We start from the raw sequence: 230,686 nt of genomic DNA, 5'->3' as shown, positions 1-230,686 counted from the left end.
GGGCGGTGCCCGTACGGGGCCGTGGTGGGGCAGGAGGGTCCTTCACCAGTCCGGTGGTTCGGCCGGGTGCAGCGCGGGGTCGTCGGCGGCCAGCGTGCGCACCGGCCCGGGCGGGGTCCGCGGCCCCTCGAAGCGCACGGTGACCCGGCCGAGGCCCCGGCCCCACACCCAGCCGGGGCCGTACTCGTCGTGCCGCACGTCCTGACCGGGCCACCAGCGCGCCTCCGCGGTGAGCGGCTCGGACGCCTCCTCGACCTCGGCGCCGGGCGCCTCCACGGCGTCGTCCACCGGCTCGTCATCGGGGGCGAACAGGTCGCCCTGCACGTAGAGCGACAGCCCGGAGACGCCGACCCCGAGCAGCCGCAGGCCGCCCTGGGTGCCGGCCTCGGCCAGCAGCCGCGCGGCGATCGAGGCGATCACCCGCGGGTCGTCGGTCGGGTGGGGCAGCGTCTGCGAGCGGGTGAGCGTGGTGAAGTCGTAGCGGCGCAGCTTGAGCGTGACCGTCCGGCCCGAGTACGCGGACGCGCGCAACCGGCTGCCGACCCGCGCGGCCATGCTGTCGACGTACCGGCCGAGCACCCGCAGGTCGGTGAGGTCGCGGGCGAAGGTCTCCTCCTGCGAGATCGACTTGGCCTCCCGCTCGGCGACCACCGGCCGGTCGTCCTCGGCACGGGCCAGCGCGTACAGCCCCGTGCCGTGCGCCCGGCCGGCCAGCGCGACGAGGTCGGGCAGCGACTTGGCGGCCAGGTCGCCGACGGTCTTCACGCCCACCTGGTGCAGCCGCTCGGCGGTCGCCGGCCCCACGCCACCGAGCCGCGTCACCGGCAGCGGGTGCAGCACCTCGAGCTCGCGCCCCGGCGGGACGACCACCAACCCGTCGGGCTTGTCGAGGTCCGAGGCGATCTTGGCCATCAGCTTGGAGCTGCCGATGCCGACCGACCCGGTCACCCCGCCGGTGGCCGCGGCGATCCGCTCCTTGAGGCCACGGGCCAGCTCGGTCACGCCGTCCGCCGACAGGTCGAGGCCGTCGCCTGGGTGGGCGGGTGAGCCGGCAGCGAGGTCGACGTAGGCCTCGTCGATCGAGACCGGCTCGACCAGCGGGGAGAGCTCGCGCAGCAGCGCCATCACGACGTCGGAAGTGCGGCGGTAGGCGGCGAAGCGGCCGCCGAGGAACGCCGTCCCGGGCGGGCAGCGACGGCGCGCCTCGGCGGTGGACATCGCCGAGCGGGCGCCGTAGGCCCGGGCCTCGTAGGACGCCGTCGCCACGACCCCGCGCCCGCCCACGCCGCCGACCACCACCGGCCGGCCCCGCAGCGAGGGCTTGTCGCGCTGCTCGACCGCGGCGAAGAAGGCGTCGAGGTCCAGGTGCAGGATGCTCGCCTGCCCCCGCACGCCCCACCTCCCCACCCTCGGCCCGGACTCCCCGTCGATGATCCGCGACCGGTCGCCGCGGCGACGCCCGGACGCACCGGACACCACCTGCGGGACGACGCGCCGGGACGGCGGCCGGCCGGGGCGGACTCGGTTGACGCCGCCCCGACGGGCTCCGGACCATCGTCGGCCCTGCTCCCGCGGCTCAGGAGAAAGACCATGTCCGACACCGTTCTCGTCGCCGGGGCCAGCGGTCTGGTCGGCACCGCGTGCGTCGACCGCTTCCTCGACGACGGCTGGGACGTCGTCGCCGTGTCCCGGCGCCGACCCGAGGTGTTCAGCAGCAGTCCGTTCCGGCACCTGACGGTCGATCTCCGGGACGAGGCGTCGACCCGGACGGCGGTCGCGGGGCTGACCGGCACCACGCACCTGGTCTACGCGGCCGTCTTCGAGAAGCCCGGGCTGATCGCGGGCTGGACCGAGCAGGACCAGATGGACACCAACCTGGCCATGCTCCGCAACCTCGTCCGGCCGCTGGTCGAGGCCGGCTCCCTCCGCCACGTGACCCTGCTGCAGGGGACCAAGGCCTACGGCATCCACCTGCACCCCATGCGCGTGCCGGCGCGCGAGCGCCATCCGCGTGACCGGCACGCCAACTTCTACTGGCTGCAGGAGGACTACCTGACCGCCGAGGCGGCGACCGCGGGCTTCACCTGGACGATCATGCGACCGCAGCTGATCGTGGGACCGAACACCGGCGTCGTGATGAACCTGCCGCCGGTGATCGGGGCGTACGCCGCCATCTGCAAGGCCGAGGGTCGACCCTTCGGCTTCCCCGGCGGGGTGCCCTACGTGTGGGAGGCCGTCGACACCCGGCTGGTCGCGAACGCCATCCGGTGGGCCGCGGAGGCGCCGGCGGCCGCCGGCCAGCACTTCAACCTGACCAACGGCGAGGTCTTCGAGTGGCGGGACCTGTGGCCGGCCCTCGCCGACGCGCTGGGCGTGCCGGCCGGACCGGACCAGCCGCTGTCGCTGGCCGAGTACCTCCCGGCGAAGGCCGACACGTGGGAGAAGGTCGTGGCCGAGCACGGGCTGCGACCGATCACCATGACCGACCTGCTCGGGGAGTCGCACCACTACGCGGACTTCTGCTTCGCCCACGGGGCGACCCAGCCTCCGCCGCCCGCCTTCGTGAGCACGGTCAAGATCAAGCAGGCCGGCTTCACCGAGGTGTGGGACACCGAGGAGAGCTTCGTGCACTGGATCCGGGTGCTGCAGGACCGCCGCGTGCTGCCGCCCGCCGGCTGACCGCGGCGCCCGCAGTCGCCATCGAGCCGCTGCCCCGTCCCCATCACGACGGTCGACGGCGAGGAACCGGCTCGGCGGAGCCGGACCGGGCGTGAGGGGCCGGAGGCCTCCCCGAGGAGCGACGGGTGGGGCTCAGCTCAGGGAGGGGACGGCACGTGGCAGCGGTGTCGTCCGGTGGGACGACGGTGTCACCGCTCCCAGATGCCGGCGAAGTGGTGCACCGGGCCGTGGCCGGAGCCGACGCCCAGGCTCTCCCCGGCCTCCAGCGCCCGGTGCAGGTAGTCCCGGGCGGGGTCGACCAGCCGGGACCAGTCATCGGTGCGGCCCCGCGCGGCCAGCGCGGCGAGCGCCGACGACAGCGTGCAGCCGGTGCCGTGCGTCGAGGTGGAGTCGACCCGCGGCCGCCGGGTGACGGTGACGCCGTCCGCGGTGGCCAGGACGTCGACGCTCTCGTCCCCACCCAGGTGGCCGCCCTTGAGCAGCACCGCGCGGGGGCCGAGCGCGAGCAGCGCCGTGGCCTGGCCGGGTAGCTGGTCGACGTCGGTGGCCGGGGGCGCGTCGAGCAGGACGGCGGCCTCCGGCACGTTCGGCGTGGCGAGGTCGGCCAGGGGCAGCAGGTCGCTGCGGACGGCGTCGATGGCGGCGTCGTCGATGAGCCGGTCGCCGCTGGTCGCGACCATGACCGGGTCGCACACGACCGGGCCGCCCGGGTGGTCGGCCAGCGCGGCGGCGACGGCGCGCACCACGTCGGCGGTGCCGAGCATGCCCAGCTTGGTGGCGTGCACCTCGACGTCGGCGAAGAGGGTCGCCAGCTGCTCGGCCACGAACTCCGGGGGGACGCCGTGCACGCCGGTGACGCCGCGGGTGTTCTGGGCGGTGAGTGCGGTGAGCACCGCCGTGCCGTAGACGCCGAGCGCGCTGAAGGTCTTCAGGTCGGCCTGGATGCCGGCGCCGCCGCTGGGGTCGCTGCCCGCGACGGTCAGCGCGACCGACACCGGGCTCGGACGTCCGGGTTCGCTCCCGCGGGCCGCTCCGCTCCTCGCTCGTTCCTCGCTGCGATGCCCACGCCCCTGTCCGCTCACCGGACCACCTGCGCGAGCCGGCCCCGGTCGATGGCCGAGCGGAGCGCGCGGGCGGCGTCGGCGGGGTCGGGTGCGGCGCACACCGCCGAGACGACGCACACGCCGTCCACCCCGGTCGCGGCCACCTCGGCGGCCCGGTCGGCGTCGATGCCGCCGATCGCGACGGTGGTGAACCCGGCGGCGCGGGCCGCCTCGGCCAGCCCGCGGACGCCGTCCGGGCCCAGGGCGCTGCCGGCGTCGGGCTTGGTCGGCGTCGTCCACACCGGGCCGATGCCGACCAGGTCGACGGTCCCCGCCGGCAGCGCGCGGGCCACGTCCAGCTCGGCGACGGAGGAGACGCTGAACCCGAGCAGCCGGTCCGGCCCGAGCAGGGCGCGCACCTCGGCCGGGGGCAGGTCGTCCTGGCCGAGGTGCACGCCGTCCACGCCGGCGAGCAGCGCGACGTCGACGGCGTCGTTGACCCAGAGCGCGACGTCCGGCCGGTCGGCCAGCGCCGCCTGCACCGCGCGGGTGAGCTCGAGCAGCTCCCGACGGGAGGCGGTCTTGTCCCGGACCTGGACGGCGGTGACGCCGCCGGCGACCGCCGCGCGGACGACGTCGGTCACCGGCCGCGGGGCGGACAGCGCGGTGTCGGTGACCAGGTAGAGGGTCGGGTCGAACGAGCGCCTCATCGGACGTCCGCCGCGGCCAGGGCCTCGCCGTCGACGGCGTCCAGCGCGTCGAGCCAGGCGGGCGCGAAGGTGCCCGGGCCGTGCGCGACCTGCGCGGCCCGCTCGGCGGCGACGGCGACGTGCGCGTGCGCGGCCACGGTCCCGGTCAGCGCGTCGCCGGTGGCCGCGACGTAGGCGGCGACGAGGGCACCCAGCGCACAGCCGGCGCCGGTGGTGCGGGTCAGCAGCGCCGATCCCCCGCCGACGCGGACGGTCCGCCGTCCGTCGGTGACCAGGTCGACCTCGCCGCTGACCGCGACGACCCCACCGGTGCGCGCCGCGAGCTCGGCAGCGGCCTTGGCGGCGTCGTCGGTGCTGTCGGTGCTGTCCACGCCGCGACCGCCGGTGCCCGCGCCGGCCAGCGCCATGACCTCCGAGGCGTTGCCGCGGACGACGGTGGGCCGCAGTCCGACCAGTTCGGTGGCCAGCTCGGTGCGGTAGACCAGGCCGCCGACGGCGACGGGGTCCAGGACCCACGGCGTCCCGGCGGCGCCGGCCGATCGGGCGGCCAGCCGCATGGCCTCGGCGGTGCGGGCGTGCACGGTGCCCACGTTGACCAGCACCGCGGAGGCGACGGCGGCGAAGTCGCCGGCCTCCTCCGGGGCGTCGACCATCGCCGGGGCGGCGCCTGCGGCCAGCAGCGCGTTGGCGGTGATCGTCTGGACGACGGTATTGGTCAGGCAGTGCACCAGAGGGGTGCGTGCGCGCACCGCCGCGTGGGCGGCGCGCAGGTCGACGGCCGGCATGCCGGTGACATCCCTTCGCCAGTACGAACTGGAGCAGGTTCGACGGGTGTGCTCTCAGTCCCCGGTCGGGGACACCCCGTGCCACGTGCGCCTCCGAACGTAACACCGGTGCGCCGGAGTGCTCCCGGCGCGGCGCCGCGACGTCCGGGCTGCCGCCGTCCGGGGTGGGCCGGGGCGTGCGACAGGATGGCCGGCGTGCTGCTCGCGTACCTGGCCGTCCTGGCGGGCGCGACCGTGCAGGCCGCCGCCGGGTTCGGTATGGCGCTCATCGCCGGACCCGCTCTGGTGGCCGTGCTCGCTCCCGTCGAGGCGGTGACCACGATGCTGGTGCTCGCCACGACGACGACCCTGCTCCTGCTGCTGGTGCGCCCCGGATCACGGCCGGCCGTCCGGTGGGCCGACGTCCGCGTGGTGGTCCCGGCCGCCGTCCCCGGGGTCCTGGCCGGCGTGCTGGTGCTCGCCGTGGTCAGCAAGGCGGCGCTGCAGCTCGCCGTGGGGGTGGGCGTGCTCGTCGCCGTGGCGATCCAGGTGCTGCGGCGCCCGGTCCCCGGCCGGGCGAGGCCGTCCCGGTGGGCCACGCTCGGCGTGGGCCTCCTCGCCGGCGTGCTCACCACCACGACGAACACCAACGGGCCGCCGCTGGTGCTCTGGCTCGAGCGGCGGCGGGTGCCCCCGGCGGAGATGCGCGACACCCTCGCGGCGATGTTCCTCGCCCTCAACCTGCTCGGCGCCGCGGTGCTCATCGCCTCGGGGCGGGCCGCACAGGCCCTCCGGCCGGAGGTGGTGCTGGTGTTGCTGGCCGCGGCGGTCGTCGGCCACGTGGCGGGCCGCCGGCTGTTCCACCTGCTCGACGTCCGCCGGTTCCGGGTGGCCGGGCTGACGCTGTCGGCGCTGGCCGGGGTGTCCAGCATCGTCGCGGGGCTGGGTTGAGGTTCCTCCGGACGCCTCCCGGAGCGATCGCCCCTGGAGTCGATCACGGGGTTGCTGCAGGCGGACGCGCGGTCGACGGCGCACCTTCGAGCACCAACCCATGATCGACTGGAGGGGGAAGGGCAGCGACGCGTGGCGCGGGGAGCGGCTCACTCGGTGAGCGCGACCGGCGGCAGCCAGTCCGCGTCGAGCAGCTCGGCGATCTCCTGCAGCGCGGAGGTGTCGGCTCCGGCGGTGGAGCCGCTGACCGCCAGCCGCTCGACCATCACCCGGGCCACCTGCTCCTCGACCGTGTCCTCGGCGAAGGCCACCCGCCACGGGGAGACCTGGCCGTCGCGGTGCGTGCGGCCGGTGACCTGGCGGGCCTGGATGCCGGAGAAGCGCGGCTGGTGGAACAGCCCGACCCGCGGCGTGGGAGAGGCGGTGGCGCCGCCGGGCAGCAGCTCGCCGGCGTGCAGGCTGATCGAGGCGGTCACGGTGAACACGCACACCGGCGCCGCACCGGTCTGGAAGCGCAGCCGCTCGGCCTCGACGTCGAACCGGTCACGACCGTAGATCGCGGCCACGCCGATCCCCGAGTCCAGCAGCGCCTCGCGGATCGGGTCGGCCGCCGTCTCGACGAACTCCACCGACACCGCGACCTGCCGCTCGGCCTCCACCTGTGCCCGCACCCAGTCCACGGTGGCCTGGGCGCGGATCAGCCCGGCCTTCTGCCGGAAGCGCAGCAGCGCGGCCCGTCCGCGTGCGGTCTGGCGGGCCTTGCGGGCCAGCCGCATCTCGGCGCGGAACTCCTGCCACTCGGACTCGTACGCGTCCTGTTCGGCCGGCGTGAGGGCGACCGGCGTCCCGGTGACCGACACCGGGCCCCAGGGGGCCGGCCGGTGCAGCGTCGCCGGCGGCTCACCGTCGGCCAGCCAGCCCTGCAGCCGGGCGAGGTCGGCGCGGCGGGCGTCGGCGTCCTCGGTCCACGCCCACCCGTAGCGCCCACGTTCCACGTGGAACCCGTGCTCGGCGAGCTTGGCCGGCAGGTCGGCCCAGGCGCGCAGCGGCTCCCCGTGGCACTGGGCGAACTGCGGGGCCAGGTAGGGCAGCTCCAGCGGCGTGTGCGCCGGGGTGGCGGTGGCGGCGATGACGAACGGCACGTCCCTCGCGCGTCCGGCGCCGGAGACGGCCTTCCAGTGCCTCCACCGCTGGGTCGTCGTGTGCCGGACCATGTGCGCCTCGTCGGCGATGACGACGTCGAACCGCAGCTTCGACACCTTCGCCAGCCGGTCCCAGGTCATGACGCACCAGCGCAGCCCGCCGTCGCCGAAGCCGGCGATCGAGCGGGTCCAGTGCGGGATGGTGATGGCCGCCGGGCGGTCGGCCACGACGAGCACGCGGTCCCCGCCGCGCAGCTCGCAGACCTCCCGGGCGGCCAGGACGGCGGTCCCGGTCTTGCCCACACCCGGGTCGTCGCCGAGCAGGAAGACCCGGTGCCCGGCCGCCGCGGAGGCGACGACGGCCTCCGCGCCGGTGGCCTGCTCCTCGCGCGGGACCAGCGGGCGGCCCGGCGGCACCGGCCGCGGGCTGTCGTTGAGCTCGTCCTCGAGGAAGCGCTCGAAGGTGTACGGGGGCGGGTCGTAGGCGGCCAGCTCCGGCGGCAGCTCCCGGCCGACCCACACGTGTGCCTGCAGGTCCGGCCGCCACAGCGCGCCCGGCGCCGGCGCGCGGAACGGGACGGCGAGCACCCACACCCGCTCCCCCGGCCCGGCGACCGGCCGTTCGGCGGGGGGCTTCGGGGAGCGGCGGGTCGGTGCCTTCCGGCGCGTGGTCGTCGTGGTGCGGGTGGTGCTGGTCGAGCGGCTCTGGCTCGTCGACCGGGCTGTCCGGCGGCGCCGTCCGGGCACGGGTGTCCTCCTCTGGGTCGGCGGACGACGGTAGGGCGGCGGGACGGCGGGATCTGGTGGAATCGCCGGGTGACGACGAATCCCGAGGAGCGGCTGCACGCCCGCACGCTGGGCTCCGCCGGACCGCGGGTGGTGTTCGTGCACGGCCTCTTCGGGCAGGGCAAGAACTGGACGACGATCGCCAAGGGCCTCGCCGCGGACCACCGGGTCACCCTGCTGGACCTGCCCAACCACGGGCACTCGCCGTGGACCGACCGGGTCGACTACGTCGACATGGCCGAGCTGGTCGCCGCGGAGCTGCGCTCGTTCGGCGAGCCGGTCACGCTGGTCGGTCACTCGATGGGCGGCAAGGTGTCGATGCAGCTGGCGCTGCGGCACCCGGAGCTGCTGCGCGCGCTGGTCGCCGTCGACATCGCCCCGGTCGAGTACCCGGTCTCCGGCGGTCGCACCGACGACCCCGACGAGGAGGCCTCGCCGTTCGCCGACTACATCGCGGCGATGCGCGCGCTCGACCTCGACGCCCTGAAGACCCGGCAGGACGCCGACGCCGCCCTGCGATCCGCCGTCCCGAGCAGGATGGTGCGCTCGTTCCTGCTGCAGAGCCTGGTCCGCGAGGGTGTGGGGGCCGACGGCGGATGGCGCTGGCGGCTCAACCTCGACCTGCTCGGTCGCGACCTGAGCGAGCTGCGCGGCTTCCCCGAGCCACCGCCGGGCGCCCGCTACGACGGCCCGGTGCTGTGGATCGCGGGTGCCAACAGCCACTACGTGCTGCCCGAGGACCGAGCCCGCATGGAGGCGCTGTTCCCCAACACCCGGTTGGTGCGGGTGAAGAACGCCGGCCACTGGGTGCACTCCGAGCAGCCGGAGGTCTTCCTCGAGACGGTCCGGCTCTTCCTCGACGCCGTCGAGTGACGGCACGGCCTCGAGCGCGGGGAGCGTTGACGGCGGAGACCCCGGTCGCACTGGACGGTGTGACGGCAGGTCGGACGCCGCGCCGTGCCCAGTCGCACCGCGAGCCCCGGACGCACCCCGACCGTTGCCAGCCTGCCGCGTCTCCGCCGACTCCCGGGGTCCCCATGCGCCTGCGCCGCTCGCTGCCCGCCGTCCTCGCCGCAGCCACCGCATCGCTGACCGTCGCCGTCGTCGGCGCCTCGCCGGCCGCCGGCATCGCGCAGGGCGTCGCGGCGGAGGAGGGCCAGTTCCCGTTCGCCGTGCAGCTGGGGTTCGAGGACATCACCCGGTCCGACGGCACGGTCTACGACAGCGCGTGCTCCGGGGCCCTCATCTCGCCGACCTGGGTCATGACCGCCGGGCACTGTCTCCACGACGGTGACGGCAACCGCATCAGCGGAGCTCCGGCCTACACCGCCGTCGCCCGCCTCGGGACGGCGAGCACGTCGGATCCGACTGCCGGCGTGACCCGCTCGGTGGTGTGGGTGGAGCAGTCCGGCAGCAACGACATCGCCGTTGCCCGCCTCGATGCGCCGGTCGACGGGCTCCCCCCGCTGCCGCTCGGCACCGAGGAGCCCGCCGAGGGGCAGCTGCTGTCCTTCGCCGGCTGGGGTGCCACCACGAGCAACGGCCCCTGGAGCGACCAGTTGTACTGGGGCCAGGTGGAGGTCAGCACGGTGCGGTCGACGACCGTGCTGGTGGAGGGCCACTGGCCCGCTCCGGACACCAGCGCGTGCGCGTACGACTCGGGGGCGCCGTACACCACCGGCGGGGAGAGCCCGGTGCTCGTCGCCGTGGAGAGCGAAGGGCCGACGTGCCCGCACCGGTCGCAGGAGACCACCGCCCGCGTCGACGTCGTCGCCGGCTGGGTCGACGGCGTCGTCGACGACCTGCCTTGAGCAAGCTGGGCCGGGAGCCGCTGCTCGACCTGCGGATGCGCGCCGGTGAGGGCGTCGACGCCGCTCTGGCCAGTAGCCCGTTGCTCGCCGGGCTGGCGCTGCGCCGGGAGACCGCACGCGTCGACCACTGACCGGCCGCAGATCCCGATCGACCTGAGCGCGGTGGCGTTCCTGCGGACACCGGGATCTCGAGGAGATCGCCGCGCAGCAGACCCTGACCTACATGAGCCCGTGGGGGGACCGGCTTCCAGAGGCCGGATGAAGGTCAACGGCGGCACGCCGCCGGTGCGTCAGGGGCCGGCCCTGCTGAGGACCTCGGTGCCATCCGGGCGGTACGTGCGCCAGCGGCTGGTGCCGGGACCCCGGCTGACGGCGAAACCACCCTCGTGGCAGGCGGTGTGGTGTCGCTCGCAGAGCAAGGCGCCGTTGTCGCAGGACGTCGGTCCGCCGAAGGCCCAGTGCACGACGTGGTGGACGTCGCACCACTCCGGGAGGGCGTCGCAGCCCGCGAAGACGCAGTGCTTGTCGCGGACCTCCACGGCCCGGCGGATCGCCGCGGTGACTGTGCGCTGGGCGCGGCCGACGTCCAGCGGCAGCCCGTCCGGCCCGGTGATCACGCGGACGACGGCGGCGTCGCAGGCCAGGCGCCGCACCGTCTCCGGGGTGATGGGGCCGGCCCAGCCCAGCTCGCCGCCGGCCACACTGGGGGCGCCGCGCTCGGCGCAGAGGGCCTGCCAGTCGATCGTGACCCGCACGTGCGGGCGCTCCCCGCGGACGTCGGGCAGGGACGCGCCGTCCAAGGCTCCGCGGGCGAGGGCGACCAGCGCGTCGGCCTGCCGCTCGGCGTGGCCGCGGGGATCACCCGCCGGGCGGTCGCCGTTCATCACCGCGGTCAGCGCCGCGTGCAGGTATTCGCCGCCGACGGCGTCCAAGTCACCGCGCAGGTGCACCCGGCCGTCGAGGCCGGCGGCCATGGTGAACCGGCGGCGGACGTCGGCCGCGTCGTCCAGCGCCCCGTCGGGATCGACCCCGGCCACCCAGGGGGCTACACCCCGGGCCGTCTCGTCGGGCGCCGTCTGCCGGGCCGGATCGGCCAGGATGCGGTCGGTCTCCGCCAGCTCGATCCCCGCATCCGCGGCCTTCGCGACCCGCCCAGGGGTCATGGCCGGGTGATCACCCGCGCGTGCGTGGCGGTGATGTCACCGCTGGTGAAGGCGGCGGCGGTGGCCGGCAGTCGCTCCAGCCGGCGCCCGGTCGAGACGATCGCCGTCGCCTCCGCCGGTGCCAGCCGGCAGCTGCCGTGCAGCCAGCCCTTCATCGACACCGCGCTGTCGCGCCGGTAGGCCTCCCGGTGGTCGGCGGCCCGTACCGCGGACGTCAGCGTGGCGGCCACCCGGTTCGCGGCCGTGGACAGCTCGGCCACCAGGTCGAGCAGCGCGTCGTCGGAGAGCGCGGCGAGGTCGATCTCGGCCAGCCCGTCGAGGGCGGAGCGCAGTTCGGACACCTCGCCCTCCTCCCACGGCAGCGCCGACCGACAGGTCGAGCGTAGGCCAGGCGTGCGACAGAATTCGCAGGTCATCGCCGGTCTACCCGGTCAGCGGACCTCGTGGGACGCGGTACCGAACGGCTACGGCACGTCGAGGCCGGACCTCACCTGCCGCGGGCGGACAGCAGCCGGGACCACTCCTCGGGCCGCGCCCGGTGGTGTTGCCGATGGGGTCCGAGGACGCCTGGCTCAAGGACGTCGACGACCTCCGCGCGCCCGACCTCCTCCGCGCAAGGTCTCCCTCGTCGGGGTGGCCGGGCCGCGCGCCGGACCCCGGTACAGGTCGACGACCGGCACCATGTGCCGGACGCCGGACGATCGACGTCCTCGGCGGGCACGCCGTTCCCAGGAGCCAGCAGATGACACACCCCGGTCCGTACCAGCCCGGTGCCGGCGACCCGTACGGCACGCCGGGTCCGGCTGCCTGGGGTCAGCAGGTGCCGTACGGCGGCCACCCGTCGGCCGGCGGCTACCAGGGGCCGCCGCCTCCGCCCGGGATCGGGCCCGGCCCGTACGGCCGGCCCCACGGGGGCTACCCGTACGCGCCGCTGCGGACCACCAACGGGTTCGCCATCGCCTCGATGGTGCTGGGCATCCTCTGGCTGTACTGGTTCGGCAGCATCCTGGCTCTGGTCTTCGGCTACGTGGCGCAGAGCCAGATCCGTGAGCGAGGTGAGGCCGGCGGCGGCATGGCGACCGCCGGCATCGTGCTCGGCTGGATCGGGGTGGGGTTCCTCGCTCTGATCACCGCATTCGGTCTCGCCGCCTCCGTCTGACCGCTGACCGCTCGACCGGATCACGCCGGCCGGGGTCGCGGGCGCGGCGGGTGCAGGGCCAGGATCGGCGCATGACCGAGCCCCGTGCCGGACAGCCGGCTGCCCCCAGCGACCTGATCGACGTCGCCTCGCTGGTCACCGCGTACTACACACTCGAGCCGGACCCGGCCGATCCGGGCCAGCAGGTCGCGTTCGGCACCTCCGGGCACCGCGGGTCGGCGTTCGACCGGGCGTTCAACGAGGCCCACATCGTCGCCACCACCCAGGCGATCTGCGAGTACCGCGCGGCGCAGGGCTACGACGGGCCGCTGTTCGTCGGCCGCGACACCCACGCGCTCTCCGAGCCGGCCTGGGCCTCGGCGCTGGAGGTGCTGGTCGCCAACGACGTGACCGTGCTGGTCGACGCCGCGGATCGGTACACGCCCACCCCGGCGGTCAGCCACGCCATCCTGCGGGCCAACCGCGACCGGACCTCCGGCCTCGCCGACGGCATCGTCGTCACCCCGTCGCACAACCCGCCTCGCGACGGCGGCTTCAAGTACAACCCGCCCTCCGGCGGCCCGGCCGACACCGACGCCACCAAGGCGATCGCCGACCGCGCCAACGAACTGCTCCGCGACGGGCTCAAGGGGGTGCAGCGCGTCCCCTTCGCCCGCGCCCGGGCGGCGGCGCAGGCACACGACTTCCTCGGCGACTACGTCGACGACCTGCCCTCGGTGCTCGATCTCGACGCGGTCCGGGACGCCGGCGTGCGCATCGGCGCGGACCCGCTCGGCGGCGCCAGCGTCGACTACTGGGCGGCGATCGCCGAGCGGCACCGCCTCGACCTCACCGTCGTCAACCCGCTGGTCGACCCGACCTGGCGGTTCATGACGCTCGACTGGGACGGCAAGATCCGCATGGACTGCTCCTCCCCGTCGGCCATGGCCTCGCTCATCGGGAAGCGCGAGCAGTTCCAGATCGCCACCGGCAACGACGCCGACGCCGACCGGCACGGCATCGTGACCCCCGACGGCGGGCTGATGAACCCCAACCACTTCCTCGCCGTCGCGATCTCCTACCTGTTCGCGCACCGGCCGCAGTGGGGCGCCGAGGTCGCCGTCGGCAAGACGCTGGTGTCGTCGTCCCTCATCGACCGGGTCGTCGACGGCCTCGGCCGGCGGCTGGTGGAGGTTCCCGTCGGGTTCAAGTGGTTCGTCCCCGGCCTGCTCGACGGGTCGATCGGCTTCGGCGGCGAGGAGTCCGCCGGCGCCTCGTTCCTGCGGCGGGACGGCAGCGTGTGGACGACGGACAAGGACGGCATCCTGCTGGCGCTGCTGGCCAGTGAGATCCAGGCGGTGACCGGCAGCTCGCCGTCCCAGTTGCACGCCGAGCTGACCGCCCGGTACGGGGAGTCGGCCTACGCCCGCGTGGACGCACCGGCCACCCGCGAGCAGAAGGCGGCGCTCGGGAAGCTCTCCCCGGAGGACGTGACGGCGACCGAGCTGGCCGGCGAGCCGATCACCGCCAAGCTGACCCGCGCGCCGGGCAACGACGCGGCGATCGGCGGGCTCAAGGTGACCACGGAGAACGCCTGGTTCGCCGCCCGCCCGTCGGGCACCGAGGACGTCTACAAGGTCTACGCGGAGTCGTTCAAGGGCCCCGGCCACCTGGCGCAGGTCCAGGAGGAGGCCAAGGTCGTCGTCACCGCCGCGCTGGGGGGTTGACCGCGGGCCCCGGCGCGAGGGTGGTCCTCACGCCGGGGCCCGAACGGTCCGACCGCGACACGGACAGCGACTCGGCTCAGGTCGGGGCCGGCACCTGGCCGCGGTGCCGTCCGGAGGACGGCAGTCTCATCGCGTCACCGCACGTCCTCGTCGACCCAGTCGAGGCTCTTGGTGACCGCCTTCTGCCAGTTGCGGTAGTTGCGCTCCCGCTCCTCGGCCGGCATCTGCGGCTCCCAGCGCTTGTCCTCGGCCCACTTGGCGGTCAGCTCGTCGAGGTCGGACCAGAAGCCGACCGCCAACCCGGCGGCGTAGGCCGCGCCCAGCGCCGTGGTCTCGGCGATCTTCGGCCGGATCACCGGGACGTCGAGCAGGTCGGCCTGGAACTGCATGAGCAGCTCGTTGCCGACCATGCCGCCGTCCACCCGCAGCTCGGTGAGGTCGACCCCGGAGTCGGCGTTCATCGCGTCGAGCACCTCGCGGGTCTGGTACGCCGTCGCCTCGAGCACGGCACGGGCCAGGTGTCCCTTGTTGACGTACCGGGTGAGCCCGACGATGGCGCCGCGGGCGTCGGAGCGCCAGTGCGGCGCGAACAGCCCGGAGAAGGCGGGAACGAAGTACGCGCCGCCGTTGTCCTCGACCGTCCGGGCGACGTCCTCGATCTCCGGGGCGCTCGCGATCATCCCGAGGTTGTCCCGGACCCACTGCACCAGCGACCCGGTGACCGCGATCGAGCCCTCCAGGGCGTACACCGGCTTGCCGTCGCCGAGCTGGTAGCACAGCGTCGTGAGCAGGCCGTTCTGCGACGGCACGGCCTCCTCGCCGGTGTTGAGCAGCATGAAGTTGCCGGTGCCGTAGGTGTTCTTGGCCATGCCCTTGGTGAAGCAGACCTGGCCGAAGGTCGCCGCCTGCTGGTCGCCGAGCGAGCCGGCGATCGGCACCCCGGCGAGGAAACCGGCCTTGCGGCCCCGGCCGTACTCCTCGGAGTTGGACCGGATCTCCGGGAGCATGGACGTCGGGACGCCCATCTCCTCGGCGATGTCGGCGTCCCAGGACAGCGTCCGGTAGTCCATGAGCATCGTGCGGGAGGCGTTGGAGACGTCGGTGAGGTGCAGGCCGCCGTCGGCCCCGCCGGTCATGTTCCAGATCAGCCAGGAGTCGATGGTGCCCATGAGCAGGTCACCGCGCTCGGCCCGCTCGCGGGCGCCGTCGACGTTGTCGAGGATCCAGCGCACCTTGGGCCCGGAGAAGTAGGTGGCCAGCGGCAGGCCGACCTTGTCCTTGTACCGGTCGGCGCCGCCGCCGAGGGCACCGAGCTGCTCGACGATCCCGGTGGTGCGGGTGTCCTGCCAGACGATCGCGTTGTAGACCGGCTGGCCGGTGTTCCGGTCCCAGACGACGGCGGTCTCGCGCTGGTTGGTGATGCCGACGGCGACCACGTCCGAGTGCCCGACGTTGCCCCGGGCGAGCGCCTGGCCCACCACCTCGCGGGTGTTGGTCCAGATCTCGTTCGCGTCGTGCTCGACCCACCCGGCGCGCGGGAAGATCTGCTGGTGCTCCTTCTGCCCGACCGAGACCACGGCGCCGTCGTGGTCGAAGATCATGCAGCGGGTGCTCGTGGTCCCCTGGTCGATGGCTGCCACGTACTGGCTCACGGGTGGTTCCTCTCGCGTCGTTGCGGTGGGGTTTGGGGGAGCTGCGGTCAGATGGGGACGCGGGACAGCAGGCCGCCCAGGACGGCCCCGATGAGCGGGCCGACGACCGGCACCCAGGCGTAGCCCCAGTTGCTGTCCCCCTTGCTGCGGATCGGCAGCACGGCGTGGGCGATGCGCGGGCTCAGGTCGCGGGCGGGGTTGATGGCGTAGCCGGTCGGCCCGCCGAGGGAGGCGCCGATGCCGACGACGAGCAGCGCCACCGCCAGCGGGCCGAGCTCGCTGGGCGTGTCGCCGAAGCGCAGGATGAGGTAGACGAGGACGAACGTGCCGACGGCCTCGGTGACCACGTTCCACGCGGGGCTGGCGATCGTCGGGCCCGTGGAGAAGGTGCCGAGCACCGGCTCGGTGGCAGCGTCGTACTGCTTGCGGTAGGCCAGCCAGGCGACGACGGCGCCGAGGAAGGCGCCGACGAACTCACCGAGGAGGTAGACCAGCGTCGACGCCAGGGTGATCGGCACGCCGGGCGCGTACTCGTTCGCGCCGCTCACCGCCAGGCCGACGGTGACCGCCGGGTTGAGGTGCGCTCCGGAGCTGGCGCCGGCGTAGACGCCGGCGAAGACGCCGATGCCCCAGCCGAAGTTGATGAGCAGCCAGCCTCCCCCGTTGCCCAGGGTCTGGGGCAGGACGACGTTGGCCACGACGCCGACGCCCAGGAGTATGAGGACGCCGGTCCCGACGACCTCGCTGCCGAACACGGTCCACAGGCTCATGCGCTGCTCCTCATCGCCGGTGATGCGGGGGTGCCACGGGCTCGGCGCCGGACCGTGTACGGCCGGTCGACGAGTGGCCCGGTGACGCTATTCACACAGGTCGAGGGCGGACAACGGGTGCTGTACGACCATGTCGGACAGCGCGACCCGGCGTCAGGGGCGTTCGCCCCAGGCGATGCTCAGCCGCACCGCGTGCTCCCACTCCGGGTAGGCGGCGTCGAGCGCGGCCACCCGCCCGGGGTCGGGCACCCACTGCGCCGAGCGGTGCCAGTTGCGCCGCAGCGCCTCCGTGTCCGACCAGACCCCGACGGCGAGCCCGGCGGCGTAGGCCGCGCCGAGGGACACCGTCTCCCCCACCATCGGGCGCACCACCGGGCTGTCGAGCACGTCGGCCAGGAACTGCATGAGCAGGTTGTTGGTGGTCATCCCGCCGTCCACCCGCAGCGCGGTGAGCGGCAGGCCCGAGTCGGCGTCCATGGCCCGGACGACGTCGCGCGTCTGCCAGCCGGTCGCCTCCAGCACCGCCCGGGCCAGGTGCCCCTTGGTGACGTAGGAGGTCAGGCCGGCGACCAGCCCGCGCGCCCGGCCCTCCCAGTGCGGGGCGAGCAGCCCGGAGAACGCCGGCACGACGTAGCACCCGCCGTTGTCCGAGACGCTGCGGGCCAGGGTCTCCACCTCGGCCGCCGAGCCGATCAGCCCGAGGCTGTCCCGCAGCCACTGCACCAGGGCGCCGGTGACCGCGATGGAGCCCTCCAGCGCGTAGTGCACCGGCTCCCCGGCCAGCTGGTAGGCCACCGTGCTGATCAGTCCGTGCGTGGAGCGGACCAGTTCGGTGCCGGTGTTCTGCAGCAGGAAGCTGCCGGTGCCGTAGGTGCACTTGGCCTCGCCGGGGGCGAAGCAGGTCTGCCCGAACAGCGCCGCCTGCTGGTCGCCGAGCGTGCCACCGATGGGCAGCGGCACCGGCAGGGCGGTCGCGGTGCCCAGCACGCCGACCGACGGGCGGATCTCCGGGAGCATCGCCGCGGGGACGCCGAAGAAGTCGAGCAGGTCGGGGTCCCAGCGGCAGCGGCGCACGTCCATGAGCAGGGTCCGGCTGGCGTTGGTCACGTCGGTGACGTGCACCCCGCCGTCCGGCCCCCCGGTGAGGTTCCAGACCAGCCAGCTCTCCATCGTGCCGAACAGCAGCTCGCCCCGTTCGGCGCGGGCCCGCGCGCCCCGGACGTTGTCGAGCACCCAGCGCAGCCGCGGCCCGGCGAAGTAGCCGGCCAGCTCCAGCCCGGTGCGCTCGCGCACCAGCGCGGCCTCGGGCCGGGCGGCCAGCTGCTCCACCAGCGGTCCGGTGCGGGTGTCCTGCCAGACCAGCGCGCGCACCAGCGTCCGGCCGGTGGCGCGCTCCCAGACCACCGTCGTCTCGCGCTGGTTGGCGATGCCGAGCGCCACCACCTGCCCGGGTGAGCCGGCGACGTCGCGCAGTGCCTGCGCGGCCGTGAGCTGGGTGTTGGCCCAGATCTCCTCGGGGTCGTGCTCCACCCACCCCGGGCGGGGGAAGTGCTGTCGGTGCTCCCGCTGCCGGACGGCGACCAGCCGGCCGGCGCGGTCGAACACGATGGACCGGGTCGAGGTGGTGCCCTGGTCCACCGCGAGCACGTACCGCTCCGTCACCGACCCTCCTCGCTGGCGCTCGTCGGGTCCGTGCCGGGCCGTGCTGTGTACCTGCGTGACCTCGCGAGCTCGGTCACGTGGCCAGCTCCCGGGACACCGCGGCCGCGGCCTCGACCACCATGGCGCGCAGCGCCGGCCGCGCGGCGTCGGCGAAGAGCTCGTCGACCGGGCCGCTGACGCCCAGCGCGCCGACGACCAGCCCACCCGGCCCGTGCACCGGCGCGGCGATCCCGCCCACGCCCAGCCGGTACTCCCCCTGCTGCTCGGCCCAGCCGCGCGCGCGGACGGTCGGCAGCTCGGCCAGCAGCGCCGCCGGGTCGACGAGGGTCCGCGGGGTCAGCGCCTCCAGCGGGGTGTCGGCCAGCGCCCGGGCCATCGCCGGGCGGGACGCCAGCAGGACCTTCCCCACCGCGGTGGCGTGCGCCGGCAGCACGGACCCGACCTCCAGCTCCTGCGGCGAGTCGTCGGGCCGGAACACGTGGTGGACGACGACGACCTGCAGTCCCGCCGGCGTCCCGAGCCGGACGGCGAACCCGCTCCGCGCGGCCAGCGAGTCGGCCCAGTTCGACGCCCGGGACCGCAGCTCGTTGGCGTCCAGGTAGTGCGAGCCCAGCCCCAGCAGGCCGGCGCCGAGGGTGTAGCGGCCGGTGCGCTGGTCCTGCTCGACGAACCCGACCGCCAGCAGCGTGCGCAGCAGCCCGTGGGTCGTCGTCTTCGGCAACCCGACCGCGGCCGCCAGCTCGGTCACGCCCATCTGACCGCCCGACTCGACGATCGCGTGCAGCAGCGTGGCGGCACGCTCGATGGACTGCACGGTGCCGGGCACGGCCGGTCACCCTAGGCCCTCCGCGTACGACCATGTCGAACAGCGAGCGTCGACTGGCCCTGAGCACCGTCCTACCGTTGACGGTGAGCAGTCACCGCCTGAGGAGTTGGCATGCCCGTAGTCCCCGCTCTCGGCCCCGAGCAGCGCGCCCGAGCCTGGGCCGAGTTGGCCGAGCAGCCCTTCGAGGTCCTCGTCGTCGGAGGGGGGGTGACCGGTGCCGGTGTCGCGCTCGACGCGGCGACCCGCGGCCTGCGGACGGCGCTGGTCGAGGCCCGCGACTTCGCCAGCGGGACGTCCTCGCGCTCGTCCAAGCTGTTCCACGGCGGCCTGCGCTACCTGGAGTCCTTCGACTTCGGCCTGGTCCGCGAGGCCCTCCACGAGCGCGACCTGAGCGTCACCCGGCTCGCCCCCCACCTGGTCAAGCCGGTGCCCTTCCTCTACCCGCTCACCCGCCACTGGGAGCGGCCGTACGTGACCGCGGGGCTCACCCTCTACGACGGGCTGGCCCGTGTCGGCGCGCTGTCGACGCCGCTGCCCCCGCACAAGCAGCTCACCCGCACCGGCGCCCGCAAGCTGTTCCCCGCGCTCAAGCCGGACGCGCTGGTCGGGGCCATCCGCTACTACGACGCACAGGCGGACGACGCCCGGCACACCCTGACCATCGCCCGCACCGCCGCCGCGTACGGGGCCACCGTGCTCAACTCGGCCGAGGTCGTCGCCTTCCACCACGCCGGCGGCCGGGTCACCGGGGTCCGGGTGCGCGACGTGGAGACCGGGGCCGAGGTCGACGTGAAGGCCGAGGTGGTCGTCAACGCCACCGGGGTGTGGACCGACGACATCCAGACCCTGGTCGGCGGGCGCGGCCGGTTCCACGTGCGGGCCAGCAAAGGGGTGCACATCGTCGTCCCGCGCGACCGGATCAACGGCGAGAGCGGGCTGATCCTGCGCACCGAGAAGTCGGTGCTGTTCGTCATCCCCTGGGGCAGCCACTGGATCGTCGGGACGACGGACACCGACTGGACGCTGGACAAGGCCCACCCGGCGGCCTCGCGGGCCGACATCGACTACATCCTCGAGCACGTCAACAAGGTGCTCACCGTGGAGCTCACCCACGACGACATCACCGGGGTCTACGCGGGACTCCGCCCGCTGCTGGCCGGGGAGTCGGAGCTGACCAGCCAGCTCTCCCGCGAGCACGCGGTGGCCCGGCCGATGCCCGGCGTCATCGCGGTGGCCGGCGGCAAGTACACGACCTACCGACCCATGGCCGCCGACGCGGTGGACGCCGTCGCCGTCGACGTCACCCGGCCGGTGCCGCCCAGCGTCACCGACAACATCCCGCTGGTCGGCGCCGAGGGCTACGCGGCGATGCGCAACTCCCTCGACGGACTCGCCCACCGGTGGGGCATCCCGCACTTCCGCGCCGAGCACCTGCTCAACCGGTACGGGTCGCTCACGCCGGAGGTCCTCTCGCTCGCCGCCGACGACCCGGCGCTGCTGCAGCCGGTCCCCGGCGCCGAGGAGTACCTCATGGTCGAGCTGGTCTACGGTGCGGCCCACGAGGGCGCCCAGCACCTCGACGACCTGCTCGCCCGCCGCACCCGGATCTCCATCGAGACGTCGCACCGAGGGGTGGAGTCGGCCGAGCCGGTGGCCCGCGCGGTGGCCCGCGTCCTCGGCTGGGACGAGGCGCGGATCGCCAACGAGGTGGAGAGCTACCGCGCCCGGGTCGACGCCGAGCGTCGCTCCCAGGAGGCGGCTGACGACCAGGCCGCCGACGCCGTGCGCGTGGCCGCGCCGGACACCCGCGCCGTCGCGGTGGGCCGCGCGCTCGTCTGAAGGAGGACCTCCCTGCCCCCCGCCGCTCGCGAGCTCGCGGCGGGACCCAGCAACGGGGCCGTCAGGGCTCGGGGCGGGACCCGGGACGGGCCACGAGGCGGTCGGGAGGCCTCCGGGTCCCGTGACCGGTTCACCGGGGGCAGGATCGGACCATGACGTCCCCCGCTCTGGACCTGGTGGCGCTCGTGCGGGAGCTGGTGGGCCGTCCCACCGTCTCCGGCGACGCCGTGGCCCAGCGTGACCTGCTCGGCGCGCTGATCGACGTGCTGGGTGAGCGCGCCCCGCACCTGCAGCTGACCGAGGGTCGCGACCGCGACCACCCGTGGACCCTGCTGCAGACCCCGGCCGACCCCGGCCGCCGGCAGCTGCTGCTGGCCTGCCACGTCGACACCGTCCCGGTGCCCGACCCGACCGCCTGGCAACGCGACCCGTTCGGCGCGGACCTGGAGGGGGGCCGGGTGTGGGGCCGCGGGGGCAGTGACATGAAGGCCGGCGTGGTCGCCGCGGTGGCCGCGGTGGCCGCCGCCGACCCGGAGACCCCCGTGGCGCTGTTGCTCACCAGCGACGAGGAGATCGGCTCGCAGGGCGCCGCTGCCGCGGCTGCCGCGGTCGCCGAGCTGCCAGTGGGCGCGGTGGTCGTGCCGGAGGCCACCGGGAACCAGGTGGTCCTCGGCCACCGGGGAGCGTTGTGGCTCGCCGTCCGGACCGCCGGCCGGGCCGCCCACGGCAGCACGCCGGAGCGCGGTCACAACGCGGTGTTGGACCTGGCCGCGCTGCTGGCCCGCGCCGGCGGCACGCTGCCGTTCCGCAGCGACCCGTTCCTCGGCACCGAGACGTGGAACCCCGGGGTCGTGGCGGGCGGCACGGTCCCCAACGTCGTCCCCGACCGCGCCGAGGTGGTCGTCGACATGCGCACCGTGGCCGAGGGCGGCGACCTGCTCGCCTGGTGGCGGGCGCAGCCGGAGGTGGCCGACGTCGAGGTTCGGGTGGACCTGCCGCCGGTCAGCACCTCCGCCGACGACCCGTGGGTGGCCTCGCTGTCCGCGCCGGTGCGGCCCACGCCCGCCACCTACTTCACCGACGCCTCGGTGCTCGTCCAGGTCGTCCGGGGCGCTCCGATCGTGGTCTGGGGGCCCGGCACCCCGGCGGTCATGCACGCCGTCGACGAGTACGTCGAGCTGGCCGAGCTCGAGCAGGCCGCGGCCGTCTTCACCGACGTCGTCACCCGCTGGGGCGGTTAGTACTGCGGCGGCACGTGTGCAGGCCCGGGCCCCCCGGGTCGGTCGTCGGGGTGGTGCCGCGTCCCCCTCCATGATCACTCTGGTTGTGCGCACGGGGAGGACCGTGAATCCTCAGCGGGCCAGTGCTGGTGTTGTCGAAGGCGGGACGCTGTGGAAGCCATGAGAACGAGGCCGGGAGCGGGCGACGTGGAGGCGCAGTTCTTCACCTCCCTGGACTACGCAGATCACCCGGGATGGCACCGGCGTGCTCAGCTGCCGGGCCCGGAGATCCAGCGGCACCCCTCCGTGGCGGACGAGGTCCGCCACTTCGTGCAGATGCTCCGCGGGAGCCTGCGATCGAGGGTCGTGCTCCTGCAGGCACACACCGGCCGCTTCCAACCGGACCTGCTGGTCGCGGCGGTGTTGGGACTGCTGCCCGCACGCCGACGGCCGACCGTCGTGCTGATGGGGGCGATGTGGCAGCGGGACCCGGGCTGGCGCGGCATCGTCCAGCAGATCCTGGTCCGCCGCGCCGACCGCGCGGTGACCCTCTACGCGGTGCAGTCGTCGGAGGAACTCGAGTCCTTCCCCGCCACGTGGAAGATCCCGCCGGGCAAGACGCGCCTGTGCCTCTACTTCGCCACCACCCGGCAGGACGAACCGGGCCCCCCGGCACAGGACTGCCGTCACGTCTTCTCCGGCGGCGACTCGCACCGGGACTACGACACACTGCTCGAGGTCGCGACCCACTTCCCGGACCGGCCCTTCGTCCTGGCGACGAGGTTGCTCGACGGCCGCCGGGACCTCCCCGCCAACGTCACGGCGGGCCGGGTCACGCCGGCCGAGTACGACGAGCTCATGCGGACCTCTGCGGCCGTCGTCATCCCGATGACCGGCGGACTCACGCGGGCGGCCGGCCAGCAGAGCTACCTGAACGCCATGCTGTTCGAGAGACCCACGATCGTCAGCGATTCCCTCGGGGTCCGTGACCACATCCGCGACGGGATCACGGGACACGTGGTGGACGGGTCCGTCGATGACTACGTCCGTGCCCTGCGCGCGGTCCTCGACGACCGGCGGGCCGAGGAGGTCCAGCGGATGTGTCGGGCTGCCGCCGACGACGTCCGCGGGCGCTTCTCGTTCACCGCACACACCGATCGTCTGCTGGAGATCATCGACGAGGCGGCGGCCACCGCCACCGCCTGACCCTGGACGGCTGTCCGGCAGGGAGGCCCCGCCACGGCGGAGTCGTCCTGGCCTCGATCCTCGGGTGACCCCGGGATCAGGAGCCGCACCTGGCACCCCTGCCCTGACGGGCCGGGGCGGCCGCGGCGGGGGTCAGTCCTGCCAGCGGGCCTTGTCGACGTACATCGCGTCGTCGGCCTCCCGCACCAGCGCCCCGAACGCCCGCTCGGGGTCGACGTCGCCCTCGACCGTGCCGATCCCGATGCTGACAGTCAGGGGCAGGGTCAGCCCGCCGGCCAGGTGCAGCGGCTCGCGCACGCTGTCCCGCAGCCGGGTGGCGAGTGCCTCGGCGTCGGCCCGACCGCTGTTCTCGCAGACGATGCTGAACTCGTCACCGCCGACGCGGGCCGCGGTGTCGCTGGCGCGCAGCACCGAGGTCAGCCGCCCGGCGACGGCGACGAGCACCTCGTCGCCCACCGGGTGGCCGTACTGGTCGTTGATCTGCTTGAAGCCGTCGAGGTCGATGCCGAGCAGGCTGGTGGGCGTCCGCTCCCGGCGTCCGCGCTCCAGGGCGTGGTGCAGCCGGTCGTTGAACAGGATCCGGTTGGGCAACCCGGTCAGCGGGTCGTGCAGCGACCGGTGGACCAGCGCGGCCTCCAGGGCCTTGCGGTCGGTGATGTCCTCGACGATCACGACGACGTGCGGTGGGTCGCCGTCGGGCGTCCCGTCCACCCAGGACGACGTCACCTGTACGGGCACCAGGCTGCCGTCCCGGCGGACCAACCGGGTCTCGTGCCGCATCGTCTGACGCCGCTCGACCAGCTCGGCGAAGGCCTCGACAGCGGCCGGCGCGGCGTCGGGGTGGACCAGCTCCAGCACCGAGGTGCCGTAGAGCTCCTCGGCGCTCCGGCCGATCATCCGGGTGAAGGCCGGGTTGACGTCGACCAGCAGGCCGGTGGGCGTGGCCAGGAGGACACCCATGGGCGCGTTGGAGAACGCGCTCCGGCGATCCGCCGGGGGCAGCTCGCCCGGTGCGACCACTCCGCTCCTCCCGCCGTCCTACGCCGGTCTGCTCCGGCCGGCCCCGTTGGTGCGCGTTCCACGTGGAACCCCACGTCAGGGCAGGATTGCACGGGATCGACAGAGGAGGGTCCGTGAACGAGTTCGACCTGGTGCTGCCCGCGACGGTGGACGTCCGCGAGGTCGGCATGCGCGACGGTCTGCAGCTGGAGGCACCGGTGCCCCTCGAGGGGAAGCTGGCGATGCTCGAGGCGCTCGTGGCCACCGGCGTGCGACGGATCGAGGTGACCTCCTTCGTCTCGCCGAAGGCCGTGCCGGCGCTCGCCGACGCCGACCGGCTGGCCGCCGAGCTGCACGCCTTCGACGGCGTGCTCTTCTCCGCCCTGGTCGCCAACGCCCGCGGCGCCGTCCGGGCCGTCGACGCCGGTGTGGCCGACCTCGAGTACGTGGTGAGCGCCTCGGACGGGCACAGCCGGGCCAACGCCGGCCGTTCCACCGCCGAGGCGGTCGGCGCGGTCGGTGAGATCGTCGGGCTGGCGCACGGCGCCGGCGGGTCGCTGGAGGTGATCATCGCGACGGCCTGGGACTGCCCGTTCGACGGCCGGACGCCCATCGCCCGCACCGTCGACGTCGCCCGCGCCGCCGTCACCGCCGGTGCCGACCGGCTCTGTCTGGGGGACACGATCGGCACGACCACCCCGATGCGGGTCGTGCAGCTGCTCGACGCCGTCCGCCGGGCCTGCCCGGGCGTGGACGTGGGGGTGCACTTCCACGACACCCGCGGCACCGGGCAGGCCAACGCGCTGGCCGCCGTGCAGGCGGGGGTGACCCAGCTGGACTCCTCGGTCGGCGGCCTGGGCGGCTGCCCGTTCGCGCCCGGCGCCAGCGGCAACATCGCCACCGAGGAGCTCGTGTACATGCTCGAGGAGTCCGGCGTGCGCACCGGGCTGGACCTCGACGCGGTCCTCGCCGCCGCCCGGGTCACCGAGCAGGCCGTCGGGCACGAGCTGCCCAGCTCGCTGTACCGCGCGGGCGGGCGCTCGGTGCCTCGGCCAGCGAGCGTCGGGTGACGCACGCCGCCGTGGTTGGCTGGAGGTCATGAGCCAGCCGCTGTCGGGGGGCGGGACGGTCGACCCCCGGACCATGCGTGACGTCCTCGGGCACTTCGCCTCCGGCGTCACCGTGGTGACCGCCCAGGGGGACGCCGGGCCGATCGGCTTCACCTGCCAGTCGTTCAGCTCGCTGTCGCTGGAGCCGCCGCTGGTGGTCATCGCGCCAGCGCGCACCTCCCGCACCTGGCCGCGGCTGCGCGAGCTCGGCCGGTTCTGCGTCAACGTGCTCGCCGAGGACCAGATCGCGCTGTCGGCCCGGTTCGCCCGCTCGAGCGCCGACAAGTTCACCGGGGTGTCGTGGCGGCCGAGTCCACAGGGCCAGCCGGTCCTCCACGACGTCGTCGCATGGATCGACTGCGAGCTGTGGGCCGAGTACGACGGCGGCGACCACACCCTGGTCGCCGCTCGGGTGCTGGACCTCGGTGCGGACCCCGGACGGCGGCCGCTGCTGTTCCACCGCGGCGCCTACGGCCTGCTGGAGACCCGCGCGCTCGAGGGTTAGGGCGGGTCTGACGGACCTCGGCGTCGGCAGGGGGCCGTCGGACCCGCCTAGCGGAACCGGACGGCGATCAGTGCGACGTCGTCCCGCCCGTCGAGGGAGCCGGCGACCGCGGCGTCACACAGCGCGCGCGGGTCCGCCTCGGCCGGAGTGGCGACCAGCCGGGCGACCAGCTCGGCGATGCCGTCGTCGAGGTCGGCGCCGGGCCGCTCGATGAGCCCGTCGGTGTAGGCCAGCAGCGTGGCCTCGCGCGGCAGGTCGATGGTCGTCGTCCGCCGGGGCAGGCTGCCGTCGACGCCGATGAGCAGGCCGGTCACGCCGTCCAGCAGCTGCACGTCGCCGTCCGCGGTGCGCAGCAGCGGCGGTGGGTGGCCGGCGCTGGCCAGCTGCAGCCGCCACGGCGCGCCGTCCCCCGCCGGCGGCACCACCCGGGCGTAGACCATCGTCGCCATCGAGGCCACGCCGAGGCCCTGCACCAGCCGGTCCACCCGGGCCAGGACGACGCCGGGGTCGGGGTCGGGTGCCTCCCAGGCGCAGGCCCGGATCAGCCCGCGCAGGTGCCCCATGGCCGCGGCGGCCGCGACGTCGTGGCCGACGACGTCACCGATGACCACGCCGATCGACCCGTCGGGCAGGTGCAGCAGGTCGTAGAAGTCACCGCCCACGTCCGCCGCCGTGGAGGCGCTGACGTAGTGGGCGGCCGACTCCACGCCGGGGATGGTCGGCAGCTCGGGCAGCAGCGAGCGCTGCAGCGTGTCGGCGACGGTGTGCTCCTGCTGGTAGAGGCGCACGTTGTCCATGGCCAGCGCGGCGCGGCGGGCGAGGTCCTCGGCGAGGTCGACGTCCTCCTGGTCGAAGGGCCGCTCGGTGTCGGCGCGGGCCAGCAGGATGGCACCGCGGGTCTGCCGGCGGGCGACCATGGGGACGGCGATCAGCGACCCGGTGCCGAGCCGCTCGGCGGCCTGGCGGGCGGCCTCCGCGGTGAACAGCCCGTCGAGGTCGCCGTCGGACCGCTGGACGAGCACCGGCCGGGAGGTGGCGATGCTGCGCCGGGTCGGTGAGTTCTCCGGCAGGTGCGGAGCGTGCTGGGTGGCCAGCACCCGCAGCTCCTCCTCGAGGCCGTCGCGGTGCCGGGAGGCGGTCTCGCGGACGGTCCCGCTGTCGTCGACGAGGGAGACGAACACCCAGTCGGCGAGCAGTGGCACGCACAGCCGGGCCAACCGGTCGAGGACGTCGGCGAGGTCGAGGGTGGCGATCAGGGTGCTCGTCGCCTCGGCCATCAGCGCCAGTCGGCCCTGCATGCGCTCGGCGTCCGCGCGGGCCCGCTCGGCGTCGGCCTGCGCCCGCTCGGCGGCCGCCCGGGCCAGCTCGGCCTCGTGGCGGGCGGCCTGCTCCGCGGCGAAGGCGGCCTCCCGCTCGTGCTCCACCCGCACCCGCTCGGTGACGTCGGTCTGCACGCCGACGAAGCTGACCAGCCCGCCCTCGCCGTCGAAGACCGGGCTGATCGACAGCTGGTTCCAGAAGGCGGTGCCGTCCTTGCGGTGGTTGAGCAGCGTCGTGGTGACCGCCCGCTGCTCCTCGATCGCGGTGCGGATCCCGGCGACGGCCGCGGGGTCGGTGGCCGGCCCCTGCAGGAAGCGGCAGTTGCGGCCGACGGCCTCGTCGTAGCCGTAGCCGGTGATCCGGGTGAAGGAGGGGTTGACCCAGACCAGCGGGTTGTCCGGCTCGCGGGGGTCGGTGATGGTGAAGGCGATGTCGGTGGCGACGACCGCCCGCTCCCGCAGCGCCTGCAGCTGGTCGCCGGCGGCACCGGTCCCCGCGGGCTCGACCTCGAGGAAGACCACCAGCGACAGGTGCTCGTCGCCGTCGGGTCGCGACAGCGGGAAGCCGGTGACCCACAGGAGTCGGTCGGTGCGGTCTGCGGGGTCCTGGGCGGACAGACCGTCGTCGGCCTGGGCCGGCACCATCCGCACCGCCTCGCCGGTGACCGGCAGGCCCTGGGCGACCAGCGAGAGCGGGCCGGAGGTGCTGGCCAGGGGCTGCCCGCCCAGGTCGGTGAGGCCGACGGAGGCACCCCAGGTGTCGATGTCGACGGGGAGGCGGACGTTGCCGGCCAGCTCGACCGCCGCGCTGTTGGCGTAGGTGACCGCACCGGCGCCGCGGTCGATCAGCAGCACCGCGACCGGGACGTCGGCCAGCACGCCGGGCAGCGCGGAGGACACGCTGCCGGTGCCCGGGTGCTCGACGACGGCGACGGCGGCACTGACGACGCCGGCCTCCTCGCGGCCCACCACGCCGTCGGGACGCTGGACGGGGGACGTGTCCCGCGGTCGGTCCCGCTCGGCCGGCACGGCAAGGACCCTAGCCGCGGACCTCGTGCCCGGGCCAGCACGGTCCGAGGCGTTGACCAGCGCATCCAGCCGCTCAGGTGTGGGGCGCAGCCCGGCGGGAACCCCTCCGCCGGGGTACGCCGTTCCCCGACCGGAGGGAGACGATCGCCATGGGACTGCTCGACCGGCTCTTCGGCCGCCGCCGGCCCGACCACGACCAGTACCACGGGTCGGGGTACCAGCAGGCCGCGCCGCAATACGGCGGGTACCAGGCGCCGCCCCCGCCGCCGCAGGGTGGGGTGCCCACCGACCAGCAGGCCATCGAGCGCTACCGGTACCTGCTGCGCACCGCGCCGCCGGACAAGATCGAGGAGGCACACGCGGAGGCCTTCGCCCAACTGACGCCGCAGCAGCGGCAGGAGGTGCTGGTCCAGCTGGCCGCCGCGGTGCCGTCGTCCGAGCGGCCGCGCTCGGACGACCCGCGGTCCCTCGCCCGCGCTGCCACGCGCGCGGAGGTGCGCCAGCCCGGCACGCTCGAGCGGGCCTTCGGCGGTGGTTTCGGAGGCGGCGGCTACGGCCCGGGGTACGGTCCCGGGTACGGCGGTGGGTACGGCGGTGGCTACGGCCGCGGCTACGGCGGGCCCAGCTTCGGCAGCACCCTGGGCGCCAGCCTGCTCGGCACCGTCGGCGGCCTGGTGGTCGGCACGGCGGTCGCCGACGCGCTGTTCGACACCGGCCTCGGTGACGGGGGCCTGTTCGGTGGCGGTGACGAGGAGGCCTACGCCCAGGGCTACGAGGACGCCCAGGGTGACTACGGCGACTACGGCGGTGACCCGGGTGGGGACCTCGCCGGTGGCGCGGACCCGGGCGGGGACTTCGGCGGCGGCGACTTCGGCGGGGACTTCGGCGGCGGGGACTTCTAGGAGGACCTCGCTGCCCCCCACCCCTCGCAGGCTCGCGGCGGGACGGGGTCCTTCTTCAGCGGGACGGCACCCGGCCGGTGCGGCGCAGGTAGAACAGTCCGACGACCGGGAGCACCAGCGGGATGAACAGGTAGCCGCGGCCGTACGCCGACCACACGGTCTCGTCGGGGAAGGCGGCGCGGTCCGCCAGCGACAGCGTGCCCACCACGAGGACGCCGACCAGCTCGACGGTGATGGCCACCAGGGCGACCCGTCGTCCTCCCCGGGCCAGGGCCACGGTCGCGACGACGTAGACGACGGCGGCCAGCGCGGAGAGCAGGTAGGCCACCGGCGCCTCGGCGAAGCGCGTCGACAGCTGGACGGCGGCCCGCGCGCCGGCGGCGAGGGCGAAGACGCCGTACACCGCGACCAGCACCCGGCCCGGCCCCTGGGCGGTCCCCGGCCGGTCCTCCGTCGCCTCAGCCACCCGTCGCCTCCCACAGCTCCTGCAGCCGCCAGATCATCACGCCCACCGCTCCGGCCGCCACGGCGAGCACGGTGCCCGCCCAGCGGCTCGGCTCCGTCCGCGCCCACAGCGCCCCGGCGACCGGCAGCAGCACGATGCCGGCCAGGTAGCCGAGGAAGGTCGGGGTGTCTGCCGGCCGCTCCCCGCGCAGCAGCAGGACGACGGCGAGGGCCGCCTGCACCAGCAGCAGGACCTCCAGCAGTACCGCGCCCCACAGGTGCAGCAGGCCGATCCGCCGGCGGGCGAGGGTCGAGGCGATCCCCGCCAGGGCGAGCAGCCCGGCGACCACGGTCACCGCGACCACCAGCGGGAGGGTCACCGGGCGGACCCCGTGACGCAGGTGTCGGGCACGGTGCCATCCTCGCGCGGCGGCGGAACGTCCCGGTCACCCCCTGGTGCCGGGGCGCCCGGCACGGCGGGCACGTCGGGACCGCGGCGCCCCGCCGCACCGGCCGGCTCCCGGCACCGCCCGGGAGCACCCGCGCCGTCCGGAGCAGGGGTCTCCTTCAGCGGTGGACGCTCGACATGTCCGGGTAGCGGTCCCCCGCCGTGGCGCCCACGGGCGCGGCCTCGTCGAGCCGGCGCAGGTCCTCGTCGGTCAGCCGGACCTCGCCGGCCGCGGCGTTCTCCTCCAGGTAGGCCACCCGCTTGGTGCCGGGGATCGGCACGATCGTCGGACCGCCGGCGCGGTCGCTCTGCGCCATCACCCAGGCCAGCGCCAACTGGGTGGCGGTCACGCCCTTCTCGTCGGCGATCTCGCGGACCCGGTCGACCAGCTGCAGGTTCCTCGCGAAGTTCTCCCCCTGGAACCGCGGGTTGTTCCGGCGGAAGTCGTCGGGGGCGAGGTCGTCGATGCTGCGGATCTGGCCGGAGAGGAAGCCGCGGCCGATCGGTGAGTAGGCGACGAAGCCGATGCCGAGCTCGGCGCAGGTGGCCAGCACGCCGTCGTCCTCGGGGTCGCGGGTCCACAGCGAGTACTCGGTCTGGACCGCGGCCACCGGCTGCACCGCGTGCGCCCGGCGGATGGTCTCGGGCGCGGCCTCGGAGATGCCGACGTGGCGCACCTTGCCCGCCTCGACCAGCTCCGCCAGGGCGCCCCAGGTGTCCTCGACCGGGACGGTCGTGTCGACCCGGTGCTGGTAGTAGAGGTCGATGACGTCGACGCCGAGCCGCTGCAGCGAGGCGTCGCAGGCGCGGCGCACGTAGTCGGGCTTGCCGTTGATGCCGAGGTACGAGCCGTCCTCACGGCGCTCGTTGCCGAACTTGGTGGCGAGCACGACCTCGTCGCGCCGGCCGGCGATCGCCTTCCCGACCAGCCGTTCGTTGGTGAACGGCCCGTACATGTCCGCGGTGTCGAGGAAGGTGACGCCGAGGTCCAGCGCCCGCTGGATGGTGCGCTCGGCCTCCGCCTGGTCACCGGTGCCGTAGAACTCGCTCATCCCCATGCAGCCCAGTCCCTGGGCCGAGACGGTCAGCCGTCCCAGTGTGCGTGTCTCCATGGTCGGTCCCCTGCCCCCCTGGACCCGGTTGACACCTGCAACGGCAGGTGTGGCAGGTTAGGCATGCCTCACTTAGCCAAGCCTCACCTCTGTACGACAGGAGCACGATGCGCACGCAGGCCCGGCCGCTGGCCGCCTTCTCCCTCACCGTGGCGACCGCCCTCGCCGTCAGCGCCTGCGGCGGCAGTGAGGACACCACCGCCGAGGCCGCTGCGGAGTCGGGCGGGGTCACCGTCACCCACGCGCAGGGCGAGACCACCGTCCCGGCCGACCCGCAGAAGGTCGTCGTCTTCGACGTCGGTGTGCTGTCGACGCTGGACAGCCTCGGCGTCGAGGTGGCCGGCGTGCCGGAGGCGACCTACCCGGAGTCGCTGGCGCGGTACTCCGGGAGCGAGTACGCCAAGGTGGGCTCGCTGTTCGAGCCCGACTACGAGGCGGTCAACGCCCTCGAGCCGGACCTGATCATCGTCGGCGGGCGCTCGGCCGCGGTGTACCCGGAGCTGGCCGAGATCGCCCCCACCATCGACCTGACCGTCGACAACCAGGACTTCCTGGCCTCCTTCGAGGAGCGGGTGACCACCCTGGCGGAGGTCTTCGGCGAGGAGGACGTCGTCGCCGACCGGCTGGCCGCTCTCGACCAGCGGGTCGCCGAGGTGGAGGCGACCGCGCAGGGCGCCGGTGACGCGCTCTTCGTGATGACCAACGCCGGCGAGGTCAGCGCCTACGGCCCCGACACCCGGTTCGGCCTGGTGTACGACGAGCTGGGGCTCACCCCGACCGACGAGGGGCTCACCGCCGCCGACCACGGCGACGCCATCTCCTTCGAGTACATCGCCGAGAAGGACCCCGACATCCTGCTGGTGCTCGACCGTGACGCCGCCATCGGCGAGTCCGGTCAGGCCGCGCAGCAGGTGCTCGACAACGAGCTGGTCCGTGGGACGACGGCCTGGCAGGACGACGACGTCCACTACCTCGACTCGTCCGTCTGGTACATCGCGCCGAACGGCCTCCCGTCGGTCGAGCAGATGGTCGAGGAAGTCGCTGCGGCCGTCGAGTGAGTCGATGAGGAGCACGACCGATCGGCGCAGCGGCGCCGCACCCGCCCCCTCCGGGCAGGTGCGGCGCCGCCGCGGTGTGCAGCGGTGGCACGTCGTCGCCGCGCTGGTCGGCCTCGTGGGAGCCGGCTTCGCGTCCCTGTTCATCGGGGTCGGCGACCTGACGCCGGCCGACCTGCTCGACCCCGGCGAGGCGCAGGCGCGGGTGCTGTGGACCAGCCGCGTGCCGCGGCTGCTCGCGATCCTGCTGGCCGGCTCGGCGATGGCCGTGGCCGGGTTGGTGATGATGCACCTGACCCGCAACCGGTTCGTCTCCCCGCAGACCGCCGGGACGACGGAGTGGGTGGGGCTGGGCATCGTCGTCGCGACGCTGTGGTTCGGCAGCAGCTCGGTGCTCGGCAAGATGTCGATCGGCGTGGTGTCCGCGCTGGTCGGCACCGCGTTGTTCGTCTGGCTGCTGCAGCGGATGGTGCTCACCGACGTCGTGGTGGTCCCGCTGGTCGGCATCCTGCTCGGCGGCGTGGTCACCGCGGCGACGACGTTCCTGGCCTACCGCTTCGACCTGCTGCAGTCGATGGACGTGTGGATGAACGGCGACTTCTCCGGCGTCCTGGCCGGCCGCTACGAGCTGCTCTGGCTGGTGCTGGCCGCCACCGTGCTCGCCTACCTGTGGGCCGACCGGTTCTCCGTCGCGGGCATGGGCGAGAGCTTCGCGATCAACCTCGGCGTCGCCTACACCCGCGTGGTCATGGTCGGCCTGGCCATCGCCTCGGTCGTCACCGCGGTCGTCGTGGTGAGCGTCGGCTCGATCCCCTTCCTCGGCCTCGTCGTCCCCAACCTGGTGACCCTGGCGATGGGCGACAACCTGCGCCGGGTGCTGCCGGTGACCGCGCTGACGGGGGCGGCGTTCGTGCTCGTCTGCGACGTCCTGGCCCGCACCATCCGGTACCCGTACGAGGTGCCCGTCGGCATGATCGGCGGGGTCGTCGGCGGCGTGCTGTTCATCTGGCTGCTGCTGCGGGCTCGGAAGCGGGCGGTCAGATGACGGCCGTCCTCACCGCTCCGCAGCGGGCCACCCGCCGCCGGCGCACGCTCGTCGTCCTCGGCGTCCTGACCGCTGTCGCCGTCGCCGCGTTCCTCACCGTCGACGTCACCGGTTCCTGGGACTACGCGCTGCAGCAGCGCGGACGCCGGCTGGCCGCGATGGCCGTCGTCGCCGTGGCGGTCGCGGTCTCCACCGTGCTGTTCCAGACGGTCACGAACAACCGGATCCTGACCCCGGAGATCATGGGGTTCGACCGGCTGTTCGTGCTGATCCAGACGGTCGGGGTGTTCTTCCTCGGCGCCTCCACCGTCACCACGACCGACCCGCGGCTGCGCTTCGCGCTCGAGGTCGTCGTGCTGATCGGCTTCGGTGCCCTCCTGTACCGGTCGCTGTTCGGCCGCACCGAGCGCGACGTCTACGTCCTCGTGCTCCTCGGGGTGGTGCTCGGCTCCACCTTCACCAGCCTCACGCTGCTGGTCTCCCGGCTGATCGACCCGAACGAGTTCCTCACCCTGCAGGACCTGCTGTTCGCCAGCTTCAACTCCGTCGACCGGCAGCTGCTGGCGCTGTCGGCGGTCCTCGTCGTCCTGGTCACCGCGGGTGTGTGGCGACTGCTCCCCCAGCTGGACGTCGTCGCGCTGGGCCGGGACACCGCCGTCGGCCTGGGCGTCGACCACCGCCGGGTGGTCAACCGGGCGCTGCTCGCCGTCGCCGTCCTCGTGGCCGTCGCCACCGCGCTGGTCGGACCGATCACCTTCCTCGGCCTGCTGGTGGCCAACCTGGCCCGCCAACTGCTGGGCAGCCACCGGCACGCCTGGGTGCTGCCCGGGGCGGCTCTGCTGGGCCTGCTCGCCCTGGTCGGCGGCCAGCTGGTCCTCGAGCAGGCGTTCGGCTTCAACTCCAGCCTCAGCGTCGTCGTCAACTTCGTGGGCGGGATCGTCTTCATCGCCCTCCTGATCAGGGAGCCTCGTCAGTGAGGGAGCAGCACCAGTGATCGAGATGGAGTCCGTCTCCAAGTCCTACGGCGACGTCCGCGTGCTGGACGACGTCTCGCTGACCATCCCGACCGGCGGCATCACCTCGCTGATCGGCGCGAACGGCGCGGGCAAGTCCACGCTGCTGTCGGTCGCCGCGCGGCTGCTGTCGGCCGACAGCGGCCGGGTGCGCGTCGACGGGATGGACGTCGCGACGACCCCGAGCCAGGTGCTGGCCACGCGACTGGCGGTGCTCCGCCAGGAGAACGCGATGTCGGTGCGGCTGACCGTGCGCGAGCTGGTCGCCTTCGGCCGCTTCCCACACTCCCGGGGACGGCTCACCGCGGAGGACCACCGCCTGGTCGACGAGGCCATGGCGTGGTTCGAGCTCGGCCCGCTGGCCGACCGGCACCTCGACCAGCTCTCCGGCGGGCAGCGGCAGCGCGCCTACGTGGCGATGGTGATGTGCCAGGGCACCGACCACGTGCTTCTCGACGAGCCGCTGAACAACCTCGACATGCGGCACGCCGTCCAGATGATGCGGATGCTGCGCGGGATGGCCGACGAGCTCGGCCGCACCGTCGTCCTCGTCGTGCACGACGTCAACGTGGCCTCCTGCTACTCCGACCGGATCGTCGCGATGCGGGAGGGGCAGCTGGTCGCCGAGGGCCCGACGTCGGAGCTGATGACGCCGGAGCTGCTGCGCAAGGTCTTCGACGTCGAGGTGGAGGTCCACGAGCTGGCCGGACGACGGATCGGCGTCCCCTGGTCCTGACCCGACCCGCGGGGCCGGGCACCGGCACCGCGAGCGCCCGGCCGGCGACCTACCCCAGTGGCACGCCCGTCCGGACGGCGCTGGTGAGGGCGGATGTCGGGACCGGGTCGAACGCCCCGCGGTCCGCGGCGCACACCGTCCCCGCCGGCGGGGTGGCCCCCGTCAGCAGGTACTGCGACATCAGCGAGCTCGCGCAGGTGCTCACGCCGAGCGAACCGTGTCCGACGCCGTCGACGGTCAGCAGGGTGCTGTTGGGCAGCAGGTCGTGCACCGCCACCGCGTTGCGGTAGGGGGTGGCGGGGTCGTACCGGTTGCCGATGAGGAGCACCGGGTTGCGGGTCCAGCTGTCCCAGGGGCCGGTGTGGCGCTCGGTCGAGCGACCGGTCCACGGCGCGCAGGGGAGCCCGAGGTAGGCCCACCGTGAGCCGACGTAGGGCGCGGTCGTGGCGTCCAGTTCGCGTGCGACCTCGCCGTAGCGGTAGGGGTCGCGCGGGTTGTCGGTGTCGCCGCAGGTGATGGCGGCGCGCGCGTCCGGGACGTTCAGGTAGCCCTGCGGCATCGGCGGCTGCGGCACGCTCTCCAGGACCGCGGCGACCGCGGCGCCGTCGCCGCTGTGCACTGCCTGCAGCAGCTGGCCGAGGACCGGCCACGCGTCCGCGTCGTAGAGCAGGCCCACGGTCACCGTGACCACCGTCGAGTAGGTCAGCGGCTGCGCCGGCTGGCCGGGCACGGGGACCAGCAGCGGGGCTGTCCGCAGCCGGGCGGCGAGCTCGGCGTACTTCTGCTCCGGACTCCCGTCGGCGGCGAACACGCACCGGGGCGGTCCGGCCTCCGCGCACAGCTCGAAGAACCGGCCCAGGGTCTCGGCGCTGCCCGCCGCACCGCCCTCCCGGATCCAGCTGACGGTGTCGAGGGGGCCGCTGGCCCAGGCCGGGTCCACCACGGCGTCGAGCACCAGGGCGCCGGTGCGCGTGGGGAAGGTGTTGGCGACCACCTGGCCCAGGAAGGTGCCGTAGGACAGGCCGTACAGGTTGATCCGCGGATCACCCATCGCCTCGCGCAGCACGTCGAGGTCGCGGGCGAACTGCAGGGTACCGACGTGGTCGAGCAGGTCTCCGTTGCGAGCCCGGCACTCCTCCGCGAACGCGCGCACCTGCGCGATGGCCTGCTCCTCCTGGACCCGGTCGGTGGGGAACTCGGCCACCGTGGCGTAGGGCAGGGCGGCCTGCTCGGCGGTGCTGCCCGTGCACTGCACCGGCTCGCTCTCGCCGGTCCCGCGCGGGTCGACGCCGACCAGGTCGTAGCGTGCGAGCACCTCCGGCGGGAGCAGGTCCCGGCCCACCTCGCGCACGGTCGCCGCCGCAGGTCCGCCCGGGCCGCCGAAGTTGACGAACAGGGCGCCGATCCGGTTCGCCGGGTCGGCTGCAGGCAGGCGCACCGCGTGCAGGCTGAACGTGCGGCCCTGCGGGTCGGTGTAGTCGTACGGGACGTTGATGTCGGCCTGCTGGAACCCGTCGCCTGCGTCGGCCCACGTGATCGACGGGACCGGCACGCCCGGGACCCCACCCGGTGGGGGCTCGGTGGCGGCGGGCGCTGCCGGAGCGGCGACCGCCACCGAGCCGAACGGGACGGCGAGCAGGGCGGCGGACGTCGCCACCGCGCAGGCGGCAGCCGCGATCCGGCGCCGGAGGCGGGGGGCTGAGGCGATCGGCATGGATGGTCTCCGGGGTCGGGTCGCGTACCTGGCCGGCTCGGACGCGTCCGGCTCCGTCCGGCGAGCACTGTGCCGGTGTCCCCACCGGCCGCGATAGTGCCGACCGCGCGGCGACGGCACGGGTGCGGCACCACCTGCGGACCGCGGGCGCGGCTCCGACGGTTCGTGGTGGAGCACCCCGGAAACCGTCAGTACCCGAACGTGTTCCGACGCAGGTCGCCCACGGTCGGACGGCCCGGGATCGGCGCCCCGGGCCGTCCGTGGTCACGAGGCCGGCGACAGGACGTCGGTGGCGCGGTGCGGCTCGGTTACCCCCTCCAGCAGGACCGCCCAGCCGGTGCTGGACCCGGTCCGCAGGCCCACGATCTCCTGGTAGGCCGCCGACGAGTACCAGGCGCGGGCACCGGCGGGGTCCGGGAACCCGATGACCACCAGGTCGCCCTGCCACGGCCCCTCGACGACCTCGGCGCGGGCGCCGTGCACCAGGAAGCGCCCTCCGAACGGCTCGAGGGTGGCGTCGATCCGGGCCAGGTACTCGGCGATCTCCGGGCCCATCGTCACCGTCTCGAGGTGGGCGACCGCGAAGGAGCCGTACCCGCTCACTGCTGCGGGACCCGGTCGAGGAAGCCGTGGACCCGGTCGAAGCGGCCGTCCCCGTCGGTGACGGCCACGTCGGAGCCGACCACCGGTGGCTCCTCCCCCTCCGGGCCCAGGCTCCAGGTGAACCGCACCTGGTCGTGGTGGGCGTCGACCGGCCCGGCGAGCCGGAAGACCCAGCCCGGGAACTGCTGGTGCACCGCGGCGATCGCCGCCTCGATCCCGTCGTGCCCCCGGACGTCGACCAGCGGGTCGACGTACCGGGCGTCCTCGGTGAACAGCGCCGCGACCGCCCGGCGGCGGGCCTGCGGCTCGGTCTCGTTCCAGGCGGCGATGTACCGCTGGACCTGGGTGGCGGTGTCCTCGGACACGTCGGTCCTCCTCGCTGTCGGGCCGGCGCCGGGGTGGCTCCGGCCTGGACCCGAGGCTGCGCGAGGACGGAGGGGCCCGTCGATGACCTCACAGGTCATGGGCGCCTACCTCCGAGGTAGGTGCCGGGCGGCCGGGCCGCCCGTAGCGTCCGGGCCGTGACGGCGACCCCGACCCGCTCGACCTTCGGGCCGTTGCTGCGCCAGTGGCGCACCCGGCGCCGGCTCAGCCAGCTCGACCTGGCCGTCGAGAGCGACGTCTCCGCGCGGCACATCAGCTTCCTGGAGACCGGCCGGTCCCAGCCCAGCCGCGAGATGGTGCTGCGGCTGGCCACCCAGCTCGACGTGCCGCTGCGCGAGCGCAACCAGCTGCTGCTCGGGGCGGGCTACGCGCCCGAGTACCGCGCCCGCTCCCTCGACGACCCGGAGATGGCCCCGGTCCGCGCCGCGGTCGACGCCGTCCTGCGCGCGCACGCACCGCACCCGGCCCTCGCCGTCGACCGGTACTGGGACCTGGTGAGCGCCAACGCCGGCGTCGACCTGCTCACCCGCGGGGTGGCGGCGCACCTGCTCGAGCCACCGGTCAACGTGCTGCGGCTGAGCCTGCACCCCGACGGGCTGGCTGGTCGGATCCGCAACCTGGCCGAGTGGCGTGGCCACGTGCTCGGCCGACTGGCCCGGGAGCTCGCCGTGACCGGCGACCCCCGGACGCGGGCGCTGCTGCACGAGCTGGCGGCGCTCCCCGGCGGCCGCAGCCACGGCGCGACGAACGCCGTGGCCGTCCCCCTGCGGCTGGAGGCCGGCGGCCGGGAGCTGGCGTTCCTCAGCACCGTCACGACGTTCGGCACCGCCGTCGACGTGACCCTCGCGGAGCTGAGCATCGAGGCCTTCCTGCCCGCCGACGCCGCGACGGCGGAGGTCATGGCGGCGCTGGCCGCCGACGGACGCTGACGCGGCGCGCGGGGCGGCCCGGACGGTGGGTCCGCCCGCCGTTCCACGTGGAACAGCGGCGTGTTGCATCGGTGTGACGTCTGCCGTGGACGGTCGCGCCGGCCCCGCGGGTGGGGTTGGATCGGTGCATGTGCGGCCTCTCCGGTGAGATCCGGTTCGACGGCTCCCTGGCCGACACCACCGCCGTGGCGCGGATGGTCGAGTGCCTGGTCCCCCGCGGGCCGGACGGCCAGGGTGCCTGGAGCAACGGGCGGGTGGCCTTCGGGCACCGCCGGTTGTCGGTCATCGACCTGTCACCGGCCGGCAGCCAGCCCATGGTGGACAACGAGCTCGGTCTGACCGCGGTCTTCAACGGCTGCATCTACGACTACAAGGAGCTGCGCGCCGAGCTCGAGGGCCACGGTTACCGCTTCTTCTCCACCTCCGACACCGAGGTGATCCTCAAGGGCTACCACCACTGGGGCACCGACGTCGTCTCGCACCTGCACGGCATGTTCGCGTTCGTCATCACCGAGCGCGACACCGGCCGCGTGGTGCTCGCCCGCGACCGGCTGGGCATCAAGCCGCTCTACCTGGCCGAGACGCCCGGCCGGCTGCGCTTCGCCTCGTCGCTGCCGGCGCTGGTGCAGGCCGGGGACGTCGACACCTCCATCGACCCGGTCGCGCTGCACCACTACCTCACCTGGCACGCCGTCGTCCCCGCGCCGCGGACCATCCTCAACGGGGTCCGCAAGCTGCCCCCGGCCACCGTCCGGGTGGTCGAGGCCGACGGCACCTCCCGCGAGCACCGCTACTGGGAGGCCCGCTACGAGCGCCGTCCCGAGCACGCGAGCTGGTCCCCCCGCGACTGGGAGGACGCGATCGAGGAGGCGCTGCGGGTCGCCGTCCGGCGGCGGCTGGTGGCCGACATCCCGGTCGGCGTGCTGCTCTCCGGCGGCCTGGACTCCAGCCTGATCGTCGGCCTGCTGGCCCAGGAGGGGCAGACCGGCCTGGCCACCTACTCGATCGGCTTCGAGGCCGTCGGTGGCCGTGAGGGCGACGAGTTCCAGTACTCCGACGTCATCGCCGAGCGGTTCGCCACGGACCACCACCGCATCCGGGTCGCCTCCGACGAACTCGCCGCCGCCCTCGGCCACGCCATCGGCGCGATGGCCGAGCCGATGGTCAGCCACGACGTCGTCGCCTTCGACCTGCTCTCGGAGCGGGTCAGCCAGTCGATCCGGGTGGTGCAGTCCGGCCAGGGCGCCGACGAGGTCTTCGCCGGCTACCACTGGTACCCGCCGCTGCAGGGCGTGGACCGCGAGCGGGCGGTGGAGACCTACGCGAGGGCCTTCTTCGACCGGGACGCCGCCGACATGGCCCTGCTGGTCAGCGACCGGTACGCGGTGGACGGCGACCCGAGCCTGGAGTTCGTCCGTCGGCACATGTCCGCGCCGCACGCCGACACCGCCGTGGACGCCGCGCTGCGCCTCGACAGCGAGGTCATGCTCGTCGACGACCCGGTCAAGCGGGTGGACAACATGTCCATGGCCTGGGGCCTGGAGGCCCGGGTGCCCTTCCTCGACCACGACCTGGTCGAGCTGGCCGCGATGTGCCCGCCGGAGCTCAAGCTGGCCGACGGCGGCAAGGGCGTGCTCAAGGCGATCGGCCGGCGGATCATCCCGCCGGAGGTCATCGACCGGCCCAAGGGCTATTTCCCGGTCCCGGCGATCACCCACCTCGAGGGCAAGGTGCTCGACCTGGTGCGCGACGCGCTCACCGGGGACGCCGCCCGCGAGCGCGGGCTCTTCCGGCCGGAGTACGTCGACCGGTTGCTGGCGGACCCGAACGGTGGGCTCACCCCGCTGCGCGGCAACAAGCTGTGGCAGCTGGGTCTGCTGGAGCTCTGGCTGCAGAGCCACGGAGTGTGAGCGTGCCCCGCGTCGCGGGGCACCGGCGTCGCACCCCGGTGTCCGACACCCCCTCCCCCACCAGCCGGCCCTGGCAGCAGATCTCCGAGCACCAGCGGCAGGGGATGGACGCCGACGTCGTGCTGGACCTGGCCTGGGGCCGGCTGGTCTTCGGCCAGACCTTCTCCAGCCTCGAGGGCATCGTGAAGGCGCTGCGCTCGGAGGAGAGCGGCCAGCGGGACATCTGCATCTACCCCCGCGACCCGCACGTCATGGTGGGGCTGGCACCGGACGAGCTGTTCATCGACCCGAGTTACGTCTACCGGCTGGACCTGCACCGCTACCGGCCACGGGCCGAGCTCATCCGCGGTGTCTTCGTGCGCACCGTGACCGCGCTGGACGAGATGCGGCAGGTCAACGGCATCTACGCCCGCAACGGCATGGTCACCGGGGACGCCGAGACCATGTGGGCCAACCACCGCACCCGGTGCTTCACCTACCTGGTGGCCGAGGACCGGCGGACCGGCCGGATCGTCGGCACGGTCACCGGCGTCGACCACGTGCTCGCCTTCGGGGACCCCGAGGGCGGCGCCAGCCTGTGGTGCCTCGCCGTCGACGCGCAGGACGCCCCGCCCGGCACCGGTGAGGCACTGGTGCGGGTGCTGGCCGAGCGCTACGTCGGCCGGGGCCGCGCCTACCTCGACCTCTCGGTCATGCACGACAACACCGGCGCGATCGCGCTGTACCGCAAGCTCGGCTTCCAGCGGGTGCCGGCGCTGTGCGTGAAGCGCAAGAACCCGATCAACACCCCGCTGTTCGCCGCCCGCCCGCCGGGGCTGGAGGACCTCAACCCCTACGCGCGGATCATCGCCGAGGAGGCGCTCGAGCGTGGGGTCCGCGTCGAGGTGAACGACGCCGAGTGGGGCGAGATGCGGCTGTCGCTCGGCGGGCGGACGGTGCTCACCCGGGAGTCGCTGTCGGAGTTCACCAGCGCGGTCGCGATGAGCCGCTGCGACGACAAGCGGGTGACCCGCCGGATCATGGAGCGGGCCGGCGTCCGCGTCCCCCGCGGGGTGTCGATCGCCGAGGACGACCTGGAACCGGCCCGCGCGCTGCTCGCCGAGCACGGCGAGGTCGTGGTCAAGCCGGCCCGGGGGGAGCAGGGGCGCGGCATCACCGTCGGCGTGCGCGAGGTGGCGGCACTGGACCGCGCGGTGCGCCTGGCCCTGCAGTACTGCCCCGACGTGCTGGTCGAGGAGCTCGTCGAGGGCCAGGACCTGCGGGTCGTCGTCATCGACCACGAGGTGGTGGCCGCCGCGGTGCGCCGTCCCGCCGAGGTGGTCGGCGACGGCCGCTCCCCCGTCACCGAGCTGGTGCGCAGCACCAGCCGCCGGCGCGAGCGGGCCACCGACGGGGAGTCGAGCATCCCGCTCGACGACACGACCACCGAGGTGGTCGCCGAGTCGGGGTACGCCATGGACGACGTCCCGCCGGTGGGGAAGCGCATCCAGGTCCGCCGGACGGCGAACCTGCACACCGGCGGCACCATCGAGGACGTCACCGACCGGCTGCACCCGGCGATCGCGCAAGCCGCCGTCCGGGCCAGCCGGGCGATCGGCATCCCGGTGACGGGGCTCGACTTCCTGGTGCCCGACGTCGAGGGCCCCGACCACGTGTTCATCGAGGCCAACGAGCGGCCGGGGCTGGCCAACCACGAGCCGCAGCCGACCGTGGAGCGCTTCGTCGACCTCCTCTTCCCGGAGACCCGCCGGCGCTGAAGGAGGACCCCTCCTCCCTGCCCCGCGTCGGAGGACTCCGTCCTCCCCACCCCTCGCGAGCTCGGGGCGGGACCCGGGACGGAGCCGGCGGGGCCCCGGACGGGGCCGAGCCCGTCACCGGGTGCAGAGGGCGAGCAGGTCGTCGACTCTTCGGCGTGCTCGGCGTGCTCGGCGTGCTCGGCGCGCTGGTGCTCCGGGGCATCTCCATCGCCGGCGGCGCGGCGCTCGTCGAGAGCTTCGGGTGGGGCTCCACCTGTCCGCCGCGTTCCTGCTCTGGACCGGGTTCCTGCTCGCCGGCCTGGTCCACCGCTCCGCCCACCTGGAGGTGGGGCCGGCGCTAGTGCTCATGCGGGTCGGCGTCACGATGGTGCTCGAGACCGACGTCTACTCCGTCCCGACGAGGGTCAGCCTGGCCGTCATCGCCGCGATCCTCGGTGTGGCGGTCGCGGCGAGCCTGCGGGCCACCCGCGGCCAGGGCGGCAGGCCCTGCAGTCGCCGACCACTCCCCCGTTCGGTGTGGCGACCGAGGACGAGCTGGCGACGATCGAGCCGGTGTGGCACCGTCGCCGGCCGGCACGGGAGCGGACGGTCTCCTCCCGCGACCGCGGTGGCGACGGCCCGGCGCGGACGGCGTGTCGCCACCGCGGGGGCGATGATCGTCGGGGACGACGGGAGGACGGGACCGTGGCGTACCTGCTCGCGGCTCTGGGCGGCGCCCTGGGGGCACTGGCCCGCTGGGGCGTGGCGACGGCGCTGCCGCACTCCCCCGGCGGCTGGCCGTGGGCCACGCTGCTGGTCAACCTCACCGGTTGCCTGCTGTTCGGCACGCTGATCGCCGTCCTCACCGCTCGCTCCCCCGAGCCGCCGTGGGTGCGGCCGTTCCTCGCCGTCGGTGTGCTCGGCGGCTACACGACCTGCTCGGCGTTCGCGGTCGAGACGGTGGGGTTGGCCGAGGCCGGGGAGCCGTTCCTGGCCGCGGGCTATGTGCTCGTCTCCGTGGTCGGCGGCGTGCTCGCCGTGGCCGGTGGTGCCCTGGCGGTGCGGGCCGCTCGCGCCCGGTGACGCCGCTGCTCGTGGTGGCCGGTGCGCTGGTCGGCGCCCCGCTGCGGCTGCTGGCCACCCGTCTGGCGGCCCGCGGCGGGGGTGATCCGGCTCGTGGCACGCTGGCCGTCAACGTCGTCGGCAGCGCGCTGCTGGGCCTGCTGCTGGGGGCCGCCGCGACTCCCCCGGCGGTGGTCGCCCTGGTGGGCACCGGCTTCTGCGGCACGCTCACCACCTTCTCGACGTTCGGCGGCGACGTGGTGCGGATGGTCGAGCAGCGCCGGCTCGCCCGTGGCCTGACCTACGTGCTCGCCACCGTCGTCCTGGGGGTGGGGGCCGCCGCACTGGGGTACTCCGTGGCAGCGGGGTGAGCTTGGCGCTGCCGGTTGCGGTTGCGCTGAGTAGGGTCGGGGGCGGTATGGCTGGGACAGCGGCAGGAGACGAGAAGGCGGACAGCCCCGTCGTCGTGGTGGCCAACCGGCTACCGGTAGACCAGGTCACCTACCCCGACGGCAGCACCCGCTGGCAGCGCAGCCCCGGCGGCCTGGTGACAGCCCTGGAGCCCTTCGTGGCCGGCCGTGGCGGCGCCTGGGTCGGCTGGTCCGGGTCGCCCGGTGAGGCCCCCGAGCCCTTCGAGTCCGGCGGGATGTCGCTGATCCCCGTGCCGCTCTCCGAGGAGGAGGTCGACCAGTACTACGAGGGCATGTCGAACGCCTCGTTGTGGCCGCTGTACCACGACGTGGTCGAGAAGCCCGAGTACCACCGGACGTGGTGGGACACCTACGTCCAGGTCAACAAGCGCTTCGCCGAGCGAGCCGCCGAGGTGGCCGCCGAGGGCGCGATCGTGTGGGTGCACGACTACCAGCTCCAGCTGGTGCCGGCGATGCTGCGCCAGCGGCGCCCGGACCTCACCATCGGCTTCTTCCTGCACATCCCCTTCCCGCCCTACGAGCTGTTCACCCAGCTGCCGTGGCGGTCGGCCATCGTCGAGGGTCTGCTCGGCGCCGACCTGGTCGGGTTCCAGCGGCCCGCCGCGGCGGCCAACTTCGTGCAGCTGGCCCGCCGGCTGCACGACCTGCCCGCCCGCGGCGCGACGATCGAGTACGACGGCCGCACGGTCACCGCGCGCGCCTTCCCCATCTCCATCGACGTCAAGTCGTTCGAGGAGCTGGCGAGCCGGCCGGACGTCGTCAAGCGGGCGGGGGAGATCCGCGCCGAGCTCGGCAACCCACGCAAGATCATCCTGGGCGTGGACCGGCTGGACTACACCAAGGGCATCGCCGTCCGGCTCAACGCCTTCCAGGAGCTGCTGGAGGACGGCGTCGTCGAGGTCCCCGACACGGTCATGGTGCAGGTCGCCACGCCCAGCCGGGAGCGCGTCGAGCACTACGTGCACATGCGCGAGACGATCGAGCAGCAGGTCGGCCACATCAACGGCGTCTTCGGCACCCTGGGCGGGCCCGCCGTCCACTACATCAACCAGTCGGTGCCCCGCGAGGAGCTGGCCGCGCTCTACCGGGCCGCCGACGTCATGCTCGTGACGCCCTACCGCGACGGCATGAACCTCGTGGCCAAGGAGTACGTCGCGGCCCGCAGCGACCTCGGCGGCACCCTGGTGCTCTCCGAGTTCGCCGGCGCCGCCGCGGAGCTCAGGCAGGCGTTCCTGGTCAACCCGCACGACATCGCCGGGGTCAAGAACCAGTTGCTCCGGGCCCTGCGCATCGAGCCGCCCGAGGCGGCCAGGCGGATGCGCGCGATGCGCCGCCACCTGGCCCGCAACGACCTGGAGCACTGGGCCAACTCGTTCTTCGACGCGCTGCAGGCGAAGGCGTGAGCGGGCCGGTGGCGCCTCCCGGCGCGCTGCCGGCCGACCTCGCCGAGGCGCTGGCGGACGTGGCCGGACGTCGGCCGCTGCTGGTGGCCAGCGACTACGACGGTGTCCTCGCACCCCTGGTGGGCGACCCGTCGGCCGCCGTCCCCCTGCCGGGGGTCGCCGGAGCGCTGGCGCGGCTGGCCGCCGCCGACGGCGTCACGGTGGCGCTGGTGAGTGGCCGCGGCGTGGCCGACCTGCGCGCGGTCAGCGGGTTCGAGGGTCCCTACCGCTGGATCGGCAGTCACGGGGCGGAGTACGAGGGGCCGTTGACCGGGGAGCTCGCGGCCCGCCGCGACGCGCTCGCCGAGCGGCTGGCCCCGCTCGTCGCCGCGGTGCCCGGCGCACGGCTGGAGGTCAAGCCGGCCAGCGTGGCGGTGCACGTGCGGCAGGTGACCGACCGCGTCGCGGCGGCCGCGCTGCTGGAGCAGGCCCACGCTGCGGCTGATCCGTCACTGACGTTGAAGCCGGGCAAGGAGGTGCTCGAGCTCGCGGTCACCGACGCCGACAAGGGCACCGCGCTGCTGCGGCTCCGGGACGACCTCGGTGCCGTCGCGACGGTCTACCTCGGGGACGACCGCACCGACGAGGACGCCTTCCGCGCCCTCTCCCCCAGCGACCTCACCGTCAAGGTCGGGGAGGGCGAGACCACGGCCCGCTACCGGATCGCCGACCCGGGGACCGTCGTCGTCCTGTTCGAGGCGCTCGCCGACGCCCTGGACTGACGTCGTCCCGGTTTCCCGAAATGGCATCGGGAAGTCGACAAACCGGTCGGTGAAATGCGGTCGCCGACATTTCTCGGACGGCGTTCCACGACACGCTGTGGAATGCAGCGGACAGGACGATGGAACGGCCCACCATTGCGCCGCAATACGCAGTGGCGTCGCCCTCAGCTCTGGAGCTCCCCATGTCCGTCCGCACTCCTCTCCCCTCCGAGCGCTCCGGAGGCTGGTTCGCCGACCGCCCGGTCGGCGTGAAGATCGGCGCCGCCCTCGCGGTCCTCGCGGTGGTGGCGGTCGCCATGACCGTCCTCGCCGTCTCCCGGATCGGCGCACTGAACGCGGCCGCCGACCGCATCAACGAGAACGTCGGCACCCTCGCGGACCTGGCGAACATCCAGCGCTCCTGGCAGGGCGACCGGTCCCGCTTCAACACCTACCCGCTGGCCGACCCGCAGACGCGGGCCGCCCTGCTGGCCGACCTGGCCGAGCGGCGGGAGACCATCGAGGGCCAGCTCGACGCCTACGCCGAGGTGACCGTCAACAAGGAGGCGTTCGAGGTCTTCCGCGGCCACGTGGAGGAGTACTACGCCGTCGCGGACGGCCAGCTGGTCCCGGCCGCCAACGCCGGTGACCTGGCGACCGCGACCAGGCTCATCACCGGTCCTCTGCAGGCCTCCTCGGACAGCCTCATGGACGAGTACAACGCGATGCAGGAGCGGCGGGTGGCCGCGGGACAGGCCGACACCGACGACGCGAAGGCGATCGGCGACTCGGCCGTGCTGACGCTCTGGGTGTCGCTGGCCGTGGGGATCGCCGTCGCCGGAGGGCTGACCGTCCTCGTCGTCCGCCGGCTCATCGGCACCGTCCGCTCGGTGCAGGCCTCGGTCGAGGCGCTGGCCGCCGGTGACCTGACGGTCGTGCCGGAGGTGCGCAGCCGGGACGAGCTCGGCCTCATGGCCGGTGCCCTGGTCACGGCGCAGGAGAACCTGCGGGGCGTCCTGGCGTCGGTCGCTGCGTCGGCGGACGCGGTGGCGGCGTCGTCGGAGGAGCTGTCGGCGTCCTCGGCGCAGATCTCGGCCTCGGCGGAGGAGACCTCGGCGCAGTCCGGGGTCGTGGCCTCGGCCGCCGAGGAGGTCAGCCGCAACGTGCAGACCGTGGCGGCCGGTGCCGAGCAGATGGGTGCCAGCATCCGGGAGATCGCGACGAATGCCGCGGAGGCCTCGGACGTGGCGGCGCGGGCGGTGACCGCGGCGGAGACGACGACGGCCACGGTGGCGAAGCTGGGGGAGTCCTCCGCGGAGATCGGCAACGTGGTCAAGGTGATCACGAGCATCGCCGAGCAGACCAACCTGCTGGCGCTCAACGCCACCATCGAGGCCGCGCGGGCCGGGGAGGCCGGCAAGGGCTTCGCGGTGGTGGCCAACGAGGTCAAGGAGCTGGCCCAGGAGACGGCCAAGGCGACCGAGGACATCGCCCGCCGGGTGCAGGCCATCCAGAAGGACACCGGTGCCGCGGTCGGCGCGATCGGGGAGATCTCGCAGATCGTCGCGCAGATCTCCGACCGGCAGACCACCATCGCCAGCGCAGTGGAGGAGCAGACCGCCACCACCACCGAGATGAGCCGGTCGGTGAGGGAGGCGGCCGGCGGCTCCGGGCAGATCGCGGAGAACATCACCGGCGTCTCGGCGGCGGCGGACTCGACCACCCAGGCGCTCAGCCAGACGCGTGCCGCGGTCGACGAGCTGTCCCGCATGGCCGCCGACCTGCGCACCTCGGTGGCCCGCTTCACCTACTGACGCACCGCACGTCCGTTCTCGGGGCGGCGGTCGGGGATCTTCCCCGGCCGCCGCCCGTCGCCATCCCGGCGCCGTGCCGAGAATGGTGACGCGTTCATGTGGAGTCGCCGAGTCGACACCCCCGGGAACGGTCACCGATCGATTTCCGTGTCGCGTCCGGACACGCTCGGAACTGCACGGGACGAATTCGTTCCGCCCCTTACCGTTCTGTCGCGACGCCGGCGCCCCGGGACGGGGGCGGTCCCGGCAGCGCGCTCCCCGCACCGTCTGCTCCCGCCCAGGAGGGCTCCATGACGACCCCTGCCCGCCCGCTCCGCTCCCGGGCGAGCTGGTTCGCCGACCTGCCGATCGCGGCCAAGGTCCTCTCGATCGTCTCCTTCAGCGCCTTCATCGGCGTGCTGCTCTGCGTGGTCGCCGTCGGCCGCATCGGCGACCTCGACGAGAGCCAGCGGGACATGTACGAGGGGAGCGTCGTCGCCTTCTCCGACCTGGACGCCATCCAGGCCACCTACGAGGAGGTGCGGCAGGGCTACACCGCCTACTTCCTGGCCGACCCGGTGACCCGGACCAGCCTGAAGACGCAGCTCGCCGCGGGCCAGGCCGCCCTGGGCGAGCAGCTCGACGCCTACGCGCAGATCACCGAGCACCCGGACCGTTTCACGACGCTGCGCGGCGACATGGAGAGCTACCTCGAGACCAGCGACGACCGGTTCGTCGCCGCGCTCGACGCCGGGGACGCGGCCACCGCCGGTGCCGTCGCGGCCGGGCAGCTGGTCCAGGCGCAGGACGCCGTCACCGCCGACCTCGCCGACCTGCGGACGGTGCTGCGGGACGAGGCCGACGTGCAGGCCCGGGAGGGGGCCGACGAGGCGACCTCGGCCACGGTGACGCTGTGGACGATCCTCGGCGTCAGCGTCGGCATCGGGCTGGTCCTGGCCCTGCTCGTGGTGCGCCGGATCGTCGCCTCGGTGCGGTCGGTCCAGCGGTCGGTGGACGCGCTCGCCACCGGCGACCTCACCGTCCCGGCGGAGGTGTCGGGCCGGGACGAACTGGGTCGCATGGCCGCTGCGCTCGCCACCGCCCAGCAGAGCCTGCGCCAGGTCATGGCATCGGTCGTCGCGTCGGCGGACGCGGTGGCGGCGTCGTCGGAGGAGCTCTCCGCCTCGGCCGCGCAGATCTCGGCGTCGGCGGAGGAGACCTCGGCACAGTCGGGCGTGGTGGCCGGCGCGGCCGAGGAGGTGTCGCGCAACGTGCAGACGGTGGCGGCCGGTGCCGAGCAGATGGGTGCCAGCATCCGGGAGATCGCGACGAATGCCGCGGAGGCCTCGGACGTGGCGGCGCGGGCGGTGACCGCGGCGGAGACGACGACGGCCACGGTGGCGAAGCTGGGGGAGTCCTCCGCGGAGATCGGCAACGTGGTCAAGGTGATCACGAGCATCGCCGAGCAGACCAACCTGCTGGCGCTCAACGCCACCATCGAGGCCGCGCGGGCCGGGGAGGCCGGCAAGGGCTTCGCGGTGGTGGCCAACGAGGTCAAGGAGCTGGCCCAGGAGACGGCCAAGGCGACCGAGGACATCGCCCGCCGGGTGGAGGCCATCCAGAAGGACACCGGTGCCGCGGTCGGCGCGATCGCCGAGATCAGCGCGATCGTGGCCCAGATCTCCGACCGGCAGACCACCATCGCCTCGGCGGTGGAGGAGCAGACCGCCACGACCACGGAGATGTCGAGGTCGGTCGGCGAGGCGGCGTCCGGCGCCGGTCAGATCGCGTTGAACATCAGTGGGGTCTCCGGGGCCGCTGACTCGACCACCCAGGCGCTGACCCAGACCCGCAGCGCCGTCGACGAGCTGTCCCGCATGGCCGCCGACCTGCGCACCACGGTGGTCGGTTTCACCTACTGAGCAGCAGGGCCGTCCCCCGGGACGGCGACCGAGGAGCGCACGACCCAGCCCGGGTCGTGCGCTCCTCGGGCATTTCTCCGACCGCATTCCACGGGTCTCCGGATTGTCGACAAGGGGACGACCGAATGGCGCTGACCGACATTTCTCGTGTGCTGCGGACAACACGCCACGCCATTCCGCACGGACCGGCTCCGCTCGCTCCATATTCGTGCTCGGCCGGATTGACGGCGGTCACCCGGCCCCCGCATCGCCACGTCCCGCCTCGAGCCTGGAGCACCCATGTCTGTCCCCGCACGTCCCACCCGGTCCGGGCGACCGGGCGGGTGGTTCGCCGATCGGCCGATCGGCGTCAAGATCGGAGCGGTCGTCGGACTGCTCGTGCTGGTCCTCGTGGGCACCAACGCCCTCGCCGTCTCCCGCATGACCGAGATGGCCGAGGACCAGCAGCGCATCTACGACGAGAACCTGCACCCGCTGAACGCGCTCTCGGCCGTCCAGCGCGCCACCGCCGCCCACCGGGCCCGCGTCCTCGAGTACGCCGTCTCCGACCCGGCCCGCCGGACGGAGCTCCTCGGCGAGATGGACGAGAAGCAGGCCGACGTGCAGACCGCGCTCGCCGAGTACGAGCCGTTCGTCATCGACCAGGTGGCGATGGACAAGTACCTGGGGGCCCGCCAGCAGTTCCTGGCGTCGAACGCGACGCAGCTCTTCCCGGCGGCGGACGCCGGTGACCTGGCGCGCTACGCCGCCCTGTACCGCGAGGTGTCCAGCCCCCTGCTCACCGACATCGCCGACGGCCTGGAGGAGGAGGGCCTGGCCCAGTCGAGCGAGGCGGCGGCGCGGAACGCCGAGGCAGCGGACGACGCCGCCTCCGCCACCCGGACGCTCGTCGTCGCCGCGGTCGTCTCGACCCTCCTCGCGATCGCACTCACCGTCCTGGTGGTCCGCCGGATGGTCCGGTCGGTCCGGTCCGTGCAGCACGCCGTCGACGCCATGGCCGACGGCGACCTGACCGTCGAGCCGGCCGTCGAGTCCGACGACGAGCTCGGCCGCATGGCCGCGTCGCTGCAGACGGCGCAGGAGAGCCTGCGCGGTGTCCTGTCCTCGGTGGTCGCGTCGGCGGACGCGGTGGCGGCGTCGTCGGAGGAGCTGTCGGCGTCCTCGGCGCAGATCTCGGCCTCGGCGGAGGAGACCTCGGCGCAGTCCGGGGTCGTGGCCTCGGCCGCCGAGGAGGTCAGCCGCAACGTGCAGACGGTGGCGGCCGGTGCCGAGCAGATGGGTGCCAGCATCCGGGAGATCGCCACCAACGCCGCGGAGGCCTCGGACGTGGCGGCGCGGGCGGTGACCGCGGCGGAGACGACGACGGCCACGGTGGCGAAGCTGGGGGAGTCCTCCGCGGAGATCGGCAACGTGGTCAAGGTGATCACGAGCATCGCCGAGCAGACCAACCTGCTGGCGCTCAACGCCACCATCGAGGCCGCGCGGGCCGGGGAGGCCGGCAAGGGCTTCGCGGTGGTGGCCAACGAGGTCAAGGAGCTGGCCCAGGAGACGGCCAAGGCGACCGAGGACATCGCCCGCCGGGTGCAGGCGATCCAGGGCGACACCACCGCGGCGGTCGGCGCGATCGGGGAGATCTCGCAGATCGTCGCGCAGATCTCCGACCGGCAGACCACCATCGCCAGCGCAGTGGAGGAGCAGACCGCCACCACCACCGAGATGAGCCGGTCGGTGAGGGAGGCGGCCGGCGGCTCCGGGCAGATCGCGGAGAACATCACCGGCGTCTCGGCGGCGGCGGACTCGACCACCCAGGCGCTCAGCCAGACGCGTGCCGCGGTCGACGAGCTGTCCCGCATGGCCGCCGACCTGCGCACCTCGGTGGCCCGCTTCACCTACTGAGTGGTCGTCCGGGCCCGGCCGCCGCGCCGGGCCCGGACGCCGCCGCGGCCGGTCTCCGGCGGCTCGATTGGCCTTCACATCCGACCGCGGACCGCCGATGACCATCCCGAAGCGCGCTCGCTGCGCCGGAGACGAGAGAGAAGAGCAACGTGGACGGTCTGGACGACATCGTCGAGGAGTTCCTCGTCGAGAGTCACGAGAACCTCGACCAGCTGGACTCCGACCTGGTCGCTCTGGAGCAGGAGCCCGGCTCGCGGGACCGCCTGTCGAGCATCTTCCGCACGATCCACACCATCAAGGGGACCAGCGGCTTCCTGGCGTTCCAGCGCCTGGAGGAGGTCACCCACGTCGGCGAGAACATGCTCTCCCGGCTGCGCGACGGCGCCCTGGAGCTGACCCCGCAGCGGACCAGCGTGCTCCTGCAGATGGTCGACACCGTCCGCTCGCTGCTCGCCTCCATCGAGGCCACCGGCGGCGAGGGCTCCGTCGACGTCTCCGCGGTCGTCGCGGAGATCAGCGGCGCCATGGAGGACACCCCCGCCGCCGCTGCCGCGTCGGCGCCGGCCGCCGAGCCGGTCCCCGCGGTTGCCGAGCCGACCGAGGTCGTCGCCGAGGCGCCCGCGGAGATCTCCCGGATCGCCGCCCCCGTCGCGGAGGTCGCGGCCCCTGCCGCGGAGGCCCCGGCTCCGGTCGCCGAGGCCCCGGCGCTCCCCGTCCCGCGGCCCGCGCCGGCCGCCGAGGGCGCCCCCGAGCCCGAGGCGGTGGCCGAGGGCGGGAGCGGCCAGGCGCGTCGCGGGGTCGCCGACAGCACCATCCGGGTGGACGTCGACCTGCTCGACGAGCTCATGCTGCTGGTGGGCGAGCTGGTGCTCACCCGCAACCAGATCGTCCAGTACGTCGGGCGCTCCAACGACACCGACCTGGTGCGCGCCTCGCAGCGGCTCAACCTCATCGCCAGCGAGCTGCAGGAGGGCGTCATGAAGACGCGCATGCAGCCGATCGACCACATCTGGTCCAAGCTGCCGCGCGTCGTCCGGGACCTGGGCCTGCAGCTGCGGAAGTCCATCCGGCTGGAGATGGAGGGCCGCGACACCGAGCTGGACAAGACGCTGCTCGAGGCGGTCAAGGACCCGCTGACCCACCTGGTCCGCAACTCCGTCGACCACGGTGTCGAGGACGCCGAGACCCGGGTCCGGGTCGGCAAGCCGGCCGAGGGCGTGCTGACCCTGCGCGCCAAGCACGAGAGCGGCCAGGTCGTGGTCGAGGTCGCCGACGACGGCGCCGGCATCGACCCGGCCCGGGTGGGCGCCAAGGCCGTCGAGCGCGGGCTGATCAGCGCCGACGCCCTCGGCCGGATGAACCCGCAGGACGTCCTGCAGCTCATCTTCCTGCCCGGCTTCTCCACGGCCGCGAAGGTCACCAACGTCTCCGGCCGCGGGGTCGGCATGGACGTCGTCAAGACCAACATCGAGTCCATCGGCGGCACCATCGAGGTGGAGTCGGTCCCCGGCAAGGGCACCTGCACCCGGCTGCGCATCCCGCTGACCCTGGCGATCGTCCCGGCGCTGACCGTCGAGTGCGCCGGCGACCGCTACGCCATCCCGCAGATCAGCCTGCAGGAGCTCGTCTCGCTGGACGCCGAGAAGGCCGCCAACGCGGTCGAGGAGGTCGGCGGCGCCCCGGTGTACCGGCTGCGCGGCGAGCTGCTGCCGCTGGTCCGCCTCACCGACGTCCTCGGGCTGACCTCCGACCGGCACGACGGGCACGTGGTGATCGCCGTCCTGCGCTCGGAGGGCCGCCGCTTCGGTCTGGTCGTCGACCGGGTCATCAACACCGAGGAGATCGTCGTCAAGGCCGTCGGCGGCCAGCTCAAGGCGATCGGCCTCTACTCCGGCGCGACCGTCCTGGGCGACGGCACCGTGGCGCTCATCCTCGACGTGCAGGCCCTCGCCCGCCGGGCGCTGCGCACCGAGACCAGCGAGCGCGGCCAGGAGGCGGCGCGTGAGGCCGCCGCGGCCGCCGCGGCCGGCGACACGGAGCGGCAGCGGATGCTGCTGGCCGCCATCGGCGGGGGCCGCCGGGTCGCCATCCCGCTGGACACGGTCACCCGCCTCGAGCAGGTGCGCACCGAGTCGGTGGAGAAGGTCGGCAACCGCGAGGTCGTGCAGTACCGGGGCGCGATCCTGCCGATCGTCCGGCTCGACCGGCACCTGGGCGCCTACGGCGAGAGCGACCGCGAGGTCCTCGAGGTCATCGTCTACAGCGACCACGGCCGCAGCGTGGCCATCGTGGTCGAGGAGATCCTCGACATCGTCGACGGCGAGGCCGCGGTCCGCAGCGACATCGACGACCTGGGTCTGCTCGGCTCCGCCGTCCTCGGCGACAAGGTCACCGAGCTGCTCGACGTGCGCGCCGCGATCCTCGCCGCCGACCCGGCGTTCTACTCGACCCACTCCTCCACCCTCACCCACCCCTCCGCCGTCGCCGGCGGAACGCCGGACGGCGTCCCCACGTCCCTCCTGGAGGCCTCCCTGTGACCACTGCCCAGGCCCCCGCCATCGGCGGCCAGCTGGCCACCTTCTGGCTCGACGGCGACCTCTACGGCGTCGAGGTGGCGCACGTCCAGGAGGTGCTGAAGAGCCAGGGGCTGACCCGCGTGCCGCTCGCCCCCGCCGCCGTGGCCGGGCTGATCAACCTGCGTGGCCAGGTGGTGACCGCGATCGAGCTGCGCGAGCGGCTCGGCCGGCCGCCGCGGCCCGAGGGCACCGACGCCGTCGTCATCGTCGTCCGGCTGCACGGTGAGGCGGTCAGCCTGCTGGTCGACGCCATCGCCGACGTCGTGGACGTCGACCCCGCCGACTTCGAGGCGCCGCCGGACACCCTCGACGGCGCCGGCCGCGAGCTGATCCGCGGGGCGTTCAAGCTGGACGGCCACCTGCTGCTGGCCCTGGACGTGCACAAGGCCGTCAGCGCCTGACGAAGGACCACCCGACCTCCCACGCCTCGGAGAAGGACCCCGTCCTCCTCACGCCTCGCAGGCTCGGCGCGAGCCTCGGGACGGCGCCATCAGGACTCGGGCGTGGCCGGTCTTCCCCGGCGGCCACGCCCCTCCCTCCGACCCCCGGTCGGGCGACCCCTCTCTCCGGAGGGCCGCCCGACCGGGGGTCGCGGCGTTCACGGGTCCTGCCGCCTACGCAGAGTCACCAGCTGGGGACGGTGCAGCACGGCGCACGACACCCCACCCGCCCGGGGTCGGGCGAACGAGTGACGCTCACGTGGCGCGGCGTCGCGGTCACGGTCAGTCTGGTTCGACCTCACCTGGGGGACGTCGACTGGGAGGCCTGCCGTGCCCTACTCACTGGTCAGTGCCGCCACGCTCGGCTTCGACCTGGTCCGCCTGCCGGCCGGCCGCGCCGTCGCGGACGCCCTGCTCGCCGGGCTCGCCGCCGACGTCCCGGCGCTGGAGCGGCTGGCCGCGGTGCACCCGGCCGCGGGCCGCGACCGCGCGCAGCGGGCCGCCCTCGCCGTGCGGGCGCGCAAGGCAAGGGAGCTCGCCGCCGCCGTCCCGCAGCTGCGTACCGCCGCCGACGCCCTCCCCGGCGCCGACCGGGCTGCGGCGCTGGTCGCCCAACTCGAGGGCAGCACCATCGGGGACGCCGCCGCCGTCGAGCGCGTGCTCCGCGAGGACGTCCTCGGCCCCGAGCACTCCGCCACCGCGCTCGCCGACGAGCACGTCCGGGACGCCGCCGCGGACGTCCTCGCCGACGCGGCCCTGGGCGCCTGGGCCGCCGCCGTGCTGCCGCCGCTGGTCCGCCGGCAGCTCACCGGCCCGTTCCTGCTCGCCACCTCGACCGGCGTGCCGACCACCCCCGAGCTCGACCTCGGCCCCGCCACCGGCGAGCTGTGGGGGCTGCTGGCCGGCCTGCGCTCGCTGGACGCCGCCGGCCGCGCCCGCTGGATGGCCGCCGTCGACGCCTCGCGCGCCGAGCACCGGCCGTGGGCGGCCGCGATGCACGAGGCGTCCTGGGCGGCACACGTCTCCGGCCGCACCCGCACGCTCGCCGCCGCCCAGCTGCTCGCCGTCCGGGCGTTCCTCGACGGCGGCTTCGACGCGCCGGCCGCCGCCGCGGGCGCCTGGAACGCCGTCGCCGGCTGCGTGCAGGGCATCGTCACGGCCGACCTGCTCGGCAGCGACGCCCTCGGGGTGCTCTTCTCCCCGCGTCAGGCATAGGAGGCTATGCACACGTCCTGAGGGGCCAGGACGTGTGCATAGCCTCCTATGCCTGGGGGTGGTCCCGTCCGGGGTGCTCTCTCAGTCCTTCTCGGGATCCGGGAAGCGGGCGCCGGCGGGGAGCTCGCTGCCGGCCTCCACCTCGGCCCGGCGGCCGACCAGGGTGACCTCGCCGTCCCCACCGACCGTGGCGCGCTCGCCGACCACGACGCCGTCGTCGAGCACCGTGCGGGTCACCGTGGCGCCGGCCCGCACGCGCGCACCCGGCAGCAGCACCGAGTCGGCGACGGTCGCCCCGGCCTCGACGACGACGCCGGGGGAGAGCACCGACCCGGTCACCCGCCCGGCCACGCGGGTGCCGCCGGAGATCAGGCTGTCCTCGACCTCCGCGCCCCGCAGCACCCGGGCGGCGCTGTGGCGGCCGCCGCGGGTGTGCACCGCCCAGCCCTCGTCGTCGAGGTCCAGGGGCGGCTCGGGGGAGCGGAAGTCGCGGTGGGCCGCCCAGTAGGACTCCACCGTGCCGACGTCGCGCCAGTAGCCGTCGAACGGGTGCGCGCGGGCCAGGCCGTCGCGGGTCTGCGCGGGCAGCAGGTGGGTGCCGAGGTCCTCCAGGCCCTCCTCGCCGTGCTCCGCGGCCAGTGCCTCCAGCCGGTCCAGCGTCGGGCCGGGGGAGAAGACGAAGACCTCGTTGGTCGCGGTGGTGGTCCGTGGCTCGTCGGGCTTGTAGGCGTAGTCGGCGACCTTCCCACCGCTGCCGACCTCGACGATGCCGTAGCGCGGCGCGTCGTCCCCGGCGACCTCGGTGGTGACCATGGTGACCTCCGCGCCGGAGCCCAGGTGCCCCTCGACGACCTCCCGGTAGTCCAGCTTGTAGACGGCGTCGGCGCTGACCACGACCAGCGCGTCCGGGTCGAAGTCGCGGACCAGCGGGGCGTAGCGCCACAGCGAGTTCGCCGTCCCGGAGACCCAGCCGGCGCGCTCGGTGCCCTGGTACGGCGGCAGCACCAGCAGCCCGCCGTCGGTGCGGTCGAGGTCCCACGGCCGGCCGTTGGCCAGGTGCAGTGACAGCGACGTGGGGTGGAACTGCACGGACACCCAGACGTCAGCCAGGTGCGAGTGCTGGCAGTTGCTCAGCGGGAAGTCGATCAGCCGGTAGACGCCGGCGAAGGGGACGGCGGGCTTGGCGCGCTGCTCGGTCAGCAGTTCGAGGCGGCCGCCGGCGCCGCCGGCCAGGACGAGGACGAGGACCCGGGGGAGTGCCATGGCCCCCGGCTACCCGGGGGGACCACGTTCACCCGCGCCACCGCCGTCCTCGCCGTCCGGCCGACGTGGCGTGACGCGTCGAGGGCTGCCTGCGACGCCGCGCCGGACTCCCCGTCCGTGCGCACGGGAGTGTGACCGGCCTCACGCGTGTCGCGTCGGGCGGGCCGTGGCCGACCCCGATGCTCGGCGGCCCATCGAGGAGACGGACGCGGAGGTCCCTCATGCCCGACTGCACCACCTGCCCGACGACGGCCCGCTCGTGGGTGCGCCTCCCCGTGACGACGAGGTGGCTGGCACCCGGTGACGACCTGGCCACGGAGCTCGACCGGGCCACGGCCGCGCTGCGGCGTCCGGGGGACACGGTCGGTGTCAGCGAGAAGGTCGCCGTCCTGCTGACCGGTGGGGCCATCCCGCGCGAACGGGTCGTCCCCGGGCGGCTCGCCCGGTTCCTGTCCCGGCACGTCCGGACGGTGGGCAGCAGCTGCGGCCTCTCGATCCCGGAGAAGATGCAACTGGTCCTGGAACGGCAGGGCCGGCTGCGCGTGGTCCTCGCCGCGGCCTCCTGCACGCTGCTGCGGCCCCTGGGCCGGCACGGCTCCTTCTACCGGGTGGCGGGGCCCTTCGCCCGCGACATCGACGGCATGCGGCCGCCCTACTTCGACCTCCTCCTGCCGCCGATGGACCCGATGACCGCCCGGTTGCTGGCCGAGCGGCTGGAGGGCCGGCTGGGCGTCGGGGTCGCGATCGTCGACGTCAACGACCGCGGGGGCTCGGTCCGGGCGGTCTCCGGCGCCGCGATGTCCGCCGACGAGCTCCTGGCCGCCCTGTGGGACAACCCGATGGGGCAGGGGGACGAGGGCCGGCCCTTCGTCGTCGTCCGCCGGTCACCGGCGGGCGACCAGCCCGCGGACGGCGCGGGCCAGCTCCCCCAGCTCCCGGCAGCGCAGGGCCCACAGCACCAGCGCGTAGACCGCCAGGCAGCTCGCCGCGCCCGCCGCCGCACCTCCTATGCCGTCCCAGTGCCGCGCCAGGAGGGCCGTCGGCACCGTGGCGCACGCCGCCGCGACGGCGACCTGGGCGCCGCAGCGGCCCAGGCCGGCCAGTGACAGCCCGCCCCCGGCGGTGCGCAGCCGCCACAGCGACAACCCGGCCACGAGGAACAGGGACATCGACGTCGAGGCGGCCAGCCCGACCACGCCGAACCGCAGCCCCAGGGTGAGGTCGCCGACGACGTTGACCACCATGCCGAGCACGCCCAGCACGACCGGGGTCCGCGAGTCCCCCAGGGAGAGGAAGGCCCGGGTGACCGGGTCGCGGAGGGCCAGGGCCACCAGCGCGGCGGCGTAACCGGTGACGGCCAGGGCGGTGACCTGCACGGCCTCGCGGTCGAAGGCACCGCGCTGGAACAGCAGGGCCACGACCGGCTCCGCGGCCACGGACAGCACGACCACGCACGGCGTCACCAGCACCAGCAGGACGCCGCAGGTGCGTCGCAGCAGGTCCTCGAGGTCGCGGGTCCGGCCCGGCCGGGCGGCTGCGGCCAGGGCGGGGTAGAGGGTGGTGGTCACCGTGGCCACGACGAGGGTGTCGGCCAGCCCGACCAGCCGCCAGCCGTAGTTGAGCGCGGTGATCGCCCCCTCCCCCACCGCCGACCCGACCGCACGGTCGACGAGCGTGTTGACCTGGGAGACGGCGCTACCCACCAGCAGGGGAGGGACGAGCGCCAGCATCTCGCGGAAGCCGCGGTCGCGGACGTCGAGTGACGGTCGCAGCGACTGGCCCACGGCCAGCAGCGGCCGCAGCTGCACGAGCAGGCGCAGCGCGCTGCCGACGACGAACGCGACCGCCAGCGCGGTCACCCCGTACACCCGGCCGAACACGACCGCGCCGACGATCAGCGCGAGGTTGAACGGGATCCCCTCGGCCGCGGCCCAGCCGAAGCGTCGGTGCCCCTGTGCCGCGCCGGCCAGCACGTTGGTCGCCGCGATCAGCGCGGTGGCCGCGACCACCACGCGAGTGAGCCGGACCGCCTCCTCGGTCGTCTCCGCGTCGAAGCCCGGGGCGAGCACCGCCACGAGCGGCCGGGCCAGCACCGCCATGACCACGGAGGCCACCAGCATCGCGAGCACGGTCACGGTCAGGGCGACCCGCACGCTGTGCTGGCCGCGGGCCGGCTCCCCGTCGGCCACCGCGCGGGCCACGGTCGGGACGACGGACTTCGCGACGGCTCCCGCCATGAGCGCGAGCACCAGGTTCATCAGGCCCTGGGCCACCAGGTAGGCGTCGAGCGCCGACCCGACTCCGAACACCGCGGCGAGGACGACGTCCCGCAGGAACCCCAGGAGCTGACTGCCCAGCGTCAACCCGGCCACCAGGGCGGTCGACCGGGCCAGGCTCCCTCGATTCACCCGGGCATCCTCCCGGCACCCGCCCCACCCGGCAGGTCAGGCTCCTCTACGCCTCTCCAGCACTGAGGCGAGAAGGTGCTCGATGCCGCTCGACGGCCGTCCTGGCCCACCGTGCCGCTTCCCGGCTCAGCGTCGGAGGGGAGCGCGGGACGCGCACGACCAGGTGACCTGACCACGGGACCGAGCGGGCCGGTGCGGTCGCCCGGCGCATCTGCGGGAACCTGTCGACAAATGACGGGAAATGGTCGGTGACCGCATTCCCGGCCGCTCCGAAAAAGTGGTGCCGAGATCCCGGGATCGGCTCAAGGCCGGGGGAGCAGCGGCCGACAACACCCCTGACAGGCACCGCCGGGACCCCCCGGGCGGACGCCGGCTGCACCCCGTCCCCGACTGCCGGGCCGGTGCCGCACCACAGCGCCAGCTGAGCTCTGGCAGGCCCCCGCACGGGGAGACGGAGGACGCATGGACCCGATCCGGGTGTTGGTCGTCGACGACTCGGTGGTCGTCCGCAAGATCGTCACCGACGTCCTCTCGGAGGACCCGGCCATCGAGGTCGTCGGCACCGCGGTCAACGGCCGCATCGCCGTCACCAAGCTCGAGCAGCTGAAGGCCGACCTGGTCACGATGGACATCGAGATGCCGGAGATGAACGGCATCGAGGCGGTCCGCGCCATCCGCGCCCTGCGCAGCCGCGTGCCGATCATCATGTTCAGCACGCTCACCGAGCGGGGCGCGTCGGCCACCCTCGACGCCCTCTCCGCCGGCGCCAACGACTACGTCACCAAGCCGGCCAACGTCGGCAGCGTCGCCGCGTCCATGGAGAGCGTCCGTCAGCAGCTCATCCCCAAGATCAAGGCGCTCACCGGGCGCCCGGTCACCGCCGGTCCCACCCGCGCCGCCGCACCCGCCGCGGCCCCGGTGCGCCCACCGGCCCCCCGCGTCGGTGCCGTCAAGCAGCCCGCCGTCCTGGTCGTCGGCTCGTCCACCGGAGGCCCGGAGGCCCTGGCGAAGGTGCTGCCGGCCCTGCCGGCGTCCCTGCCGGTCCCGGTGCTGGTCGTGCAGCACATGCCCCCGGTCTTCACCCGCCAGTTCGCCCAGCGGCTCGACCGCCTCTGCCCGCTCACCGTGGTCGAGGCCGTCGACGGCACCCCGCTCGCGCCGGGCACCGTGCACCTGGCCCCGGGCGACCACCACCTGACCATCCGCCGGACCGGCCGCGGTCTGTCCACCGCGCTGGACCAGTCGCCGCCGGAGAACTTCTGCCGGCCCGCCGTCGACCCGCTGTTCCGCTCCGCGGTCGAGGCCTTCGACGGCGCCGTCCTGGGTGTCGTGCTCACCGGCATGGGGTCGGACGGGCGCAGCGGCGCCGGCCGCATCCGCGAGACGGGGGGCGCGGTCGTCGTCCAGGACCAGGCGACCTCCGTCGTCTGGGGCATGCCCGGAGCCGTCGCCACGGCGGGCTTCGCCGACGAGGTGCTGCCGCTCGACCTGGTCGCCCAGGCGATCACCCGCCGGATCCCCGGGCCGCGGGTCCCCGCTGCCGGCCCGGCCACCGCGCCCGCGTTCGTGGGAGGACGGCGATGACCCTCACCGCGACCAGCTTCGACTGGGTCCGCCAGCTGGTGCACCGGGAGAGCGCGATCGTGCTCGCCCCCGGAAAGGAGTACCTGGTCGAGGCGCGCCTGCTGCCCATCGCCCGCTCCATGGGCCTGCCCGACGTCGGCCATCTGGTCGACTCCGTCCGCACCCGGCCCAGTTCCGAGTCCACCCGCAGGATCGTCGAGGCGCTGACCACGAACGAGACGTCGTGGTTCCGGGACGGCGACCCGTTCACCGCCCTCACCTCGACCGTCCTGCCCTCCCTGCTGCCGGCCCGCGGACCGGCCGAGCGGCTGCAGATCTGGTCGGCGGCCTGCTCCAGCGGGCAGGAGCCGTACACGATCGCGATGCTCCTCGAGGACGCGCTGCCCAACGCCGCGACCCGGGTCTCCATCACGGCGACCGACCTCTCCCGCGAGATGGTCGAGCGCACCCGCGCGGGGAGGTTCAGCCAGCTCGAGGTCAACCGGGGCCTGCCGGCGGCGATGCTCGTCCGGCACTTCACGCGGGCGGGCACCGAGTGGGAGGTCTCCCCGTCGCTGCGGCGCATGGTCACGGCGAGCGAGTGCAACCTGGCCGCTCCGCTGCCGCGGATGGGCCCGTTCGACGTGGTCTACCTGCGCAACGTCCTCATCTACTTCGACCTGCCCACCAAGCAGGCGATCCTCCGCCGGGTCCGCGCGCTCATGCGGCCCGACGGATGGCTCTTCCTCGGCGCCGCGGAGACCACCCTCGGCGTCGACGACTCCTGGGAGCGGGTCGTCGTCGGCCGCAGCTCCGCCTACCGCCCGCTGAAGGGGAACTGACGTGCGTGCACTGGTGATCGACGACTCCCGCGCCATGCGGCGCATCGTGAGCGCGGCCCTGGAGGGGTTCGGCTACGAGACCCGCCAGGCCGGCCACGGCCAGGAGGCGCTCGACGTGCTGCAGGAGGGCTACGCGCCCGAGCTGTGCACGATCGACTGGAACATGCCGGTGATGGACGGGCTGCAGTTCGTCTCCGCCGTCCGGGCCAACCCGGCCTGGCGCGCCGTCACGCTGATGATGGTGACCTCCGAGAGCGAGCAGGGCCAGATCGTGCGCGCGCTCGCCGCCGGCGCGCACGAGTACGTGATCAAGCCGTTCACCGCCGACGCGCTCCGCGACAAGCTCGCGCTGCTCGGCATGCTCCCCCAGGAGGCCGTCCTGTGACGCTCGCACCCGATGCGGTCGCACACCCCACCCAGCCCCGCCTGACCATCCCCGAGCTGATCGACGAGGCCACCGTCGAGGCGATCGCCGGTGAGGCCTGGATCGCCCTCGTCGGGGAGGACGAGGTGCTCGTCCCGCTGCCCGCCGACCTGCCCGCCGAGACGCTCTCCGCGTGGGTGGACGTCGTCGGCCCGTGGACCGGCAGCGTCGTCCTCACCACCGGCCGGCAGACCGCCGCCGACCTGACCCGGGCGCTGCTCGCCGAGTCCGCGCCCGAGCTGCTCGACCACGAGGACGTCGCCGACGCGTTCGGCGAGATCGCCAACGTGGTCGGCGGCAACGTCAAGGCCGCCCTCCCCGGTCCCTCCACCCTGGGCCTGCCCCAGGTCGGCGAGGCCCCGGCCGTCCGCAACCCCGAGGACGTCTGCCGGCTGGAGGTCGTGTGGCGAGGCCAGCCCCTCGTCGTGTCCGTGCAGGGCGCGCTGCCGGCCCTGCCCGCCCCGAACCCCCCGCACCAGAACGGAGCATCACTGTGAAGATCCTCGTCGCCGACGACAGTCGCGTGATGCGGCAGATCGTCATCCGCACCCTGCGCCAGGCCGGGTACGACGACCACGACATCGTCGAGGCCGAGGACGGCCGCGACGCCTACGACAAGGTGCAGGCCGAGAACCCGGACCTGGTGCTGTCGGACTGGAACATGCCGAACATGACCGGGCTGGAGTGCCTGCAGGCGCTGCGCTCGGCCGGCTCCGGCGTCCCGTTCGGCTTCGTCACCTCCGAGGGCTCGCAGGAGATGCGGGACAAGGCCAGCGCCGCCGGTGCGCTGTTCCTCATCGCCAAGCCGTTCAACGAGGAGACCTTCAAGGACGCCCTGGACGGAGTGATCGCGTGAGCTCGCCGCGGACCGTCGTCCTGCCGGACGCCAAGGCCGTCAAGGACATGTTCACCGGCCTGGTGGGCAAGCCCGTCGGCGTGGCACCGGGCGCCCCGATCACCCCCACGCCGCGGTCGCCGGTGTCGGTGGCCGTGTACGTGGACCCGTCGATGGACGTGAACGCGCTCTGCGTCATGGACCTCGCCGCGTCCGCCTACACCGGCGCCGCCCTCGCGCTGCTGCCTCCCGGCGGCGCGCAGGACGCCGTCGAGGAGGACGGCGAGCTGACCACGATGCTCACCGAGGCGCTGCACGAGGTCGTCAACGTGCTCTCGGCGCTGCTCAACGTGCCGGGCGCGCCGCACTCAAGGCTCTACAAGCTCTATGCCCCGGGTGACGACCTGCCCGGCGACATCGCCTGTTCGCTGGCCGCCTTCAACCGGCTCGACCTCGCCATCGACGTCCCCGGTTACGGCAAGGGTGGGCTCTCCCTGGTCATCCCCTGACGGGAGGCTGTTCCAGCAACTCACCAGACGCCCCGGGACGGCGCCGGAGACCGTTCTCCCGCCGTCCCGGGCGCTCCACGTCGACGGCCCCGAGGCACTGCGCCTCGGGGCCGTCGACGTGTGTGGCAGGCCCTGCAGGAAGTGAGGGCCCCGTCCTCCCCGGCCCCTCCCAAGCTCGGGGCGGTGCCCTGGACGGGGCCGGCGGCGGGACCCTGCAAGGGGGCGCCAGAACTCGCGGCGAGCCTCGGGACAGGGGCGGCGAGTGGCAGGGGGTCCTCTGTCAGGACAACGCCGGCTCGCGGTCGTCGGTGCTCGTGGGCAGGCAGGCCCAGACGTGCTTGCACCCGTCGTCGACGTACCAGCCGTGGGCCACCGACAGCCGGGCCACCAGGTAGAGCCCCAGGCCGCCCTGGGCGGGGTCGCGGTCGACCGCCGGGCTGGGCATGGTGTCGGGGGCGCGGTCACTGACGTCGAGCAGCCAGCCGCCGCTGCCGGCGATCACCGTGGCGACGACGGGGGACAACCCGTGCCGCAGCGCGTTGGACGCCAGCTCGTCGAAGGCGAGGATCAGCCGCTCGGCCGCGGTGTCGTCGTCGCCCCCCGGATAACCGACGCCGTCCAGCCGTGCCCGCAGCACCGCACGTGCCGCCGGCAGCTCGGCGATGGCCTGCAGATCCCACCGCCACACCTCGCCCCGACCGTCCGGAAGCGGGCGCAACGGCCACGCGAGTCGACCCACTGCCCTCTCCCCGTCCGTCGCTGTCTCCGACACGCACGGGGTTCCCAGGCGGCCGGAGGCTCAACCGTGTCATGGGTGTGTCCGACCCCTCGGAGTGACGCGCCTGACGTCCGCGCCGGTCAGCGCGGTGGGTGCACGCAGATCGCCACCAGCGCGACGTCGTCCTCCGGCGTGGCGGGCAGCATCCACGCCAGCAGCTCGTCGGCCAACTGCTCCAGGGGCCGGTCCGCCAGCGTGGCCAGGTGCCGACGCAGCCGGTCCACCCCGGTCTCGACGTCGCAGTCCCGGCGCTCCACCAGGCCGTCGGTGTAGAGCAGCACGACCGCGCCCGGACGCAGCGGCACGGTGCACTCCCGCCGCACCGCCGTCGGGTCCACCCCGAGCAGCAGGTCGCCCAGCCCGTCGCCGAGCACGGTCACCGTGCCGTCGGGGTCGGCGACCAGCGGCGGCGGGTGCCCGGCACTGGCCCAGCGCAGCCGCGTCCCGCCGTCCTCGAGCCGGGCGATGGCGGCGGTGGCCAGCGTGCCGGTGTGCATGGCGGCCATCGCGGCGTCCAGGCCGCGCAGCACCTCCGCAGGCCCGGCGCCGCTGTAGTGGGCGATGCCCCGCAGCAGCCCGCGCAGCTGACCCATCTCGGCCGCCGCGGCGGTGTCGTGCCCCGCGACGTCCCCGATGACCACGACCGGGTCGCCGTCGGTGTGCAGGAAGGCGTCGTACCAGTCCCCGCCGACGCGGGCGGCCTCCGCCGCGGGCACGTAGCGGGCCGCCACCTGCGCACCGGCGATGGTGGGCAGCTCGGTGAGCAGGCTGCGCTGCAGGGCCTCGGCGAGCTTGGCCTGCTGGCTCTGCCGGTGCACCCGGTCGACCGCGCGCCCCGCCTGTGCTGCGACCTCGCGTGCGGTGGCCAGGTCGTCGTCGTCGAACGTGCGCCCGGGGTCGAGGTACAGGGTGAGGACGCCGACCGCGCGGCCGTCGGCGGTCAGGGGCAGGACGACGGCCGTGTCCGGACCCAGCGCCAGGAGCAGGTCGTGGGCCGGGCCCGGTGGCATGAGCTCGAGGACGGCGGCGACCGGCTCCCGCGCCTCGCTGCCCGACCGCAGTGCGCGGGCGACGGGGGAGGCCGGCGGCAGGGTGTCCAGACGCACCTCGGCGTAGCGGTCGAGCAGCGGACGGCGGGCCGGGTCGGCGTGCCAGGAGCCGACGTCGCGGGCGCGGCCCTCCCGGTCGACGACGGTGACCACGCAGCCGTCGCTGAGCGCGGGGACGACCAGCCGGGCCAGGCTGCCCAGGGCCGACTCGCTGTCCAGCGCGCCGGCGAGCTCCCCGGTCACCGCGGCCAGCAGCGCCGTGCGTGCGCCGGCCCGTTCCGCGGCGTGACGGGCCTCCTCGGCGGCGCGGCGGGCCGCCTCGGCCTCCTCCTGCGCCTGCCGGCGCGCGGTGACGTCGACGAAGGCGAACGCCGCGCCGTCCGACACCGGCCACGCGTGCAGCGCCCACCAGCCGGGGCCGCCCCGCGGGTCGGGGACCTCGCGGGAGACCGGCGCACCCGAGGCCACGGCCTGGTGGCAGGCCCGGGTGACGGCGGCCGCCGTGCCGGCGCACAGGACCTCGGTGACCGGCCGTCCGACGACGGCGGCGGCAGGGCGGCCGAGCAGCCGCTCACCCTCGGCGTTGAGCAGCGCGAGCCGTCCGGCGGGGTCCAGGCAGCCCAGCGCAGCGGGCATGGTGGCCAGCACGCCGGTAGCCAGGGCGGCGCTCCGGTCGAGCGGCTCCGGCCACCCCCACGGGCGCGGCTGCGGTCCTGGGGTCACCACGAGGACCACCTCTCTCGGCGGGCCGGCCCCTGCCCCGACCTCGGAGCGCGCCTCCCCGCCGTCCCGCGGGCCGAGAGGGTGCCCGGATCGTGGCAGCGAGCGGGCGCGCTGCCAAGGCGCACCGGCGTGGCGCCCCCGCCGTCCGCTCGGTGTCCTCGGCCGGCCACGGGCCCAGGGTCGGACCCGGACCGCCCGGTCGGCAGAGCCCGACTGCCCGGGGTCCTCAGTCCCGCCCGGCGGCCTCGCGCACGGCGGCGGCGATCGCCTCGACGCCCTGCGAGGCCCACACGATCGAGTAGTGGTTGGTGTCGGGCACCTCGCGGGCGGTGATGCCGCTGGCGTCCAGGCCGAGCTGGGCCAGCCGCACCTCGTCGTAGAGGCCCGGCGTCTGGTCGAACAGCCCGCGGGTGGCCCACAGCAGGGTGGCGCGCACCGGCAGATCGGTCGTCGCCTCGAGCACCCGCTCGTTGAGCAGCACGTCCCCGCCGTCCACCCGCACCGCCTCCGGGACGCACGCGCTGCGCAGCGCCGGCGGCTCGCCGACCAGGTCCCGCGCCAGGTACGCCGCCACCGAGGGGACGTCGACCCACGGGCCGACCGCGGGGTGCTGCGCCCAGAAGGCCCGCACCGCGGCCAGATCGGGGAAGGTCATCGCCAGGCGGTCCAGGGACGGGCCGAGGAGCGCGGCCAGCATCGCGTCGAGGTCGGCACCGGGGGGCGTCGGGAACGACAGGCCGCCCTCGACCATCACCAGGCCGTGCACCCGGTCACGGGCCACGCCGGCGGCCGCCAGCGCCGCGACGTACGCGCCCATCGAGTGCCCGACGAGCACGGCGGCCTCGGCCCCCGTGTCGTCGTCCGCCCCGAGGGTGTCGAGGACGGCGGCGACGTCGGCGGCGTGCCGCTCCAGCCCGTACGGCCCGGGCAGCCCGGCGGACGCGGCCCGCCCGCGCAGGTCCGGCGCGACCACCTCGAACTCGCCGGCCAGCGCGCCCGCCACCCGCGCCCAGGCCATGGCGTTGGCCGTGATGCCGTGCACCAGGACGGCGATGGGAGCACCGGGGGCGTCGGCGGGCCAGTGCAGCGCGGCGAGCTCACCGCCCTCCACCGAGACGCGGATCAGCTCGGGGTCTCGGGCGGGGTCGCTCACGGTCCCCAGCCTGCCCGGGCGGCGCCGCGGTCGCAGCCGGACGCCGCCCCTCCCCGTCGGGATCGCCGCTCCCAGGAGTCCTCGGGCTCAGGCGCGCTCGATGGCGAAGGCGACGAGGAAGCCCAGGGTGGTGATGACGCCGGTCCAGGTGCGGGTGCGCTCGAAGGCCTCGGGGATCATGGTGTCGGCGATCATGGTGAGGATCGCGCCGGCCGCCACCGCGGTGATGACCGCGACCGCCTCGGGCGGCGCGTCGCCGAGCGCGGCGTAGCCGCCGAGCGCGGCCAGGCCACTGGCGAGCGCGATGCCGCCCCACACACCGAAGACGTAGCGGGCCGAGCGGCCGTTGCTCTTCATCCCGGCCGCCGACGAGAGCCCCTCGGGGACGTTGGAGATGAAGACCGCCGCCAGCACCGAGGCGCTCACGCTGCCCCCGCCGAGCAGGCCCAGGCCCAGCACCACCGACTCGGGGACGCCGTCGAGCAGCGCCCCGATCGCGATCGCCGCGCCGCTGCCGGACTGCTCCTGCTCCGAGGGCTGGCCCTCGTCGGGGTCGTGGCCCGAGCGCTTGCGGTGCCGGGCGCCGTGGCGGGCCAGTGCGGCGTTGGCGGCCAGGTAGGCCAGCGCGCCGCCGACGAAGCCGACCGCGGTCGCGGTCAGCCCACCGGTGTCGGCGGCCTCGGCCATCAGGTCGAAGGCCACCGCGGAGATCAGCACGCCGGAGCCGAAGGCCATCACCGAGGCGATCACCGTCTGCGGCACCCGCACGAACCAGGCGACCAGCGCACCGAGCACCAGCGCGCCGCCGCCGAGGAGGCCCCACAGGCCCGCTTCCAGCCAGGTCGGCACGCGTCGCCCCCGTCCTCCGTCGGCTCGGCGTCCCGCGGTTGCGGGCGCCGGCGCCGTCAGTGCCCCGAGGTCGGCGTCGCCAATCGAGACACCGGAGGGCAGGACGACTCTGTCCCCGCTCGGCCGCCGGCTCCACCGTGGCCGTGCGCGGGGGACGGTCCCGAGGAGACCCCGTGTCCGAGACGACGCAGATCCTCCGTCACCGCACCGTGACCCTCCCCGGCGGAGTGCGGCTGCACACCGTCGAGCAGGGTGACCCCCTTGGGCCGCCCGTCGTCCTGGTGCACGGCTGGCCGGACTCCTGGTTCTCCTGGAGTTCCGTCCTCCGGCACCTGGACCCGCGGCTGCGCGCCGTCGCCTACAGCCAGCGCGGGTTCGGCGACTCCGAGCACCCCGGGGACGGCTACGCCCTCGACCGGTTCGCCGACGACCTGGTGGCCCTCTGCGACGCGCTCGGCCTGGAGCGGACGCACCTGGTGGGCCACTCCTTCGGCAGCTTCGTGGTCCGCCGGGTGGCCGAGCAGCACCCCGAGCGGGTCGACCGGATGGTGCTGATCGGGTCGGCCGACCGGATGGGCGACCCGCTGGTCGAGGAGGTCCGGGCGGCGATCGCCGACCTGCCCGACCAGGTGCCCGACGACTTCGCGCGGGAGTTCGCCGCCGGCACCGTGCACCGGCCGGTGGTGCCCGAGTTCTTCGACGCGCTCGTCGCCGAGAGCCGCAAGGCACCGGGGTGGGTCTACCGGGACTCCTGGGAGGGCCTGGTCAACTCCGACGACCGCGACCGGCTCCGCGACGTCACGGCACCCACGCTGCTGCTGTGGGGCGACTCCGACGCCCTGTTCGACCGCGGCCAGCAGGACCGGCTCCTGGCCGCGCTCCCCGACGCCCGGCTGGAGGTCTACGACGACACCGGGCACTGCCCCAACTGGGAACGCCCGGAGGACGTCGCCGCGGACCTGGGCGACTTCCTCCTGCCCCGCTGACCGTCGGACCCCGGGGCCGTGGTCACCGGGGGGAGCCGGCCGCCGCGCCGGTCACCCGGTCCGGGTAGGTGGCGGTGAACCGCACCATCGCGCAGATGACCACGACCGGCACCACCCAGTCGAGCAGGAGCTCGAGGAGGTGGGTGCCCGAGGTGTCCGTCGCGTCGACACCGAGGGCGGTGGTCAGCAGCGACGCCGCTCCCATGGCCGTGATGGCGAGCGCCCAGGCCGTGCTGAGCACCCGGTTGATCTTCGTGAACGTCGGGGAGCCCCAGTACTCGCGGGGCGTCGTCTGGCGGGCGTACTCCGCGGTGAACGGCAGCACCGGCACGGTCAGCAGGAGATACAGGCCCAGGACCACGCCGACCAGCGGCCTGCCCCACTCGAACAGCCACCGGTCGACGCCGGGACCACCGACGAACCCGGTGACGGCGATGACGGCGAAGAGGACCAGCGAACCCAGGTCGAGGATCTGCGGGCCGTGCCGGCGGCGGTCCCGGAGCACCGCGACCGCCGCCATCACCGCCGCGACGAGCGCGCCCCACGCGACCTCGTCGGCGGCGAGCCGCTGGGCGACGACGGAGAACACGATCCACGGCAGGAAGCCGGTGACCAGGGCCAGCGGGGTCAACCCGGGCGACCTCGACCGGCCGGGACGTGCAGGTGCCGGGGCTGGTGTCGCGGTCATGTGAGGTGGCCTCCGATCTGCCGGAAGGCGGTCCGGGACGGCGGACGCAGCGTCCCGCTGTCCATGCTCGATCGGCCCCCCCGGGCGGACCAGGGCCCTTGGGGCCGGTCAGACGGCCCTCCAGGGTCCCGCCGCGAGCCTGCGAGTGGCTGGGCAGGAGGGTCCTCCCGCCCAGCCTGCGAGGGGTGAGCAGGACGGGGTCCTCACTCGGCGGGGTGGCTGAGCAGGTAGCGGCCGAAGTGCGGCACGGTGAAGGCGATCTGACCGCGCTCGGCGGAGAAGACCAGCCCCTTCTTGATGAGCGAGTCCCGCGCGGGGGAGAGGGACGCCGGCTTGCGGCCCAGCGACACCGCGACCTCCGAGGTGGACACGGCCGCCCCGGCCGGTCCGCCCAGCTCGGCCATCGCGTGCATGTACTCCCGTTCGGCGGGGGTGGCGCGGTCGTACCGGGAGCCGAAGAAGCCCACCGCGAGCTCGGCCTCGGCGACGGGTGCGGCCATGGCGACGTCCGCGGCGGTGATGGGGGAGGCGGCGGCGACGTCCCAGGTGACCTTGCCGTAGGCCTGCACGAAGTACGGGTAGCCGTCGGCGGCCGCGTACAGCGCGTCGAGCGCCTCCGGCTCGAAGGTGACCTCCTCCCGCTCGGCCGGCGCGAGCAGCGCCCGGTCGGCGGCGGGACGGTCCAGCCGGTCGATGCGCAGGTAGCGGAAGAGCCGCTCCGAGTAGCTCTTGGACGCCGAGAGCACCGCCGGCAGGTGCGGCAGCCCCGCGCCGACGACGATCAGCGGCGCGCCCTGCTGCGAGAGCTCGTGACAGGCCGCGCAGATCGCCGAGACGTCGTCGCTCTGCACGTCCTGCATCTCGTCGATGAAGAGCGCCACGCCCTTGCCGACGTCGGCGGCCAGCCCCGCGGCGTCGCTGAGCAGCTCGACCAGGTCGATCTCCATGTCGCCGGAGTCGGCCCGCCCGCTGGACGCCGGGACGTCGATGCCCGGCTGCCATCGGTCGCGGAGCCGGGGTGGGTGGGGCGATGACTCCGCCGTCTGCCGCAGCGCGAAGGCCTTGAGCACGCCGAGGACGGCGTCCATGGACTCCTGGTCGGGGTGGCGCAGCTCGCGCAGGGCCATGTGCAGCGCGGAGGAGACCGGCCGACGCAGCGACTGGTCCGGTCGCGCCTCGATCTTCCCGGTGCCCCAGCCGCGGCCGATCGCCGCCGAGCGCAGCTGGTTGAGCAGCACCGTCTTCCCGACCCCGCGCAGCCCCGTCAACACCAGCGAGCGCTCCGGGCGGCCGTGCGCGATCCGCTCCAGGACGACGTCGAAGGCCGCCAGCTCGTCGTCCCGCCCGGCCAGCTCGGGTGGACGTTGGCCGGCGCCGGGGGCGTACGGGTTCCGCACGGGGTCCATGTCGGGCACCGTATGCGCGCCTCTAGCCCCGCCCGTAGAAGCGCCTAGAGAGCGCGATCGTGTCGCGGTGCGGTCCGTGTGCCGTCACACGGGGTGTGCGGCCGGGTCACAGCTGCGGGTCCTCGGCCGCCAGCTGCTGGATCCGCTGCGCGCGCTGCTCGGCCCGGTCGGCCGCGCGCAGGTGCTCCTCGCGGCTGCCGGGGTCCTGGGCGTCCACCTCGGCCAGCCGTCGGTGCACCGTGGCGACCTCCATCAGCTTGGAGGCGGCGTTGTAGATGGCACCCTCGACCGCCTGGTGCTGCGCGTCCAGCAGCGTCCGGGCCGACCACGCGTGCCCCACGTGGCAGGTGTAGCTGACCGTGTTGTCCGGGGCGGCCTCGTACATGCCGCCCTGGCACTCCGGGCAGCCGAGCGCGGCAGGGCTGCCCCGGTCGGTGACCGCGGTCGGTCCGCCGTTCATCGTGGGGCTCCTCTCCGGGGGGTCGGGCTGGAGCGGCGCGTCGGGGACGTCGGCGGACGGCCGGACCAGCTGGGTGACCACGGCCGCGAGGTCGGCGGTGGCCACCTTCCGCGCCCGCCGGACGGCGGCCAGCGTGGCCCGCGGCATCGCCGAGACCCGCGCCTCCGCGGGGTCCTGCACCACCACGACGCCGTCCTGCGCCGCGACGACCGCCGCACCCACCGCGCCGTCGTCCAGGGCTCCGGAGAGGACGACGGCGACGACGCCGGGACCGAACGCGGCCGCGGCGCTGCGGAACAGCGGGTCGACGGCCGGCCGCTGGCGGTTCTCCCGCGGGCCGCGGGTCAACCGCACCCGCTCACTGCGGACGGTCAGGTGGTGGTCGGGCGGGCCGACGAGGATCGTGCCCGGCGACAGCCGCTGCCTGTCGGACGCGGGGGAGGCCGGCAGCGGGCCGCAGCGGGACAGCAGGGCCGGCAGGTGGCTGTCGGCCGTCGACGGCAGGTGCACGACGACCAGCACGGCCGCCGGGAGGTCGGCGGGCAGGCCGGCGACCAGCGTCTGCAGCGGCGCGATGCCGCCCGCGGACGCCCCCACCACCACCAGCCGATCGACCACCGGCCCGCCTCCGCCCGGTCGCGCTCCGGCCCGGTGTTACCCGCGAGGGCGAGGACCGACGCGTCAGGAGGCGGAGCGGCCCCCGTCGTCCGGACGGGGCGGGAGGGCGCAGGCCGCCGTCCCGCCGGGCAGCCGCATGCGGTTGGCCGCCACCACCCGGTAGACCCGGGCGGCCAGCGTCCGTACCAGGGGCAGCTGCAGCAGCCGGCCCAGCACCGCCCAGCCGGGCCCGGCCGCGCGCAGGGCCGCGGCGACCGCGCGCGCCCCGCCGACGACGTCCCCCGTGCGCGGCACCCACAGCACCTCCTGCTGCGCGCGCTCCGCGGTGGTGCCGACGGAGGGGAGGTCGGCGCGCTGCCACGGCACGACGGCGCAGTCGGCGGGCAGCACCCGCCGGGCGACGGCCGCCGCGCGGGTGCAGAAGCCGCAGTCGCCGTCGAAGACCAGGGCCGGTCGCTGCACGGCGTCCCCTCTCGCGTCGGTGTCCCGATCGTCCGCCGCCCTCTGGAGTCGATCACGGGGTTGTGCCGGGCGACACGCGAGGACACGCCGAGGGAGGTCACGACGACCCCGTGGTCACGACGACCCCGTGGTCACGGCGGACGGGAGCGCGTCGAGCCGCGTCTGGCCGTCTCTAGTCCTGGGCCTAGAGGGGCGTAGAGGTGCCGACACGCAGGGTCCTCGCAGGTGCCGCCACTAGCGTGGGCCGGGTGCTGAGGTTCCTGGTCAAGGTCGTCCTCATGGCCGCCGTCTTCTACGGCGTCGCCTACCTGGTGAACGGCATCGAGGTGATCCCGAACCCGAACGGGCCGCTCGGCGAGCCCGGCACCTACCTGTGGATCGCGCTGATCTTCGCGGTGGTCAACGCGGTCGTCGGGCCGGTCCTGCGGCTGCTGTCGTTCCCGTTCGTCCTGGTCACGCTCGGGTTGTTCCTGCTCGTGGTGAACGCGGCGCTGCTCGGCCTCACCGCCGCCCTCACCGACCGACTGCAGGTCGACGGCTTCGGCAGCGCGGTCCTCGGTGGCCTGCTGCTGGCCATCGGCGGCTGGATCGCCGACCAGCTCACCGAGCGCCGCTGAGCTTCGGCCCTGCAGGGGGCCTCCACCGGCCGCGTCCAGAGGCTCGCCGCGAGCCTGCGAGGGGTAGGGGAGGACGGGCGGCCCCCTGCAGGGCCCCGCCACGAGCGTGGTGACGTGCTGGAACGGCCACCCTTCAGGGGCCCACGCCGAGCGTGCGAGGTGTGGGGGAAGGGTGGTCCTTGAACTAGCGTCGGTGTCATGACCCGCACCACCGGCGCGGTCCCGGCGATCCCGGTACCGGCTCCAGCGGACGACGGCACGCCCGCCGCCGTGACCGACCTCGCCGCCCTCGAGGCGGAACGGAGCGAGAAGCGTCGCCTGCTGGAGCGGGCGGCCCGGGCGGCCCTGGAGGGAGCCCCGGGCCTGCCCGCCGGCTGCGGCGCGGACGACGTCCCGGCCCTGCTGCGCCGCTACTACTGGAGCGAACCGGCCGCGGAGGTGCTCGACCAGGACCCGGCCGACCTCGCCGCCCTCGCGTTGCGGCACCTGCGGCTGGCCGAGGTGCGTCCCCAGGGGTCGGCCACGGTCGACGTCCAGGAGCTGCCCGCCCGCGACGGCGCCGGGCCACGCGCGCTGGTGCTGGTCGTCACCGACGACATGCCCTTCCTCGTCGACTCGGTGACCGCCGAGGTGGTGCGGCAGGGCTTCGGCCTCGAGCACGTCGTCCACCCGGTGCTGGTGGTCCGCCGCGACGTGACCGGCCGGATCCGCGCGTTCTGCGACAGCGCCGACCCCCAGGAGTGCGGCGCCGACGCGCTCGCCGAGTCCTGGATGGCCGTCGTCCTCGACGGGCCGCTGGACGACGAGGCGACCGGCGACCTGGTCAGCGGCCTGCGCACCGTGCTGGACGACGTCCGGGCCGTGCACGAGGACGCCGCCCGGATGCGGACCCGCGCCCTCGAGCTCGCCGACCGGCTGGAGCGGACGACCGTCTCCCAGGAGACCCCCGCCGACCCGGCCGACGACCCCGCCGAGGCAGCCGCGCTGCTGCGCTGGCTCACCGACGGCAACTTCGTCTTCCTGGGCGCGCGGGACGTCGACCTGGTCCGGAACGAGGGCCGGACGACGGCCCGCCCGGTCGCCGGCAGCGGGCTGGGCGTGCTGCGCGGGGACGCCGACATCGCCACCGCCCCCGAGGCCGCCCCGGGCACCACGCTGCTCGCCGTCACCAAGGCCGACGCCCGCTCCACCGTGCACCGCCGCACCTGGCTCGACCTGGTCACGGTCACCCTCCCCGGCCCGGACGGGAGCCCGGCCCGGCAGCACCGGCTGGTCGGGCTGTTCCCGACGGCGGCCGCCGCGCACACCGTCCGCGAGGTGCCGCTGGTGCGCCGGCGGGCGGCCGAGGTGGTGGAGCGCTCCGGCGTCCCGGCCGACAGCCACACCGGCAAGGCGCTGCTCGACGTCCTGGAGACCTACCCCCGCGACGAGCTGTTCCAGGTCGGCACCGACGAGCTGCTGCCGGTGGCGCTCGCCGTCCTGCACCTGCAGGAGCGCCGGCAGACCCGGTTGTTCCTCCGCCGGGACCCGGGGGACCGGTTCTGGTCGGCGATCGTCTACCTGCCCCGCGACCGGTACACGACCGAGGTCCGGCTGGCGGTCCAGCAGCTGCTGCTCGAGCGGCTGGGCGGCTCGTCGATCGAGTACTCCGCGCGGGTCACCGAGTCGGTGCTGGCCCGGCTGCACTTCGTCGTCCGCCCGCCGGTGGCGCGGGGCGGGCGGGCCACGCTGCCCGAGGTCGACGTGCCGGCGTTGCAGGACGCGCTGGCCGCCGTCGTCCGCAGCTGGACCGACGAGCTCGCCGACGCGCTGGCCGCCCGCTACGGCGCGGACGCCGAGCGCCGCTTCGCCCGGGTCGCCGACGCCTTCCCCGCCGCCTACCAGGAGGACTTCCCGGCGACGACCGCCGTCGAGGACCTCGAGCGGCTCGACGGGCTGGCCGAGGGCGAGCTCGGGCTGGTGCTGCGGCGTCCGGCGGGGGCGTCGGAGGCCGAGCCGCGGCTGGCGGTCTACCGGGTGGGCCGGCGGCTGCTGCTCTCCGACGTGCTGCCGATGCTGCAGCACCTGGGCGTCGACGTCGTCGACGAGCGGCCCTACGAGATCGACCGGATCGGCGCCCCGCTGGCCTGGATCTACGACTTCGGGCTGACCGCGCCGGCCGGCGACCTGCCCTTCCCCGGCTCGCTCCCCGAGCGCTTCACCGAGGCGCTGTCGGCGGTGTGGCGGGGCGACGCCGAGGACGACGGCCTCGGCGCGCTGGTGCTGCTGGCCGGGCTGAACTGGCGGCAGGTGACCGTCGTCCGCGCGTACGTGCAGTGGCTCCGGCAGGCCGGTCTGCCCTTCGGCCAGCGGTACGTGGAGACGACGCTGGCCGCGCACCCCGACGTCGTCGCCCGGCTGGTCGCGCTGTTCGAGACCCGCTTCTCTCCGGGCCGGGACGTCGGGCGGGCGGCGCGCCAGGAGGAGCTGGTCCGGTCGCTGCGCGAGGCGATCGGCCGCGTGGAGTCGCTGGACGCCGACCGGGTGCTCACCGCCCTGCTCGCCGCCGTCCTGGCCACCCAGCGGACGACCTACTACGCGGGCGGTCCTCTGGCGCTGAAGCTGCACCCGGCCGAGGTCCCCGACGTGCCCGAGCCGCGGCCGGCGCGCGAGGTGTGGGTGAGCTCGCCGCGGGTGATGGGTGTGCACCTGCGCTTCGGCGCCGTCGCGCGCGGCGGGCTGCGCTGGTCCGACCGGCACGAGGACCTCCGCACGGAGGTGCTCGGCCTGGTCAAGGCGCAGATGGTGAAGAACACCGTCATCGTGCCGACCGGTGCCAAGGGCGGCTTCGTCGTCCGCAGGCCGCCGGCGGAGAGCGAGGGCCGGGACGCGTGGCTCGCCGAGGGGCAGGCCTGCTACCGGCTCTTCATCGGCGCGCTGCTGTCCCTCACCGACAACTGGGTCCAATCGGACGGGGTGGCCCCCGGCAAGGTGGCCCCACCGGAGCGGGTGGTCCGCCACGACGGCGACGACACCTACCTCGTCGTCGCCGCCGACAAGGGGACGGCGACCTTCTCCGACCTGGCCAACGCGGTGGCGCTGGAGCGCGGCTTCTGGCTGGGTGACGCCTTCGCCTCCGGCGGCTCGGTCGGCTACGACCACAAGGCCATGGGCATCACCGCCCGCGGCGCCTGGGAGTCGGTGACCCGGCACTTCCGCGAGCTGGACCTGGACGTGCAGAGCCAGGACTTCACCGTGGTCGGCGTCGGGGACATGTCCGGCGACGTCTTCGGCAACGGGATGCTGCTGTCCGAGCACATCCGGCTGGTGGCCGCCTTCGACCACCGGCACGTCCTCGTCGACCCCACGCCGGACGCCGCCACGTCGTTCGTGGAACGGAAGCGGCTGTTCGAGCTGCCGCGCTCCTCGTGGGCCGACTACGACCCCGCGCTGATCAGCCCGGGCGGCGGCGTGTGGCCCCGGACGGCGAAGGCGGTGCCGGTCAGCGAGCCGATGCGCACCGCGCTCGGCCTGGCCGACGACGTCGACACGCTGTCCCCGGTGGAGCTCATCCGCGCCGTCCTGCTGGCGCCGGTCGACCTGCTGTTCAACGGCGGCATCGGCACCTACGTCAAGGCCTCGACCGAGAGCGCGCTGGACGTGGGGGACAAGGCCAACGACGCCGTCCGGGTCGACGGTCGCGACCTGCGGGTGCGCGTGGTGGGGGAGGGCGGGAACCTCGGCCTGACCCAGCGCGGGCGGGTGGAGTACGCGCTGCACGGCGGCCGGGTGAACACCGACGCCATCGACAACTCCGCCGGCGTGGACACCTCCGACCACGAGGTCAACATCAAGATCGCGCTGGACCGGGTGGTGGAGGCCGGCGAGCTGGACGCCGAGGGGCGCGCGGCGCTGCTCGGCGAGATGACCGACGAGGTCGCCGCCGCCGTCCTGACCGACAACCACGCGCAGAACGCGACCCTCGCCGTCGAGGTGACCTCCGCGCGCAGCCTGCTCGACGCGCACGCCCGGTTCCTGCGGGCGCTGGAGCGCTCCGGCCGGCTGGTGCGCAGCGTCGAGTTCCTCCCCGACGACCGGCAGCTGGCCGAGCGGCGGCGGGACGGGCGGGCGCTGACCAGCCCGGAGCTCTCGGTGCTGCTGGCCTACGCCAAGCTCGAGACCGGGGACGCCGTGGTGGCCTCGGACCTGCCCGACGACCCGGCGCTGGAGGAGCTGCTCGTCGGCTACTTCCCGGCCGAGCTGCGCCGCCGCTTCCCCGCGGCGGTCTCCGGGCACCCGCTGCGCCGGGAGATCATCGCGACCGCGCTGATCAACCGCGCGGTCAACGTGGCCGGGGTGACCGGGCTGTTCCGGCTGTCCGAGGAGACCGGGGTCCCGCTGGCCGGGGTGGTGCGGGCGCACGCGGTCGCCCGAGCGGTGTTCGAGGTGGACCGGTTGTGGGACGCCGTCCGCCCGCTGGACAACCGGGTGCAGGCGACCACCCAGGTGGAGCTGCGCACCGAGGCGACCCGGCTGGCCGAGCGGGCGGCGCGCTGGCTGCTGCGGCTGCCGGAGCTGACCGCGGCCGAGGCCGCCCCGCTGGGCGACCTGACCGGCCGCTTCGCCGCCCCGGTGGCCGCGGTCCGTGCCGGGCTGCCGTCGTGGCTGCTGGGTGCCGAGGCGGCCGCGTTCACCGAGCGGACCGACCGGCTGCGGCGGGCCGGGGTGCCCGAGCCGCTGGCCGCGGAGGTGGCCGCCGCACCCCTGCTGCCCGCAGCGCTGGACCTCGCGGTCGTCGCCGAGCGCACCGGCGCCCCGATCGAGCTGGCCGGGCAGGTCCACCAGGAGGTGGCCGAGCGGCTGGCACTGGTGCCCCTGCGCGAGCTGGTCGTCGCGCTGCCCCGCGACCGCCGCTGGCCGGCGATGGCCCGCGCCTCGCTGCGCGACGACCTGACCACCGAGCAGGCCGCGCTCACCGCCGAGGTGCTCGCGGGGCGGGGGCCCGGCACCGAGGACGCCAGCGCGCTCGTGGCGCGCTGGGTCGCGGGCTGGGACGGCACGCAGCAGCGGGCGGCCGCCCAGCTCGTCGACATCACCGCGGGGGACCGGCAGGAGCTGGCCGAGCTGCTGGTCGCCGTCCGGACCCTGCGCGGCCTGCGCCGCCGGGGCTGAGCGAGGACGCCGTCCTCCTCACCGTGGAAGGACCCCGTCCTCCCCACCCCTCGCAGGCTCGGGGCGGGGGTCCGGGACGGGGCCGGCAGCGAGCCTCTGGACGGGGCCGACCCGGGACGGGGCCACGGCGGGACTCACCGGGACCGATGAGTACGCGGGCCGACCGGGGTCGGACCAACGTGACGGACGGATGGCGGGCGGTCGCGGACGAGCGGGCGGCCCTGGTGGCGGACCTGGAGTGGCTCGGCGTCGGCGCCTGGCGGAGACCGTCGCTGTGTGCGGGGCTCAACGTCGCGGAGGTCGTCGCCCACCTGACCGCGGGGGCGAGCTCGGGTCCCGTCCGGTGGCTGGCCGGGCTCGCCCGGTGCCGCTTCGACGTCGACCGGATGGTCGACATGCGCCTGCGTGAGCAGCTCGGCAGCGCTCCGGACGAGACGCTGCGGCGGTTCCGCGATGTCGTCGACAGCCGGACGGCGCCGAGCCGGCACGTCGACGCCTGGCTGGGGGAGGTCGTCGTGCACGGCGAGGACGTCCGCCGTCCCCTCGGGATCCACCACGCCTACGCCCCCGACGCCCTCGAGCGGGTGGCGCGGTTCTACGCGGCGCGCGACTTCACGGTCCCGTCGAGGCGGCGCTCGGCGGGCCTGCGGCTGGAAGCGGCGGACGGCTCCTTCGCGGCGGGGGAGGGGCCGGTGGTCCGCGGCCGCACCGTCGACCTGGTGCTCGCCATGGCCGGTCGCCCCGTGGCCCTGGAGCACCTCGACGGCCCGGGTCTGCCCACCTTCGCGACCCGGGTGGCGTCGTCGTCCGGTCGAGCGCCGTCTACGGCTGTCTAGCGTCGGCCCGAGACAACCGCAGACTCCGGTCGAACGGGGCGGAGCGGCCGTGCCGGCGACGGTCGAGGTGCATCTCGGTTCGTCTACCTCCACCGCTAGAGAGACGTAGACGGCGTCAGAGGGGCGGACGGCGCTCCCCGAAGCGGGTCGCCTGCTCGAAGGCGTGCCCGACCTCCAGGACCCGCCGGTCGGCCCGCGGTGCGGCGATCACCTGCAGGCCCACGGGCAGGCCGTCCGGGGTGAACCCGCCGGGTACCGACAGCGCCGGGCAGCCGGTCGGCGTGATGAGCGTGCAGGAGCGCATCCAGGCCAGGTAGTCCTCCAGCGGCTGCCCGTCGATCTCGGTCGGGTACTCCTGCTCCACCGGGAAGGGCAGCACCTGCGTCGTCGGCGCCAGCAGGACGTCGTAGCGGTCGAAGAAGCCGACCACGCGCTCGTAGAGGGCCGTGTGGGTGATCTCGGCGCGGGCGACGTCGGCACCGGTCAGCTTCGCGCCCAGGGCGGCGTTCCAGCGGATCGACTCCTTGAGCTGGTCCGGGTGCTGCCGGGCCAGGTCGCTGAAGGTCGCGTCGAACACCCAGGCCCGCAGCGTGCCGAAGACGTCGTCGGCGCCCGAGAGGTCGGGGCAGTCGGCCTCCACGGTGGCGCCGAGCTCCTCGAACACCGCCACGCTCCGCGACAGCACCGCGGTGATCTCCGGGTCCACGCGCACCCGCCCGCCCAGGTCCGGGGCCCAGGCCACCCGCAGCCCGTCGAGGCGCTCGGGCAGCGGTGCGGCGAACGGTGCGCCCGGGGCGTCGAGGGAGATCGGCACGCGGCGGTCGGGTCCGGCCATCGCCGAGAGCACCAGCGCGACGTCGGCCACGGTCCGGCCCATGGGCCCCTGCACCGACAGCTGCGACCAGCCCATCGCCGCCGGCCAGGTCGGCACCCGGCCCGGCGTGGGCCGCAGCCCGACGACGTTGCAGAACGCCGCCGGGTTGCGCAGTGACCCGCCGAAGTCACTGCCGTCGGCGACCGGTGCGAACCCCGCGGCCAGCGCCGCGGCCGCGCCCCCGCTCGAGCCGCCGGCCGACAGCCCGTGCCGGTACGGGTTGTGGGTGACGCCGAACAGCGGGTTGAACGTGTGCGAGCCCGCCGCGAACTCCGGCACGTTGGTCTTGCCGATGCGCACCGTCCCGGCCGCGCGCAGCCGGGCGACCACCAGCTCGTCGTCCGCCGGCACGGTGTCGGCGAGCGGGGAGCCCCAGGTGGTGCGCATGCCGCCGGTGGCGTGGGTGTCCTTGTGCGCCACCGGCAGCCCGTGCAGCGGGCCGACGTCCTCGCCGGAGGCCAGCGCGGCGTCGGCGGCGTCGGCGGCGGCACGGGCCCCCTCGGCGTCCAGCGTGACGACCGCGTTGACCCGGCCGTCGAACTCGTCGATGCGCGCCAGGCAGGCGTCGGTCAGCTCACGCGCGGACAGCCGGCGGGAGCGGATCAGTGCCGCCAGCTCGGTCGCCGGACGCAGGCACAACTCGTCGGTGCTCACGGCAGAACTCTGACATGCACTGCGGGTCTTTCTCGTGCTGTGCGGGTCCTGCAGGACGCGCACAGCACGAGAAACCCGCACGGGCCCCTACTGGGTCTGACTCGCAGGATCCGGCGGGACGACGTCCGGGACGTCGTTGGGGCCGGCCTCCACCGGGCGCGGGCGGTCCTGGCGGTGCAGGCGGACGGCGACCAGCGCGACGTCGTCCTCGGGACGGCCGTCGACGAGCCGCTCGACCACCTCGTCGAGCAGCTGCTGCAGCGGCAGGTGGGCGATGTCGACGAGCGCCTCGCGCAACCGCACCATCCCGGCGTCGAGGTCGGCGTCGCGCCGCTCGACGAGGCCGTCGGTGAACAGGAGCACCGTGGACCCGCGGTCGAGGGTCACCACCGATTCCTGGCGCTCGCTCTCGGGGTCCACACCCAGCAGCAGGTCGCCCTTCCAGGCGGCCAGCTCCGCCACGCTGCCGTCGGGGTTGATGACCAGGGGCGGCAGGTGCCCGGCGTTCGCCCAGCGCATGCGGGTGATGCCGCGCCGGCGCTCGTCGTCGGTTTGCTCGAAGCGCGCCACCGCAGCCGTCGCCAGCACGTGGGTCTGCAGCACCGCCATCGAGGCGTCGAGCCCGCGCAGCACCTCGACCGGCGGCGCGTCGCTGTAGGTGGCGATGCCGCGCAGCAGCCCGCGCAGCTGCCCCATGGCCGCGGCCGCGGCGGTGTCGTGGCCGACGACGTCGCCGATCACCAGCATCGTCGCCCCACTGGGCTGCAGGAAGGCGTCGTACCAGTCGCCGCCCACCCGGGCCGCCTCGACGGCCGGCAGGTAGCGGACGGCGATCTCCGCGTGGTCGGGCTCCGGTGGCTCGGTGAGCAGACTGCGCTGCAGGCCCTCGGCCAGCTGCTGCTGCTGCGCGTAGAGCCGGGCGTTGTCCAGGGCCAGGCCGGCGCGGTCGGCGACGTCCTGGGCGGTGGCCGTGTCGTCCCGCGTCAGGGACTCGCCGGGGCCGGCGTACAGGGTCAGCACACCCAGGACCCGCCCGCGGCCGCGCAGCGGCAGGCAGACCGCCGACCCGGGCGCCAGGGCGGCGAGCAGGTCCCGCGCCTCGCCCGTGGGCAGCAGCTCCCGCACCTCCGCGGCTCCGGCCCGCACGGCTTCGCCCGCGAGCAGCGCGCGGGCGACCGGGGAGGTGGCCGGCATGGCGTCCAGCCGGACGGCGGCGTAGCGCTCGACGAGGGCGCGCCGGGCGGGGTCGGCGTGCCACCAGCCGACGTCGCGGGCCCGGCCGTCGGCGTCGACCACGGTGACGATGCACCACTCGGCCAGCGTCGGGACGACCAGCCGGGGGAGGTGGCTGGTGGCGCTGCGTGCGTCCAGGGCCCCGGCCAGCTCGGCGCTGACCTGAGCGAGCAGTGCCAGCCGCTGCGCGGAACGCTCGGCGCGCTTCCGCTCGGTGACCTCGATGAAGTAGACCGACAGGCCCTCGGGGGTCGGCCAGGCGCGCAGCTCGTACCAGCCGTCCAGCGGCGCGGGGTAGTACGCGTCGAAGTGCACCGGCTGCCCGGTCCGGACGGCGCTGCGGTAGCTCTCCTCGAAGATGCTGTTCACCGTCGCGGGGAACGACGTCCAGATGACCTCACCGAGCAGCTCCTCGCGGCTGCGGTCCAGCAACCGCTCGGCCTCGGCGTTGACGGCCGCGAAGCGCCACTCGTGGTCCAGCGAGTAGAAGCCGGCCGGCATGGCCTCCAGCACCCGGGTGACGCGGACGTCGCCGGTGCGGTCCTCGGTGGTGTCGAACGCGGCGCCGAGCAGCCGGACGGCGCTGCCGTCCGGGCCGGCCAGCGCGCGGCCGCGGGCCTGCACCCAGCGGGTCTCGCCGTCCGGGCGCACGACCCGGTACTCCGCCTCGAAGTCGCCGCAGCCGTCGATGCAGGCGCGCAGCGCCTCACTGACGCGGGGCAGGTCGTCGGGGTGCAGCCGCCGGTTGAAGGCGGTGATCGTGCCGTCGAAGTCCGCGAGGGTGTAGCCGAACACCGCCATCAGCGGGTCGTCCCACACCAGCTCGCCGGTGCGCAGGTCCCAGTCGAAGGTGCCCACGCGGCCGGCGTCCATCGCCAGCCGCCAGCGCAGGTGCTGACGCTCGTACTCGCCGGTCAGCGCCGCGTACTCCAGCTCGGTCACCACCGAGGCGGCGAGCTGGCGCAGCGTGGCGACGTCGGTCCCGGTCCACTCCCGCGGCACCGGGTCGAACACGCACAGCGTCCCGACGACGTGGCCCTCGCCGTCGGTCAGCGGGGCGCCGAGGTAGGAGACGACCAGCCCGCCGGTCACCTGCGGCAGGTGGGCGACCCGCTCGTCGGCCCGGGTATCCGGGATCGCCAGGACGTCGGCGTCGGTCGCGGCCAGCGTGCACGGGGTGTCGGCGAGGCCGGTCTCCCGGGTGGCGCTGCCCGGCGGCAGCCCGGCGACGCCGGCCACCGACTGGACGTCGTGGAGCAGCGAGATCTGACCGGCCTGCGCGTCGAGCAGGCGCGCGGCGAGCTCGACCAGCCGGTCGACGGCGGGCGAGCCGGCCTGCGCGATGCGGAGGCGACGGGCGGCACGGACGCGTGCGAGGTCGCCGCGGAGCGCTTCCGCCGCCGAGTCGAGGTCGGACGCGCGCACGGCACCGCGCTGCCGCGGGGATCCCTCCACCGGTTCCTCTCGTCAGTCGACGCCCGGCCGGGGACTCCCCAGGCCGTCGGCAGCCACGCTCTTCGGGCTCACGCGTCCCCAGAGTTATGTCATGGCCCCTCGGTGGGGTGCAACGATCCGGACGCAGATCACGCTCCCGACGACCGTCCGTGCTCCGGTCAGCGGGTCGCCTGCTCCGCCGGGACGACGAGGGTCAGCGCCGTCCCCCCGGCGTGTTCCACGTGGAACCCGGCGCGCCGCAGCAGCGCCCGCAGCCGGACGACGTCCGTCGGCTCGCCGGTCGTGGTGGCGAGCAGCCGGGCGACGCGGCCCTTGTGCGCCTTGTTGAAGTGGCTGACCACCGCCCGCGTGCCGTCCGGGCGCTCGCTGAGCACCTCGAGGGTCACCGCGCCGGGCACCGGGGCCAGCGCGGCGTAGGCGCCGCTGCGCAGGTCGACCACCAGCTCGTCGACGGCGGCGAGCACCGGTCCCAGCGCCGGTCGCCAGAGCGTGCGCAGTGTCGGCAGGCCGGGCAGCGCCGAGCCGGCCGAGAGCCGGTAGGCGGGGACGTGGTCGGCGCCGCGGACCGCCCCGAACAACGCCGACCCCACCGCCAGGCGCTGGTCGGCCCGAGCGCGCTGGGCGCGGGTCAGCGAGCGCACGTCGAGGGCGTCGAAGAGGACGCCCGTGTAGCGCTCCAGGGCCGGCATCGTCGGGGCGCCGAGCAGCTCGGCGTTGCGGGCCACCTCGTCGTCCTGCCTCTCCGACAGGCCCAGCGCCGCCCGCGCGGCCGGCCGGTCGGCGGCGAGCTCGACCAGCGCCTTCACCAGTCCGGCGCGGACGTCGGTCAGCTCGGGCCAGGACAGCGCGGCGAGGTCGAGCGGGGCGCCGTCCCCACCGGGGGCCTTGGTCTCCGACGGCGGCAGCAGGACGAGCACGACGGACCACGCTACGTGTCCACAGGCCGCGTGTCGGATCCTGGTCCCGCGCTCCGCCGGACCGCACCCGGGGTGGCGGGGACCACACTCGGGTCCCTGCCGCCTCCGAGCCCCGGAGGACCGTCACGGACAGAGGGGACCGGCCACCGGGGCGCCCGGGCGGCGGGTACCCGGCCGGCACAGAGGCGTGCCGGCGCCGAGGAGGAGGAGCGTCCGTGGCAGGCAACAAGGCAGTCATGTACATGGGGCCGGGCAAGGTCGAGGTCCACGATCTGGACTACCCGAAGCTGGAGTTGCAGTCCGGCCCGGGCGTGCACCCGTCGAACGTCGGTCGCAAGACCCCGCACGGGGTCATCCTGCGGACCGTCGCCACCAACATCTGCGGCTCCGACCAGCACATGGTCCGCGGGCGGACGACGGCGCCCGAGGGGCTGGTCCTCGGCCACGAGATCACCGGCGAGATCGTCGAGAAGGGCCCCGACGTCGAGTTCCTCAACGAGGGCGACATCGTCAGCGTGCCGTTCAACATCGCCTGCGGCCGCTGTCGCAACTGCAAGGAGGGCAAGACCGGCATCTGCCTGACGGTCAACCCCGACCGCCCGGGCTCGGCCTACGGCTACGTCGACATGGGCGGGTGGACCGGCGGCCAGGCGGAGTACGTGATGGTCCCGTACGCGGACTTCAACTGTCTGAAGTTCCCGGACCGCGACCAGGCGCTGGAGAAGATCCGCGACCTGACGATGCTGTCGGACATCTTCCCGACCGGTTACCACGGCTGCGTGACCGCCGGGGTGGGCACCGGGTCGACGGTCTACATCGCCGGCGCAGGCCCGGTGGGGCTCGCGGCGGCCGCCTCGGCGCAGTTGCTCGGCGCCGCCGTGGTGATCGTCGGCGACCTCAACGCCGACCGGCTGGCCCAGGCCCGCAGCTTCGGCTGCGAGACCGTGGACGTCTCGAAGGGCGACCCCAAGGACCAGATCGAGCAGATCCTCGGGGAGCCCGAGGTGGACTGCGGCGTCGACGCCGTCGGCTTCGAGGCCCGCGGCCACGGCAAGGACGCGCAGACCGAGGCCCCGGCGACCGTGCTCAACTCGCTGATGGACATCACCCGCGCCGGCGGCGCGCTCGGCATCCCGGGCCTCTACGTGACCGGTGACCCGGGTGCGGCCGACGAGGCGGCGAAGACCGGGTCGCTGTCCATCCGGCTCGGGTTGGGCTGGGCGAAGTCGCACGCGTTCACCACGGGCCAGTGCCCGGTCATGCGCTACAACCGCCAGCTGATGATGGCGATCCTGTACGACCGGGTGCAGATCGCGAAGGCGGTGAACGCCGAGGTGATCTCGCTGGAGGACGCGCCGCGGGGCTACCAGGAGTTCGACCAGGGGGCGGCGAAGAAGTACGTGCTCAACCCGAACGGCCTGATCCCCGCCGCGTGAGGGAGCCCGTCTCGTCATAGGCATAGGAGGCTTTGCACACGTCCGCAGCGCGAAGACGTATGCAAAGCCTCCTATGCCCCGATGGACTCACGTCCAGTACAGGAGCCGGGCCCGGGGCAGCCGCTCGGCGAGGGCGGCCTCGAACCAGCTGCGCAGCTCGGCCATCGTCTCCTTCGGGTAGACGTGCTTGACCGCGCCGTACTTCCCGCGCTTGGTCGTGCGGCGGGACTCGTCCATGTCGAGCTTCGTGCGCGGGTACCAGTCCAGCAGCGTCTCCTTGCTGCCGGGCGTGAAACGGTGGGTGATGCACTCGACGGTGAGGTCCGCCCCGGCCGGGAGCGCGGCGGCGACGGCATCGAGCAGGTCGCCGTACTCCTCGCGCCAGCCCTCGACCGGCATGATCGGCGCGATGGTCAGGCCCACCGGGTAGCCGGCGGCGGCCACCGCGGCCAGTGCCGCGAGCCGGCCCGACACCGGCGACGTCGCACCCTCGAAGCGCCGCGCGACCGACGCCGCGTTGACCGAGAACCGCAGGCGCGTGCGCCCGCCGTGCGGCAGGTCGAGCAGGCCGGCGACGTCGTCGAACTTGGTGGTCGCCCGCAGCTGCACCGGCCCGGGCCAGTCGTGCGTGCCGAAGTGTTCGACCATCCGCGCCAGGCCACCGGTCAGGTGCTCGATCGCCAGCGGGTCGGTGTAGCAGGAGGCCTCGAACGTCGTCCCCTCGCCGCCGCGCTCGAGCGTGCCCGAGGTGACCGTCCCCCGCCCGACGTGGTCGTCCAGGCCGTCGAGCACCTCGTCGAGGTCGGCGAAGACCCGGGTGACCGGCGGGCCGGACAGCGAGCCGGCGAGGTAGCAGTACTGGCAGTGCGCGGGGCAGCCCTCGGCCAGGTCGACGCGCCAGTCCGCCGACGGCGGGATCGGCTGCAGCCTGCGCTTGGACGGCGCGGGGACGACGAGCGCGAGGGTGTCCTTGGCGCGCATGAACGCGGCGCGGTCGCCGGCCCCGCGGAGGTTGGGCAGCCGGTCGCCGGGCAGCAGCTCGACGTCGGGCACCCCGGCGGCCTCGAGTCGCGCGAGGACGCGCTGCCCGTGCGGCCGCTCGGCGGCCGAGCGGGTGACCAGGACGCGCGACGGCGTCCAGAGGCGGGTCGGTACGGGGGCGGCGGGGGAGGGGGTGAGGGCGGCGGTCATCACCCGGTACAACACCGGGCGGGACCGGCCTCGTCCCGGTTCGGCCCCGTCCAGAGGCTCACCGTGAGCCTGCGAGTGGTGAGGAGGACGGGGTCCTTCGACGAGGGTGGGGAGGACGAGGTCCTCGTCCAGGTCAGGGGGTGAGTTCGACCACCACGGGGGCGTGGTCGCTGGCCCCCTTGCCCTTGCGTTCCTGCCGGTCTATCAGGGCATTCGTCACCCTGGCAGCCAGTGCGGGGGAGCCGAGGACGAAGTCGATCCGCATGCCCTCGCGGCGGGCGAAGCGCAGCTGGGTGTAGTCCCAGTACGTATCCGCAGGCCTGACTGACGAGGGCGGTAAGCGGAACCTGCCTCTTGACCTGCAGGGATACACCACGCTCAATCAGTGCCACGCAGTGCCAATCACGGGCTCCTGTGCCCCAAATGTGCCCCGGGGAGAGCGACGGGGACGTGGCGACACAGCGTCCCCTGAGCCTCTGGCGGGCCGTCCGCGCCGCCATCGACGCCGCCCCGCAGCCGGCCGAGGATGCCGGCTGCAGCGGGTCGCCGGAAGGGCGCTAACGCGTCCCTGCGGGATGGGCCTGCGGCCCACCCTTCCCCCGACCGGTGCAGTCGGAGGGGAGCTGGTTGAGGGGAAGCGACGTGGACCATCGGTTGACGGTCCGCGTCCTGGGCCTGTCGTGTCCGTGTGCCGCTGGCAGGCAGATGGGGTGCACGGGCAAGGGCAGCGACCGGACGGGGGACATGACTAACTCAGCGTCGTGCATGGCCAGGTCACAACGGAACGGTGACCTTTGATGGGGACTTCGTGACGATCGAGCGAACGGGGTTCCTGGCGCGAACGAGTGTCGGCAAGGGAACTAAGCGCATTCCGGTCTCCTCCATCACCGCGGTGCAGTGGAAACCGGCGGGCGGCATGGTCAACGGTTTCATCTCGTTCACCGTCGGTGGCGGCAACGAGGCCCGCTCACGCTTCGGCTCTCAGACCCTCGACGCCAGCCGTGACGAGAACAGCGTGGTCATCACCAAGAAGCAGATGCCGGACTTCGAGCAGCTGCGTACGGCAGTAGAGCAGGCCCTCGCCCAGCGCCACCGGCCTGCCCCCGCCGCGCCTGCTGCTCCCGACGTCCTCGGTCAGATCGAGCAGCTGGGTAGGCTGCGCGACGCGCGGGTGCTGACCGACGACGAGTTCGAGGCCAAGAAGGCGGAGCTGCTCGGGTGACTCTGACGGTGGCCTCGCCGCTACATATCCATACAGCCAGTGTCTCTGATCGGCTCTCCTGTGGGCGATGAAGAGGCTCCGGACCCGCGGATGGAATCCGGTGCGTCCGCGCGACTGCGTGGATCAGTTTCCGGCTGCTCGATACGCCTCCAGCACACTGGCCTTGATGCGTCCGCGTAGTGAGACCTCCACGCGGTTGCTCTTTGCCCAGGCACGCACCGCGGCGGGGTCGACCGCGGTGAACTCCGCCTTCACCGGAGCGGCGGTGCTGCGGCGCCGCTCGCTTGAGACCTTTCGCGCAGCGGTGGTGTAGCGGTGGAACAGTTGCCGGAGCTCGTGGGCGTTCTCGTCAGTCAGGTCCAACTCGTATTCACGAGAGTCCAGACCGAAACGGATGGTCGTGTCGGCGGGGTCGCCGCTCAGATCATCGACGAGGACGACCGTCGTCTTCTTTGCCATGAGTCCAGGATTCGACCTGACGTCGTCCGCGGTCAAGTGAGCCCGGCAGCGGAATGACCAGATCGGGCTACGTGATGGACCCACATCACAGTGGTTGTCCGGAGGTATCCAGCCGAACGACGACTACCTGAGAAATCCTGGTCCGTATCGAGACTGAGCGATCTGGCGTCGGACTGCACGATCGCCGCGCCGCGCCACTTTGACCTCTCCAGTCTCGGAACTGCCGTGCGCCGAGGGTGGCAGCGGGTAGCGTCCGCCGCAGCGGTTACTCACGGGGGAACGTCATGGCATCACGCCTCTCCACGTCGCGCATCGTCCTGGGCGTCGTCGCGGGTCTGGTTCTGCTCTTCGTCCTGGCGGGGGCCGGCGCGTCCGGGCTGCCGGGGGCGCTGATCATGGCCGGGCTGGCACTGGCGCTGCTGGGCATCGGCGCCGCCGTCGTCGGCCGGGCCCGCTGGGCCTTCATCACCAGCCGCAAGGTGGCCGGCGGGGTCGCCGCCGCCGGCGTGGCGGCCCTCATCGTGGGCGGCGCGACCGCGCCGGCCCCAGAGCCGACCGCTGCCACGTCGACACCCGCGCCGGCGTCGACCGCACCGGCCCCGCTCACCGATGACGAGGCGGCCATCCGGGCCGCCGAAGCCGCGCTCGCCGACGCCGAGACCAGCGAGTCCGCGGCACCCGCCCAGCCGGCGCTCGACCCGGCCACCGGGCTGCTCGCAGACGCCGACGCTGCCGATGCCATCTCCGGTGCCGCGCCCACCTCCGCGCTCGCCGCACTCGCCGCAGTGGAGGTCAAGGGGCGCGCCTCGCGCACCGGCTACGACCGGGACCTGTTCGGCAACGGCTGGGTCGACACCGACCGCAACGGCTGCGACACCCGCAACGACATGCTCACCCGCGACCTGACCGGCGAGACGTTCAAGCCCGGCACCCGCACCTGCGTCGTGCTCACCGGCACCCTCACCGACCCCTACTCGGCGCGCACCATCGCCTTCACCCGCGGCCAGACCACCAGCGACGACGTGCAGATCGACCACGTCGTCGCGCTGTCCGACGCCTGGCAGAAGGGCGCCCAGGGCCTCGACACCGCCCGCCGCACCGCCTTCGCCAACGATCCGCTGAACCTGCTCGCCGTCGACGGCCCACTGAACATGAGCAAGGGCGACGCCGACGCCGCCTCCTGGCTGCCGCCCAACCGGGGCTACCGGTGCGCCTACGTGGCCCGGCAGGTGGCGGTGAAGGTGTCCTACGGGCTGTGGATGACGCAGGCGGAGAAGAACGCCATCGCCACCGTGCTGGCCGCCTGCCCGAACGAGCCCCTGCCCGGCGGGGTCATCGCGAGCATCCCCGAGCCCACCCCCAGCCGTGCGCCGGCGTCTGTCGCCCCGCCCACTCCTGCGCCGAGGCCTGTCCCCGTGCCCGCACCGGCGCCCGCGCCCTGGACGGCGCCCGCTCCCGCCCCCGCGCCGGCTCCCGCTCCCGCCCCGGCGCCCGCGCCCAGGCCAGCGCCGGCTCCCGCCCCGGCACCAGCTCCCGCCCCGGCACCAGCTCCAGATGCGGGCGTCTACTACCAGAACTGTGACGCGGTCCGGGCCGCCGGCGCCGCGCCGATCTACCCCGGTGATCCCGGATGGCAGCCGAAGTTCGACCGCAACAACGACGGCGTGGGCTGCGAATAGCGACTGACGGCCCGGCGTCCTGCCCGTCACGCTCGGATGCCGCCACGCCGCGGCGCTGCGCGGCCAACACAGTGCTGCGGTCTGAGGCCGTGTGCCGTTGACCCGGCCCTCAGCCGGCTCCGAGTGCGGCACAGCCGCCGGCTGGGTGCAGCGTCGACGTCGACAGCCCGCCGCCGAGGTGGGACCTCTTCGACCCCTGACAGCCTGTGGTGGCGCTCGGGGACTGGCGGCGCCTCGAGAATCGCCCCGGAAGGCGATCCCCTAACAGATATGCCATATCAGACAACGCTGTCCCATCAGCACAACGGCGGCCGCTGCGGCCACGTCACGTCTTGCAGACGTCAAGGTATGGAAGACCGGGGACGTAGCGGACCCACTCGGTGCGGTCGAGGCCGCCGCCGGTGATGGCGCAGGCGCGCTCCATCGGGTGCGCGCGGAGCCGCTCCAGGCCGGTGAGGTCCCACAGCACCACGGTGCCGTCTTCGCCGGCGGTGGCCAGGGTGTGCCCGTCGGGAGCGAAGGCCACCGCGGTGACCCTGCCGGTGTGGCCGGTGAGCGGGGAGCCAATCCGGTGAGGTGCGGCAGGGTCGGTGGTGTTCCACAAGGCGGTGCCGTCGCCGCCGGCGGTGGCCAGGATGGTCCCGTCAGGGGCAAAGGCCAGCGCGGAGACCGAGCGGGTGCCATCGGCGAGCAGAGAGCCAACCTGGTCGGGTGCGGCGGGGTCGGTGATGTCCCACAGGCTCATGGTGCCGTCGACGCCGGCGGTGGCCAGGATGTGCCCGTCGGGAGCGAAGGCCACCAAGCGCACCAAGCCGGTGTGGCCGGTGAGCCGAGAGCCAAGTGGGTGAGCTGCAGCGGGGTCGGTGATGTCCCACAGGCTCACGGTGCCCTTGGAGTCGGTGGTAGCCAGGGTGCGCCCGTCGGGAGCAAAGGCCACCGCGGACACAAAGCCGGTGTGGCCGGTGAGCCGAGACCCAAGTGGGTGAGCTGCGGCGAGGTTGGTGGTGTCCCACAGGCTCACGGTGCCCTTGGAGTCGGCGGTGGCCAGGGTGCGCCCGTCGGGAGCAAAGGCCACAACGAGCATCGAGCCGGTGTGGCCGGTGAGTCGAGAGCCAAGTGGGTGAGCTGCAGCGGGGTCGGTGATGTCCCACAGGCTCACGGTGCCCTTGGAGTCGGTGGTAGCCAGGGTGCGCCCGTCGGGAGCAAAGGCCACCGCGAGCACCGAGCCGGTGTGGCCGGTGAGCGGAGAGCCCACCTGACGGGGTGCGGCGGGGTCGGTGATGTCCCACAGGATCACGCCGCTCTCATAGGCAGCGGTGGCCAGGGTGTGCCCGTCGGGGGCGAACGCCACCGCGAACACCTGGCCGGTGTGGCCGGTGAGTGGAGAGCCCACCTGACGGGGTGCGGCGGGGTCGGTGATGTCCCACAGGATCACGCCGCTCTCATAGGCAGCGGTGGCCAGGGTGTGCCCGTCGGGGGCGAACGCCACCGCGAACACCTGGCCGGTGTGGCCGGTGAGTGGAGAGCCCACCTGACGGGGTGCGGCGGGGTCGGTGATGTCCCACAGGATCACGGTGCCGTCGTCACCGGCGGTGGCCAGGGTGTGCCCGTCGGGAGCGAACGCCACCGCGAACACCTGGCCGGTGTGGCCGGTGAGCGGAGAGCCCACCTGACGGGGTGCGGCGGGATCGCCCACATCCCAGAGGATCACGGTGCCGTCGTCACCGGCGGTGGCCAGGGCGCGCCCATCCGAGGCGAACGCCACCGCGAACACCTGGCCGGTGTGGCCGGTGAGCGGAGAGCCCACCTGACGGGGTGCGGCGGGATCGCCCACATCCCAGAGGATCACGGTGCCGTCGTCACCGGCGGTGGCCAGGGCGCGCCCATCCGAGGCGAACGCCACCGCGAACACCTGGCCGGTGTGGCCGGTGAGGGATCCCGTGTACGGAGTGTTGAGCAAGTTGTTGATCAGCGCCGAACGAGTCGTCCCGTCTGGATGGATGCGTTGGGCGGCTTCACTGAGTCGTAGCGCCGTCCGCGGGTCGGTGGCAAGCGCCGCCTCCGCTTGAGTCAGGAGGAGGCCGGCCGTGGCGAGCCGCTGTCCTGCCTCCGCGGCACGCTGCTGATCCACAGCGGCGCGTTGCCGGTCGAACGCGAGGGTTGCCAGGCCCACAGCAACGACGAGGAGTACCGACAGGACGGTGACCGTTCGGCCGCGTCGGCGCCGGTCGCGGTGGATGCTCGCCGTCAGGAAGTCGCGGGCGCGGGCGCTCAGCTCGACACGGTCGGCGATCAGGACCCGGCGTCGGCGTGGCCGCCGGCGCACCGCTCGCCGGACCGCGCCGGGCGCCGTGTGCGCGGGCTCGGTGTCGTGCGCCGTGCGGGCTGTCTGCAGGTGTGCGCCGATGTCGGCGCGGGCGGCGGCTAGTCGGTCGCCTCCCCACAGTCGTTTCGGTGCGTGCCGGTGCTCGGCCCATCGTTCGGCGGCCTGTTCGATCTCGCGGCGGGCGCGCAGGGCCGCCGCGGAGGCGTTGATCGCCTCGCGCAGCGGGGGCCAGGCGGACAGGAAGGCCTCGTGGGCGACGCCGAGGACGACGTACTCCTGCCCTGTGTCGTGGTCGTGTTCGGTGTCGGTGGTGAGCAGGTGGCCGTCGATGAACGGCTGCAGCTCGGTGCGCACCTGGTCGGGCAGCTCGTCGCGGCGGATGCGCCAGCGGGTGGGGCGGTTCTGCTCATCGACGGTGACCAGCCGGATTAGTTCCCGGATCACCTGATGGCGGTCGCGGCCGCCGGCGGTGACCGCCGCGGCCAGCGCGGCGTCGGCCTGCCGGGCCAGCGCCCCTTGGACACCGCCCAGCTCCTCGTAGCGGCTGGTGGAGAGCCGGCCGCCGCGGGTGACGCCGGCGGCCAGCCTCTCCAGGGTGTAGGCCAGCAGCGGCAGGGCCTCGCCGCCGCCGGTGTCGGTGACCAGCCGAGCCACCAGGTCGGCGTCGACGCCGATGCCGGCCCGGTCGGCCGGGCCCTCGATCACCGCGCGCAGCGCCTCGGGCCGCAGCGGTCGCACCGTCTGGGTCCGCGTCGGCAGGGCGGCCAGCTCGGGGCTGGCCAGCAGCGGCTCGAGGAACTCCGGGCGCAGCGTGGCCAGCACCTGCACGGGACCGGCGAGCGCGTCGGACAGAAGCGCGGCGAAGCGGGCCCGCTCCTCCGGAGCGGTCTGGGCCAGCAGCTCCTCGAACTGGTCCACCACGAGCAGCAGATGACGGCGGTGCCCGGGCGCGGCGAGCAGCAGGTCGTGCACCAGCACGGTGAGGTCGCCGTGGTGGAGCCGGTGGTCGACCTCGGTCACCGTCCAGGCCAGGCCCAACCGGTGGGCGGCGTGGGCCAGCGCGCTGGCCAGCGCGGCTACGGGTTGCCGGCCGGGCAGGATCACCGGCAGCGTCCACCAGTCCTCATCGGCCGCCATCACCGGCAACAGACCGGCCCGCACCAGCGACGACTTGCCACAGCCCGACGGGCCGACGACCAGCAGCACCGCCGGATCGGTCCGCTCCGCCGGCGAGCGCAACAGCGTCGCGAGGTGATGGATCTCCTGGCTGCGGCCGAAGAACACCGAGTGCTCGGCGCTGTCCAGCGGCCGCAGCCCCGGGAACGGAGAGCGGTCATCCGACCAGCCGCGCCCGCCGGCGGCGTCCACCCGCAGCAGCGCCTCGGCCAGCTTCGCCCGGGCCGCGGCCGCATCGACGGTCATGTCCACGTACTGAACGGAGTTCAGCAGCGGATGCCGCACCCCGGACTGAGCTTGCACCGGCAGCAGCCGGCTGCCCCGCGACTGGGCGATCGTCAGCTCGGCGGTGCACCACACTGATTCGAGGTAGGCCGAGGTCAGCACGCAGACCACGGCGTCGGCCCAGCGCAGCCGCTCGCGCAGTTGCCGCTCCCACTCCTCGCCAACCACAAGGCCGTCGGACAGGTCCTGATCGAGGAACACCTCGTGACCGCCGTCGACCAGCCACCGGTGCACCTCGGCGGCCAAGGCGGCGTCCCTGCTGGCATGGCTGACGAAGACCCTGGCCATCGCCCCTCCCGGCGAGCACGCCGCATCGAGCCCAGGATCGCGAAGCAGCCACAAGGGATCAACGCCAAAAGCTCTGATGGCTGAGCCCTGATCCCCGTCCACGTGCCAGACGCCCGGGTCCGAACACGGCCCCTACTTCCGAGAGCGCCAGGGTGCCCGGTGATACAGCCTCTAGTCAGGCTGCGGGACGGACGCTAGGCCTACTCCCGTCCCGGCTGCACTCGACATGTTCTCGGCAGGCCAGGCCCTCGAGGCGCTCGGCCCACCGCGCCCGGTCCGCGGTGGCGAACGGCCCGGCGCAGGACAGGAACAGGTACTTCCCATACTTGAGCGCCTCGTCCGTCGAGGGGTGCCGCACCCCTCGAGCTGCTGGCCGGCGTCTCTAACGACCCATAAGGGCGGGTGTTACAGGAACGGTCCAAACTCGAGCCCTGTACTGGCGAGGAAGCCGGTCAGCAGCCCGGAGCGGTACTGCATCCGTCTCAGCCGGGTCTTCACCAGCGCAGTCAGCTCGACGATGGTGTGCTTGGTCAGGTTCCCCAACGACCGCTTCAGGTGCGCCCACACCGGCTCGACCGGGTTGAGCTCGTGGGCGTAGGGCGGCAACCGGTAGATGGTCAGCCACGGCCGAGCCGCGATCAGCTCGGCCATCGCCGTGCTGGTGTGGGTGCTCAGGTTGTCCCAGACCAGCACGACCGGCCCGCCCAGCTGCTGGTGGGCGGCATCGAGCAGCCGGGCGTAGTCGGCCTCGGTGAACCCCTTGCGCCCGCCGCCGCGCCGGCCGCGGTGGGTACGGTAGAGCAGCCGCGGCCGATGCCCGGGCTGGACAGCGACCAAGGCGGCCACCGACACCCGCGGGCTGATCGCCGCGGTCACCCGCACCACCGGCGTGCGTCCCCGGCGGCCCCAGGTGCGCCCCTTGGGCGGCCTCAGCCCCTGGCCGGACTCGTCCTCGAAGACCAGCCAGGCGCCCAGGTCCGCCGCGGCCCTTTTATCTCCGGCCAGCGCTCCTCCCGCCACGCGGTGATCCGCTCCTCATCCCGCTCGGCCGCGCGCCGGGCGGGCACCTGCACGCTCCAACCCAGCCGGTGCAGCAGCAGGTCCACCCCGGGCAGGGTGTAGTCCACGCCGAACCGCTCGCGCACCACCGCGGCGATGCGCGCCAGCGTCCAGCACTGATCCGTCCAGCCCCAGGCTCCCGGGCCGGCCTCCAGCAGCACCTGCAGCTCCTCGAGCTGGGCCCGGGTGAGCCGGCAGCGGGCCCCACCCGGGCCTTTCGAGGCCAGCGCCGGCCGTCCGCCGGCGGCCAGCGCTCTGCGCCACCGGTTGGCCGACATCCGGGTCACCCGGAACCGGGCTGCCACCTCGGCGTCGGTGGCGCCCTCCTCGATCCATTCCGCGGCCGCCAGCCGCACCTGCTCCCGCCGGGCGCACTCCTCGGCGGTCAGCCCACCACCCTGGGCGTACCTCATGGGTATGGCATAGCGCGCGCCGCGGCGACTGTCAGCAGACCACGGAACACCCGCCATTAATGATCGTTAAATGCAGTCAACGAATCCCATAAACGCCCAATAGACCGACCTCTGCGCGGCTTTACTGCTCACAATATCCAATCATCACTATTGAAGCCAACGCCCTTACAACTTTGCGGCAGCGCCGCGGCACGCATGCTACCAATAGCGGTAGTCCGGGCTCCGCTTCGCGGGGCCCATCGCCGTTTCTAGGGGTGACCTGTTGGTCATTGTTGGGTGGCGTCGGAAATGCACGGTGGGATGAAGGTGTACGCCGGTTCGGCGGCGGCTGCCCGGGCGTATCTGGAAGCCGACCGTGGCCGGGCCGATGATTACTACCTGACCGAGGGCACCGGCCTGGCCCGCCGCTTCGTGGCCCGCGACGGACGGGTGGCCGAGCGGGCGCCGCTCACGGGGGAGACCTACGAAACCTGGGTGGCCGGCCGCGACCCGGACACCGGCGACCCACGGGGGCGGCTGCGGACCGACGAGCGCGCGCGGTTCGTCGAGGTGGTGGTCAACGGCCCGAAGTCCTGGTCGCTGGCCGCCGCGATGCACTACGACGTCGCGGACGCCTACGACGCCGCCCAAGACCGCGCCGCCGCCCAGATCATCGGCTGGCTCGCCGCCCACGCGACCACCCGGGTCGGCCCCCGCGGCGGCCAGGTCCAGGTGCCGGTGGAGGTGCTGGAGGCGGTGACGGTGCGGCACTACACCTCCCGCGCCGGAGACCCGCACCGGCATCTGCACCTGCAGATCGGCGCCCGGGTGTTCGCCGCCGAACAGTGGCGCGGGCTGCACACCGTCGGCGTGCGTGATTTCCTCGCCGCCATCAACGGAATCGGGCACGCAGCGGTCGCCTGCGATCCGCAGGTCCGGACCGCGCTCGCCGCGCACGGCTACACCCTCGATGCGACCGGAGAAATACAGGAGCTTTCCGACTATGTGGGCCCGTTCAGCGCGCAGGCGGCGCAGATCGGGCGCAACCTGGACCGCTACGAACGCGACTGGATCGCGGCGCACCCCGGAGAACAGCCTGGTCCGGCGCTGCGGCGGGCCTGGGACGCCCGCGCCTGGGCCGAGGGGCGCCCGGACAAGGTCATCCCCCGCTCCGGGGCCGACCTCGTGGCGCGGTGGCGGGCCGAGCTTGGGGCGTTGGGCTTTCGCGATCCGGTCCACCCCGTCCCACTGGCGCCGACTCCTATAGGCGCGTTCGACCGCGAGGCTGCCGTCGACACCGTGCTCACCCGGCTGGCCGCCGGCCGCTCGGCCTGGAACGCCGCCGACGTCCGGGGCGAGGTCGAGCGGCTGATGGCCGCGGAGGGCGTCATCGCCGACACGGCGGTGCGCCTGGAGTTGGCCGAGGACCTCACCGCCCGCGCTCTCGACCGGTGCGTTCCCCTGGTGGACCTGGAGGGAGTGCCCGAACACGTCCGGTCCTGGACCTCGCGGCCGGTGCTCGACGTGGAGGCCGACCTGCGCACCCGGTTCGCCGCCCGCGCCGGTCAGCCACCGCTGGGTGCACCGCGGCTGGCGCCGCCCCCGGCCAGCGCTGTCCGGGGCCTGGACGCCGGTCAGGCCGCGGCGGTCGCCGTCCTGGCCGGCGACCGATGGTTGGTCGTGGTGGAGGGCGCGGCCGGCGCGGGTAAGACCACCACGCTGGCCGCTGCGCGTGACCTGCTGCAGCGGCAGGGACGGCGGCTGATGGTTGTCAGCCCGACGCTGAAGGCCGCCCAGGTCGCGCACGCCGAGGTGGGCGCGCCCGCCGGGTCTGCAGCGTCGCTCGTCTTCGCCCACGGTTGGCGTTGGAACGAGCACGGCGAGTGGACCCGACTCGCCCCGGGCGAGGTCGACTCGGTCACCGGCCGCATCCACACCGGGCCGGCGGAGGAGAGCCGGCTGCGGCCCGACGATCTGCTGATCGTCGATGAAGCCGGCATGCTCGACCAGGACACCGCGCGCGCTCTGCTCACCGTCGCCGACGAGGCCGGGGCGCGGCTGGCGCTGCTGGGGGACCGCCACCAGCTCGCCGCGGTCGGCCGCGGCGGTGTCCTGGACCTGGCCGCCGCTCAGGTCGACCCGGCCGCCTGCCTGACATTGGAGTCGGTGCACCGCTTCACCCGCACCGACAGCACCGGCCAGTCGGTTCCGGACGGTGAGTACGCCGAGCTCACACTGGCGATGCGGCGGGGTGAGGATCCACGCGCGGTGTTCGACGCTCTGTTGGCCAGCGGCCGGATCCGCCTGCACCTGGAACCCGAGGCGCTGCGAGACGCACTGGCCGCGATCGTCGCCGACGACGTCCGGGCGGCCGACGTCGCGGTGGTGGCGGACACCCGCGAGCAGGTCAGCGAGCTCAACGCCGCGATTCGCAGTCAGCTGGTCGCCGACGGCCGGGTCGATGACACCCAGGTCGTGACCACGCGGGCGGGGCAACGGATCGGCGCCGGCGACCGGATCGCCACCCGGCGCAACGACCGCGACCTGGAGGTGGCCAACCGAGATGTGTGGACCGTGACCGCGGTCGGCCGGCGCGGTGGGCTTCTGGTCACCGCCGGCACGGCCACCGGTGACGACTCCGGCGGCGATGTCACCCCGGCGGGCGCACGGGTCCGGGTGCTGCCCGCCGACTACGTCACCCAGCACGTGGAGCTGGCCTACGCCAGCACCGCGCACGGTGTGCAGGGTGACACCGTTGCCGCCGCGCACGTGGTGATCGGTGACCAGACCGGCGCGGCCTCGGCCTACGTCGGCATGACCCGCGGACAGTTGTCCAACACCGCGCACCTCGTCGCGGCCGACGTGGCCCAGGCCCGGGCGCAGTGGATCGCCGTCTTCGGCCGCGACCGGGCCGACCTCGGCCCCGGCCACGCGGCCGAGCTGGCCGCTCGAGAGGCGGCCCGCGGCCGCCAGGACCGGTCGCGCGACCGGGCGGCAGCAACAGGAGGAGAACCGGAGAACTTCGGAAGCCATCGGTGGTCGGCTGTCACCAATCGCGCCCAGATGGCGCCTTCTCTCGTGACGGAGCACAGCCCACCCGAGCCCACCGGAGCCAGCCATGTCCGACGATCCCGCCCGCCGCGAGCCCGAACTGCTCACCATCACCGAGGCCGCCGAGCTGCTCCGCGCTCCGGTGGCCACCCTGAGGTACTGGCGCCACCTGGGCACCGGTCCGCGCAGCTTCCGCCTGGGCCGCCGCGTCCTCTACCGCCGCGACGACCTCCAGGCGTGGGTCGAGGAGCGGTGGGGTCGAAGTGCCGCCGGATAGCGAACCGGCGAAGGGCCGTGGTCCCGTGGGTCGCCGCCCTCGCCTCGTCGGATCTCTTCGGCATGCTGCGTGCCGATCCGTTCCGTCCCCCACAAGCGAAGACGCAGACCGCGAGCCAGGCCGCGTCTGAGATGTCGAGGAGTCAGCCATGGCGAGCGTCGAGAAGCGGGTCCGCAACGGGCGGACGACCTACGAGGCGCGCTGGCGGGACGACCAGGGCAGACAGCGCAAGAAGTCCTTCAGCAAGAAGGGCGACGCTGACCGTCACGCGGCCACGGTCGAGGCGGACAAGGCGCGCGGCACGTACGTCGAACCCTCGAAGACCACCGTCGCCGAGTACGCCCGGAGGTGGGCGGAGACCCGGCCGCACCGGCCGACCACGGCGCGGCGGACCGAGATGATGATCCGGCTGCACATCGAGGGGACGCGTCTGGGTGGCCGGAGGCTCGCGGACGTGCGCCCGTCCGAAGTCCAGGCGTGGGCCACCGACCGGTCGAGGGTGCTTGCCCCGACCACCCTGCGGCAAGCGGTCGGGCTGCTCCGGAGTGTGTACGGGGCCGCGGTCCTCGACCGACTGGTGGCCTCCTCACCCGTCGTCCGCATCCAGCTCCCCCGGCATGAGAGGGAGCGGGTCGTGCCGCTGTCGGTCGAGCAGGTCGCGGCCCTGGCCGAGGCCATGCCTGAGCGCTACCGGACCATGGTCCTCACTCAGGCCGGGCTCGGACTCCGGATCGGCGAGCTGCTGGCCCTCCGCGTCGAGGACGTCGACTTCCTGCGCCGCACCGTGCGCATCGAGTGGCAGTTCACCCAGGGGGCGAACGGTCAGCGGAGCGAGCCGAAGACTCCCCGGTCGAGGCGGACCCTCCCGTCACCCCGGGTGGTCGCCGACGCGCTGGCTGCCCACCTCGCGGCGTACCCGGCGGCCGAAGACGGAACGATCTTCACCACGGGGAAGGGCGCCCCGCTCGGGCATGTCTACTACGGCCACAACCTGATCGGCGGAGCGGTGACCAAGGCGGGGCTACCGAAGGGGACGACGAGCCACGACCTGCGGCACCACTACGCCAGCGTCCTGCTGGCGGCCGGCGAGTCCGTCGTGGCGGTCGCCGAGCGGCTGGGGCACGAGGACGCCTCCCTGGTCCTGAGCACCTACGGGCACCTGATGCCGGACTCGGACGACCGGACACGGAGCGCCATCGATGCGGCGTGGGACGCAGCCAGCGCCTCGTGTGCCCCAGATGTGCCCCAGGACGCCCAATCGGTCCGCTAGTCCGCCAACTCCACCACCACGGGGGCGTGGTCGCTGGCGCCCTTGCCCTTGCGTTCCTGCCGATCTACCAGGGCATTCGTCACCCGGGCGGCCAGCGCGGGAGAGCCCAGGACGAAGTCGATCCGCATGCCCTCGCGGCGGGCGAAGCGCAGCTGCGTGTAGTCCCAGTAGGTGTAGACGCCGGGCCCGGGGGCGTGCGGCCGGACGACGTCGGCGAACCCGGCGTCGACGATCGCGCGGAACGCGGCCCGCTCGGGCTCGGAGACGTGCGTGGAGTGCGCGAACACCCGCACGTCCCACACGTCGTCGTCCTGCGGCGCGATGTTCCAGTCGCCCACCAGGGCGACCTGCGCGCCGGCGTCCGCGGCCAGCCAGCCGCTGGCCGCCGTCCGCAGCGCCTCCAGCCACGCCAGCTTGTACCGGTAGTGCGGGTCGGTCAGCGTGCGCCCGTTGGGGACGTAGAGGCTCCACACCCGCACCCCGCCGCAGGTGGCGCCCAGCGCGCGGGCCTCCGGCGCGGGCTCGACGCCCTCCTTGGCCGACCAGGTCGGCATGCCCGGGAAGCCGACCTCGACGTCCTCCAGGCCGACGCGGGAGAGCACCGCCACCCCGTTCCACTGCGAGTGGCCGACGTGCGCGACCTGGTAGCCGAGCTCGGTGAAGCGGGACTCGGGGAACTGGTCGTCGCGGCACTTCGTCTCCTGGAGTGCCAGGACGTCGACGTCCGAGCGCTGCAGCCAGGCGACCACGCGGTCGGCGCGGGTGCGGATCGAGTTGACGTTCCAGGTGGCGAGACGCACGGGAACCGACCATACGGAGTGCTCCGCGGACTCGGTCCGGGCTCCGCGCGGCCCCCGGGAGTGAGCCCGCGCACCGTCGGGGTACACGGACGGGTGTTCTCCCGGGTTGGGGATCGCGACGGCGCTGCGTCGGCGCGACGGATGGGAGCATGGGCGGCAGCCGGGCTGCCACGGGTCGCCCGCGTCGAGACGGCCAGCGAGGAGGACCCGTGAGCGAGCACGACTGGGACCTGACGCGTCCCATCGGCCCCTCGCGGCCCCTGCCCCCGCCGCCGGAGAGCCACCGCCGGGGTGCGGAGGCCCCCCGCGGCCGTGGCCTCGCCGCGACGCTGGGCCTGACCCTGCTGAACGCCGTCCTCCCGGGGACGGCGTTCCTCGCGGCGGGCCGGCGCCGGCTCGGCGCGCTGGTCCTCGTGGTCTTCCTGCTGCTGGTCGGCGGCGCCGCCTGGCTGGCCACCACGGGTCGACGTGCGGCCGCGCAGGTCGCCGTCGACGCGACCGCGCTGACCTGGGTGTTCGGCGGGATCGTCGTCCTGGGCCTGCTGTGGGTCCTCGTCGTCGTCGGGGGCTACCGCGCACTCCTGTCGCCCCGCACCTCCCGCGGCGGGAAGGTGCTGGGCGGCTTCCTGGTGGCCGCGCTGGTGGCCGGCATGGCATACCCGGTGGTCACGGCCGGCCAGGTGGCGCTGGCCCAGCGCGGGCTGCTCGACGGGCTCTTCGCCGATCGGGAGTCGGCCACGGTGGTCGACACCCCCGACCCGTTCGGCGACCAGGAGCGGGTCAACGTGCTGCTGCTCGGCGGGGACGGCGGTGAGGGCCGCGAGGGCGTGCGCACCGACACCGTGATCGTGGCCAGCATCGACACCGACACCGGGGACACGGTGCTGTTCAGCCTCCCGCGCAACCTCGAGGACCTGCCCTTCCCGGCCGACAGCCCGCTCGCCGAGGTGTACCCCGACGGGTTCGAGGGGGCCAACGAGTCCGACAGCCTGCTCAACGCCGTCTACCGCACCGGGCCGGCCTGGTACCCCGACATCCTCGGCCCCACCGACGACCCCGGCGCGGACTTCCTCAAGCTCGGCGTCGGCGAGGCGCTGGGCCTGGAGATCGACTACTTCGTGCTGGTCAACCTCGACGGGTTCAGCCGGCTGGTCGACGCCCTCGGCGGGATCACGGTGAACGTCAACTACTACGTGCCGATCAACGGGATCACCGGGGAGGAACTGCCGGACGACTACATCGAGCCGGGACCGGACCAGCACATGGACGGGTGGACGGCGCTGCAGTTCGCCCGCGGCCGGTACGGGCTGACGGACTACGACCGGATGGACCGCCAGCGCTGCACGATCAACGCGATCATCGAGGCCGCCGACCCGGTGACCCTGCTGGATCGCTACCAGGAGCTCGCCGCCACCACGCAGGACATCGTGGGCACCGACATCCCCCGGTCGGCCCTCGACGACTTCGTCGACCTGGCGTTCATGGTCAAGGACGCCGAGGTGCGCAGCGTGGTCTTCGACGACACCGTCATCAACCCGGCCTACCCCGACTACGACCGGATCCGCGCGATCGTCGGCGAGGCGCTGGACCCCACCCCGGTGGCCGACGACGACGCCGCGAACGGCACGCCCACGCCGACACCCACGCCGGCTCCCGGGTCGCCGACCGTGGCGCCGGGCGCGCCCCCGGGCCAGGCGGGGGCGGCGACGGACGTGACCGACGCCTGCGCCTACGACGCCGCCCGGGCCACCGAGGCCCGAGCGGCCGGAGAGCCGCCGAACAAGGCCGACTAGTCCACGCCCGCACCGCCGGGCCGACGGCCCGCGGCGCCGCCTAGGGTCGATCGCATGACCTCACCCGCGGGGGACCGCCGCGAGCGCCTCGTCGCCCTCCTCGTGGCCGGCGTGGCCGTCGTCCTGCTGGTGTCGTCACCGACCTGGTTCGCCAGCGACCGGACCGGCGTGGGGATCGCCCAGCTGTTCCTCGGTGCGGTCCTCGCCGCGGTCGCGGGCTTCCTGTACCGGCGCGCGCAGCGCCGCTGACCACCGCCGGCGTCCGGCGACGGACGCCGGCGTGACCGGATCCGGTCGTGGGCCGTCGCGTTGCGCCGGGACGGGACCGGCATCACGCTGACCGGACCTGTGTCGAAGACCGAGTGGAGGTCGGCGTGAAGCTGGACAAGCAGGAGCTGCTGCGGGTGCTGCACACGGAGGGCGACAACGAGACCGCCGACAAGGTGGCCGCCCAGCTGCCCGACGAGATCGACACCGACCGGGACGGCGACGCGCTCGAGGGGCTCGGGCTGGACCGCACGCAGCTGATGGCCAAGCTCGCCGGCGGCGGCTTCGGCGGGACGCTCGCGCCCTGACGTCGTCCCGGCGGTTCACCGGGCGCGCAGGCCGGCCCCCAGCTCGACGGCGTGGTCGAGGAACGTGCCGACGACGACGGGGTCGACCTCGCCCGGGGCCGTGAGCTGCAGTGCGCGGACCTGGCGTCCGGTGCCCGTCAGACGTCCCTCCGGGTCGGGCAGCCGTGCGCCGTGCTCGAACACCAGCTGCACACCGTCCGCACCCGGGAACAGGGCGCAGACGAAGCCGGCGACGGGGTCGCGGTAGTTGATCGAGTGCCAGCCGCGCCGCACCCGCTCCTCGAGCTGCGGGTGGGCGTCGAGCAGCACCGTCCGCAGCCGCTGGGCAGTGGCCGCCACGGCGTCCGGGTGCTCGCTCAGCAGGTCGTCGGCTCCGGGGTCCCTGGACACGGCCGCAGCCTGGCACCGGGTACCGACACCCCGGAACGGGTGCCGGTACCCGGCCGGGGTCCTTCTTCAGCCGGAGTAGGGGCGCTCCCGGGCCAGCTCCTCCTTGGCGACCCCGCGGATGTGCACGGCGTCCGGGCCGTCGACGATGCGCAGCGTGCGGGCGCTGGCGTAGAAGCGGGCCAGCACGGTGTCGTCGCTGACACCGGCCCCGCCGTGCACCTGGATGGCCCGGTCGATGACGTCGAGGGCGACCCGCGGGGCGGCGACCTTGATCGCGGAGATCTCGGTGCGGGCGCCCTTGGCCCCGTACTTGTCGATCAGGTCGGCGGTCTTGAGCACGTACAGCCGCGCCTGGTCGATCTCCATCCGGGACAGCGCGATCGCCTCGCGCACGGTGCCCTGGTCGGCCAGCGGCCGGCCGAATGCCACCCGGCTCTTCGTCCGCTCGACCATCAGCGCCAACGCCCGCTCGGCCATGCCGATGGCCCGCATGCAGTGGTGGATGCGGCCGGGGCCGAGCCGGGCCTGGGCGATCATGAAGCCGTCGCCCTCGCCGGCCAGGAGGTTCGACGCCGGCACCCGGACGTCGGTGAAGCGCAGCTCGGAGTGGCCGTGCTGGTCCTGGTACCCGAAGACCGGCAGGTGCCGGACGATCTCGAATCCGGGGGTGTCCCGGGGGACGAGCACCATCGACTGCTGGCGGTGCGGCGGCCCGTCGGGGTCGGTCTTCCCCATGACGATGAAGATCTGGCAGCGCTCGTCGGCGGTGCCGGTGATCCACCACTTGCGGCCGTTGATGACGTACTCGTCGCCGTCGCGCACGATCGAGGTCTGGATGTTGCGGGCGTCGGACGACGCGACGTCCGGCTCGGTCATGGCGAACCCGGAGCGGATCTCGCCCTCCAGCAGCGGCTGCAGCCAGCGCTCCTTCTGCTCGGGCGTGCCGAACAGCATGAGGGTCTCCATGTTGCCGGTGTCCGGGGCCCCGCAGTTGGTGACCTCGGGAGCGATCACCGGCGACCAGCCCATGATCTCGGCGACGGAGGCGTACTCCAGGTTGGTCAGCCCGCCGAGCTCGTGGTGGAAGAGGTTCCACAGGCCGCGCTTGCGGGCCTCGACCTTCAGCTCCTCGAGCACCGGTGGGTGCTCGTGGTCGTCGTGGCCGCGTTCGGCGCGCCACGCGTCGTAGACCGGCTCGGCGGGGAAGACCTGCTCACGCATGAAGTCCCACATCCGGCCGCAGACGTCCTCGGCTCGTGCGGAGAGGGCGAAGTCCATAGAGCGCAACGTAGAGGGCGTGGTGACCGGCGTCTCGCCAGGGGTCCGTCCCGGGTCAGGACGGCGGATCGTGGTCCGGCCCCCACTCCGCCGCGGGCAGCCAGCAGCAGAACGCGAACGGACAGCCGATCAGCACCAGCAGGGCCATCACGCCGAAGGCCGCCGGCCCGAGCAGGAGGGGCGCGGCGACGGCCGCCACCGCTGCCAGGAGCACCACCCAGAGCGCGCGGCGGCCCGGTGGGTGGCCCGGAGTGCCGGGGCCGGCGGTGAGGAGGGCGGCCAGGTCGGGGTCGTCGCGGGCGAGCTCCTCGCCCAGGGCGCGCAGCACGGGGTCGTCGTCCACGGCACGGGCCTCCGGTTCCGGCACGTGCGGCGCCTCGGGCTCGGGCGCGGAGGGACGTCGTCCCCCGGGTCGCGTCCCCGCCCTAGAGCCTCCGCCGCGCACCGCGGGACCGCCAGCCCCCCGTGCGCGCCGCCCGCTCCCGGACGCGCCGGAGGCCGGGCCCCGGGTGTGGGGTCCGGCCTCCGGGTGGTGCGCTACCTCGTTCCGGCCCCGTCCAGAGGCTCGTCGCGAGCTTGCGAGCGATGAGGACGGGATCCACTTTCAGACGCGGGTGGTGCCGCCGACGGCGGTGCGCACCGGGCCCAGCGCGATGGCGAGACCGGCCAGTGCGCTCACCAGGTGCAGCCAGTTGTCGGCCCAGTTGAGGCTCAGGAAGTCCCAGGTCTGGCCGACGGCGAAGAGCCCGTAGACGAAGGTCGCGCCGTAGCCCACCCCGAGCAGCCACCCGTAGGTGCGGGCGCCGGCGAGGGTCCGGGCCAGGAGCAGCCCGGCGGCACCGATGAGGATGTGCACGATGTTGTGGAACGGGTTGACCTCGAAGCCGAGGATCGTCTCGTTCGTGTCGTGCCCGAAGAAGTTGTCGAACCCGGTGACGAAGAAGCCGACGATCCCGACCACCAGGTAGACGGCACCGATCACCAGCGAGAGCATCTGGGGCCAGGTCATGGCGCCGCGGCCGATGCCGGGGTTGCCGGATGTTGCCGACATGGGGGTCCTCCCGATGTGCGTGCGTGGCCCGCCCTGTACTGGACGGCCCGGATCCGGATTACCCCCGCCCGACAGCCGGTAACGGTCGCCACCTGATCGGGCGACGACTGTTACCGGACCGTTGTCTACGCGGACTCGGCCCGTCACCTGGCAGTTCGCCGGGAGCCGCCGTCCCGGTCCAGCCGGGCGCCCCCGCGGGTCAGCGCCGCGTGGCCCGGGACCGGCGGACGACGAAGGGACCGATCGCGAGCAGGTCGACCGGGGCCGAGCCGAAGCACTCCAGGGCGTCGCGAGGGTCGTCGACCATCGGCCGGCCGGCGGTGTTGAGGCTGGTGTTCACCACGACCGGCAGGCCGGTGCGCCGCTCGAACGCCGTGATCATCCGGTGCACCAGGGGCTCGGTCTCGTGGTCGATCGTCTGGATGCGCGCCGTCCCGTCGACGTGGGTGACTGTGGGGATGCGGTCCTTCCACTCCGGGGCGACGTCGTGCACGAAGAGCATGTACGGCGAGGGGATCGGGCCGCGGCTGAAGATCTCGGCCGCACGCTCCAGCAGGACCATCGGCGCCACCGGCCGGAACTGCTCCCGGCCCTTGACGTCGTTCATCCGCTCGAGGTTGGCCTCGAAGCCGGGGTGGGCCAGCAGCGAGCGGTGGCCCAGGGCGCGCGGGCCGAACTCCGAGCGCCCCTGGAACCAGGCGACGATGCCGTTGTCGGCCAGCACCTCGGCCACGGCCTCGGCGACGTCGTCGGGCCGCTCGTAGTCGATGGCCGCCGTCTGCAGCCACCGCTCGATCTCGTCGTCGGTCCAGCCGCGGCCGAGCGCGGCCCCCGGCATCGGCTCGGTCTGCTCGCCGAGCTGGGTGGCCACGTGCAGGGCCGCACCCAGCGCCGTCCCGGCGTCGCCGGCGGCCGGCTGCACCCAGACCTCGTCGAACGGGCTCTCGGCCAGGATGCGGGTGTTGGCCACGCAGTTGAGCGCGGTGCCGCCGGCCAGGGTGAGGGTCTTCTCGCCGGTCTGCTCGTACACCCAGCGGGCCAGGTCGACGAGCACCTCCTCGAGGCGCTGCTGGACGCTGGCGGCGAGGTCGGCGTGCGCCTCGGTCCAGTCGTCGCCCTTGCCCAGGCGGGGGGCGAACTCGGCGAAGTCGATCCGCTCGGTGACGAAGCCGCCGTCCCCGGTGGCCCGGATGAGCTCCGCCAGCTCGCCGACGAACCGTGGCTTGCCGTAGGAGGCCATCGCCATGACCTTGAACTCGTCGGAGCTGCGCAGGAAGCCGAGGTGGTCGGTGAGCTCCTCGTACATCAGGCCCAGCGAGTGCGGCAGCGTCTGTCCGGCCAGGACCTCCAGCTGCCCGTCGGTGTAGCGGCCGGCGAGGTGGCTGTGCGCCTCGCCGCGGCCGTCGAGCACGAGCACCGCGTTGTCCCGCTGCGGCGCGGCCAGCCCCGCGGACGCCGCGTGCGCCACGTGGTGCTTGACGTACCGGACCTTGGCCGGGTCGAGGCCGGGCAGGGCGTGGGCCAGGAAGTCGGGCGCCATCTCGGCGTACTTCTTGCGCATGACGTCGCCGTCGTCGAACAGCCCGGACTCCTCCGGCGTGGCCATCAGCGCGGGGTCGAAGGAGTAGGCGACGGCGTCGAGGTCCTCGGGCCGGATGCCGGCCTCCCTCAGGCACCACGCCGCGGACAGCTCGGGCAGCTCCCAGGCGCTCCACGGCAGGGGACGCTTGCCGTGCTTGCGCCGGCTGAACCGCTCCTCCTCGGCCGCGGCCACGACCCTGCCGTCGACGACCAGCGCCGCCGACGGGTCGTGGTAGATCGCGTTGATGCCCAGGACCTTCACCCGTGTACTCCTCCCGCCGCCGGGCACGGAGGACGCCCGGTCTCTGTGGTGATCATCGAGCCGCCGTCCGCACTTCGCAGGACGAGGACGTTCCGTCGTCCCCCGTCCGTGGTCGCCGGCCCCCTGCGGGGGCCCGCCGCGGCCCCGTCCCCGGGTCCCACCCGAGCTCTGACGGCCCCCTTGCCGGGTCCCGCCGCGAGCCTGCAAGGGGGCCAGGTGCAAGGGGGTCCTCCACGGGGAGGACGGGGTCCTCCTTCAGTCGCGGCGCTCGAGCAGGTCGTTGTCCAGGACGGCGGCCAGCGCCAGCGTCTTGTAGCCGACCTCCTCGAACAGGACGACGACCCGGTCCTCCTCGACCCGCATGACCACGCCGGGGCCCCACTCGGCGTGCTGCACCGGGGTCTGTGGCGGGAACGGCGTCTCGTCCTCGTCGGGCTGCTCCTGGGACAGGCCGGCGTCGCAGTTGTCGCAGTTGCCGCACGGCTGTTCCAGCTGCTCGCCGAAGTACCCCAGCAGGAACTGTCGCCGGCACTCGGTCGTCTCCGCGTAGCCGCGCATCATCTCGACCCGGCTCTGGTCCACCCGCTCGTGGTGCTCGGCCAGCTCCCGTGCGGCGGCCGCGGCCTCGCCGGGGCTCGGTGCGCCCTCCACCGGATGGGCCGCGCCCTCCTCGTCGAGCGCGACGGCCGACACCTGCTCGAGCAGGTTCAGGTCGCGCGCCAGGGGAGTGGCGGGCCGGCCGGTCTCCTCGCGCAGCTGCTTGACGTCGACGCCGTCCTCGATGCCGGCGGCCTCCGCGGCCGCGACCAGGCCGGCGACCTGCTGCAGCTCCTCCTCCGGCGGGATGCCGGCGGCGAAGAACCTGCGCAGCCCCAGGTCCTCCTGGCGGTACACCAGCAGGGCGAGCGCGGGCTGCCCGTCCCGGCCCGCGCGGCCGATCTCCTGGTAGTAGCTGTCGACGGAGTCGGCGGGCTCGGCGTGGACGACGAAGCGCGTGTCGGGCTTGTCGATGCCCATGCCGAAGGCGGTCGTCGCGACGACCACGTCGAGCTCGTCGTCCATGAAGGCGCGCTGGGTGTCCTCGCGGTCGGACTTCTTCAGTCCGGCGTGGTACGGCCGCACCCGCAGCCCGCGCTCGGTGAGCTCGGCGGCGATCGACTCGGTGCCCTTGCGGGTGGCGCTGTAGACGATGCCCGGGGTCCGCCCCTCGCCGGCGAGCTCGGTGACCCGGTCGAGCACCGCCTGGTCCTTGGTGTGCGCGTCGGCGTGCTGCTCGACCTCCAGCCGGATCTCCGGGCGGTCGAACCCGGCGACGACGACCCGGGCGTCGCGCATGCCCAGCCGCTCGACGATCTCCGCGCGCACCGGAGGCGCGGCGGTGGCGGTGAGGGCGAGCACGGTCGGGTGGCCGAGCTGCTCGATGACCGCGCCCAGCCGCAGGTAGTCGGGGCGGAAGTCGTGGCCCCAGGCAGAGACGCAGTGGGCCTCGTCGACGACGAACAGTGCCGGGTGGGCCTGGGCGATGGCCTCCACGACGTCGGGCTTGGTCAGCTGCTCGGGAGCGAGGAAGAGGTGGTGGACCGTTCCGTCCGCCAGGCCCTCGAGCGCGGCGCGCTGGTCGCCGGTGGAGAGGGCGGAGTTGAGCTGGGCGGCCCGGCCCTCGAGCCCGTCGATCTCGTCGAGCCGGTCGACCTGGTCGCGTTGCAGCGCGATGAGCGGGGAGACGACGAGCACCGGCCCGTCGACCAGCTGCCCGGCGACCTGGTAGACGGCGGACTTCCCGGCGCCCGAGGGCAGCACCGCGAGCGTGTCCCGCCCGGAGGCGACCGACTGCATCGCCTCCTCCTGGCCAGGCCGGAACTCCTCGTAACCGAGCAGGTCGCGCGCGGCCTCCCGGATGCGGCGGGTGCGGACGGAGGGGGACGCCCCGGCGGGGTCGGTCTGCTTCTTGCGGGGCACCGGCACCCGCTGCCCGACCACCGAGATCGGCAAACGGGACGCAGGTGGCTGCACGTGAGGCCCTCAGCGCACGGGCACTCGACGGGACCCCACGTCGGCGGAGTCGGCGGCCGCGCGGCCGGCCAAGTAGCCCCCGGCGTCCATCGCCGACCGGCTGCGGGTGGTGCGCACGCGCGGGAACAGCTCGGTGAAGGCGTCGTCGACGGCCTCCTGGCGGGAGCGCAGCACGGGCAGCAGGTCCACGCCCCGCTCCGCCGCCGCGGCTCTGGTCGCCCGTTCGCGGGCGCTCGTCAGCCGCTCGCCGATGCGGCCCGCGTAGCCCAGCAGGAACGCCCGGCGGAACGAGCGGGAGGCCGACCGCCGTCCCGCCGCCGGCTCGGCGGCTCCGAGCGCCTGCCGCACCTGCAGCAGCAGCGAGGTGAACAGCAACTCCACCGCGTCGAGGTCGGCGGCGAGCCCGACCAGGTTGGCGATGCCCAGCTCCGGATACCAGACCAGCCGGACGCCGTTGGCGTCGGCGACCGCGCCCAGCAGCTGCGTCTTGGCCCGCACGTACGGGTCGTCGACGTGCACCCGGCGGGTGGCGACGTCGGTGCGGTGCGGCGTCCCCTCGGTGGCCAGGAACACGGTGTCGACCGCATGTCGGGTCATCAGCTCCTGGGCCTTCGCGGTGAGCGCCTCGGCCTCCTCGGGGTACTCGGTCGACTCGGCCTTGGCCAGCAGCGCCCGGATGCGGCGCAGCGCCCGCGCGTCGTCGGGCGCGGCCGCCGTCCCCCCGCGGCGCGCCCCCGCACCCCAGCGGGACGGCGGCGGGACGAGCTGGTCGATCCGGGTCAGGCAGGTCAGGGCGCCGGCGAGCAGCAGGACCGTGCGCCACGACTCCTCGGCCGGCCGGCGCTCCGCGCGGTGCCAGGCAGCCACGACCGCCGGGTCCCCGGGCGTCAGGGCGCCCAGCTCGCGCAGCTGGTCCACCCATCCGTCCGGCGCTCGGGACACGGCGTCGGTGGCCATCGCGTCCTCGGCCACCAGCGCCACCACCAGCCGTGCCGACCGCGCGGGGAACCGGCGGCGCACCGAGTGGACGATGTCGGCCGGCTGCCAGCCCCGCTCCCACGCCGCGGCGAGGGCGGCCAGCAGCGCCCGGGTGGCGCCCCCGGAGCCGTCCACCGTCGGGTCGCGGGCGGCCAGGACGGCGGCCATCCCGTCCGCGTCGTCGCCGTCGGGGTGCCACTCACCCTGGAGCAGCAGCTCCCGCAGCCAGGAGTCGTCCGCAGTCGTGGTCGCCATGCCCGGGATGCTCCCCCGCCGGCCGGACACGCTCCGGGAGGCGCTGTGGACACCCGCCCGTCGTCCACAGGCGCACCGGGGCCGGATCACCGAGGACGGTCCAGCCAGTCCCGCTCGATCCGCTCCGCGGTCGTCGGGCTGCCCAGGAGGGAGCCCTGGACCTGAGGGCACCCCAGCTCCCGCAGGCGCTGCAGCTGCTCCTCCGTCTCCACGCCCTCGGCCGTGACGGTGGCCCCGAGGTGCTCGGCGAGGGCGAGCACGGCGGAGACGATCGCGTCGGTGGGGCGGTCGTCCGGCAGTCGCGCGACGAAGGAGCGGTCCAGCTTGAACGCCTGCGGCGTCCGTTCGCGCAGCGCGGCGAAGCTGGAGTAGCCGGTGCCGAAGTCGTCCACGGCGAGCGTCACCCCCGCGGCGGTGAAGCGCTCCAGGGCTGCCCGTGCCCCCGGCTCCATGGCGTAGGACTCGGTCATCTCGAGCTCGAGGGCGTCCGCGGGCAGCCCGACCCGGCCGAGCAGCGCGAGCACACGCGGGGCGAAGTCCGCGGCGAGCAGCTGCCGGGTCGAGACGTTGACCGCCACGCGCGGGGTCGAGGGAGGCCCGAAGGCCCGCCGCCACTGCGCCGCCTGGGCGCATGCCTGCCCGAGCACCTGCATGCCGAGGTCGTGGATCAGCCCGGTCTCCTCGGCCACGGCGATGAACTCCGCCGCCGGCACCTCCCCGCGCTCGGCGTCGTGCCACCGGGCGAGCGTCTCCACCGCCGCGAGCCGGCCGTCGGTCACCCGCACGATCGGCTGGTAGGCGACGGTCACCGCTCCGGCTGCGACAGCCCGGCGCAGCGCGGCGCGCAGCCCCAGCCGGTCCCGGGTCCGCCGGCGCAGCGGTTCGTTGAACACCTCGTACCGGTTGCCCCCGGTCGCCTTGGCCCGCTGCAGGGCCAGGTCGGCCGCGCGGAGGACCTCCTCGGCGTGCCCGCCCTCGTCCGAGCCGGTCAGGCCCTCCCGCTCCCCGCGGAGCCGGGGTCCCGCCAGCCCCTCGGCGTCGGCGACCGCCACCCCGACGCTGCTCGTGACGACGACCTCCCGGCCGTCGAGGGCACACGGCTCGGCCAGCGCGGCGAGCAGCCGCTCGGCCACGCCCGCCGCCTCCTCGACGCCGGTCACGCCGTCGAGCAGGACGGCCAGCTCGTCCCCACCGAGGCGGCTGACCAGGTCACCGGGCCGCACCGCCTTCTCCAGCCGGCGCGCGACCGTCACGAGCAACTCGTCGCCGGCGTCGTGCCCGAGCTGGTCGTTGACCCCCTTGAAGCCGTCGAGGTCGCAGTAGAGCACCGCGAACCTGGTGTCCGGACTGCGCTCGGCCCGGTGCGCCGCGGCCTCCAGTCGGTCCATGAGCAGGACCCGGTTGGCCAGCCCGGTGAGCGAGTCGTGGACGGCCGCGTGCTCGGCGGCCGCGATGCTGGCCTGCCGGCCGGTGACCAGCGCGCCGAGGGTCAACCCCGCCAGGGTGAGGGTCACCAGGCCGAGCTGCAGTCTCAGCGGGCTGTCCACGACGTCGCGGCCGACCAGGGCCACGGCGACGGCGTTGGCGACGAGGACGGCGAACACCACCCGGGGGAGGCCGCCGCGGACGGCGATCCAGATCAGCGGCACGTACACCAGGTAGGCCAGGTCGAGTCCGCCGACCGCCGGCTCGCCGTAGGCCAGGTAGAGCGTCGCGAGCAGCAGGGCGGCCTGCCCGACGATCTCCAGCCGCTCGTCCAGCACCCGGACGGCGAGCCGGCCGAGCCACCGTGGCCGGACCCGGCCCGGCCACGACGGGTGCTCGGGACGGCGTCCGACCCGGGGTGGGCGGGGCAGTGCCGGTCGATCGCGCCAGAGCGCGGGGACCCGCCGGCTCGCGACGAGCAGCGCGGGCGTCAGCACCCCGACGCCCGTGGCCCGGCCGGACCAGAAGCCCAGGACGCCGCGGAACAGCTCACCCCAGTCCAGCAGCCCGGCGACGGTGTAGTGCAGGACCTGGACGACCGCGACGACCAACGGCCCGGCGACCGCGGCCAGCCCCAGCAGCCAGAACACGTCCCGCTGACCGGGGAGGCGCGGGTCGATCCGCAGCCGCCGGAGCAGGAGCCAGGCCACGACCGTGTAGACGACGGTGCTGACCACACCCCCGAGCCAGACGCTGACCCAGCTGACGTCCGGACCGCTCACCACCAGTCCGTGCAGCGGGTCGGTCAGCAGGAGGAGCGGGGCGTAGCGCAGCCCGAAGACGAGCAACAGGGCGAAGCTCAGCCCGGTCGGGGGGTACCACAGCGACACCTCCTGGCGGGCCTGGAAGACGCTGGCGATGGCGTCCAGCCCCAGCCAGAGCCCCAGGTACACCACCGAGACGATCAGCGGGCCCCGCCACCGGCGCATGCGCTACCGCCCTCCCTCCCCGACGGGCGACGGCTGCTGCTCACCTCGGCCCTGACCGGGGCCCTACCCCCGCCGAGCGCGCTTCACCGGCGACCGCAGGGCCGTCCACGACCCGGGAGGACGGTCCGGCCGAGGCTAGGGTCGGACCGTGCCCGCCTACCGGATCGCCGAGGCCGCGGGCCTGCTCGGCGTCAGCGACGACACGGTGCGCCGCTGGATCGACAGCGGCCGGCTGCCGGCCTCCCGCGACGGCGGCGGTCCCGCGCACGTCGACGGCGCCGACCTCGCCCGGCTCGCCGCGCAGCTGCACGAGGCCCCCGAGCCCGGGACCACCCGCGGCTCCTCGGCCCGCAACCGGCTGACCGGCATCGTGACCCGCGTCGTCCGGGACACCGTGATGGCGCAGGTGGAGATCCAGGCCGGGCCGTTCCGGCTGGTCTCGCTGATGTCCCGCGAGGCGGCCGACGAGCTCGGGCTCGACGTCGGCGTCCGTGCCATCGCCACGGTCAAGGCCACCCAGGTCAGCGTCGACGTCCCCTGACCCGACCGCGGCAGCGGTGCACTGCCCGCTCAGGGGGTCGCACCTGCGGCGGTTCGGCGGTTATCGTCCCGCAGGCGCGGACCGCGGTGGTCCGCCCCAGGGAGGTCCCGTGTCCAGGCGTGCCCCGCTCGGAACCGTGCTCGTGCTCCTCCTCGCCGGCTGCGGCGGGTCGGCGGACGACGGCGCGGCCGCGGCGCCGGGTCCGGGCCCGGCCGAGCTCGGTGGCACGCTCACCGTCTTCGCCGCCGCCTCGCTCACCGACGTCTTCACCGACCTCGGCGAGCAGTTCGAGGGCGACCACCCCGGGCTGGACGTGCAGTTCAACTTCGCGGGCAGTTCCGCGCTGGCCACGCAGGTCACCCAAGGCGCCCCGGCCGACGTCCTCGCCAGCGCCAACGAGGCGCAGATGGCCGTCGTCACCGACGCCGGACTGGCTGCGGACCCGCAGGTCTTCGCCGCCAACGTCCTGCAGATCGCCGTCCCCGCGGGCAACCCGGCCGGCGTCACCGGCCTGGCCGACCTCGCGCGCGAGGAGCTGACGATCGCGGTCTGCGCACCCCAGGTGCCCTGCGGCGCGGCCGCCGAGGACGTCCTCGCCGCCGCCGGCGTGACCGCCGCCCCCGACACGCTCGAGGAGGACGTGCGCGCCGCGCTGACCAAGGTCGAGCTCGGCGAGGTCGACGCCGCGCTGGTCTACGCGACCGACGTCACCGCGGCCGGGGACGCCGTCGAGGGCATCGACGTCCCGGAGGCGGAGCAGGCCGTCAACGACTACCCGATCGTGGTGCTGGCCGACGCCCCGAACCCCGAGGCGGCCGCCGCCTTCGTCGAGCTGGTGCGCTCGGGGGAGGGGCAGCAGGCGCTCGGCGACGCCGGCTTCCGGGTGCCGTGAGCGGACCGCGGCGGAGGCCCGTCAGCGAGTACCGGCGAGCGAGGAGCGCAGCGCCGCGCCGGAGCGGACCGTGGGCATCGTGAGGCGCAGGGCGGAACCCGGCGTCCCGGTCCCGCTGCTGGTCCCGGCGGTCCTCGCCGTCGCCTTCCTCGTCCTGCCGCTGGTCGGCCTGGTGGTCCGGACGCCCTGGGGGGAGCTGGGGCCGCAGCTGACCAGCCCAGCGGTCGGTCAGGCGCTGCGGCTGAGCCTGGTCTCGGCGACGGCCGCGACCGGGCTCTCCCTCGTCCTCGGCGTCCCGCTGGCCTGGGTGCTCGCCCGTTCCCGCGCCCGCGGCCGGTCGGTGCTGCGCGCCCTGGTCACCGTGCCGCTCGTGCTGCCCCCGGTCGTCGGCGGTGTCGCGCTCTTCCTCGTGCTGGGTCGGCAGGGCATCGTCGGGCGCTGGCTGGACCAGGCCCTCGACGTCACCATCCCGTTCACCACCACCGCGGTCGTCATCGCGGAGACCTTCGTGGCGATGCCGTTCCTGGTCATCAGCGTGGAGGGCGCGCTGCGCGCCGCCGACGCCCGCTTCGAGGACGCCGCCGCCACCCTGGGCGCCGACCGGTGGACGACGTTCCGCCGGGTCACCCTGCCGCTGGTCGCGCCCGGCATCGCCGCCGGCGCGGTGCTGTGCTGGGCGCGGGCGCTGGGCGAGTTCGGCGCCACCATCACCTTCGCCGGCAACTTCCCGGGGACGACCCAGACGATGCCGCTCGCGGTCTACCTGGCGCTCCAGCAGGACCCGGACGCGGCGATCGTGCTCTCCCTCGTGTTGCTCGTCGTCTCCGTCGCCACGCTGTTGCTGCTGCGCGACCGCTGGCTGTCCCGACCGGGAGCCGCGGCATGAGGCCTGAGGTGGGCACCTGGACGGCTCGTGACCGCTGGCTCACCCGGGCCGTGCGGTGAGCCTGACCGCCGACATCCGGGTCGCACGGGGCAGTCTGATCGTCGGGCTCGACCTCGAGGTGGCCGACGGCGAGGTGCTCGCCGTCCTCGGGCCCAACGGCGCCGGCAAGTCCACGCTGCTGCGCGTGCTCGCCGGCCTGCTGCCACCCGACGACGGCCGGGTCGCCGTCGGCTCCGAGACGTGGGACGACGTCCCCGCCGGCGTGCACGTCCCCGCCCACGAGCGCCGCCTCGGCATGGTCTTCCAGGACCACCTGCTCTTCCCGCACCTGTCGGTCACCGACAACGTCGCCTTCGGGTTGCGCACCCGGGGTCTGCGCAGGCCCGCCGCCCGCGCCGCGGCCGCCGAGTGGCTGGTCCGGGTGGGCATCGCCGAGCTCGGCGACCGGCGACCCGGCCGGCTCTCCGGAGGGCAGGCCCAGCGGGCCGCGCTGGCCCGCGCGCTGGTCGGCGAGCCCGCGCTGCTGCTGCTGGACGAGCCGCTCTCGGCGCTGGACGCCCGCACCCGGCTCACCGTCCGTGCGGAGCTGCGCCGTCACCTCGCCGAGTTCGCCGGCAGCACCGTGCTGGTCACCCACGACCCGGTCGACGCGATGGCGCTGGCCGACCGGGTGGTCGTCGTCGAGGAGGGCCGCGTCGTGCAGGCCGGGACGCCCGCCGACGTCAGCCGCCACCCGCGCACCGACTACGTCGCCCGGTTGGTCGGCCTGGCGCTGCTGCCGGGCACCGGCGAGGGGACGACGGTGCGGCTGGACGGCGGCGGCCGCGTGGCGGTCGCGGAGGAGACGGCGGGGCCGGTGTTCGTCGCCGTCCGCCCCGAGTCCGTGGCGCTCTGGACCACCCGGCCCGAGGGCAGCCCGCGCAACGTCTGGCCGGCCCGGCTCGTGTCGGCCACGCCGCACGGGTCGACGGTGCGCTGCGAGCTGGGCGGCGAGGTGCAGCTGGTCGCCGACGTCACCGCGACCGCCTTCGCCGAGCTGGGCCTCGCCCCCGGGACGCCGGTGTGGGCCTCGGTCAAGGCCTCCGACGTCGCCGTCTACGCGCGCTGAGACGGAGCGCGCTGAGACGGAGCGCGTTGAGACGGAGCGCGCTGAGACGGAGTGCGCTGAGACGGAGCGCGCTGAGCCCCGGCGGCGGTGATCAGCTCGGTTCACCGTCCCGGGTCCTGGCTCACGACCAGGGGTGAGCCAGGACCCGGGACGACCAGCTCGGCTGATCACCGGAGGGGGTTGAGAGGGTGGCGGGATGAGCACGGTCGCGGGGCTGGTCCTCGCCGCGGGCGGCGGGCGCCGCTACGGCATGCCCAAGGCGCTGGTCGAGTACGAGGGCAGCCTGCTGGTGGAGCGGGCGGTGCGGACGGCGCGGGCGGTGTGCGCCCCGGTGCTCGTCGTCCTCGGTGCGCAGGCGGTGGACGTCTGGCGGACGGCGGACCTCGACGGCGTCACCGTCCTGGCCAACCGCGACTGGGAGAGCGGGATGGCGTCGAGCCTGCGCACCGGCCTGGACGGGCTGCGCGGGTGGCCCGGGCGGATCGACGCGGTGCTCGTCACCCTGGTCGACATGCCGGGGATGACGCCGGAGGCACTGCGTGCCGTCGCCGCGCACGCCGCCCCGGACGCGCTGGCGATCGCCGCCTACGACGGCGTCCGCGGGCACCCCGTGCTGCTCGGCCGCGACCACTGGGCCGGCGTCGCCGACACCGCGACCGGGGACGAGGGCGCCCGCCGCTACCTCGCCACCCACGACGTCACCGAGGTCGACTGCACCGGCCTGGCGGATCCGACCGACCTGGACGTGCCTCCCGGCGGCGTACCGTCGGCGCCGTGATCGCCCGGGTCGTCGACGCACCCCTGTCCGTCGCCGAGCACGAGGACGCCGTCGCGGACAAGGCCGCCGGCGCGGTCGTCTCCTTCGCCGGCGTGGTCCGTGACCACGACGGCGGCCGCTCGGTGACCGAGCTGGAGTACGTGGGGCACCCGAGCGCCGAGCAGGTGATCGTCGAGCTGGCCGAGGAGTTCGCCGCCCGGCGCGACGTGCACGCCGTCGCCGTCTCCCACCGGGTGGGCATGCTCGGCATCGGCGACGTCGCCCTGGCCTGCGCGGTCAGCGCCTCGCACCGCGGGCAGGCGTTCGCCGCCTGTGCCGAGCTGGTCGACCTGGTGAAGGAGCGGCTGCCGATCTGGAAGCGGCAGGTCTTCACCGACGGCGACGAGGAGTGGGTGGCCTGCCCCTAGCGCGGCGCGGGCACCAGCCGCGCCTCGACGATCTTCGTGGCGCCGGCGGCCCGCGCGGCCACCTCGCCGCTGCGCTGCCGCACCCGGTCGAGCATCTCGGTGTCGTTGATCGGCATCGTGGCGACCAGCAGCTCGGCCTCGCCCAGGCGGGCCTGCTCGAGGACGGCGTCGACGAGGCGGGTGCCGGTGCCCACCGGAAGGTGCCCGGACTCCACGTGCATCGCGGAGGCGACGACGCCGGGCACCTCGGTCCGGCGGATCTCGGCCTCGGCGAGCACGCGGCCGTCGGCCTGCACCCGGACGACGGACAGGACGGATGGGGGCATGGTGGATCTCCATGACTCGGCGGGTGGACCGGCTCGGCAGACCGGCGGCGGCCCCACGCACGGGGCCTGCAACAGCGCGGCACTGCACCGTCACGGGACAGCCTCCCCTGCGTTCCGTGCGCCGGGGTAGGGACTTCCGTCCCGACCCCGGGGCGCCCGCTCCGCGACGGCGCCGGGCGACGCCCGGTCAGTCGGGGGGCGCCGGCGGCGGGGCCGGCGGCGTCATGCCGGCGGAGATCAGCGTGCTCAGCAGGCGCGCCACGGCCTCGGCCAGTGGCAGGTCGCGTGCGGCGCTGCGAGGCCGGGCGCGGAACCCCCAGGCGCACAGCGTGCCGAACAGTTCCCCGTCCGGCCCGACAAGCGGGACGCCGATGTAGGCCGCGATCCGCGAGGCCGGCCCGGACATGCGCTTGGCGAAGGCCGGGACGGCAGCGGTGACCGTGGCCGCGCGTGGGGCCTCCCCGGCGACCATGGCGCGACAGAAGGTGTCCGCCCACGGCAGCCAGGTCCCCGGTCGGACCAGGTCGGGTGGATGGGCGTGGAGCACGACCTGCCGGTCGTCCACGACGCGGGTCACCGCCCACACGTCCCAGCCCAGGCGCTGGTGCAGCGCTGAGAGCACTCCGCAGGCCGCGGCCTCGAAGTCGCCCCACGGAGCGACGTCCAGGACGGCGGGGGCGGCCATGCCCACCATCGTCCTCGCTCCGTCACGATTCCGATACGGGATCGTGCGCAGGTCAGCGGACGGGGGCTGCTCCGTCGTCCGGGTCCCGCCGGACGGCCTCGTCGCCCAGCGCGGCCTCCTCCTCGGCCTCGGCCTCCAGCCGGTGGGCCTCCCCGTGCAGCTGCGCGGCGGCGTCCCCGTGGGACTGGCCGTACACCTCCTCGGCGCGGCCGACGAGCTCCTCGACCTTGGCCTTGGCCCTGTCCCAGATGCTCATGACCCCATTCTCGGGTCTGCCGGCCTCGACGGTGCTGTTCAGCCCCCCGCAAAAGGCGGCAGCACGTCGACCACCGCGCCGGGGGCCAGCGCCACCGACCGGTCCCGCGTCTGCGTGCCGTCGACGAGGAACGAGCACGCGGTGAGCACCCTCTCCAGCCGCTCCCCGTGGTCGGCGACGATCTGGCCGACGAGCTCGGCCAGCGTGCCGGCATCGCGGGCCTCGGTCTCCAGGCCGGCGGCCGCCCGCGCCCCGGCGAAGTACCTGACAGTCACCACGTCGTGGTCCGCCTCCGCGCCCGCTCCGCGCCCGCAGAGCCCACTGCGGTGCTCACTCGCTGTCGGCTCACGGAGGTCAGCCTCCGATCGCGGACATCGGCCGCGCCGGCTGCAGGAAGCTCGGGTCGTCGATGCCGTGCCCGGGCAGCTTGCCGAGGGTGGCGATCCGCCAGCGGTCGGCCAGCTCCTCGTCGGTGGCACCCTCGCGCAGCGGCGTCCGCAGGTCGGACTCCTCGCGGGCGAACAGGCAGTTGCGCACCTGGCCGTCGGCGGTCAGCCGGGTGCGGTCGCAGCTGCCGCAGAAGGAGCGGGTGACCGAGGCGATGACGCCGACGGTCGCCGGGCCGCCGTCGACCAGCCAGCGCTCGGCAGGGGCCGAGCCGCGCTCCTCGGTGTCCGGGGAGAGCGTGTACGCGCCCGACAGCCGCTCGAGGATGTCCTCGGCCGTGACCATCTCGCCGCGGGTCCAGGCGTGGTGGGCGTCCAGCGGCATCTGCTCGATGAAGCGCAGCTGGTAGCCGTGCTCGAGGCAGAAGTCCAGCAGCGGGACGGCGTCCTCCTCGTTCATCCCACGCAGCAGGACGGCGTTGACCTTGACCGGGGTGAGCCCGGCGGCCTGGGCGGCGGCCAGCCCGGCGAGGACGTCGTCCAGCCGGTCGCGGTGCGTGAGCTGCTTGAAGCGGTCCCGGTCGACGGTGTCGAGGCTGCAGTTGATCCGGTCCAGGCCCGCGGCGGCCAGCGCCGGGGCGACCCGCGCCAGGCCGATCGCGTTGGTGGTCAGGCTCACCTCGGGGCGGGGCTCCAGCGCGGTGGCCGCGGCCACGATGCCGACCAGGCCCGGCCGCAGCAGCGGCTCGCCGCCGGTGAAGCGGACCTCGCGGATGCCCAGCTGCTCGACGCCGATGCGGACCAGGCGGGCGATCTCCTCGTCGGTGAGCACCTCGACCTTGGGCAACCAGTCCAGGCCCTCCGGCGGCATGCAGTAGGTGCAGCGCAGGTTGCACCGGTCGGTCAGCGACACCCGCAGGTCGGTCGCGACCCGGCCGTGCCGGTCCACCAGGCCACCGGTGCCTGGGGCCGGGTCCGGACGGCGGACCACCGGGTCCGGGAGCGGGCTCGTCGAGGTCACGCCTGCGAATGTAGTGCGGGAGGACGACGCCGCGCCCCTCCCCGAACGGGCGGTCGGGAACCCGACGCGCCGGGTGGGCCGAAAGGCGGAGGCGGGGTGTCCCGGGGCGTTGCTACCGTCGCGGAGCCACCCGAGAGACCGGCGGGCAGCCCCGCACTCGCCTGTGGCCAGGAAGCGCGAGAAGTCCCGTGTCCACCGTGTTCGGCCCCTACGCCCGACTGTTCGCCGTCCCCGGCTCGCTGGCGTTCTCCTTCGCCGGGTGGGTCGCCCGGCTGCCCATCCCCATGCTCGGCCTGGGCGCCGTCCTGCTCGTCGCCGGGGAGACCGGCAGCTACGGCCTGGCCGGAGCGGTCTCCGGCACGCTGGCGCTGAGCTTCTCGGTCGCCAGCCCCCAGTGGGCCCGCGCCATGGACCGCCGCGGGCAGGGCGCCGTCCTGCGCTGGGCGATGACCGCCTACGCGCTCTCCGGGTACGGCTTCGTGGCCGCGGTGACCCTCGGCGCGCCGCGGTGGAGCTGGTTCCTCCTGGCCGCGCTGTGCGGGGCGAGCGGACCCAACATCGGGTCCCTGGTGCGGGCCCGCTGGGCCGAGGCGCTGGCCGAGCCGGGTCGCCGGCAGACCGCCTTCGCCCTCGAGGCGGTCGTCGACGAGGTCGTCTTCGTCGTCGGCCCGCCGCTGGTGACGCTCCTGGCCACCCTGGTCGCCCCGCCCGTCGGCTTCCTCACCGGCATCACGCTCGGCGCCGTGGGTGGCCTCTGGCTCGCCCGGCAGCGCGCCACCGAGCCCGCCGTCACGCCCGCCGACCCCAGCGGGCCGTCCCGCCGGTGGGCCGCGCTGAACGCGACCGTGCTGGTCGTGGCGGTCAGCTACGCGGCGGTCGGCACCGTGTTCGGGGCGATGGACGTCGTCGTGGTGGGCTTCGCCGACGAGCAGGGCGCGCCCGCGCTGGCCGGTGTGGCGCTGGCCGTGTACGCGTTCGGCAGCCTCGTCGCGGGCCTGGTCTACGGCGTCGCCCGGTTGCCGGGCACGCTGAGCGCCCGGTTCCTGGGCACCGCCGTCGCCTTCGGTCTGGCCGCGCAGGTGCTGTGGGGCGTCGACTCGCTGGTGGTGCTGGTGGCCGCGGGCTTCCTCGCCGGCACCACGATCGCCCCGGTGCTGGTGTCGGGCACCTCGCTGGTCGAGTCGCGGGTCCCCCGCGCCGCCCTGACCGAGGCGCTGTCGTGGACCACCACCGGGCTCACCCTCGGCGTCACGGCCGGGTCCGCGCTGGCCGGCGCCGCCGTCGACGCCTGGGGCGCGGAGTCGGCGTTCGGCGTCCCGGCGGGGGCCGCGGCGCTCGCGGCGCTGCTCGCGCTGGCCGGGGCGCCGCTGCTGCGAGCGCGCGCCGCGCCCGTGCCCGCCGACCTGGCCCGGGGGGCCGCGTGACGGTCGCCGTCCGGCCGCTGGCCGACGACGAGCTGCCCGCCGCGTGGGAGCTGGGCCGGCTGGCGTTCGGCGGGCCGGCGACCGCGCCGGAGTGGGCGCTGCGGCCGATCCCGGGGGTGCTGCGGCTGGGCGCCTTCGACGCGCGCGGCCGGCTGGTCGGCAAGGCCACCGACACCGGCCACGAGCAGTGGTGGGGCGGCCGGGCGCTCGCCACGGCGGACGTCGGCGGGGTCGCCGTCCTGCCCGAGCACCGCGCCGGCGGGGTGGCCCGGGCGCTGCTCACCGACCTGCTGGCCCGGGGCCGGGAGCGGGGAGCCGCGGTCAGCGCGCTCTTCCCGACCGTGTCGGCGGTCTACCGGCGGCTGGGGTGGGAGGTCGTGGGCGCCCTGCAGCGGGCCGAACTCGACACCGCCTCGCTGCCGTCGTCCCCGGTGCCCGGGGTCGCGGTCCGGCCGGGGGAGCCGGCCGACCTCGCGGTGGTGGACGCGCTCTACGAGACCCTCGCCCGGTCCCGCGCCGGGCTGCTCACCCGCCGAGGCGGCGCCTTCGACCTGCCGCACGAGGGTCGGTGGCCCGACGGGGTGGACGGTGTCTCGGTGGCCGAGCAGGACGGCGTCCCCACCGGCGTCCTGGTGTACGAGCGTGGCACCGGCTACGGGCCCGAGGCGCGACTGACCGTGCACGACCTAGTCGCGGTCACCGCCGAGGCGGCCCGGGCGCTGGTCGGCGTGCTGGCCGGCTGGCGCACCGTGACCCGCACCGTCCGGGTGCCGCTGCTGGCCGGCGACGCGGTCTCCGGCGTGCTGCCGCTCGAGCGCTCACCGGAGGGTCCGGGGGCGGCGTTCATGCACCGGCCGGTCGACGTGGTGCGGGCCGTCGCCGACCGCGGCTGGCCGGGGCACGTACGCGGTCGGGTGGCGTTCACGCTGCTCGACCCGGTGGTGACGGAGAACACCGGTCCGTGGGAGCTGGAGCTCACCGACGGCGCCGGGGAGCTGCGCCGTCCCGACCGCGAGCCGGGGCTGATCCTCGACGTCCGCGGGTTCGCGCAGCTCTACTGCGGGATCAGCACCGGACGGGCCACGGCGCTGGCCGGGCTGGTCTCCGGCCCGGACGACCCGGCCGCGCTGGACCTGCTCGCCTCCGGCCCGCCGGCCCAGTTGCTCGACTACTTCTGACGACGGGTTGAGGGTCGCGCTGCCGGGTAGGCCGACGGTCGGCAGGCTGCGCGCCCACGCGAGTGCGCGGCGCCCCATCCGTCAGCGAGAGGAGCCCTCGTGGCCACCGTGCCCACGATCCGACTGAACAACGGCGTCGAGATCCCCCAGCTGGGGTTCGGCGTCTTCCAGGTCCCGCCGGAGGACACCGCCGACGCCGTCGCCACGGCCCTGGAGATCGGCTACCGGCACATCGACACCGCCGAGATGTACGGCAACGAGAAGGGCGTCGGTGAGGCCGTCGCCCGGTCCGGCATCGACCGCGGCGAGGTCTTCGTGACCAGCAAGCTGAACAACGGTTTCCACCGCCGGGACGACGCGCTGCGCGCCTTCGACCAGTCGCTGGCCGACCTCGGTCTCGAGTACCTCGACCTGTTCCTCGTCCACTGGCCGCTGCCCGGGATCGACGTGGACTACATCGAGACCTGGAAGGCGATGGAGGAGATCTACGCCAGCGGCCGCTGCCGGGCGATCGGCGTCTCGAACTTCCAGGCCCACCACCTGCGCCGGCTGTTCTCCGAGACGGAGGTGCGCCCGGCCGTCAACCAGATCGAGGTGCACCCCTACCTCACCCAGGAGGAGCTGCGGGCGTTCGACGCCGACCACGAGATCGTCACCGAGGCCTGGTCGCCGATCGCACAGGGCAAGGTGCTCGACGACCCGGCGATCGCCGAGGTGGCGCAGGCCGTCGGGCGGACCCCGGCGCAGGTCGTGCTCCGCTGGCACGTGCAGCGCGGCGACGTCGTGTTCCCGAAGTCGGTGACCCGCTCGCGGATGGAGGAGAACTTCGCGATCTTCGACTTCGAGCTCGACGAGGGCCAGATGGCCACGATCACCGCACTGGACCGCGGCGAGCGCACCGGTCCGGACCCGGACACCTTCAACTACATCCCCGGCTGAGGGGAGCGACCCGCGCGGTCATGGCGCCGTGACCACCTCCCGGCCCGTCGGGGTGGTCGCGGCGCCATGATCGTCATCAGCCGGCGTGGAGCAGCGCCGCGCACCGACGTCGGCGACCGGCGGGCGTCGTGGTGTGAGCGCCGGGAGACCACGCCGCCCCACCACTCGCCTCGTGCTGCGGGTCAGTCCGCCGTCACGAAGTCGATGAGCTCCTCGACGCGGCCGATCAGCGCCGGCTCCAGGTCGGTCCAGGTGCGCACCCGGGCGAGGATGCGCTGCGCCCAGACGTAGCCGGTGTCGTCCTCCCAGCCCAGCCGGCGGCAGACGCCCTCCTTCCACGACTCCCCCTTGGGGACCGTGGGCCAGGCGCGGATCCCGACGACCGACGGCTTGACCGCCTGCCAGATGTCGATGAAGGGGTGGCCGACGACGAGCGCGTGCTGGCCGGGGGCCCCGGCCCCTGTCCGCATGACCTCGGCGGCGATGCGGGACTCCTTGGAGCCGGTCACCAGGTGGTCGACCAGCACGCCGAGCCGCCGTCCCGACGCCGGCCGGAAGTCCCGCACGATGCCGGGGAGGTCGTCGACGCCGTGCAGCGGCTCCACCACGACGCCCTCGATGCGCAGGTCGTGGCCCCAGACCTTCTCGACCAGCTCGGCGTCGTGCTTGCCCTCGACGTAGATGCGACCCTCGCGGGCCACCCGCGCGCGGACCCCGGCGACGTAGGTCGAGCCGGAGGCGCTGCGGGTCGGCGTGGCCGGCGCCTGCGGCTTCGGCCGCACCAGCACGACCGGGCGTCCGTCGACCCAGAACCCGGGGCCGAGCGGGTAGGCGCGGACCTTGCCGAACCGGTCCTCGAGGTGGACGACGTCCTTCTCGCAGCGCACCACGGCACCCACGAACCCGGAGCTCGGGTCCTCGACGACCAGATCGCGCTCGGCCTCGACCTCGGGGCTCGGCTTCTTCACGGTGCGGGGGTGCACGAGGTTGTCGTACGGCGAGCGAGGAGGCACGCCCTCCAGGATGAGCAGGCGCACTGCGGACGGCGGGATCGACGCGCCGGTACCACCCCCTCTCCGACACGCCCGAGCGATTGTCTGTGACGCCGAGTAGCAGGTCGTCACGCACGGCGGACGGTGCGCTGTCACCCCCGTTGCCGAAACGCTGACCTGGGTAGACGCACCGGGGTGAGGCCTTCGAGGCCTCCCGGGTGGCCCCTCGCCGGCACCGACCGGGCGTGTCCGGTCGACCGTGTCCGTTTCGTGACCTGTTAGGCGGACACCCTGTGATCGACAGGTACCCACCCAGCTCGGACGGGAGCGACAGCCACGATGATCGGCACCGAAGCCATCAGCCGCGTGATCGGCAAGGACGTCTACGACCAGAGCGGTGACAAGATCGGCTCGGCCTCGGAGGTCTACCTCGACGACGAGAGCGGCCAGCCGGAGTGGGTCACGGTGCGCACCGGCCTGTTCGGCACCAAGGAGACCTTCGTCCCGCTCCGGAACGCCGACCTCACCGACGACGGCGTGCGCGTACCGGTCAGCAAGGCCCAGGTGAAGGACGCTCCGCGGATCGACACCGACGGGCACCTGTCGCCGCAGGAGGAGCAGGAGCTCTACCGCTACTACGGCCTCGGCTCCGGCCAGGGGACGACGACGGACACCACGACGACGGGGCCGACCGGGAACATCGGCACCACGGGTGTGGCGGGCACCGGGCGCACCGACCGCGACGAGACGACGGACACCGACACCACGACGACGGGGCCGACCGGGAACATCGGCACCACGGGTGCAGCGGGCACCGGGCGCACCGACCGCGACGAGACCGGGACGGTCGGCACGGCGGGTGTGGCCGGCTCCGCGGGTCTGGCCGGGACCGACCGCGACCTGGACCGTGACGGGCGGACCGACCACGCCGGTGAGCCCGGCGTCGTGGGCCGGGACGTCTCCGGGCCGACCACGGACAACGCGATGACCCGCTCGGAGGAGCGGCTCGACGTGGGCACCCGCAGCGAGGAGGTCGGCCGGGCCCGGCTGCGCAAGTACGTGGTCACCGAGAACGTGACCGAGACCGTGCCGGTCTCCCGCGAGGAGGTCCGGGTCGAGCGCGAGCCGATCACCGACGCCAACGTCGGGCAGGCGCTGGACGGCCCGGCGATCTCCGAGGAGGAGCACGAGGTCACCCTGCACGCCGAGCGTCCGGTGGTGGAGAAGGAGGCCGTGCCGGTCGAGCGGGTCCGGCTGGACAAGGAGACCGTCACCGACCAGGAGCGGGTCTCCGCCGACGTCCGCAAGGAGGAGATCGAGGTCGACGGCGCCCCGGGCACCGGCCGGACCGGCGGGGACGACCGCGGCTTCGTGCAGAAGGCCAAGGACGCCCTCGACCGCGACGACGACGGCCGGATCGGCCGCTGAGGAAGGCCCTCCCGCAGGGCCGACCCACAGACGGCGGTGGCCGGCCGAGGAGCTGATCCCGGCCGGCCATCTGCTGTCCCGGACCGGTGTCGGCACCACCCGACCGGGCAGGGCCGCGTCGGTGGCGCGGGTGGGATGCTCGGGACGTGAGCGAGACCACGATGCGGCCGGTGACCGGCGCGGACGGCGGGATCGGCGGGCCCGACGAGCTCGCCGCGGCCCTCGAGGCGACCGGCTACCTGCCCGACGAGGGCCTGGCGACCGCGGCCTACCTGGCCCTGGCCATGCACCGCCCGCTGTTCCTGGAGGGCGAGGCCGGCGTCGGGAAGACCGCACTGGCCCAGGCGCTGGCGCAGGTCACCGGCCGGCCGCTGTACCGGCTGCAGTGCTACGAGGGCCTCGAGGCCAGCCAGGCGCTCTACGACTGGGACTTCGGCCGGCAGCTGCTGCACCTGCGTGCCGCCGAGGCCGCCCACGCCACCGGGGACACCGAGACCCTGGAGGCCTCCCTCTACGACCGGCGCTTCCTGCTCGCCCGCCCGCTGCTGCAGGCGCTGGAGGACTCCCCGAGCGTGCTGCTCGTCGACGAGGTCGACCGCGCCGACGACGAGTTCGAGGCGTTCCTGCTGGAGGTCCTCTCCGACTTCACCCTCTCCATCCCCGAGCTCGGCACCATCCGCGCCGCCACCCCGCCGCTCGTCGTCCTCACCTCGAACCGGACCCGCGAGGTGCACGACGCCCTCAAGCGGCGCTGCCTCTACCACTGGCTGCAGCACCCGGACTTCGACCGCGAGGTGGCGATCCTGCGCCGCCGGCTGCCCGACGTGACCGAGCGGCTGGCCCGCGAGGTGGCCCGCGCGACGGCGAAGCTGCGCACCCTCGACCTGCTCAAGCCGCCCGGCGTCGCCGAGGCGATGGACTGGGCGACCGCGCTGCACACCCTCGGCGCGCGGGAGCTGGACCCCGACGTGGCCGCGCGCACGCTGGGCACGGTGCTCAAGTACCGGGAGGACACCGACCGCGTGCACGCCATGACCCGGGGGGCGCTCTTCGGTGGTTGACGGACCCCGTCCCTCTCACCCTTCGCAGGCTCAGGGCGAGCCTCCGGACGGGGCCGTTCCAGCGCGGCGGGACGTCGTCGACACGGTGCTGGGTTTCGCCCGCACGCTCCGGGTGGCCGGGGTGGCCGCCTCCCCGGACCGGGTCGAGGCCATGCTGGCCGCCGTCGCCGCGCTCGACGTCCTCGACGCCACCGACGTGTACTGGAGCGGCCGGCTGACGCTGTGCGCGGGCCCGGACGACCTGGAGCGCTACGACGCCGCCTTCGCCGCGTACTTCGGCGGCGAGGCGCCGCGGCCGGTGCCGCCGGCGGCCCAGCAGCGGCAGCGGACGGTCACGACCGCGCCGCTGGACCCCGGGGAGGGCGAGGGGGACGGCGAGTCGCCGCCGGACCTCGCCGGCCAGGCCAGCGCCGACGAGGTGCTGCGCCACCGGGACGTCGCCGAGCTGACCGGCGCCGAGCGCGAGCAGCTGCGCCGGCTGTTCGCGTTGCTGGTCCCCGCCGCGCCGATGCGGCGCTCACGTCGCCGCCGGCCCAACCCGCACGGCGCCGTCCACGCCTCCCGCACCGTGCGCCGCGCACTGCACGACGGTGGCGAGGTCACCCGGCTGCTGCACCGCAGGGCCCGGCCCCGCCCGCGCCGCGTCGTCCTGCTCATCGACGTCTCCGGCTCGATGAGCCCCTACGCCGACGCGCTGCTGCGTTTCGCGCACGCCGCCGTCCGGGCGCACCCCGCGGCGACCGAGGTGTTCACGATCGGCACGCGGCTGACCCGGGTGACCCGCGAGCTGCGGTTGCGCGACCCCGACAAGGCGCTGGCCGCGAGCGGCTCGGCGATCCCCGACTGGTCCGGCGGCACCCGGCTCGGCGAGGTGCTCAAGGCGTTCCTCGACCGGTGGGGGCAGCGCGGAACCGCCCGCGGCGCGGTCGTCGTCGTGTGCAGCGACGGCTGGGAGCGCGGCGGCACCGAGGTGCTGGCCGAGCAGATGGCCCGGCTGCGGCGGTTGGCGCACACGGTCGTGTGGGTCAACCCGCACAAGGGCCGGGAGGGCTACCAGCCGCTCACCGGCGGGATGCAGGCGGCGCTGCCGTCGGTCGACCACTTCGTGGCCGGGCACAGCCTGGCCGCGTTCCAGGAGCTGGCGGGGGTCATCGAGCGTGCATGAGGGCCCTCCTGCCCCCACCGCTCGCAGGCTCGCGGCGGGCCTCTGCAGGAGGGCCCAGAGGGGCCATCATGACCTTCCTCCGAGCGAAGGAGTTGTCGGATGCGTGACGTGCTCGAGGACCTGATCGGCTGGTGGCAGGCGGGCGAGACCGTCGGCATGGGCACGGTGGTGGCCACCTGGCGGTCCGCGCCGCGCCCGGCCGGCGCGTCGATGCTCGTCGGGCCCGACGGCACCGCCGTGGGCAGCGTCTCCGGCGGCTGCGTCGAGGGCGCGGTCTACGAGGAGGCGAAGGACGTCGTCGAGACCGGCGTCCCGACCCTGGAGCGGTACGGGGTCAGCGACGACGACGCCTTCGCCGTGGGGCTGACGTGCGGCGGGATCCTCGACGTCTTCGTCGAGTCGGTCTCGCGGGAGTCCTTCCCCGAGCTCGGCGAGGTGGCCGAGTCGGTCGACCGGCACGAGCCGGTCGCCGTCGTCACCTGCGTCGCCGGCCCGGAGGACCGGGTGGGTCGGCGGCTGGTGGTCTGGCCCGACCGGAGTTCCGGCACCCTCGGCCTGCAGCGGCTGGACGACGCCGTCGTCGACGACGCGCGCGGCATGCTCGCCGCCGGCCGCACCGGGATGCTGCACGTCGGCCATGACGGCGAGCGCCGCGGCGACGACCTGTCGCTGTTCGTCAACGCCTTCGCGCCGGCCGCCCGGATGGTCGTGTTCGGTGCCATCGACTTCGCCGCCGCCGTGGCGCGGGTCGGCGCCTTCCTCGGCTACCGGGTCACCGTCTGCGACGCCCGCCCGGTCTTCGCCACGCCCAAGCGCTTCCCCGACGCGCACGAGGTCGTCGTCGAGTGGCCGCACCGCTACCTGCAGGCCGAGGTCGACGCCGGCCGGATCGACGAGCGCACCGTGCTCTGCGTGCTCACGCACGACCCGAAGTTCGACGTCCCGCTGCTGGAGGTCGCGCTGCGGCTGCCGGTCGCCTACGTCGGTGCGATGGGCTCGCGGCGCACGCACGAGGAGCGGCTGGCCCGCCTGGAGGAGGCGGGGCTGTCGAAGGAGGAGCTGGCCCGGCTCTCCTCCCCGATCGGGCTGGACCTCGGCGCCCGCACACCCGAGGAGACGGCCATCTCCATCGCCGCCGAGGTCATCGCCGGGCGCTGGGGTGGCTCCGGGGAACGGCTGACCGGTACCGAGGGCCCGATCCACAAGACCGCGGAGCGCTGAGAGGCCGGCGCGAGATCTGCACAGTGGTGGCCATCAGGACCCTGATGGCCACCACTGTGCAGATCCCGCGCGCCGAGGGACTCCCGGTATAGCGGATCAGCGATACCGTTCCCGCTATGCCGCTCGAGCCGCGCCGCAGCGCCTTCCCCGGACTGGGTGCTGCCTCGGCGCGCCGGCACGAGCTGATCGAGCAACTGGCCCGCGCCCGCCGGGAGAGCGGGCTCAGTCAGACGGAGCTGGCCGCGCGCATGGGGACGTCGCAGTCCGCCGTCGCCCGGCTGGAGAGCGGCGAGCTCGACGCGCGACTGTCCACGCTGGAGCGGTACGCGGCCGCCCTGGGGCGCGCCGTCGACTGGCAGGTCCGGCCCTCCGAGTCGTCCACCCGTCCCACCACCCCGAGCGAGGAGTCCCCATGACCCGAGCCACGGGCACCTGGCCGCCCGTCCCACCCGGTCCCCCCGAACCGCCGTTCCCGCCACGGCCGCCGGAGTGGCCGCGTACGCCGTGGCAGCCCGCGCCGCGCCCGCCGGCCCCCGGCCCGGCGTCGGCGTCGGCGACCCTGGTCGTCGGCGCGGGCGACTGGCTCGCCGAGCGGCTGCTGGAGCAGCGGGTGGTGACGCTCTCCGGCGAACTGGACGCGGAGGCGGTCAACCGGGCGGTCAGCGAGCTGGCACTGCTCGACGCGACGGGGGACGACCCGATCCAGCTCCGGCTCTCCGGGGTGGGCGCCGACCTCGAGAGCGCCCTGACGCTGGTGGACGCGCTCGACCTGGTCGGGGTCCCGGTGCACGCGACCAGCCTGGGGACCCTCAGCGGGCCGGCGGTCGCGGTCCTCGCCGTCGCCGACCGGCGGGTCATCGGGCCGCACGCGATGGTCCGGTTGTGCGAGCCCCGGGCGCCGCGCGGCGTCCCCGGCCACGAGGTGGAGGCCTGGGCCGCCGAGCACGCACGACAGCTGCGCCGGCTGCAGGATCGGCTGGCGGAGGCCTGCGGACGCCCGGTGGACGAGGTGGCCGCCGACATGCGCGCCGGGCGAGTGCTCGACGCGGAGGAGGCCCGCGGCTACGGCCTGGTCGACCATTAGGCCCCCTCCCCGGTCCCGCCCCGAGCCTGCGAGGGGTGGGGAGGAGGCGGTCCCACCCCTCCGGTTCCGGTACGACGTCGAGGTCGTCGCGCTGCTCGCCTCGCCGGTGCACCGCTACGACGGCCGGCCCGCCGGCCCCCTGCCGCAGCAGGACGGCGACCGGCGCGCGGCGATCGAGGTGCGGGCCGGGGTCGGCGTGGTGGGGGACCGCTACGCCGGCCGCCCGGCGCACCGCGACGCACAGCTGACCGTGCTCGCCGTCGAGGCGCTGGAGGCCGTCGCCGCCGAGATCGGCTCCGCCCCCTTCGACCCGCACCTGGCCCGCCGCACCGTCGTCCTGCGGGGCGCCGAGGTGGAGGCGCTGCGCGGGCAGCGGTTCGCGCTGGACTCCGGGTCCGGGCCGGTGCTGCTCGCCGGCGGACGGCCGGCCCACCCCTGCGCCTGGATGGACGTCGTCCTGGCGCCGGGTGCGCACCGGGCCCTGCGCGGGCGGGGCGGCGTGCGCTGCGCCGCGCTCTCCGACGGCGTGCTCCGCCTGGGGCCGGCGGTCCTGACCAGCGCCGTCCCGCTCGACGCCTCGCACGCCGGGGACGCCGTCCGCCGGCACGCGGGACCCGCTGGAGCGCACCCCTCCGCCGGTGGCGCATGATCGCGCCCGGCTCCCCCCGCGACGACAGGAGGCCCCGGTGAGTCCCGTGATCGGTCTGCAGCGCGAGCGCGAGGTGCTCACGGTGGCCCTGCAGACCAACCGGCACGTCGTCCTCGAGGGCCCGCCCGGCACCGGCAAGTCCACGCTGCTGCGCGCCATCGCCGACGAGGTCGGCCAGGAGGTCGTCTTCGTCGAGGGCAACGCCGAGCTCACGCCGGCGCGCCTGGTCGGCTCCTACGACCCCGCCGCGGTCATGGCCGAGGGCTACGTGCCCGGCAGCTTCGTCGACGGGCCGCTGCTCACCGCGATGCGCGGCTCGGGGCTGCTCTACCTCGAGGAGCTCAACCGCATCCCCGAGGAGACGCTCAACGTCCTCATCACGGTGCTCACCGAGGGCGAGATCGTCGTCCCCCGGCTGGGTGTCGTGCGGGCCACCGCGGGCTTCCGGCTGATCGCCGCGATGAACCCCTTTGACGCGGTGGGCACCGCACGGGTCGGCCAGGCGATCGCCGACCGCATGTGCCGCGTCGTCCTGGGCTACCAGGACGAGGAGGCCGAGCGCGCGATCGTCACCGCCGTCACCGGCGCCGAGCCGCGGCCGGTGGCGCTGGCGGTACGGCTCGTGCGGGACACCCGGGTGCACCGCGACCTGCGCACCGGCTCGTCGGTCCGCGGCGCGATCGACCTCGTCCTGCTGCTCGGCGGGCTGCTGCGGCTGCGCGGCGGCGGGCTGGACGACGACGGCGCCCGCGAGACCACCCGGGACGCGCTGCACGCGGCCCTCTCGGGCCGGATCCGGGTCACCGAGGGCGTCGAGCGCACGCCCGAGGCGGTCCTCGACGAGATCCTCGACCGGGTCTGGCCGCCCGACGCCGGGCCACCGGACGACGGACCTGCGGCGCCCTCCGGGGACGGCTCGGGAAAAGCGGGTGGCCTGCCGCCTGAGGCGGCAGGCCACGACCCCGGCGCGGGCCGGCGGGACCGGTCGTCCCGCCGCGGCCCGCGCCAGACCGGACGCCGCGAGCTGCAGCAGCGCCACGCCGCGTTCGACCAGGTCAGCCCCGAGGTGGGCGAGCTCGACGAGGAGGCCTTCGCAGCGGTCATGGGCGCCGACCCGGACGCGGCCGCGGCGCTGCTGGCCGACCTCGCCACCGCCACCGACCGGGAGCTGCGGACGGCGGCACGCCGGCTGGCGGCGCGGGTGTTCGTGCAGGCGGGGCGCACCGGCCGGCCCCGTGCCCGCGGGACCCGGCGGCTGGTGCCGACGCGCGGCGCGGAGGGCGACCTGGACCTCGACCGCACGCTGGAGCGCTGGACCGGGCCGTGGCCGCCCGCGGCCGAGGACACCGTGTCCCGGCGCTGGGCGGGCACCCGGCGGGCGGTGTGCCTGGTGGTGGACCGGTCGGGCTCGATGAGCGGGCTCGGCGTCGCCATCGCCGCGGTGGCGGCGGCCGGCGTCGTCCTGGCCGCCGACGAGCGCCTGTCCACCAGCGTGCTGACCTTTGCCGACCGCGTGGACGTGCTGCAGGCCGCCGGCCGGCACCGGTCGGCCGAGGACCTCGTGCTGGCCCTGGTCGGTCTGCGGGGAGCCGGCACCACCGACCTGGCCGCCGCGCTGCGGGCCGCAGCCGCTCAGCTGCGCGCGTTCCCCGTGGCCGACGAGCGCGTCGTCGTGCTGCTGTCGGACTGTCTCTCCACCGCCGGCGACCCCGCCGAGACGGCCCTCGCCGGCATCGACCGGCTCGACGTGCTGTGCCCGCTGCCGGGCGCCGGCGCCGGTGCGGAGCCGCTCGACGCCGCCCGTGCCCTGGCCGCGCGGGGGAGCGGCACGGTGGCCGCGGTCCGCTCGCTGGCCGACCTGGGTCCCGCGCTCACCCGGCTGCTGGCCTGAGCCGCTCCACGGCCGGGGTGGACGTCGCCCGACGAGCGGGGGGGGCCGGAGGCCTCCCCGAGGAGGGTGGGCAGCGGCTCCACCCGACCCCGGGGACGCCTCCTGGCCGCGGTGTCGTCCGGAGGACGACGGTGTCGTCAGCGGCCCTCGCTCAGCGGTCGGCGTCGGTGTAGACGACCATCCCGCGGATGTTCTTGCCGTCGCGCATGTCCTGGTAGCCCTGGTTGACGTCCTCGAGCGAGTACCGCGTGGTCGCGAGCTCGTCGAGCTTGAGCTGGCCCTCCTGGTACAGGCTGAGCAGCTCGGGGATCGCCGCGCGCGGGGCCAGGCCGCCGAAGATGGCGCCCTGCAGGTCCTTCTGGAGCAGGGTCAGCTCGAACAGGCTGAGCTTGACGTCGGTGTTGGCGGCGTTGCCCATCCCGGTGACGACGGCGCGGCCGCCCTTACCGGTGAGGCTGAGCGCGGTCTGGATGTCCTCGCCCTGGATGTCGCCGACCGTGATGATCGTCTTGTCGGCCATGCGGCCCCAGGTCAGCTCGTTGACCTTCCCGGTCGCCTCCTCGGCCGACTCGAAGACGTGCGTGGCGCCCAGGTCCATGGCCCACTCGCGCTTCCTCGCCACCGGCTCGATCACCATGACCCGCTTGGCCCCGGCCGCCGCCGCACCCTGGACGGCGTTCATGCCGACACCACCGGCGCCCATGACGACGACGTTCTCGCCGGGCCGGACGTCGGCGACCTTGGTGGCCGAGCCCCAGCCGGTGGTGACGCCGCAGCCGACCAGCGCGGCGATGTCGAGCGGGATGTCCGGCTCGATCTTCACGACCGACGCCTGGTGCACGGTGATGTAGGGCGAGAACGTGCCGAGCAGGCACATCGGGATGACGTCCTTGCCGCGGGCCTGGACGCGGTAGCTGCCGTCGGAGATCGACGTCCCGGCGAGCAGGTTCGCCCCGAGGTCGCAGAGGTTCTGCATCCCCTTCGAGCACGGCGGGCACTGCCCGCAGGCGGGGATGAAGGCGGTGACGACGTGGTCACCCTCCTGCAGGCCGGTCACGCCGGGGCCGACCTTCGTGACCACGCCGGACCCCTCGTGCCCACCGATGACCGGGTAGAAGGCGACGGGCGTGCCGCCGGTGACGAGGTGCTCGTCGCTGTGGCAGAGCCCCGAGGCGGCCAGCTGGACCTGGACCTCACCCTCCTTGGGATCGCCCAGCTCGATCTCCTCGATCGACCACTCCTCGCCGACACCCCACAGGATCGCGCCCTTGGTCTTCACCCGATCGTCCCTCCGTCCTGACCCGGCCACGTCTGCGGGTCGTTCGCGCGCACAGTGCACTGGAGTGTGCGCCGCGCCACACCCTGAGTCGGCAGGGGGTGGTCGTCAAGGGGGCGCAACGGAGGGTGCAACGTCGGCACGCGCCCGGTCCGGGAGACTCGGCGCCGTGACGGGGAGCCCGGTGGTCGTCGTCGGCGCCGGGCCGGTGGGGCTCACCGCGGCGCTGCTGCTCGCCCGCCGCGGGCTGCGGGTGGTCGTGCTGGAACGGCAGGCCGCGCCCTACGGGCGACCCCGCGCGGTGCACCTGGACGACGAGGCCCTGCGCGCGCTCGCCGACGCCGGGGTCGCCGACGGCTTCCTCGCGGTCAGCCGCCCGACGCAGGGGCTGCGGCTGCTCGACGGGCGCCACCGGGTGCTCGCCGAGTTCGCCCGCGCGTCGTCGTCCGGACCGCACGGCTGGCCGCAGGGGTCGATGTTCGCCCAGCCCGACCTGGAGGAGCTGCTGTTGGCCGCCGTCCGCCGGGAGCCGGGCGTCGAGCTGCGCCCCGGCTGCGAGCTCGTGGACCTGACGCAGGACGGCGTGGTCGTCCTGGACCGGGAGTCCGGTGCGCGATCGTCGCTGCGGGCCGCGGCGGTGCTCGGCTGCGACGGTGCGAACTCGACCGTGCGGCGCCTGATCGGGGCGCGCATGCGGAACCTTGGGCGGCCCGACCGCTGGCTGGTGGTCGACGTGCGCTCGGCGCGACCGCTGCCGCTGTGGCCCGGGGCGCACCAGGTCTGCGACCCGCACCGGGCGGCGACCGCCATGCCGGTGTCCGGCGACCGCTACCGCTTCGAGTTCCGCCTGCTGCCCGGCGAGACCCGCGACGACCTGGCCGCCAGGCTGCCCTGGCTGCTGGCCCCGTACGGCGCGGCGGACGCCGAGGTGGAGCGGGTCGCCGAGTACGTCTACCGGGCCCAGGTGGCCGACCGGTGGCGGTCGGGGAGGGTGCTGCTGGCCGGCGACGCCGCGCACCTGACCCCGCCGTTCATCGGACAGGGGCTGGGCCTCGGACTGCGCGACGCCCACCAGCTGGCCTGGAAGCTGGCCGCCGTCCTGGCCGGGACGGCGCCCGAGCGGCTGCTCGACACCCACCAGGCCGAGCGCGCGCCGCACGCGCGGGCGATGGTGCGCCTGGCGCTGCTGCTGGGCCTGCTGATGACCGGCGGCGGCCGCGGCGCCGCGGTGCTGCGCCGGGCGGTGCTGGCCGGGGTGCGGCGGGTCCCCGCCGTCGCGCGCTTCGCCACCGACAACCGCACCCCGCCGCTGCGGCGCGGCCCGCTGGTGGCGCGCCGCGGGCGTGCCGGACGGCGGCTGGCGGGGTCCCTGCTGCCCCGGGCTGCCGTGGTGCTCGACGGCCGGACGGTGCCGGTGGACGACGTCCTCGGCCCCGGGACGGCGCGGCTGCGGCTGCTCGCCCCCGGTCGGCTGGCCGTGCGCCCCACCGGGGACCGCGAGGTCGAGGTGGCCGACGTCGGGGGCGTGCTCACCACGTGGCTGCGTCGGGCAGGGGCGGCCGCCGTCGTCGTCCGGCCGGACCGGATCGTGCAATCGGCCTCCTGAGCCGCGCGGGCCTCCGGGTCGGCCCGTGCTGGCGGTGCGCACTGGCCCGCCCGGGGACCGCGCTGCGTGCACGAAGCGCGACCCGGCATGCTCCTCCGGTGAGCTACGACGTCGCCGCCGTCCGTGCCTGCTTCCCCGCCCTGCGCGCCGGGGCCGCCCACTTCGACGGCCCCGGCGGCTCCCAGGTGCCCGAGTCGGTGGCCGCCGCGGTCGCGGCCACCCTCACCTCGCCGATCGCCAACCGCGGGCGGGTCACCCGGGCCGAGCGCACCGCCGACGACGTCGTCCTCGCCGCGCGCCAGGCGGTCGCGGACCTCGTCGCCGGCGACCCCGGCGGCGTGGTGTTCGGCCGCAGCGCGACCCAGCTGGCCTACGACCTCTCCCGCGTGCTGTCCGCCGGGTGGGGTCCGGGCGACGAGGTCGTGGTGACCCGGCTGGACCACGACGCCAACGTCCGCCCGTGGGTGCAGGCCGCGCAGGCCCGCGGGGCGACGGTGCGCTGGGCGGAGTTCGACCCGGCCACCGGCGAGCTCGCCCCCGAGGCGGTCGGGCGGGTCCTGTCCGGGCGCACCCGGCTGGTCGCCGTCACCGGCGCCTCCAACCTCATCGGCACCCGGCCGGACGTCGCGGCGACCAGTGCCCTCGCCCACGACGCCGGCGCCCTCGTCTACGTCGACGGCGTGCACCTCACCGCGCACGCGGCGGTCGACGTCCGCGCGCTGGGCGCCGACCTGTACGCCTGCTCGCCGTACAAGTTCCTCGGCCCGCACCTCGGCTGCGTCGTCGCGGACCCGGGGCTGCTGGAGACGCTGCACCCCGACAAGCTGCTGCCCTCCACCGACGCCGTCCCCGAGCGGTTCGAGCTGGGCACGCTGCCCTACGAGCTGCTCACCGGCACCACGGCCGCGGTCGACTTCCTGGCCGGGCTGGGTCCGTCCGCCGGCAGAGCCGGCGATGGCGGCCCGCAGGGCGACCGCCGGGCCCGGCTGGAGGTCGGGATGGCGGCGCTCGAGGAGCACGAGGACCGGCTGCGGGAACGCATCGAGGACGGTGTCCGCGCGCTGCCCGGCGTCACCGTGTGGTCCCGGGCCGCCCGCCGCACCCCCACCCTGCTGCTCACCTTCGAGGGCCGGGACGCCGCCGACGCGTACCGGTTCCTGGCCGAGCGCGGGGTCAACGCGCCGGCCGGGTCCTTCTACGCGATCGAGGCCTCCCGCCACCTCGGCCTCGGCGACACCGGCGGCCTGCGGGTCGGGCTCGCGCCCTACAACGACGACGAGGACGTCGACCGGCTGCTGGCCGGGCTGGGCGAGTGGGTCGCCGGCTGAAGGAGGACCCCGTCCTCCTCACCGGAGGAGGGCCCTCCTGCCCCCCACCGTTCGCAGGCTCACGGCAGGGCCCTGCAGGAGGGCCGGCGGCGAGCCCCTGGACGGGGCCGGCCGCGGGGGCCGGCCGTGTCGTCGCCCGAGCCGATCGGTCGCACGCGACCGAACCGTGTGACAGCGGTCACGGCCGGCCTTTAGTCTGGGCGCACCGCCCTAGACCCCGGAGGTCCTCGTGTCCGCTGCCGCGCGTGCTCCCCGAGCGGGACGACGGTGACCGCCGCGGCCCCGGCCCGGCTCGCGCGCCCGGCCGGCCTCGCGGCCCGGGAGTCCGCACCACGGCCGGCACCGGCGGTCGCGCCGTTCAGCAAGTACCTGGTGCCCGAGGTGGTCTTCGGCTGGGGATCGCTGTCCGAGGCGGGCTGGGCGGCCCGGCGTCTGGGCGCGCAGCGGCCGTTCGTCGTCACCGACGCCGGGCTGGTGCGGGCCGGCTGGTGGGCCGAGCTCGCCGGGCACCTCGCCGAGGCCGGGCTGCGGGCGACCGTCTGGCAGGGGCTGACGCCCAACCCCAAGGACCACGAGGTCGCCGCCGGCGCCGAGCGCTACCGGGAGAGCGGCTGCGACGTCATCCTCGGCCTCGGCGGCGGCTCGGTCATCGACGCGGCCAAGGCGATCGCCGTCGTGGCGAGCAACGGCGGGCAGATCCTGGACTACGAGGGCGTCGACAGGGTCACCGCCGCGATCCCGCCGACCGTGATGTGTCCCAGCACCGCGGGCACCGGCGCCGACGTCTCGCAGTTCGCCGTCATCACCGACACCACCCGCCGGCTCAAGGCCACCCTGATCGGCCGGGCACTGGTCCCGGACATCTCGATCACCGACCCGCGGCTGCTCACCACGATGCCCGACGACCTCGCCGCCGCCACCGGGCTGGACGCGCTCACCCACGGCATCGAGGCGTTCGTGTCCCGGGCGTCCGGCCCGCTCACCGACGTGCACGCGCTGCACGCCGTCGAGCTGATCTGCGGCTCGCTGCGTGCCACCCTCGACCGGCCCGACGACCCGGCCGCGCGCACGGCGATGGCGCAGGCCAGCCTCGAGGCCGGGCTGGCCTTCACCAACGCGATCCTCGGCGCCACGCACGCCATGAGCCACCAGGTCGGCGGGCTGCTCGACCTGCCCCACGGCGTCGTCAACGGCGTCCTCCTGCCGCACGTCATCCGGTTCAACGCGCGCGGTGCGCCGGACCGGTTCGTCCCGATCGCGCGGGCCATGGGCATCGACGTCACGGGGCTGCCGGCCGACGTCGCGGCCGAGGAGGCCGCCGAGGCCGTCGCCCGGCTGGCCGCGGACCTGGGCTGCCCGCGCGGGCTGGCCGAGCTCGGCGTGCGGGAGACCGACATCCAGACCCTCGCCACCACCACCCTCGGCGACGCGTGCCTGTCGACCAACCCCCGCGACGCCGACGCCACCGACATCGCCGCGCTGTTCCGTGCCGCCCTGTGACGCACCGCTGATGCGCGCACCGGACATCTCCGAGCTCACCGGCCTGCGCTCGTCCAAGCCGAGCTGGTACGCCGAGTACCGCCAGACCGTCGACGACCTCGACCGCGCGCTGGGCTCGCTGGAGCACATCGCCGGCGTCCTCTCGGCGACCGGGCAGGGCGCCCACGCGCTGTGCCGGGCGGTCATCGACGCCACCGCCGAGCACCTCGGCGAGCCGTGGGCGGTGCTCGCGCTGTCCGCGAACGCGCTGCCGCTGGCCCGCCCGCGGATGCTCGGCCGCGGCCCGTCGGGGGTCGCGGTGGGCCACCTGGCGCTGCTGCCCGAGGTGGTCCGTCGTCCGGTGACCGAGGCGCTGGCGGCCGACGCGGTCGAGCCGTGGCAGACCGCGGACGGCGCGGTCGTCGTCCCCCTCGTGGTCGACGGCGAGCCGGTCGGCGCGCTCGTGGCCTGCGGCGGGCCCCGGCGGACGGCGACCGCCGCGGACCTGGCCATCCTGCGGATCGCGGCCAACCAGTCGGCGGTCGCGCTGCTCTCGGACCACCTGCTGGCGCGGTCGGAGGGGCTGCGCCGGCAGACCGAGGAGCTCTACGCGCAGGCCGAGCAGCGGGCCCGCGACCTCGCCGACCGGCACGAGCAGCTGGCCGACGCCGAGCGGCGGCTGGACGTCGCCGCGCAGCGCGAGGCGGTGGACGCCGAGCGGCACCGGATCGCCCGGGAGCTGCACGACAGCGTGGCCCAGCACGTGCTCTCGGCGGGGATGGCGATCGAGTGGTGCAGGCCCGAGGTGGCCCACCACAACGAGGTCTACGAGCGGCTCGGCCACGCCAAGGCGCTGACCCGCGAGGCGGTGGAGCGGCTGCGCGGCGCCATCCACGCCCTCTCCTCCGACGGGCACGGGGACGACGACGGGCTGCCGGCGCTGCTGGGCCGGCTCTCCGACGTCGCCCCGGTGCCGGGCCTGGCCGTCGCCGTCCGGGTGGAGGGGCGCCCGCGCGAGCTGCCCGCGGAGGTCGAGCACTCGCTGTTCCGGATCGCCTCGGAGTGCCTGTTCAACACCGCCCGGCACGCCCAGGCGACCCGGTGCACCGTGCGGCTGGCCTACCGACCCGACGAGCTGCGGCTCTCGGTCGCCGACGACGGCTGCGGCGACCCCGACGCGCTGCGCCGGGCGCTGCGGGCCTCGGGACGCCGGGACGACGGGTACCACCGCGGCTTGGGCAACATCGCCTCCCGCTGCGGGGAGATGGGAGCGACGGTGCGGTTCACGCGGGCCCGGATGGGCGGGGTGCGGGTGGAGGTCCGGATGCCGTGGGACGCCGTCGATGGCTGAGCCCACCGCGGGGACCGCTCCGGAGCCCATCCGGCTGGTGATCGTCGACGACCACGCGATCGTCCGGCAGGGGCTGCGCTCGATCCTGGAGCGCGAGCCCGACATCGAGGTGGTCGGCGAGGCGGCGTCGGCCGGTGCGGCGCTGGACCTGGTGGCCGCCAGCCGCCCGCACATCGTGCTGCTCGACCTCAAGCTGTCGGCCGGCTCGGACATCGCCGGCCTGGCCCTGTGCGGGCAGCTCACCGCCACGACACCGGCCCCCGGCGTCCTGGTGGTGACCACCTTCCTGGACCAGCAGCTGGTGCTCGAGGCGATCCAGCGCGGTGCCCGCGGCTACGTGCTCAAGGACGTCGACGCGGTGGCGCTGGTCGCCGCGATCCGCGCGGTGCGCCGTGGGGAGAGCGCCTTCGACAGCCACAGCGCGACGATGGTGGTGCGCTCGCTGGCCGCTCCCGCGCCGTCCCCCGTGGCCGCCGCGGGGCCGGACCTCACCCCCCGCGAGCGCGAGGTGCTCACCCTGCTGGCGCGCGGGCTGTCCAACGAGGCGATCGGCAAGGAGCTCTACATCTCGGCGACGACGGCGAAGTTCCACGTCGGCAACGTCATGCGCAAGCTCGCGGTCTCCCGCCGCGCGGAGGCGGTCTACGCCGGCTCCAAGCTGGGCCTCATCTGAAGGAGGACCCCGTCCTCCCCGTGGAGGACCCCCTCGCCCCACCCCTCGCAAGCTCGCGCCAGGCCCCGTCCAGAGGCTCGCCGCGAGCGTGCGAGCGGTGAGGAGGACGGGGTCCTTGCATCTGCACGTGGGCCGTCGCAGGCTCGGGGCGGTGCCCTGGACGGGCCGTTGCCCCATGGCCCGTGACGCGACACGCAGCCGACACACCGACCGCTGTCCACGACGCGCTGACAGCGACCCACTACCCGTGACTGCCGCGCCGGGGGCCGCCGTCCGGCCGTGTCCCCCGGAGCCCGCCCGGCCCTAGCTTCGCGCGGCATGACGACCACCGCGACGGGATCCGGACGGGTCTCCCTCGGCGACCGGACCGTGCACCGCTTGGGGTACGGCGGGATGAAGCTCACCGGACCGCGGGTCACCGGGCCACCCGCCGACCGGGACGCCGCGCTCGCCGTCCTCAGCCGGGCGGTCGAGCTCGGGGTCGACCACCTGGACACCAGCGGCCTCTACGGCCCGCACGTGGTGAACGACCTGATCCGCGAGGCGCTGCACCCCTATCCCGAGGAGCTGGTCATCGTCACCCGGGTGGGCGCGCGCCGGACGCCGGAGGGCGGCTGGGAGGAGGCGCTGACGGCGGACGAGCTGCGCCGGTCGGTCGAGGAGGACCTCGAGCACCTCGGGCTGGACGCGCTGCACGTGGCCAACCTGCGGATGCCGGGTCTGGGCGAGCCGGAGGACGAGCGCTCCCTCGCCGAGCCGCTCGAGGCGCTGGCGCAGCTGCAGCAGGAGGGGCTGGTGCGTCAGCTCGGCGTCAGCCACATCACCAGCCGGCAGGTGGCCGAGGCCCGCGGCATCGCGCCGCTGGCCTGCGTGCAGAACCACTACAACCTCATCCACCGCACCGACGACCGCCTCGTCGAGGAGCTGGCCCGGGACGGCGTCGCCTACGTGGCGCTGGAGGGCATCTCCTACACCTCCTTCTTCCCCGTGGGCGAGATGTCGCCGGCTCAGTCGGCGGTCCTGCAGACCGTCGCGCAGCGGGTGGGGGCGAGCCCGATGCAGGTGGCCATCGCGTGGCTGCTCGGGCGCTCACCCAACGTGCTGGTCATCCCGGGTGCGACCTCGGTGGCCGAGCTGGAGGAGCTGCTCGCGGCGGGTGGGGTGACCCTCGGCCCCGCCGACACCGAGGAGCTGGACCGCATCGTGACCATGGGTGGCCCGCCGGCCGGCGGCGTCCCGGCGTGGGGGGGTGGGGGCCAGGGCGGTCCGCCGCCGTGGCTGAGGGACGGCCAGGCCGGCCCGCCCCCACGGTGATCCGTCCGGCGGTCTCCGCGGAGATCGCCGGGGAGCGGCGCGGGTGACCCGCCGACCGTGCGGGGACGGGTGACCAGAGGCGGACGGAGGAACGGCCGGTGATCCACGCAGACGGGCGTCACGGCAGGCCACGTCGGGCGCCGACGCGAACGGCCCTCGGCGGGGTCGCCGTGGCCGGCGTCCTCGTGCTGAGCGGCGGGGTCGGGATCGCGGGAGCGCAGGCCGCGCCTCCTGCGCCGGGGTACCCGGGAGCGGCGGCGACCTGGGCACCGGGGGACAAGGACGGCTTCGGGACGGCGATCGGCGCCCTCGACAGCACGGTCTGGTACACGCTCGAGGACGGCACCCTCAGCGAGGTCTTCGCCCCGCGGATCGACACGCAGAGCTCGCGGGACACGCAGTTCGTCGTCACCGACGGCACCACGTTCGCCGACCGGGAGGACGAGGACACCGACTCCGTCGTCGAGCTGGTCGATCCCCGCGCCCTGGTCTACCGGCAGGTCAACACCGCGACCAGCGGCCGGTACCGCATCACCAAGACCTACACCACCGACCCCGACCGGGCCGCGGTGCTCGTCGACGTGCGCTTCGAGTCCCTCGACGGGCTGCCGTACCAGGTGTACGTGCTGCACGACGTCGGTCTGGGCCTCAACGCGAACGACGACATCGGCCGCTCCGCCGGCGGGCGGCTGCTGGCCACCGACGGTGCGCTGAGCAGCGCCGTCACCGCCTCGGGCGGCCTCACCGGGACGTCCAGCGGCTACCTCGAGCGCAGCGACGGCTGGACCGACCTGCGCGAGGACCTGGTCCTCGACGACGCCTGGGACGCCACGACGCCCGGCAACGTCGTCCAGATCGGGCGGACGGGCCTGACCGGGCTGGACGGCGGGCAGCAGCTGACCCTGTCGCTCGGCTTCGGGACGACGGAGGACGACGCGGCGCAGGCCGCCGACCAGGCGCTGGACCGGGGCTTCGACTCCGCCCTCCAGGCCTACACCGAGGGCTGGCACGCCTACCTCGACGGCCTCGCCCCGGTGCCGGCCAGCGCCGCGCAGTGGCGCGCGGAGTACCAGGTCTCGGCGATGGTGATCGCGGCGTCCGAGGACAAGACCGTGCGCGGGGGCTTCGTCGCCTCCCCGGGCCGGCCCTGGGCGTGGGCGAACGAGCTGCAGCACCTGCCCGTCTACCACGCCGTCTGGTCGCGCGACCTGTACCAGCACGCGACCGCCCTGATCGCGATGGGTGACGTCGCGGCCGCCGAGCGGGCCCTGGACCACCTGTGGACGGTGCAGCAGCGCCCCGACGGGTCGTTCCCGCAGAACGCGCGGCTCGACGGGGAACCGGTCTTCGGCGGGCTGCAGATGGACGAGGTCGCCCTGCCGATCGTGCTGGCCTGGCAGCTCGGCCGGACGGGGCCGGCGGACTGGGAGCGGGTGCGGCTCTCCGCGGACTTCCTGGTCGCCGAGGGGCCGGCCACCGAGCAGGAGCGGTGGGAGAACCTGGGCGGGTGGTCGCCGAACACCATCGCCGCGGAGATCGCCGGCCTCGTCACCGCGGCCGACATCGCCCGTGCCAACGGCGACGGCGCCCGGGCCGACACCTACCTCGCCACGGCCGACGCGTGGCGCGCGGGCCTGGCGGAGTGGACGGTGACCACCACCGGCCCGCTGTCGGCCGAGCCGTACTTCCTGCGGATCACCGCCGACGGGGACGCCGACGCCGGGACGCCGATCCAGATCGCGGACGGCGGCCCGCTGGTCGACCAGCGGGAGGTGCTCGACCCCAGCTTCCTCGACCTGGTCCGGCTCGGGATCGTGCCGGCCGACGACCCGGTCGTCACCACCACGCTGCGCCTGGTCGACGAGCAGCTGGCCTACGACGCCCCCAACGGCCGGTTCTGGCACCGGGCGAGCTTCGACGGGTACGGGGAGCGGCCCGACGGCACCCAGTGGGAGCCGGTGGACCCGGGCTCGCGGGAGACCACCGGCCGCGGCTGGCCGCTGCTGACCGGTGAGCGCGGCGAGTACGAGGTGGCCCTCGGTGGCGACGCCGTGGCGAGCGCCCAGGAGCGGCTGGACACGATGGCCCGCTCGGCCGACGACGGGTCGCTGTTCCTCGCCGAGCAGGTGTGGGACGACCAGCCGCCGTCGGCCGAGGGCACGGAGTTCGTGCCGGGGGAACCGACGTTCTCGGCGACGCCGCTGTCCTGGACCCACGCCGGCTTCATCCGGCTGGCCCACGCCATCGACGCCGGCCGTCCCATGGACACACCCGACGTCGTGGCCTGCCGGTACCAGACCTCTCTCTGCCAGGAATGAGGGAGGACCCCGTCCTCCCCGTCCTTCGCGAGCTCAGGGCGGGCCCCGGGACGGGGCCACGGGGAGCGGGGGTCATGCTCACCGCGAGGCGGCGCGGGTCACGACGTCGGTCGCCCAGCTCTCCAGCCCGGAGTGGTCGCGGATGACCTCGACCCGGTCGCAGCTCTCCGCGTAGGCCGGCAGGTCGCAGCCGCCGAGCGCCCACGAGTACCGCGGCTCGGGGGTCAGCCAGATCGTCTCGCGCACCCGGCGGGTCAGGTCGGTCGTCGAACGCCACGTACTTGTGCGGGTTCTCCGGGTCGGTCGTGGTGTCGGTGATGACGTAGGCCCAGGAGGTCTCCGAGCCGGTACCGGCCGTGGTGGAGACGGCGATGTGCAGCGGGTTCTTCGGGTTCTCCGACTGGTTGAAGCCCTCGAACTTGTTGACCTGCCTGCCTGCCTGCGTGCGAGGGGCCGTCGGTGCGGACGGTAGGAGCGGCGTTCCGCGTGGCGGCAGGGGTGGACGGGAGGAACCGGCCGTCCGGAGGAGCAGGTCGGCCCATCCGGCGAGGTGCACCTGACCTACTGGAGGGGGCCGCCTCCGGCCTCCGGCGCGTCCGAGCTCACCGCCGGGGATCCGAGCTCACGACCCGTGGTGAGCCAGGCCCCTCGGTGATCAGCTCACCTGATCACCGGGACGGCGTCAGGACGGGGTGGGGTGCTGGGCGGGCGGCGTGCGCAGGCCGGGGAAGCCCAGTGCGAGCTGGTCGAAGGCCGCCTTGAGGGCGGCGGCGAGCGTCGTCGTCCCGTCGGCCAGCCAGACCTCGAACGCCGTCGTGGCGGCCGCGCGCGTGCTGGTCGCGACCAGCCGGGGGAGCAGTGCGTCGGGGGACTGCCCGGTGCGGCGGGCGACGTGCTCGGCGACCACCCGGTCGACGTCGGCGTAGCGGACCTGCGAGTGGGCCTGCAGCGCCGGCTCGCCGAGGATGAGCGCCATCCGCTGCCGCAGGGTCGGCAGGTCCTCGGCGGCGTAGTCGTTGACCTCGACGTAGGCCGCGCAGATCGAGGCGAGCACCGGCTGGTCCTCGCGGGTGGCCGCCAGCAGCTGCTCCAACCGGGCGACGTGCGCACCGAACTCGCCCCACACCGCGTCGGCCTTCGTGGCGAAGCAGCGGAAGAACGTGCGCCGGCTGATGCCCGCGGCGTCGGCGATCTCGTCCGCCGTGACCTGCTCGAACCCGTGGCGCGTGAACAGCTCCAGGGCCACCTGCTGGACGCGGGCGCGGGTGTCCGCGCGAACGTCCGCGGGCGCCTCGGTCACGGCCCCATCTTGCGTCACGGACACGCCGGGGACGGCGCGCCGCGTCGGCGGACCGGTGTTGCCGGTGGCACTCGGTGTCACTAACGTCCCCGCCACCCCCGTAACGCAGATCACAGGAGGCGCCGTGCCCGAGAGCGACGACACCCAGGCCGCGAGCAGCCCGGCGGTGGCCCCCGCGGTGGAGGAGGACCTGGTCGAGGAGTCCCTCGTCGAGGAGGTCTCCATCGACGGCATGTGCGGGGTGTACTGATCGACACCCTCCTCGCGGCGCCGGCCGAGCAGGTGCGCGAGGCCGGCGCCCCGCCACCGGGCCCCGGGCCCGCTGCTGACTTCGACCCGTCGCTGCCCTGGCGGCGGGCCCGATCCGTGGCGCTGCGCCCGGAGCCCTTCGGCGCGCTCGTCTACCACTTCGGCAACCGGAAGCTCTCCTTCCTGAAGTCCGAGCAGCTCGTCACCGTCGTCGAGACGCTGGCCGAGCACCCCAGCGCCGATGCCGCCCTCGCCGCGTGCGGGGTCCCCGATGCGCAGCTGCCCGCCTACCGCCGGGCGCTGGCTGACCTCGCCCGCTCGCAGATGATCGAAGAAAGGACCTCGTCGTCCCCCGCCGCTCGCGAGCTCGCGGCGGGCCCCTGCGACGAGGCCGACCCGGAGGCTCACCCATGACCGCCGTCGTCCCTCAGCGTCCGACCGGCGGGCGTCTCATCGACCAGTTCGAGTACGGGCTGGACGCGCCGATCTGCCTGACCTGGGAGCTCACCTACGCCTGCAACCTGGCGTGTGCGCACTGCCTGTCCTCGTCGGGACGGCGGGACCCGCGCGAGCTGTCCACCGCCGAGGCCGAGGCGGTGATCGACGAGCTGCAGCGGATGCAGGTCTTCTACGTCAACGTCGGCGGCGGCGAGCCCACCGTCCGGCCGGACTTCTGGCACCTGCTGGACTACGCCATCGGCCACGACGTCGGCGTCAAGTTCTCCACCAACGGCGTCAAGCTGGACCGGGCGCGCGCCGAGCAGCTGGCCCGCACCGACTACGTCGACGTCCAGATCTCCCTCGACGGCGCGACCGCCGAGGTCAACGACCGCGTCCGTGGCACCGGCTCGTACGCCACCGCGGTGCAGGCGCTGGAGAACCTCGCCGCGGCGGGGATGAAGGACGTCAAGGTCTCCGTCGTCGTCACCCGGGAGAACGTCTCCCAGCTCGACGCCTTCAAGGCCCTGACCGACCGCTACGGCGCCCAGCTGCGCATCACCCGGCTGCGCCCGTCGGGTCGCGGCGCCGACGTCTGGGACCAGCTGCACCCGACCCAGGCCCAGCAGCGGGAGCTGTACGCGTGGCTGCTGGCCAACGGCGAGCAGGTGCTCACCGGCGACTCCTTCTTCCACCTCTCCGCGTACGGCGAGGCACTGCCCGGCCTGAACCTGTGCGGCGCCGGCCGCGTGGTCTGCCTCATCGACCCGGTGGGCGACGTCTACGCCTGCCCGTTCGCCATCCACGAGCAGTTCCTCGCCGGCAACGTGCGCTCGCCCGGTGGGTTCCAGCGGGTGTGGCGGGGAAGCGAGCTGTTCGCCGACCTGCGCAGCCCGCAGACCGGCGGCGCCTGCACGAAGTGCGCGCACTTCGACGCCTGCCGGGGCGGCTGCATGGCCGCCAAGTTCTTCACCGGCCTGCCGCTCGACGGGCCCGACCCCGAGTGCGTGCAGGGCTACGGCGAGAGCGCGCTGGCCGCCCGCGATCTCGAGCTCGTTCCCCCGCGCAGCTCCGTCGACCACTCGCACAAGGGCCCGGTCCGCGGCCAGCCGACCCTGCTCGGCATGCCGTCGATCCCCGCTCGGTCCACACCCACACCGCCCGCCCGGCCGTGCGACGAGTCGCCGCTGGCCGGGTTCGAACTGCGCTGACGGAACTCCTCGACCCGCTCGTCCTGGCGGGCCGGACGGCGCCCTGCCGGGTGCTGTTCGGCCCGCACGAGACCAACCTGGGCCGCGGGCGGGCGTTCTCGGAGCGGCACGTCGCCTACTACGCCCGCCGGGCCGTGGGCGGCTGTGGCGTCGTGGTCACCGAGACCGCGTCGGTGCACGTCTCCGACCACCCCTACGAGCGGGCGCCCCTCGCCGCTGAGTGCGGTCCCGGTTGGGCGGACGTCGTCGCCGCCTGCCGCCCGCACGGCGCGCTGGCGTTCGCCTCGCTCGGGCACACCGGCGCACAGGGGACGGCCGGGCACGCGCAGACCGCGCTGTGGGCGCCGTCCGCGGTGCCCGACGTCGTCACCCGCGAGGTGCCGGTGGCGATGGAGCAGGCCGAGATCGACGCGCTGGTCGAGGGCTTCGCGGCGGGTGCCCGGGTCGCGGTCGGAGCCGGTGTGGACGGCGTCGAGGTGGACGCGGGTGCGCGCTCGCTGCTGCGGCAGTTCGCCTCCGGCCTCACCAACACCCGCACCGATGCGTACGGCGCCGACCGGCTGCGGTTGCTGCGCGAGGTGCTGGTCGCCGTCCGCGCGGAGCTCGGGCCCGGACGGGTGCTCGCGCTGCGCCTCTCGTGCGACGAGGAGGCGCCCTGGGCCGGGATCACGCCCGACCTGGCCGTCCGGCACGTCCGCGAGCTCGCCCCGCTGGTCGACCTGCTGGTCGTCGTCCGCGGCAGCGGGCTCGCGCCCTCGGCGTACCGACCGGACGGGCACACCGCGCCCGGGTTCAACACCGACCTCACCCGGTCCGTGCGGGCGGCGGCCGCCGGGACACCGGTCGTGCTGCAGGGCTCGGTCGTGGACGTCCCCGCCGCGCAGCGGGCGCTGGACGACGGGGTCGCCGACGCAGTGGAGATGACCCGCGCGCAGATCGCCGACGCCGACCTCGTGCGCAAGGCGCGGGCCGGGGCCCCGGTGCGGCCCTGCACCCTGTGCAACCAGGCCTGCCAGGTGTGCGACGTGCGGAACCCGCTGGTCACCTGCGTCGCCGACCCGTCCGACGAGGGCGTCCTCCCGGACGGCGTCGGGTGGCGGGTGACCGTCGTCGGCGGCGGGCCGGCCGGCCTGGAGGCGGCGCGGGTGCTCGCGTCCGCGGGGGCCGACGTCCGGCTGGTGGAGCGCACCGGCCGGCTCGGTGGGGCGCTGCGGCTGGTCGCCGCGCTGCCCGGGCGTGCGCGCTTCGCCGACCTCGCCGACTGGCTGGCCGGGGAGGTGGCGCGGCTGGGGGTGCGGGTCGAGCTGGGGACGATCGCGCAGGCCGGGGACGTCGTCGCCACGGGCGCCCGGCGCGGCGGGGGTCCGAGCGCCGCCGACGTGCTGGCCGGCGCGGAGCTGCCGCCCGGCCCGGTGGTGGTGCACGACCCGGTCGGCGGGCCGGTCGGCGTGGGCGTCGCCGAGTTGCTCGCCGGAGCGGGTCGGGAGGTCACGCTGGTGACCCCGGACGCGGTGGTCGGCGAGCGGCTCGGCGGTGACCTCGCGCCGGCCAACGCGCGGCTGGTGCGGGCGGGGGTGCGGCGGGAGACGTCGTCCCTCCTGCGCGCGGCGGGCGACGGGGTCGCGGTGCTGGCCGACCGCTGGACGGGGGAGGAGCGGTCCGTGCCGTGCGCCGTCGTCGTCGACGCGGGCCCCGGCCTGCCGGGCGACGTACCCCCGGGGGCGTCGGGCGCCGGGGACGCCGTCGCGCCGCGCACCGTGCTCGAGGCGGTGCTCGAGGGACGGCGCGCGCGCGGGCGCTGGTCGCGTCGCCTCGCTAGCGCGGCAGCACGACCCGCGCCGCGCGGTCGTGCGGCAGCAGGTCGGCCACGGTCAGCGTGGCGAGGAAGGCGAGCAGGACGGCGGTGGTGAGCACCGGGCACCTCCGTGTGGGGACGCCGCCTACGGTGGCGCGGCCGGCCGGAGGGCCGGTGCGGACCGGCTGGGAGCCGGCTGTCAGAGGTCGACCTTCTCGTGGTCGCCGGTGTCGGGCCTGCTGCCGGTGGCCTTCGCCTTCACGAAGCTGAACGCCGTGGCCAACCGGTTGCCGGGGCTGTCCCAGTACTCCGCGGAGTCGCCGTCGACCTTGACCAGCACGACCGACGGGTCCTCCGGGCCCTGCGGCAGCCAGGCCTCGACGCCGCTGTTCCACAGTTCCTTCTTCTTGGCGACGTCGGCGACGACGACGGCCTCGCCGGTGAGGGAGACCCAGCTGCCGCCCGAGCCGACGCCGACGTTGACCTGCGGTGAGCGGGAGATGTGGGTCAGCCACGGGGCGCTCTGCTCGGCGAAGAACCACAGGTCGCCGTCGAACTCCACCTCCTGCAGCGCCATCGGGCGACTGGTCAGCTTGCCCTCGGGCGAGGTGGTGGTGAGGAAGCCGAACCTCTGGCCCTTGAGCAGTTCGGCGACCTTGCGGGTGTCCTCGGCGCTCATGTCGTCCTCTCGGGAGTGCGCGATCGGGTGTCGTACGGCTCCTGCCCAGGCTCGTGGGGCGCGACACGCGCCCGACGGTCGGTGCGCCGTGCGACCGCTCGTCCGCCGGGAGTCGGATCACCATCCCCCGGATGCTCTCCTCCTGCCCACAGTGCGGGGCAGGGGGAGAGCATCCGGGGGTCGACCTGCCGACCTGCGGAGCGCCTGCCTGCGCGCTGCCCGGTCGGGGTCACCGACCGTCGAGATACCGCCAGGCGCCGTCCTCACGGACGAAGCGGCTGACCTCGTGCTGGCTGCCGGTCTCGCCCTCGTGCCGGTACCAGGCCCGGAACTCCACCGTGCCCTCCGCGGCGAGCAAGCCGCCGTCGGTGGTGGCGAGCACGTCGAGGCCGGTCCAGCGCACGGTCGGGTCGAGCTCCAGCGACGGCGGACGGGTCGACGGGTGCCAGGTGGCGAGCAGGTACGCCGGGTCGCCCACGGCGAAGGCGCTGTACCGGGAGCGCATCAACTGCTCGGCGGTCGCCGCCGACGCGGTGCCGTCGTGCAGCCGGCCGCAGCACTCGGCGTAGGGCAGCCCGGTACCGCAGGGGCAGCGTCGAGGGGCCATGCCTGCGAGTCTCTACCGCCCGGGGAGCCGGCCCGGCAGGAGGAGGGATGCATGGGACACCTCGCCGCGCCGCTGCGGGTCGGTCCGGTCACACTGCCCAACCGGCTGGTCTTCCCCGCCCACCTGACGAACTTCGCCGTCGACGGTCGGTTCACCGAGCGGCACGCCGCCTACTACGCGGCCCGCGCGGCCGGCGGCACCGGGCTGGTCGTCACCGAGGAGCTCTCGACCGACCCCACCGACCGGCCCTACGAGAAGCTCGTCCGCGGCTCGGACCCCGACGCCCTGCCGGGCATGCGGCTCGTCGCAGACGCCGTCCACGCGCACGGCGTGCCGGTGTTCGCCCAGGTCAACCACAACGGCGGGCAGTCCGACTCGCTGCACACCCGCACGCCGGTCCTCGCGCCGTCCCCGGTGCCCGACCCGCTGTTCCGCGAGGTGCCGCGCGAGGCGAGCACCGCCGACCTGGCCCGGCTTGTAGCCGGGTACGCCGACGTCGCCGCCCGCTGTGCTGCTGCCGGGTTCGACGGCGTGGAGGTCCAGGCCTCGCAGTCCTCGCTGGTCCGCCAGTTCCTCTCCCGCGCCACCAACCGGCGCACCGACCGCTACGGCGGCCGGCTGGAGTCCCGCGCCCGCTTCCTCGTCGAGGTGCTCACCGCCGTCCGGGAGGCGCTCGGTCCCGGCCGCGCCCTCGGCGTCCGGCTGGCCGACGAGGAGGGGCGCGACGGCGGGACGACGCTCGCCGAGGCCGTGGCCACCGCGCGGCTGCTCGCCGAGCGGGGGCTGGTCGACCACGTCAGCACCACCGTCGACGTCGCGACGGCGACCCTCGACCGCGTCGTCCCGCCGATGACCACGCCGCCCGGCTACGCCCGGTACCTGTCCGCGGCCGTCCGCGCCGCGGTCGACGTGCCGGTGATCGGCGTCGGCCGCTTCCTCACCCCCGCCCAGGCCGAGCGTGCGCTGGCCGACGGCGACTGCGACCTGGTCGGCGCCGTCCGCGCGCAGATCGCCGACGCCGAGTTCGCCGCCAAGGCGCTGGCCGGGCGGGACGGTGAGGTCCGCCGCTGCCTGGGCTGCAACCAGGAGTGCGTCGGCCGCGTGGGCCTCAACCGGCCGCTGGGCTGCGTGACCAACCCGCGCGCCGGCCACGAGGCGCCGCTGCCGGTGCCGCAGCGCCGCCGCCGGGTGCTCGTCGTCGGAGGCGGACCGGCCGGGCTGCGCGCCGCCGCGACCGCGGCCGCCCGCGGGCACGCGGTCACCGTCTGGGAGCAGGCGGCCGGCACCGGCGGCGCGATCCGGGTCGCGGCGTCCGCCCCCGGCCGCGACGGCCTGCGCCCGCTGGTCGACGACCTCGCCGCCGAGTGCGTCCGGGCGGGGGTCGTGGTCCGCACCGGCGTACGCGCCACGGCCGAGGCCGTGCGGGCGGCGGCGCCGGACGTCGTCGTCCTGGCCACCGGCGCCCGACCGGTCCGGCCGGCCTGGGCGGGGGACAGCGACCGGGTGGTCGACGTCCGCGACGTGCTCACCGGCGCGGCCGAGCCGGCCGGCGACGTCCTGGTGGTCGACGACCTCGGCGCCGCCGCGGCGACCTCGGTCGCCGAGCTGCTCGCCGCGCGCGGCTGCACGGTCGAGGTGGTGACGGCGGCGCTGGTCGTGGGTCAGGACCTCGGCCTCACCCTCGACCGGCCTGACTGGGAACGGCGGGCGGCGGGCTCGGGCATCCGGCGGACGACGGAGCGGCTGGTCACCGCCGTCGACGGCCGCACCGTGCGGCTGCTGCACCACCCGACCGGCGCGGTCGAGGAGCGCGCCGTCGACTGGCTGGTCGTCGTGACCGCCCCGCGGGCGGACGACGGGCTGTGGCACGCGCTGCGCGACAGCGGCCTGGACCTGCACCGGATCGGCGACTGCCTCGCCCCGCGCCGGGCCGGCGCGGCCACCCTGGACGGGCACCGGATCGGGCAGGCGGTCTGACTACCGTGGCACCGGTGACCGACGCCGTACCGAGAACGACGCTTGCCGGCGCCACCTGGCCCGACCTGCCCGAGCGCCCCCTGCTGCTGGTGCCGCTCGGCGCCGTCGAGCAGCACGGCCACCACCTGCCGCTGGCCACCGACACCACGGTCGCCTGCGCGGTCGCCGAGGCCGCCGTCGACGACCTGGACGGCGCCCTGCTCGCCCCGGCACTGGCCTACGGCGCCAGCGGCGAGCACGAGGACTTCCCCGGCACCGTCTCCATCGGCACCGAGGCGCTGACCGGGCTGCTCGTCGAGTACGGCCGCTCGGCCTGCCGCTGGGTCGGGCGGCTGGTGCTGGTCAACGGCCACGGCGGCAACCTCGACGCGCTGCGCACGGCCGGCACGCAACTGAGGGCCGAGGGGCGCCAGGTGGCCTGGTTCCCGTGCGGCGTCGCCGACGCCGACGCGCACGCCGGGCGCACCGAGACGTCGCTCGTGTTGCACGTGGAACAGGACGCCGTCCGCACGGACCGGGCCGTCGCCGGCGACACGACGCCGATCGACGAGCTGCTGCCCCGGCTGCGCGCCGAGGGGGTGCGCGCGGTCAGCCCCACCGGCGTCCTCGGCGACCCGGCCGGGGCGTCGGCGGAGGAGGGCGCGGAGCTGCTCGCCGGGATGGCCGGCCGGCTGGCCGCCGCCGTCCGGGCGTGGGACGTCGACCCCGCCGGCCGGCTGCGCGGCTGACGGAACCGCACCCGCCGCCCGGGGCTATCGTCCGACGCATGGGGTCCCCGTCCGGCTGGCTGGTCGTCGTCGACTACCAGGAGGTCTTCCGCGACCCGACCTCGCCGTGGACGACGCCGCGCTTCGACGAGATCCGGCCGCGCATCCGCTCGCTGGTCGAGGCCTTCGGCGACCGCGTCGTCTTCACCCGGTTCGTCGTCCCGGACGAGCCGACCGGCGCGTGGACCGACTACTACGCCAAGTACGAGTACTTCACGCAACCGCACGCGGTCCCGCTGTTCCAGCTCTCCGAGGACCCCGGCAGCCGTCCCGTCGTCGATGCGCCGACCTTCGGCAAGTGGGTCCCCGCCGTCGCCGAGCTGGTCGGCGCCGGCCCGGTCACCGTCGCGGGCGTGGCCACCGACTGCTGCGTGCTCTCCACCGTGCTGCCCGCTGCGGACGCCGGCGTGCTGGTCCGCGTGGTCTCCGACGCCTGCGCCGGCGCGGACGACGAGGCGCACGACGACACCATGCGGATCCTCGGCTGCTACGCGCCGCTGGTCGAGGTCACCACCACCGCCGAGGTCCTGGCCGACGCATGAGCGGGGGGCTCTCGGTCGCCGCACCCCCGCCCGACCGGCTCCCCGACGGCACCGTCGTCCGCCTCGACCCCCGCGTCCGCCGCCGCGACGGGGGGACGACGCTGCTCGGCGGCTCCCCGCTGCGGCTGCTGCGGCTGCGGCCCCGCGCCCGCGACCTGCTGCGCACCGACCGGCTCGTCGTCCGGGACGCCACCACCGCCGCGCTGGCCGCCCGGCTGCTGGACGCCGGTCTCGCGCACCCCGAGCCGCACGGCGACCCGCCGGGGGAGCTGACCGTCGTCGTCCCGGTCAGGGACCGCCCGGCCGGGCTGGACCGGCTGCTCGCGGCGCTGCGGGCCGACCCCGACACCCCCGCCGTCCCGGTGCTCGTGGTCGACGACGGCTCCGCCGACCCGGCCGCGGTGACCGCCGTCGCCGGCCGGCACGGCGCCCGGGTGCTGCGGCACGCCACCGCCCGCGGTCCGGCCGCCGCCCGCAACGCCGGGCTGCGCGCGGCGACCACGCCGCTCGTGGCGTTCCTCGACTCCGACTGCGTGCCGCTGCCGGGCTGGTCCCGGCCGCTGACCCGGCTCACCGCCGACCCGCGGCTGGCGCTGGCCGCCCCCCGGATCACCGCGCTCCCCTCGGACGGCGGCGGCTGGGTGGCGCCGTACGAGGCCACGGTCAGCGCGCTGGACATGGGCCCCGACCCGGCGCCGGTCGCCCCGGGGACGGCGGTGTCCTACCTGCCCAGCGCCGCGATGGTGGCCCGCCGGGAGGCCCTCGGCGACGGCTTCGACGAGTCGATGCGGGTCGCCGAGGACGTCGACCTGGTGTGGCGGCTGGTCGCGGCCGGCTGGCGGGTGCGCTACGAGCCGTCGGCCGCCGTCGCCCACGAGCACCGAGCGGCGGTGGGGGAGTGGCTGCGCCGCCGGGCCTTCTACGGCACCGGCGCGGCGCTGCTCGCCGCGCGGCACGGGGCCGCCGTCGCCCCCGTCGTGCTCTCGCCGTGGTCGGCGGCGGCCTGGGCGCTGGCGCTGACCGGACGCCGCTCCGGTGTGCTGGGCTGCGCCGCGGTGCTCGCCGTCGCCACCGCCCGCCTGGCGCCCCGGCTGGCCCGGCCCGGGCAGCGCGCGCCGGTCGGGCTGGCGGCGGTGCTCGTCGTGCGCGGCAGCGCCGCGGCGGGGAGGACGCTGGCGCGCAGCGTCACCCGGCACCACTGGCCGCTGGCGCTGGTCGCGGCTGCGGTCTCCCGCCGGGCCCGCCGTCTCGCCGCGGCGGCCGCCGTCACCGACGCCGTCCTCGCCTGGTGGCCGCACCGTCGGCGGGTGGATCCGCTGCGCTTCGCCGCCGGCCGGCGCCTCGAGGACCTCGCCTACGGCGCCGGCCTCTGGGCCGGGGCGCTGCGGGCCCGGGACCCGCGGGCGCTGCTACCCGCCCGGCCTGCACCGATGCCTCCACCGAACCGGTTGCGCCCGACCGGTTCCCTGGTGGAATCGCGGAGGAGCGGTCACGATGGGCGGACGATGGACCCGAGCCCGCGGACGACCACATGACGACTGAGCCGTGACGACGGTGAACCCGTGGGTCGCGCTGCCCGACGGCGGGCCCGACCCCGCGCTCATCCGACGGCTGCGCGCCGCCCACGAGGCGCTCGTCACCAGCTCCGGCCCCACCGCGCCGGACCTGGTGCGCACCGTCGTCTGGGACTCCTGGCGGCGCAGCCTCGCCGGCGGCGTCGACCCCGACGGCGCCGACCCGCCGGTCGAGCTGCTCGACGACGAGCTGCTGGCCTACCGGGAGGCGCACCCGCTGGCGCCGGTGCTGCCGGTCATCCGCCGGTTGCTGGTCGAGGACGCCGAGACCGACCGGATGATCGTCGCGGTCACCGACGCGGAGGGGCGGATGCTGTGGGTCGAGGGCGACCGGCAGCTGCGGGCCCGCGCCGAGGCCATGCACTTCGTCGAGGGCGCCCGGTGGGCCGAGGACGTCGCCGGCACCAACGCCCCTGGCACCGCGCTGGCCCTCGACCACGCCGTCCAGATCTACGGCAGCGAGCACTACCGCCGCCCGGTGCAGCCGTGGAGCTGCTCGGCCGCACCGGTGCACCACCCGGTCACCGGTGTGCTGCTGGGCGCCATCGACGTCACCGGCGGTGACCACGTGGCCAGCCCGCAGGTGCTCACCCTCGTCCGCGCCACGGTCGCCGCCGTCGAGGCCGAGCTGCGCTGGCTGCACCGCGAGGACGCCGCTCGGCCGTCGGTCCCGGCGCCCCACCCGGTCGCCCGCCCCGTCCCGCGGCTGGAGGTGCTCGGCCGCGACCGCGCCCGGCTGCAGCTGCCGTCCGGTCCCGCGGAGCTCTCGCTGCGCCACTCCGAGCTGCTGCTCCTGCTGGCCGAGGCGGCGGCCGGCGGCGGCGGGCGCACGGCCGAGCAACTGGCCGCCGAGTGCCACGCCGGGGACGCCGCTGCCGTGACCGTCCGGGCCGAGCTCTCCCGGCTGCGCCGACTGGTCGGCGCCCAGCTGCTCGGCTCCCGCCCCTACCGGTTGATCGGCCCGCTGGAGACCGACCTGGACCAGGTGCGCCGGCTGCTCGCCCGCGGCGCTGTGGGTCCCGCGCTGGAGCGGTACCCCGGCGCCGTGCTGCCCCGCTCGTCGGCGCCGGGTGTGGTCGCCGCCCGCGACCGGCTGTCCGGGGCGCTCCGGCAGGCCGTGCTCGCCGCCCGCCGCCCCGAGCTGCTGCTGCGCTACACCCGGCTGCCCGAGGTGCAGGACGACGCCGCGGTGTGGCACGCCTGCCTGGAGACCCTGCCGCCCGGCGCCCCGAGCCGCCCGGCCGTCGCCGCGCACCTGCACCGGCTGCGCCGGCTCCCGCGCGGTCCGCTGCGCCTCCACTGAACAAGGACCCCGTCCTCCCCACCCTTCGCGAGCTCAGGGTGGGACCCGGGACGGGGCCGCGGTGGGACCCTGCAGGGGGCCGCGGCGAGCCTCTGGGCGGGGCCGTTCCGGCACGTCACTGACGCGGGAATGCGGCTGGGCCGGGCTGCCTTGCCTCTCCCACGTGAGTGCACCGCCCGACGTCCCCCAGCTCAGCACCCGGCGGGTCGTCGCCGCGGTCGTCGCCCTCGCGCTGGGCGGCTTCGCCATCGGCACGACCGAGTTCGTGACGATGGGCGTGCTGCCCGAGATCGCCCAGGGCGTCGGCGTCGACATCCCCACCGCCGGGCACGTCATCTCCGCCTACGCGCTCGGCGTGGTCGTGGGCGCACCGGTCCTCGCCGCGCTCGGCGCCCGGCTGCCGCGGCGCGCGCTCCTGGTCGGCCTGGTGGTCGCGTTCCTCGTCGGCAACCTGGGCAGCGCCGTGGCCCCCGGCCACTCCTCGCTGCTGCTGGCGCGCTTCGTCAGCGGCCTCCCGCACGGCGCCTACTTCGGGGTGGCCTCGCTCGTGGCCGCCTCGCTGGTGCGGGCCGAGCTGCGGGGCCGGGCGGTCAGCTCGGTGATGCTCGGCCTGGCGGTGGCCAACCTGGCCGGGGTCCCGGCGGCGACCTGGCTCGGGCAGACGCTGGGCTGGCGGGCGGCCTACTGGGCGGTCGTCGTCCTCGCCGTGGCGACCGTGCTCGCGGTCCTGGCGTTCGTGCCGTCCTCGCCCGGTCGGAGCGAGGTCACGATCGCCACCGAGCTCACCGCGCTGCGTCGTCCGCAGGTGCTGCTGACCCTGCTGGTGGCCACGGTCGGCTTCGGCGGCATGTTCGCCGTCTACAGCTACGTCGCACCGCTCACCACGGAGGAGGCCGGGCTGCCCCGCGCGGCGGTGCCGTGGGTCCTGCTCGTGTTCGGCGTCGGCGGCGTCCTGGGGACGGCGCTCGGCGGCCGGCTCGCCGACCTCGCGCTGTTCCGCTCGCTGGTCGGGGCGATGGGGACGATGGGTGTGCTGCTGGCCCTGGTGGCGCTGCTCGCCGGTTGGGCGCCGGGGCTGCTGGCCACGATCTTCCTGCTCGCGGCGACCGCCTCGGTGCTGGTGGTGACCCTGCAGCTGCGGCTGATGGAGGTCGCCGGCGAGGCGCAGATGCTGGGCGCCGCGCTCAACCACTCGGCGCTCAACGCCGCGAACGCCCTCGGCGCCTGGCTGGGCGGCGTGGTCATCGCCGCCGGCCTGGGCTGGACCGCGCCCGCCGCCGTCGGGGCCGCGCTGGCCGCGGTCGGGCTCGTCGCGCTCACCGCCTCGGCGGTGCTGCGCCGCCGCGAGCAGCGGACCGGGCCGGTGCGGACGGCACCCGCACCCGCCCGGTGAAGGACCTCCCTGCCCCCCACCACTCGCGAGCTCGCGGCGGGACCCTGCAGGGAGGCCTCAATCGGCGAGGGTCTCGGCGAACAGCGGGACGGCGTTCTCGAGCGCGTACTGGGTGCCGAGCGCCGAGCCGCTGGAGAAGGCGTTGACCAGTGCCTGGTCCTCCAGCACCAGGGCGTTGCCCTGCTGCACCGACGGCAGCGACTGCCACAGCGGGTTGTCGGTGATCTGCGACGCCTCGACGAAGATCGGGAAGACCACCGTCAGGGGCGCGTCGAGCAGCGGCACCTGCTCCTCGCTGATCGAGACGAAGAAGCTCTGCCCGGCGAGGTCCTGGATGGCCGGCTCGTTGGTGAAGCCCAGCGCCTCCATGAAGTCGACGCGGGTGTCGCCGCGGACGTAGGCGCCGAAGCCCTCGGAGGTGTAGGCGCCGACGGCGACCTCGGTGCCGTCGAACTCCGGGTGGGCCTCCGCGGCCTCGGTGAACTGCTGCTCGACCTCGGCCTGCAGCTCGTCGGCCTGCTCCTCGCGGCCCAGCGCCCGGCCGACCAGGTCCAGCTGCTGCTGCCACGTGGTCAGGTACGGACCGACCCCCTCCGGCTGGCCGACGGTCGGCGCGATGGCGCTGAGCGCGTCGTAGCGCTCCTGTGTGGCGGGGGAGCGGGTGTCCAGGATGACATCGGGTTGCAGCGCGGCGATCGCCTCGAGGCTCGGCTCGAGCGTCTCGATGATCTCCGGGGCCTGGCCGTAGCGCCCCTCGGCCCACGGACCCACGCCCTCGCCGCCGAATGCCAGCCAGTCGCTTGCGCCCACCGGCTGGACGCCCAGCGCCAGCGCGGTCTCGGCGTCCGACCAGCCGAGGGCCACGACCCGCTGGGGCTCCTCGGGTATCCCGACGTCCCCGAAGGCCGTCTCGACGGTGACGGGGAAGGCGCCGCCGGAGCCCGACGGGCTGCTGGACGCGGCGGTCTCCCCGGAGGACCCCGCGTCGCCGGAGCCGCAGCCGGCGAGGAGGGCGGTGGCGGCGAGCAGGGTGGCGCCGCGCAGGAACGGGCGAACGGACATGGGCTCCCCTTCGAACAGGTGAGCCTCACCTAACTACGCCGTCCTGTAGCCGTTCCACCCGGGTCCGCGCACCGCCTGTCGTCGGAGTGCCTGCAACTCCGCTGCAACGTTGGCCCGCTCCCGCAGCAGCGGACCGCAGGGCGCGACAACACCCCGGTCCGCGGTACATATCGCGACAGAATGCCGCACCTGCGGAGAGAACGGGGTCTTTCGTCCTCAGGTAAGCGTGGCCTAAGTCACGTGTCGCTCGACAGACTCGGCGCAGGTGCGGCGTGTGCCCGGCACCACACGGGACCCCTGCAGAGGAGCGGAGGAACGGTGACCCAGATCAACGTGCGGGTGGACGGGGTGACGTACACCGACGACGTCGAACCCCGGACGCTGCTGGTGCACTACCTGAGGGAGCAGCTGGGGAAGGTCGGCACCGTCATCGGGTGCGACACCAGCAACTGCGGTGCGTGCACCGTCCACCTCGACGGCGCGGCCGTGAAGTCCTGCACCGTGCTGGCGGTCCAGGCCGACGGCGGCGAGGTGACCACCATCGAGGGGCTCGCGCCGAACGGCGGCCTGCACCCGGTGCAGAAGGCGTTCCACGAGATGCACGGACTGCAGTGCGGGTACTGCACGCCGGGGATGATCATGGCCTCGATCGACCTGCTCAAGGAGAACCCGGACCCGAGCGAGACCGAGGTCCGCGAGGGCATCGAGGGCAACCTCTGCCGCTGCACCGGCTACCAGAACATCGTCCGTGCGGTGCAGCAGGCCGCCACCGAGATGCGCGGCGCCGGTGACGGGCACGTCGCCCCGGCCGAGGTCGACACCGCCGCCGCTCCCCACGTGGCGGTGAACTCGTGACCGCCGTCGAGGACCGGGCCACCACCCAGGCGCCGGAGCGCGAGGTCGGCAAGGCCCGCCGCCGCAAGGAGGACGCCCGGCTGATCACCGGCCGGACCACCTGGACCGACAACATGGTGCTGCCCGGCATGCTGCACCTGGCCGTCGTCCGCAGCCCCGTGGCCCACGCGAAGATCAGCTCGATCGACGTCAGCGCGGCCCAGGAGGCACCGGGCGTCCTCGCCGTCCTCACCGGGCGGGACGTGGCCGACGAGCAGGGCTCGATCCCGTGCGCCTGGCCGGTCACCCCCGACATGGTCAACCCCGGCCACCCGTCGATCGCCGTGGACGAGGTCAACCACGTCGGCGAGGCCGTCGCGGTGATCGTGGCGCGCAGCAAGGCCGCCGCGCAGGACGCCGTCGAGCTGGTGGACGTCGACTACGACCTGCTGCCCGCGGTGCTGGACATGGAGGAGGCGGTCGCCGAGGGTGCGCAGCTGACCCACGACCACCTCGAGTCCAACCGCAGCTTCCACTTCGTCTTCGAGTCCGGGGACGCAGGCACCGGCCAGCACACCGACGACGCGTTCCGCGACGCCGAGGTCGTGGTCAGCCGCCGGTTCGTGCAGCAGCGGCTGATCCCGGCGTTCATGGAGCCCCGTTCGGTCGTGGTCCAGCCGCAGGGCGACAACTACACGATGTGGTCCTCGACCCAGGTCCCGCACATCCTGCGGCTGATGCTGGCGATGGTCACCGGCGTGCCCGAGCACAAGCTGCGGGTCGTCGCCCCCGACGTCGGCGGCGGCTTCGGCGGCAAGCTGCAGGTGACGCCGGAGGAGGTCATCAGCCTGCTGGTGGCCCGCCGGCTCGGGAAGCCGGTCAAGTGGACCGAGACCCGCAGCGAGTCGCTGATGACGGCCCACCACGGCCGCGACCAGATCCAGTACATCGACATCGCCGCGGACCGCGAGGGCAACGTCAAGGGCCTGCGCTGCCGGATCCTCGCCGACATGGGCGCCTACCTGCGGCTGGTCAGCCCCGGCGTCCCGGTGCTCGGCGCCTTCATGTTCAACGGGATCTACAAGTTCTCGGCCTACCGCTTCGAGTGCGACGGCATCTTCACCAACAAGACGCCCACCGACGCCTACCGCGGCGCCGGACGCCCCGAGGCGACCTTCGCCGTCGAGCGGATCATGGACGAGCTCGCCGTCGAGCTCGGCATGGACCCGCTCGAGCTGCGCCGCAAGAACTGGATCAAGGCCGAGGAGTTCCCGTTCACCTCGGTGGCCGGGATGACCTACGACAGCGGCGACTACGAGACCGCGACCCAGAAGGCGCTGCAGCTCATCGGCTACGACGAGCTGCGCGAGGAGCAGCGCCGCCGCCGGGAGTCGAACGACCCGGTGCAGCTCGGCATCGGCTTCTCGACCTTCACCGAGATGTGCGGCCTGGCACCCTCCCGGGTGCTCGGCTCGCTGTCCTACGGCGCCGGCGGCTGGGAGCACGCCTCCATCCGGATGCTGCCCACCGGCAAGGTCGAGGTCGTCACCGGCTCCACCCCCCACGGGCAGGGCCACGAGACGGCGTGGAGCCAGCTGGTCGCCGACCGGCTGGGCGTGCCCTTCGAGGACGTCGAGGTGCTGCACGGCGACACCTCGGTCTCCCCGCGGGGGCTGGACACGTACGGCTCCCGGTCGCTGGTGGTCGGCGGGGCCGCGGTGGTCAGCGCGGCGGAGAAGGTCGTGACCAAGGCCCGCAGGGTCGCCGCGCACCTGCTCGAGGCCAGCGAGGACGACCTCGACTTCTCCGCCGGGAAGTTCTCCGTCCGCGGCACCCCCGGCGCGGAGGTCTCCATCCAGGAGATCGCCCTGGCCACGTTCGCGGCGCACAACTTCCCCGAGGGCGTGGAGCCCTCGATCGACGCGGACGCGACGTTCGACCCGGAGAACTTCTCCTTCCCCCACGGCACGCACATCTGCGCCATGGAGGTCGACACCGAGACCGGCATGGTCAAGATCCGCAAGTACGCGTGCGTGGACGACGTCGGCACGATCGTCAACCCGCTCATCGTCGAGGGGCAGATCCACGGCGGGCTGGCCCAGGGCATCGCCCAGGCGCTGTTCGAGGAGGCCGTCTACGACGCCGACGGCAACCTCACCACCGGCACTTTCGTCGACTACCTGGTGCCCTCGGCGGCCGACCTGCCGCACTTCGAGACCGGCAACACGGTGCACGAGGCCCCGGGCAACCCGATCGGCGCGAAGGGTGTCGGCGAGGCCGGCACCATCGCGAGCACGCCGGCCGTGGTGAACGCCGCGCTGGACGCCGTCCGGCACCTCGGGGTGCGCGACATCCGGATGCCGCTGACCCCCGAACGGGTCTGGCGGGCCGTCCACGGTGGTGGGGACGGCGGCGATCGCGCCACCGCAGGCACCAACGCCTACGGCGGGGCGCAGACCGAGACCACCGCCGGCGTCTCCACCCCCCAGTCCGCCCTCGGAGGTGACCGGTGATCCCCGCTGCGTTCGAGTACGCCCGTCCCACCACCGTCGACGAGGCCCTGCAGGCCATCGCCGAGGGTGGGGACGACGTGAAGGTCCTGGCCGGCGGGCAGTCGTTGATCCCGGTCATGCGGCTGCGGTTGGCCGCACCGGAGACGGTGGTCGACCTGGGTCGGGTGGCCGAGCTGCGCGGCGTCCGGGACGACGGCGACGCCCTCGTCATCGGGGCCATGACGACGCACCACGACGTCATGACCGACCCGCTCGTGCAGCAGTACGCGCCGCTCATCGCCGAGGCGACCGAGACGGTGGCCGACCGGCAGGTCCGCGCCCGCGGCACCTTCGGCGGGGCCCTGGTTCACGCCGACCCCGCGGGCGACCTGCCGGCGGTGGCCCTCGCCCTGGACGCGGAGTTCGTCATCGCCGGTCCCGAGGGACGGCGGACCGTGCCGGCGGCGGAGTTCTTCGTCGACTACCTGACCACCGCGGTGGAGGAGGGGGAGCTGCTCGTCGAGGTCCGCGTCCCCAAGCTGGCCGGTGAGTGGGGCATGCGCTACGAGAAGTTCAACCGGGTGGCGCAGGCGTGGTCGATCGTGGCGGTGGCCGCGGTCGTCCGGCGGGAGGACGGGCACATCGCCGAGGCCCGGATCGGGCTGACCAACATGGGCACCACGCCACTGCGGGCCTCCGCGGTGGAGGCCGCGCTGGCCGGTGCCCCGGCCACGCCTGAGACGATCGCCGCGGCGGCCCGGTCGGCCGCCGAGGGGACCTCTCCGACCAGCGACCTCAACGCCCAGGCGGACTACCGGGAGCACCTGGCGCAGGTGCTCACTCGTCGCGCGGTGACCGCCGCGGCGGGGCTGTAGCGTCGATCCCCCGCCGCCCGGACCCGCGCTCGACCGACTCGGCCGGCCCGCCCCCACCCGGGGCGGACCGGCCGAGCTCCGTACCCCAGGAGGTAGCACCGTGCAGTTGGAGAACTCGTTCACCGTCCCCGTGCCGATCGACGAAGCCTGGCGGGTGCTGCTGGACATCGAGCGGATCGCACCGTGCATGCCCGGCGCCGCCCTGGACTCGGTCACCGGTGACGAGTTCACCGGCCGGGTCAAGGTCAAGCTCGGCCCGATCAACCTGACCTACCAGGGCAAGGCGTCGTTCGTCGAGAAGGACGAGGCGGCGCACAAGGCGGTCATCGACGGCCGCGGCAAGGACCAGCGCGGCAACGGCACCGCGGCCGCGCTCATCACCGCCCAGCTCAAGGACGAGGGCGGCACCACGCGGGTCGACGTCCTGACCGACCTGAACATCACCGGTCGGCCGGCCCAGTTCGGCCGCGGCGTCATGACCGACGTCGGCAACAAGCTGCTCGGCCAGTTCGCCGACAAGCTGGCCGCCCAGCTGGGCGCCGGCGACGCGGGGGCGACGGCGGCGGCCGCGCCCGCGGCCGCGCCGGTGGAGAAGGCGACGCCGGCGAAGAAGGCCGCGGCCACGGCAGCGGGTGCCGCCGAGGAGGTGGCCGCCTCCGTGGAGCAGGTGCCGGGGGAGAGCGCCGTGGCGGAGAAGACCCGCACGACCGCGGCGGCGGCGAAGGAGGCCGCTGCAGCCACCACGGACCGGGTGTCCGGCGGTGACACCGCGCCGGCCGCCGTCGTCCCGAGCCCGCCGCCGGCCGCGACGACGGCCCCGACCGTCCCGGCGGCTCCCGCGGCCCGGACCGCGGGGCCCAAGCACGCCGAGCCCGAGCCGATCGACCTGCTCGAGGTCGCCGGCGGGGCCGCGCTGACCCGCTACGCGGCGCCGCTGGCCGGTGCCGCGGCGCTGGTGCTGGTGGTCACGCTGGTCGTCCGGCGCCGGCGCCGGCGCCGCTGACCTCCGCGGGGTCGCCGGGGTCCGCCCCGGCGACCCCGGCCAGCCAGTCGACGGCGGCCAGGGCGACGACGCCCGGGCTGCGCCTGAGCGCGTGGTCGCCGGGGACGGTGTAGAGCGAGGCCCCGGGCTGCCCGGTCAGCACCGCGGCGAGCTCCTCGGGGCGGCCGAACGCGTCCCGCTCGCCCTGCACGACCCCCAGCGGCACGCCCACGGCGGTCAGCTCGTCGGCGCGGCTGCGCTCGGGCCGGCCCGGCGGGTGCAGGGGGAACGCCAGGCACAGCACGGCGTCGGCCCCGAGCGCGGCCGCCGTCCGGCAGGCCACCCGGGCCCCTGCGCTGCGGCCGCCGACCACCAGGGGGCCGGTCAGCCGGTCGTCGTCCCGCAGCGCGGTGAGCACCGCCGTCCAGCCCTCGTCCAGCCGGGGCGGCGCTGGCGCGATCCGCTTCCCCGCCACCCGCCAGGGCTGCTCGACGCCCAGCACCCGCCAGCCGGCCGCGGCGGCGTCGGCGGTGACCGCGGCCAGGTCGGCCGACCCGATGCCGCCACCCGCGCCGTGGCCGAGCACCAGCGTGCCGACGACGGCGCCCGCGGGCTCGGTGACGGTGACCCGCGCCGGGCCGAGCGGGGTCTCGACGTCCCGGGTCACGCCGGAGGCAGCGCGAGCAGCGCGTCGACCGCGCCGGCGAGGTCGCCGGCCACCAGCGCGGCGGGGTCGTACACGGCCGGATAGGTGCGCTCGGTGCGCGGGAACCAGGCCGCGGTCAGGCCCGCCCGCAGCGCGCCGTGGACGTCCCAGCCGTGCGACGCGATGAGCGCCAGCCGCGCCGGCTCGACGTCGCAGACCCCCGCCGCCCAGAGGTAGACCTCGCGGGCGGGCTTCCACGCCCGGATCACCTCGCTGGACAGCGAGCGCTCCACCAGCGGGCTCACCCCGCCGCGCTCCAGCCCGGCCTCGGCGACGCCGGGGGAGCCGTGGGTCAGCGTCACCACCCGGACGCCGGCCTCGACCAGCCGGCGCAGCGCCGGCTCGACGTCGGGGTGCGGGGCCAGCTCGAGGAAGGCGTCGGCCACCCGGGACCGCTCGGCGTCCCCCAGGTCGGTGGCCTGGGCGAGGGCCGCGTCGAACGCCTCGCGGAAGCGGCACCACGTGCCCGCCGTGGCCGCGGCGAAGCCGGTGAGCAGGGTGCGGGAGAACACCGCGGGCAGCAGGTCGGCCGGTTGCCCGAGTTCGACCAGTGCGGCGCGCACCGGGCCCAGGTCGAGCAGCGTCTCGTTGACGTCGAAGGCGACGACGGTGGGTCGGGTGGGGGGCATGGAGTCGCGGCGCAGGGCGCTCACGAGTCCTCCTCGGCGGCGCTCGACGGCCGCGTTCGCGGAGCTGCTGTGCCCGTGCGTGGGCTCGCGAGCTCGCTCACGCCGACCGGCTCTCGTCGGTCTCGGCGCGACCGGCCTGCCGGTGCCGGCGCACGTCCCGGTAGCGCTTGACGACCAGGTAGCCGATGCCGAGCGCGACCGCGGCGACGACGGCGTAGTCGAGGTACTTGAGGTTGGCCTGCACGAAGTCGCCGGCCGCGACGCCCAGGCCGATGAGCACGCCGTTCCAGATCAGGCTGCCCGCGGCGGAGTAGAGCACGAACTGGCCGAAGGGCATGCGCACGACACCGGCGGGCACGGAGATGAAGCTGCGCACGATCGGCACCATCCGGCCGAAGAACACCGCCGAGCGCCCGTGCCGCTCGAACCAGGCGAAGGTCTTGTCGACGTCCTCGGTCTCCACCAGTGGCAGCCGGTCGAGGAAGGCGTGCGAGCGGCGCGTGCCCAGCGCCCGGCCGACGTAGTAGAAGAAGACCGCGCCGAGGATCGACCCGAGGGTGGCGCACAGGACCACCGGGACGATGTCGAGCCGGCCGTCGTTGATGAGCACCCCGGCCAGGCCCAGCACCGCCTCGCTGGGGATGGGCGGGATGACCGTCTCCAGCAGGATGGCGAAGCCGACGCCCACCGCGCCGAGTCGCTCCACCATGTCGAGCAGGAAGCCGGTGATGCCGCCCTGGTCGGAGGAGGCCGCGGCGGCGAGGAAGGACATGCGCCCCACGGTAACGGCGTCATCCGGACGGCACCGGACCGCCACGGGGGTAGGTTCGCCACCCATGCGGCAGCGCTTCACCGCCCGGGCCGTCGTCGTCGGGGACCACGCCGGCACGGTCGTGCCCGACGCGGCGGTCGACGTCGAGGACGGCACGCTCACCTGGGTCGGCCCGGCCGCGGACGCGCCGGACGCCGGGGACGCCGAGGTCGTCGCCGTCCCCGGGGTGCTGCTGCCGGGGCTGGTGAACGCCCACTCGCACGCACCGATGGTGTTGTTCCGCGGGCAGGCCGAGGGGCTGCCGCTGGCGCGGTGGCTGCGCGAGGTGATCTGGCCGCGGGAGGCCCGGCTGACCCCCGAGGACGTCGAGGTGGCGATGACCGCGGCCTCGGCGGAGATGCTGCGCGGCGGGGTCACCACCAGCGTCGAGATGTACTTCTCGCCCGAGCGGATCGCCGCCGCCGTCGGCCGCACCGGTGCCCGCGCGGTGGTCGCCACCCCGCTGCTGCCGCTGCCCGGGATGCCCCCGCTGGCCGAACAGCTGGCCGACGCGGTGACGCTGGCGACCTCCGCGCCCGGCGACGGCGCCGTCGAGTACGGCATCGGCCCCCACGCGGCCTACACGCTGCCGCTGCCGGTGCTGCGCGACGCCGCGGCGGCCGCCCGGGAGCACGGCCTGCTGCTGCACCTGCACGTCGCGGAGACCGCCGGCGAGGGTGCGGACCTGCTGGCCACCCACGGGCTGTCGGTGCCCGCCCTGCTGGCCGCGCACGACGTCCTGGGCGGCCGGGTGCTGGCCGCGCACAGCGTGCACGTCGACGACGGCGACCTGGAGCTGTGGCGGGAGTACGACGTCGCCGTGGCGCACTGCCCCGCGAGCAACGCCAAGCTGGCCAGCGGGATCGCGCCGGTGCGGGCGATGCTCGACCGCGGCGTCCGGGTGGGGCTCGGGACCGACGGGCCGGCGTCCAACGACGGGCTGGACCTGCTGGCCGACGTCCGGCTGGCCGCGGGTCTGGCCCGGCTCCGCGAGGGCTCGGCCACCGCGCTGACCGCCGCCGAGGCGTTCTGGCTGGCCACCGGTGGGGCCGCCGACGCGATCGGCCGCCCGGACCTCGGCCAGGTCGCCGTCGGCCGCCGGGCGGACCTGGTGCACGTCGACACCCGTGACCTGGCCTTCGAGCCGGTCCTCGACCCGATGGACCTGCTCACCCACCTGGTCTGGTCGGGCACCTCGCGGCTGGTGCGCGACACCTGGGTCGGCGGGCGGCAGGTCGTGCGCGACGGCGTCTGCACGACGGTGGACGCCGAGGCGCTGCGCGCCGACGTCGCAGAACGGGCGACCCGCCTCGCTGGGCCCGCAGGCTGACCGACACGGGTGCCCCGGTCGCGGGTGAGCCGCCTGCGAGGGTCGGGCCGCGGCGCGGGGGGCGGAGCCCTCCCGGCGCGGTGCGACGGTGGGGCTCAGTGCCCGTCGGGGACGGCACCTGGCCGCGGTCGCGGTCCGGAGGACCGCAGTGAGATCGTCTCGCCGCGGGTCACGGCGCGGATCTCGCCGGGCGCGCGCCGGGCGGCCACCTCGCGGACGAAGTCGCCCAGCGGCGAGGCGAACCGGTCGTAGTCGTCGTAGTGCACCGGCACGGTGACCGGCGGCTTGAGCAGCTCGACCAGGTCGGCGCCCTGCCGGCCGTCCATGGTCACGGTGAAGCCGAGCGCCTTGGTGCCGCCCAGGTGCGGGATGACGACGTCCAGCGGTCCGCAGCGCTCCAGTACCTCGCCGAGCTCGGGACGGAAGACGGTGTCGCCGCTGATGTAGCCCCGCCAGGACACCTCGCCGTCGCGCACCAGCTCGAGCACGCTGCCCATCACCGGTGGCAGCAGCTTCGCGACGGGCTGGGGGCCGTGGACCCCGGGGACCGAGGTGATCCGCAGCGCGGCGCCGTCGCGGTTCAGCTCGTGCCGCTGCCAGGGGGTCAGGTCGACGGTCTCCCGGAAGCCCCGCCGGCCCAGGGCGCGGGCGGCGGCCTGCGTGGTGATCACCGGCGTGCCGCGGTCGAGGGTGCGGGTGGCGATGCGGTCCCAGTGGTCGGCGTGCAGGTGCGACAGCAGGATCGAGTCCAGCGTGGGCAGCTGCGTGGGCTGCAGCGCGGGCTCGGTGAGCCGCTTGGTCCACAGCCCCTTGCCTAGGTAGGCGCGCTGCCCGCGGTGCAGGAAGTTCGGGTCGGTCAGCAGCGTGAAGGGCCCGAGCCGCAGCAGCGTGGTGGCGTTCCCGCCGAAGGTGAGCGTGACGTCGTCGGCAGGGGACGGCGGGGAGGGCGCGGCCATGTGCTGGCGTCTACCCCGGTCACCTCGCGGCCACGCCGCCCGGGACCGGTGACCGGGTCAGCCCTCGGGGCGCTCCCACCCGTGGTCGCCGCAGGCCCGGAGGACGTTGGCACCCGCCTCGACGACCGCGGCGTAGTCGAGGTCCTCCTCCCGGGTATCGCGGAACCGCTCGTAGGGGTCGGTCAGCGGCGTCGTGTCCGACTGCCCGAGCAGGTCGCCGACCCGCTCGGTGACCTCGGCCCGCTGGTCCGCCGGGCTGCCCGCTGCGGACCAGGCGGCCAGGGCGTCGCACGCCTCGGTGGACGACCGGTCCAGCCCGCCGCCCGCGCAGGCGGCGAGGGCGAGGGCCGCCACCGGGACGGCCCAGATGCGGCATCGGGACACCCCGCGAGGCTAGTGGCGCCGGTGCCCGACCGGCGGTGCACCCCTCGGGCCCGGCGTGGACCGCGCCGCCCGCGCTGGTAGACAGGGGCGGTGGCTGCCTCCCGCGACGTGGACGCGTCCTTCCTCGCCCTGCCGCTGTCCGCGCTGACCGACGCCGCGCTCACCCGGGCCCTCGACCTCGGCTGCGAGCACGCCGACCTGCGGGTGGAGCGGATCCGCACCCAGTCGATCAGCCTGCGCGACGCCCGGTTGGAGTCGCTGGCCGACGGTGAGGACCTGGGGCTGGCCGTGCGCGTGGTGTACGAGGGCACCTGGGGGTTCGCCGCGGGCGTCGTCCTCACCGCGGCCGAGGCCGTGCGGCTGGCCGAGGAGGCGGTCGCCGTCGCGCAGGTGTCGGCGGCGGTCAACAGCGACCGTGTCGAGCTCGCGCCCGAGCCGGTGTACCCCGACGCCGTCTGGGTGTCCGACTACGACGTCGACCCGTTCGAGGTGCCCGATGCGGAGAAGACCGGGCTGCTCACCGAGCTGTCCGAGCAGCTGCTGGCCGCCGACGGGGTCGAGCACGTGCAGGCGGTCTGCCAGGCGGTGAAGGAGCAGAAGTACTACGCCGACACCGCCGGCACCCGCACCCGCCAGCAGCGGGTGCGCATCCACCCCGACCTCACCGCGCTCACCGTCGACCGCAGCACCGGCGCCTTCGAGAGCATGCGCACCATCGCGCCGCCGGCCGGCCGCGGCTGGGAGTACCTGACCGGCACCGGCTGGGACTGGCGCGGCGAGATCGCCGAGATCCCCGAGCTGCTGCGCGAGAAGACGAAGGCGCCGTCGGTGCAGGCGGGGCGCTACGACCTCGTCGTCGACCCGTCGAACCTGTGGCTCACCATCCACGAGTCCATCGGTCACGCCACCGAGCTGGACCGGGCCCTGGGCTACGAGGCCGCCTACGCCGGCACCTCGTTCGCGACCGTCGACAAGCTCGGGACGCTCCGGTACGGCTCCGGGATCATGCACGTCACCGGCGACCGCACCGCCCCGCACGGCCTGTCGACGATCGGGTGGGACGACGAGGGCGTCGCCGGTCAGCAGTGGGACATCATCGAGGGTGGCGTGCTGGTCGGCTACCAGGTCGACCGGAACACCGCGCGGCTCGGCGGCATGGCTCGCTCCAACGGCTGCGCCTTCGCCGACTCACCGCAGCACACGCCGGTGCAGCGCATGGCCAACGTCTCGCTGCAGCCCGCCGCCGACGGCCCCTCGACCGAGGAGGTCGTCGCCGGCGTCGAGCGCGGCATCTACGTCGTCGGCGACAAGAGCTGGTCGATCGACATGCAGCGCTACAACTTCCAGTTCACCGGCCAGCGCTTCTACCGGATCGAGGGCGGCAGGCTGGCCGGCCAGCTGCGGGACGTGGCCTACCAGGCGACGACGACGGACTTCTGGGGCTCGATGCGCGTCGTCGGCGGGCCGCAGACCTACCTGCTCGGCGGTGCGTTCAACTGCGGCAAGGCCCAGCCCGGGCAGGTCGCCCCGGTCAGCCACGGCTGCCCGGTGGCGCTGTTCGAGAACGTGAACATCCTCAACACGGCGCAGGAGGCCGGGCGATGAGTTCCTGGGCGCGTCCGCAGGACGTCGTCGAGAAGGCGCTGGCCGCCTCCACCGCCGACGGGCAGGTCGCCTTCGTGGTGGAGAGCTCCGAGGCCAACCTGCGCTGGGCGAAGAACAGCCTGACCACGAACGGCTCGATGCGCTCGCGGCAGGTCGTCGTCGTCTCGTTCGTCGACGGCGGCGCGGGGATGGCGGCCGGCACGGTGGCGCGCACCGGCAGCCCGGACGTCGAGGCGCTGGTGGCCGCCAGCGAGCAGGCCGCCCGCGACGCCGGCCCGGCCGAGGACGCCGTCCCGCTGGTCAGCGAGGCGCCCCCTGGCGCCGGCGACTGGGACGCCGACCCCGCGGAGACCTCGATCGGCGTCTTCCGCGACTTCGCGCCCGCGCTGGGGGAGGCCTTCGGCGGTGCCCGCGACCGCGGGGAGCTGCTCTTCGGCTACGCCGAGCACGGCATGGCCACCACCTACCTGGGGACGTCGACCGGGCTGCGGCTCCGGCACGACCAGCCAAGCGGGCGGGTGGAGCTCAACGGCAAGAGCGGCGACATGAGCCGCTCGGTGTGGGCCGGCGTCGGCACCCGGGACTTCACCGACGTCTCGGTGGCCGACCTGGTCGCCGACGTGCAGCGCAAGCTCGGCTGGTCGCAGCGCCGGGTCGAGCTGCCCGCCGGGCGCTACGAGACGCTGCTGCCACCCTCGGCCGTCAGCGACCTGATGATCGACACGTACTGGACGATGGAGGCGCGGGACGCCGACGAGGGCCGCAACGTCTTCGCCCGGCCCGGCGGCGGCAACCGGATCGGCGAGCGGCTGGCCGCGCTCCCGCTGACCTTGCGCAGCGACCCGTTCGAGCCGGGCCTGGAGGCCTGCCCGTTCCAGGTGGTGAGCGGCTCGTCGGGCTCGGCGTCGGTGTTCGACAACGGCATGGCGACGCCGGCGGTCGAGTGGATCTCCGGTGGCGTCCTCACCAACCTGATCCGGCCGCGGGCGTGGGCGCTCAAGACGACCGCGCCGGCCACGGCCGCCGTCGACAACCTGGTCCTGGAGCTGCCGGGCGCCACGGCGTCCCTCGACGAGATGGTGGCCGGCACCGAGCGCGGGCTGCTGCTGACGACGCTCTGGTACATCCGCGAGGTCGACCCGCAGACACTGCTGCTGACCGGGCTCACCCGCGACGGCGTCTTCCTCGTCGAGGGCGGGGAGGTGACCGGCGCGGTGAACAACTTCCGGTTCAACGAGTCGCCGGTCGACCTGCTCGCCCGGATCACCCAGGCGGGGCGCACCGAGCGGACCCTGCCGCGCGAGTGGAGCGACTGGTTCACGCGGGCCGCGATGCCGACCGTGCGGGTGCCCGACTTCAACATGAGCTCGGTGTCGCCCGCCAGCTGACAGGGGACCGGCCGCCTCGCGGGGTCCCGCCGGCCCCGCCCGGCGGCCCTCCTGCAGGGTCCCGCCGCGAGCCTGCGAGTGGCGGGAGCAGGAGGGTCCTTCCGCCGAGCTTGCGAGGGGGACGACGGGGTCCTCCCACGAGCGGTGGGGGCAAGGGGGTCCTCCCTCCTCACCCGGGCCCGTACGGGTGGTGCTCGTGGGACCCGTGGGGTGTGACGACCGGTCCGTCACACCCGACCCCGCATGGCTTCGTGACCGTCCGCGTCCGGCCACCTACGGTCTGTCTCGCGGGATCGGGCGACCTCCGGCTGCACCACCCCGCGCGCACGCCGAGACGTGCACCGGGCGGACAGAGGCGCTCCGCTCGCAACGGACGGGATCCGGCACAGCCGGACCGGTGAGGGGAGGGTCCCGTGACGCGGGCTCAGAAGCCGTCGGTCTTCCAGGTCGGCAGGGTGTGGGACGACGGGCGCTCCGTCGTGGTCTCCGGTTGGGGCCTGGGCCTGTGCGTCTCGGCCTGCACCTGCCACCGCCACCCCTCCGCCGGCAGCCTGGCGATCGCCGAGGACCAGGCCGAGGGTCTGCTCGGCCTGGTGAGCTACCGGGAGGGCGGCTGCGACTGCTGCGAGCCGTGGACCGCCCACGAGCTCTCCGCCGTCGTCCGCGACCTGCAGCTGGTCGGCGGCCTCGACGCCCCCGAGTCGCTCGCCGGCTGAGGGAGTCCACCCTCCACCGAGGCCTGGTCGGAGGACCCCGTCCTCCCCATCCCTCGTCAGAGGACCCGCTGCCTCCCACCACTCGCAGGCTCGCGGCGGGACCCTGCGGGGGGCCGGCGGGCACCGGGACGGGGCCGGCGAGCCCCTGGATGGTGGCCGTTCCGGTACGTCACCAGGCCGGCTCCGCACCTGCGGGGCCGGGCCGCGGTTCCTCCGTGCTCCCACCCGGGTAGGGCCGTCCCATGCTGGGACGCGCTGCCCTCCGAGGTGCTCTCGCCGGCCTGGCCGGCACCGCGGCCATGACGATCGCCGAGAAGGTCGAGCAGTCGGTGACCCACCGGCCCGACTCGTACGTGCCCGCGCGCACCCTCACCGCGCTGACCACCCGCCGCCGCCTGCCGGGGTCCGCGCGCCCGCCCGTTCGCAACCACCTCATGCACTGGGGCACCGGCGCGGCCGTCGGCGCCCTGCGTGGCGTGTGGTCGGCCAGCGGGCTGCGCGGCTGGCGCGCCTCGGCCTGGCACACCTCGGTGCGGCTGGCCACCGACCAGACCCTGGAGAACGCCACCGGCGTGGGCGCGCCGCCGTGGACGTGGTCGCGCCAGGACCAGGTCGTCGACATCGGCGGGAAGGCGGTCTACTCCTTCGTGACCGGCGCGGTCGCCGACCGGCTGGTCCCCCTCGCACCCGACCGCACCCCCTCGGGCACCGCCCCGCCGCGCCGGCGGTAGCCGCACCCCCTGACGCCCAGCGCGGCTCTCCCGCGGCGCCCGGGACCGCTGGGACCGCTGTGACGACTGAGTCGAGCGCCCTGGCCTGAACCCCGCGCGCCGACCCCTACGTGACGTTGCGCCCTCCTTACCGTGCGTGCTCACGCGCATGGAACACCGCCTCCTTCCCAGGGCGGGGCGCGGTGAGAGGGGGCCGGGCATGGGCCGCAATCGGACGAGCCGGCGCTGGTCGCGCGCCGCCCTGGTCGCCACGGCTGCTGTCGCCGTGCTGCTGGCCCCGGCGACGGCGAGCGCCGACCCGGGCTCCGCGGACGAGGCCCAGCGGCTGGTCGCCGAGGCCAGCAAGCAGCTGGCCACCCTCGACGAGCAGGTGCACGAGGCCGAGCTGACCGTGGCCGCGCAGCAGCAGGCCGCGGTCGACGCCGCCACGCGGGCGTCCCAGGCCGAGGCCGTGCTCGCCGGCTACGGCCCACAGCTGGTGGCCATCGCGCAGAGCGCCGGGACGTCGCAGTCCCGGATGGCCGCGTTCCTCACCTCCGAGTCCGCGGCGGACGTGGTCCAGCAGATGACCACGCTGGACCTCATCGCCGCGCACACCGAGGGCCTGCTGGCCGAGGTCTCGGTCGCGCAGCGCACCGCCGAGCAGGCCCGGGCCGACGCCGACGCCGCCGCCGCGCAGGCGACCGCGTCCCTCGCCGAGCTGGAGCGCCAGCGGGCAGAGGTGCAGACGCGGGTCGAGACCTACGAGGCCGACTTCGCCCGCCTCTCGGCTGCCGAGCAGGCCGCCGTCACCACCTCGGTCGCGGGGCCGTCACTGGCCGCGCCGGAGACGGCGTCGGTCGTGGCCGCCGCCCCGAGCGAGGCCGTCGCGACGGTCCTGGAGACCGCGCTCGCGCAGGTCGGCGACCCCTACGTCTGGGCCGGCTCGGGCCCGGACGGCTTCGACTGCTCGGGCCTGACGAGCTTCGCCTACGCCGCTGCCGGCGTCGCCCTGCCGCACTCCAGCCGGGCGCAGGCGCAGATGGGCACCGCCGTCTCGCGCAGCGAGCTGCAGCCCGGGGACCTGGTCTTCTTCGGTTCGCCCGTCTACCACGTCGGCATCTACGTCGGGAACGGGAAGATGGTGCACGCCCGCACCTTCAGCCAGCCGGTCGCGGTGACCAGCGTGGACATGGCCGGCTACGCCGGCGCCCGCCGCATCCTTTGACAGGCGGCCCCCTGCAGGTGGGAGGCCCCCGTCCTCCCCACCCTCGCAGGCTCGGGGCGAGCCTCCCGACGGGGCCGGGTGGGGCCAGCAGGGTCCTTCCTCAGTACGGACGGCGTCCCTCGGCGAGCATCGTGACGAGGGCGGCGATCCGGCGGGCGCGGGTCTGCGGTGTGGCGGCCGTGGCCACCCGGTGGAGGACGGCGTAGCGGTTGCGGCCGTCGAGGCCGTCGAAGGCCTGCTGGGCGGCGGGCGCGGTGGCCAGGGCGGCGGCGAGGTCGTCGGGGACGGTGATCGTGGCCGGGCCGGCGTAGGCCCGCTCCCACCGGCCGTCGGCCCGGGCGGCCTCGACCGCGGCCAGCCCCGCCGGGCGCATCCGGCCGGCGGCGGTGAGCGCCTCGACGGCGGCCACGTTCTTCTGCGACCAGACACTGCGCGGCCGGCGCGGGGTGATCCGCTGCAGGTAGGAGGTGTCGTCCAGACGCTGCGACCTCCCGTCGATCCAGCCGAAGCAGAGCACCGACTCGACCAGTTCGGCATAGGTCACCGAGGGGACGCCGGAGCCCTTCCTGGCCAGCCGCACGTACAGCCCGGGCGCGGTCGCGTGCTCGGCCTCGAGCCACTCCTCCAGCGCGGCCTGGTCGGGGAAGGCCAGCACCGGCAGGTCGGTCGGCAGCGTCACGGCGGCCATCCTGGCGGCGGGCGACGTCGCGGTCCACGGTCGCCGGCGCCCGGGTGGGGCGTCCTCCGGCGGTGCAGTCGCGACGCGTCTGTGCTGTGCTGTCGCCCGTGGCCGAGAACTACATCGCCGAGTTGCCCTTCGGGTCCCCGAAGATCCACGACGAGGCCTTCGTCGCGCCGACCGCCGTCGTGGTCGGCGCCGTCACGATGGGCCCGCGGTCCAGCATCTGGTACGGCGCGGTCGCGCGTGCCGACGCCGAGGTGATCGAGATCGGCGAGGGCTCCAACATCCAGGACGTCTGCACCCTGCACTCCGATCCCGGCTTCCCGCTCGTCGTCGGCCGCGGCGTGACCGTCGGCCACCGCGTGGTCCTGCACGGCGCCCGCATCGACGACGACGTCCTGGTCGGCATGGGCAGCGTCGTCATGAACGGCGCGCACATCGGGTCCGGCTCGATCGTGGCCGCCGGCGCGGTGGTCACCCAGGGCACGCAGGTGCCGCCGGGCTCGCTCGTCGCCGGCGTCCCCGCGAAGGTCATCCGGCAGGCCACGGACGACGACCTGCAGCACATCCGCGGCAACGCCGCCAGCTACACCGACCGGCTCGACAGCGCCCGCAAGGTGCGCCCGATCGTGCGGCAGAAGCTCCCCCCGGCCGGGCAGACCGCCGGCGACGCGATGGAGTGAGCCCCGCACGAGATCTGCACACTGGCGGTCATCGGGCGCCCGACGGCCGCGACTGTGCAGATCTGGCGCCGGTCAGAGGTCGCCGAGGACGAGGACCCAGCGGTTGGTGGCCCCGTCCCGCTCGTAGCTGAACCGGTCCACCGCGGCGCGGGCGAGCAGCAGCCCCCGGCCCCGTTCGGCGTCGTCGGCGGGCGGCCGCTCCGTCCCCGTTTCGACCGGTGCACCGTCGTCCTCGAAGACCGCCCGGATCCGGTCGGGGCTGCTGGACAGCCGCAGGGACACACGCTCGGCGCCGGCAGCGGCGCCGTGCTCGGCGATGTTGGCCGCCACCTCGGCCACCGCGGTCTCGAAGCGGATCCGGTCCTGCTCGCCCACGCCGGGTTCGTCGGCCCACAGGCGGGCCAGGAGGTCGTGCACCGGCCCCAGGAGCTCGGGGCCGGCCGTGGCCTGGAGCAGGTGCTCCGCGCCGCCGCGCACGTCAGTCGCCGGCGAAGGCGCTGGCGACGTCCGGGCGGGGACGCAGCACCCGCCGGAGGTTGGTCAGGTCCAGCACGGCCTCCACCTGCGGTCCCGCCCCGGCGATGCGCAGGTCGCCGCCGGCCTGGCGAGCGGTCTTCAGCCCCGCGATGAGTGCTCCCAGCCCCGAGGAGTCCATCGACTCGGTCTCCGAGAGGTCGACGACGATCCGCGCCGTCCCCCCTGCCACCAGCTCGGCGACCAGCGACCGCAGCCGCGGGGCGGCGACCATGTTCAGCCGCCCCACCGGCCGGACCACGCCGATGCCGGTGTCGGTCGTCTCGGTCTGGAACTCGGTCATGCGGGGACCTCCGCCGGCTGCTCCTCGGGTCCGCGGTGGCGGACGGCCTTGATGATCACACTGAGGACGGCGAGGTCGAAGGCGACCCACACCAGGTTCACGGCCGTGCCCAGCGCCGACGCCTGCCCGGTTCCCATCCGGACGGTCCCGACCACCGCGGCGACCACGAGCAGCGCCATGACCACGAGCTGGGGCCGCACGAGACGCCACGGACGCCGGGCCACCGCCTGCCGCTCCTTCGGCGTGACGGCGAAGGCCAGGCTGCGGCCGAAGACGACGTTGGCCACCGCGGAGGTCACCGAGCGGATCCACACGGGGAACAGTGCGAGCGAGTACTGCTGCCCGCGCCAGCTCCGCTTCCCCCGCCCGATGAGGTAGAAGAGCAGCTGGTTGACCGCGAGGAACGGCACCAGCCGGAGGAAGAAGTCCGCCGACAGCGCCTGCACCGGCAGGATCCCGGTGGTCAGGAAGACGATCGGCGCGGCGAAGTACACGACCGCGGCGAAGCCGGACAGGTAGCTCCACATGGTGGCCCAGTACATGAGCCGCTGCGCCAGGGTCAGCCCGCGCTGCACCAGCGGGTTCTCCCGGAGCATGACCTGGACCGTGCCCTGGGCCCAGCGCAGCCGCTGGGTGAGCATGGTGCCGAGGTCCTCCGGCGCCAGGCCGAGCGCGAGGGTCTCGTGGTGGTACGCGGTGCGCCAGCCGAGCGCGTGCAGCCGCATGCAGGTCGCCATGTCCTCGGTCACCGAGATGGTGGCCATCGGCATGAGCGGCTGCGCCTCGTCGTCCCGGTCGACGTCGATCGCCCGGACCAGGGCGCGCACGGTCTCCACGGCGCCGAGCGGCGACCAGTCGCGGTGCGCCAGCCGGGCGAGCGCCGCACGGTCGAGCTCGGCCGGGCCGGCCTCCTCGGCGTCCAGCTCCGAGGACAGGGCGGCGATCTCGGCGAGGTCGCTCTCCAGCGCGGTGACGTCGGCGTCGACCAGCCGGCGGGCCGCCGCGTCGACCTGCAGCTGGAAGCGGTAGGTCACGTCGGCCAGGGCGGCGCCGGCCCGCAGGTCCGCACGGCTCCGGGCCACCGCCTCGGCGACCGCGTCGAGGGCGGCGCGCGCCTCGGTCTGCGACGGGTCCAGGCCCCTGCGCGCCCGGGCGAGCACCCGATCGGCGGTCCGGAGCGTCCGGGTCACCGCCAGCTCCACCTCGGTGACGTACCGGGAGACGCCCAGCTGCATGAGGGCCTCGCGGCGCAGCACCGCGTTCGACCCGCAGAAGAACGCGGCGTTCCAGCCGTCCTTGCCCTGCTGGATGGGGCCGTAGAACAGCGGCGCCTGGCTGCCGAACGGGTCGTCGTCGGGCACGTTGACGAACACCTGCGGGGTCTGCACCAGGGCCATCTGCGGGTCGCGGAAGTACCCCAGGGTGCGGTCGAGGATCGCCGGGTCGGGGACCTGGTCGGCGTCCAGGATGAGGACGAACTCCCCGTCGGTGGTCATGAGGGCGTTGTTGAGGTTCCCGGCCTTGGCGTGCCGCTGGCGCCCCGCCCACTCCACGGACCTGGTGATCACGCCGATGCCGGCGGCCTCGGCGCGCTCCCGGAGCTCGGGGCGTGCACCGTCGTCGAGGATCCAGGTGCGGTGCGGGTACCGGATCTGCTGCGCCGCCTCCGCCGTGGCCATGACGAGGTCGACGGGCTCGTTGTAGGTGGTGATGAAGACGTCGACCGTCGCGCCGTCCGGCGGTGGTGGGGGCCGCCGGCGCCGGCGCAGCCGCCACATCGTCAGGCCGAACAGCAGCGAGTCGACGAGGCTGTACGTCTCGGCGAGGACCAGCGGGACGGCGATCCACCAGGCCGACCAGTTGATCGACTCGAGCCACCGCCACACCACGTAGTTCACGCCGAGCGCCGCGGTGAGCAGGATGAGCAGCCGCAACCCCACCAGGCCCGGGGTCAGCGGCACCCGGGGGGAGAGCGCCGCCGCGGTCTCGCGGTCGGGCAGCTCACGGGCGGAGGAGGCGCCCGGCCCGGTCCAGGCCGTGCGGCGGTGGCGGCTCACGTTCGCGGCACCCGTCGGACGGCGACCGCCGTGACGTCGTCCAGGGGAGCGGCGGCCGAGGCCAGCGCGCGGACGGCGCGGAGCAGGTCGTCGGGCTCCGGGTGGGCCTCGAGCAGCCGGGTGACCTCGGCCAGGGCCTCGTGCGTGCCCCCGAGCACGTCGAAGAGGCCGTCGCTGAAGGAGAAGAGGGTGTCCCCCGGCTCGAGCACCACCTCGTGCTCGGTCCAGCTCTGGTCGACGTCGATGCCCAGCGGGAGGTCCTCCCCGGCCAGCCGCTCGACGCCGCCCGTCCCCCGCCGGACCAGGGACAGCCCGTGACCGGCGTCCCCGTACCGCACCCGCCCCGTCGCGGCGTCCAGTCGCGCGTGGAAGGCGGTCACGAAGGAACCGGTGCGCTGGAGGTCGGGCAGGAGGATCCGGTTGGTGGCGGTGAGGACGTCGCCCTCCGGCCGGCGCCCGTCCCGGGCTCCGGAGTCCCGCACCGTGGTCCGCAGGACCGCGCGGACGGTGGCCATGAGGATGGCGGCCCCGGCGCCCTTGCCCATCACGTCGGCGACGGACAGGACCAGGTCGCCGCCGACGAGGTCGTGGTCGAACAGGTCACCGCCGACGGCGAAGGCCGGTTGGCAGGACCCGGCGACCCGGTAACCGGGCAGCTCGGGAGGTCGCTGCGGGAGCAGTGCCTGCTGCACCTCCCGGGCGCGGTCCATCTCGACGGAGTGGGCGAGCTCCTGCTCGGTCCACCGGCCCAGCTCCTCCAGCAGCGCGACGTCCCCGGCGTCGAGCGAGCGGGGGCGGACGTCGAACAGGCACAGCGTGCCGACGGTGAGGCCCCCCGGCCCCGCGAGGGGCTGGCCGGCGTAGAAGCGGATACGTGGGGGGCCGGTCACGGCAGGGGTGGTGGCGTAGCGGACGTCGGCCAGGGCGTCGGGCACGACGTGGGTCGTCCCGAGGGCGATCGTCCGGTCGCAGAAGGACGCCTGACGCTCCGCCCGGTCCACGGGCATCCCCTGGGCGGACTTGAACCACAGGGAGTCCTCGTCCACCAGCGTGATGGTCGCGATCGGGACGTCGAACACCCGCTGTGCCAGCCGGGTGATGCGGTCGAAGCGTTCCTCCTGGCCGGTGCCCAGCAGGTGCAGCTGCTCCAGTGCCTGCAGGCGCCGGGCCTCCACCGGGTCGGTCGGCGCGGGCACCCGGACGTCCGCCGGTGCCTGCGCGGCGGTCACCGGGCCACCAGCCGGCGTCCGGCCAGGGCTGCCCGCATCGCCGCGGCGCTGGCCGGGCTGCTGGTGATCCGCCAGTCGGCCTCCTTGTCGTGGTCGAACCAGACGAACGCCGCGACGTCGGCCTGCGCGTCCAGGTAGGCGACCAGATCGGTGACCCAGGCGGCCTTGTCCCCGCCCTCCTCGGCGGAGGCGACCTCGGTGATGCTGATCGGGATCCCCGGGGCCAGCTCGCGCAGCTCCTCGAGGCTGTCGCCGAAGAGCTCGTCGGGCTCCTGCCAGCCGGAGCCGGGGGAGCCGGTGCCCCAGTTGTAGCCGTCGAGGGCGACGCGGTCGACGTACCGGGTGCCGGGCCACGTCTCGGCCATCGGCGACGACCCGGGAAACCGTACGTTCGGGTTCCACACGAACTGCACGTTGCCCGCTCCCTGGGCATCGAACACCTCCGTGACGTGCCGGAACGCCGCGACGTGGTCGGCGGCCGTGGTACCCGACACGCCCACCGCCCACGGGTACCAGTCGCCGTTCTGCTCGTGCGCGAAGCGCACCTGCACCGGCCGGCCCCAGGTCCGCAGCGCGTCGGCCCACTGCCGGAGGTACGGGTCGTGGTCCCCGGCCGCGATGGCGGCCAGGCCGAACGCCCCGCTGTCCGGGGCGTCCCAGTCCCAGGGCTCCCAGGTCACCACCGGGACGGCGCCCCGGGCCGCGACGGCGTCGAGGTCGGCGACAGGGGGTGGGGTGGTGAAGTCGGCGTAGGTCAGGACCAGCGACGGACGCTCCCCCACGGCGGCCTCGACCGCGTCCAGCTCCGCGGCGGCCCTCGCGCCTCCGGGCGTGGTGACGCCGAACGCGAGGGGCTCGGTGCGCTCCGGGCCGTCGACGACGGCGACCACGGCGGTGGCCAGGGCTCCCACGCCCATCGCGGCTGCGACGGCGACGAGCCACCACGGCCGCCCGCTCCGGACCGTCACGGGAGGCAGCGCCGGGCGACGGGGCGATCGGTGGCGCACTGCCGGGTGGTCACGTCCCCACCAGCTCCCGCACCAGCGCGCCGACGGCGTCGACCTCGATGAGGAAGCCGTCGTGCCCGTGCGGGGAGGCGATCACCCGCAGCGGGACGCCGAGGGCGTCGGCCACCTGCTGCTGGAGCGCGAGCGGGTACAGCCGGTCGGGTGTCGACGCCGGCGACGACGGTCCGTGCGGTGATCCGGGCCAGCGCCGCGTCGACCCCACCGCGGCCGCGGCCGACGTCCCAGGAGTTCATGGCCTCGGTGAGCACCACGTAGCTGCCGGCGTCGAACCGGCGGGCCAGCTCGTCGGCGTGGTGGTCGAGGTGGGAGGCGACGGCGTAGCGGCCGTCGTCCTGCACCGCGGCGAGGCGGACGCGACGACGTGGTCGCCGGCCTGGGCGACGTTGAGGATGGCCAGGGTCTCGGCCGCCTGTCCGCTGGCGACGGCGAGGGCCGCCACGCCGCCCTCCAGCGACGCCACGCGCTGCTCCAGCGCGTCCTGCGTCGGGTTCATGATCCGCGTGTAGATGTTGCCGAGCTCGGCCAGCGCGAACAGGTCGGCGGCGTGCCGGGTGTCCCGGAACTGATAGGCCGTCGTCGCGTAGATCGGCAGGGCGCGGGCACCGGTCGTGGGATCGGGGCTGGTGCCGGCGTGGATCTGGCGGGTCTCGAAGCTCCAGCTCCGGGGGTCGCTCATCCGCCGCTTCCTCTCGCTCGCGGAGGACCCGCGGCGCGCGAGAGCTCCGTCCTTGCCGGGCGGCGGGCGCCGTCCGGCCGGCTCTTCCCCTGGGAGCACCTCGGACGGAGTGCAGGTTGCCGGGCAGCCAGCCAGGTGTTCGTCACTGCCTCCCGTGAGCCGGCGTGATCCTAGGCAGGCCGCCGTCGGCCGTGGAACAGGCGTCTCAGCTGGTGGACGCCGGTACCGCGAACCAGACGGCCCGCGCCCGGGCGGCGACCTCGCCGTCCGGGCTGACGAGCGCGGAAGCCGTGGTCGACCGCCGGCCCTCCCGCTCCAGCACCCAGGCCAGCAGCACGGAGTCCGCGCCCACGGGCACCGGCCGCTGCTGCTGCGCGGTGATCGTGCCGAGCAGCAGCGGACCGGGCGGCTCGGTCCACAGCGGCATGGACGAGGGGCAGTCCAGCGCGGCCCACACCGTCTCCGGCGCCGCCGCCCCGGAGACCGCAGGCAGGTCGGCGGTCGGCCGCCACACCCCCGCCCACAGCTCGGGCCGACCGGGCAGCGGGCCGACCCGGGTGCGCAGGCCGTCGCCGACCGGCCGCTCGGGTCCGCACCCCCAGCATCGCGGGAACGGGTGGTCCGCCCACGGCGGGAGCGCCTCGACGGCGGCCGCCGCCTGCGCGACCGACGGGGGCTGAGGGATCTCGAGGTCCAACGACGACGGCTCGGCCCGGGCCAGCAGCTCGGCGTCGTCGTACAGCTCGGCCGCCCCGTCGGTCCGCACCCTCAGCGGTCGCTCCAGCGGCACCGGCCGGCGCAGCCGGACGCTCACCGTGGGTGCGTCGACGAGCGTGGCCAGCGTCCCCGCCAGCCACCCGCCGTTGGCCGTGCCTGGCGGGCCGCAGAACCGGGTGGGGACGGTGAGGGTGGACACGCCTGCAGCGTAGGAGCGGCCTGGGAGAGGCTCACCAGGTGCGTGCTCTCGTGTTCGACTCCTTCGGCGGCCCGCTGACCGTGCAGGACGTCCCCGTCCCCGACCCGGCGCCCGGCGGCGTCGTCGTCCGAGTGGGGGCCAGCGGCGTCTGCCGCAGCGACTGGCACGCCTGGCAGGGCCACGACCCGGACGTCGTCCTCCCCCACGTGCCCGGCCACGAGCTGGCCGGCACCGTCGCCGCCGTCGGGGCGGACGTCCGGCGCTGGCGGGTCGGCGACCGCGTCACCGTCCCGTTCGTCAACGCGTGCGGCCGCTGCGCCCAGTGCGCCGCCGGCGAGCACCAGGTCTGCAGCCGGCAGACCCAGCCCGGGTTCACGCACTGGGGCTCGATGGCCGAGTACGTCGCGCTCGACGCCGCCGACGTCAACCTGGTCGCGCTGCCCGACGAGCTGGACGCCACCACCGCCGCCGGCCTGGGGTGTCGGTTCGCCACCGCCTTCCGGGCGGTGGCGCAGGTCGCGCGGGTCCGGCCGGGCGAGTGGGTCGCCGTGCACGGCTGCGGCGGGGTGGGGCTCTCGGCCGTGCAGGTGGCCGTCGCCGCGGGCGCCCGGGTGGTCGCCGTCGACGTCTCCCCGGCGGCACTGCAGCTCGCCGCCGCCATCGGCGCCGAGCACACGGTGGACGGCGGCCGCGACGTCCCGGCCGTCGTCGCCGAGCTCACCGGTGGGGGCGCGCACGTCTCCCTGGACGCCCTCGGCGCGGCAGTGACGTGCGAGAACTCGGTCCGGTCGCTGCGCCCGCGGGGCCGGCACGTGCAGGTCGGGCTGCTGCCGCCGGCGCAGGGCCGGCCCGCGGTGCCCATGGACCTCGTCGTCGCCCGCGAGCTGCAGGTGCTGGGCAGCCACGGCATGGCCGCGCACACCTATCCCGAGCTGCTCGGCCTCATCGCCGCCGGCCGGCTCCGACCCCAGGCGCTGGTCACCCGTCGGCTCCCCCTCGACGAGGCCGGTGCCGCCCTGGCCGCGGTCGGCCGGGACCCCGGCATCGCGGTGGTCACCCGCTTCTGAGACCTCAGGTCCCGGGCGCGGCGCTCGTCGTCGGCTCGGCAGGGGCCGGCGCCTGCGTCGGCGTCTCCTCCTCGGCGGTGGTCGGCGCCGGGGCCGTCGTCTCCGCGGGGGTCTCCTCGCCGGGTGCGGAGGTCGGGACGGCGGAGGTCGGCGACGGCGTCGTGGGAGGGGCGGGCGCCGTCGTCGTCGGCTCCGTCGTCTCGGTCGGCTCCGTCGGCTCCGCCGGGGCGGTGCGCGCCGGCGTCTGCACCGTCGTCCCGCCGGTCGCCGGCGCCGTCGGGACGTCGGGCGGGCGGACGTAGAGGTAGAGCGTGTAGAGCCCGACGAACAGCAGCGCCAGGACGACGGTCGAGGTGCGGGCACGGCCGAGGTGGTGCGGCACCGCCGACCACCAGCGGCGCGGCGCGGGCGGCGGCGCGGTGCTCACCGACAGCTCGCGGGTCGGCTCGCCGGGGCCGTTGGTCTCCGGGGTGGTCACCGGGCACCGTCCGAGGACGGCGAGAGGTCACCGGACGGCGAGGTCGCCGTGGGCGCCGGCACGTTGAGGCCCGCGCGGTGGAAGGCGAGGACGATCCGGGCCCGCAGGTCGCGGCCGACCTCGAACTGCTTGCCGGGCAGCGTGCGGGCCACCATCCGGACGTTGACCTGATCGAGGTCGAGCGTCTCCACGCCCATCACGCTGGGCGGGTCGAGCAGCAGCGGGCGCAGCCGCTGGTCCCGGAAGGCCTCCGCGCCGACCTCCTTGAGGATGTCGTTGACCCGGCTCACGTCCAGCGTCGTCGGCACCGGGACGTCGACGACGGCACGCGCCCAGTCGCGGGAGAGGTTGACCACCTTCACGATCTGCCCGTTGGGCAGGGTGATGACCTCGCCGTTGGGGGAGCGCAGCCGGGTCACTCGCAGCGTGACGTCCTCGATCGTGCCCTCGGCCGGATCAGCGCCCCCGACCACCGTGATGGAGACGACGTCGCCGAAGCCGTACTGCCGCTCGGTGATGATGAAGAAGCCCGCCAGCACGTCACCGACGATCCGCTGCGCGCCGAAGCCCAGCCCGACGCCCAGCACGGTCGCCGGTGCGACCAGCCCGCCGATCGGGATGCCCGCCCGGTCCAGGACGGCGAAGACGGCGATCGCGTAGACGAGCACGACGAGCGTCCAGGTGATCACCTGGGTCAGCGAGTGCCGGTGCTTGGCGGCCTCGGAGCGCACCAGGGCGTCGCCGCCGGTCGCGCGGGCGTCGATCCGGTCGGTGATCTTCGCGCCGACCCAGGTGACGAACCGGGCCAGCAGGACCGACCCCAGGACGATGAGGGCGATCTCCAGCCCGCGCCCGGCGAGCCAGGTCAGCAGGGGGTCCAGCGGTGCCATCGCGCTCCAGCCTCCCCAACCGAGCTCAGCGGCGCCAACGCCGGGTCAGCGTGGCGCGACGAACAGGGCCTGCGCCGAGCGGCCGATCCACCCCGTGGCGTCGTGGAGGTCGGCGAAGCACTGCCCGGCGCCGGCCGGACCGATCGTGGTGGCGGCGTCGACGCCCAGCCACTCCCCGGCCGGCGGGCGCACCAGGGCGACGGTGAGGTCGACGTTGGCGAAGGTGGCCCGCTGCCAGTCCAGGACGGCGGAGATGCCGCTGGCCGCGTCGGTCATCACCAGCAGGTGCTGCAGCGGGCTCATCGGTTCGCCTTCGACCAGGGTGCACAGCGCCCGGGTCCACGCGGCCGCCGGACCGGGCCCGTTGAACGAACCGTGCGCGAAGCGCCACTCCAGCGCCCGGTGGTAGGCGACGTCGGTGGTAAAGAAGGCCGCCGTCTCGGGGCGGCTCTCCTCCGGTCCGGGCAGCGGGACGCCGGCCTGCGGCGTCCCCTCGACCGCGGAGCTGCGCATCCCGCCAGGCGGTCAGCCGCACCAGCGGCCGTTCCCGGCCGGCGGGGGAGGAGCCCGCGGTGAGGACCGCCTCCACCAGCTCGATCCGCCGTCCGGGGCGCAGCAGCCGGGCGCTGACCTGCACCGGGCCGACCGGGACCGGCGCGAGGATGTCGAAGGCCAGCCGCACGGTCTGCCCGCCGGGGATCTCGGTGACCCGCTCGGCCTCCCGGGCCAGCAGGGCCGCGACCGGCCCGGCGTGCTGCAGCCCCGGGTCCCACGGCCCGATGGTGAGGTCGGTGGCGAGGAAGCCGTCGCCGTCGGGGACGTAGAGGGCGGTGGGCGGGGTCACGGGTGTCGAGTCTGCCGCCGCGGTCAGCCGCCCGAGCGGCGGGTCTCCCACACGGCGAACGCCGTCCACCCGGCCGCGGCGACCGCGGCGACCACCCACAGCCAGCGCAGCGACGACCCGGTCGGGTTGGCCAGCACCAGCAGGACGGCGACCACCGTCACCGCCCCGGCCAGGGGTGGCGTGCGCAACAGGGTGCCCAGGGTGTCGGGCCCCGGGACGGTGATGAACACCACCAGGGCGACCACGAGGAGGAAGGCGCAGAGAGCGGCCACGAAGCCCGCCGTCACCCCGAACTCGTTCGGCAGACCGACGGCGCCCAGGCCCCCGAGGACCACCCCCACCGCCAGCCACAGCAGCAGCCTCCAACGGCGCACCGACCAGCCCGGACGCGGCTCGCTCACGGTTCGCAGACCTCCCCCGCCACGACGCCGCCGTCCCGGCCGGCGGACGCCTCGCTCCGGGGAGTGTGCCCGGCCTCCGGGGCGGGCACACAGCCCCCGGTCGTCCTCCCGCGGCGGGCTCGCTCGGCTGCCGGCGGGCCCGCGCCCTTCCCCCACGGTCCCTACCGTGGACGGTTGCCGCCCGGCGCTCCTGGTGCCGCGGCACCCGTCGTCGAACGAGAGAGGGAGCGCGCCGCCACCGGCGCCACGGACACCTGTGACCACGACACCTGCACACCCCAGACCATCCGGAGCCGCGGAGATCCACCCTGCCGTCGCCGCGCCACCGCCGTCACCGGCCGACCGCGGCGGGTCCCTGGACCGGGTCGTCTTCGGCGTCGCCGCCGTCGTCGCCCTGGGCTTCGTGACCTGGGGGTTCGTGACGCCGGATGGCCTCGGCAGCGCGAGCGGCACGGCCCTGGGCTGGGTGATGCACAACCTCGGCTGGCTGTTCGTGCTGCTGGCGTCGGCGTTCGTGGTCTTCGTGCTCTGGCTGGCGGCGAGCCGGTACGGGCGCATCCCGCTGGGCCGGGACGACGAGGGACCCGAGTTCCGGACGGTCTCCTGGATCGCGATGATGTTCAGCGCCGGCATGGGCATCGGACTGATGTTCTTCGGTGTCAGCGAGCCGCTCTCGCACTACGTCGCCCCGCCGCCGCGCACCGTCGCGGCCGCATCGCCCGAGGCCGTGGAGACGGCGATGGCCACCACGCTGTTCCACTGGTCGCTGCACCCGTGGGCCATCTACGCCGTCGTCGGCCTGGCCATCGCCTACGGCACCTTCCGGCGCGGCCGCCGGCAGCTGATCAGCGCCGCCTTCGCGCCGCTCTTCGGGGCGCGGCGCACCGAGGGCCCGGCCGGCCGGGTCATCGACATCCTGGCGATCTTCGCGACCCTGTTCGGGTCGGCGGCCTCGCTCGGGCTCGGGGCGCTGCAGATCGGCAGCGGCGCGGAGATCCTCGGCTGGGCCGGGGACGTCGGCAACGGGCTCCTCGTGGGGATCATCGCGGTGCTGACCGCGGCCTTCGTCGCCTCGGCGGTCTCCGGCATCGCCAAGGGCATCCAGTGGCTGGCCAACACGAACATGGTCCTCGCGCTGATCCTGGCGGTCTTCGTGTTCGTCGTCGGCCCGACCATCTTCATCCTCGACCTGCTGCCGACGACGATCGGCAACTACTTCGCCGACCTCGGCGAGATGGCCGCCCGGACCGAGGCCAGCGGCGGCGACGACATGGCCGTGTGGCTCAGCGGGTGGACGGTCTTCTACTGGGCGTGGTGGATCTCCTGGACGCCGTTCGTCGGCCTGTTCATCGCCCGGATCAGCCGCGGCCGCACCATCCGCCAGTTCGTCTCCGGCGTCCTGCTGGTGCCCAGCGTGGTCAGCCTGATCTGGTTCGCCGTCTTCGGCGGGGCCGGGATCGCCGCCCAGCGGGGCGGTGCCGACATCGGCGGGCAGGCGACCGCGGAGGGGCAGCTCTTCGCCGTCCTGGACGGGTTCCCGCTGGCCACGGTGATGACCGTGCTCGTCATGGTGCTCGTGGCGATCTTCTTCGTCTCCGGGGCCGATGCCGCGTCGATCGTGATGGGCTCGCTGTCCGAGCGGGGCACCATCGAGCCGAGCCGGCCGACGGTCGTCTTCTGGGGCGTCGTCATGGGCGCGGTGGCCGCGATCATGCTGCTGGTGGGCGGCGACGAGGCGCTCACCGGCCTGCAGAACCTGACGATCATCGCCGCCCTGCCCTTCGCGCTGGTGATGGTGGGGCTGGCGATCTCGCTGGCCAAGGACGTGCGCTCGGATCCGATGATGCTGCGGCACACCGTCGCCGTGGAGGCGGTCGAGCAGGCCGTCGTGGAGGGGATCACCCGGCACGGCGAGGACTTCGTGCTGGTGGTCGAGCCCGCGCCGGACGCCGACCGCGACGGCGTCCCGGACACCGCGGCCGGCACCCGTCCGCCGGCGGCCGCCGAGCACCGCGGCGCCGACGGCGACCGGACGGCGGGCGAGGTCGGCTCGCCGGTCCCCGGCCGCGGCCGGTGAGTCCGGCCGGTCGGCCCCGTCCTACCTGCGACGGGGCCGACCGGGCCCGCGACGACGCGAGCGCACCGTGCGCTGGATCCTCGTCGACCTGCCCGGGAGCGACCTGGCCGCGTCCCGGACCCCGCCGCTGTCCAGCGGCCCCCCGGTAGGGGGCTCGGGGCCGGACGGTCGCTACCGTTGGCCGCGTGTCCCGTCCTCCGCTCGGCTCCGCGCTGACCGTCGGCGCCGCGTGCCTGTTCGCCGTCAACGGCACCGTCTCCACGCTGGCCCTGCAGGCGGGGGTCCCCGCGCCCTGGTTGACGGCGCTGCGCTGCGGCGGTGCGGCGGTCGTGCTGCTCGCGGCCCTGGCCGTCGTGGCGCCGGCGCGGCTGCGGATCACGTGGCGCGAGGTGCCCTTCCTCGCCGCCTTCGGCGTGGTCGGCGTCGCGCTGACGCAGTACCTCTACTACGTGGCGATCGGCCGGTTGCCGGTCGGCATCGCGCTCGTCTTCGAGATGACCGCGCCGGTGCTCGTCGCGCTGTGGGTGTGGCTGGTGCGCGGCGAGCGGGTGCGTCGCCGCCTGTGGGCCGCGCTCGGGCTGTCGCTGTCGGGACTGGTGCTGGTCGCCGAGGTGTGGCAGGGCGGCGGCTCGCTCGACGCGGGTGGCGTGGCCGCGGCCCTCGGTGCGGCGCTGTGTCTGGCCGGCTACTACCTGATGGGCGGGCGCGGGACGGCCACCCGCGACCCGGTGGCGCTCACCTGCTGGACCTTCGTCGCGGCCGCGCTGTTCTGGGCGGTTGCCGCGCCGTTCCGGCCGTTCGACCCGGCCGTGCTCGGCTCCTCGGTGCCGATCTCGCTCGGCTCACTGGAGCTGCCGCTGTGGGTGCTGGTCGGCTGGATCGCCGTCCTCGGGGCGGTGCTGCCGTTCTGGCTGTCCCTGTCGGCGCTGCGCCACCTGCCCCCGACGACGGCCGGGCTGATCGCCACGGTGGAGCCGGTGCTGGCCTCGGTCGTGGCGTGGGTCTGGCTGGAGCAGGTGCTCTCCGGCTGGCAGGTGCTCGGCGGCCTCGTCGTCCTCGTGGGGATCGGGCTGGCGCAGACCGCGCGGGCGACCCGGCGTCCCGCGCCCGCCCCGGTGCCCGAGCCGGCGCCTGTGTGAACCCGGCGAGATCGCGAGATCTCGCCGGTCGTTCACGTCACCTTCCGGGCCTGGTCCAGCCAGCCGGCCAGCTCGGACATGTAGGCGGCCTGGGCGGTGTGGTCCATGCCGACGTACTCCCACGGGTGCTCCTGGCCCGCCTGGACCGCGGGCAGCAGGGTGTAGGTCGGCTGGGCGCGCATCTGCTCCGGCGTCTCCCCGCCGCGCAGCGAGTACAGGATCACATCGCTCGGGTGCTCGGGGACCTGCTCCCAGCTGACCGCCTCCCAGAAGTAGGTGTCGCCGCCCGGGTCGACGAAGTCGACGCCCAGGTCGGAGTAGAGGCGCAGCGACGGGTCGTCGGGCGCCTTGCCCATCCACCAGCCGTCCGTGGCGGTGGCGTAGACCGGCAGCACGGTGATCCCGCGCTCGCCGGCCGTCGTGAGCTCGGCCGCCGCCGCGTCGTACTCCTCGCGGGCGGCGTCGATCGTCGCGCCGTCGGCGCCGAGTGACTCCGCGAGCTCGACGGTGCGCTCGATGACCTCGGCGGCCGACCCGCGGTAGGCGATCGCGACGATCGGCGCGATCTGCGCCACCTGCTCCTGCTGCTGCAGCGACTCGAAACCGTAGAGCGGCTGGGTGGGGTCCAGGGCGCCCGAGGAGTCGGTCGGGTAGACCGAGGTGACGATGAGGTCGGGGTCGGCCGCCGCCAGGCGCTCGAGGTCGATCTGGCCGTAGCTCTCGCCGACGATCTCCAGGTCGGTGAGGTCCTTGCCCTCGAAGGCGACGTCGCCGGCCGCCGAGGTCTGGCCGAAGCCGGCGACCGGCTCCACGCCGTAGTTCCACAGCGAGGCGATGACGTCGTTGAGGCCCGCGACCCGCGCAGGGGTCGCGTCGAGCTCGACGGTGGTGCCGAGGTCGTCGGTGAAGCTCCAGCCGCCCTCCTGCGCCGCGGCCGGTTCGGCGGACTCCCCGGAGCAACCGGCCGTCGCGACGAGCGCGACGAGGGTCAGGGCGGCGCCGGCCGGGCGGCGGGGTCTGGGGTGCAACGGGTCTCCTCCCGATCGGGCCCGGGGTGCCCCCGGGCCGGGCGCTCAGGTTAGCCTCACCTAAGAAGGTCACCACGAGGGTCGACCGGGACGGGGGACGACGCATGACGCTCACCGCGCAGCCGGAGGTCGGAGCCGCCCCCGCCTGGCAGTTCTTCGACGCCTCGGTGGCCGCCGTCCGCCGACTGGGCCCGAGCTCCGTGCGGCTGACCCTCACCGGTCCCGAGCTCGCCGGGTTCGGTGCGGCCGGCTGCGACCAGCGCTTCAAGCTGGTGCTCTCCCGCGACGATGCCGGGCTGCTGCGGCTGCGCGACCGCGGTCAGGACTGGTACGCCGAGTACTGCGCGATGCCCGACGAGCAGCGCCCGGCCATCCGCACCTACACCGTGCGGGCGGTCCGGCCCGAGCGCGCCGAGCTCGACGTCGACGTCGTCCTGCACGGGGTCGAGGACGGGCACGCCGGGCCGGCCGCGAGCTGGGCGGCCGCGGCGGTGCCCGGCGACCGGATCACGCTGCTGGGCCCGGACCGTCCCGGCGCCGGCCGGCCCTGGGGGGTGGAGTGGGCGCCGCCCCCGGCCGCCCTCACGCTGCTGCTGGCCGGCGACGAGACCGCTGTGCCCGCCGTCTGCGCGATCCTCGAGTCCCTCGGGAACCGACCGCGGTCGGTGACCGCCCTGCTGGAGGTGCCCGAGGCCGGCGACGCGATGAACGTCACCCTGCCGGCGGGGGCGACGCTGCACTGGCTGCCGCGGGACGGCGCGGCCCGCGGGTCTCGGCTGGTGCCGGCGGTGCACGCGGCGCTGTGCGAGCTGGGCATCGCCTCCAGCCCCGCCGCGCCGCCGGAGGACGTCGGCGACGAGCTGCTCTGGGAGGTCCCCGACACGGACGCCGCGTCGGGCTGCTACGCCTGGCTCGCCGGTGAGGCCGGCGTGGTGAAGACGCTGCGCCGCCGCCTGGTGGGCGACCTCGGCGTCCCCCGCGGGTCGGTGGCGTTCATGGGCTACTGGCGCCAGGGCGTCGCCGGCTGAGGCCGTCGCCGGCGCAGCGTCCAGGCATAGGAACCAATACCCACGTCCGAGCGGCTCCTGACGTGGGTATTGGTTCCTATGCCTGGGTCACGCTGGTGCCTGGGTCACGCTGGCCGTGCCCGGGGCAGGCCGCCGCTCACCGCAGCCGGCGGACCGGCACGACCATCGGCGTCCCGGCCACCGGGTCGGGCACGATCCGCGCCTCCAGGTCGAAGACGTCGGCCAGCAGCTGCTCGGTGAGCACCTCCTCCGGCGTCCCGGAGGCGACCAGCGCGCCGTCGTCCATCGCGACCAGCCGCTGCGCGTAGCGCGCGGCGAGGTTGAGGTCGTGCAGCACGACGACGACGGTGCGGCCGCGCTCGGCGTGCAGCCGCGCCACCAGCTCGAGGACGTCGATCTGGTGGGAGAGGTCGAGGTAGGTCGTCGGCTCGTCGAGCAGCAGCAGGTCGGTGCCCTGCGCGAGCGCCATGGAGATCCAGGCCCGCTGCCGCTGCCCGCCGGACAGCTCGTCGACCGGCCGGTCGACGAGGTCGGCCATGTCGGTCCAGGTCAGCGCCTCGGCCACCACTGCCTCGTCGTCGCGGGACCACTGCCGCAGCCACGACTGGTGAGGGTGGCGGCCGCGGGCGACGAGGTCGCCGACGGTGAGGCCCTCCGGGGCGACCGGCGTCTGGGGCAGCAGGCCGAGCACCCGGGCCACCTCGCGGGTCGGCGTCCGCGCGATCGCCCGGCCGTCGAGCAGCACCTGGCCGCTGACCGGGCGCAGCAACCGGCCCAGGGCCCGCAGCAGCGTGGACTTGCCGCAGCCGTTGGGCCCGACGATGGCGGTGAACGACCCGTCGGTGAGCTGCAGGTCCAGGTCGTGGACGACGACCCGGTCGTCGTAGGCCAGGCTGACCGATTCGGCGGCGAGACGGACGGTCCCGCTCGCGGGCAGGGTGGTGGTCGCTGCGTGGAGGGTCACAGGGTCGATCGCCGCCTTCCGCGGACGAGGAGCCAGAGCAGGTACGGCGCGCCGACGGCGGCGGTGAGCACGCCGACCGGCAGCGCCTGGGGCAACACGGTGCGGGTCAGCAGGTCCGCCCCGACGACGAGGACGGCGCCGAGCAGGCCGGAGGCCAGCAGCGGCGGCCGCGAGCCACCGGTGAGCCGGACGGCGACCTGCGGGACCACCAGCGCGACGTAGGCGATCGGGCCGGCGGCGGCCACGGCTGCGGCGGTGAGGCCGATCGCGACGAGGACCACGAACGCCTGGGTGGGCACGAGGCGCACACCCAGGCCGCGGGCGGTGTCGTCGCCGAACTGGACGACGCCCAGCGCGCGGCTGCTGGCCAGCGCGGCCGGCAGCAGGACGACGAGCGCGACCAGCAGCGGCACGGCCTCGCCCCAGGTCCGGGCGTTGAGCGAGCCGGTGATCCACACGTAGGCCGACGCGGCGTCGTGGATCTCGGCCCGCGTGAGCAGCCAGTCGACGAGCGCCGCCGCGACCGCCCACAGCGCGATGCCGACCAGCACCAGCCGGTAGCCGTCGATCCCCGCGCGCCAGGCGAGCAGCAGCAGGAGCAGACCGGTGACGAGGGCACCGAGCAGCGCGGCGAGGGGGACGCCGATGCCGCTCGCCGTCCCGCCGAGGACGATCGCCGCGACCGCGCCGGCCGACGCGCCCTGCGTGATGCCCAGGACGTCGGGGGAGGCCAGCGGGTTGCGGGCGAAGGTCTGGAAGAGGGCGCCGGCCACCCCGAGGGCGAGGCCGACCAGCGCGCCGACGGCGATCCGCGGCGCCCGCAGCTCCAGGACGATGAACCGCTGGGTCTGCTCGCCCAGGCCCACCAGGGTGCGCAGCACGTCGGTGAGGCCGATCGGGAAGTCGCCGCGGCCGAGGCCGGCCGCGGAGAGCAGGACGACGGCGACGGCCGCGCCGAGCGGCACGCCGACCTGCCGCCAGCGGACCCGGCCGGAGACCGGTCCGATGCGGACGACGGTCCCGCCGGGCCGGCGGACCCGCTCGGCCGTGGCGGTCATGTGCTCACCAGGCGGCGCCGGCGGATCACCGCGATGAAGAACGGCGCCCCGACGAGGGCGAGCACGATGCCGACCTGCAGCTCGCCGGGCCGGACGACGACGCGACCGATGACGTCGGCGAGCAGCAGCAGGGTGGCCCCGAGCAGGCCGGAGCAGGGGATCAGCCAGCGGTGGGCGGGGCCGGTGAACGCGCGGACGACGTGCGGCACCACCAGGCCGACGAAGGCGATGGGCCCGCAGGCCGCCGTCGCGGCACCGCAGAGCAGGGTGACCGCGGCCAGGCCGACCGAGCGGGCCAGCCACACCCGCTGACCGAGGCCGCGGGCGACGTCCTCGCCGAGGCCCAGCAGGTCCAGGGCGGGGGCGTTGAGCAGGGCGAGCACCAGGCCGGCCGCGATGAACGGCGCCACCTGCCAGGCGACGTCGGCGCCGCGGCCGGCCAGGGCACCGACCACCCAGAAGCGGTAGGCGTCGAGGCTGTCGGTGTCGCTGACCAGGATCGCCCGGACCAGCGCGTAGAACAGCGCCGACAACGCGGCCCCGGCCAGGGCCAGGGTGACCGGCGTGGCGCCGCCGCGGCCGGCCGAACCGAGGGAGAAGACGAGCACGGTGCCCAGCAGGGCGCCGGCGAAGGCGAACCAGACGTACCCGGCCGGCGTGCCGACGCCGAGCAGGTGGATCGCCAGGACGACACCGAGCGAGGCCCCAGCGGTGACACCGAGCAGGCCCGGGTCGCCCAGCGGGTTGCGGGTGTGGCCCTGGGCCAGCGCACCGGCGATGCCGAGGGACAGGCCGACCATCAGGCCGAGCGCGGTGCGCGGCACCCGCAGCTCGCGGACGATGACCGTCTCCTCGGTCGGGACGCCGGGGTCGGTCAGCGCCTGCCACACCGCGCCCAGGCCGATGCTGCGGGAGCCGACCGCGGTGCTCAGCGTCGCGGCGACCACCACGAGGACGACCAGCAGGAGCAGGCCGAGCAGCCGGTTGCGCCGCTGCTGGAGCAGGCCCCCGTGCTGCGGCTCGGCGCCCTCCGCGGCGCCGAGCCCACCGGGACCCTGCCGCCGCGGGGCGGCGTCGGTCGAGGAGGACACGAGCGGCTCCCGGGGCGGACGGCGAGATAGGCCAGGCTCACCTTAGTCCCGGTGCCGGACCGGGCCAGCCGAACGTCCGGCTCAGCGGTGCTGGCGGCGGCTGCCCCCGTGCCAGTCCTCCTCGAGCCCCGCCTCGCCCGGGCGCACGCCGAACGCCGGCAGCTGCGGCCGCTCCCGCAGGCTGCGCTTGAGCTCGGCGAAGCCCGGGAACCCGGCGAGGCCGACGACGTGGTCCCACAGCTCGACGGCCCCGGCGGGGTCGGGCAGCCGGCTGATCACCGGGCCGAAGAAGGCGGTGCCGCCGGGCGGGCGGAAGTGCAGGATCGGCGTCCCGACGTCCTTGCCGGTGAGCCGCAGGGCGACGTCGGTCTCCTCCTGGATCTCGACGTCCCACGACGCGTCGTCGACGGCGGCCGCGAGGTCGGCCGGCAGCCCGGCCTCGCCGAGCACCTGCTCGAGGAAGGGCCGGCTGGTGGCGCGCTCCGGCGGGGGCCGGCCGGCCGGGTCCTCGAACACGTGCCGGCCGAGGGCGGCGTACAGCGGGTCGAGCGCCTGCGCGCCGTGCTCGGCGCGGGCTCGCGCGGCGACCCGGAGGAGGTGCAACCCGGCGGTGTGGCCGGCCTCGTACTCGGGCGGGAACTGCGCGTCGTAGTCGACATGCCGGTTGAGCAGCCGCAGCGAGATCAGCCGCCACTCGACCAGGTACTCGCGCTGCTCCGCGACCATCCGCACCCACTTGCTGGTCATCCACGCGAAGGGACAGGTGGGGTCGAACCAGAAGTGCAGGTCGGCGTCACTCACCGGTGCAGGACCTCCTCGATCACGTGCCGCACCTCGGGGGCGTCGGGCTGGGTCGTGGGCCGGAAGCGGGCCGCCACCTCACCCTCGGGGGTGACCAACCACTTCTCGAAGTTCCACTGGACGTCGCCGGCCGCCCCGGAGACGTCCGGCGCCTGCGTGAGCCGCTGGAACAGCGGGTGCGCGCCCGGGCCGTTGACCTCGAGCTTCTCGGTCATCGGGAAGGTGACGCCGTACGTCGCCGAGCAGAACCCGGCGATCTCCGCAGGCACGCCCGGCTCCTGGCCGCCGAACTGGTTGCACGGCACGCCGACGACGGTCAGGCCCCGCCCGCCGTACTGCTGCTGCAGCGCCTCGAGCTGGGTGTACTGCGGGGTCAGGCCGCAGCGGCTGGCGACGTTGACGACGAGGGCGGCACCACCGCCGGTGAGGTCCCGGAGGGTGGTCGGCTCGCCCTGCAGGGTGGTCAGCGGGGTGTCGAGCAGGTCGTCGGCCACCGTGCGGGGTCCTTCCGTGGTGGGGCAACGGGGGCGGCCCCGTGCAGGGTCCCGCCGCGAGCGTGCGAGGGGTGGGGGGCACGGGGGTCCTTTCCTCAGTCCAGGCCGCTGAGGTCGTCGGGGACGTCGACCGCGTGCTGGCGTAGCGCCTCGATCGGGACGACCTCGAGGGCCCTCGCGTTGGTGGCCGCCAGGACGACGCCGGCTGCCGCACCGGCCTGGTAGGCCTGCAGCCACCGCGCGGCCACCACGCACCAGCGGTCGCCGGGGCGCAGACCGGGGAAGCCGTACTCCGGCCGCGGAGTGGTGAGGTCGTTGCCCAGGGCTCGCTGCAGGTCCAGGAAGTCCGCCGAGACGACGGTGCAGACGGTGTGGCTGCCCAGGTCCTCCGGGCCGCTGCTGCAGATGCCAGTGCGGTAGAAGCCGGTCAGCGGCTCGGTGCCGCACGGTTGCAGCGGCCCGCCGAGCACGTTGCGCTCGACCTCGCCCTGCGGCTCGCTCATGGGTCCCCATCCTCCCGCCGGACGCCGGTCCGCGCCCCTCGGTACCGGCGCCGGCGCGGTGTGCGCACCCGCCGTCGTCTCGACGGCCGTGCCATCCCGGTGTCTGCACACCCGACGGCACCGCGCCGGGCCGCCGGGGTGGCAAGGTGCTGGTGTGAGCGCTGACACGTCGACCGGCCCCGAGGTCCTCTGGAGTCCCTCCCCCGAGTCGATGCGGGCCACCCAGCTCGCCCGCTTCGCCGGCTGGGTGGCGCAGCGGCGCGGGCTCGACCTCGGCGACCCTCCGGACTACGACGCCATCTGGCGCTGGTCGGTCGAGCACCTCGACCAGTTCTGGGCCGACTTCGCCGAGTGGAGCGGCGTGCTCCCCGGTGTCCCCGACAACCGGGTCCTCACCCGGTGGGAGATGCCGGGCGCGGTCTGGTTCCCCGACACGACGGTCAACTACGCCGAGCACGCGCTGCGGTCGGCGACCGACGAGCACCCGGCGCTGATCGCCGTCGCCGAGGACACCGAACCGGTCGAGACCTCGTGGTCCGAGCTGCGCGGTCAGGTCGGTGCCTTCGCCGCCACGTTGCGCCGCCTCGGCGTGCGGCGCGGCGACCGTGTCGCCGGCTACCTGCCCAACGTGCCCGAGGCGGTCGTGGCCTTCCTCGGCGCGGCCTCGATCGGCGCGGTGTGGGCCTCCTGTGCGCCGGACTTCGGCACCCGCGCCGTCCTGGACCGCTTCGCCCAGATCGAGCCGAGGGTCCTGGTCGCCGTCGACGGGTACCGGTTCAACGGCAAGGAGTACGACCGGCGGGACGTCGTCACCGAGCTCCGGGGGGCGCTGCCCGGTCTCCTGGCCACGATCGCCGTCCCCCGGCTCCTCCCGGACGAGGTGCCCGAGGGCGCGATGCGCTGGGGCGAGGCGGTGGCCGAGCCGCAGCACCCGGTCTTCGAGCAGCTGCCCTTCGACCACCCGCTGTGGATCCTCTACTCCTCGGGCACGACCGGCCTGCCGAAGGGGATCGTGCACGGCCACGGCGGCATCGTGCTGGAGCAGCGCAAGTGGGGGGCGCTGCACTACGACGTCCGCCCGGGCGACCGCTTCTACTGGTACACGTCGACGGCCTGGATGATGTGGAACGTCGTCGTGTCGGCGCTGCTGTCCGGTGCCACAGCCGTGCTGCACGACGGTGCGCCGGCCCACCCCGACATCGACGCCCAGTTCGCCCTGGCCGCCCGGGTCGGGACGACCCACCTGGGCACCGGCGCCGGCTACCTGACCGCGTGCCAGCGGGCCGGCACCCGGCCCGGGGACCGCTACGACCTCTCCGCCCTGCGCGTGCTGGGCTCCACGGGGTCGCCCCTCCCGGCCGCGGCCTACCACTGGGTGTACGAGGCCGTCGGCTCCGACCTCCAGCTGAGCTCGGCGTCCGGCGGGACCGACGTCGCCACCGGGTTCGTCGGCAGCTCGCCCCTGCTGCCCGTCACCGCCGGGGAGCTGCAGCGCCCGATGCTCGGCGTCGCCGCGGCCGCCTGGGACGAGCAGGGGCGGCCGGTCGTCGGTGAGCTCGGCGAGCTGGTCATCACCGAGCCCATGCCCTCGATGCCCCTGTACTTCTGGAACGACCCCGACGGGTCGCGCTACCGGGAGACCTACTTCGAGCCCTGGCCCGGCATCTGGCGGCACGGCGACTGGATGGAGGTCACCGAGCGCGGCACCTGCATCATCACCGGACGATCGGACTCCACCCTCAACCGCGGCGGCGTCCGCATGGGGACGGCGGACATCTACGCCGCCGTGGAGTCGATCCCCGAGGTCGTCGACTGCGTCGTCCTCGGGGTGGAGCAGCGCGACGGCGGTTACTGGATGCCGCTGTTCGTCAAGCTGGCGGACGGCGCGGAGCTGACCGACGAGCTCGTCGACCGCATCAAGGCCGCGATCCGCCGCCAGGCCAGCCCCCGGCACGTGCCCGACGAGGTCCTCGTCGTCCCCGCCGTGCCGCACACCCGCACCGGCAAGCGGTTGGAGGTACCGCTCAAGCGGCTGTTCCAGGGCGTCGACCCGGCCAAGGCGCTCAACGTCGGCGCCGTCGACGACCCCGCGGCGGTCGAGCACTACGTCGCCCTGGCGCGGGAGCGCGGCGTCCGCTGACGTCAGCGCCGGAACAGCCCGCGCAGCACCGCCCACTGCAGCAGCATGATCGTCTTCGCGTCGGCGATGCGGCCGTCGTCGACCATGGCCAGCGCCTCGTCGACGTCCAGCTCGAGCACCTCGATGTCCTCGCCCTCCTCGGGGAGCCCGCCCCCGGCCGACACCCGGTCGGTCGGGGTGTAGGGCGCGGCGAAGAAGGAGATCCGCTCGGTCACCGACCCCGGGCTCATGAAGACGTCGAACACGTGCTCGAGGGTCCCGACCGCCACACCGAGCTCCTCGGCGGCCTCCCGGCGGATCGCGGAGGCGGGGTCCTGGTCGTCGAGCAACCCGGCGGCGGCCTCGACGAGCATCCCGTCGGGGGAGCCGTTGACGTAAGCGGGGAGGCGGAACTGCCGGGTGAGCAGCACCGCCCGCCGCGCCGTGTCGTAGGGCAGCAGGGTGGCGCCGTTGCCGCGGTCGTGGGTCTCGCGCTGCTCGGTGCGCCAGGCGCCGTCCCGTCCGCGCCGCTCGAACGTCGTCCGCCGGTTGACGTACCAGCTGCTGGACAGCAGCTCCACGTCGCGGACGACGACGTCCGGGTTGCCGGCGAGGTCCCGGCCCACCTGGTCCAGCCCGGTCCGGCCCCGGGAGTCGGGGACGTCGACGCCCGGGACGCCCACGGTGGTCACCGCGCCACCGCCGGCACCTCGTCGACGCTGGTGTAGACCGCGGCACCCCGGGCGCGGGCCAGGGCGACCATCTCGTCGGACCCCGTCGAGGCGCCCGGCAGGCGCAGGACGGCGTCCACCCGGGCCACCAGCCGCCGTCCCATCGGGTGGAACACCTCGTCGAACGCGGCGTCGCCCACGCGCGTCGACCCGGCCAGCTCTGCCAGCGGGAGCGCGAGGTCCTCCCCGTTGACGGCGAGGTGGCCGGCCCGGAAGAGCTCCAGGCAGGCGCGCTGGATCGCCCGGTGGTTGGCCGCGATGCGGTCGGGGTCGTCGCCGGTGCCCCCGCGGTAGGGGCCGGCAACCAGGATCATCAGCGGTTCCGTCACGGTCATGCGCACAGCACCTCCACGCCGGCGTTCTCGAGGGCGGCGAGGGTGTCCTGCGCCGCAGGGGTGAGCTGGGGGTCGCGGGCGCTGCGGTCCGTGACCAGCCGGCCGACCGCGTCGAGCGGGGCGACCGAGGCGAAGGCGCGGACGCCCAGCTTCGAGGCGTCGGCCACGACCAGGTTGCTGCGGGCCTGCTGCAGCGCGACCTGCTTGACCGCGGCGTCCTCGAGCGTGAACTCCGACCAGCCGGCCTCGGCGCTGACCGCCCCGATCGACATGACGAACAGGTCGAAGGTGAGCTGCCGCAGCACCGCGGCGGTGAGCGGCCCGGCCAGGCTGCGCTCGCCCGGCCGGGACTCCCCGCCCACGACCAGCAGCCGGACGCCGGGCCGGTCGGCCAGGGCGTCGGCCACGGGCAGGCTGAGGACGGCGACGGTGAACGGACCCTCGCCGGCGGCGGCGCGGTCGGCCAGCGCCCGGGCGACGTGCACCGTCGTCGTCCCGGCGTCGAGCAGGACGGTCGCGCCCGGCTCGACCAGCGCGGCGGCGGCTCGGCCGATCCGGTCCTTGAGGCCCGCCTGCCAGCCGGCGCGGGCGGCGAACCCGGCGGCGCTCGCCGGCTCCGCCACGGCGACCGCGCCGCCGCGCACCCGCTCGACCAGGCCGCGCGCCTGCAGGGCGTCGAGGTCGCGGCGCACCGTCATCTCGGAGACGCCCAACCGGGACGCGAGGTCGGCCAGCGACGCCCGGCCGGCGTTGCGGACGAGACGCAGCGTCACGTCCAGGCGGTCGGTCACGGCGACATTCCTACCAGAGTTGTGTGAGATCTGTGAAGTCCTTGTGAGAAGAGTCTGGTCGATGGGCCCTCGGTCGTGCCCGCGCCGGAGAAACCACGCGCGGCGGTCGGACCCCGCCGGGCACCATGGGGTGCGCCGACCACGGGGGCGGCGCGGAGAGCTCGGGGGATCACGATGGCCGGCCTGCCGAGGGCCCTGCAGCCGCTGCGGCACCGCGCCTACCGGTTGCTCGCCGCCTCGCTCGGCCTGTCGCTGCTGGCCAACGGCTGCTGGGCGGTCGCGGTCATCTGGCAGGTCGTCGCCCTCGGCGGTGGTCCCGCGGAGGTCTCGCTGGTCAGCGGGCTGACGTTCACCGGCACGCTCGCCGTCGCCCTGCTCGGCGGAGTGCTCGCCGACCGGGTGCCGCAGCGGCACATCCTGCTCGCGGTGGCGCTGATGCAGGCCGTCCCGGTCGCCGGGGTGGCGGCGCTCTCGCTGGCCGGCGCGGTGCCGCTCTGGCTGCTCGCCGCCGTCGGGCTGCTCGGGGGCGTCGGGATGGGGCTGTACTACCCGGCGTACTCGGCGCTGGTCCCGGCGCTGCTGCCGGAGGACGAGCTGCTGGGGGCCAATGGTCTCGAGGGCGTGATGCGGCCGGTGCTGCACCAGGTCGCCGGCCCGGCCGCCGCGGGGCTGCTCGTCGCCGCGCTGTCGCCGGGGGTCGCGCTGCTGGTCACCGCCGCGGCCGCCACCGGCGCGGCCCTGTGCGTGGCGGCCCTGCCGGTCACCCGCGTGCGCCGCGAGCCGGCCGCCGTCCCGGTGCACCCGCTGCGGGCCGTGGTCGCCGACCTGAGTGAGGGCTTCGCCTACATGGTCCGCACGCCCTGGCTGCTGGCCACGCTGCTGTACGCCTCGCTGATGCTGCTGGTGTTCCTGGGGCCGTTCGAGGTGCTGGCACCCTTCGCCATCCGCGACCGCGCCGACAGCGGGCCGACGGGGCACGCCCTCGTGCTCACCGCGTTCGGGGTCGGCGGCGCGCTGGGCTCGCTGCTGATCTCCTCGCGCCCGCTGCCGCGCCGCTACCTGACGGTGATGAACCTGCTGTGGGGCCTGGGCTGCGTGCCGGTCGCCGTCTTCGGCCTGACCACCCAGCTGTGGGTCATGGTGGCCGCCGGGCTGCTGACCGGGGCCACGTTCCAGAGCGGCATGGTCATCTGGGGCACGCTGCTGCAGCGGCGGGTGCCGCCGGCGCTGCTCGGCCGGGTCTCCAGCCTCGACTTCCTCGTGTCGGGCGCCTTCATGCCGCTGTCGATGGCGCTGGCCGGCCCGGTGAGCGAGTGGATCGGCCTGACCGCCGTGTTCCTCGTCGCCGGCCTGGTGCCGCTGGTGCTCGCCGTGGTCGCCGTCCTCGGCGCGCGCATGCCGGCCGACGAGCTGGCCCACCCGCTGGACCGCCGTCCCGCTGCGGAGCCGGTCGTCACCCCGGCCTGAGCGCCGGTCGGCGACGGGCGTCGACGAACGCTCGGTCCTCCTCGGCCGCGGAGCCACGGTGCGGGACCGGCCCGCACGCGCCACCGAACGACGTACACTGTACGGAGTTCGTTCCCACCCCAGGAGGCACCCGTGCGCATCACCGCCACCGCCGTCTCGCTGAACGTCGACGACGTCCCCGCCAGCAGCGCCTTCCTCGTCCGCCACTTCGGGTTCCGCGAGGAGATGGCGGCCGACGGCTTCGCCTCGCTGACCCGCGAGGACGCCGGCGTCAACGTGGCCTTCCTCCGCCGCGGCCTGCCCACGCTGCCGGCCGACCAGCGCGACGTGGCCGCCGCCGGGCTGATCCTCGCCTTCGTCGTCGACGACCTGGAGGGCGAGCTGCGCCGGCTCCAGGACGAGGGCGTGGCGATCACCATGCCGCTGACCGTCGAGGAGTGGGGCGAGCGCGCCTTCCAGGTGCGCGACCCCAACGGCGTGATCGTGCAGCTGGTCGACTGGAAGGCGTGAGGCCCCCTGCCCCCACCACTCGCAGGCTCGCGGTGGGGCCCTGCAGGGGCCGGGACCTGGCGGGAGCCAGGCCGGGGCCGCTAGGGCACGGGCTGGCGCCGGCCGGCCAGCGCCCGGTCGACGGCCTCGGCGGAGAGCACCTCCTCGAGTGCCAGCCGGGCCGCGCCGACGACGCCCGCCCGGTCGCCGAGGGCGCTGGCCACCACGCGCAGGCCCCGGGCGGCCTGCGGCTGCGTGCGCTGGTACAGCCGCTCGCACACGGCGCCGACGAAGTGGTTCTGGACCAGCGCCAGGTCACCGCCCAGGGCCAGCACGCGCGGGTTGAGCAGGCTCACGGCGGTCGCCAGGACGTCGCCGATGACCAGCCCCGCCTCCCGGACCAGTCGGGTGGCCTCGGCGTGGCCGCTCGAGGCCAGCTCGACGACCGACCGGCTGTCCGGGACGTCCTCCCCCTGCTCCCGGAGCGCCCGGGCCAGCGCCCGCCCGCTCGCCGACGCGGCCAGGCAACCCCGCGCCCCGCAGACGCAGAGCGGACCGTCGTCGGCACTGGTGATCCGCACGTGCCCGATGTCGCCCTCGGCGCCGTCCGCGCCGCGGAGCAGCCGGCCGTCGACGACGACGCCCGCGCCGATACCGGTGGCGACCTTGACGAACAGCAGGGGCGAGAAGCCCGGCCACTCGCTGTGGTGCTCGGCCAGGGCCATGGCGTTGGCGTCGTTGTCGACCACGCAGACGACGCCGAACCGCTGCTCCAGGAGGTCGCGCAGCGGGTGGCCGTGCCATCCGGGCAGGACGGGCGTGTGGTGCACGATCCGTCCGGTCGCGACGTCCACCGGCCCCGGCACGCTGACCCCCAGGCCCAGGACCCGGCCGGCGACCACCCCCGAGGCGTCCAGCAGCTCCCGCCAGCGCTGCTCGACCCACCGGAGCACCGGCTCGGGACCGTCGGCCAGCCGGACCTCGTGGACCGCCTCGGCCAGCGGGCGCCCGGACAGGTCGCACAGGGCGAGGGTGGCGTGCGCGGCGCCGAGGTCGGCGGCCAGCACCACCCCACCCGACCCGTCCAGGCTGAGCACGTGCGAGGGCCGGCCGCGGACGGAGGCCTCCTTGCCGGACTCGCGCAGGTACCCGGCGTCGACCAGGAGGTCGACGCGGGCGGCGACGGTCGAGCGGGACAGCCCGGTGAGCTCGATCAGGTCCCCACGCGTGCGAGCCCGCCCCCGGCGGATCAGTTCGAGCAGCTGCCCGGCGCGATCACCCAGTTCCTCACCCCTTCTCGGCGCCGGCGGTCAGGCCGCCGGTGAGAAGCCTCTCGGTGGCGAAGAACAGTACGACGATCGGCACCGTCAGGATCACCGATCCGGCCATGAGTGCGGTCGTGGGGATCTCGATGCTGCCCGCGAACTGGGACAGGCCCAGGGAGACCGTCCACCGCGACCGGCCGTCCACCAGGAACAGCGGGGCGAACAGGAACTCGTTCCACGCGATCGTGAAGACGAACAGGGCGTTGGAGAGGATCGCCGGCATCGCCAGCGGCAGGGTGATCCGCCGCATGATCGTGGACCGGTCGGCACCGTCGACCGCGGCGGCCTCCTCGATGCTGGCCGGCACGGTCTGGAAGTAGTTCCGGAGCATGGAGATGGCGACCGCGACGGTCTGCGACACGTTGACCAGCACGAGCGCCGGCAGGGCGCCGCGCAGCCCGACCCGGGTGAAGAACACGGACAGCGGGACGGCGAGCAGGATGCTGGGGAACAGGCGGGCTCCCCGCCTCGCTGCCTCCGGAGTCGCCGCCACCGCAGGCGGCGAGCAGGACCGCCGCTCCGATCGTGGCGACCGAGGCCCTGACCCGTCGCTCCATCGCGCTCTCCAGCGCCCCCGGGGTCGCCGGCGCCATCGCCGGACTCCGGACGGTAGCGGTGCGCCTGTGACCTGGGCCACGACGGAATTGTGCCGACGCGGCACACATAAAGCGCCGACGGTCACGGATAAACTGGTCGCGTCCGTGCTGATCCGACCCCGACGTGGTGGCGGGGGTGTGGCGTGAGACTCGCCGTCCAGGAGCAGTTGCTGCCCGGGACCACGCTGCAGGCCAAGTGGGACGTCGCCCTGGCCTGGGGGTTCGACGCCATCGAGCTGCGGGGCGCCGGCGGTCATACGCTCCGCAGGCGGCTGCCGGAGCTGCGGGCGGCCCAGCGGGACGGCGTGGTGATGCCCACGGTCTGCGTGGACATGGACCACTTCATCGGTGACTTCGATCCGGGACGCCGTGCCGACGCGTTGGCCAACATGGCCACCCAGCTCGCGGTCGTCGGCGCGCTCGGCGGCGTGGGCGCGGTCACGCCCGCGTCGTGGGGGATGTTCTCCCGGCGGCTGCCCCCGTTCATCCCGCCCCGCTCGGCCGAGGGTGACCGCGAGGTGCTGCTCGAGGCGCTGTGCCGGCTGGGTGAGGTCGCCGCCCGGGAGGGCGTGCTCCTCCTGCTCGAGCCGCTCAACCGCTACGAGGACCACATGGTCAACACCCTGGCGCAGGCGGCGGAGCTGGCGAGGGCGACGGGGCTGGCCGCCGTGCAGGTGTGCGCGGACACGTACCACATGAACATCGAGGAGGCCGATCCGCTGGCGGCGCTGCGGGAGGACGCCGACCGCCTCGGCCACGTGCAGGTCTCCGACAGCAACCGCCTCGAACCCGGCGCCGGCCACCTCGACTGGGCCCCGCTGCTGCGGTGCCTGGAGGCCATCGGCTACGGCGGCCACCTCGCGTTCGAGTGCCGGCTGTCCGGCGACCCCGCCCGGGTGCTGCCCCGCGCGACGGCGATGCTGAGGTCGGCGCTGCGGGCGGCGGCGTGAGCGCCGTCAGCGACCTCCCGGTCCGGCGAGACGCCCAGGTCGTGGCGGGTGCCGCAGCGGTCCTGCGGGCGAACGACACCGGGGTGATGGTCCGGGCCGCCCCGCACCTCTACCCGCACCAGTGGAGCTGGGACGCCGCCTTCGTGTCGGTCGGCCTGGCCCACCTCGACCCGGGCCGGGCCTGCGCCGAGCTCGACCACCTGTTCACCGGACAGTGGCGCACCGGCATGCTCCCGCACATCGTCTTCGACCCCGCCGAGACGGACTACTTCCCCGGGCCGGACCGCTGGGGATGTGCCGAGGTCACCGACGACGCGCCGGTGGCCCCCCGGACCAGCGGGATCTGCCAGCCGCCCGTCCACGCCCTGGCGGTCGAGCGCATCGTGGCCCTCGCCGAGCGTCGGAGCGCCGCGGCCGGGGCGCGCGTCCGAGCCTGGCTGCCCGGGGCCTACCGGCGGCTGCTGGCCTGGCACCGCTACCTAGTGCGCGAACGCGACCCGCTGCGCACCGGACTGCTCACCATCCACCACGGCTGGGAGAGCGGGATGGACAACTCCCCGCGGTGGGACGAGCCGTACTCCCGCGTCGCCGTCCTCCCCGACCTCCCGCCGTACCGGCGCCGGGACACCCGGGTCGTCCGCGACGCCGCCCAGCGCCCGACCCGGCTCGAGTACGACCGCTACCTCAGCGGCGTCGAGGAGCTGAGACGGGCCGGCTACGACGACGCCCGGATCCGCGCGACCGGCGGCTTCCTCGTCACCGACGTCCTCGCCTCCGCGGTGTTCGCGGCGGCGAGCGAGGCACTGGCCGGGATCGCCCGGTCCCTCGGGGCCGGCGAGGTCGCCGAGCTGGAGGAGCACGCCGAGCGCTTCCGGGCCGGCGTCGCGGACAGCGTCGACGCCGGGCTGGGACTCGCGCTGGACACCGACCTGCGGACCGGCGCGCCGCTGCGCGCGGAGACGGTGGCCGGGTTCGCCCCGCTGCTCTGCGGCGGCCTGGGGACGGCGACCGAGCGGGAGATGGTGGCGCTGCTGCGGTCCGAGCGCTGGACGGGGCACCCCGGGCTGCGGCACGCCGTCCTGCCGAGCACCAGCCCCGCGTCCCCGGCCTTCCACCCCCGGGCGTACTGGCGCGGCCCGACCTGGCCGGTGGTCGACTGGTTCGTCGTCTGGATGCTGGAGCGGCGCGGCCGGGCGGACGTCGCCGGACCGCTGCGCCGGGCGGTGCTCGACGAGCTGGCCGAGGGCTCCTTCGCCGAGTACCACGAGCCGTTCACCGGCGAGCCGCTCGGCAGCGCCGCCCAGTCCTGGACCGCAGCGGCGGCACTGGACCTGCTGCTCGGCTGAGAGAGGGTCCCCTCCTCGCACCAGCACGGGAGTTCAGCGCACGCGCAGCACCCGGGCCTCCCACGGCCGCAGGACGGCGGGGTCGCCCTCGCCCAGGTTGCCCAGCACCACCTGGGCGCCGACCGCCTCGGGCAACAGCTCGCCCAGCGGGTGGACCGAGGAGCCGAGGTTGCAGACGACCAGCAGCGTCTCGCCGTCCAGGCTGCGGGTGAAGGCGTACACCTCCTCGTGCTCGGGCAGCAGCATGGTGAAGTCGCCGAGCGCGACCACCGGGTCGTCGTGCCGCAGCGCGATGAGGCGCCGGTGGTGGGCGAGGACCGAGGTCGGGTCGGCGCGCTGGGCCTCGGCGTTCCACTCGACGTGGTCGGGGTTGACCGCGATCCACGGCGTCCCGGTGGTGAAGCCGGCGTTCGGCGAGTCGTCCCACTGCACCGGCGTCCGCGCGTTGTCCCGGCTCATCCGGCGCAGCGCGGCCAGCACCGTCTCCGGGTCCTCGCCGTGCGCGACCGCCTGCGCGAAGTGGTTGAGCGACTCGACGTCCCGGAAGTCGTCGATGTCGTCGAACGGGGCGTTGGCCATCCCCAGTTCCTCGCCCTGGTAGACGTAGGGCGTCCCGCGGTGCAGGTGCAGCAGGGTGGCCAGGCAGGTCGCGGAGTCCCGCCGGTACCGGGGCGAGTCGTCGCCGAAGCGCGAGACCGCCCGCGGCTGGTCGTGGTTGTCCCAGTAGAGGGAGTTCCAGCCGACGTCGGCCAGCCCCGCCTGCCAGCGGCCGAACGAGGCCTTGAGGTCGCGCATCCGCAGGGGTCTGGGCCGCCACTTGGACTCGTCGAAGTCCAGCCCGACGTGCTCGAACTGGAACACCATGTCCACCTCGGCCCGTGCGGGGTCGGTGAACAGCCGCGCCTGCTCCACCGTCACCCCCGGCATCTCCCCGACCAGGAGCAGCTGCTCGGTGTGCCCCGCGAACACCTCGCGGTGCATCTCCTGCAGGAACTCGTGGATCCGCGGCCCGCACAGGTAGGACGCCGACCCGTCGCCGTAGGGCAGCCCGGGCAGCGGGGGTCCGTCCCGCAGCGAGCCGTCCGGGGCGACGGCCTTGCTGATCATGTTGATGACGTCCATGCGGAAGCCGTCGACGCCGCGGTCGAGCCAGGCGCGCATCATCGCGTACACCGCCCGGCGGACCTCCGGGTTCTCCCAGTTCAGGTCCGGCTGCTCCCGCGCGAACAGGTGCAGGTAGTACTCGCCGCAGGCCTCGTCGAGCTCCCAGGTCGACCCGGAGAAGAAGGAGTGCCAGTTGGTCGGCTCGGCGCCGGGTTGCCCGGCCGCCATCCCCTCCCGCGGCGGCCGCCACCAGTACCAGTCGCGCTTCGGTGAGGAACGGGACGCTCTGCTCTCCTCGAACCACGGGTGCTGGTCGCTGGTGTGGTTGACCACCAGGTCCATCACCAGCTTCATCCCGCGCGCGTGCAGGGCGCCGATCAGCTCGTCGAGCTGCGCGAGCGAGCCGAACAGCGGGTCGACGTCGGTGTAGTCGCTGATGTCGTAGCCGTTGTCGGCCTGGGGCGAGGGGTAGATCGGCGAGAGCCAGACGACGTCGACGCCCAGGTCGGCGAGGTGGTCGATGCGCTGCAGGATCCCGCCGAGGTCACCGATCCCGTCGCCGTCGGAGTCCTGGAACGAGCGCGGGTAGACCTGGTAGACGACGGCGCGGGTCCACCACGGGGGCTGCTCGACGGGCACGACCTCCACCCCAGCACGGCGCGGTGCGCCGCGCACCCGCTCGGCGCTACGGTCCGACCGTGCCTCCCGGTGTCGTGCTCGTGACCGGCGGGAGCCGCGGGATCGGCGCGGCGACCGCGCGTGCCGCGGCGGCCGCCGGGTGGTCGGTCGCCCTCACCTACCGGGACGACGAGGCCGCGGCCGCCGCCGTCGTGACCGGCATCGAGGCTGCCGGCGGGACCGCGTGCGCCGTGCGCGCCGACGTCTCGGTCGAGGACGACGTCCTGGCCGCCTTCGCCGCCGCCGAGGGCCTGGGCCCGGTGACCGGGCTGGTGGCCAACGCCGGCATCGTGGGCCCGAAGGCGCGGGTCGACGAGCTGACCGCCGAGCGGGTGCAGCGGTTGCTGGCCGTCAACGTGCTCGGGGCCGTCCTGTGCTGCCGGGAGGCGGTGCGGCGGATGTCCACCCGCCACGGCGGGTCCGGCGGGTCGGTCGTGCTGGTCTCCTCGGTCGCCAGCCGGCTGGGATCGCCCGGCGAGTACGTCGACTACGCGGCCAGCAAGGGCGCCGTCGACACGCTGGGGGTCGGCCTGGCCCGCGAGGTGGCCGGCGAGGGGATCCGGGTCAACGTCGTGCGGCCCGGGATCGTCGAGACCGGGATCCACGCCAGCGGCGGCCAGCCCGACCGGGTCGCGCGGCTGGGGCCGACGGTGCCGATGGGCCGGGCCGGTCGCGCGGAGGAGGTCGCCGACGCCGTCCTGTGGCTGCTCGGGGACGGCGCGGGCTACTGCACCGGCAGCGTGCTCGACGTCACCGGCGGCCGCTGAACGGGCGGTGCGTCAGCTCTCCGGCATGGTGTGGTGCACCGCCTCGACGTTGTTGCCGTCGGGGTCCCGGAAGAAGACGCCGTAGTAGCCCGGGTGGTACTCCGGCCACACGCGCGGCTCGTGCAGCACCTCGGCGCCCTGCTCGCGGGCCAGGGCGAAGACCTGGTCCACCGCCTCCCGGGAGGGGGCACGCAGGGCCAGGTGCACCGGGCGCTCGGTGCCCTCCGCCAGCGGGCTGAGCCACAGCTGAGGGTGGCCGTCGGGCCCGCACATCCCCACCACCGGGCCGGCCGGTGTCTCGAACCGCATCGCCTCGCGCAGGCCCGCCGGGGCGAAGACCGTCGTGTAGAACGACACGGCGGCCGGGACGTCGGCGGCCTGCAGCCCCAGGTGGTCGATCACGCCGCCGGACCGTAGCCCGCCCGGCGACCCGGTGGAACCGCTGTTTGGATGGGGGACGACCGTCGGGATCCCACCCGGCACCGACCCCAGGAGAAGCCGATGGCCCAGCCCACCCGCCCCGACGTCGAGCCGCCGACCGGCCCCGCGCCCGACGACCTGGTGATCGAGGACGTCACCGTCGGCGACGGCCCCGAGGCGAAGGCCGGTGACCTGGTCAGCGCCCACTACGTCGGGGTCACCCACGACGGCGGCGAGCAGTTCGACGCCTCCTGGGACCGCGGCGACCCGCTGGAGTTCCGGCTCGGCGTCGGCATGGTCATCCAGGGCTGGGACGAGGGCATCCAGGGGATGCGGGTCGGCGGACGGCGCCGGCTGACCATCCCGCCGCACAAGGCCTACGGCGACCGCGGCGCCGGCGGGGTCATCAAACCCGGCGCGACGCTCGTCTTCGTCGTCGACCTCGTCGGGGTGCGGTAGCGGGTCAGGCGGGGTCGTCCTCGGCGACGTGGGGTCGTGGTACCGGTCGTCCGGCGACGCGCCGACACCTGGACGTCCGGTGTTCGTGTCCCGCGCTCGTTGGGCACCACGGTTTCGTGACGCAACCGGCCCCGACCACCCGCCACGCCCTCGCCGAGGACGCCGCGGAGGGCGGTGGCGGCGAGTCGACCGGCACCGTCGTCGTCGCGGGGCTCGCGAACCTGGGCATCGCCGTCGCCAAGCTCGTCGGCGGTCTGATCAGCCACTCCTCCGCGATGCTGTCGGAGGCGGCGCACTCGCTCGCCGACACGATCACGGAGGTGCTGCTGTTCGTCGCGCTCAAGCGCGGCACCAGGGCACCCGATGCGCGGCACCCGGTCGGCTACGGCCGCGAGACCTACTTCTGGGCGTTGCTCGCCTGCCTGGCCACCTTCACCCTCGGCGCCGGGTTCTCCTTCTACCAGGGCGTGGAGACCATCCTCGAGGGCGAGGAGCAGGGCTCCCCCCTGGTGGCCTACATCGTCCTGGCGGTCTCGTTCGTCCTCGAGGGGGCGTCCTGGCTCAAGGCCGTCCGGCAGGTGCGCGGTGCCGCGCGGAAGTGGGGGACGACGCCTCGGCGCTACCTCGCCGAGACCACCGACACCACGGTCAAGGCGGTCACCTTCGAGGACAGCGCCGCCCTCGTCGGTCTGGTCCTCGCCGCGCTCGGCCTGTTCCTCGAGCAGGTCACCGGCGACCCGGTGTGGGACGGCCTCGCCGCCATCCTCATCGGCGTGCTGCTGCTCCTGGTGGCCGGGTCGCTGGCGCGGGCCAACGTCTCGCTGCTCATCGGCCAGTCGATCCCGCGCCGGCTGCAGGACCAGCTGCGGGCCGAGATCGCCGGCCTCCCGCAGGTCGACGACGTGCCGGTCCTGCTCACCACGGTGATCGGCCCCGGGCAGCTCGCCGTCATGGCCAAGGTCGACTTCGCCGACACCGCGACCGTCGCCGACATCGAGCGGGCCTCCGACGAGGCCGAGCGCCGACTGGTCGCCCGGCACGGGGGCGTGCGGTTCGTCTTCCTCGACCCCACACCCGGGGACGGCCGGGCGCGGGCGGGGGCGCACCGGCCGGAATGAGCCGCACCGGCGTGCGGTTGGGGCGGTCCGTGCGCATCGAGGTCTGGTCCGACGTCGTCTGTCCGTGGTGCTACATCGGCAAGCGCCGGCTGGAGGCCGCGCTCGAGCGGTTCCTGCACCGCGACGACGTCGAGGTCGTCTGGCGGTCCTTCCAGCTCGACCCGGGCATCCCCGAGGGCGAGACCCACGAGACCCTCCCCGCGCTGGCCGCGAAGCTCGGCCGCCCGGTCGAGGACGTGCACGGGATGATGCGGCACGTCGAGGAGACCGCCGCCGGTGAGGGCCTGCACTACGACCTGGCGAGCGGTGTCAGCGGCAACACGCTGCTGGCCCACGAGCTCGTCCACCTGGCTGCCGGGCGCGGCCTGCAGGGTGCGGTCAAGGAGCGCCTGCTGCACGCGCACTTCGCGGAGGGACGCTCGGTCTTCGACGTCGACTCCCTCGCCGCGCTCGCGGTGGAGGTGGGCCTGGACGAGGCCGAGGTGCGCACCGCGCTCGCCGACCACCGGTACCGGCCCGCCGTCCTCGACGACATCCGCACCGCGCGCGAGCTGGGCGCGACCGGCGTCCCGTTCTTCGTCGTCGACCGCAGGTACGGGGCCGCCGGCGCCCAGCCCACCGAGCTGCTGCTGCAGGTGCTGGACCGGGCGTGGGCCGACGCCCACCCGGCGGTCGCCCGGTCCTAGACCACCAGGTCGGCCGCGGCGCGCAGCGCCCGCTCGGCGTCCGCGGCCAGCTGCCGGACGACGTCGGCCGCGGGCCGTTCCCCGGTGACCAGCCCGACCGACTCCCCGGCGTAGAGCGGGGCGGCGGAGAGGTCGCCGGTGCTGCGGGCCTCGACCACCCGCCGGGCGGCCTCGGGGTCGCGGGCCAGCTCGGCCTCCCGGCCGTGCCACTGGCGGCTGAAGTCGTTGGCCACCGCGCGCCCCGGCCACCGCTCGGGCCAGGCCAGCCCCTGCGCCACGTCGAAGGCGTGGGTCAGGACGGTGTCCTCACCCGCGGCCGCACACACGCGGGCGCGGGCGGCGGGGGAGTTGAGCGCCTCGGGGCAGGCCAGCAGCGGGGTGCCGATCCAGACACCGGCGGCGCCGGCGACCAGCGCCGCGGCCATCCCCGCGCCGGTCGCGATGCCCCCGGCCGCCAGCACGGGGCGGTCGGCCAGGGTCAGCACCTCCTGCAACAGCGGCAGCGTGGCCCGGGAGCCGGTGTGCCCGCCGGCCTCGGTGCCCTGGGCGACGAGCAGGTCGACGCCGGCGGCGCGGGCGCGCCGGACGTCGTCGACGGTGTTCACCTGGGTGGCGACGGCGATGCCCGCGTCGTGCAGCGGGCCGACGGTGGGTGCGGGATCACCGAAGGAGACCGACACCAGCGCCGGGCGGGCGGCGATGGCCGCGTCGAGCAGTTCGGGGCGCTCGGCCAGCGCCCACACCATGAGGCCGATGCCGAACGGCAGGCCGTCGTCCGCCGGGATGGCGGCCTGCTCGGCGACGAAGTCGGGTGTCGCGGCGTTGCCGACGCCGATCATCCCCAGCCCCCCGCCGAGGGAGACGGCGCGGGCGAGCGCACCGCCGGCCACACCGGCCATCGGGGCGCCGACGACCGGTGCGGCCAGGTCGAACATGCGAGTCAGCGGTGTGCGGATCACGCCGCCCATGCTGCCCGAGCCGGGCTGGCCCCCTGCAGGGTCCCGCCGCGAGCTCGTGAGCGCGGTGGGGGGCAGGGGGTCCTCCTCACTGGGTGGCGGGGCCGCCCTGCTCGGTCCCGGAGATCTGCCTCAGGAACTCGTGGCAGCGCCGCGCCCGCGCGGAGTCCTGCTCCATGACCTCGCGGAAGAACGCCGCGATGTCCTGCAGGCCCGCGTTCTCCGCGTCGCGGACGTACTGGCCGTAGTCGTGCCCGGCCTTGAGCGAGTGGTACTGCACCGAGATCAGGTCGTAGGTCACGTCCTCGAAGCCGGTCTCACCGGTGGCCATCGCGGGCCCTCCTCCTCGCTGGGAACTCTGGGGTCCCGATTGGTGCCCGGTCGACGGGACCCGAAACGGACTCCTCCGTCTCGGGCCTCCGGTCTCAGGTGTTGGGGGTCTCCGACCACGCCCCGCCGACCACGGGAGGGCCGAACGCCTCGTCCTCGGGCAGCGCGCTCCCGGTCACGTCGCCCCCGCCGGCGTCGTCGGCGGCATCGCGCCCGGCTGCGAGCTCGTCCTCGCCGGTCGAGGCGGCGTCGTCCTCGGTGGAGGCGAGGTCCTCCCCCTGCCCGTAGGCGCCGGGGTCGGCCTGCAGGGTGCGGGGGTCGTTCATCGGGTCCGGGACGTCCGGGTCGGTGACGGTCATGGCCTCCGGGTGCCCGGCCGACCCGCGCGCCAACCCCCTGGCCAAACGCGTAACCAATGTGTTACACATCCTCCCGTGGAGGCGCTCGCGGCACTGGCCGACCCGACCCGACGCGAGCTGGTCGCCCTGCTGGCGCGGGGAGAACTGGCGGCAGGGGAGCTCGCGGAGCGGTTCCCGGTGAGCCGCCCGGCGATCAGCCGGCACCTGCGGGTGCTGCGGGAGGCCGGGCTGGTCCGCAGCCGGGTGGAGGGACGCCGGCGGCTCTACGCGCTCGACCCGCGCCCCCTGCGGGAGCTCGACGACTGGCTGGAGCCCTACCGCGACCTGTGGGCCCAGCGGTTCGACGCACTGGACACCGAGATCGCCCGCGGCCGGCGGGCCCGGAGGAGCGGAGAGACCCCATGACCGTGCAGGACGCGATGGCCCGCCGCGGCGTCGTCACCACCGAGGCCGACGGCCGGCAGCGCCTCGAGTTCCACCGCTCCTGGCCCGACCCGGTCGAGGACGTGTGGTCGGCGCTCACCGAGCCCGACCGGATGGCCCGCTGGATCGGCACCTACGACGGCGAGCGCGCCCCCGGCGGCACCGGCACCTTCACGATGACCCACGAGCAGGAGCCGGTGGGCGAGGCGATGGCGGTGGTCGAGTGCGACCCGCCGCGGCGCCTCGTCGTCTCCTGGGTGGGTCAGGACGACTGGACCGTCGAGCTGGACCTGTGGAGCGAGGACCGCCGGACCGTCCTCCGCTTCCGCCAGGTCTTCGCCGCGGACGCCGACGTCACCGACTTCGCCGCCGGCTGGCACTGGTACCTCGACAAGTTCGACGCCGAGGTCGGCGGGCGCCCCGTCCCGAGGGACTGGGACGCCTTCGCCGCCGACGTCGCCGCGCCGGTCTACGGACGTACGCCGGAGGCCTGACCCTCCGCTGCCGGCCTCCTCCAGGGCGTCCCCGAGCGTGCGAGGGGACCCGGGAGGGGGGCCTTCGTCTGGACCGGGTCGGGTCCGGTCCAGGGGCCCAGCCGGGTGAGCAGCCGGTCGCGCGCGGCCAGCCGCGGCCCGGCCTGCACGGGGTAGGCGTCGTAGCCGGCGGTGAGCTCGCGGGCGACGTGGACGGCGAAGTTCGGGTCGTCCTGCGCCTCGCGGGCCACCGCGACCAGGTCGGCCGAGCCGCCGGCGACGACCGCCTCGGCCTGCTGCGGGTCGACCAACAGGCCCACGGCCATGGTCGGGATGCCGGCCTGCTCGCGGATCGCCGCGGCGAAAGGCACCTGGTAGCCGTAGCCGATCGGGTGCTCCCAGCCCGCGCCGATGCCGCCGCCGGAGACGTCGATCGCGTCCACCCCGAGCGCCGTCAGCTCCCGGGCGAAGGCGATCGTGTCCTCCAGCGTCATCCCGTCGCGGGTGGCGTCGACCGCGGAGACCCGGACGAACAGCGGTTTGTCCTCGGGCCACACGGCTCGGACGGCCGCGACGACCTCGAGCGGGAACCGCATCCGGTTCTCCGGCGAGCCGCCGTACTCGTCGTCCCGCCGGTTGGTCAGCGGGGAGAGGAACTGGTTGAGCAGGTAGCCGTGCGCGGCGTGCACCTCGACCACCTCGTAGCCGGCCTCGAGGGAGCGGCGGACGGCGGCCACGAAGGCCTCGCGCACCTCGGCCATCTCCTCGACGGTCAGCGGGTGCGGGGCCGGCCAGCCCGCGCCCATCGGCACGCCGCTGGGTGAGACGGTCCGCCACGGCAGCTCCCCGGGGCGGGCGTCCTCCGGGGTCACCGGGCCGTCGCCGTCCCAGGGACGCTGGGTGCTCGCCTTGCCGCCGGCGTGCGCCAGCTGGATGGCCGGGACGCTGCCGTGCTCCCGCAGGAACGCGGCGACCCGGGCCAGGCCGGGCACCTGCGCGTCGGACCACAGCCCGACGTCCCCGTGGCTGATCCGGCCGTCGGCGGTGACCGCGGTGGCCTCGACCACCACCAGTCCGAAGCCGCCGAGCGCGAAGCGGCCGAGGTGCACCAGGTGGTAGTCGCCGACGACGCCGTCGGTCACCGAGTACTGGCACATCGGGGCCACGACCAGCCGGTTCGGGAGGGTGACCCCCCGGAGGGCCAGGGGGGCGAGCAGGGCGGGGAGGGTCGCTGCGGTGTCCACGGGGAGGGGCAACACACGACCCCACCAGGGACTTCCGTCCCGCTGGGTAGACGTCTTATACGTAACATCTCTCACGGTTACAGTGGACGTCCGCGCCGCTAGGCTGTCCCGATCCGGAACCCCACCGGCCCCCGTGGCGCCCAGGTGGCCCGGACGACAGCTGAGCACGACGAGCACCCGCGCCGGCGGCAAACCCCCCGGTCCACCCAGAGGATGGAGACGCCGTGACTTCCGTGGCCACCCCCGGTCTCGAGAACGCCCCGACCACCCACGCCCGGCTGCTGGCCTGGGTACAGGAGATGGCCGAGCTGACCACCCCGGACCGGGTCGTGTGGGTGGACGGCAGTGACGAGGAGTGGGAGCGCCTCACCCAGCAGCTGGTCGACGCCGGCACCTTCACCCGCCTGGAGAAGAAGCCCAACTCGTTCTGGTGCGCCTCCGACCCCCGTGACGTCGCGCGCGTCGAGGACCGCACCTTCATCTGCTCGGTCGACGAGGCCGACGCCGGTCCCACCAACAACTGGATGGACCCGGGCGAGATGAAGTCGATCATGACCGAGCTGTACCGGGGGTGCATGCGCGGCCGGACGATGTACGTCATCCCGTTCTGCATGGGGCCGGTCGAGGCCGAGAACCCGATGTTCGGCGTCGAGATCACCGACTCCGAGTACGTCGTCGTCTCCATGCGGGTCATGGCCCGCATCGGCAGCGCGATCCTCGAGGCGATGGGCACCGACCGCCCGTTCGTGCCGGCGATGCACTCCCTGGGTGCCCCGCTCGACGAGGGTCAGCAGGACGTGCCGTGGCCCTGCAGCGACACCAAGTACATCGTGCACTTCCCCGAGGAGCGCACGATCTGGTCGTACGGCTCGGGCTACGGCGGCAACGCCCTGCTGGGCAAGAAGTGCTACTCGCTGCGCATCGCCTCGGTGATGGCCCGCGACGAGGGCTGGCTCGCCGAGCACATGCTGATCCTCAAGCTGACCAGCCCGCAGCAGAAGACCTACTACATCGCCGCGGCGTTCCCGTCGGCCTGCGGCAAGACGAACCTGGCGATGCTCGAACCGACCATCCCGGGGTGGCAGGTCGAGACCCTCGGCGACGACATCGCCTGGATGCGCTTCGGCGAGGACGGCCGGCTCTACGCGCTCAACCCGGAGTTCGGCCTCTTCGGCGTCGCCCCGGGCACCGGCTGGCACACCAACCCCAACGCGATGCGCACCATCGACAAGGGCAACTCGGTGTTCACCAACGTCGCGCTCACCGACGACGGCGACGTCTGGTGGGAGGGCATGACCGAGGAGCCCCCGGCGCACCTGACCAGCTGGAAGAAGCAGGACTGGACGCCGGACAGCGACGAGCCCTCCAGCCACCCGAACAGCCGCTTCTGCACCCCGATCGGCCAGTGCCCGATCCTGGCGCCGGAGTACCAGGACCCCAAGGGCGTGCCGATCTCGGCGATCCTGTTCGGCGGCCGCCGCAAGACGACGATCCCGCTGGTCACCGAGGCACGGGACTGGAACCACGGCGTCTTCATGGGCGCCACGCTGTCCTCGGAGACGACGGCCGCGGCCACCGGCGCCGTCGGAGTCGTCCGCCGCGACCCGTTCGCCATGCTGCCGTTCATCGGCTACAACGCCGGCGACTACTTCGGCCACTGGGTCGAGACCGGCAAGCTGCACGACGCCACCAAGCTGCCGAAGATCTTCTACGTCAACTGGTTCCGCCGGGACGAGGACGGCGGCTTCCTGTGGCCGGGCTTCGGTGAGAACAGCCGGGTCCTCAAGTGGGTCGTCGAGCGCCTCGAGGGCACCGCCGCGGCCACCGAGACCGCCGTGGGCCACGTCCCGACGCCGGACTCGCTGGACGTCTCGGGGCTCGACATGACCCCCGAGCAGGTCGAGAAGGCCCTCGCCGTCGACAAGGACGAGTGGCGCGCCGAGGTCCCGCAGATCACCGAGTGGTTCCAGAAGTTCGGCGACAAGCTCCCCAGCACCCTGTGGGACGAGCTCGCCATCCTGGAGCACCGGCTCGCCTAGAGCCGGCCCCACAGGGCCCCGCACCGTCAACGGCGACGGGTGCGGGGCCCTGTGCCGTCCCAAGGGCCGCCCGCCAGGGGCCCGCTGGCCCCGTCCCGGGTCCCGCCCGAGCGGAGCGCGAGGAGGGGAGGACGGGGTCCTCCTACGACACGTGGGGGGAAGGCGGCCCTCTGACGACGGCGACCGGCGCGGGGCCCTGTGCCGTCCCGGGGCGAGCGAGCCGAACCGGCGCGGCCGCCGCCGGGCCGCGGCCGCGCCGGTCGGTTAGCGTAGATCGTCGTACCGGAGCCCCTCCACCTGAGACGACAGGTCGTCCTCCCCGTGCTCAACCCGTACCTGCACGTGCTCCGCACGCCGCACGCGCTGCCGATGGTGCTGGCCGCCTTCATCGGCCGCCTGCCGCTGTCGATGGTCGGACTCGGCTCGGTGCTGCTCATCGCCTCCGAGACCGGCAGTTACGGGCTCGGTGGGGCGGTCGCCGCGACGGGGGCGGTCACGACCGCGATCTCCGGACCGCTGATCGGCCGCTGGGCCGACACCCACGGCCAGCGCCGCACGCTGTTGCCCGTGGTGGCCGTCTTCGTCGCCGCCGGCTGCGTGTTCCTGCCCGCGGTCAAGGAGGACTGGCCGCGGTGGGTCCTGTTCGCCTCGGCCGGGCTGGCCGGAGCCTGCATCCCGCCGGTCGCCTCGATGATCCGGGTGCGCTGGACCCACCTCCTGCGCGGCACCCACCGCCTGCCGGCCGCGCTGGCCATGGAGTCGGTGATCGACGAGTTCGTCTTCATCGTCGGCCCGGTGCTGGTCACCTTCCTGTCCACGACGGGTCACGCCACCTCCGGCGTCGTGACCGCCTTCGTCCTGGCCGTCGTCGGCAGCCTGTTGTTCGCCGCCCAGAGCCGCACCGAGCCACCGCCGCACGGGCACGTCGCCCGCACCGGGCCGTCGGCGATCCGCAGCCCGGGCATCCGGGTGCTGTTCGTCGTGGGTGCCGCCGTGGGAGCCATCCTGGGCAGCCTGGAGATCGCCCTGGTCGCCTTCGCCGACGAGATGGGCGCGATGCCGCTGTCCGGCGTCCTCATCGCGGCGCTCGCGGTCGGGTCCATGGCCAGCGGCATCGGGTGGGGGAGCGTGCACTGGCGGCAGCCCCTGCGGCACCGGTTGGTCGCGGTCCTGGGGGTGCTGACCGTGCTGAGCCTGCCGCTCTTCCTCGTCCGGAACGTCTGGCTGATGATCCCGTTCGTGGTGCTCGCCGGACTGGCCGTCTCGCCGTCCCTGATCAGCTCGTTCACGCTGGCCGAGGTCCTGGTGCCGCGCTCGGCGACCACCGAGGCCTTCACCTGGATCGGCACGGCGCTGGGCCTGGGTGTCGCGGTGGGGTCCTCGGCGGCCGGCAAGCTGGTCGACACGGTCGGGGCCAACAGCGCCTTCCTGGTGGCCACCCTCGCCGCCGCGATCGCCACGGCGGTCGTCGCGGCCACCCAGCGGCTGCTGCACGTGCCGGCCGAGCACGCCGCCGAGCCGGCGATGGCCCGCTGACGTCGGTCAGGACGGCGCCCGTGGAGACACCGCCCGGCCCCCGGCCCATCGACGAGGTGCTCGAGGAGACACGCGGCCGCCTGCACCGACTCGAGCCGGTCGAGGCCGCGGCGCGGATGGCCGCGGGCGCCCTGCTCGTGGACACCCGTCCGGTCGCCCAGCGGGAGGCCGACGGCGAGGTGCCCGGCGCGCTGGTGGTGGAGCGCAACGTGCTCGAGTGGCGGCTGGACCCGGCCAGCGACGCGCGGCTGCCCGAGGCCACCGGCCACGACGTCGAGGTCATCGTGCTGTGCAACGAGGGCTACGCCTCCAGCCTCGCCGCCGCCTCGCTGCAGGCACTGGGCCTGCACCGCGCCACCGACGTCGTCGGCGGCTACCAGGCCTGGGCCGCGGCCGGCCTGCCCACCACCCGGGACGGCGAGCGCTGACCCGCGTTCGGCCCGCTGCTGGCGGTGGCCGGCAGCTGCGCGTCCCGCCCGAGCGCCTGGGGCGCTGGCTGGACGGCGTCGCCACCCGGCACGGCACCTTCGCCGCCGTCGAGCTCGTCGACGGGGCGGTGCGGGTGACCTGCGCGGACACCACCGAGGTCACGCTGCGCGCGCCGTTCGGCTGGCGGGCCGGGCCGGCGCTGCTCTCCTCGTTCAGCGCGGCGGTCCGGCAGCCGCACCACGCCGCCGTCCTCCTGGTCCGCCGCGGACGGTGGGCTGTCGGGGTGTTCGACGGCGTGGACCTGGTGGTCTCCAAGGTGGACGCCCGCCAGGTCCAGGGGCGGACGGCGGCCGGCGGCTGGTCGCAGCAGCGCTTCGCCCGGCGCCGGGCCAACCAGACCGACGCCGTGGTGGGCGCGGCGGCCGAGACCGCCGTCCGCGTGCTGGGCCCGCACGCCGACGAGGTTGAGGCGCTGTTCACCGGCGGCGACCGCGGCCTGGTGGACGACGTCCTGGCCGATCCGCGGCTGCGGGCGCTGGCCGCGCTGCGCCGCGGCCCGGCCCTCGAGGTCGGCGACCCCACCAAGGCCGTGCTGCTGGACACCCCGTCGCAGTTCCGCGCGGTGGAGGTGCACATCGTGGAACCGGGCGAGAGGTCGGCCTGACGTCCCCTCCCGTCCGCCCCGGCAGCTGGGGCCTTTCCCCTTCCTCCCCGGCCACCGCCGCGGGTAGCGTCCTCCGACCGTGTCCTCCGCATCGAGCGAGACGACCACCACCGCGGATCCCGTCCTCACCGCCGAGCGTGCCCACCTGGCGCGCGCGGCCGACTGCCTGACCGTCATGCGCGCGAGCGCCTCCGCCGTGGTCGACGCCGGCGTGGACGCCTGGGCCTCCGAGCGGCTCGGCGCCGCCCGCGCCGAGCGGCTGCGGGCGCTGGCCGCCGACCCCGGTGTCCCGCCGTTCTTCGGGCGCACCGACACCGACACCGAGACCTTCCACATCGGCCGCCGGCACGTGCGCGACGCCGACGGCACCCCGGTCGTCATCGACTGGCGGGCGCCGATGAGCCGGCCGTTCTACCGGGCCAGCGCCGCCGATCCGCAGGGCCTGGTGCTCCGGCGCCGCTTCGGCTTCAGCGGCGGCGAGCTCACCAGCTACGAAGACGAGCTGCTGGGGACGGGGGAGGAGTCGGCCCCGCTGCAGGGGCCCGCCGCCGGCCCTCCTGCAGGGTCCCGCCGGGAGGGTGCGAACGGTGGGGGGCAGGGGGGTCCTTCCCCGGTGGGGGGCAGTGGGGTCCTCCACCTGCTCGAGGAGATCGAGCGCCCGCGATCCGGACCGATGCGCGACATCGTCGCCACCATCCAGCCCGAGCAGGACGCGATCGTGCGGGCGCCGCTGGCCGAGTCGATCTGCGTGCAGGGCGCTCCCGGCACCGGCAAGACCGCCGTCGGCCTGCACCGCGCGGCCTACCTGCTCTACACGCACGGCGGCCAGCTGGCCCGCACCGGCGTCCTCGTCGTCGGGCCCAACCGGGCGTTCCTCCGCTACATCGAGCAGGTGCTGCCCACCCTCGGCGAGGTCGACGTCGAGCAGACCACCGTCGCCGAGCTGACCGCCCGGGTGCCGGTGCGCGGCGTCGACGCCCCGGAGGTCGCCGTCCTCAAGGGCGACGCCCGCCTGGCCGAGGTGCTGCACCGCGCGCTGTGGGGCTCGATCGCCAAGCCGGTGGACGACGTGCAGGTGCCGCTGGCCGGGCGCCGCCGCCGGGTGCCGGTCGAGCGGCTCAAGCGCCACGTCGACGACCTGCGCCGCCGTGGCCGGGCCGGCGAGGACCAGCAGGTGCTGCACCACGCCGCCGGCCGGGAGCGGCTGGCCATGCTGCTGGCCGAGGACGCCCGCCGGCAGGCCGAGGCCGCCGGCGGGAGCCCCACGGACGCCGAGACCCGCAGGGCCGCCCGCAGCGCCGAGGTGCGCGCGTTCTGCGACGCCGTGTGGCCGGCGTGGGACGCGGCGGAGCTGGTGCACGCCCTGCTCACCGACCCCGCGGTCCTGGCCCGGGCCGCCCGCGGCGTGCTCGACGGGGCCGAGCAGGCGCTGCTGCTCCGCCCGGCCGGCCCCCTGCGCGGAGCCCCCTGGACGGCGGCCGACGCGGTGCTGGTCGACGAGGTCGCCGGCCTGCTGGAGCGCACCGCCGGCTACGGGCACGTGGTCGTCGACGAGGCGCAGGACCTCTCGCCCATGCAGTGCCGCGCGATCGCCCGCCGCCTGGCCGCCGGGTCGCTGACCGTGCTCGGCGACCTCGCCCAGGCCACCAGCCCGTGGTCGGCGGCCGACTGGGACCGCACGCTGGCCGGCCTGGGCCGCCCGGACACCGCCGTCCGGCCGCTCACCCGCGGCTACCGCGTGCCCGGCGAGGTGCTCGCGTACGCCAACCGGCTGCTGTCGGTGATCGCGCCGGGTCTGCCGGCCGCCACCGCGGTGCGCCGCGGCGCCGGCTCGCTGCGCATCCGCGCCGACGGCCCGCTGCCCGAGGTGGTCCGCGAGCTCACCGCGACGCCGGGCTCCATCGGCGTCGTCTGCGCCGACGCCGCGGTGTCCGAGGTGGCCGCCGCGCTGGTCGCCGCCGGCCTGCCCGCGGCGGTGCTGGGGGACGACGGCGACGCCGGACCGCTCGCCGTCGTCCCGGCTACCCTGGCCAAGGGCCTGGAGTTCGACGCCGTCGTCGTGGTGGACCCCGCCGCGATCGCCGCCGCCGAGCCGCGCGGACTGCACCGTCTCTACGTCGTCCTCACCCGGGCGGTGAGCACGCTGGTGGTGCTGCACGCCGGGGACCTGCCGGGACTGCTCGCCGCGTGACGCGTGTGCCGTGCGGGTCCGCCCGGCCCGGCCCGCACGGCGCGGGTCGTTGTGGCCGACGCCGATCCTTGATCAAGTGGCACTCCACGGAAGGGGGCCCATGGACCTGCGCACCGACGCACGGGTCAGGACGCTGCTCAAACTCGCCGCCACGGTCGTGGTGGCCGGAGCACTCGTCGCGGGACTGCTCTTCCCGTGGGTCGGCGGACCCGCCGTGGCCGCCCAGCAGTCGACCAGCCTTCTCGGCGACCTCCCCACCGAGCTGACCGTCGACACCCCGCCGGCCAACACCGTGCTGCTGGCCGCCAACGGCGAGGTCATCACCTCCTTCTACGAGGAGAACCGCGCCCCGGTGACCGGCGACCGCATCGCCGAGGTCATGAAGCAGGCGATGGTCGCGATCGAGGACGCCCGGTTCTACGCGCACCACGGCCTCGACGTGCAGGGCACCACCCGCGCCCTGCTGACCAACATCGCCGCCGGCGGTGTGCAGGAGGGCGGCTCGACGCTCACCCAGCAGCTGGTCAAGCAGACCCTGCTGCAGACCGCCGACACCCCGGACGAGCGCCGCGCGGCCACCGAGCAGACGCTCGGCCGCAAGCTGCGGGAGGCCCGACTGGCGCTGGCGCTCGAGGACGCCTACTCCAAGGACGAGCTGCTCACCCGCTACCTGAACATCGTCTACTTCGGGCGGAACGCCTACGGTGTGCAGCCGGCGGCGCAGGCCTTCTTCGGCGTCGACGCCGCCGCCCTCACCCTGCCGCAGGCCGCGCTGCTGGCCGGCCTGGCGCAGAGCCCGACCCAGGACGACCCCTTCACCAACCCGGAAGCGGCCACCGCGCGCCGCAACGAGGTCCTCTCCCGGATGGCCGAGCAGGGCCTGGTGCCCCCGGCGGACGCCGCCGCCGCGCAGGCCGCGCCGCTCGGCCTCAACCCCGCCCCGGCGCCGCGCCGCGGCTGCGTCGAGGCCACGGTCGGTGCGTTCGTCTGCGACTTCGTGCAGCGCTACCTGATCCAGGAGCTGGGCCTGACCCAGCAGCAGCTGGACAACGGCGGCTACGTCGTCCGGACCACGCTGGACGCCGACCTGCAGCGCGCCGGGGACGCCGCCGTCCTCGAGACGCTGCCCATGGGCAACTCACTGGCCGGCATGTTCACCGCCGTCGAGCCGGGCACCGGCCACCTGCTGGCGATGAGCGTCAACCGCGTCTTCGGCTACGACCAGGCGGACCCGGCGCAGGAGTCGTTCAACCTCAACCTCGCCGCCAGCAAGGGCTCGGGCTCGACCTACAAGGTCTTCACCGCCGCGGCCGCGCTGGACCGGGGCTACTCCGGCTACTACACGCTGACGACGTCGGACCCCTACGTCTCCCGCGTCTACCGCGACGGCGCCGGCCGCTACGACGTCGAGAACGCCGGCACCTTCCGCCCGACGCTGGACCTGACCACGGCGCTCTACCAGTCCTCCAACACCTACTTCCTCGCCCTCGAGGACGCCCTGGGCAGCGTCGAGGAGCCGGTGCGCATGGCCGAGCGGATGGGGCTGTTCCAGTTCAGCGACCCGGCCCTGCCGCAGCAGATCATCGACGAGAACCGCGGGTCGTTCACCTTCGGCGCCGAGGCCACCAGCCCGCTCGCCCTGGCCAGCGCCTACTCCACGCTGGCGGCCGGCGGGACGCAGTGCGACGTCGTCCCGGTGACCGCGGTGCTCGACCAGCACGGCGAACCCGCGGTCGGGTCGGACGGCGAGCCGCTCGCGGTCGGCGACCGCTGCACCCCCGAGGCGATCAAGCCCGGCGTGGCCAACACGCTCAACCAGATGCTGCGCAAGGACGTCGAGCCGGGCCACTCCGGCGCGACCGGCACCCGCGCGTACGTCCCGGGCCACCAGATCGCCGGCAAGACCGGGACGTCGCAGGACAACGACTCGATCGCGTTCGTCGGGTACACCCCCGAGATCACCGCGAGCGTCATGGTGCTCAACCCCAAGGAGAAGCAGAACGTCGGCGGCTTCGGCGGTGGCAAGGCGGCCACGGTCTGGCGCAACGCGATGGCGCCGGTCCTGGAGGCCCGCGGCAGCGGCGAGTTCCCCCCGGCCGACGAGGTCGTGATGAACGGCAACACCCGGCCGGTGCCGGGCTGCACCTCGGTGCGGGCCTGCCGCGCGGCGTTGTCCGACGCGGGCTTCGAGCACAGCACTGTCGAGGTGGACAGCTCCCGGCGCGCCGGCGTCCTGCTGGGCACCAGCCCGCCGCGCGGCGCCCGGGCGGTGCCGGGCCAGGTCGTCTCCATCCTGGTCAGCAACGGTGAGGACTACGTGGCACCCAGGCCGGAGCCCGAACCGGAGCCGGCGCCGCGGTCACGGCAGCCCGAACCCGAGCCGTCCGTCGAGCCGGAGCCGGAGCCCGACCCCGAGCCCGTCGAGCCGACCCCCGAGGAGGGCCGGGACGCCGGCGATGACGAGGATGAGGACACGGCTGAGGGCTGGAACGGGAACGGGTATCAGGACGGGGGTGACGAGGAGGACGAGGGCTGAGCTCCCCTGCGGAGCCGGTCGTCGAGGGACTGGGTGAGCAGCCAGCCCGCGATCACGACCAGGTGCAGCAGGAACAGCCACAGGCTGATCGCCACGACCGCGCCGACGACGGTCAGTCCGCCGAAGGGTGCCCCGAGCGCCAGCGGCAGGGCCAGGAAGACCACGAAGCCCTGCAGGAAGCCCGACAGGCAGGCCGCGGTGAAGAGCACGCCGGACACCAGGGCCGGCCACCGCAGCTGCCCGGCGGCGACCACGCCGAAGCCCCACAGCAGCGGCACGGTGAGCGCGAACAGCACCGAGTAGTAGCCGACGAAGAAGCTGCCCAGGGTGCTGTCCCGCTCGGTCAGCTCCAGCATCGCCGAGGCCGCCAGCAGCAGCGGGTACATCAGCAGCGGCGTGGCGAGCACCAGGGGCAGCGCGAGCAGCCGGCCGCGCCAGCCGGTCAGCCGGTCCTGGCGGGGGGTGAAGCGCAGCAGCGACCGCCGCAGGCCCTCGCCGTAGAACGACAGCGGGACCAGGGCCAGGACGAAGCCGAGCGGGTCCAGACCCGTGCCGGCCTCGGCCAGCGTCCGCAGCGCCCCGGGGGCGCCCAGCTCGGGGGGCAGCAGCTGGGCCAGCCGGTCGCTGAGCCCGCGCACCCGCTCGGCCGAGGTCAGCAGGGCGGTCAGCGAGAAGGCGACCAGCAGCGCCGGCACCACGGCGATGCCGGCGTAGAAGGTCAGCCCGGCGGCGATCAGCGCGACGTCCCGCCCGCGCAGCCGCCTCGCGGCCCCGCGCAGCAGCGCCTGCGACTCGGCGCGCAGGCGGCGCGCCGTCCAGGCCCGCCTCAGCACCGGTCCAGCAGGGCGCGGGCGGCCGCGTAGCCACCCAGGCCGCTGACCGCGCCACCGCGCACGGTGCCGCCCGAGGAGGCGGCGACCACCCGCGGGTGCGCCGTCCCCACGCCCCAGGTACCGACCTCCTCCGGCGTCGCGGCGACCGGCCACGACAGGTCGCCGTGGAAGATGTGCCCGCCGGGCATGGCCAGCGACGCCTCGACGTCCAGCGGCGAGGCCGCCTGCAGGCACGGCCGGCCCTCGGCGTCCCGGGCCAGGCAGTCCACCAGCGGCTCGTCCAGGTGCGCGTCGAGCTGGGCCACGACCCGGCGCACCGCCTCGTCCCGGACGCCCTCGGGGTCGCTCCGGAACAGCGCCGCCGGGGTGTGCAGGCCGAAGAGGGTGAGGGTGTGCCAGCCGGCCTCCCGCTCGGCCGGGCCCAGCACCGTCGGGTCCGTCAGCGAGTGGCAGTAGACCTCGAAGGGGACGACCTCCGGCAGCCGCCCGGCGCCGGCCTGGGCGTGCGCCGCGTCGAGCTGGGAGGCCGTCTCGTCGACGTGGCAGGTGCCGGCGAAGGCGACCGCCGGGTCGGTGTCCGCCCCGTGGCCCGAGCGCAGCCGGGGCAGCCGCGCCAGCACCATGTTGACCTTGAGCTGGGCGCCGTCCGTGGAGGGGGGCGGGGACGCACCGAGCAGGCGGTCGAGGACGGCCGGGGCGGCGCCGCCGACCACCCAGCCGGCGTCCACCGCCCGCTCGGTGCCGTCGTCGTCGGTCCAGTACACGGTCGCGCCGTCGTCCCGCGGCTCGACGGCGGTCACCTCGGCGCGGCTGACCAGCTCCGCGCCGGCGCCGCGCGCGGCGGCGGCCATCGCGCCGGTGACCGCGCCCATGCCACCCACCGGGACCCGCCAGCGCCCGGTGCCGTTGCCGATCACGTGGTACAGGAAGCAGCGCCCGGCCAGGCCGTCGGCGGCGTGCACGTCGGCGTACGTGCCGATCAGCCCGTCGGTGAGCGCCACCCCGCGGACGACGTCGTGCGACAGCGCGTCGGCGACCACGTCGGCCAGCGGGCGCTCGCGCAGGTCGTGCCAGAGCTGCGGGTCGCGCAGCCGCCCGGCCAGGTCGGCCGGCGAGAGCAGAGGTTCGGTCAGTGTCGGGGCGAGGTCCTCGGCCAGCGTGGCGACCCGGCCGTAGAACCGCTGCCAGGCCGCCAGCTCGGCGTCGGAGCCGGTGAGCGCCCGGAAGGACGCCGCGGTGGCCGCGCCCTCGTCCCGCTCCACGAGCAGCCCCGGCCCGCCGGGGACGGCGGTGTACGAGGCGACCGCGCGGTCGGCCAGCGTCACCTGCAGATCGAGGTCGGCCACGATCCGGTCGGGCAGCAGGCTCACCAGGTAGGAGTAGGCCGACAGCCGGACGTCGACGCCGGGGAACACCTGCCGGCTGACCGCGGCGCCGCCGACCTCGGCGAGCCGCTCGAGCACCAGCACCGACCAGCCGGCCCGGGCCAGGTAGGCCGCGGCGACCAGCCCGTTGTGCCCGGCACCCACGACGACGGCGTCGTACCTGCGCGCATCCACCGGCGGACCGTAGCCGGAGGCCCCTGTGGTCCTGTGCCGTGGTCAGCTCTGGCCGTCGTCCTCCTGGTCGGTCTGCTGCTCGTTGTCCTGCTCCGTGTCGTCGCACTGCTGCTGTTCGCTCGCGCCGGCCTCCGCGGCGCCGCACTCGGTGGTCCCCCGGTCGACGTCGGTGTTGCCGCCCTCGCCGGCGCTGCTGCACCCGGTCAGCGCAGCGGCCAGAGCCAGCGCGACCAGGGGTCGCTTGAGATCCATGCCCCCTGCGTGCCCCGCGGCACGCCCGGTGAACCCCGTCCGCCACACCCGCCTCACTCGCCACGGGCGGCCTGGGAGTTGAGTCGAGATCCGACCAAATCACACCTCGGTGATTGTCACGGCGACGTCACGGCCCTTACGGTGAGTACATCCGCAGGGGCGTTCCGTCACCAGCCTGGGTGACACCCCGCGGATGCCGCCGAGCCGGCGCTCCCCTCCCCGGGAGCGCGGGGCCGGGGACCCACCGAACCACTGGGGTGGAGCGCGCGCCGGGCTCGTCCGGCCGCGCCGGGCTCGTCCGGCCCGAACCCGTCAGCTGACCCGGTAGGCGGCCGTGGATGAACGGAGTGCCGCCGCACCATGGCGACCCCTCGCAGCGCCCGCCGCGCCGCCCTCGTCCTCGCCGGCGCCATCGGCCTGGCCGTCGCTCCCGCCCCGGCCGGCGCCGAGGAGCCCACCACCGCCGCGGAGGCCGCGGCCCTCGTCGCCGCCCGCGGCCACGAGCTGGAGGTGCTCACCGAGGAGTTCAACGAGGCGCGCGAGGCGCTGGCCGGCCAGCAGTCGGCGGCGCAGGCCGCCGCCGCGGCGGTCACCGAGGCGCAGAAGGCGGTCGCCGCCGCCCAGGACTCCGTCGTGGGCGTCGCCCGCACCGCCTTCACCGGCGACACCATGGGCTCGTTCCAGGCGTTGATGACCAGCGACTCCGCCGACGAGTTCGTCAACCGGGTCACGCTGCTGCAGGCCGTCGCCGGCCACCAGGGCGAGCTGCTCGAGGCAGCCGTCACCGCCGGCGAGACCGCCGCACAGGCGCAGGTCGTGGCCGACCGGGCCGCCGCGGAGGCGCAGACGCAGTACGACGCGGTCGCCCGTCAGCAGGCGGACCTGCAGGCCCAGATCGCCGAGTACCAGGCCGACTACGCCCGGCTCTCGGCCGAGGAGCGGCGGGCCGCCCTCGAGGCCGCCGCCACCGCCCACGGTGCCGGCGACGACGGCCGCGCCAGCCGTACCCAGCGCGACGAGCCGACCGCGGCGTCCTCCGCCCCCGTGGCGGTCTCCGGCGGTTCGCTCCAGGCGGTCGTGGACCGCGCGCTGGCCCAGCGCGGCAAGCCGTACGTGTGGGCGGCGTCGGGGCCGGGCTCCTTCGACTGCTCGGGCCTGGTGCAGTACGCGTTCCAGGCGGCCGGGATCAGCCTGCCGCACTCCAGTCGCATGCAGTCGCAGACGGGCACCCCGGCGTCCCGCGCCGAGGCCCGCGCCGGCGACCTGGTCGCCTTCTACAGCCCGGTCAGCCACATCGGCATCTACCTGGGCAACGGGCAGATGGTGCACGCGCCCACGTCCGGCGACGTCGTCAAGATCGCCAGCGTCGACGCCATGGGCGCGACGCCGAAGTTCAACCGCGTCGCCGGCTGAGGCCCGGCCCCCCTGCAGGAGCCCGCCGCGAGCTCGCGAGTGGCGGGGGCAGGGGGTCCCTCAACGCTCGACCTGCTGCAGCAGGCCCCAGACGAAGC

General features: G+C 74.9%; 212 protein-coding genes, 3 pseudogenes and 2 riboswitches (1 of these 217 only partly in view). Of the genes and pseudogenes, 116 read left to right on the top strand and 99 right to left on the bottom strand.

Annotation, left to right across the window (positions count from 1 at the left end; translation table 11 throughout):
- Nucleotides 1-42: 42 nt before the first annotated feature.
- The gene (locus ACU610_RS19485) at nt 43-1,392 is read right to left on the bottom strand and encodes a DNA polymerase IV (protein ID WP_446769348.1); all 1,350 of its coding nucleotides are present in this window, start codon (nt 1,390-1,392) and stop codon (nt 43-45) included.
- Nucleotides 1,393-1,590: 198 nt separating this feature from the next.
- Between ACU610_RS19485 and ACU610_RS19480 the strand changes: the two genes are divergently transcribed.
- A complete protein-coding gene (locus tag ACU610_RS19480) occupies nt 1,591-2,679 on the top strand; it encodes an SDR family oxidoreductase (RefSeq protein ID WP_446769347.1) in 1,089 nt (362 codons plus the stop codon).
- Between the two features lie 188 nt (nt 2,680-2,867).
- Here the strand turns inward: ACU610_RS19480 and thiD are convergent, their stop codons facing one another.
- From thiD to thiM, 3 genes are all read right to left on the bottom strand, one after another.
- Nucleotides 2,868-3,674: a bifunctional hydroxymethylpyrimidine kinase/phosphomethylpyrimidine kinase gene (gene thiD / locus ACU610_RS19475; protein ID WP_446769346.1), complete on the bottom strand. Its 807-nt coding sequence runs from the start codon at nt 3,672-3,674 to the stop codon at nt 2,868-2,870.
- Between the two features lie 83 nt (nt 3,675-3,757).
- A complete protein-coding gene (gene thiE / locus ACU610_RS19470) occupies nt 3,758-4,432 on the bottom strand; it encodes a thiamine phosphate synthase (RefSeq protein ID WP_446769345.1) in 675 nt (224 codons plus the stop codon).
- Nucleotides 4,429-5,217 carry a hydroxyethylthiazole kinase gene (thiM, locus tag ACU610_RS19465; RefSeq protein WP_446769344.1) on the bottom strand — a complete coding sequence of 263 codons (789 nt, stop codon included), beginning with the start codon at nt 5,215-5,217 and terminating at the stop codon, nt 4,429-4,431. The genes thiE and thiM overlap by 4 nt, the downstream gene beginning before the upstream one ends.
- Nucleotides 5,211-5,306, bottom strand: a riboswitch (TPP riboswitch). It overlaps the preceding gene by 7 nt.
- A 106-nt stretch (nt 5,307-5,412) precedes the next feature.
- Here thiM and ACU610_RS19460 point away from each other — a divergent pair.
- On the top strand, nt 5,413-6,147 hold the full coding sequence (locus ACU610_RS19460) for a TSUP family transporter (RefSeq protein WP_446769343.1): 735 nt from the start codon (nt 5,413-5,415) through the stop codon (nt 6,145-6,147).
- A 149-nt stretch (nt 6,148-6,296) separates the two neighbouring features.
- Here the strand turns inward: ACU610_RS19460 and ACU610_RS19455 are convergent, their stop codons facing one another.
- Entirely contained in the window at nt 6,297-8,036 is a 1,740-nt protein-coding gene (locus ACU610_RS19455; RefSeq protein WP_446769342.1) for a helicase, read from the bottom strand.
- Between the two features lie 69 nt (nt 8,037-8,105).
- Between ACU610_RS19455 and ACU610_RS19450 the strand changes: the two genes are divergently transcribed.
- The 3 genes from ACU610_RS19450 to ACU610_RS19440 all read left to right on the top strand — a co-directional run bounded on the left by ACU610_RS19450 (nt 8,106) and on the right by ACU610_RS19440 (nt 10,017).
- Nucleotides 8,106-8,948, top strand: a complete 843-nt coding sequence (locus tag ACU610_RS19450; protein WP_446769341.1) for an alpha/beta fold hydrolase — start codon at nt 8,106-8,108, stop codon at nt 8,946-8,948.
- A gap of 164 nt (nt 8,949-9,112) precedes the next feature.
- Complete coding sequence (locus ACU610_RS19445; protein ID WP_446769340.1) at nt 9,113-9,886, top strand: S1 family peptidase; 774 nt, start codon at nt 9,113-9,115, stop codon at nt 9,884-9,886.
- Entirely contained in the window at nt 9,883-10,017 is a 135-nt protein-coding gene (locus ACU610_RS19440; protein ID WP_446769339.1) for a nicotinate-nucleotide--dimethylbenzimidazole phosphoribosyltransferase, read from the top strand. Before ACU610_RS19445 ends, ACU610_RS19440 begins: the two co-directional genes overlap by 4 nt.
- 159 nt (nt 10,018-10,176) lie before the next feature.
- On the opposite strand, the gene ACU610_RS19435 is transcribed toward ACU610_RS19440, so the two are convergent.
- Entirely contained in the window at nt 10,177-11,049 is an 873-nt protein-coding gene (locus ACU610_RS19435; protein ID WP_446769338.1) for a DUF222 domain-containing protein, read from the bottom strand.
- Complete coding sequence (locus ACU610_RS19430) at nt 11,046-11,390, bottom strand: DUF222 domain-containing protein (RefSeq protein ID WP_446769337.1); 345 nt, start codon at nt 11,388-11,390, stop codon at nt 11,046-11,048. The genes ACU610_RS19435 and ACU610_RS19430 overlap by 4 nt, the downstream gene beginning before the upstream one ends.
- A 401-nt stretch (nt 11,391-11,791) precedes the next feature.
- On the opposite strand from ACU610_RS19430, the gene ACU610_RS19425 reads away from it, so the two are divergent.
- Nucleotides 11,792-12,208 carry a DUF4190 domain-containing protein gene (locus ACU610_RS19425; RefSeq protein ID WP_446769336.1) on the top strand — a complete coding sequence of 139 codons (417 nt, stop codon included), beginning with the start codon at nt 11,792-11,794 and terminating at the stop codon, nt 12,206-12,208.
- A gap of 71 nt (nt 12,209-12,279) precedes the next feature.
- Complete coding sequence (gene pgm / locus ACU610_RS19420) at nt 12,280-13,914, top strand: phosphoglucomutase (alpha-D-glucose-1,6-bisphosphate-dependent) (protein ID WP_446769335.1); 1,635 nt, start codon at nt 12,280-12,282, stop codon at nt 13,912-13,914.
- 134 nt (nt 13,915-14,048) lie between these two features.
- Here pgm and glpK (ACU610_RS19415) read toward each other — a convergent pair whose 3' ends face one another.
- The 4 genes from glpK (ACU610_RS19415) to ACU610_RS19400 form a co-directional block, all read right to left on the bottom strand.
- Complete coding sequence (gene glpK, locus ACU610_RS19415; RefSeq protein ID WP_446769334.1) at nt 14,049-15,566, bottom strand: glycerol kinase GlpK; 1,518 nt, start codon at nt 15,564-15,566, stop codon at nt 14,049-14,051.
- 47 nt (nt 15,567-15,613) lie between these two features.
- A complete protein-coding gene (locus tag ACU610_RS19410) occupies nt 15,614-16,336 on the bottom strand; it encodes an MIP/aquaporin family protein (RefSeq protein ID WP_446769333.1) in 723 nt (240 codons plus the stop codon).
- 153 nt (nt 16,337-16,489) lie between these two features.
- Nucleotides 16,490-17,998 carry a glycerol kinase GlpK gene (gene glpK, locus ACU610_RS19405; protein WP_446769332.1) on the bottom strand — a complete coding sequence of 503 codons (1,509 nt, stop codon included), beginning with the start codon at nt 17,996-17,998 and terminating at the stop codon, nt 16,490-16,492.
- 73 nt (nt 17,999-18,071) lie between these two features.
- Complete coding sequence (locus tag ACU610_RS19400; RefSeq protein ID WP_446769331.1) at nt 18,072-18,824, bottom strand: IclR family transcriptional regulator; 753 nt, start codon at nt 18,822-18,824, stop codon at nt 18,072-18,074.
- A gap of 111 nt (nt 18,825-18,935) precedes the next feature.
- On the opposite strand from ACU610_RS19400, the gene ACU610_RS19395 reads away from it, so the two are divergent.
- The 3 genes from ACU610_RS19395 to ACU610_RS19385 all read left to right on the top strand — a co-directional run bounded on the left by ACU610_RS19395 (nt 18,936) and on the right by ACU610_RS19385 (nt 23,089).
- Nucleotides 18,936-20,663 (top strand): glycerol-3-phosphate dehydrogenase/oxidase, encoded by a 1,728-nt coding sequence (locus tag ACU610_RS19395; protein WP_446769330.1) that lies wholly within the window; start codon nt 18,936-18,938, stop codon nt 20,661-20,663.
- A gap of 152 nt (nt 20,664-20,815) precedes the next feature.
- Complete coding sequence (locus tag ACU610_RS19390; protein WP_446769329.1) at nt 20,816-21,904, top strand: M20 family metallopeptidase; 1,089 nt, start codon at nt 20,816-20,818, stop codon at nt 21,902-21,904.
- 159 nt (nt 21,905-22,063) lie between these two features.
- Nucleotides 22,064-23,089 carry a glycosyltransferase gene (locus ACU610_RS19385; protein WP_446769328.1) on the top strand — a complete coding sequence of 342 codons (1,026 nt, stop codon included), beginning with the start codon at nt 22,064-22,066 and terminating at the stop codon, nt 23,087-23,089.
- Nucleotides 23,090-23,221: 132 nt separating this feature from the next.
- Here ACU610_RS19385 and ACU610_RS19380 read toward each other — a convergent pair whose 3' ends face one another.
- Complete coding sequence (locus ACU610_RS19380; RefSeq protein ID WP_446769327.1) at nt 23,222-24,109, bottom strand: diguanylate cyclase domain-containing protein; 888 nt, start codon at nt 24,107-24,109, stop codon at nt 23,222-23,224.
- A gap of 113 nt (nt 24,110-24,222) precedes the next feature.
- Between ACU610_RS19380 and ACU610_RS19375 the strand changes: the two genes are divergently transcribed.
- Both ACU610_RS19375 and ACU610_RS19370 read left to right on the top strand, forming a co-directional pair.
- Nucleotides 24,223-25,158 (top strand): hydroxymethylglutaryl-CoA lyase, encoded by a 936-nt coding sequence (locus tag ACU610_RS19375; protein WP_446769326.1) that lies wholly within the window; start codon nt 24,223-24,225, stop codon nt 25,156-25,158.
- A gap of 28 nt (nt 25,159-25,186) precedes the next feature.
- The gene (locus ACU610_RS19370) at nt 25,187-25,702 is read left to right on the top strand and encodes a flavin reductase family protein (protein WP_446769325.1); all 516 of its coding nucleotides are present in this window, start codon (nt 25,187-25,189) and stop codon (nt 25,700-25,702) included.
- Nucleotides 25,703-25,749: 47 nt separating this feature from the next.
- On the opposite strand, the gene ACU610_RS19365 is transcribed toward ACU610_RS19370, so the two are convergent.
- Nucleotides 25,750-28,050: a SpoIIE family protein phosphatase gene (locus ACU610_RS19365; protein ID WP_446769324.1), complete on the bottom strand. Its 2,301-nt coding sequence runs from the start codon at nt 28,048-28,050 to the stop codon at nt 25,750-25,752.
- Nucleotides 28,051-28,199: 149 nt separating this feature from the next.
- Here ACU610_RS19365 and ACU610_RS19360 point away from each other — a divergent pair, with 149 nt between their 5' ends.
- Nucleotides 28,200-28,952, top strand: coding sequence for a hypothetical protein (locus ACU610_RS19360; RefSeq protein ID WP_446769323.1), 753 nt, complete (start codon nt 28,200-28,202; stop codon nt 28,950-28,952).
- A 55-nt stretch (nt 28,953-29,007) separates the two neighbouring features.
- On the opposite strand, the gene ACU610_RS19355 is transcribed toward ACU610_RS19360, so the two are convergent.
- From ACU610_RS19355 to ACU610_RS19345, 3 genes are all read right to left on the bottom strand, one after another.
- On the bottom strand, nt 29,008-29,418 hold the full coding sequence (locus ACU610_RS19355) for a hypothetical protein (protein WP_446769322.1): 411 nt from the start codon (nt 29,416-29,418) through the stop codon (nt 29,008-29,010).
- Nucleotides 29,411-29,776, bottom strand: a complete 366-nt coding sequence (locus ACU610_RS19350; protein WP_446769321.1) for a hypothetical protein — start codon at nt 29,774-29,776, stop codon at nt 29,411-29,413. The genes ACU610_RS19355 and ACU610_RS19350 overlap by 8 nt, the downstream gene beginning before the upstream one ends.
- Before the next feature lie 187 nt (nt 29,777-29,963).
- On the bottom strand, nt 29,964-30,956 hold the full coding sequence (locus tag ACU610_RS19345) for an aldo/keto reductase (protein ID WP_446769320.1): 993 nt from the start codon (nt 30,954-30,956) through the stop codon (nt 29,964-29,966).
- 107 nt (nt 30,957-31,063) lie between these two features.
- Between ACU610_RS19345 and ACU610_RS19340 the strand changes: the two genes are divergently transcribed.
- From ACU610_RS19340 to ACU610_RS19325, 4 genes are read left to right on the top strand one after another with little or no spacing between them, the layout of a single operon-like run.
- Nucleotides 31,064-32,014: a siderophore ABC transporter substrate-binding protein gene (locus ACU610_RS19340; protein WP_446769319.1), complete on the top strand. Its 951-nt coding sequence runs from the start codon at nt 31,064-31,066 to the stop codon at nt 32,012-32,014.
- 4 nt (nt 32,015-32,018) lie between these two features.
- Nucleotides 32,019-33,056, top strand: a complete 1,038-nt coding sequence (locus ACU610_RS19335; RefSeq protein ID WP_446769318.1) for an ABC transporter permease — start codon at nt 32,019-32,021, stop codon at nt 33,054-33,056.
- Nucleotides 33,053-34,033: an iron chelate uptake ABC transporter family permease subunit gene (locus ACU610_RS19330; protein ID WP_446769317.1), complete on the top strand. Its 981-nt coding sequence runs from the start codon at nt 33,053-33,055 to the stop codon at nt 34,031-34,033. Before ACU610_RS19335 ends, ACU610_RS19330 begins: the two co-directional genes overlap by 4 nt.
- Nucleotides 34,034-34,055: 22 nt before the next feature.
- On the top strand, nt 34,056-34,805 hold the full coding sequence (locus tag ACU610_RS19325) for an iron ABC transporter ATP-binding protein (RefSeq protein WP_446770734.1): 750 nt from the start codon (nt 34,056-34,058) through the stop codon (nt 34,803-34,805).
- A 49-nt stretch (nt 34,806-34,854) separates the two neighbouring features.
- On the opposite strand, the gene ACU610_RS19320 is transcribed toward ACU610_RS19325, so the two are convergent.
- The 3 genes from ACU610_RS19320 to ACU610_RS19310 form a co-directional block, all read right to left on the bottom strand.
- Nucleotides 34,855-36,519 (bottom strand): alpha/beta hydrolase, encoded by a 1,665-nt coding sequence (locus ACU610_RS19320; protein WP_446769316.1) that lies wholly within the window; start codon nt 36,517-36,519, stop codon nt 34,855-34,857.
- Nucleotides 36,520-36,783: 264 nt separating this feature from the next.
- Nucleotides 36,784-37,122 (bottom strand): DUF1330 domain-containing protein, encoded by a 339-nt coding sequence (locus ACU610_RS19315; protein ID WP_446769315.1) that lies wholly within the window; start codon nt 37,120-37,122, stop codon nt 36,784-36,786.
- The gene (locus ACU610_RS19310) at nt 37,119-37,487 is read right to left on the bottom strand and encodes a nuclear transport factor 2 family protein (protein WP_446769314.1); all 369 of its coding nucleotides are present in this window, start codon (nt 37,485-37,487) and stop codon (nt 37,119-37,121) included. The genes ACU610_RS19315 and ACU610_RS19310 overlap by 4 nt, the downstream gene beginning before the upstream one ends.
- 156 nt (nt 37,488-37,643) lie before the next feature.
- On the opposite strand from ACU610_RS19310, the gene ACU610_RS19305 reads away from it, so the two are divergent.
- The 13 genes from ACU610_RS19305 to ACU610_RS19245 all read left to right on the top strand — a co-directional run bounded on the left by ACU610_RS19305 (nt 37,644) and on the right by ACU610_RS19245 (nt 55,559).
- Nucleotides 37,644-38,435: a helix-turn-helix domain-containing protein gene (locus ACU610_RS19305; protein WP_446769313.1), complete on the top strand. Its 792-nt coding sequence runs from the start codon at nt 37,644-37,646 to the stop codon at nt 38,433-38,435.
- Nucleotides 38,436-38,563: 128 nt separating this feature from the next.
- Complete coding sequence (locus ACU610_RS19300; RefSeq protein ID WP_446769312.1) at nt 38,564-40,345, top strand: N-acetylglutaminylglutamine amidotransferase; 1,782 nt, start codon at nt 38,564-38,566, stop codon at nt 40,343-40,345.
- A gap of 2 nt (nt 40,346-40,347) precedes the next feature.
- On the top strand, nt 40,348-42,102 hold the full coding sequence (gene ngg / locus ACU610_RS19295; RefSeq protein ID WP_446769311.1) for an N-acetylglutaminylglutamine synthetase: 1,755 nt from the start codon (nt 40,348-40,350) through the stop codon (nt 42,100-42,102).
- A 684-nt stretch (nt 42,103-42,786) separates the two neighbouring features.
- Entirely contained in the window at nt 42,787-43,164 is a 378-nt protein-coding gene (locus ACU610_RS19290) for a fluoride efflux transporter FluC (RefSeq protein ID WP_446769310.1), read from the top strand.
- Nucleotides 43,161-43,514: a fluoride efflux transporter FluC gene (locus ACU610_RS19285; protein ID WP_446769309.1), complete on the top strand. Its 354-nt coding sequence runs from the start codon at nt 43,161-43,163 to the stop codon at nt 43,512-43,514. The genes ACU610_RS19290 and ACU610_RS19285 overlap by 4 nt, the downstream gene beginning before the upstream one ends.
- Before the next feature lie 47 nt (nt 43,515-43,561).
- On the top strand, nt 43,562-44,977 hold the full coding sequence (locus ACU610_RS19280; RefSeq protein ID WP_446769308.1) for an alpha,alpha-trehalose-phosphate synthase (UDP-forming): 1,416 nt from the start codon (nt 43,562-43,564) through the stop codon (nt 44,975-44,977).
- Nucleotides 44,974-45,738, top strand: a complete 765-nt coding sequence (otsB, locus tag ACU610_RS19275; RefSeq protein ID WP_446769307.1) for a trehalose-phosphatase — start codon at nt 44,974-44,976, stop codon at nt 45,736-45,738. The genes ACU610_RS19280 and otsB overlap by 4 nt, the downstream gene beginning before the upstream one ends.
- 182 nt (nt 45,739-45,920) lie before the next feature.
- Nucleotides 45,921-47,531, top strand: a complete 1,611-nt coding sequence (locus tag ACU610_RS19270; RefSeq protein ID WP_446769306.1) for a methyl-accepting chemotaxis protein — start codon at nt 45,921-45,923, stop codon at nt 47,529-47,531.
- A 290-nt stretch (nt 47,532-47,821) separates the two neighbouring features.
- On the top strand, nt 47,822-49,432 hold the full coding sequence (locus ACU610_RS19265) for a methyl-accepting chemotaxis protein (protein WP_446769305.1): 1,611 nt from the start codon (nt 47,822-47,824) through the stop codon (nt 49,430-49,432).
- A gap of 279 nt (nt 49,433-49,711) precedes the next feature.
- Complete coding sequence (locus ACU610_RS19260; protein ID WP_446769304.1) at nt 49,712-51,328, top strand: methyl-accepting chemotaxis protein; 1,617 nt, start codon at nt 49,712-49,714, stop codon at nt 51,326-51,328.
- 149 nt (nt 51,329-51,477) lie between these two features.
- Nucleotides 51,478-53,865: a chemotaxis protein CheA gene (locus ACU610_RS19255; RefSeq protein WP_446769303.1), complete on the top strand. Its 2,388-nt coding sequence runs from the start codon at nt 51,478-51,480 to the stop codon at nt 53,863-53,865.
- Nucleotides 53,862-54,305, top strand: coding sequence for a chemotaxis protein CheW (locus ACU610_RS19250; RefSeq protein WP_091223498.1), 444 nt, complete (start codon nt 53,862-53,864; stop codon nt 54,303-54,305). The genes ACU610_RS19255 and ACU610_RS19250 overlap by 4 nt, the downstream gene beginning before the upstream one ends.
- 369 nt (nt 54,306-54,674) lie before the next feature.
- The gene (locus tag ACU610_RS19245; protein WP_446769302.1) at nt 54,675-55,559 is read left to right on the top strand and encodes a hypothetical protein; all 885 of its coding nucleotides are present in this window, start codon (nt 54,675-54,677) and stop codon (nt 55,557-55,559) included.
- Nucleotides 55,560-55,640: 81 nt separating this feature from the next.
- Here the strand turns inward: ACU610_RS19245 and ACU610_RS19240 are convergent, their stop codons facing one another.
- Together ACU610_RS19240 and murJ are read right to left on the bottom strand one after the other, a co-directional pair.
- The gene (locus ACU610_RS19240; RefSeq protein ID WP_446769301.1) at nt 55,641-56,822 is read right to left on the bottom strand and encodes a glucose-1-phosphate adenylyltransferase family protein; all 1,182 of its coding nucleotides are present in this window, start codon (nt 56,820-56,822) and stop codon (nt 55,641-55,643) included.
- A gap of 884 nt (nt 56,823-57,706) precedes the next feature.
- Entirely contained in the window at nt 57,707-59,230 is a 1,524-nt protein-coding gene (murJ, locus tag ACU610_RS19235) for a murein biosynthesis integral membrane protein MurJ (RefSeq protein ID WP_446769300.1), read from the bottom strand.
- Between the two features lie 462 nt (nt 59,231-59,692).
- On the opposite strand from murJ, the gene ACU610_RS19230 reads away from it, so the two are divergent.
- Genes ACU610_RS19230 through ACU610_RS19205 form a run of 6 tightly spaced genes read left to right on the top strand, consistent with a single transcriptional unit; the run spans nt 59,693 to nt 63,403 of the window.
- Nucleotides 59,693-60,814 (top strand): protein-glutamate methylesterase/protein-glutamine glutaminase, encoded by a 1,122-nt coding sequence (locus ACU610_RS19230; protein WP_446769299.1) that lies wholly within the window; start codon nt 59,693-59,695, stop codon nt 60,812-60,814.
- On the top strand, nt 60,811-61,635 hold the full coding sequence (locus tag ACU610_RS19225) for a CheR family methyltransferase (RefSeq protein ID WP_446769298.1): 825 nt from the start codon (nt 60,811-60,813) through the stop codon (nt 61,633-61,635). The genes ACU610_RS19230 and ACU610_RS19225 overlap by 4 nt, the downstream gene beginning before the upstream one ends.
- A gap of 1 nt (nt 61,636) precedes the next feature.
- Nucleotides 61,637-62,020, top strand: a complete 384-nt coding sequence (locus ACU610_RS19220) for a response regulator (protein WP_446769297.1) — start codon at nt 61,637-61,639, stop codon at nt 62,018-62,020.
- Nucleotides 62,017-62,556 carry a chemotaxis protein CheX gene (locus tag ACU610_RS19215; protein ID WP_446769296.1) on the top strand — a complete coding sequence of 180 codons (540 nt, stop codon included), beginning with the start codon at nt 62,017-62,019 and terminating at the stop codon, nt 62,554-62,556. The genes ACU610_RS19220 and ACU610_RS19215 overlap by 4 nt, the downstream gene beginning before the upstream one ends.
- Nucleotides 62,553-62,915: a response regulator gene (locus tag ACU610_RS19210; protein WP_446769295.1), complete on the top strand. Its 363-nt coding sequence runs from the start codon at nt 62,553-62,555 to the stop codon at nt 62,913-62,915. Before ACU610_RS19215 ends, ACU610_RS19210 begins: the two co-directional genes overlap by 4 nt.
- Nucleotides 62,912-63,403, top strand: a complete 492-nt coding sequence (locus tag ACU610_RS19205; RefSeq protein WP_446769294.1) for a hypothetical protein — start codon at nt 62,912-62,914, stop codon at nt 63,401-63,403. The genes ACU610_RS19210 and ACU610_RS19205 overlap by 4 nt, the downstream gene beginning before the upstream one ends.
- Before the next feature lie 280 nt (nt 63,404-63,683).
- On the opposite strand, the gene ACU610_RS19200 is transcribed toward ACU610_RS19205, so the two are convergent.
- The 4 genes from ACU610_RS19200 to ACU610_RS19185 form a co-directional block, all read right to left on the bottom strand.
- Nucleotides 63,684-64,142 (bottom strand): ATP-binding protein, encoded by a 459-nt coding sequence (locus tag ACU610_RS19200; RefSeq protein ID WP_446769293.1) that lies wholly within the window; start codon nt 64,140-64,142, stop codon nt 63,684-63,686.
- A gap of 119 nt (nt 64,143-64,261) precedes the next feature.
- On the bottom strand, nt 64,262-65,953 hold the full coding sequence (locus tag ACU610_RS19195; RefSeq protein ID WP_446769292.1) for a SpoIIE family protein phosphatase: 1,692 nt from the start codon (nt 65,951-65,953) through the stop codon (nt 64,262-64,264).
- 226 nt (nt 65,954-66,179) lie between these two features.
- Entirely contained in the window at nt 66,180-67,106 is a 927-nt protein-coding gene (locus ACU610_RS19190) for an alpha/beta hydrolase (RefSeq protein WP_446769291.1), read from the bottom strand.
- Nucleotides 67,107-67,193: 87 nt separating this feature from the next.
- The gene (locus tag ACU610_RS19185) at nt 67,194-67,955 is read right to left on the bottom strand and encodes a ZIP family metal transporter (protein WP_446769290.1); all 762 of its coding nucleotides are present in this window, start codon (nt 67,953-67,955) and stop codon (nt 67,194-67,196) included.
- A gap of 173 nt (nt 67,956-68,128) precedes the next feature.
- Here ACU610_RS19185 and ACU610_RS19180 point away from each other — a divergent pair, with 173 nt between their 5' ends.
- Nucleotides 68,129-68,941, top strand: a complete 813-nt coding sequence (locus tag ACU610_RS19180) for an alpha/beta fold hydrolase (protein ID WP_446769289.1) — start codon at nt 68,129-68,131, stop codon at nt 68,939-68,941.
- Nucleotides 68,942-68,963: 22 nt separating this feature from the next.
- Here ACU610_RS19180 and ACU610_RS19175 read toward each other — a convergent pair whose 3' ends face one another.
- From ACU610_RS19175 to ACU610_RS19160, 4 genes are all read right to left on the bottom strand, one after another.
- Entirely contained in the window at nt 68,964-69,572 is a 609-nt protein-coding gene (locus ACU610_RS19175; protein WP_446769288.1) for a hypothetical protein, read from the bottom strand.
- 260 nt (nt 69,573-69,832) lie between these two features.
- Entirely contained in the window at nt 69,833-71,035 is a 1,203-nt protein-coding gene (locus ACU610_RS19170; protein ID WP_446769287.1) for an ATP-binding protein, read from the bottom strand.
- A gap of 106 nt (nt 71,036-71,141) precedes the next feature.
- A complete protein-coding gene (locus tag ACU610_RS19165) occupies nt 71,142-72,113 on the bottom strand; it encodes a chemotaxis protein CheB (RefSeq protein ID WP_446769286.1) in 972 nt (323 codons plus the stop codon).
- A 63-nt stretch (nt 72,114-72,176) separates the two neighbouring features.
- Nucleotides 72,177-72,575, bottom strand: a complete 399-nt coding sequence (locus ACU610_RS19160) for a thiol-disulfide oxidoreductase DCC family protein (protein ID WP_446769285.1) — start codon at nt 72,573-72,575, stop codon at nt 72,177-72,179.
- Between the two features lie 248 nt (nt 72,576-72,823).
- Between ACU610_RS19160 and ACU610_RS19155 the strand changes: the two genes are divergently transcribed.
- The 3 genes from ACU610_RS19155 to ACU610_RS19145 all read left to right on the top strand — a co-directional run bounded on the left by ACU610_RS19155 (nt 72,824) and on the right by ACU610_RS19145 (nt 79,179).
- The gene (locus ACU610_RS19155) at nt 72,824-73,192 is read left to right on the top strand and encodes a phage holin family protein (RefSeq protein ID WP_446769284.1); all 369 of its coding nucleotides are present in this window, start codon (nt 72,824-72,826) and stop codon (nt 73,190-73,192) included.
- A 198-nt stretch (nt 73,193-73,390) separates the two neighbouring features.
- The gene (locus ACU610_RS19150; RefSeq protein WP_446769283.1) at nt 73,391-78,343 is read left to right on the top strand and encodes an NAD-glutamate dehydrogenase; all 4,953 of its coding nucleotides are present in this window, start codon (nt 73,391-73,393) and stop codon (nt 78,341-78,343) included.
- 179 nt (nt 78,344-78,522) lie between these two features.
- On the top strand, nt 78,523-79,179 hold the full coding sequence (locus ACU610_RS19145; protein ID WP_446769282.1) for a maleylpyruvate isomerase family mycothiol-dependent enzyme: 657 nt from the start codon (nt 78,523-78,525) through the stop codon (nt 79,177-79,179).
- A 115-nt stretch (nt 79,180-79,294) separates the two neighbouring features.
- Here ACU610_RS19145 and ACU610_RS19140 read toward each other — a convergent pair whose 3' ends face one another.
- The 3 genes from ACU610_RS19140 to yaaA form a co-directional block, all read right to left on the bottom strand.
- Entirely contained in the window at nt 79,295-80,707 is a 1,413-nt protein-coding gene (locus ACU610_RS19140) for an amidase (protein ID WP_446769281.1), read from the bottom strand.
- Nucleotides 80,708-80,794: 87 nt separating this feature from the next.
- Nucleotides 80,795-83,365 carry a SpoIIE family protein phosphatase gene (locus ACU610_RS19135; RefSeq protein ID WP_446769280.1) on the bottom strand — a complete coding sequence of 857 codons (2,571 nt, stop codon included), beginning with the start codon at nt 83,363-83,365 and terminating at the stop codon, nt 80,795-80,797.
- 188 nt (nt 83,366-83,553) lie between these two features.
- A complete protein-coding gene (yaaA, locus tag ACU610_RS19130) occupies nt 83,554-84,312 on the bottom strand; it encodes a peroxide stress protein YaaA (RefSeq protein WP_446769279.1) in 759 nt (252 codons plus the stop codon).
- A gap of 215 nt (nt 84,313-84,527) precedes the next feature.
- On the opposite strand from yaaA, the gene fdhA reads away from it, so the two are divergent.
- Entirely contained in the window at nt 84,528-85,748 is a 1,221-nt protein-coding gene (gene fdhA, locus ACU610_RS19125) for a formaldehyde dehydrogenase, glutathione-independent (protein WP_446769278.1), read from the top strand.
- Nucleotides 85,749-85,835: 87 nt separating this feature from the next.
- Here the strand turns inward: fdhA and ACU610_RS19120 are convergent, their stop codons facing one another.
- Nucleotides 85,836-86,939 (bottom strand): spore photoproduct lyase family protein, encoded by a 1,104-nt coding sequence (locus ACU610_RS19120; protein ID WP_446769277.1) that lies wholly within the window; start codon nt 86,937-86,939, stop codon nt 85,836-85,838.
- 787 nt (nt 86,940-87,726) lie between these two features.
- On the opposite strand from ACU610_RS19120, the gene ACU610_RS19115 reads away from it, so the two are divergent.
- A complete protein-coding gene (locus ACU610_RS19115; protein ID WP_446769276.1) occupies nt 87,727-88,161 on the top strand; it encodes a DUF4429 domain-containing protein in 435 nt (144 codons plus the stop codon).
- 123 nt (nt 88,162-88,284) lie between these two features.
- Here ACU610_RS19115 and ACU610_RS19110 read toward each other — a convergent pair whose 3' ends face one another.
- A complete protein-coding gene (locus tag ACU610_RS19110; RefSeq protein ID WP_446769275.1) occupies nt 88,285-88,620 on the bottom strand; it encodes a histone-like nucleoid-structuring protein Lsr2 in 336 nt (111 codons plus the stop codon).
- 284 nt (nt 88,621-88,904) lie between these two features.
- Here ACU610_RS19110 and ACU610_RS19105 point away from each other — a divergent pair, with 284 nt between their 5' ends.
- On the top strand, nt 88,905-90,299 hold the full coding sequence (locus tag ACU610_RS19105; RefSeq protein ID WP_446769274.1) for a GmrSD restriction endonuclease domain-containing protein: 1,395 nt from the start codon (nt 88,905-88,907) through the stop codon (nt 90,297-90,299).
- 325 nt (nt 90,300-90,624) lie between these two features.
- Here ACU610_RS19105 and ACU610_RS19100 read toward each other — a convergent pair whose 3' ends face one another.
- From ACU610_RS19100 to ACU610_RS19090, 3 genes are all read right to left on the bottom strand, one after another.
- A complete protein-coding gene (locus ACU610_RS19100) occupies nt 90,625-94,374 on the bottom strand; it encodes an nSTAND1 domain-containing NTPase (protein WP_446769273.1) in 3,750 nt (1,249 codons plus the stop codon).
- Between the two features lie 405 nt (nt 94,375-94,779).
- Nucleotides 94,780-95,394 carry a transposase gene (locus tag ACU610_RS19095; protein ID WP_446769272.1) on the bottom strand — a complete coding sequence of 205 codons (615 nt, stop codon included), beginning with the start codon at nt 95,392-95,394 and terminating at the stop codon, nt 94,780-94,782.
- The gene (locus ACU610_RS19090) at nt 95,304-95,846 is read right to left on the bottom strand and encodes a winged helix-turn-helix domain-containing protein (protein WP_446769271.1); all 543 of its coding nucleotides are present in this window, start codon (nt 95,844-95,846) and stop codon (nt 95,304-95,306) included. The genes ACU610_RS19095 and ACU610_RS19090 overlap by 91 nt, the downstream gene beginning before the upstream one ends.
- Before the next feature lie 300 nt (nt 95,847-96,146).
- Between ACU610_RS19090 and mobF the strand changes: the two genes are divergently transcribed.
- Both mobF and ACU610_RS19080 read left to right on the top strand, forming a co-directional pair.
- Nucleotides 96,147-99,554 carry a MobF family relaxase gene (mobF, locus tag ACU610_RS19085; RefSeq protein ID WP_446769270.1) on the top strand — a complete coding sequence of 1,136 codons (3,408 nt, stop codon included), beginning with the start codon at nt 96,147-96,149 and terminating at the stop codon, nt 99,552-99,554.
- Between the two features lie 233 nt (nt 99,555-99,787).
- On the top strand, nt 99,788-100,423 hold the full coding sequence (locus tag ACU610_RS19080; protein WP_446769269.1) for a site-specific integrase: 636 nt from the start codon (nt 99,788-99,790) through the stop codon (nt 100,421-100,423).
- On the opposite strand, the gene ACU610_RS19075 is transcribed toward ACU610_RS19080, so the two are convergent.
- Complete coding sequence (locus tag ACU610_RS19075; protein ID WP_446769268.1) at nt 100,420-101,223, bottom strand: exodeoxyribonuclease III; 804 nt, start codon at nt 101,221-101,223, stop codon at nt 100,420-100,422. The two genes, ACU610_RS19080 and ACU610_RS19075, sit on opposite strands and share 4 nt — an antisense overlap.
- A gap of 209 nt (nt 101,224-101,432) precedes the next feature.
- Here ACU610_RS19075 and ACU610_RS19070 point away from each other — a divergent pair, with 209 nt between their 5' ends.
- From ACU610_RS19070 to ACU610_RS19060, 3 genes are all read left to right on the top strand, one after another.
- The gene (locus ACU610_RS19070; protein ID WP_446769267.1) at nt 101,433-103,016 is read left to right on the top strand and encodes an LCP family protein; all 1,584 of its coding nucleotides are present in this window, start codon (nt 101,433-101,435) and stop codon (nt 103,014-103,016) included.
- Nucleotides 103,017-103,070: 54 nt separating this feature from the next.
- Complete coding sequence (locus tag ACU610_RS19065) at nt 103,071-103,265, top strand: hypothetical protein (RefSeq protein WP_446769266.1); 195 nt, start codon at nt 103,071-103,073, stop codon at nt 103,263-103,265.
- Nucleotides 103,266-103,390: 125 nt separating this feature from the next.
- A complete protein-coding gene (locus ACU610_RS19060; RefSeq protein ID WP_446769265.1) occupies nt 103,391-103,591 on the top strand; it encodes a hypothetical protein in 201 nt (66 codons plus the stop codon).
- Nucleotides 103,592-103,606: 15 nt separating this feature from the next.
- Here the strand turns inward: ACU610_RS19060 and ACU610_RS19055 are convergent, their stop codons facing one another.
- The 8 genes from ACU610_RS19055 to ACU610_RS19020 all read right to left on the bottom strand — a co-directional run bounded on the left by ACU610_RS19055 (nt 103,607) and on the right by ACU610_RS19020 (nt 113,813).
- The gene (locus tag ACU610_RS19055) at nt 103,607-103,981 is read right to left on the bottom strand and encodes a DUF1801 domain-containing protein (RefSeq protein ID WP_446769264.1); all 375 of its coding nucleotides are present in this window, start codon (nt 103,979-103,981) and stop codon (nt 103,607-103,609) included.
- A 66-nt stretch (nt 103,982-104,047) separates the two neighbouring features.
- Complete coding sequence (locus tag ACU610_RS19050; protein ID WP_446769263.1) at nt 104,048-105,259, bottom strand: acyl-CoA dehydrogenase family protein; 1,212 nt, start codon at nt 105,257-105,259, stop codon at nt 104,048-104,050.
- Nucleotides 105,260-105,314: 55 nt separating this feature from the next.
- A complete protein-coding gene (locus tag ACU610_RS19045) occupies nt 105,315-105,602 on the bottom strand; it encodes a DUF3040 domain-containing protein (protein WP_446769262.1) in 288 nt (95 codons plus the stop codon).
- 261 nt (nt 105,603-105,863) lie between these two features.
- The gene (locus tag ACU610_RS19040) at nt 105,864-106,310 is read right to left on the bottom strand and encodes a DUF4383 domain-containing protein (RefSeq protein ID WP_446769261.1); all 447 of its coding nucleotides are present in this window, start codon (nt 106,308-106,310) and stop codon (nt 105,864-105,866) included.
- A gap of 199 nt (nt 106,311-106,509) precedes the next feature.
- Complete coding sequence (locus ACU610_RS19035; protein ID WP_446769260.1) at nt 106,510-108,153, bottom strand: carbamoyltransferase family protein; 1,644 nt, start codon at nt 108,151-108,153, stop codon at nt 106,510-106,512.
- 255 nt (nt 108,154-108,408) lie between these two features.
- On the bottom strand, nt 108,409-110,166 hold the full coding sequence (locus tag ACU610_RS19030; RefSeq protein WP_446769259.1) for a RecQ family ATP-dependent DNA helicase: 1,758 nt from the start codon (nt 110,164-110,166) through the stop codon (nt 108,409-108,411).
- 9 nt (nt 110,167-110,175) lie between these two features.
- The gene (locus tag ACU610_RS19025) at nt 110,176-111,399 is read right to left on the bottom strand and encodes a DUF2786 domain-containing protein (RefSeq protein ID WP_446769258.1); all 1,224 of its coding nucleotides are present in this window, start codon (nt 111,397-111,399) and stop codon (nt 110,176-110,178) included.
- Between the two features lie 86 nt (nt 111,400-111,485).
- The gene (locus ACU610_RS19020; RefSeq protein WP_446769257.1) at nt 111,486-113,813 is read right to left on the bottom strand and encodes a putative bifunctional diguanylate cyclase/phosphodiesterase; all 2,328 of its coding nucleotides are present in this window, start codon (nt 113,811-113,813) and stop codon (nt 111,486-111,488) included.
- Nucleotides 113,814-113,961: 148 nt separating this feature from the next.
- Here ACU610_RS19020 and ACU610_RS19015 point away from each other — a divergent pair, with 148 nt between their 5' ends.
- The 7 genes and pseudogenes from ACU610_RS19015 (at nt 113,962) to ACU610_RS18985 (ending at nt 118,425) form a co-directional block, all read left to right on the top strand.
- Nucleotides 113,962-114,354 carry a TOBE domain-containing protein gene (locus tag ACU610_RS19015; protein WP_091223566.1) on the top strand — a complete coding sequence of 131 codons (393 nt, stop codon included), beginning with the start codon at nt 113,962-113,964 and terminating at the stop codon, nt 114,352-114,354.
- Nucleotides 114,355-114,490: 136 nt separating this feature from the next.
- Nucleotides 114,491-115,246, top strand: coding sequence for a molybdate ABC transporter substrate-binding protein (gene modA, locus ACU610_RS19010; RefSeq protein ID WP_446769256.1), 756 nt, complete (start codon nt 114,491-114,493; stop codon nt 115,244-115,246).
- A gap of 79 nt (nt 115,247-115,325) precedes the next feature.
- Complete coding sequence (locus ACU610_RS19005) at nt 115,326-116,132, top strand: ABC transporter permease (protein ID WP_446769255.1); 807 nt, start codon at nt 115,326-115,328, stop codon at nt 116,130-116,132.
- 52 nt (nt 116,133-116,184) lie between these two features.
- Nucleotides 116,185-116,664, top strand: a pseudogene (locus ACU610_RS19000) (ATP-binding cassette domain-containing protein); the annotation flags it as partial.
- Nucleotides 116,665-116,784: 120 nt separating this feature from the next.
- Entirely contained in the window at nt 116,785-117,240 is a 456-nt protein-coding gene (locus ACU610_RS18995; RefSeq protein ID WP_446770733.1) for a TOBE domain-containing protein, read from the top strand.
- Between the two features lie 196 nt (nt 117,241-117,436).
- Nucleotides 117,437-118,018 (top strand): nucleotidyltransferase family protein, encoded by a 582-nt coding sequence (locus ACU610_RS18990; RefSeq protein ID WP_446769254.1) that lies wholly within the window; start codon nt 117,437-117,439, stop codon nt 118,016-118,018.
- Nucleotides 118,015-118,425 (top strand): molybdenum cofactor biosynthesis protein MoaE, encoded by a 411-nt coding sequence (locus ACU610_RS18985; RefSeq protein ID WP_446769253.1) that lies wholly within the window; start codon nt 118,015-118,017, stop codon nt 118,423-118,425. The genes ACU610_RS18990 and ACU610_RS18985 overlap by 4 nt, the downstream gene beginning before the upstream one ends.
- Here ACU610_RS18985 and ACU610_RS18980 read toward each other — a convergent pair.
- The 5 genes from ACU610_RS18980 to moaA form a co-directional block, all read right to left on the bottom strand.
- Entirely contained in the window at nt 118,422-118,751 is a 330-nt protein-coding gene (locus ACU610_RS18980; RefSeq protein WP_446769252.1) for a hypothetical protein, read from the bottom strand. The genes ACU610_RS18985 and ACU610_RS18980 overlap by 4 nt on opposite strands.
- 187 nt (nt 118,752-118,938) lie before the next feature.
- A complete protein-coding gene (locus tag ACU610_RS18975; protein WP_446769251.1) occupies nt 118,939-119,436 on the bottom strand; it encodes a GAF domain-containing protein in 498 nt (165 codons plus the stop codon).
- Between the two features lie 52 nt (nt 119,437-119,488).
- Nucleotides 119,489-119,692, bottom strand: a complete 204-nt coding sequence (locus tag ACU610_RS18970; protein ID WP_446769250.1) for a hypothetical protein — start codon at nt 119,690-119,692, stop codon at nt 119,489-119,491.
- A gap of 38 nt (nt 119,693-119,730) precedes the next feature.
- A complete protein-coding gene (locus ACU610_RS18965) occupies nt 119,731-119,970 on the bottom strand; it encodes a MoaD/ThiS family protein (RefSeq protein WP_446769249.1) in 240 nt (79 codons plus the stop codon).
- Nucleotides 119,971-120,046: 76 nt separating this feature from the next.
- Complete coding sequence (moaA, locus tag ACU610_RS18960; RefSeq protein WP_446769248.1) at nt 120,047-121,099, bottom strand: GTP 3',8-cyclase MoaA; 1,053 nt, start codon at nt 121,097-121,099, stop codon at nt 120,047-120,049.
- A 188-nt stretch (nt 121,100-121,287) separates the two neighbouring features.
- Here moaA and ACU610_RS18955 point away from each other — a divergent pair, with 188 nt between their 5' ends.
- The 3 genes from ACU610_RS18955 to ACU610_RS18945 all read left to right on the top strand — a co-directional run bounded on the left by ACU610_RS18955 (nt 121,288) and on the right by ACU610_RS18945 (nt 124,640).
- On the top strand, nt 121,288-122,523 hold the full coding sequence (locus ACU610_RS18955; RefSeq protein ID WP_446769247.1) for an MFS transporter: 1,236 nt from the start codon (nt 121,288-121,290) through the stop codon (nt 122,521-122,523).
- On the top strand, nt 122,520-123,701 hold the full coding sequence (locus ACU610_RS18950) for a GNAT family N-acetyltransferase (protein WP_446769246.1): 1,182 nt from the start codon (nt 122,520-122,522) through the stop codon (nt 123,699-123,701). The genes ACU610_RS18955 and ACU610_RS18950 overlap by 4 nt, the downstream gene beginning before the upstream one ends.
- 99 nt (nt 123,702-123,800) lie before the next feature.
- The gene (locus tag ACU610_RS18945; RefSeq protein ID WP_446769245.1) at nt 123,801-124,640 is read left to right on the top strand and encodes an aldo/keto reductase; all 840 of its coding nucleotides are present in this window, start codon (nt 123,801-123,803) and stop codon (nt 124,638-124,640) included.
- 182 nt (nt 124,641-124,822) lie between these two features.
- On the opposite strand, the gene ACU610_RS18940 is transcribed toward ACU610_RS18945, so the two are convergent.
- Nucleotides 124,823-125,653 carry a DUF3097 domain-containing protein gene (locus tag ACU610_RS18940; RefSeq protein WP_446769244.1) on the bottom strand — a complete coding sequence of 277 codons (831 nt, stop codon included), beginning with the start codon at nt 125,651-125,653 and terminating at the stop codon, nt 124,823-124,825.
- A 318-nt stretch (nt 125,654-125,971) separates the two neighbouring features.
- Between ACU610_RS18940 and ACU610_RS18935 the strand changes: the two genes are divergently transcribed.
- From ACU610_RS18935 to ACU610_RS18900, 8 genes are all read left to right on the top strand, one after another.
- On the top strand, nt 125,972-127,060 hold the full coding sequence (locus tag ACU610_RS18935) for a DUF2382 domain-containing protein (RefSeq protein ID WP_446769243.1): 1,089 nt from the start codon (nt 125,972-125,974) through the stop codon (nt 127,058-127,060).
- A gap of 146 nt (nt 127,061-127,206) precedes the next feature.
- The gene (locus tag ACU610_RS18930) at nt 127,207-128,121 is read left to right on the top strand and encodes an AAA family ATPase (protein WP_446769242.1); all 915 of its coding nucleotides are present in this window, start codon (nt 127,207-127,209) and stop codon (nt 128,119-128,121) included.
- Nucleotides 128,122-128,206: 85 nt separating this feature from the next.
- A complete protein-coding gene (locus tag ACU610_RS18925) occupies nt 128,207-129,286 on the top strand; it encodes a vWA domain-containing protein (RefSeq protein WP_446769241.1) in 1,080 nt (359 codons plus the stop codon).
- Between the two features lie 99 nt (nt 129,287-129,385).
- Complete coding sequence (locus tag ACU610_RS18920) at nt 129,386-130,507, top strand: XdhC family protein (RefSeq protein WP_446769240.1); 1,122 nt, start codon at nt 129,386-129,388, stop codon at nt 130,505-130,507.
- Between the two features lie 116 nt (nt 130,508-130,623).
- The gene (locus ACU610_RS18915; RefSeq protein WP_446769239.1) at nt 130,624-130,923 is read left to right on the top strand and encodes a helix-turn-helix domain-containing protein; all 300 of its coding nucleotides are present in this window, start codon (nt 130,624-130,626) and stop codon (nt 130,921-130,923) included.
- Nucleotides 130,920-131,591, top strand: a complete 672-nt coding sequence (locus ACU610_RS18910; protein ID WP_446769238.1) for an ATP-dependent Clp protease proteolytic subunit — start codon at nt 130,920-130,922, stop codon at nt 131,589-131,591. The genes ACU610_RS18915 and ACU610_RS18910 overlap by 4 nt, the downstream gene beginning before the upstream one ends.
- Before the next feature lie 106 nt (nt 131,592-131,697).
- The gene (locus ACU610_RS18905) at nt 131,698-132,240 is read left to right on the top strand and encodes an MOSC domain-containing protein (protein ID WP_446769237.1); all 543 of its coding nucleotides are present in this window, start codon (nt 131,698-131,700) and stop codon (nt 132,238-132,240) included.
- Nucleotides 132,241-132,277: 37 nt separating this feature from the next.
- Nucleotides 132,278-134,131, top strand: a complete 1,854-nt coding sequence (locus ACU610_RS18900; RefSeq protein ID WP_446769236.1) for an AAA family ATPase — start codon at nt 132,278-132,280, stop codon at nt 134,129-134,131.
- Nucleotides 134,132-134,282: 151 nt separating this feature from the next.
- On the opposite strand, the gene ACU610_RS18895 is transcribed toward ACU610_RS18900, so the two are convergent.
- Nucleotides 134,283-135,410, bottom strand: a complete 1,128-nt coding sequence (locus tag ACU610_RS18895; protein ID WP_446769235.1) for an NDMA-dependent alcohol dehydrogenase — start codon at nt 135,408-135,410, stop codon at nt 134,283-134,285.
- A gap of 166 nt (nt 135,411-135,576) precedes the next feature.
- On the opposite strand from ACU610_RS18895, the gene ACU610_RS18890 reads away from it, so the two are divergent.
- The 7 genes from ACU610_RS18890 (at nt 135,577) to ACU610_RS18860 (ending at nt 145,476) form a co-directional block, all read left to right on the top strand.
- Nucleotides 135,577-137,013, top strand: a complete 1,437-nt coding sequence (locus tag ACU610_RS18890; protein WP_446769234.1) for a bifunctional 3-(3-hydroxy-phenyl)propionate/3-hydroxycinnamic acid hydroxylase — start codon at nt 135,577-135,579, stop codon at nt 137,011-137,013.
- Between the two features lie 98 nt (nt 137,014-137,111).
- Entirely contained in the window at nt 137,112-138,341 is a 1,230-nt protein-coding gene (locus ACU610_RS18885; RefSeq protein ID WP_446769233.1) for a cysteine desulfurase-like protein, read from the top strand.
- 267 nt (nt 138,342-138,608) lie between these two features.
- Nucleotides 138,609-139,841 carry an iron-containing alcohol dehydrogenase gene (locus ACU610_RS18880; protein WP_446769232.1) on the top strand — a complete coding sequence of 411 codons (1,233 nt, stop codon included), beginning with the start codon at nt 138,609-138,611 and terminating at the stop codon, nt 139,839-139,841.
- Nucleotides 139,842-139,851: 10 nt separating this feature from the next.
- Nucleotides 139,852-141,171: a histidine kinase gene (locus tag ACU610_RS18875; protein WP_446769231.1), complete on the top strand. Its 1,320-nt coding sequence runs from the start codon at nt 139,852-139,854 to the stop codon at nt 141,169-141,171.
- Nucleotides 141,164-141,844 carry a MadR family response regulator transcription factor gene (locus ACU610_RS18870; protein ID WP_446769230.1) on the top strand — a complete coding sequence of 227 codons (681 nt, stop codon included), beginning with the start codon at nt 141,164-141,166 and terminating at the stop codon, nt 141,842-141,844. The genes ACU610_RS18875 and ACU610_RS18870 overlap by 8 nt, the downstream gene beginning before the upstream one ends.
- Nucleotides 141,845-142,162: 318 nt before the next feature.
- Nucleotides 142,163-143,158 carry an oxidoreductase gene (locus ACU610_RS18865; RefSeq protein WP_446769229.1) on the top strand — a complete coding sequence of 332 codons (996 nt, stop codon included), beginning with the start codon at nt 142,163-142,165 and terminating at the stop codon, nt 143,156-143,158.
- A 170-nt stretch (nt 143,159-143,328) separates the two neighbouring features.
- Nucleotides 143,329-145,476 carry a glycoside hydrolase family 15 protein gene (locus tag ACU610_RS18860; RefSeq protein WP_446769228.1) on the top strand — a complete coding sequence of 716 codons (2,148 nt, stop codon included), beginning with the start codon at nt 143,329-143,331 and terminating at the stop codon, nt 145,474-145,476.
- Nucleotides 145,477-145,554: 78 nt separating this feature from the next.
- Here the strand turns inward: ACU610_RS18860 and ACU610_RS18855 are convergent, their stop codons facing one another.
- Nucleotides 145,555-145,722: a hypothetical protein gene (locus tag ACU610_RS18855; protein WP_446769227.1), complete on the bottom strand. Its 168-nt coding sequence runs from the start codon at nt 145,720-145,722 to the stop codon at nt 145,555-145,557.
- Between the two features lie 436 nt (nt 145,723-146,158).
- A complete protein-coding gene (gene mftR / locus ACU610_RS18850) occupies nt 146,159-146,776 on the bottom strand; it encodes a mycofactocin system transcriptional regulator (RefSeq protein ID WP_446769226.1) in 618 nt (205 codons plus the stop codon).
- Nucleotides 146,777-146,900: 124 nt separating this feature from the next.
- Between mftR and mftA the strand changes: the two genes are divergently transcribed.
- Genes mftA through ACU610_RS18830 form a run of 4 tightly spaced genes read left to right on the top strand, consistent with a single transcriptional unit; the run spans nt 146,901 to nt 150,584 of the window.
- A complete protein-coding gene (mftA, locus tag ACU610_RS18845) occupies nt 146,901-147,026 on the top strand; it encodes a mycofactocin precursor MftA (protein WP_446769225.1) in 126 nt (41 codons plus the stop codon).
- Nucleotides 147,011-147,439 carry a mycofactocin biosynthesis chaperone MftB gene (gene mftB, locus ACU610_RS18840; protein WP_446769224.1) on the top strand — a complete coding sequence of 143 codons (429 nt, stop codon included), beginning with the start codon at nt 147,011-147,013 and terminating at the stop codon, nt 147,437-147,439. The genes mftA and mftB overlap by 16 nt, the downstream gene beginning before the upstream one ends.
- The gene (gene mftC, locus ACU610_RS18835; protein WP_446769223.1) at nt 147,436-148,674 is read left to right on the top strand and encodes a mycofactocin radical SAM maturase; all 1,239 of its coding nucleotides are present in this window, start codon (nt 147,436-147,438) and stop codon (nt 148,672-148,674) included. The genes mftB and mftC overlap by 4 nt, the downstream gene beginning before the upstream one ends.
- Entirely contained in the window at nt 148,635-150,584 is a 1,950-nt protein-coding gene (locus tag ACU610_RS18830) for a mycofactocin system FadH/OYE family oxidoreductase 1 (RefSeq protein WP_446769222.1), read from the top strand. The genes mftC and ACU610_RS18830 overlap by 40 nt, the downstream gene beginning before the upstream one ends.
- An 84-nt stretch (nt 150,585-150,668) precedes the next feature.
- On the opposite strand, the gene ACU610_RS18825 is transcribed toward ACU610_RS18830, so the two are convergent.
- Together ACU610_RS18825 and ACU610_RS18820 are read right to left on the bottom strand one after the other, a co-directional pair.
- On the bottom strand, nt 150,669-151,148 hold the full coding sequence (locus ACU610_RS18825) for a pyridoxamine 5'-phosphate oxidase family protein (protein ID WP_446769221.1): 480 nt from the start codon (nt 151,146-151,148) through the stop codon (nt 150,669-150,671).
- 229 nt (nt 151,149-151,377) lie between these two features.
- Nucleotides 151,378-151,755 (bottom strand): YchJ family protein, encoded by a 378-nt coding sequence (locus ACU610_RS18820; RefSeq protein WP_446769220.1) that lies wholly within the window; start codon nt 151,753-151,755, stop codon nt 151,378-151,380.
- A gap of 51 nt (nt 151,756-151,806) precedes the next feature.
- Between ACU610_RS18820 and ACU610_RS18815 the strand changes: the two genes are divergently transcribed.
- From ACU610_RS18815 to ACU610_RS18790, 6 genes are all read left to right on the top strand, one after another.
- Nucleotides 151,807-153,732 (top strand): mycofactocin system FadH/OYE family oxidoreductase 2, encoded by a 1,926-nt coding sequence (locus ACU610_RS18815; RefSeq protein ID WP_446769219.1) that lies wholly within the window; start codon nt 151,807-151,809, stop codon nt 153,730-153,732.
- A gap of 14 nt (nt 153,733-153,746) precedes the next feature.
- A complete protein-coding gene (gene mftE, locus ACU610_RS18810) occupies nt 153,747-154,460 on the top strand; it encodes a mycofactocin biosynthesis peptidyl-dipeptidase MftE (protein ID WP_446769218.1) in 714 nt (237 codons plus the stop codon).
- 38 nt (nt 154,461-154,498) lie between these two features.
- Nucleotides 154,499-155,041, top strand: a complete 543-nt coding sequence (locus ACU610_RS18805) for a cysteine hydrolase family protein (RefSeq protein WP_446769217.1) — start codon at nt 154,499-154,501, stop codon at nt 155,039-155,041.
- Nucleotides 155,038-156,576 (top strand): mycofactocin biosynthesis glycosyltransferase MftF, encoded by a 1,539-nt coding sequence (mftF, locus tag ACU610_RS18800; RefSeq protein ID WP_446769216.1) that lies wholly within the window; start codon nt 155,038-155,040, stop codon nt 156,574-156,576. The genes ACU610_RS18805 and mftF overlap by 4 nt, the downstream gene beginning before the upstream one ends.
- 10 nt (nt 156,577-156,586) lie before the next feature.
- Complete coding sequence (locus ACU610_RS18795; protein ID WP_446769215.1) at nt 156,587-157,918, top strand: GAF domain-containing protein; 1,332 nt, start codon at nt 156,587-156,589, stop codon at nt 157,916-157,918.
- Between the two features lie 163 nt (nt 157,919-158,081).
- The gene (locus tag ACU610_RS18790) at nt 158,082-159,311 is read left to right on the top strand and encodes an MFS transporter (protein ID WP_446769214.1); all 1,230 of its coding nucleotides are present in this window, start codon (nt 158,082-158,084) and stop codon (nt 159,309-159,311) included.
- Between the two features lie 57 nt (nt 159,312-159,368).
- Here ACU610_RS18790 and ACU610_RS18785 read toward each other — a convergent pair whose 3' ends face one another.
- Complete coding sequence (locus tag ACU610_RS18785; protein ID WP_446769213.1) at nt 159,369-160,373, bottom strand: iron-siderophore ABC transporter substrate-binding protein; 1,005 nt, start codon at nt 160,371-160,373, stop codon at nt 159,369-159,371.
- Nucleotides 160,374-160,691: 318 nt separating this feature from the next.
- On the opposite strand from ACU610_RS18785, the gene ACU610_RS18780 reads away from it, so the two are divergent.
- From ACU610_RS18780 to ACU610_RS18765, 4 genes are all read left to right on the top strand, one after another.
- Nucleotides 160,692-161,228: a (2Fe-2S)-binding protein gene (locus ACU610_RS18780; RefSeq protein ID WP_446769212.1), complete on the top strand. Its 537-nt coding sequence runs from the start codon at nt 160,692-160,694 to the stop codon at nt 161,226-161,228.
- Nucleotides 161,225-163,720 (top strand): xanthine dehydrogenase family protein molybdopterin-binding subunit, encoded by a 2,496-nt coding sequence (locus tag ACU610_RS18775; protein WP_446769211.1) that lies wholly within the window; start codon nt 161,225-161,227, stop codon nt 163,718-163,720. The genes ACU610_RS18780 and ACU610_RS18775 overlap by 4 nt, the downstream gene beginning before the upstream one ends.
- Entirely contained in the window at nt 163,717-164,574 is an 858-nt protein-coding gene (locus ACU610_RS18770) for an FAD binding domain-containing protein (protein ID WP_446769210.1), read from the top strand. The genes ACU610_RS18775 and ACU610_RS18770 overlap by 4 nt, the downstream gene beginning before the upstream one ends.
- Before the next feature lie 100 nt (nt 164,575-164,674).
- On the top strand, nt 164,675-165,577 hold the full coding sequence (locus tag ACU610_RS18765; protein WP_446769209.1) for an SRPBCC family protein: 903 nt from the start codon (nt 164,675-164,677) through the stop codon (nt 165,575-165,577).
- Here the strand turns inward: ACU610_RS18765 and ACU610_RS18760 are convergent.
- The 3 genes from ACU610_RS18760 to ACU610_RS18750 form a co-directional block, all read right to left on the bottom strand.
- Nucleotides 165,540-166,223 carry an alpha/beta hydrolase family protein gene (locus ACU610_RS18760; RefSeq protein WP_446769208.1) on the bottom strand — a complete coding sequence of 228 codons (684 nt, stop codon included), beginning with the start codon at nt 166,221-166,223 and terminating at the stop codon, nt 165,540-165,542. The two genes, ACU610_RS18765 and ACU610_RS18760, sit on opposite strands and share 38 nt — an antisense overlap.
- Nucleotides 166,220-166,915: an HAD-IA family hydrolase gene (locus ACU610_RS18755; protein WP_446769207.1), complete on the bottom strand. Its 696-nt coding sequence runs from the start codon at nt 166,913-166,915 to the stop codon at nt 166,220-166,222. Before ACU610_RS18755 ends, ACU610_RS18760 begins: the two co-directional genes overlap by 4 nt.
- Nucleotides 166,916-166,988: 73 nt before the next feature.
- Nucleotides 166,989-167,663: a DedA family protein gene (locus ACU610_RS18750; RefSeq protein WP_446769206.1), complete on the bottom strand. Its 675-nt coding sequence runs from the start codon at nt 167,661-167,663 to the stop codon at nt 166,989-166,991.
- 64 nt (nt 167,664-167,727) lie between these two features.
- Between ACU610_RS18750 and ACU610_RS18745 the strand changes: the two genes are divergently transcribed.
- On the top strand, nt 167,728-169,032 hold the full coding sequence (locus tag ACU610_RS18745; RefSeq protein ID WP_446769205.1) for an amidohydrolase family protein: 1,305 nt from the start codon (nt 167,728-167,730) through the stop codon (nt 169,030-169,032).
- Nucleotides 169,033-169,127: 95 nt separating this feature from the next.
- Here ACU610_RS18745 and ACU610_RS18740 read toward each other — a convergent pair whose 3' ends face one another.
- The gene (locus ACU610_RS18740) at nt 169,128-169,988 is read right to left on the bottom strand and encodes an MBL fold metallo-hydrolase (RefSeq protein ID WP_446769204.1); all 861 of its coding nucleotides are present in this window, start codon (nt 169,986-169,988) and stop codon (nt 169,128-169,130) included.
- 57 nt (nt 169,989-170,045) lie between these two features.
- Nucleotides 170,046-170,372: a hypothetical protein gene (locus ACU610_RS18735; protein WP_446769203.1), complete on the bottom strand. Its 327-nt coding sequence runs from the start codon at nt 170,370-170,372 to the stop codon at nt 170,046-170,048.
- Nucleotides 170,373-170,462: 90 nt separating this feature from the next.
- On the opposite strand from ACU610_RS18735, the gene ACU610_RS18730 reads away from it, so the two are divergent.
- From ACU610_RS18730 to ACU610_RS18710, 5 genes are all read left to right on the top strand, one after another.
- Entirely contained in the window at nt 170,463-171,977 is a 1,515-nt protein-coding gene (locus ACU610_RS18730) for a TldD/PmbA family protein (protein ID WP_446769202.1), read from the top strand.
- Nucleotides 171,974-173,365: a metallopeptidase TldD-related protein gene (locus ACU610_RS18725; protein ID WP_446769201.1), complete on the top strand. Its 1,392-nt coding sequence runs from the start codon at nt 171,974-171,976 to the stop codon at nt 173,363-173,365. Before ACU610_RS18730 ends, ACU610_RS18725 begins: the two co-directional genes overlap by 4 nt.
- A 413-nt stretch (nt 173,366-173,778) precedes the next feature.
- Nucleotides 173,779-174,081 carry a hypothetical protein gene (locus ACU610_RS18720; protein WP_446769200.1) on the top strand — a complete coding sequence of 101 codons (303 nt, stop codon included), beginning with the start codon at nt 173,779-173,781 and terminating at the stop codon, nt 174,079-174,081.
- 242 nt (nt 174,082-174,323) lie between these two features.
- Entirely contained in the window at nt 174,324-174,812 is a 489-nt protein-coding gene (locus tag ACU610_RS18715; protein WP_446769199.1) for a hypothetical protein, read from the top strand.
- Between the two features lie 199 nt (nt 174,813-175,011).
- On the top strand, nt 175,012-176,019 hold the full coding sequence (locus ACU610_RS18710; RefSeq protein WP_446769198.1) for a C40 family peptidase: 1,008 nt from the start codon (nt 175,012-175,014) through the stop codon (nt 176,017-176,019).
- Between the two features lie 100 nt (nt 176,020-176,119).
- On the opposite strand, the gene ACU610_RS18705 is transcribed toward ACU610_RS18710, so the two are convergent.
- Nucleotides 176,120-176,698: a YdeI/OmpD-associated family protein gene (locus tag ACU610_RS18705; protein ID WP_446769197.1), complete on the bottom strand. Its 579-nt coding sequence runs from the start codon at nt 176,696-176,698 to the stop codon at nt 176,120-176,122.
- Between the two features lie 107 nt (nt 176,699-176,805).
- On the opposite strand from ACU610_RS18705, the gene ACU610_RS18700 reads away from it, so the two are divergent.
- Nucleotides 176,806-177,384, top strand: a complete 579-nt coding sequence (locus ACU610_RS18700) for a gamma carbonic anhydrase family protein (protein ID WP_446769196.1) — start codon at nt 176,806-176,808, stop codon at nt 177,382-177,384.
- Nucleotides 177,385-177,456: 72 nt separating this feature from the next.
- On the opposite strand, the gene ACU610_RS18695 is transcribed toward ACU610_RS18700, so the two are convergent.
- The 7 genes from ACU610_RS18695 to ACU610_RS18665 form a co-directional block, all read right to left on the bottom strand.
- Nucleotides 177,457-177,861 carry an ATP-binding protein gene (locus ACU610_RS18695; protein WP_446769195.1) on the bottom strand — a complete coding sequence of 135 codons (405 nt, stop codon included), beginning with the start codon at nt 177,859-177,861 and terminating at the stop codon, nt 177,457-177,459.
- Between the two features lies 1 nt (nt 177,862).
- Nucleotides 177,863-178,201: an STAS domain-containing protein gene (locus ACU610_RS18690; protein WP_446769194.1), complete on the bottom strand. Its 339-nt coding sequence runs from the start codon at nt 178,199-178,201 to the stop codon at nt 177,863-177,865.
- A complete protein-coding gene (locus ACU610_RS18685) occupies nt 178,198-180,258 on the bottom strand; it encodes a glycosyltransferase family 2 protein (RefSeq protein ID WP_446769193.1) in 2,061 nt (686 codons plus the stop codon). Before ACU610_RS18685 ends, ACU610_RS18690 begins: the two co-directional genes overlap by 4 nt.
- Nucleotides 180,255-181,487: a PP2C family protein-serine/threonine phosphatase gene (locus tag ACU610_RS18680; protein WP_446769192.1), complete on the bottom strand. Its 1,233-nt coding sequence runs from the start codon at nt 181,485-181,487 to the stop codon at nt 180,255-180,257. Before ACU610_RS18680 ends, ACU610_RS18685 begins: the two co-directional genes overlap by 4 nt.
- Nucleotides 181,484-182,455, bottom strand: coding sequence for a glycoside hydrolase family 26 protein (locus tag ACU610_RS18675; protein WP_446769191.1), 972 nt, complete (start codon nt 182,453-182,455; stop codon nt 181,484-181,486). The genes ACU610_RS18680 and ACU610_RS18675 overlap by 4 nt, the downstream gene beginning before the upstream one ends.
- A gap of 289 nt (nt 182,456-182,744) precedes the next feature.
- On the bottom strand, nt 182,745-183,191 hold the full coding sequence (locus ACU610_RS18670; RefSeq protein WP_446769190.1) for a PLP-dependent transferase: 447 nt from the start codon (nt 183,189-183,191) through the stop codon (nt 182,745-182,747).
- A gap of 43 nt (nt 183,192-183,234) precedes the next feature.
- Nucleotides 183,235-183,351: riboswitch (SAM riboswitch) on the bottom strand.
- Nucleotides 183,352-183,396: 45 nt separating this feature from the next.
- A complete protein-coding gene (locus ACU610_RS18665) occupies nt 183,397-184,107 on the bottom strand; it encodes a hypothetical protein (protein ID WP_446769189.1) in 711 nt (236 codons plus the stop codon).
- A gap of 38 nt (nt 184,108-184,145) precedes the next feature.
- Here ACU610_RS18665 and ACU610_RS18660 point away from each other — a divergent pair, with 38 nt between their 5' ends.
- Nucleotides 184,146-185,174: a zinc-dependent alcohol dehydrogenase family protein gene (locus ACU610_RS18660; RefSeq protein WP_446769188.1), complete on the top strand. Its 1,029-nt coding sequence runs from the start codon at nt 184,146-184,148 to the stop codon at nt 185,172-185,174.
- A gap of 4 nt (nt 185,175-185,178) precedes the next feature.
- Here the strand turns inward: ACU610_RS18660 and ACU610_RS18655 are convergent, their stop codons facing one another.
- The 5 genes and pseudogenes from ACU610_RS18655 to ACU610_RS18635 form a co-directional block, all read right to left on the bottom strand.
- Complete coding sequence (locus tag ACU610_RS18655) at nt 185,179-185,652, bottom strand: hypothetical protein (protein WP_446769187.1); 474 nt, start codon at nt 185,650-185,652, stop codon at nt 185,179-185,181.
- On the bottom strand, nt 185,649-186,542 hold the full coding sequence (locus tag ACU610_RS18650; protein WP_446769186.1) for a mechanosensitive ion channel family protein: 894 nt from the start codon (nt 186,540-186,542) through the stop codon (nt 185,649-185,651). Before ACU610_RS18650 ends, ACU610_RS18655 begins: the two co-directional genes overlap by 4 nt.
- Nucleotides 186,543-186,587: 45 nt before the next feature.
- Complete coding sequence (locus ACU610_RS18645; protein WP_446769185.1) at nt 186,588-187,055, bottom strand: hypothetical protein; 468 nt, start codon at nt 187,053-187,055, stop codon at nt 186,588-186,590.
- A gap of 61 nt (nt 187,056-187,116) precedes the next feature.
- A pseudogene (locus ACU610_RS18640) lies at nt 187,117-187,386 on the bottom strand (acyl-CoA thioesterase domain-containing protein); the annotation flags it as partial.
- A 23-nt stretch (nt 187,387-187,409) separates the two neighbouring features.
- On the bottom strand, nt 187,410-187,787 hold the full coding sequence (locus tag ACU610_RS18635) for a hypothetical protein (RefSeq protein ID WP_446769184.1): 378 nt from the start codon (nt 187,785-187,787) through the stop codon (nt 187,410-187,412).
- Between the two features lie 256 nt (nt 187,788-188,043).
- Here ACU610_RS18635 and ACU610_RS18630 point away from each other — a divergent pair, with 256 nt between their 5' ends.
- Nucleotides 188,044-189,864: a BCCT family transporter gene (locus ACU610_RS18630; protein ID WP_446769183.1), complete on the top strand. Its 1,821-nt coding sequence runs from the start codon at nt 188,044-188,046 to the stop codon at nt 189,862-189,864.
- A 185-nt stretch (nt 189,865-190,049) separates the two neighbouring features.
- Nucleotides 190,050-191,003, top strand: coding sequence for an EamA family transporter (locus ACU610_RS18625; RefSeq protein ID WP_446769182.1), 954 nt, complete (start codon nt 190,050-190,052; stop codon nt 191,001-191,003).
- Nucleotides 191,004-191,035: 32 nt separating this feature from the next.
- On the opposite strand, the gene ACU610_RS18620 is transcribed toward ACU610_RS18625, so the two are convergent.
- A complete protein-coding gene (locus ACU610_RS18620; protein ID WP_446769181.1) occupies nt 191,036-192,031 on the bottom strand; it encodes an ABC transporter substrate-binding protein in 996 nt (331 codons plus the stop codon).
- A 104-nt stretch (nt 192,032-192,135) separates the two neighbouring features.
- Here ACU610_RS18620 and ACU610_RS18615 point away from each other — a divergent pair, with 104 nt between their 5' ends.
- Nucleotides 192,136-193,059, top strand: a complete 924-nt coding sequence (locus ACU610_RS18615; protein WP_446769180.1) for a siderophore-interacting protein — start codon at nt 192,136-192,138, stop codon at nt 193,057-193,059.
- A gap of 136 nt (nt 193,060-193,195) precedes the next feature.
- On the opposite strand, the gene ACU610_RS18610 is transcribed toward ACU610_RS18615, so the two are convergent.
- The 6 genes from ACU610_RS18610 to ACU610_RS18585 all read right to left on the bottom strand — a co-directional run bounded on the left by ACU610_RS18610 (nt 193,196) and on the right by ACU610_RS18585 (nt 197,970).
- The gene (locus tag ACU610_RS18610) at nt 193,196-194,023 is read right to left on the bottom strand and encodes an ABC transporter ATP-binding protein (protein ID WP_446769179.1); all 828 of its coding nucleotides are present in this window, start codon (nt 194,021-194,023) and stop codon (nt 193,196-193,198) included.
- On the bottom strand, nt 194,020-195,081 hold the full coding sequence (locus ACU610_RS18605) for a FecCD family ABC transporter permease (RefSeq protein ID WP_446769178.1): 1,062 nt from the start codon (nt 195,079-195,081) through the stop codon (nt 194,020-194,022). The genes ACU610_RS18610 and ACU610_RS18605 overlap by 4 nt, the downstream gene beginning before the upstream one ends.
- On the bottom strand, nt 195,078-196,172 hold the full coding sequence (locus ACU610_RS18600) for a FecCD family ABC transporter permease (protein ID WP_446769177.1): 1,095 nt from the start codon (nt 196,170-196,172) through the stop codon (nt 195,078-195,080). Before ACU610_RS18600 ends, ACU610_RS18605 begins: the two co-directional genes overlap by 4 nt.
- Before the next feature lie 81 nt (nt 196,173-196,253).
- Nucleotides 196,254-196,973, bottom strand: a complete 720-nt coding sequence (locus tag ACU610_RS18595) for a mycothiol-dependent nitroreductase Rv2466c family protein (protein WP_446769176.1) — start codon at nt 196,971-196,973, stop codon at nt 196,254-196,256.
- Entirely contained in the window at nt 196,970-197,467 is a 498-nt protein-coding gene (locus tag ACU610_RS18590) for a glutathione peroxidase (protein WP_446769175.1), read from the bottom strand. Before ACU610_RS18590 ends, ACU610_RS18595 begins: the two co-directional genes overlap by 4 nt.
- A gap of 95 nt (nt 197,468-197,562) precedes the next feature.
- Nucleotides 197,563-197,970: a DUF2237 family protein gene (locus ACU610_RS18585; protein ID WP_446769174.1), complete on the bottom strand. Its 408-nt coding sequence runs from the start codon at nt 197,968-197,970 to the stop codon at nt 197,563-197,565.
- Between the two features lie 154 nt (nt 197,971-198,124).
- On the opposite strand from ACU610_RS18585, the gene ACU610_RS18580 reads away from it, so the two are divergent.
- Entirely contained in the window at nt 198,125-200,110 is a 1,986-nt protein-coding gene (locus tag ACU610_RS18580; RefSeq protein WP_446769173.1) for an acetoacetate--CoA ligase, read from the top strand.
- Between the two features lie 2 nt (nt 200,111-200,112).
- Here ACU610_RS18580 and ACU610_RS18575 read toward each other — a convergent pair whose 3' ends face one another.
- The 3 genes from ACU610_RS18575 to ACU610_RS18565 are packed head-to-tail and all read right to left on the bottom strand — an operon-like array spanning nt 200,113 to nt 201,946.
- Nucleotides 200,113-200,781 carry an NUDIX domain-containing protein gene (locus ACU610_RS18575; protein WP_446769172.1) on the bottom strand — a complete coding sequence of 223 codons (669 nt, stop codon included), beginning with the start codon at nt 200,779-200,781 and terminating at the stop codon, nt 200,113-200,115.
- Nucleotides 200,778-201,155: a DUF4406 domain-containing protein gene (locus ACU610_RS18570; RefSeq protein ID WP_446769171.1), complete on the bottom strand. Its 378-nt coding sequence runs from the start codon at nt 201,153-201,155 to the stop codon at nt 200,778-200,780. Before ACU610_RS18570 ends, ACU610_RS18575 begins: the two co-directional genes overlap by 4 nt.
- Nucleotides 201,152-201,946, bottom strand: coding sequence for a DeoR/GlpR family DNA-binding transcription regulator (locus ACU610_RS18565; RefSeq protein WP_446769170.1), 795 nt, complete (start codon nt 201,944-201,946; stop codon nt 201,152-201,154). The genes ACU610_RS18570 and ACU610_RS18565 overlap by 4 nt, the downstream gene beginning before the upstream one ends.
- 174 nt (nt 201,947-202,120) lie before the next feature.
- Here ACU610_RS18565 and ACU610_RS18560 point away from each other — a divergent pair, with 174 nt between their 5' ends.
- Nucleotides 202,121-203,413, top strand: coding sequence for an MFS transporter (locus ACU610_RS18560; RefSeq protein ID WP_446769169.1), 1,293 nt, complete (start codon nt 202,121-202,123; stop codon nt 203,411-203,413).
- A 132-nt stretch (nt 203,414-203,545) separates the two neighbouring features.
- A complete protein-coding gene (locus ACU610_RS18555; RefSeq protein ID WP_446769168.1) occupies nt 203,546-203,923 on the top strand; it encodes a VOC family protein in 378 nt (125 codons plus the stop codon).
- An 80-nt stretch (nt 203,924-204,003) separates the two neighbouring features.
- Here the strand turns inward: ACU610_RS18555 and ACU610_RS18550 are convergent, their stop codons facing one another.
- The 3 genes and pseudogenes from ACU610_RS18550 to ACU610_RS18540 form a co-directional block, all read right to left on the bottom strand.
- Complete coding sequence (locus ACU610_RS18550) at nt 204,004-204,999, bottom strand: ROK family protein (protein ID WP_446769167.1); 996 nt, start codon at nt 204,997-204,999, stop codon at nt 204,004-204,006.
- Between the two features lie 51 nt (nt 205,000-205,050).
- Nucleotides 205,051-205,185: pseudogene (locus ACU610_RS18545) on the bottom strand (winged helix-turn-helix transcriptional regulator); the annotation flags it as partial.
- Nucleotides 205,186-205,189: 4 nt separating this feature from the next.
- Nucleotides 205,190-205,720, bottom strand: coding sequence for a carbohydrate ABC transporter permease (locus ACU610_RS18540; protein WP_446769166.1), 531 nt, complete (start codon nt 205,718-205,720; stop codon nt 205,190-205,192).
- 246 nt (nt 205,721-205,966) lie between these two features.
- Here ACU610_RS18540 and ACU610_RS18535 point away from each other — a divergent pair, with 246 nt between their 5' ends.
- Nucleotides 205,967-206,773, top strand: a complete 807-nt coding sequence (locus ACU610_RS18535) for a sugar phosphate isomerase/epimerase family protein (RefSeq protein WP_446769165.1) — start codon at nt 205,967-205,969, stop codon at nt 206,771-206,773.
- Nucleotides 206,770-208,119 carry a glucosylglycerate hydrolase gene (gene ggh / locus ACU610_RS18530; protein ID WP_446769164.1) on the top strand — a complete coding sequence of 450 codons (1,350 nt, stop codon included), beginning with the start codon at nt 206,770-206,772 and terminating at the stop codon, nt 208,117-208,119. The genes ACU610_RS18535 and ggh overlap by 4 nt, the downstream gene beginning before the upstream one ends.
- A 33-nt stretch (nt 208,120-208,152) precedes the next feature.
- Here ggh and ACU610_RS18525 read toward each other — a convergent pair whose 3' ends face one another.
- On the bottom strand, nt 208,153-209,862 hold the full coding sequence (locus tag ACU610_RS18525) for a glycoside hydrolase family 13 protein (protein ID WP_446769163.1): 1,710 nt from the start codon (nt 209,860-209,862) through the stop codon (nt 208,153-208,155).
- Nucleotides 209,863-209,921: 59 nt separating this feature from the next.
- On the opposite strand from ACU610_RS18525, the gene ACU610_RS18520 reads away from it, so the two are divergent.
- Nucleotides 209,922-210,668, top strand: a complete 747-nt coding sequence (locus tag ACU610_RS18520) for an SDR family oxidoreductase (protein WP_446769162.1) — start codon at nt 209,922-209,924, stop codon at nt 210,666-210,668.
- A gap of 12 nt (nt 210,669-210,680) precedes the next feature.
- Here ACU610_RS18520 and ACU610_RS18515 read toward each other — a convergent pair whose 3' ends face one another.
- Nucleotides 210,681-211,070, bottom strand: a complete 390-nt coding sequence (locus ACU610_RS18515; protein WP_446769161.1) for a VOC family protein — start codon at nt 211,068-211,070, stop codon at nt 210,681-210,683.
- A gap of 99 nt (nt 211,071-211,169) precedes the next feature.
- Between ACU610_RS18515 and ACU610_RS18510 the strand changes: the two genes are divergently transcribed.
- From ACU610_RS18510 to ACU610_RS18500, 3 genes are all read left to right on the top strand, one after another.
- On the top strand, nt 211,170-211,547 hold the full coding sequence (locus ACU610_RS18510; protein WP_446769160.1) for an FKBP-type peptidyl-prolyl cis-trans isomerase: 378 nt from the start codon (nt 211,170-211,172) through the stop codon (nt 211,545-211,547).
- 116 nt (nt 211,548-211,663) lie between these two features.
- On the top strand, nt 211,664-212,665 hold the full coding sequence (locus ACU610_RS18505) for a cation diffusion facilitator family transporter (RefSeq protein WP_446769159.1): 1,002 nt from the start codon (nt 211,664-211,666) through the stop codon (nt 212,663-212,665).
- Between the two features lie 11 nt (nt 212,666-212,676).
- Nucleotides 212,677-213,351, top strand: coding sequence for a DsbA family oxidoreductase (locus tag ACU610_RS18500; protein WP_446769158.1), 675 nt, complete (start codon nt 212,677-212,679; stop codon nt 213,349-213,351).
- On the opposite strand, the gene ACU610_RS18495 is transcribed toward ACU610_RS18500, so the two are convergent.
- The 3 genes from ACU610_RS18495 to ACU610_RS18485 all read right to left on the bottom strand — a co-directional run bounded on the left by ACU610_RS18495 (nt 213,348) and on the right by ACU610_RS18485 (nt 214,996).
- Complete coding sequence (locus ACU610_RS18495; RefSeq protein ID WP_446769157.1) at nt 213,348-214,310, bottom strand: NAD(P)H-dependent flavin oxidoreductase; 963 nt, start codon at nt 214,308-214,310, stop codon at nt 213,348-213,350. The two genes, ACU610_RS18500 and ACU610_RS18495, sit on opposite strands and share 4 nt — an antisense overlap.
- Before the next feature lie 85 nt (nt 214,311-214,395).
- Complete coding sequence (locus ACU610_RS18490) at nt 214,396-214,638, bottom strand: hypothetical protein (RefSeq protein WP_012950835.1); 243 nt, start codon at nt 214,636-214,638, stop codon at nt 214,396-214,398.
- 94 nt (nt 214,639-214,732) lie between these two features.
- Nucleotides 214,733-214,996 carry a hypothetical protein gene (locus ACU610_RS18485; RefSeq protein WP_446769156.1) on the bottom strand — a complete coding sequence of 88 codons (264 nt, stop codon included), beginning with the start codon at nt 214,994-214,996 and terminating at the stop codon, nt 214,733-214,735.
- A gap of 75 nt (nt 214,997-215,071) precedes the next feature.
- Here ACU610_RS18485 and ACU610_RS18480 point away from each other — a divergent pair, with 75 nt between their 5' ends.
- Nucleotides 215,072-215,401 (top strand): ArsR/SmtB family transcription factor, encoded by a 330-nt coding sequence (locus tag ACU610_RS18480; protein ID WP_446769155.1) that lies wholly within the window; start codon nt 215,072-215,074, stop codon nt 215,399-215,401.
- On the top strand, nt 215,398-215,913 hold the full coding sequence (locus ACU610_RS18475) for an SRPBCC family protein (protein ID WP_446769154.1): 516 nt from the start codon (nt 215,398-215,400) through the stop codon (nt 215,911-215,913). Before ACU610_RS18480 ends, ACU610_RS18475 begins: the two co-directional genes overlap by 4 nt.
- On the opposite strand, the gene ACU610_RS18470 is transcribed toward ACU610_RS18475, so the two are convergent.
- The gene (locus ACU610_RS18470; RefSeq protein ID WP_446769153.1) at nt 215,889-217,136 is read right to left on the bottom strand and encodes an NADH:flavin oxidoreductase/NADH oxidase; all 1,248 of its coding nucleotides are present in this window, start codon (nt 217,134-217,136) and stop codon (nt 215,889-215,891) included. The genes ACU610_RS18475 and ACU610_RS18470 overlap by 25 nt on opposite strands.
- A 224-nt stretch (nt 217,137-217,360) precedes the next feature.
- Between ACU610_RS18470 and ACU610_RS18465 the strand changes: the two genes are divergently transcribed.
- From ACU610_RS18465 to ACU610_RS18440, 6 genes are all read left to right on the top strand, one after another.
- Complete coding sequence (locus tag ACU610_RS18465; protein ID WP_446769152.1) at nt 217,361-219,175, top strand: phosphoenolpyruvate carboxykinase (GTP); 1,815 nt, start codon at nt 217,361-217,363, stop codon at nt 219,173-219,175.
- Between the two features lie 321 nt (nt 219,176-219,496).
- A complete protein-coding gene (locus ACU610_RS18460; RefSeq protein ID WP_446769151.1) occupies nt 219,497-220,711 on the top strand; it encodes an MFS transporter in 1,215 nt (404 codons plus the stop codon).
- Between the two features lie 20 nt (nt 220,712-220,731).
- Nucleotides 220,732-221,139 carry a rhodanese-like domain-containing protein gene (locus ACU610_RS18455; RefSeq protein WP_446769150.1) on the top strand — a complete coding sequence of 136 codons (408 nt, stop codon included), beginning with the start codon at nt 220,732-220,734 and terminating at the stop codon, nt 221,137-221,139.
- On the top strand, nt 221,136-221,804 hold the full coding sequence (locus ACU610_RS18450; RefSeq protein ID WP_446770732.1) for an acVLRF1 family peptidyl-tRNA hydrolase: 669 nt from the start codon (nt 221,136-221,138) through the stop codon (nt 221,802-221,804). Before ACU610_RS18455 ends, ACU610_RS18450 begins: the two co-directional genes overlap by 4 nt.
- Before the next feature lie 79 nt (nt 221,805-221,883).
- Nucleotides 221,884-223,995, top strand: a complete 2,112-nt coding sequence (locus ACU610_RS18445; RefSeq protein WP_446769149.1) for a HelD family protein — start codon at nt 221,884-221,886, stop codon at nt 223,993-223,995.
- 100 nt (nt 223,996-224,095) lie between these two features.
- Complete coding sequence (locus tag ACU610_RS18440; protein WP_446769148.1) at nt 224,096-226,531, top strand: transglycosylase domain-containing protein; 2,436 nt, start codon at nt 224,096-224,098, stop codon at nt 226,529-226,531.
- Here the strand turns inward: ACU610_RS18440 and ACU610_RS18435 are convergent.
- The 3 genes from ACU610_RS18435 to ACU610_RS18425 are packed head-to-tail and all read right to left on the bottom strand — an operon-like array spanning nt 226,498 to nt 229,175.
- On the bottom strand, nt 226,498-227,364 hold the full coding sequence (locus ACU610_RS18435; protein WP_446769147.1) for a YhjD/YihY/BrkB family envelope integrity protein: 867 nt from the start codon (nt 227,362-227,364) through the stop codon (nt 226,498-226,500). The two genes, ACU610_RS18440 and ACU610_RS18435, sit on opposite strands and share 34 nt — an antisense overlap.
- Nucleotides 227,358-228,923 carry a phytoene desaturase family protein gene (locus ACU610_RS18430; RefSeq protein ID WP_446769146.1) on the bottom strand — a complete coding sequence of 522 codons (1,566 nt, stop codon included), beginning with the start codon at nt 228,921-228,923 and terminating at the stop codon, nt 227,358-227,360. The genes ACU610_RS18435 and ACU610_RS18430 overlap by 7 nt, the downstream gene beginning before the upstream one ends.
- A gap of 42 nt (nt 228,924-228,965) precedes the next feature.
- Nucleotides 228,966-229,175: a hypothetical protein gene (locus ACU610_RS18425; protein ID WP_446769145.1), complete on the bottom strand. Its 210-nt coding sequence runs from the start codon at nt 229,173-229,175 to the stop codon at nt 228,966-228,968.
- Nucleotides 229,176-229,535: 360 nt separating this feature from the next.
- Here ACU610_RS18425 and ACU610_RS18420 point away from each other — a divergent pair, with 360 nt between their 5' ends.
- Nucleotides 229,536-230,588, top strand: coding sequence for a C40 family peptidase (locus tag ACU610_RS18420; RefSeq protein ID WP_446769144.1), 1,053 nt, complete (start codon nt 229,536-229,538; stop codon nt 230,586-230,588).
- A gap of 60 nt (nt 230,589-230,648) precedes the next feature.
- Here the strand turns inward: ACU610_RS18420 and ACU610_RS18415 are convergent, their stop codons facing one another.
- A protein-coding gene (locus ACU610_RS18415) for a hypothetical protein (RefSeq protein WP_446769143.1) crosses the window boundary here: on the bottom strand, nt 230,649-230,686 show its final stretch. 496 nt of this gene lie beyond the right edge of the window; the window shows 38 of its 534 coding nt (coding positions 497-534); its start codon lies beyond the right edge, outside the window; its stop codon occupies nt 230,649-230,651.

Source organism: Geodermatophilus sp. URMC 61 (assembly GCF_052931555.1).
This window is presented reverse-complemented; position numbering and strand designations above follow the sequence as displayed.

Bases quoted from the DNA above. Each gene is read 5' to 3' on its own strand.
- ACU610_RS19480 (WP_446769347.1), top strand. From the start codon at position 1,591: ATGTCCGACACCGTTCTCGTCGCCGGGGCCAGCGGTCTGGTCGGCACC.
- thiE (WP_446769345.1), bottom strand. From the start codon at position 4,432: ATGAGGCGCTCGTTCGACCCGACCCTCTACCTGGTCACCGACACCGCG.
- thiM (WP_446769344.1), bottom strand. From the start codon at position 5,217: ATGCCGGCCGTCGACCTGCGCGCCGCCCACGCGGCGGTGCGCGCACGC.
- ACU610_RS19445 (WP_446769340.1), top strand. From the start codon at position 9,113: ATGCGCCTGCGCCGCTCGCTGCCCGCCGTCCTCGCCGCAGCCACCGCA.
- ACU610_RS19435 (WP_446769338.1), bottom strand. From the start codon at position 11,049: ATGACCCCTGGGCGGGTCGCGAAGGCCGCGGATGCGGGGATCGAGCTG.
- ACU610_RS19425 (WP_446769336.1), top strand. From the start codon at position 11,792: ATGACACACCCCGGTCCGTACCAGCCCGGTGCCGGCGACCCGTACGGC.
- pgm (WP_446769335.1), top strand. From the start codon at position 12,280: ATGACCGAGCCCCGTGCCGGACAGCCGGCTGCCCCCAGCGACCTGATC.
- ACU610_RS19410 (WP_446769333.1), bottom strand. From the start codon at position 16,336: ATGAGCCTGTGGACCGTGTTCGGCAGCGAGGTCGTCGGGACCGGCGTC.
- ACU610_RS19395 (WP_446769330.1), top strand. From the start codon at position 18,936: ATGCCCGTAGTCCCCGCTCTCGGCCCCGAGCAGCGCGCCCGAGCCTGG.
- ACU610_RS19390 (WP_446769329.1), top strand. From the start codon at position 20,816: ATGACGTCCCCCGCTCTGGACCTGGTGGCGCTCGTGCGGGAGCTGGTG.
- ACU610_RS19385 (WP_446769328.1), top strand. From the start codon at position 22,064: ATGAGAACGAGGCCGGGAGCGGGCGACGTGGAGGCGCAGTTCTTCACC.
- ACU610_RS19370 (WP_446769325.1), top strand. From the start codon at position 25,187: ATGAGCCAGCCGCTGTCGGGGGGCGGGACGGTCGACCCCCGGACCATG.
- ACU610_RS19360 (WP_446769323.1), top strand. From the start codon at position 28,200: ATGGGACTGCTCGACCGGCTCTTCGGCCGCCGCCGGCCCGACCACGAC.
- ACU610_RS19345 (WP_446769320.1), bottom strand. From the start codon at position 30,956: ATGGAGACACGCACACTGGGACGGCTGACCGTCTCGGCCCAGGGACTG.
- ACU610_RS19340 (WP_446769319.1), top strand. From the start codon at position 31,064: ATGCGCACGCAGGCCCGGCCGCTGGCCGCCTTCTCCCTCACCGTGGCG.
- ACU610_RS19335 (WP_446769318.1), top strand. From the start codon at position 32,019: ATGAGGAGCACGACCGATCGGCGCAGCGGCGCCGCACCCGCCCCCTCC.
- ACU610_RS19330 (WP_446769317.1), top strand. From the start codon at position 33,053: ATGACGGCCGTCCTCACCGCTCCGCAGCGGGCCACCCGCCGCCGGCGC.
- ACU610_RS19325 (WP_446770734.1), top strand. From the start codon at position 34,056: ATGGAGTCCGTCTCCAAGTCCTACGGCGACGTCCGCGTGCTGGACGAC.
- ACU610_RS19320 (WP_446769316.1), bottom strand. From the start codon at position 36,519: ATGCCGATCGCCTCAGCCCCCCGCCTCCGGCGCCGGATCGCGGCTGCC.
- ACU610_RS19300 (WP_446769312.1), top strand. From the start codon at position 38,564: ATGTGCGGCCTCTCCGGTGAGATCCGGTTCGACGGCTCCCTGGCCGAC.
- ACU610_RS19280 (WP_446769308.1), top strand. From the start codon at position 43,562: ATGGCTGGGACAGCGGCAGGAGACGAGAAGGCGGACAGCCCCGTCGTC.
- ACU610_RS19270 (WP_446769306.1), top strand. From the start codon at position 45,921: ATGTCCGTCCGCACTCCTCTCCCCTCCGAGCGCTCCGGAGGCTGGTTC.
- ACU610_RS19265 (WP_446769305.1), top strand. From the start codon at position 47,822: ATGACGACCCCTGCCCGCCCGCTCCGCTCCCGGGCGAGCTGGTTCGCC.
- ACU610_RS19260 (WP_446769304.1), top strand. From the start codon at position 49,712: ATGTCTGTCCCCGCACGTCCCACCCGGTCCGGGCGACCGGGCGGGTGG.
- ACU610_RS19240 (WP_446769301.1), bottom strand. From the start codon at position 56,822: ATGGCACTCCCCCGGGTCCTCGTCCTCGTCCTGGCCGGCGGCGCCGGC.
- ACU610_RS19230 (WP_446769299.1), top strand. From the start codon at position 59,693: ATGGACCCGATCCGGGTGTTGGTCGTCGACGACTCGGTGGTCGTCCGC.
- ACU610_RS19225 (WP_446769298.1), top strand. From the start codon at position 60,811: ATGACCCTCACCGCGACCAGCTTCGACTGGGTCCGCCAGCTGGTGCAC.
- ACU610_RS19170 (WP_446769287.1), bottom strand. From the start codon at position 71,035: ATGGACCCCGTGCGGAACCCGTACGCCCCCGGCGCCGGCCAACGTCCA.
- ACU610_RS19150 (WP_446769283.1), top strand. From the start codon at position 73,391: ATGACCCGCACCACCGGCGCGGTCCCGGCGATCCCGGTACCGGCTCCA.
- ACU610_RS19120 (WP_446769277.1), bottom strand. From the start codon at position 86,939: ATGACCGCCGCCCTCACCCCCTCCCCCGCCGCCCCCGTACCGACCCGC.
- ACU610_RS19110 (WP_446769275.1), bottom strand. From the start codon at position 88,620: ATGGCAAAGAAGACGACGGTCGTCCTCGTCGATGATCTGAGCGGCGAC.
- ACU610_RS19105 (WP_446769274.1), top strand. From the start codon at position 88,905: ATGGCATCACGCCTCTCCACGTCGCGCATCGTCCTGGGCGTCGTCGCG.
- ACU610_RS19100 (WP_446769273.1), bottom strand. From the start codon at position 94,374: ATGGCCAGGGTCTTCGTCAGCCATGCCAGCAGGGACGCCGCCTTGGCC.
- ACU610_RS19090 (WP_446769271.1), bottom strand. From the start codon at position 95,846: ATGAGGTACGCCCAGGGTGGTGGGCTGACCGCCGAGGAGTGCGCCCGG.
- mobF (WP_446769270.1), top strand. From the start codon at position 96,147: ATGAAGGTGTACGCCGGTTCGGCGGCGGCTGCCCGGGCGTATCTGGAA.
- ACU610_RS19065 (WP_446769266.1), top strand. From the start codon at position 103,071: ATGACCTCACCCGCGGGGGACCGCCGCGAGCGCCTCGTCGCCCTCCTC.
- ACU610_RS19050 (WP_446769263.1), bottom strand. From the start codon at position 105,259: ATGGACTTCGCCCTCTCCGCACGAGCCGAGGACGTCTGCGGCCGGATG.
- ACU610_RS19040 (WP_446769261.1), bottom strand. From the start codon at position 106,310: ATGTCGGCAACATCCGGCAACCCCGGCATCGGCCGCGGCGCCATGACC.
- ACU610_RS19025 (WP_446769258.1), bottom strand. From the start codon at position 111,399: ATGGCGACCACGACTGCGGACGACTCCTGGCTGCGGGAGCTGCTGCTC.
- ACU610_RS19020 (WP_446769257.1), bottom strand. From the start codon at position 113,813: ATGCGCCGGTGGCGGGGCCCGCTGATCGTCTCGGTGGTGTACCTGGGG.
- ACU610_RS18995 (WP_446770733.1), top strand. From the start codon at position 116,785: ATGGCGCTGGCCGACCGGGTGGTCGTCGTCGAGGAGGGCCGCGTCGTG.
- ACU610_RS18990 (WP_446769254.1), top strand. From the start codon at position 117,437: ATGAGCACGGTCGCGGGGCTGGTCCTCGCCGCGGGCGGCGGGCGCCGC.
- ACU610_RS18980 (WP_446769252.1), bottom strand. From the start codon at position 118,751: ATGCCCCCATCCGTCCTGTCCGTCGTCCGGGTGCAGGCCGACGGCCGC.
- ACU610_RS18975 (WP_446769251.1), bottom strand. From the start codon at position 119,436: ATGGCCGCCCCCGCCGTCCTGGACGTCGCTCCGTGGGGCGACTTCGAG.
- ACU610_RS18970 (WP_446769250.1), bottom strand. From the start codon at position 119,692: ATGAGCATCTGGGACAGGGCCAAGGCCAAGGTCGAGGAGCTCGTCGGC.
- ACU610_RS18935 (WP_446769243.1), top strand. From the start codon at position 125,972: ATGATCGGCACCGAAGCCATCAGCCGCGTGATCGGCAAGGACGTCTAC.
- ACU610_RS18920 (WP_446769240.1), top strand. From the start codon at position 129,386: ATGCGTGACGTGCTCGAGGACCTGATCGGCTGGTGGCAGGCGGGCGAG.
- ACU610_RS18915 (WP_446769239.1), top strand. From the start codon at position 130,624: ATGCCGCTCGAGCCGCGCCGCAGCGCCTTCCCCGGACTGGGTGCTGCC.
- ACU610_RS18910 (WP_446769238.1), top strand. From the start codon at position 130,920: ATGACCCGAGCCACGGGCACCTGGCCGCCCGTCCCACCCGGTCCCCCC.
- ACU610_RS18875 (WP_446769231.1), top strand. From the start codon at position 139,852: ATGCGCGCACCGGACATCTCCGAGCTCACCGGCCTGCGCTCGTCCAAG.
- ACU610_RS18870 (WP_446769230.1), top strand. From the start codon at position 141,164: ATGGCTGAGCCCACCGCGGGGACCGCTCCGGAGCCCATCCGGCTGGTG.
- ACU610_RS18865 (WP_446769229.1), top strand. From the start codon at position 142,163: ATGACGACCACCGCGACGGGATCCGGACGGGTCTCCCTCGGCGACCGG.
- mftC (WP_446769223.1), top strand. From the start codon at position 147,436: ATGACCGCCGTCGTCCCTCAGCGTCCGACCGGCGGGCGTCTCATCGAC.
- ACU610_RS18825 (WP_446769221.1), bottom strand. From the start codon at position 151,148: ATGAGCGCCGAGGACACCCGCAAGGTCGCCGAACTGCTCAAGGGCCAG.
- ACU610_RS18820 (WP_446769220.1), bottom strand. From the start codon at position 151,755: ATGGCCCCTCGACGCTGCCCCTGCGGTACCGGGCTGCCCTACGCCGAG.
- ACU610_RS18815 (WP_446769219.1), top strand. From the start codon at position 151,807: ATGGGACACCTCGCCGCGCCGCTGCGGGTCGGTCCGGTCACACTGCCC.
- ACU610_RS18805 (WP_446769217.1), top strand. From the start codon at position 154,499: ATGGGGTCCCCGTCCGGCTGGCTGGTCGTCGTCGACTACCAGGAGGTC.
- mftF (WP_446769216.1), top strand. From the start codon at position 155,038: ATGAGCGGGGGGCTCTCGGTCGCCGCACCCCCGCCCGACCGGCTCCCC.
- ACU610_RS18785 (WP_446769213.1), bottom strand. From the start codon at position 160,373: ATGTCCGTTCGCCCGTTCCTGCGCGGCGCCACCCTGCTCGCCGCCACC.
- ACU610_RS18750 (WP_446769206.1), bottom strand. From the start codon at position 167,663: ATGTCCTTCCTCGCCGCCGCGGCCTCCTCCGACCAGGGCGGCATCACC.
- ACU610_RS18745 (WP_446769205.1), top strand. From the start codon at position 167,728: ATGCGGCAGCGCTTCACCGCCCGGGCCGTCGTCGTCGGGGACCACGCC.
- ACU610_RS18740 (WP_446769204.1), bottom strand. From the start codon at position 169,988: ATGGCCGCGCCCTCCCCGCCGTCCCCTGCCGACGACGTCACGCTCACC.
- ACU610_RS18725 (WP_446769201.1), top strand. From the start codon at position 171,974: ATGAGTTCCTGGGCGCGTCCGCAGGACGTCGTCGAGAAGGCGCTGGCC.
- ACU610_RS18715 (WP_446769199.1), top strand. From the start codon at position 174,324: ATGCTGGGACGCGCTGCCCTCCGAGGTGCTCTCGCCGGCCTGGCCGGC.
- ACU610_RS18710 (WP_446769198.1), top strand. From the start codon at position 175,012: ATGGGCCGCAATCGGACGAGCCGGCGCTGGTCGCGCGCCGCCCTGGTC.
- ACU610_RS18690 (WP_446769194.1), bottom strand. From the start codon at position 178,201: ATGACCGAGTTCCAGACCGAGACGACCGACACCGGCATCGGCGTGGTC.
- ACU610_RS18670 (WP_446769190.1), bottom strand. From the start codon at position 183,191: ATGAGCGACCCCCGGAGCTGGAGCTTCGAGACCCGCCAGATCCACGCC.
- ACU610_RS18650 (WP_446769186.1), bottom strand. From the start codon at position 186,542: ATGGCACCGCTGGACCCCCTGCTGACCTGGCTCGCCGGGCGCGGGCTG.
- ACU610_RS18645 (WP_446769185.1), bottom strand. From the start codon at position 187,055: ATGCGCAGCTCCGCGGTCGAGGGGACGCCGCAGGCCGGCGTCCCGCTG.
- ACU610_RS18615 (WP_446769180.1), top strand. From the start codon at position 192,136: ATGACGCTCACCGCGCAGCCGGAGGTCGGAGCCGCCCCCGCCTGGCAG.
- ACU610_RS18605 (WP_446769178.1), bottom strand. From the start codon at position 195,081: ATGACCGCCACGGCCGAGCGGGTCCGCCGGCCCGGCGGGACCGTCGTC.
- ACU610_RS18585 (WP_446769174.1), bottom strand. From the start codon at position 197,970: ATGAGCGAGCCGCAGGGCGAGGTCGAGCGCAACGTGCTCGGCGGGCCG.
- ACU610_RS18570 (WP_446769171.1), bottom strand. From the start codon at position 201,155: ATGACCGTGACGGAACCGCTGATGATCCTGGTTGCCGGCCCCTACCGC.
- ACU610_RS18560 (WP_446769169.1), top strand. From the start codon at position 202,121: ATGGCCGGCCTGCCGAGGGCCCTGCAGCCGCTGCGGCACCGCGCCTAC.
- ACU610_RS18510 (WP_446769160.1), top strand. From the start codon at position 211,170: ATGGCCCAGCCCACCCGCCCCGACGTCGAGCCGCCGACCGGCCCCGCG.
- ACU610_RS18490 (WP_012950835.1), bottom strand. From the start codon at position 214,638: ATGGCCACCGGTGAGACCGGCTTCGAGGACGTGACCTACGACCTGATC.
- ACU610_RS18485 (WP_446769156.1), bottom strand. From the start codon at position 214,996: ATGACCGTCACCGACCCGGACGTCCCGGACCCGATGAACGACCCCCGC.
- ACU610_RS18475 (WP_446769154.1), top strand. From the start codon at position 215,398: ATGACCGTGCAGGACGCGATGGCCCGCCGCGGCGTCGTCACCACCGAG.
- ACU610_RS18440 (WP_446769148.1), top strand. From the start codon at position 224,096: ATGGACCTGCGCACCGACGCACGGGTCAGGACGCTGCTCAAACTCGCC.
- ACU610_RS18425 (WP_446769145.1), bottom strand. From the start codon at position 229,175: ATGGATCTCAAGCGACCCCTGGTCGCGCTGGCTCTGGCCGCTGCGCTG.
- ACU610_RS18420 (WP_446769144.1), top strand. From the start codon at position 229,536: ATGGCGACCCCTCGCAGCGCCCGCCGCGCCGCCCTCGTCCTCGCCGGC.